216 protein-coding genes and 1 pseudogene (1 of these 217 running past the window's edge) are annotated in these 225,363 nt (G+C 73.3%); 120 read left to right on the top strand and 97 right to left on the bottom strand.

Features of this window, described 5'->3' with window-relative positions:
• Window positions 1-17 precede the first annotated feature (17 nt).
• Together B9W62_RS03600 and B9W62_RS03595 are read left to right on the top strand one after the other, a co-directional pair.
• Complete coding sequence (locus tag B9W62_RS03600) at window positions 18-1,583, top strand: MFS transporter (protein WP_087805131.1); 1,566 nt, start codon at window positions 18-20, stop codon at window positions 1,581-1,583.
• Window positions 1,584-1,651: 68 nt separating this feature from the next.
• Complete coding sequence (locus tag B9W62_RS03595; RefSeq protein ID WP_179235327.1) at window positions 1,652-2,053, top strand: ArsR/SmtB family transcription factor; 402 nt, start codon at window positions 1,652-1,654, stop codon at window positions 2,051-2,053.
• 75 nt (window positions 2,054-2,128) lie between these two features.
• Here the strand turns inward: B9W62_RS03595 and aepY are convergent, their stop codons facing one another.
• The 4 genes from aepY to B9W62_RS03575 form a co-directional block, all read right to left on the bottom strand.
• Entirely contained in the window at window positions 2,129-3,232 is a 1,104-nt protein-coding gene (aepY, locus tag B9W62_RS03590) for a phosphonopyruvate decarboxylase (protein WP_087805127.1), read from the bottom strand.
• On the bottom strand, window positions 3,229-3,924 hold the full coding sequence (locus tag B9W62_RS03585; RefSeq protein ID WP_087805125.1) for a DedA family protein: 696 nt from the start codon (window positions 3,922-3,924) through the stop codon (window positions 3,229-3,231). Before B9W62_RS03585 ends, aepY begins: the two co-directional genes overlap by 4 nt.
• Window positions 3,925-4,008: 84 nt before the next feature.
• Window positions 4,009-5,049, bottom strand: coding sequence for a ketoacyl-ACP synthase III family protein (locus B9W62_RS03580; protein ID WP_087805123.1), 1,041 nt, complete (start codon window positions 5,047-5,049; stop codon window positions 4,009-4,011).
• A gap of 26 nt (window positions 5,050-5,075) precedes the next feature.
• A complete protein-coding gene (locus B9W62_RS03575; protein ID WP_087805121.1) occupies window positions 5,076-11,726 on the bottom strand; it encodes a type I polyketide synthase in 6,651 nt (2,216 codons plus the stop codon).
• 498 nt (window positions 11,727-12,224) lie between these two features.
• Here B9W62_RS03575 and B9W62_RS40080 point away from each other — a divergent pair, with 498 nt between their 5' ends.
• Together B9W62_RS40080 and B9W62_RS03570 are read left to right on the top strand one after the other, a co-directional pair.
• Window positions 12,225-12,386 carry a hypothetical protein gene (locus B9W62_RS40080; RefSeq protein ID WP_179235326.1) on the top strand — a complete coding sequence of 54 codons (162 nt, stop codon included), beginning with the start codon at window positions 12,225-12,227 and terminating at the stop codon, window positions 12,384-12,386.
• 35 nt (window positions 12,387-12,421) lie between these two features.
• Window positions 12,422-13,903, top strand: coding sequence for an NAD(P)-binding domain-containing protein (locus tag B9W62_RS03570; protein ID WP_087805119.1), 1,482 nt, complete (start codon window positions 12,422-12,424; stop codon window positions 13,901-13,903).
• A gap of 57 nt (window positions 13,904-13,960) precedes the next feature.
• Here B9W62_RS03570 and B9W62_RS03565 read toward each other — a convergent pair whose 3' ends face one another.
• A complete protein-coding gene (locus tag B9W62_RS03565) occupies window positions 13,961-14,740 on the bottom strand; it encodes an SDR family NAD(P)-dependent oxidoreductase (protein WP_087805117.1) in 780 nt (259 codons plus the stop codon).
• Between the two features lie 84 nt (window positions 14,741-14,824).
• On the opposite strand from B9W62_RS03565, the gene B9W62_RS03560 reads away from it, so the two are divergent.
• Window positions 14,825-15,178: an ArsR/SmtB family transcription factor gene (locus B9W62_RS03560; RefSeq protein WP_087805115.1), complete on the top strand. Its 354-nt coding sequence runs from the start codon at window positions 14,825-14,827 to the stop codon at window positions 15,176-15,178.
• Window positions 15,179-15,684: 506 nt separating this feature from the next.
• A complete protein-coding gene (locus B9W62_RS03555) occupies window positions 15,685-15,960 on the top strand; it encodes a DUF5988 family protein (RefSeq protein WP_087805113.1) in 276 nt (91 codons plus the stop codon).
• Between the two features lie 198 nt (window positions 15,961-16,158).
• Here the strand turns inward: B9W62_RS03555 and B9W62_RS03550 are convergent, their stop codons facing one another.
• Together B9W62_RS03550 and B9W62_RS03545 are read right to left on the bottom strand one after the other, a co-directional pair.
• Window positions 16,159-17,379 (bottom strand): metallophosphoesterase, encoded by a 1,221-nt coding sequence (locus tag B9W62_RS03550; RefSeq protein ID WP_087805111.1) that lies wholly within the window; start codon window positions 17,377-17,379, stop codon window positions 16,159-16,161.
• Between the two features lie 333 nt (window positions 17,380-17,712).
• Window positions 17,713-18,351, bottom strand: coding sequence for a TetR/AcrR family transcriptional regulator (locus tag B9W62_RS03545; protein WP_087805110.1), 639 nt, complete (start codon window positions 18,349-18,351; stop codon window positions 17,713-17,715).
• 190 nt (window positions 18,352-18,541) lie between these two features.
• Here B9W62_RS03545 and B9W62_RS03540 point away from each other — a divergent pair, with 190 nt between their 5' ends.
• From B9W62_RS03540 to B9W62_RS03495, 10 genes and pseudogenes are all read left to right on the top strand, one after another.
• On the top strand, window positions 18,542-19,354 hold the full coding sequence (locus B9W62_RS03540; protein WP_087805108.1) for a sugar phosphate isomerase/epimerase family protein: 813 nt from the start codon (window positions 18,542-18,544) through the stop codon (window positions 19,352-19,354).
• A complete protein-coding gene (locus B9W62_RS03535; protein WP_087805106.1) occupies window positions 19,351-20,478 on the top strand; it encodes a Gfo/Idh/MocA family protein in 1,128 nt (375 codons plus the stop codon). Before B9W62_RS03540 ends, B9W62_RS03535 begins: the two co-directional genes overlap by 4 nt.
• A 131-nt stretch (window positions 20,479-20,609) precedes the next feature.
• Window positions 20,610-21,395, top strand: coding sequence for a FadR/GntR family transcriptional regulator (locus tag B9W62_RS03530; protein ID WP_087811714.1), 786 nt, complete (start codon window positions 20,610-20,612; stop codon window positions 21,393-21,395).
• Between the two features lie 179 nt (window positions 21,396-21,574).
• Window positions 21,575-22,882: an extracellular solute-binding protein gene (locus tag B9W62_RS03525; protein WP_087805105.1), complete on the top strand. Its 1,308-nt coding sequence runs from the start codon at window positions 21,575-21,577 to the stop codon at window positions 22,880-22,882.
• Window positions 22,882-23,844: a carbohydrate ABC transporter permease gene (locus B9W62_RS03520; protein WP_087805103.1), complete on the top strand. Its 963-nt coding sequence runs from the start codon at window positions 22,882-22,884 to the stop codon at window positions 23,842-23,844. The genes B9W62_RS03525 and B9W62_RS03520 overlap by 1 nt, the downstream gene beginning before the upstream one ends.
• Window positions 23,841-24,701, top strand: coding sequence for a carbohydrate ABC transporter permease (locus B9W62_RS03515; protein ID WP_087805101.1), 861 nt, complete (start codon window positions 23,841-23,843; stop codon window positions 24,699-24,701). The genes B9W62_RS03520 and B9W62_RS03515 overlap by 4 nt, the downstream gene beginning before the upstream one ends.
• A gap of 37 nt (window positions 24,702-24,738) precedes the next feature.
• Window positions 24,739-25,953 carry a D-mannonate dehydratase ManD gene (gene manD, locus B9W62_RS03510; protein ID WP_087805099.1) on the top strand — a complete coding sequence of 405 codons (1,215 nt, stop codon included), beginning with the start codon at window positions 24,739-24,741 and terminating at the stop codon, window positions 25,951-25,953.
• Window positions 25,954-26,079: 126 nt separating this feature from the next.
• Window positions 26,080-26,668: pseudogene (locus B9W62_RS03505) on the top strand (SpoIIE family protein phosphatase); the annotation flags it as partial.
• Between the two features lie 173 nt (window positions 26,669-26,841).
• Entirely contained in the window at window positions 26,842-27,552 is a 711-nt protein-coding gene (locus B9W62_RS03500) for a FadR/GntR family transcriptional regulator (RefSeq protein WP_087805097.1), read from the top strand.
• On the top strand, window positions 27,549-28,799 hold the full coding sequence (locus B9W62_RS03495) for a CynX/NimT family MFS transporter (protein WP_087805095.1): 1,251 nt from the start codon (window positions 27,549-27,551) through the stop codon (window positions 28,797-28,799). The genes B9W62_RS03500 and B9W62_RS03495 overlap by 4 nt, the downstream gene beginning before the upstream one ends.
• A 114-nt stretch (window positions 28,800-28,913) precedes the next feature.
• Here the strand turns inward: B9W62_RS03495 and B9W62_RS03490 are convergent, their stop codons facing one another.
• Window positions 28,914-29,315 (bottom strand): hypothetical protein, encoded by a 402-nt coding sequence (locus tag B9W62_RS03490; RefSeq protein ID WP_087805093.1) that lies wholly within the window; start codon window positions 29,313-29,315, stop codon window positions 28,914-28,916.
• A 354-nt stretch (window positions 29,316-29,669) separates the two neighbouring features.
• Between B9W62_RS03490 and B9W62_RS03485 the strand changes: the two genes are divergently transcribed.
• Window positions 29,670-30,302, top strand: coding sequence for a bifunctional 4-hydroxy-2-oxoglutarate aldolase/2-dehydro-3-deoxy-phosphogluconate aldolase (locus tag B9W62_RS03485; RefSeq protein WP_087805091.1), 633 nt, complete (start codon window positions 29,670-29,672; stop codon window positions 30,300-30,302).
• Window positions 30,299-31,360, top strand: a complete 1,062-nt coding sequence (locus tag B9W62_RS03480; protein ID WP_087805089.1) for a sugar kinase — start codon at window positions 30,299-30,301, stop codon at window positions 31,358-31,360. Before B9W62_RS03485 ends, B9W62_RS03480 begins: the two co-directional genes overlap by 4 nt.
• Here B9W62_RS03480 and B9W62_RS03475 read toward each other — a convergent pair.
• Entirely contained in the window at window positions 31,342-32,013 is a 672-nt protein-coding gene (locus B9W62_RS03475) for a fascin domain-containing protein (RefSeq protein WP_087805087.1), read from the bottom strand. The genes B9W62_RS03480 and B9W62_RS03475 overlap by 19 nt on opposite strands.
• Before the next feature lie 334 nt (window positions 32,014-32,347).
• A complete protein-coding gene (locus B9W62_RS03470) occupies window positions 32,348-32,773 on the bottom strand; it encodes a hypothetical protein (RefSeq protein ID WP_087805085.1) in 426 nt (141 codons plus the stop codon).
• 191 nt (window positions 32,774-32,964) lie between these two features.
• Here B9W62_RS03470 and B9W62_RS03465 point away from each other — a divergent pair, with 191 nt between their 5' ends.
• From B9W62_RS03465 to B9W62_RS03455, 3 genes are all read left to right on the top strand, one after another.
• A complete protein-coding gene (locus B9W62_RS03465) occupies window positions 32,965-33,501 on the top strand; it encodes a DUF2269 domain-containing protein (protein ID WP_087811713.1) in 537 nt (178 codons plus the stop codon).
• Between the two features lie 79 nt (window positions 33,502-33,580).
• On the top strand, window positions 33,581-34,582 hold the full coding sequence (locus tag B9W62_RS03460; protein ID WP_087805083.1) for an NADPH:quinone reductase: 1,002 nt from the start codon (window positions 33,581-33,583) through the stop codon (window positions 34,580-34,582).
• Between the two features lie 87 nt (window positions 34,583-34,669).
• Window positions 34,670-35,122 carry a VOC family protein gene (locus B9W62_RS03455; RefSeq protein WP_087805081.1) on the top strand — a complete coding sequence of 151 codons (453 nt, stop codon included), beginning with the start codon at window positions 34,670-34,672 and terminating at the stop codon, window positions 35,120-35,122.
• Between the two features lie 40 nt (window positions 35,123-35,162).
• Here the strand turns inward: B9W62_RS03455 and B9W62_RS03450 are convergent, their stop codons facing one another.
• The gene (locus B9W62_RS03450; RefSeq protein ID WP_087805080.1) at window positions 35,163-35,963 is read right to left on the bottom strand and encodes a thioesterase family protein; all 801 of its coding nucleotides are present in this window, start codon (window positions 35,961-35,963) and stop codon (window positions 35,163-35,165) included.
• 189 nt (window positions 35,964-36,152) lie between these two features.
• Between B9W62_RS03450 and B9W62_RS03445 the strand changes: the two genes are divergently transcribed.
• The 3 genes from B9W62_RS03445 to B9W62_RS03435 are packed head-to-tail and all read left to right on the top strand — an operon-like array spanning window position 36,153 to window position 37,158.
• Window positions 36,153-36,380: a hypervirulence associated TUDOR domain-containing protein gene (locus tag B9W62_RS03445; protein WP_087805078.1), complete on the top strand. Its 228-nt coding sequence runs from the start codon at window positions 36,153-36,155 to the stop codon at window positions 36,378-36,380.
• Window positions 36,381-36,386: 6 nt separating this feature from the next.
• On the top strand, window positions 36,387-36,728 hold the full coding sequence (locus B9W62_RS03440; protein WP_087805077.1) for a DUF3140 domain-containing protein: 342 nt from the start codon (window positions 36,387-36,389) through the stop codon (window positions 36,726-36,728).
• On the top strand, window positions 36,721-37,158 hold the full coding sequence (locus tag B9W62_RS03435; protein ID WP_087805075.1) for a hypothetical protein: 438 nt from the start codon (window positions 36,721-36,723) through the stop codon (window positions 37,156-37,158). Before B9W62_RS03440 ends, B9W62_RS03435 begins: the two co-directional genes overlap by 8 nt.
• A gap of 28 nt (window positions 37,159-37,186) precedes the next feature.
• Here the strand turns inward: B9W62_RS03435 and B9W62_RS03430 are convergent, their stop codons facing one another.
• Both B9W62_RS03430 and B9W62_RS03425 read right to left on the bottom strand, forming a co-directional pair.
• Complete coding sequence (locus tag B9W62_RS03430; RefSeq protein WP_087805073.1) at window positions 37,187-38,563, bottom strand: cryptochrome/photolyase family protein; 1,377 nt, start codon at window positions 38,561-38,563, stop codon at window positions 37,187-37,189.
• Window positions 38,564-38,647: 84 nt separating this feature from the next.
• Window positions 38,648-40,222 carry an SDR family oxidoreductase gene (locus B9W62_RS03425; RefSeq protein ID WP_087805071.1) on the bottom strand — a complete coding sequence of 525 codons (1,575 nt, stop codon included), beginning with the start codon at window positions 40,220-40,222 and terminating at the stop codon, window positions 38,648-38,650.
• A gap of 105 nt (window positions 40,223-40,327) precedes the next feature.
• Here B9W62_RS03425 and B9W62_RS03420 point away from each other — a divergent pair, with 105 nt between their 5' ends.
• Window positions 40,328-40,834, top strand: a complete 507-nt coding sequence (locus B9W62_RS03420) for a MarR family winged helix-turn-helix transcriptional regulator (protein WP_087805069.1) — start codon at window positions 40,328-40,330, stop codon at window positions 40,832-40,834.
• 140 nt (window positions 40,835-40,974) lie between these two features.
• The gene (locus tag B9W62_RS03415; RefSeq protein ID WP_087805067.1) at window positions 40,975-43,068 is read left to right on the top strand and encodes an MMPL family transporter; all 2,094 of its coding nucleotides are present in this window, start codon (window positions 40,975-40,977) and stop codon (window positions 43,066-43,068) included.
• Between the two features lie 18 nt (window positions 43,069-43,086).
• On the opposite strand, the gene B9W62_RS03410 is transcribed toward B9W62_RS03415, so the two are convergent.
• Complete coding sequence (locus B9W62_RS03410; protein ID WP_087805065.1) at window positions 43,087-43,512, bottom strand: PPOX class F420-dependent oxidoreductase; 426 nt, start codon at window positions 43,510-43,512, stop codon at window positions 43,087-43,089.
• Between the two features lie 108 nt (window positions 43,513-43,620).
• Complete coding sequence (locus tag B9W62_RS03405) at window positions 43,621-43,800, bottom strand: hypothetical protein (RefSeq protein ID WP_282088669.1); 180 nt, start codon at window positions 43,798-43,800, stop codon at window positions 43,621-43,623.
• Window positions 43,801-43,945: 145 nt separating this feature from the next.
• Between B9W62_RS03405 and B9W62_RS03400 the strand changes: the two genes are divergently transcribed.
• The 7 genes from B9W62_RS03400 (at window position 43,946) to B9W62_RS03370 (ending at window position 49,736) form a co-directional block, all read left to right on the top strand.
• Window positions 43,946-44,947 (top strand): mechanosensitive ion channel family protein, encoded by a 1,002-nt coding sequence (locus B9W62_RS03400; RefSeq protein ID WP_087805061.1) that lies wholly within the window; start codon window positions 43,946-43,948, stop codon window positions 44,945-44,947.
• Between the two features lie 137 nt (window positions 44,948-45,084).
• Window positions 45,085-45,720 (top strand): class I SAM-dependent methyltransferase, encoded by a 636-nt coding sequence (locus tag B9W62_RS03395; protein WP_087805059.1) that lies wholly within the window; start codon window positions 45,085-45,087, stop codon window positions 45,718-45,720.
• 111 nt (window positions 45,721-45,831) lie between these two features.
• Window positions 45,832-46,020 (top strand): hypothetical protein, encoded by a 189-nt coding sequence (locus B9W62_RS03390; protein WP_087805057.1) that lies wholly within the window; start codon window positions 45,832-45,834, stop codon window positions 46,018-46,020.
• Between the two features lie 20 nt (window positions 46,021-46,040).
• Window positions 46,041-46,748 carry a hypothetical protein gene (locus B9W62_RS03385; protein ID WP_087805055.1) on the top strand — a complete coding sequence of 236 codons (708 nt, stop codon included), beginning with the start codon at window positions 46,041-46,043 and terminating at the stop codon, window positions 46,746-46,748.
• Window positions 46,745-47,725 carry a DUF6895 family protein gene (locus tag B9W62_RS03380; protein WP_087805052.1) on the top strand — a complete coding sequence of 327 codons (981 nt, stop codon included), beginning with the start codon at window positions 46,745-46,747 and terminating at the stop codon, window positions 47,723-47,725. Before B9W62_RS03385 ends, B9W62_RS03380 begins: the two co-directional genes overlap by 4 nt.
• Window positions 47,722-48,642 (top strand): DUF6895 family protein, encoded by a 921-nt coding sequence (locus B9W62_RS03375; RefSeq protein WP_087805049.1) that lies wholly within the window; start codon window positions 47,722-47,724, stop codon window positions 48,640-48,642. The genes B9W62_RS03380 and B9W62_RS03375 overlap by 4 nt, the downstream gene beginning before the upstream one ends.
• Window positions 48,639-49,736 (top strand): serine hydrolase domain-containing protein, encoded by a 1,098-nt coding sequence (locus B9W62_RS03370; protein ID WP_087805047.1) that lies wholly within the window; start codon window positions 48,639-48,641, stop codon window positions 49,734-49,736. The genes B9W62_RS03375 and B9W62_RS03370 overlap by 4 nt, the downstream gene beginning before the upstream one ends.
• A 62-nt stretch (window positions 49,737-49,798) precedes the next feature.
• Here B9W62_RS03370 and B9W62_RS03365 read toward each other — a convergent pair whose 3' ends face one another.
• Complete coding sequence (locus tag B9W62_RS03365; RefSeq protein WP_087805045.1) at window positions 49,799-51,175, bottom strand: trypsin-like serine protease; 1,377 nt, start codon at window positions 51,173-51,175, stop codon at window positions 49,799-49,801.
• Window positions 51,176-51,375: 200 nt separating this feature from the next.
• Window positions 51,376-53,037 (bottom strand): alkaline phosphatase D family protein, encoded by a 1,662-nt coding sequence (locus B9W62_RS03360; protein WP_087805042.1) that lies wholly within the window; start codon window positions 53,035-53,037, stop codon window positions 51,376-51,378.
• A gap of 145 nt (window positions 53,038-53,182) precedes the next feature.
• Between B9W62_RS03360 and B9W62_RS03355 the strand changes: the two genes are divergently transcribed.
• On the top strand, window positions 53,183-53,488 hold the full coding sequence (locus B9W62_RS03355; protein WP_179235325.1) for a hypothetical protein: 306 nt from the start codon (window positions 53,183-53,185) through the stop codon (window positions 53,486-53,488).
• A gap of 45 nt (window positions 53,489-53,533) precedes the next feature.
• Here B9W62_RS03355 and B9W62_RS03350 read toward each other — a convergent pair whose 3' ends face one another.
• Window positions 53,534-54,334: a class I SAM-dependent methyltransferase gene (locus B9W62_RS03350; RefSeq protein ID WP_087805038.1), complete on the bottom strand. Its 801-nt coding sequence runs from the start codon at window positions 54,332-54,334 to the stop codon at window positions 53,534-53,536.
• A gap of 269 nt (window positions 54,335-54,603) precedes the next feature.
• Here B9W62_RS03350 and B9W62_RS03345 point away from each other — a divergent pair, with 269 nt between their 5' ends.
• The 3 genes from B9W62_RS03345 (at window position 54,604) to B9W62_RS03335 (ending at window position 56,709) form a co-directional block, all read left to right on the top strand.
• A complete protein-coding gene (locus B9W62_RS03345; RefSeq protein ID WP_087805036.1) occupies window positions 54,604-55,284 on the top strand; it encodes a helix-turn-helix transcriptional regulator in 681 nt (226 codons plus the stop codon).
• Window positions 55,285-55,292: 8 nt separating this feature from the next.
• Window positions 55,293-56,270, top strand: coding sequence for a pyridoxal-phosphate dependent enzyme (locus B9W62_RS03340; protein WP_087805033.1), 978 nt, complete (start codon window positions 55,293-55,295; stop codon window positions 56,268-56,270).
• Between the two features lie 79 nt (window positions 56,271-56,349).
• The gene (locus tag B9W62_RS03335; protein WP_061440886.1) at window positions 56,350-56,709 is read left to right on the top strand and encodes a cupin domain-containing protein; all 360 of its coding nucleotides are present in this window, start codon (window positions 56,350-56,352) and stop codon (window positions 56,707-56,709) included.
• 78 nt (window positions 56,710-56,787) lie between these two features.
• Here B9W62_RS03335 and B9W62_RS03330 read toward each other — a convergent pair whose 3' ends face one another.
• The 8 genes from B9W62_RS03330 to rhaI all read right to left on the bottom strand — a co-directional run bounded on the left by B9W62_RS03330 (window position 56,788) and on the right by rhaI (window position 66,752).
• On the bottom strand, window positions 56,788-58,098 hold the full coding sequence (locus B9W62_RS03330; RefSeq protein ID WP_087805031.1) for an FtsX-like permease family protein: 1,311 nt from the start codon (window positions 58,096-58,098) through the stop codon (window positions 56,788-56,790).
• A 3-nt stretch (window positions 58,099-58,101) separates the two neighbouring features.
• Window positions 58,102-58,887 (bottom strand): ABC transporter ATP-binding protein, encoded by a 786-nt coding sequence (locus tag B9W62_RS03325; protein WP_179235324.1) that lies wholly within the window; start codon window positions 58,885-58,887, stop codon window positions 58,102-58,104.
• A gap of 126 nt (window positions 58,888-59,013) precedes the next feature.
• Window positions 59,014-59,661 carry a LutC/YkgG family protein gene (locus B9W62_RS03320; protein ID WP_087805028.1) on the bottom strand — a complete coding sequence of 216 codons (648 nt, stop codon included), beginning with the start codon at window positions 59,659-59,661 and terminating at the stop codon, window positions 59,014-59,016.
• Window positions 59,658-61,136 (bottom strand): LutB/LldF family L-lactate oxidation iron-sulfur protein, encoded by a 1,479-nt coding sequence (locus B9W62_RS03315; protein WP_087805026.1) that lies wholly within the window; start codon window positions 61,134-61,136, stop codon window positions 59,658-59,660. The genes B9W62_RS03320 and B9W62_RS03315 overlap by 4 nt, the downstream gene beginning before the upstream one ends.
• Entirely contained in the window at window positions 61,133-61,888 is a 756-nt protein-coding gene (locus tag B9W62_RS03310; protein WP_087805023.1) for a (Fe-S)-binding protein, read from the bottom strand. Before B9W62_RS03310 ends, B9W62_RS03315 begins: the two co-directional genes overlap by 4 nt.
• 78 nt (window positions 61,889-61,966) lie before the next feature.
• Window positions 61,967-63,421, bottom strand: coding sequence for a rhamnulokinase (locus B9W62_RS03305; RefSeq protein ID WP_087805021.1), 1,455 nt, complete (start codon window positions 63,419-63,421; stop codon window positions 61,967-61,969).
• On the bottom strand, window positions 63,418-65,457 hold the full coding sequence (locus tag B9W62_RS03300; protein WP_087805019.1) for a bifunctional aldolase/short-chain dehydrogenase: 2,040 nt from the start codon (window positions 65,455-65,457) through the stop codon (window positions 63,418-63,420). Before B9W62_RS03300 ends, B9W62_RS03305 begins: the two co-directional genes overlap by 4 nt.
• A gap of 134 nt (window positions 65,458-65,591) precedes the next feature.
• Complete coding sequence (gene rhaI / locus B9W62_RS03295; protein ID WP_087805017.1) at window positions 65,592-66,752, bottom strand: L-rhamnose isomerase; 1,161 nt, start codon at window positions 66,750-66,752, stop codon at window positions 65,592-65,594.
• A 277-nt stretch (window positions 66,753-67,029) separates the two neighbouring features.
• Here rhaI and B9W62_RS03290 point away from each other — a divergent pair, with 277 nt between their 5' ends.
• The 10 genes from B9W62_RS03290 (at window position 67,030) to B9W62_RS03245 (ending at window position 77,293) form a co-directional block, all read left to right on the top strand.
• On the top strand, window positions 67,030-68,547 hold the full coding sequence (locus tag B9W62_RS03290) for a sugar ABC transporter ATP-binding protein (RefSeq protein ID WP_087805015.1): 1,518 nt from the start codon (window positions 67,030-67,032) through the stop codon (window positions 68,545-68,547).
• Window positions 68,544-69,584: an ABC transporter permease gene (locus tag B9W62_RS03285; RefSeq protein ID WP_087805013.1), complete on the top strand. Its 1,041-nt coding sequence runs from the start codon at window positions 68,544-68,546 to the stop codon at window positions 69,582-69,584. Before B9W62_RS03290 ends, B9W62_RS03285 begins: the two co-directional genes overlap by 4 nt.
• Window positions 69,577-70,590 carry an ABC transporter permease gene (locus tag B9W62_RS03280; RefSeq protein WP_087805011.1) on the top strand — a complete coding sequence of 338 codons (1,014 nt, stop codon included), beginning with the start codon at window positions 69,577-69,579 and terminating at the stop codon, window positions 70,588-70,590. The genes B9W62_RS03285 and B9W62_RS03280 overlap by 8 nt, the downstream gene beginning before the upstream one ends.
• Window positions 70,591-70,655: 65 nt before the next feature.
• Window positions 70,656-71,738 carry a rhamnose ABC transporter substrate-binding protein gene (gene rhaS / locus B9W62_RS03275; RefSeq protein WP_087805008.1) on the top strand — a complete coding sequence of 361 codons (1,083 nt, stop codon included), beginning with the start codon at window positions 70,656-70,658 and terminating at the stop codon, window positions 71,736-71,738.
• Between the two features lie 26 nt (window positions 71,739-71,764).
• Window positions 71,765-72,085: an L-rhamnose mutarotase gene (locus tag B9W62_RS03270; protein ID WP_087805006.1), complete on the top strand. Its 321-nt coding sequence runs from the start codon at window positions 71,765-71,767 to the stop codon at window positions 72,083-72,085.
• 89 nt (window positions 72,086-72,174) lie between these two features.
• Window positions 72,175-73,200, top strand: a complete 1,026-nt coding sequence (locus B9W62_RS03265) for a LacI family DNA-binding transcriptional regulator (protein ID WP_087805004.1) — start codon at window positions 72,175-72,177, stop codon at window positions 73,198-73,200.
• A 130-nt stretch (window positions 73,201-73,330) separates the two neighbouring features.
• Window positions 73,331-74,632: an alpha/beta fold hydrolase gene (locus B9W62_RS03260; protein ID WP_087805002.1), complete on the top strand. Its 1,302-nt coding sequence runs from the start codon at window positions 73,331-73,333 to the stop codon at window positions 74,630-74,632.
• Between the two features lie 77 nt (window positions 74,633-74,709).
• Window positions 74,710-75,453: a PIG-L deacetylase family protein gene (locus tag B9W62_RS03255; RefSeq protein ID WP_087805000.1), complete on the top strand. Its 744-nt coding sequence runs from the start codon at window positions 74,710-74,712 to the stop codon at window positions 75,451-75,453.
• Window positions 75,454-75,457: 4 nt separating this feature from the next.
• Window positions 75,458-76,423 carry an RNA polymerase sigma factor SigJ gene (gene sigJ, locus B9W62_RS03250; protein ID WP_087804998.1) on the top strand — a complete coding sequence of 322 codons (966 nt, stop codon included), beginning with the start codon at window positions 75,458-75,460 and terminating at the stop codon, window positions 76,421-76,423.
• Between the two features lie 21 nt (window positions 76,424-76,444).
• On the top strand, window positions 76,445-77,293 hold the full coding sequence (locus tag B9W62_RS03245; RefSeq protein WP_087804996.1) for a pentapeptide repeat-containing protein: 849 nt from the start codon (window positions 76,445-76,447) through the stop codon (window positions 77,291-77,293).
• Here the strand turns inward: B9W62_RS03245 and B9W62_RS03240 are convergent.
• Window positions 77,255-78,856, bottom strand: a complete 1,602-nt coding sequence (locus B9W62_RS03240; protein WP_087804994.1) for a cytochrome P450 — start codon at window positions 78,854-78,856, stop codon at window positions 77,255-77,257. The genes B9W62_RS03245 and B9W62_RS03240 overlap by 39 nt on opposite strands.
• Before the next feature lie 122 nt (window positions 78,857-78,978).
• Here B9W62_RS03240 and B9W62_RS03235 point away from each other — a divergent pair, with 122 nt between their 5' ends.
• Together B9W62_RS03235 and B9W62_RS03230 are read left to right on the top strand one after the other, a co-directional pair.
• Window positions 78,979-79,587, top strand: coding sequence for a TetR/AcrR family transcriptional regulator (locus B9W62_RS03235; protein WP_087804992.1), 609 nt, complete (start codon window positions 78,979-78,981; stop codon window positions 79,585-79,587).
• Between the two features lie 108 nt (window positions 79,588-79,695).
• The gene (locus B9W62_RS03230; RefSeq protein ID WP_087804990.1) at window positions 79,696-80,421 is read left to right on the top strand and encodes a DUF2470 domain-containing protein; all 726 of its coding nucleotides are present in this window, start codon (window positions 79,696-79,698) and stop codon (window positions 80,419-80,421) included.
• Here the strand turns inward: B9W62_RS03230 and B9W62_RS03225 are convergent.
• The 4 genes from B9W62_RS03225 to B9W62_RS03210 form a co-directional block, all read right to left on the bottom strand.
• Window positions 80,389-81,600, bottom strand: a complete 1,212-nt coding sequence (locus B9W62_RS03225) for a lactonase family protein (protein ID WP_087804988.1) — start codon at window positions 81,598-81,600, stop codon at window positions 80,389-80,391. The two genes, B9W62_RS03230 and B9W62_RS03225, sit on opposite strands and share 33 nt — an antisense overlap.
• A gap of 25 nt (window positions 81,601-81,625) precedes the next feature.
• Window positions 81,626-82,678: a hypothetical protein gene (locus B9W62_RS03220; protein ID WP_087804987.1), complete on the bottom strand. Its 1,053-nt coding sequence runs from the start codon at window positions 82,676-82,678 to the stop codon at window positions 81,626-81,628.
• A 61-nt stretch (window positions 82,679-82,739) separates the two neighbouring features.
• Window positions 82,740-83,996, bottom strand: a complete 1,257-nt coding sequence (locus B9W62_RS03215) for an FUSC family protein (RefSeq protein WP_179235323.1) — start codon at window positions 83,994-83,996, stop codon at window positions 82,740-82,742.
• A gap of 105 nt (window positions 83,997-84,101) precedes the next feature.
• A complete protein-coding gene (locus B9W62_RS03210; RefSeq protein WP_087804983.1) occupies window positions 84,102-84,596 on the bottom strand; it encodes an FBP domain-containing protein in 495 nt (164 codons plus the stop codon).
• 200 nt (window positions 84,597-84,796) lie between these two features.
• Between B9W62_RS03210 and B9W62_RS03205 the strand changes: the two genes are divergently transcribed.
• Both B9W62_RS03205 and B9W62_RS03200 read left to right on the top strand, forming a co-directional pair.
• Entirely contained in the window at window positions 84,797-86,086 is a 1,290-nt protein-coding gene (locus tag B9W62_RS03205) for an ROK family transcriptional regulator (RefSeq protein WP_087804981.1), read from the top strand.
• 112 nt (window positions 86,087-86,198) lie between these two features.
• Window positions 86,199-86,552, top strand: coding sequence for a hypothetical protein (locus B9W62_RS03200; protein ID WP_087804979.1), 354 nt, complete (start codon window positions 86,199-86,201; stop codon window positions 86,550-86,552).
• 48 nt (window positions 86,553-86,600) lie between these two features.
• On the opposite strand, the gene B9W62_RS03195 is transcribed toward B9W62_RS03200, so the two are convergent.
• The 4 genes from B9W62_RS03195 to B9W62_RS03180 form a co-directional block, all read right to left on the bottom strand.
• Complete coding sequence (locus tag B9W62_RS03195) at window positions 86,601-87,632, bottom strand: SDR family oxidoreductase (protein WP_087804978.1); 1,032 nt, start codon at window positions 87,630-87,632, stop codon at window positions 86,601-86,603.
• Between the two features lie 296 nt (window positions 87,633-87,928).
• Window positions 87,929-89,137, bottom strand: a complete 1,209-nt coding sequence (locus tag B9W62_RS03190) for an FUSC family protein (protein ID WP_179235322.1) — start codon at window positions 89,135-89,137, stop codon at window positions 87,929-87,931.
• Window positions 89,138-89,183: 46 nt separating this feature from the next.
• Entirely contained in the window at window positions 89,184-89,840 is a 657-nt protein-coding gene (locus B9W62_RS03185; protein WP_087804976.1) for an HAD family hydrolase, read from the bottom strand.
• A gap of 57 nt (window positions 89,841-89,897) precedes the next feature.
• Window positions 89,898-90,929 (bottom strand): PHP domain-containing protein, encoded by a 1,032-nt coding sequence (locus B9W62_RS03180; protein WP_087804974.1) that lies wholly within the window; start codon window positions 90,927-90,929, stop codon window positions 89,898-89,900.
• A gap of 160 nt (window positions 90,930-91,089) precedes the next feature.
• Between B9W62_RS03180 and B9W62_RS03175 the strand changes: the two genes are divergently transcribed.
• Window positions 91,090-91,326 carry a hypothetical protein gene (locus tag B9W62_RS03175; RefSeq protein ID WP_087804972.1) on the top strand — a complete coding sequence of 79 codons (237 nt, stop codon included), beginning with the start codon at window positions 91,090-91,092 and terminating at the stop codon, window positions 91,324-91,326.
• Between the two features lie 61 nt (window positions 91,327-91,387).
• Here B9W62_RS03175 and B9W62_RS03170 read toward each other — a convergent pair whose 3' ends face one another.
• The 4 genes from B9W62_RS03170 to otr(A) form a co-directional block, all read right to left on the bottom strand.
• Window positions 91,388-92,644 (bottom strand): glycoside hydrolase family 16 protein, encoded by a 1,257-nt coding sequence (locus B9W62_RS03170; RefSeq protein ID WP_087804971.1) that lies wholly within the window; start codon window positions 92,642-92,644, stop codon window positions 91,388-91,390.
• Between the two features lie 132 nt (window positions 92,645-92,776).
• On the bottom strand, window positions 92,777-93,316 hold the full coding sequence (locus B9W62_RS03165) for a VanZ family protein (RefSeq protein WP_087804969.1): 540 nt from the start codon (window positions 93,314-93,316) through the stop codon (window positions 92,777-92,779).
• 102 nt (window positions 93,317-93,418) lie between these two features.
• Window positions 93,419-94,102, bottom strand: coding sequence for a DUF4230 domain-containing protein (locus B9W62_RS03160; protein ID WP_087804967.1), 684 nt, complete (start codon window positions 94,100-94,102; stop codon window positions 93,419-93,421).
• A 17-nt stretch (window positions 94,103-94,119) separates the two neighbouring features.
• Window positions 94,120-96,027 carry a tetracycline resistance ribosomal protection protein Otr(A) gene (otr(A), locus tag B9W62_RS03155; protein WP_087804965.1) on the bottom strand — a complete coding sequence of 636 codons (1,908 nt, stop codon included), beginning with the start codon at window positions 96,025-96,027 and terminating at the stop codon, window positions 94,120-94,122.
• Between the two features lie 211 nt (window positions 96,028-96,238).
• Between otr(A) and B9W62_RS03150 the strand changes: the two genes are divergently transcribed.
• Window positions 96,239-97,192: a ribose-phosphate diphosphokinase gene (locus tag B9W62_RS03150; protein WP_087804963.1), complete on the top strand. Its 954-nt coding sequence runs from the start codon at window positions 96,239-96,241 to the stop codon at window positions 97,190-97,192.
• 60 nt (window positions 97,193-97,252) lie between these two features.
• Here the strand turns inward: B9W62_RS03150 and B9W62_RS03145 are convergent, their stop codons facing one another.
• Together B9W62_RS03145 and B9W62_RS03140 are read right to left on the bottom strand one after the other, a co-directional pair.
• Window positions 97,253-97,612 carry an anti-sigma factor antagonist gene (locus B9W62_RS03145; RefSeq protein WP_179235321.1) on the bottom strand — a complete coding sequence of 120 codons (360 nt, stop codon included), beginning with the start codon at window positions 97,610-97,612 and terminating at the stop codon, window positions 97,253-97,255.
• A gap of 178 nt (window positions 97,613-97,790) precedes the next feature.
• Complete coding sequence (locus tag B9W62_RS03140) at window positions 97,791-98,732, bottom strand: NADP-dependent oxidoreductase (protein WP_087804959.1); 942 nt, start codon at window positions 98,730-98,732, stop codon at window positions 97,791-97,793.
• 173 nt (window positions 98,733-98,905) lie between these two features.
• Between B9W62_RS03140 and B9W62_RS03135 the strand changes: the two genes are divergently transcribed.
• Together B9W62_RS03135 and B9W62_RS03130 are read left to right on the top strand one after the other, a co-directional pair.
• The gene (locus B9W62_RS03135) at window positions 98,906-99,370 is read left to right on the top strand and encodes a pyridoxamine 5'-phosphate oxidase family protein (protein WP_087804958.1); all 465 of its coding nucleotides are present in this window, start codon (window positions 98,906-98,908) and stop codon (window positions 99,368-99,370) included.
• 77 nt (window positions 99,371-99,447) lie between these two features.
• The gene (locus B9W62_RS03130; RefSeq protein WP_087804956.1) at window positions 99,448-99,843 is read left to right on the top strand and encodes a VOC family protein; all 396 of its coding nucleotides are present in this window, start codon (window positions 99,448-99,450) and stop codon (window positions 99,841-99,843) included.
• Between the two features lie 145 nt (window positions 99,844-99,988).
• On the opposite strand, the gene B9W62_RS03125 is transcribed toward B9W62_RS03130, so the two are convergent.
• Window positions 99,989-100,291 (bottom strand): DUF4235 domain-containing protein, encoded by a 303-nt coding sequence (locus B9W62_RS03125; protein WP_087811711.1) that lies wholly within the window; start codon window positions 100,289-100,291, stop codon window positions 99,989-99,991.
• Between the two features lie 53 nt (window positions 100,292-100,344).
• The gene (locus B9W62_RS03120; RefSeq protein WP_087804954.1) at window positions 100,345-101,370 is read right to left on the bottom strand and encodes a glutathione S-transferase family protein; all 1,026 of its coding nucleotides are present in this window, start codon (window positions 101,368-101,370) and stop codon (window positions 100,345-100,347) included.
• Window positions 101,371-101,458: 88 nt separating this feature from the next.
• On the opposite strand from B9W62_RS03120, the gene B9W62_RS03115 reads away from it, so the two are divergent.
• The gene (locus B9W62_RS03115) at window positions 101,459-102,475 is read left to right on the top strand and encodes a cation diffusion facilitator family transporter (RefSeq protein WP_087804952.1); all 1,017 of its coding nucleotides are present in this window, start codon (window positions 101,459-101,461) and stop codon (window positions 102,473-102,475) included.
• Between the two features lie 67 nt (window positions 102,476-102,542).
• On the opposite strand, the gene B9W62_RS03110 is transcribed toward B9W62_RS03115, so the two are convergent.
• Window positions 102,543-102,992 (bottom strand): nitroreductase family deazaflavin-dependent oxidoreductase, encoded by a 450-nt coding sequence (locus B9W62_RS03110; RefSeq protein WP_087811710.1) that lies wholly within the window; start codon window positions 102,990-102,992, stop codon window positions 102,543-102,545.
• A gap of 376 nt (window positions 102,993-103,368) precedes the next feature.
• On the opposite strand from B9W62_RS03110, the gene B9W62_RS03105 reads away from it, so the two are divergent.
• From B9W62_RS03105 to B9W62_RS03090, 4 genes are all read left to right on the top strand, one after another.
• A complete protein-coding gene (locus B9W62_RS03105; protein ID WP_087804950.1) occupies window positions 103,369-104,652 on the top strand; it encodes a cytochrome P450 in 1,284 nt (427 codons plus the stop codon).
• A 13-nt stretch (window positions 104,653-104,665) separates the two neighbouring features.
• Window positions 104,666-104,878: a ferredoxin gene (locus B9W62_RS03100; protein ID WP_087804948.1), complete on the top strand. Its 213-nt coding sequence runs from the start codon at window positions 104,666-104,668 to the stop codon at window positions 104,876-104,878.
• 59 nt (window positions 104,879-104,937) lie between these two features.
• Entirely contained in the window at window positions 104,938-105,528 is a 591-nt protein-coding gene (locus tag B9W62_RS03095) for a flavoprotein (protein WP_087804946.1), read from the top strand.
• A 77-nt stretch (window positions 105,529-105,605) separates the two neighbouring features.
• Window positions 105,606-106,574, top strand: a complete 969-nt coding sequence (locus tag B9W62_RS03090; protein WP_087804944.1) for an aldo/keto reductase — start codon at window positions 105,606-105,608, stop codon at window positions 106,572-106,574.
• 45 nt (window positions 106,575-106,619) lie between these two features.
• Here the strand turns inward: B9W62_RS03090 and B9W62_RS03085 are convergent, their stop codons facing one another.
• Both B9W62_RS03085 and B9W62_RS03080 read right to left on the bottom strand, forming a co-directional pair.
• Complete coding sequence (locus tag B9W62_RS03085; protein ID WP_087804943.1) at window positions 106,620-107,285, bottom strand: DUF4232 domain-containing protein; 666 nt, start codon at window positions 107,283-107,285, stop codon at window positions 106,620-106,622.
• Between the two features lie 245 nt (window positions 107,286-107,530).
• On the bottom strand, window positions 107,531-109,912 hold the full coding sequence (locus B9W62_RS03080; RefSeq protein WP_179235320.1) for a SpoIIE family protein phosphatase: 2,382 nt from the start codon (window positions 109,910-109,912) through the stop codon (window positions 107,531-107,533).
• 277 nt (window positions 109,913-110,189) lie between these two features.
• On the opposite strand from B9W62_RS03080, the gene B9W62_RS03075 reads away from it, so the two are divergent.
• The 3 genes from B9W62_RS03075 (at window position 110,190) to B9W62_RS03065 (ending at window position 117,644) form a co-directional block, all read left to right on the top strand.
• Entirely contained in the window at window positions 110,190-113,276 is a 3,087-nt protein-coding gene (locus B9W62_RS03075; protein ID WP_087804939.1) for a glycoside hydrolase family 2 TIM barrel-domain containing protein, read from the top strand.
• Window positions 113,277-113,447: 171 nt separating this feature from the next.
• A complete protein-coding gene (locus B9W62_RS03070) occupies window positions 113,448-115,691 on the top strand; it encodes a cellulase (protein ID WP_087804937.1) in 2,244 nt (747 codons plus the stop codon).
• A gap of 345 nt (window positions 115,692-116,036) precedes the next feature.
• Window positions 116,037-117,644: an RICIN domain-containing protein gene (locus tag B9W62_RS03065; protein WP_087804936.1), complete on the top strand. Its 1,608-nt coding sequence runs from the start codon at window positions 116,037-116,039 to the stop codon at window positions 117,642-117,644.
• Window positions 117,645-117,684: 40 nt separating this feature from the next.
• Here the strand turns inward: B9W62_RS03065 and B9W62_RS03060 are convergent, their stop codons facing one another.
• A complete protein-coding gene (locus B9W62_RS03060; protein ID WP_087804934.1) occupies window positions 117,685-118,854 on the bottom strand; it encodes a lactate 2-monooxygenase in 1,170 nt (389 codons plus the stop codon).
• 359 nt (window positions 118,855-119,213) lie between these two features.
• On the opposite strand from B9W62_RS03060, the gene B9W62_RS03055 reads away from it, so the two are divergent.
• Entirely contained in the window at window positions 119,214-119,648 is a 435-nt protein-coding gene (locus B9W62_RS03055; RefSeq protein WP_087811709.1) for a protease inhibitor, read from the top strand.
• A 159-nt stretch (window positions 119,649-119,807) separates the two neighbouring features.
• Here the strand turns inward: B9W62_RS03055 and B9W62_RS03050 are convergent, their stop codons facing one another.
• From B9W62_RS03050 to B9W62_RS03010, 9 genes are all read right to left on the bottom strand, one after another.
• Window positions 119,808-120,059, bottom strand: coding sequence for a CDGSH iron-sulfur domain-containing protein (locus tag B9W62_RS03050; RefSeq protein WP_179235319.1), 252 nt, complete (start codon window positions 120,057-120,059; stop codon window positions 119,808-119,810).
• A complete protein-coding gene (locus B9W62_RS03045; protein WP_179235318.1) occupies window positions 120,040-120,684 on the bottom strand; it encodes a HemK2/MTQ2 family protein methyltransferase in 645 nt (214 codons plus the stop codon). The genes B9W62_RS03050 and B9W62_RS03045 overlap by 20 nt, the downstream gene beginning before the upstream one ends.
• A 30-nt stretch (window positions 120,685-120,714) precedes the next feature.
• Window positions 120,715-121,746: an iron-containing redox enzyme family protein gene (locus tag B9W62_RS03040; protein WP_087804930.1), complete on the bottom strand. Its 1,032-nt coding sequence runs from the start codon at window positions 121,744-121,746 to the stop codon at window positions 120,715-120,717.
• Window positions 121,747-121,801: 55 nt separating this feature from the next.
• Window positions 121,802-121,981: a hypothetical protein gene (locus tag B9W62_RS03035; RefSeq protein ID WP_087804929.1), complete on the bottom strand. Its 180-nt coding sequence runs from the start codon at window positions 121,979-121,981 to the stop codon at window positions 121,802-121,804.
• A 44-nt stretch (window positions 121,982-122,025) separates the two neighbouring features.
• Window positions 122,026-123,036 (bottom strand): Ppx/GppA family phosphatase, encoded by a 1,011-nt coding sequence (locus tag B9W62_RS03030; protein WP_087804927.1) that lies wholly within the window; start codon window positions 123,034-123,036, stop codon window positions 122,026-122,028.
• Window positions 123,037-123,066: 30 nt separating this feature from the next.
• On the bottom strand, window positions 123,067-125,889 hold the full coding sequence (locus B9W62_RS03025) for an NHLP bacteriocin export ABC transporter permease/ATPase subunit (RefSeq protein WP_087804925.1): 2,823 nt from the start codon (window positions 125,887-125,889) through the stop codon (window positions 123,067-123,069).
• A 1-nt stretch (window position 125,890) separates the two neighbouring features.
• Window positions 125,891-128,113, bottom strand: a complete 2,223-nt coding sequence (locus B9W62_RS03020; protein ID WP_087804923.1) for an NHLP family bacteriocin export ABC transporter peptidase/permease/ATPase subunit — start codon at window positions 128,111-128,113, stop codon at window positions 125,891-125,893.
• Window positions 128,110-128,916: an HlyD family efflux transporter periplasmic adaptor subunit gene (locus tag B9W62_RS03015; protein WP_087804921.1), complete on the bottom strand. Its 807-nt coding sequence runs from the start codon at window positions 128,914-128,916 to the stop codon at window positions 128,110-128,112. The genes B9W62_RS03020 and B9W62_RS03015 overlap by 4 nt, the downstream gene beginning before the upstream one ends.
• Window positions 128,917-129,036: 120 nt before the next feature.
• Entirely contained in the window at window positions 129,037-129,252 is a 216-nt protein-coding gene (locus tag B9W62_RS03010) for a hypothetical protein (protein WP_003978108.1), read from the bottom strand.
• 582 nt (window positions 129,253-129,834) lie between these two features.
• Here B9W62_RS03010 and B9W62_RS03005 point away from each other — a divergent pair.
• The 4 genes from B9W62_RS03005 (at window position 129,835) to rfbB (ending at window position 135,526) form a co-directional block, all read left to right on the top strand.
• The gene (locus tag B9W62_RS03005; protein ID WP_087804919.1) at window positions 129,835-131,133 is read left to right on the top strand and encodes a S1 family peptidase; all 1,299 of its coding nucleotides are present in this window, start codon (window positions 129,835-129,837) and stop codon (window positions 131,131-131,133) included.
• A gap of 404 nt (window positions 131,134-131,537) precedes the next feature.
• Window positions 131,538-134,033 carry a SpoIIE family protein phosphatase gene (locus B9W62_RS03000; RefSeq protein ID WP_087804918.1) on the top strand — a complete coding sequence of 832 codons (2,496 nt, stop codon included), beginning with the start codon at window positions 131,538-131,540 and terminating at the stop codon, window positions 134,031-134,033.
• Between the two features lie 184 nt (window positions 134,034-134,217).
• Window positions 134,218-134,394: a hypothetical protein gene (locus B9W62_RS02995; protein ID WP_087804916.1), complete on the top strand. Its 177-nt coding sequence runs from the start codon at window positions 134,218-134,220 to the stop codon at window positions 134,392-134,394.
• A gap of 157 nt (window positions 134,395-134,551) precedes the next feature.
• Complete coding sequence (gene rfbB / locus B9W62_RS02990) at window positions 134,552-135,526, top strand: dTDP-glucose 4,6-dehydratase (RefSeq protein WP_087804914.1); 975 nt, start codon at window positions 134,552-134,554, stop codon at window positions 135,524-135,526.
• Window positions 135,527-135,563: 37 nt separating this feature from the next.
• On the opposite strand, the gene B9W62_RS02985 is transcribed toward rfbB, so the two are convergent.
• Entirely contained in the window at window positions 135,564-136,148 is a 585-nt protein-coding gene (locus tag B9W62_RS02985) for a hydrolase (protein WP_087804912.1), read from the bottom strand.
• 138 nt (window positions 136,149-136,286) lie between these two features.
• On the opposite strand from B9W62_RS02985, the gene B9W62_RS02980 reads away from it, so the two are divergent.
• Window positions 136,287-136,787: a metallophosphoesterase family protein gene (locus B9W62_RS02980; RefSeq protein WP_087804910.1), complete on the top strand. Its 501-nt coding sequence runs from the start codon at window positions 136,287-136,289 to the stop codon at window positions 136,785-136,787.
• Window positions 136,788-137,027: 240 nt separating this feature from the next.
• On the opposite strand, the gene B9W62_RS02975 is transcribed toward B9W62_RS02980, so the two are convergent.
• Window positions 137,028-138,281 carry a YncE family protein gene (locus B9W62_RS02975; protein ID WP_087804908.1) on the bottom strand — a complete coding sequence of 418 codons (1,254 nt, stop codon included), beginning with the start codon at window positions 138,279-138,281 and terminating at the stop codon, window positions 137,028-137,030.
• Window positions 138,282-138,483: 202 nt separating this feature from the next.
• On the opposite strand from B9W62_RS02975, the gene B9W62_RS02970 reads away from it, so the two are divergent.
• Complete coding sequence (locus B9W62_RS02970; RefSeq protein WP_087804907.1) at window positions 138,484-139,146, top strand: TetR/AcrR family transcriptional regulator; 663 nt, start codon at window positions 138,484-138,486, stop codon at window positions 139,144-139,146.
• Here B9W62_RS02970 and B9W62_RS02965 read toward each other — a convergent pair whose 3' ends face one another.
• Both B9W62_RS02965 and ctaD read right to left on the bottom strand, forming a co-directional pair.
• On the bottom strand, window positions 139,147-139,512 hold the full coding sequence (locus B9W62_RS02965; protein WP_256976168.1) for a hypothetical protein: 366 nt from the start codon (window positions 139,510-139,512) through the stop codon (window positions 139,147-139,149).
• Window positions 139,509-141,125, bottom strand: coding sequence for an aa3-type cytochrome oxidase subunit I (ctaD, locus tag B9W62_RS02960; protein WP_087804905.1), 1,617 nt, complete (start codon window positions 141,123-141,125; stop codon window positions 139,509-139,511). The genes B9W62_RS02965 and ctaD overlap by 4 nt, the downstream gene beginning before the upstream one ends.
• A 105-nt stretch (window positions 141,126-141,230) precedes the next feature.
• On the opposite strand from ctaD, the gene B9W62_RS02955 reads away from it, so the two are divergent.
• Both B9W62_RS02955 and B9W62_RS02950 read left to right on the top strand, forming a co-directional pair.
• Entirely contained in the window at window positions 141,231-141,812 is a 582-nt protein-coding gene (locus B9W62_RS02955) for an RNA polymerase sigma factor (protein ID WP_087804903.1), read from the top strand.
• Window positions 141,805-142,815 (top strand): CU044_5270 family protein, encoded by a 1,011-nt coding sequence (locus B9W62_RS02950; protein ID WP_087804901.1) that lies wholly within the window; start codon window positions 141,805-141,807, stop codon window positions 142,813-142,815. Before B9W62_RS02955 ends, B9W62_RS02950 begins: the two co-directional genes overlap by 8 nt.
• Window positions 142,816-142,848: 33 nt before the next feature.
• Here the strand turns inward: B9W62_RS02950 and B9W62_RS02945 are convergent, their stop codons facing one another.
• On the bottom strand, window positions 142,849-143,214 hold the full coding sequence (locus B9W62_RS02945; RefSeq protein WP_087804899.1) for a nuclear transport factor 2 family protein: 366 nt from the start codon (window positions 143,212-143,214) through the stop codon (window positions 142,849-142,851).
• Between the two features lie 180 nt (window positions 143,215-143,394).
• Here B9W62_RS02945 and B9W62_RS02940 point away from each other — a divergent pair, with 180 nt between their 5' ends.
• The 4 genes from B9W62_RS02940 to B9W62_RS02925 all read left to right on the top strand — a co-directional run bounded on the left by B9W62_RS02940 (window position 143,395) and on the right by B9W62_RS02925 (window position 146,615).
• On the top strand, window positions 143,395-143,679 hold the full coding sequence (locus B9W62_RS02940) for a hypothetical protein (RefSeq protein ID WP_087804897.1): 285 nt from the start codon (window positions 143,395-143,397) through the stop codon (window positions 143,677-143,679).
• Between the two features lie 130 nt (window positions 143,680-143,809).
• Window positions 143,810-144,898 (top strand): S-(hydroxymethyl)mycothiol dehydrogenase, encoded by a 1,089-nt coding sequence (locus B9W62_RS02935; protein ID WP_087804895.1) that lies wholly within the window; start codon window positions 143,810-143,812, stop codon window positions 144,896-144,898.
• Complete coding sequence (locus B9W62_RS02930; RefSeq protein WP_087804892.1) at window positions 144,898-145,527, top strand: MBL fold metallo-hydrolase; 630 nt, start codon at window positions 144,898-144,900, stop codon at window positions 145,525-145,527. Before B9W62_RS02935 ends, B9W62_RS02930 begins: the two co-directional genes overlap by 1 nt.
• A gap of 161 nt (window positions 145,528-145,688) precedes the next feature.
• Window positions 145,689-146,615, top strand: coding sequence for an SDR family oxidoreductase (locus B9W62_RS02925; protein WP_087804889.1), 927 nt, complete (start codon window positions 145,689-145,691; stop codon window positions 146,613-146,615).
• Here B9W62_RS02925 and B9W62_RS02920 read toward each other — a convergent pair.
• Complete coding sequence (locus tag B9W62_RS02920) at window positions 146,599-147,138, bottom strand: hypothetical protein (protein WP_087804888.1); 540 nt, start codon at window positions 147,136-147,138, stop codon at window positions 146,599-146,601. The two genes, B9W62_RS02925 and B9W62_RS02920, sit on opposite strands and share 17 nt — an antisense overlap.
• Before the next feature lie 49 nt (window positions 147,139-147,187).
• Between B9W62_RS02920 and B9W62_RS02915 the strand changes: the two genes are divergently transcribed.
• The 3 genes from B9W62_RS02915 to B9W62_RS02905 all read left to right on the top strand — a co-directional run bounded on the left by B9W62_RS02915 (window position 147,188) and on the right by B9W62_RS02905 (window position 149,203).
• Window positions 147,188-147,988 carry an SDR family NAD(P)-dependent oxidoreductase gene (locus B9W62_RS02915; RefSeq protein ID WP_087804886.1) on the top strand — a complete coding sequence of 267 codons (801 nt, stop codon included), beginning with the start codon at window positions 147,188-147,190 and terminating at the stop codon, window positions 147,986-147,988.
• Window positions 147,989-148,143: 155 nt separating this feature from the next.
• Window positions 148,144-148,839: a L,D-transpeptidase family protein gene (locus B9W62_RS02910; RefSeq protein WP_087804884.1), complete on the top strand. Its 696-nt coding sequence runs from the start codon at window positions 148,144-148,146 to the stop codon at window positions 148,837-148,839.
• Window positions 148,840-149,017: 178 nt separating this feature from the next.
• Window positions 149,018-149,203 (top strand): hypothetical protein, encoded by a 186-nt coding sequence (locus B9W62_RS02905; RefSeq protein WP_087804882.1) that lies wholly within the window; start codon window positions 149,018-149,020, stop codon window positions 149,201-149,203.
• A gap of 70 nt (window positions 149,204-149,273) precedes the next feature.
• Here B9W62_RS02905 and B9W62_RS02900 read toward each other — a convergent pair whose 3' ends face one another.
• Window positions 149,274-150,617, bottom strand: coding sequence for a S1 family peptidase (locus tag B9W62_RS02900; RefSeq protein WP_087804880.1), 1,344 nt, complete (start codon window positions 150,615-150,617; stop codon window positions 149,274-149,276).
• 150 nt (window positions 150,618-150,767) lie between these two features.
• Between B9W62_RS02900 and B9W62_RS02895 the strand changes: the two genes are divergently transcribed.
• Both B9W62_RS02895 and B9W62_RS02890 read left to right on the top strand, forming a co-directional pair.
• Entirely contained in the window at window positions 150,768-151,949 is a 1,182-nt protein-coding gene (locus B9W62_RS02895; protein WP_087804878.1) for a MalY/PatB family protein, read from the top strand.
• Between the two features lie 82 nt (window positions 151,950-152,031).
• Entirely contained in the window at window positions 152,032-152,439 is a 408-nt protein-coding gene (locus B9W62_RS02890; protein WP_087804876.1) for a PPOX class F420-dependent oxidoreductase, read from the top strand.
• Between the two features lie 7 nt (window positions 152,440-152,446).
• Here the strand turns inward: B9W62_RS02890 and B9W62_RS02885 are convergent, their stop codons facing one another.
• Together B9W62_RS02885 and B9W62_RS02880 are read right to left on the bottom strand one after the other, a co-directional pair.
• Window positions 152,447-152,869 (bottom strand): Zn-ribbon domain-containing OB-fold protein, encoded by a 423-nt coding sequence (locus B9W62_RS02885; RefSeq protein WP_087804874.1) that lies wholly within the window; start codon window positions 152,867-152,869, stop codon window positions 152,447-152,449.
• Between the two features lie 194 nt (window positions 152,870-153,063).
• Window positions 153,064-153,798 (bottom strand): TetR family transcriptional regulator, encoded by a 735-nt coding sequence (locus B9W62_RS02880; protein ID WP_087804872.1) that lies wholly within the window; start codon window positions 153,796-153,798, stop codon window positions 153,064-153,066.
• 169 nt (window positions 153,799-153,967) lie between these two features.
• On the opposite strand from B9W62_RS02880, the gene B9W62_RS02875 reads away from it, so the two are divergent.
• Together B9W62_RS02875 and B9W62_RS02870 are read left to right on the top strand one after the other, a co-directional pair.
• Window positions 153,968-154,801, top strand: a complete 834-nt coding sequence (locus B9W62_RS02875; protein ID WP_087804871.1) for an ATP-grasp domain-containing protein — start codon at window positions 153,968-153,970, stop codon at window positions 154,799-154,801.
• Window positions 154,802-154,819: 18 nt separating this feature from the next.
• Window positions 154,820-155,311, top strand: a complete 492-nt coding sequence (locus B9W62_RS02870) for a flavin reductase family protein (protein ID WP_087804868.1) — start codon at window positions 154,820-154,822, stop codon at window positions 155,309-155,311.
• Window positions 155,312-155,334: 23 nt separating this feature from the next.
• Here B9W62_RS02870 and B9W62_RS02865 read toward each other — a convergent pair whose 3' ends face one another.
• The gene (locus tag B9W62_RS02865; protein ID WP_179235317.1) at window positions 155,335-155,715 is read right to left on the bottom strand and encodes a hypothetical protein; all 381 of its coding nucleotides are present in this window, start codon (window positions 155,713-155,715) and stop codon (window positions 155,335-155,337) included.
• 301 nt (window positions 155,716-156,016) lie between these two features.
• Window positions 156,017-156,934 (bottom strand): MurR/RpiR family transcriptional regulator, encoded by a 918-nt coding sequence (locus B9W62_RS02860; RefSeq protein WP_179235316.1) that lies wholly within the window; start codon window positions 156,932-156,934, stop codon window positions 156,017-156,019.
• 352 nt (window positions 156,935-157,286) lie between these two features.
• Here B9W62_RS02860 and B9W62_RS40075 point away from each other — a divergent pair, with 352 nt between their 5' ends.
• Window positions 157,287-157,460 carry a hypothetical protein gene (locus B9W62_RS40075; protein WP_179235315.1) on the top strand — a complete coding sequence of 58 codons (174 nt, stop codon included), beginning with the start codon at window positions 157,287-157,289 and terminating at the stop codon, window positions 157,458-157,460.
• Window positions 157,461-157,465: 5 nt separating this feature from the next.
• On the opposite strand, the gene B9W62_RS02855 is transcribed toward B9W62_RS40075, so the two are convergent.
• A complete protein-coding gene (locus B9W62_RS02855; protein WP_179235314.1) occupies window positions 157,466-158,143 on the bottom strand; it encodes a nucleoside/nucleotide kinase family protein in 678 nt (225 codons plus the stop codon).
• A 53-nt stretch (window positions 158,144-158,196) separates the two neighbouring features.
• On the opposite strand from B9W62_RS02855, the gene B9W62_RS02850 reads away from it, so the two are divergent.
• The 4 genes from B9W62_RS02850 to B9W62_RS02835 all read left to right on the top strand — a co-directional run bounded on the left by B9W62_RS02850 (window position 158,197) and on the right by B9W62_RS02835 (window position 163,528).
• Window positions 158,197-158,937 carry a beta-phosphoglucomutase family hydrolase gene (locus tag B9W62_RS02850; RefSeq protein ID WP_087804865.1) on the top strand — a complete coding sequence of 247 codons (741 nt, stop codon included), beginning with the start codon at window positions 158,197-158,199 and terminating at the stop codon, window positions 158,935-158,937.
• Window positions 158,934-161,312: a glycoside hydrolase family 65 protein gene (locus tag B9W62_RS02845; RefSeq protein ID WP_087804863.1), complete on the top strand. Its 2,379-nt coding sequence runs from the start codon at window positions 158,934-158,936 to the stop codon at window positions 161,310-161,312. Before B9W62_RS02850 ends, B9W62_RS02845 begins: the two co-directional genes overlap by 4 nt.
• A 161-nt stretch (window positions 161,313-161,473) precedes the next feature.
• A complete protein-coding gene (locus B9W62_RS02840; protein ID WP_087804862.1) occupies window positions 161,474-162,979 on the top strand; it encodes a hypothetical protein in 1,506 nt (501 codons plus the stop codon).
• Between the two features lie 72 nt (window positions 162,980-163,051).
• Window positions 163,052-163,528: a DUF5709 domain-containing protein gene (locus B9W62_RS02835; RefSeq protein WP_087804860.1), complete on the top strand. Its 477-nt coding sequence runs from the start codon at window positions 163,052-163,054 to the stop codon at window positions 163,526-163,528.
• Between the two features lie 93 nt (window positions 163,529-163,621).
• On the opposite strand, the gene B9W62_RS02830 is transcribed toward B9W62_RS02835, so the two are convergent.
• The 3 genes from B9W62_RS02830 to B9W62_RS02820 form a co-directional block, all read right to left on the bottom strand.
• Window positions 163,622-163,843, bottom strand: a complete 222-nt coding sequence (locus tag B9W62_RS02830; protein WP_087804858.1) for a hypothetical protein — start codon at window positions 163,841-163,843, stop codon at window positions 163,622-163,624.
• Between the two features lie 76 nt (window positions 163,844-163,919).
• Window positions 163,920-165,047: a PP2C family protein-serine/threonine phosphatase gene (locus tag B9W62_RS02825; RefSeq protein WP_087804856.1), complete on the bottom strand. Its 1,128-nt coding sequence runs from the start codon at window positions 165,045-165,047 to the stop codon at window positions 163,920-163,922.
• A 70-nt stretch (window positions 165,048-165,117) separates the two neighbouring features.
• A complete protein-coding gene (locus B9W62_RS02820) occupies window positions 165,118-166,326 on the bottom strand; it encodes a glycoside hydrolase family 64 protein (RefSeq protein ID WP_087804854.1) in 1,209 nt (402 codons plus the stop codon).
• Window positions 166,327-166,706: 380 nt separating this feature from the next.
• Here B9W62_RS02820 and B9W62_RS02815 point away from each other — a divergent pair, with 380 nt between their 5' ends.
• Together B9W62_RS02815 and B9W62_RS02810 are read left to right on the top strand one after the other, a co-directional pair.
• Entirely contained in the window at window positions 166,707-167,606 is a 900-nt protein-coding gene (locus tag B9W62_RS02815; protein ID WP_087804852.1) for a GNAT family N-acetyltransferase, read from the top strand.
• Between the two features lie 140 nt (window positions 167,607-167,746).
• Window positions 167,747-168,142 (top strand): hypothetical protein, encoded by a 396-nt coding sequence (locus tag B9W62_RS02810; protein WP_087804850.1) that lies wholly within the window; start codon window positions 167,747-167,749, stop codon window positions 168,140-168,142.
• 6 nt (window positions 168,143-168,148) lie between these two features.
• Here the strand turns inward: B9W62_RS02810 and B9W62_RS02805 are convergent, their stop codons facing one another.
• Window positions 168,149-169,048, bottom strand: a complete 900-nt coding sequence (locus B9W62_RS02805; protein WP_087804848.1) for a Gfo/Idh/MocA family protein — start codon at window positions 169,046-169,048, stop codon at window positions 168,149-168,151.
• 390 nt (window positions 169,049-169,438) lie between these two features.
• On the opposite strand from B9W62_RS02805, the gene B9W62_RS02800 reads away from it, so the two are divergent.
• The 9 genes from B9W62_RS02800 (at window position 169,439) to B9W62_RS02760 (ending at window position 181,288) form a co-directional block, all read left to right on the top strand.
• A complete protein-coding gene (locus tag B9W62_RS02800) occupies window positions 169,439-170,371 on the top strand; it encodes a bis(hydroxyethyl) terephthalate hydrolase (RefSeq protein WP_087804846.1) in 933 nt (310 codons plus the stop codon).
• 171 nt (window positions 170,372-170,542) lie between these two features.
• Window positions 170,543-173,356, top strand: a complete 2,814-nt coding sequence (locus B9W62_RS02795) for a helix-turn-helix transcriptional regulator (RefSeq protein ID WP_087804844.1) — start codon at window positions 170,543-170,545, stop codon at window positions 173,354-173,356.
• A gap of 120 nt (window positions 173,357-173,476) precedes the next feature.
• The gene (locus tag B9W62_RS02790) at window positions 173,477-174,760 is read left to right on the top strand and encodes a PucR family transcriptional regulator (RefSeq protein WP_087804842.1); all 1,284 of its coding nucleotides are present in this window, start codon (window positions 173,477-173,479) and stop codon (window positions 174,758-174,760) included.
• Between the two features lie 635 nt (window positions 174,761-175,395).
• Complete coding sequence (locus tag B9W62_RS02785) at window positions 175,396-176,196, top strand: ABC transporter ATP-binding protein (RefSeq protein WP_087804840.1); 801 nt, start codon at window positions 175,396-175,398, stop codon at window positions 176,194-176,196.
• The gene (locus tag B9W62_RS02780) at window positions 176,193-176,990 is read left to right on the top strand and encodes an ABC transporter ATP-binding protein (protein ID WP_087804838.1); all 798 of its coding nucleotides are present in this window, start codon (window positions 176,193-176,195) and stop codon (window positions 176,988-176,990) included. Before B9W62_RS02785 ends, B9W62_RS02780 begins: the two co-directional genes overlap by 4 nt.
• Window positions 176,987-177,886, top strand: a complete 900-nt coding sequence (locus B9W62_RS02775; protein ID WP_087804837.1) for a branched-chain amino acid ABC transporter permease — start codon at window positions 176,987-176,989, stop codon at window positions 177,884-177,886. The genes B9W62_RS02780 and B9W62_RS02775 overlap by 4 nt, the downstream gene beginning before the upstream one ends.
• Window positions 177,879-179,045, top strand: a complete 1,167-nt coding sequence (locus tag B9W62_RS02770; protein WP_087804835.1) for a branched-chain amino acid ABC transporter permease — start codon at window positions 177,879-177,881, stop codon at window positions 179,043-179,045. Before B9W62_RS02775 ends, B9W62_RS02770 begins: the two co-directional genes overlap by 8 nt.
• Window positions 179,042-180,322, top strand: coding sequence for an ABC transporter substrate-binding protein (locus tag B9W62_RS02765; protein ID WP_087804834.1), 1,281 nt, complete (start codon window positions 179,042-179,044; stop codon window positions 180,320-180,322). The genes B9W62_RS02770 and B9W62_RS02765 overlap by 4 nt, the downstream gene beginning before the upstream one ends.
• A 147-nt stretch (window positions 180,323-180,469) precedes the next feature.
• The gene (locus B9W62_RS02760) at window positions 180,470-181,288 is read left to right on the top strand and encodes an SAM-dependent methyltransferase (protein ID WP_087804832.1); all 819 of its coding nucleotides are present in this window, start codon (window positions 180,470-180,472) and stop codon (window positions 181,286-181,288) included.
• 76 nt (window positions 181,289-181,364) lie between these two features.
• On the opposite strand, the gene B9W62_RS02755 is transcribed toward B9W62_RS02760, so the two are convergent.
• Both B9W62_RS02755 and B9W62_RS02750 read right to left on the bottom strand, forming a co-directional pair.
• On the bottom strand, window positions 181,365-182,279 hold the full coding sequence (locus tag B9W62_RS02755; protein WP_087804830.1) for a helix-turn-helix domain-containing protein: 915 nt from the start codon (window positions 182,277-182,279) through the stop codon (window positions 181,365-181,367).
• Window positions 182,280-182,413: 134 nt separating this feature from the next.
• Complete coding sequence (locus tag B9W62_RS02750; RefSeq protein ID WP_087804829.1) at window positions 182,414-182,641, bottom strand: DUF397 domain-containing protein; 228 nt, start codon at window positions 182,639-182,641, stop codon at window positions 182,414-182,416.
• Window positions 182,642-182,866: 225 nt separating this feature from the next.
• Here B9W62_RS02750 and B9W62_RS02745 point away from each other — a divergent pair, with 225 nt between their 5' ends.
• The 3 genes from B9W62_RS02745 (at window position 182,867) to B9W62_RS02735 (ending at window position 185,875) form a co-directional block, all read left to right on the top strand.
• Complete coding sequence (locus B9W62_RS02745) at window positions 182,867-183,349, top strand: ATP-binding protein (protein ID WP_373433660.1); 483 nt, start codon at window positions 182,867-182,869, stop codon at window positions 183,347-183,349.
• A gap of 28 nt (window positions 183,350-183,377) precedes the next feature.
• Entirely contained in the window at window positions 183,378-183,923 is a 546-nt protein-coding gene (locus tag B9W62_RS02740; RefSeq protein ID WP_179235313.1) for a hypothetical protein, read from the top strand.
• 182 nt (window positions 183,924-184,105) lie between these two features.
• The gene (locus B9W62_RS02735; protein ID WP_087804825.1) at window positions 184,106-185,875 is read left to right on the top strand and encodes an ABC transporter ATP-binding protein; all 1,770 of its coding nucleotides are present in this window, start codon (window positions 184,106-184,108) and stop codon (window positions 185,873-185,875) included.
• Window positions 185,876-185,897: 22 nt separating this feature from the next.
• Here B9W62_RS02735 and B9W62_RS02730 read toward each other — a convergent pair whose 3' ends face one another.
• The gene (locus tag B9W62_RS02730) at window positions 185,898-186,491 is read right to left on the bottom strand and encodes a TetR/AcrR family transcriptional regulator (protein WP_087804822.1); all 594 of its coding nucleotides are present in this window, start codon (window positions 186,489-186,491) and stop codon (window positions 185,898-185,900) included.
• Window positions 186,492-186,648: 157 nt separating this feature from the next.
• Between B9W62_RS02730 and B9W62_RS02725 the strand changes: the two genes are divergently transcribed.
• The 3 genes from B9W62_RS02725 (at window position 186,649) to B9W62_RS02715 (ending at window position 188,277) form a co-directional block, all read left to right on the top strand.
• Entirely contained in the window at window positions 186,649-187,074 is a 426-nt protein-coding gene (locus tag B9W62_RS02725) for a nuclear transport factor 2 family protein (protein ID WP_087804820.1), read from the top strand.
• Window positions 187,071-187,943, top strand: a complete 873-nt coding sequence (locus B9W62_RS02720; protein WP_087804818.1) for an NAD(P)H-binding protein — start codon at window positions 187,071-187,073, stop codon at window positions 187,941-187,943. Before B9W62_RS02725 ends, B9W62_RS02720 begins: the two co-directional genes overlap by 4 nt.
• Window positions 187,944-188,013: 70 nt before the next feature.
• Entirely contained in the window at window positions 188,014-188,277 is a 264-nt protein-coding gene (locus tag B9W62_RS02715) for a DUF5133 domain-containing protein (RefSeq protein ID WP_179235312.1), read from the top strand.
• Between the two features lie 24 nt (window positions 188,278-188,301).
• Here B9W62_RS02715 and B9W62_RS02710 read toward each other — a convergent pair whose 3' ends face one another.
• The gene (locus B9W62_RS02710) at window positions 188,302-189,270 is read right to left on the bottom strand and encodes a GlxA family transcriptional regulator (RefSeq protein ID WP_087804814.1); all 969 of its coding nucleotides are present in this window, start codon (window positions 189,268-189,270) and stop codon (window positions 188,302-188,304) included.
• A 197-nt stretch (window positions 189,271-189,467) separates the two neighbouring features.
• On the opposite strand from B9W62_RS02710, the gene B9W62_RS02705 reads away from it, so the two are divergent.
• Together B9W62_RS02705 and B9W62_RS02700 are read left to right on the top strand one after the other, a co-directional pair.
• The gene (locus B9W62_RS02705) at window positions 189,468-189,977 is read left to right on the top strand and encodes a hypothetical protein (protein ID WP_087804812.1); all 510 of its coding nucleotides are present in this window, start codon (window positions 189,468-189,470) and stop codon (window positions 189,975-189,977) included.
• 108 nt (window positions 189,978-190,085) lie between these two features.
• Complete coding sequence (locus B9W62_RS02700) at window positions 190,086-190,301, top strand: hypothetical protein (RefSeq protein WP_087804810.1); 216 nt, start codon at window positions 190,086-190,088, stop codon at window positions 190,299-190,301.
• A 15-nt stretch (window positions 190,302-190,316) separates the two neighbouring features.
• Here the strand turns inward: B9W62_RS02700 and tgmB are convergent, their stop codons facing one another.
• The 3 genes from tgmB to B9W62_RS02685 all read right to left on the bottom strand — a co-directional run bounded on the left by tgmB (window position 190,317) and on the right by B9W62_RS02685 (window position 191,951).
• Window positions 190,317-191,303, bottom strand: coding sequence for an ATP-grasp ribosomal peptide maturase (gene tgmB, locus B9W62_RS02695; RefSeq protein ID WP_087804808.1), 987 nt, complete (start codon window positions 191,301-191,303; stop codon window positions 190,317-190,319).
• A 16-nt stretch (window positions 191,304-191,319) separates the two neighbouring features.
• A complete protein-coding gene (gene tgmA / locus B9W62_RS02690) occupies window positions 191,320-191,511 on the bottom strand; it encodes a putative ATP-grasp-modified RiPP (RefSeq protein WP_003978169.1) in 192 nt (63 codons plus the stop codon).
• Between the two features lie 119 nt (window positions 191,512-191,630).
• On the bottom strand, window positions 191,631-191,951 hold the full coding sequence (locus B9W62_RS02685) for a YkvA family protein (protein WP_087804806.1): 321 nt from the start codon (window positions 191,949-191,951) through the stop codon (window positions 191,631-191,633).
• A gap of 203 nt (window positions 191,952-192,154) precedes the next feature.
• On the opposite strand from B9W62_RS02685, the gene B9W62_RS02680 reads away from it, so the two are divergent.
• Window positions 192,155-193,609 (top strand): hypothetical protein, encoded by a 1,455-nt coding sequence (locus tag B9W62_RS02680; protein WP_087804804.1) that lies wholly within the window; start codon window positions 192,155-192,157, stop codon window positions 193,607-193,609.
• A 79-nt stretch (window positions 193,610-193,688) separates the two neighbouring features.
• Here the strand turns inward: B9W62_RS02680 and B9W62_RS02675 are convergent, their stop codons facing one another.
• From B9W62_RS02675 to B9W62_RS02660, 4 genes are all read right to left on the bottom strand, one after another.
• Window positions 193,689-195,818 (bottom strand): xanthine dehydrogenase family protein molybdopterin-binding subunit, encoded by a 2,130-nt coding sequence (locus B9W62_RS02675; protein WP_087804802.1) that lies wholly within the window; start codon window positions 195,816-195,818, stop codon window positions 193,689-193,691.
• A 28-nt stretch (window positions 195,819-195,846) separates the two neighbouring features.
• A complete protein-coding gene (locus tag B9W62_RS02670; protein WP_087804800.1) occupies window positions 195,847-196,839 on the bottom strand; it encodes an FAD binding domain-containing protein in 993 nt (330 codons plus the stop codon).
• The gene (locus tag B9W62_RS02665) at window positions 196,836-197,399 is read right to left on the bottom strand and encodes a 2Fe-2S iron-sulfur cluster-binding protein (RefSeq protein WP_087804798.1); all 564 of its coding nucleotides are present in this window, start codon (window positions 197,397-197,399) and stop codon (window positions 196,836-196,838) included. Before B9W62_RS02665 ends, B9W62_RS02670 begins: the two co-directional genes overlap by 4 nt.
• 383 nt (window positions 197,400-197,782) lie before the next feature.
• The gene (locus tag B9W62_RS02660; protein ID WP_087804796.1) at window positions 197,783-198,955 is read right to left on the bottom strand and encodes a hypothetical protein; all 1,173 of its coding nucleotides are present in this window, start codon (window positions 198,953-198,955) and stop codon (window positions 197,783-197,785) included.
• Between the two features lie 184 nt (window positions 198,956-199,139).
• Here B9W62_RS02660 and B9W62_RS02655 point away from each other — a divergent pair, with 184 nt between their 5' ends.
• Entirely contained in the window at window positions 199,140-199,934 is a 795-nt protein-coding gene (locus B9W62_RS02655; RefSeq protein WP_087804794.1) for an SDR family NAD(P)-dependent oxidoreductase, read from the top strand.
• A gap of 24 nt (window positions 199,935-199,958) precedes the next feature.
• On the opposite strand, the gene B9W62_RS02650 is transcribed toward B9W62_RS02655, so the two are convergent.
• Complete coding sequence (locus B9W62_RS02650) at window positions 199,959-201,029, bottom strand: YihY/virulence factor BrkB family protein (RefSeq protein ID WP_087804792.1); 1,071 nt, start codon at window positions 201,027-201,029, stop codon at window positions 199,959-199,961.
• A 193-nt stretch (window positions 201,030-201,222) separates the two neighbouring features.
• Between B9W62_RS02650 and B9W62_RS02645 the strand changes: the two genes are divergently transcribed.
• From B9W62_RS02645 to B9W62_RS02630, 4 genes are read left to right on the top strand one after another with little or no spacing between them, the layout of a single operon-like run.
• Window positions 201,223-201,618 carry a hypothetical protein gene (locus tag B9W62_RS02645; RefSeq protein WP_087804791.1) on the top strand — a complete coding sequence of 132 codons (396 nt, stop codon included), beginning with the start codon at window positions 201,223-201,225 and terminating at the stop codon, window positions 201,616-201,618.
• Window positions 201,615-202,400 (top strand): hypothetical protein, encoded by a 786-nt coding sequence (locus B9W62_RS02640; protein ID WP_179235311.1) that lies wholly within the window; start codon window positions 201,615-201,617, stop codon window positions 202,398-202,400. The genes B9W62_RS02645 and B9W62_RS02640 overlap by 4 nt, the downstream gene beginning before the upstream one ends.
• 38 nt (window positions 202,401-202,438) lie before the next feature.
• Window positions 202,439-202,963: a roadblock/LC7 domain-containing protein gene (locus tag B9W62_RS02635; protein ID WP_087804789.1), complete on the top strand. Its 525-nt coding sequence runs from the start codon at window positions 202,439-202,441 to the stop codon at window positions 202,961-202,963.
• A gap of 41 nt (window positions 202,964-203,004) precedes the next feature.
• Window positions 203,005-203,379, top strand: coding sequence for a roadblock/LC7 domain-containing protein (locus B9W62_RS02630; RefSeq protein ID WP_087804787.1), 375 nt, complete (start codon window positions 203,005-203,007; stop codon window positions 203,377-203,379).
• Window positions 203,380-203,466: 87 nt separating this feature from the next.
• On the opposite strand, the gene B9W62_RS02625 is transcribed toward B9W62_RS02630, so the two are convergent.
• Window positions 203,467-204,831 carry an FAD-dependent oxidoreductase gene (locus tag B9W62_RS02625; RefSeq protein ID WP_087804784.1) on the bottom strand — a complete coding sequence of 455 codons (1,365 nt, stop codon included), beginning with the start codon at window positions 204,829-204,831 and terminating at the stop codon, window positions 203,467-203,469.
• Window positions 204,832-205,073: 242 nt separating this feature from the next.
• Between B9W62_RS02625 and B9W62_RS02620 the strand changes: the two genes are divergently transcribed.
• Window positions 205,074-206,543, top strand: coding sequence for an MFS transporter (locus B9W62_RS02620; protein WP_087804781.1), 1,470 nt, complete (start codon window positions 205,074-205,076; stop codon window positions 206,541-206,543).
• Between the two features lie 30 nt (window positions 206,544-206,573).
• Here B9W62_RS02620 and B9W62_RS02615 read toward each other — a convergent pair whose 3' ends face one another.
• Window positions 206,574-206,720, bottom strand: a complete 147-nt coding sequence (locus B9W62_RS02615) for a hypothetical protein (protein WP_167343967.1) — start codon at window positions 206,718-206,720, stop codon at window positions 206,574-206,576.
• A 154-nt stretch (window positions 206,721-206,874) separates the two neighbouring features.
• Here B9W62_RS02615 and B9W62_RS02610 point away from each other — a divergent pair, with 154 nt between their 5' ends.
• Complete coding sequence (locus B9W62_RS02610; protein WP_087804777.1) at window positions 206,875-207,048, top strand: CsbD family protein; 174 nt, start codon at window positions 206,875-206,877, stop codon at window positions 207,046-207,048.
• Between the two features lie 111 nt (window positions 207,049-207,159).
• On the opposite strand, the gene csnA is transcribed toward B9W62_RS02610, so the two are convergent.
• Window positions 207,160-208,002 (bottom strand): chitosanase CsnA, encoded by an 843-nt coding sequence (csnA, locus tag B9W62_RS02605; RefSeq protein WP_087804775.1) that lies wholly within the window; start codon window positions 208,000-208,002, stop codon window positions 207,160-207,162.
• A gap of 136 nt (window positions 208,003-208,138) precedes the next feature.
• Window positions 208,139-210,733: a SpoIIE family protein phosphatase gene (locus B9W62_RS02600; RefSeq protein ID WP_087804773.1), complete on the bottom strand. Its 2,595-nt coding sequence runs from the start codon at window positions 210,731-210,733 to the stop codon at window positions 208,139-208,141.
• Window positions 210,734-211,116: 383 nt separating this feature from the next.
• Here B9W62_RS02600 and B9W62_RS02595 point away from each other — a divergent pair, with 383 nt between their 5' ends.
• Window positions 211,117-211,374, top strand: a complete 258-nt coding sequence (locus tag B9W62_RS02595; RefSeq protein WP_256976166.1) for a hypothetical protein — start codon at window positions 211,117-211,119, stop codon at window positions 211,372-211,374.
• Between the two features lie 354 nt (window positions 211,375-211,728).
• The gene (locus B9W62_RS02590) at window positions 211,729-212,154 is read left to right on the top strand and encodes an ATP-binding protein (protein WP_087804771.1); all 426 of its coding nucleotides are present in this window, start codon (window positions 211,729-211,731) and stop codon (window positions 212,152-212,154) included.
• 8 nt (window positions 212,155-212,162) lie between these two features.
• On the opposite strand, the gene B9W62_RS02585 is transcribed toward B9W62_RS02590, so the two are convergent.
• Entirely contained in the window at window positions 212,163-212,528 is a 366-nt protein-coding gene (locus B9W62_RS02585; RefSeq protein ID WP_087804769.1) for an STAS domain-containing protein, read from the bottom strand.
• 175 nt (window positions 212,529-212,703) lie between these two features.
• On the opposite strand from B9W62_RS02585, the gene B9W62_RS02580 reads away from it, so the two are divergent.
• Window positions 212,704-212,982, top strand: a complete 279-nt coding sequence (locus B9W62_RS02580; protein ID WP_179235925.1) for a hypothetical protein — start codon at window positions 212,704-212,706, stop codon at window positions 212,980-212,982.
• A gap of 34 nt (window positions 212,983-213,016) precedes the next feature.
• Here the strand turns inward: B9W62_RS02580 and B9W62_RS02575 are convergent, their stop codons facing one another.
• Together B9W62_RS02575 and B9W62_RS02570 are read right to left on the bottom strand one after the other, a co-directional pair.
• Window positions 213,017-214,606 (bottom strand): glycerol-3-phosphate dehydrogenase/oxidase, encoded by a 1,590-nt coding sequence (locus tag B9W62_RS02575; protein ID WP_087804765.1) that lies wholly within the window; start codon window positions 214,604-214,606, stop codon window positions 213,017-213,019.
• A complete protein-coding gene (locus tag B9W62_RS02570) occupies window positions 214,603-215,220 on the bottom strand; it encodes a TetR/AcrR family transcriptional regulator (protein WP_087804763.1) in 618 nt (205 codons plus the stop codon). Before B9W62_RS02570 ends, B9W62_RS02575 begins: the two co-directional genes overlap by 4 nt.
• A gap of 71 nt (window positions 215,221-215,291) precedes the next feature.
• Here B9W62_RS02570 and B9W62_RS02565 point away from each other — a divergent pair, with 71 nt between their 5' ends.
• Window positions 215,292-216,890 carry an FAD-binding oxidoreductase gene (locus tag B9W62_RS02565; protein ID WP_179235309.1) on the top strand — a complete coding sequence of 533 codons (1,599 nt, stop codon included), beginning with the start codon at window positions 215,292-215,294 and terminating at the stop codon, window positions 216,888-216,890.
• A 72-nt stretch (window positions 216,891-216,962) separates the two neighbouring features.
• Window positions 216,963-217,871 (top strand): diacylglycerol kinase family protein, encoded by a 909-nt coding sequence (locus B9W62_RS02560; RefSeq protein ID WP_087804761.1) that lies wholly within the window; start codon window positions 216,963-216,965, stop codon window positions 217,869-217,871.
• Window positions 217,872-217,898: 27 nt separating this feature from the next.
• Here B9W62_RS02560 and catB read toward each other — a convergent pair whose 3' ends face one another.
• The 6 genes from catB to B9W62_RS02530 form a co-directional block, all read right to left on the bottom strand.
• Complete coding sequence (gene catB / locus B9W62_RS02555; protein WP_087804759.1) at window positions 217,899-220,178, bottom strand: catalase CatB; 2,280 nt, start codon at window positions 220,176-220,178, stop codon at window positions 217,899-217,901.
• A gap of 136 nt (window positions 220,179-220,314) precedes the next feature.
• The gene (locus B9W62_RS02550; protein ID WP_087804757.1) at window positions 220,315-220,542 is read right to left on the bottom strand and encodes a hypothetical protein; all 228 of its coding nucleotides are present in this window, start codon (window positions 220,540-220,542) and stop codon (window positions 220,315-220,317) included.
• 221 nt (window positions 220,543-220,763) lie between these two features.
• Window positions 220,764-222,659: a DUF2264 domain-containing protein gene (locus B9W62_RS02545; RefSeq protein WP_087804754.1), complete on the bottom strand. Its 1,896-nt coding sequence runs from the start codon at window positions 222,657-222,659 to the stop codon at window positions 220,764-220,766.
• On the bottom strand, window positions 222,656-223,687 hold the full coding sequence (locus B9W62_RS02540) for a hydroxyacid dehydrogenase (RefSeq protein ID WP_087804752.1): 1,032 nt from the start codon (window positions 223,685-223,687) through the stop codon (window positions 222,656-222,658). Before B9W62_RS02540 ends, B9W62_RS02545 begins: the two co-directional genes overlap by 4 nt.
• The gene (locus tag B9W62_RS02535) at window positions 223,684-224,547 is read right to left on the bottom strand and encodes a carbohydrate ABC transporter permease (protein ID WP_087804750.1); all 864 of its coding nucleotides are present in this window, start codon (window positions 224,545-224,547) and stop codon (window positions 223,684-223,686) included. The genes B9W62_RS02540 and B9W62_RS02535 overlap by 4 nt, the downstream gene beginning before the upstream one ends.
• Window positions 224,544-225,363: the 3' portion of a carbohydrate ABC transporter permease gene (locus B9W62_RS02530; RefSeq protein WP_087804748.1), read on the bottom strand. The gene runs 167 nt beyond the window's last position; 820 of the gene's 987 nt are visible here — the last part of the coding sequence; its start codon lies off the right edge, out of view; its stop codon occupies window positions 224,544-224,546. The genes B9W62_RS02535 and B9W62_RS02530 overlap by 4 nt, the downstream gene beginning before the upstream one ends.

The raw sequence follows: 225,363 nt of genomic DNA, 5'->3' as shown, positions 1-225,363 counted from the left end.
CGTTTGAGGAGAAGCAAGTGAACAGCTCCGCCGGCCATCCGCGCCGATGGCAGATCCTGAACATCCTGTGCCTGAGTCTCGTGTTGATCGGCCTGGACACCCTGATCCTGAACCTGGCGCTGCCCAGCATCCAGAAGGACCTGGATGCCACGAGCAGCCAACTGCAGTGGATGGTGGACTCCTACGCCCTGGCGTTCGGCGGGCTGCTGCTCATGGCCGGCGGCTTGTCGGACCGGTTCGGCCGGAAGAGGCTTCTCTCCGTCGGTCTGGGGGCCTTCGCCCTGACCAGCCTGGGCGCCGCGTTCGCCTCCAACGCCGAGATGCTGATCACTTTCCGGGCCCTCATGGGCATCTCGGCGGCGCTGATGATGCCCGCCACCCTTGCCATCATCAAGGATGTCTTCCCGCGCGAGGAGCAGGGCAAGGCGATCGGCATCTGGTCGGGCGCAGCCGCGGTCGGCGTGCCGCTGGGCCCGCTCGTCAGTGGTCTGCTGCTCGAACACTTCTGGTGGGGATCGATGTTCCTCATCAACGTCCCCCTCGCGGCCATCGCCCTGATCGGTGGAGCCAAGCTCATCCCCGAGTCCAAGGCCGAAGGTCACCCCGGACTGGACCTCGTCGGCGCCCTGCTCTCGGTGGCGGGGCTGGTGGCGATCGTCTACGGCCTGGTCGAAGCCCCGCACAACGGCTGGGGCGACATCATCACCCTCGGCTCTCTGTTCGTCGGCGTGGTGCTGATGGTCGCCTTTGTTCTGTGGGAGCGGAAGACGGCCCATCCGATGCTCGACGTCGGCCTGTTCCTGAACGCTCGCTACGGCGGGGGCGCTCTGGCCATCGCCTGCACCTCCTTCGGCCTCTACAGCGGCCTGTACCTGCTCACCCAGTATCTGCAGTCGGTGCTCGAACTCGACCCCCTGGGCGCGGGCCTGCGCATGCTCGCCATCGGCACGATGATGGTCGGCGCGCCGCTGTCCGCGAAGCTGGTGGAGCGCACGGGGTTGAAGACGACAGTGGTGGTCGGCCTGCTGCTGTGTGCTGCGGGACTCGGTGTTCTGGCCGGGCTCAGCGTCGACGACGAGACGCAGGCACTGATCGGCCTAGCCGTGTTCGGCCTGGGCATGGGTATCGCGCTGCCCGCCGCCGTGGATGCCATCCTGGTGGTCTCCGCCGCCCGTCAGGCGGGCGCCGGGTCGGCCGTCGCCGATGTCGGCATGCAGGTGGGCGGCGCGCTGGGCATCGCGATCAGCGGCAGTGTGATCACCACGCTGTACCGTGACGACCTGCCGCAGGCGGCTCAGCTGCCCGGTGAGGCAGGAGAGGCGGTGCACGAGTCCCTGGCGGGCGCTTCCGCGGTGGCCCAGCAGCTCGGCGGCGACGCGGGCCGACGCGTGCTGGACGCGGCGCAGCAGTCCTTCGTGGGCGGGTTCACCGGCACGCTGCTGATCGCCGTGGGCGTCGCGGCGGTCGGTGCCCTGGCCGCCGCGTTCATTCTGCCTCGAGCCCGAGTCGCCGAAGAGGACGGCACAGCCGAGTCCGAGGCCGCCGCCCGCAGTGACAGCGCCGACGCCGCCGCCACGTCCTGAAGACCGGGGAGCGGACAGTGCGTAGGATCGACTCCGCAGCCCGGCCAGCGGGTGAGAGGGAGGTGGCGATGGCCCGGCCATCGAAGCTCAGGGTGGCGGTCAGCGATCCTGACCAGTGGCTCGGCGAACGCGAGCGGGCACAGATGCTGGCGCCGAAACTGCGGGCCTTGGCGGACGAGACGCGACTGACGCTGATCCTGCTCATCGCGCAGCGTCCCCGCACCGTCAAGGAACTTCAGGAGGCCACCGGTTTGAGCCAGACGCTGGTCAGCCATCACCTGGCCCCGCTGCGTGAGCAGAACCTCGTAGAGGCGATTCCCAAGGGCCGCAGCAATCAGTACGTGATGTGCTGTCAGACGCTGGCCGAGCCGCTGCGCATGTTCGCCAGCCTTGCCGCCATGGATCCTGACACGGTTGCGGCTTGCCTCCAGACGGGGGCCGGACAGCCGGCCGCGGTGCAGGGCGCCTGAGCCGCCAGTCGCCGCAGGGGGCCGTGTTCCACGCGTCTGCGTGGAACACGGCCCCCTGCGGCGTGCCGCCCCCTGCTACTGCCGCAGATCGTTCTGGAAGCGGTCCCGGATGTCGAGCATGCTGAGGGCATTGGTCGCGCGGGGCGGGATCGCGCCCGTGCGAGGCAGCGTCTTGATACAGATCAGGTGCGGGCCGGGAGCGGCCTGGGCCCGCAGCATCGCGGACCGCACGTCCTCCTCCCGGTCGCAGACGACCGCGCCGGCGTATCCGGCGGCCTTCGCCATCTCGGCAAACGAGGTCGTCGCCGAGGTTGTCGCCTGTCCGCCCGTCGACTCGTGCACCCGGTTGTCGAGCACGACGTGGATCAGGTTGGCTGGCGCCTCGCTGCCGATCATCGACAGGGCGCCCAGGTGCATCAGGAGGGCTCCGTCCCCGTCCAGGACCACCACGGTCCGTTCTGGTTGGGTCAGCGCCACGCCGAGGCCGATGGAGGAGGCGTGGCCCATGGAGCCCTGCATGTAGAAGGTGCTGGGCGTGTCGGCCACGGCGAAGGTGTCGCGGCCGGTGAATCCGGTGGTGGCGACGACGGCCGCCTGCGGAGCGGCAGAGGTGACGAGGCGGATGGCTTCCGCGGCGGGCAGTCCTTCGGCGTGGGGGGAGTTGGCCGCCGCAGCCTTGCCGATGGCGCCGCGTTCGACCAGCACGAACGGCGCCCGCTGCTCGGCGAGGTCTTTCTCTGCCTTCTCCAGGACCGCGGTGAACTCCTCGACCCCGTCCTGTGCGTACAAGGTGTGGTGCGGGGTGTCGACGCTGTCGAGAAGCCCGGGAGTCGCCGGTCCCATCACGGCGTGCTGGGGTTCGTCCGTTGCGGGGTCGGGCCAGCCCCGCAGGCTGGTGAAGGTCAGGATCGGCAGCTGGTAGGTCATCACCAGCGAAGTGAGCGGATTGACGAGGTTGCCCAGACCGGAGTTCTGCAGCATCACGTAGGCGCGCTGCCCGCCCAGGGCGGCTCCGGCGGCCACGGCGAGCGCGCTGCCCTCGTTCGGGGCGGGTACGTAGCGACCGGGCTCGGTGCTCAGGTGCGCGATCGGTCCACCGAAGTGGGAGCAGGGAACGCCGCTGGCGAGGGTGAAGCCGCGGTCGGCCAGGAGGTCGCAGAATTCTTGTGCCGTGATCATGGACGGGGCAGCTCCGTTTCGGGGGTGGTGGACGGCGTGACGGGCAGCTCCTGGCCCGCTGCGGGCGCGCTGCGGGCGCGACGTCGCATTTTGATGCCCTCGATGATGATGGGAATGCCGGAGATGAGCACGATGCCGATGACGATGCCTTCGATGTTGTCGCGGACGAAGGCGACTTGGCCCAGGTAGTAGCCGACGAGAGTCAGGCTGACCGACCACAGAACAGCACCGAGCACGTTGAACAGGAAGAACGTGCGGTACGTCATGCGTCCGATGCCGGCGGTGATGGGGATGAAGGTGCGGAAGACCGGTATGAAGCGGGCCATCACCAGGGCTTTGGGACCGTGCTTGAGCATGAACTGCTGGGCCCGCTCGGCGTTTTCCTGCTTGAAGAACCGGGAGTTGGGACGGCGGAAGAGAGCCCCGCCTACCCTGCGGCCGAAGGCGTAGCCGAACTGGTCGCCCAGGACGGCGGCTGCGGCGATGGCGAGCATGACCAGCCACAGGGGCTGGTGGAGGAACTGGTCGTTGGCCACGAGCAGCCCCGCCGTGAACAGCAGCGAATCGCCGGGCAGGAAGAAGCAGACGATCAGGCCGGATTCGGCGAAGACGGTGGCCATGATGCCCAGCAGGCCGAAGCCGGAGATCAGGGCCTCGGCGTCGAGCAAGGGTGATGAGGCGAGATTTTGCACGCGTGCCCCCCAGGACGGTGGTGCCAATGAGCGGACATGCCGCCTGCCGGCCCCGTCGCGGGACCGGCAGGCGGGCGGGGTTGATCAGCGGGCGGCCCAGTCGGGCCGCTGGTCGATGCGTACGACGGCGCAGGTGATGGACACCCCGCCGCCATGGGCGACGATCAGTATGTGGTCGCCCGGGCCGACCTGCCCGGTTTCCACCAGGTGAGTCAGGCCGACGATCTGGTCGTTGACCGTCATGTGGCCCAGGTTGCGGCCGAAGTCGAGCAGGCCCTGGTCGGGGGAGAGGCCCATGGGGTCGAGGATGACCTTCAGGTAGCTCTCCTGGCCGGTGAACACATGGCAGACCCTGGTGACGTCGCCCGGTTCCAGGCCGGCTTCGGCCAGGGTGCGCAGGGCGATCTCCGTGCGCAGCTCACCCTGGCGGCGCACCACCTCGGCGACGGTCTCCTCCAGCCCGCCGGCGGCGGCCAGGCGCTCCTTGAAGTCCATGCCGCGGCCCACCGTCAGCGACGGAGGGAAGAGCGGTTCCGTACCGCGGTACTGCTCCTCGACCTCCGCCGTGGAACCGGTGTTGATGGACAGCAGGCTCGCGAAGCCCTCGGACTTCGACAGCAGGATCGCACTGCCCCCGTCACCGAGCACCCCGTTCTGGATGCCGAAGGCCCACCGGTTGAAGTTGGGGGTGCCGACGTTGTCGGCGCCGGTGAGCAGAGCGGCCCCGCGTTCGGGTACGGCCTTGAGGTAGCAGGCGGCCAGCTCCAGTGAGCCGATCAGTCCGCTGCACGCCTGCCAGACACGGAAGGAGGGCACGTCGCGGTCGGTCAGGTGACGCAGGATGTAGTGCTGCGGCGACCAGCCTTCAGGGCCCTGTTCGTGCCCGCAGGCGTGAATGTGGAAGTCGATGTCGTGCGGGTGCAGCGCGGAGCGTTCCATGGCCTGCCGGGCAGCGGCGACCGCCATGTCCGGAGCGGGCATGTCGTCGGCGACGGCGGCGCCGGTCCATCCGTAGAACTCGTAGTCGTCGGCGTCGTACAGACCCAGCGCGACGGCCTTCCGGGCATCGACGATCTCAGGGATGTACGTGCCGAGCCCGGCGATGCGAATGTCAGTGGTCTTCATGAAGTCGGTCCTCGTCCCTCGCTCGGTCAGGCCGAGGCGTCTGCGGAGTTCAGTTCGGTGGCCAGGGCTTGGGCGACGGTGGTGACGGTGCCGTCCTTGAGGAGTTGCACCATGGGGAGTTTGACCTGGTAGCGGCGTTCGACGCGGTTGCGGAGTTCGACGGCCATGAGGGAGTCCATGCCGAGCCGGTTGAGCGGCCGGTTGATGTTGACGCGTTCGGGCCGCAGTCCCATCACCACGGCGACCTCCTGCTTCAGGAAGTCGAGCAATTCGGTGCTGGGCGCTGCCTGTGCAGGAGCAGTGGCCTGCGGTGCGATCCGGGGAGTAGCCGGGGGCTCGGCGACCGCCGCAGAGGCGGCCGGAGCCGCGGCTGGCGCGGATGCGACACGTGACATGTCGGGATCGACGGCCTGGGACGACGGGCGGTGTTCGGTGTTCTGCTCCTCAGGAGCGGGAGTCGGATGCGCCGACTGATCGCTGTAGGTGAGGTGCTGCACCAGAGGGGCAGCAGCGGCGCTCGGGTAGGCGCGGGCCCAGGCCTGCCAGTCCGCCGGCAACACCGCCGTGTGGAGCCTGCCTTCGGCCAGGATCCTGCCCAGCACCGACAGACCGTCGTCCGGGCTGAACGAGGTCATGCCGTGCGGCAGCAGCGTGCGCTCTTCCTCCTGCTCCTTGCGCGCCACCATCCCGACGCTGTCCCAGAACCCCCAGTTGACGACGGTGCCGGAGAGGCCCTGGGCATACCGGTGGTGCGCCAGCGCATCGAGGAACGCGTTCCCGGCCGCGTACCCGCCCAGCATGGGGGAGCTGAGGAGTGCGGAGCCGGACGAGAACAGGACGAACGCCTCGACCGACTCCTCGCGCAGCAGCCGGTGCAGATTCCACGCCCCAGAGACCTTCGCCGCCAGGACGCGATCCATCTCGGCGCCGCTCATGTCACTGAGCAGGGTGTAGTCGATGACTCCGGCCGCGTGGAACACCCCACGCACAGGCGGCATCCCCGCGCGGCGTCGCGACTCCAGCATCGCCCGCATGGCCTGGGCGTCGGCGACGTCCACAGCCTTGTACGCCACGTTCACCCCGCGCTCGCGCAACTGCCGGAGCACGGCGACGGCGGCGGCCTGCGGATGAGTCTCGCTTACTACCGCGTCTGGCTCGGGCAGCGCACTGCGGCCGGTGAGCAGCAGGTGGCGGGCACCCTGGTCGGCCAGCCACAGAGCCAGCTGTCCGCCGATGCCGCCCGCACCTCCGGTGACCAGGTAGGTACCGTCGGCGTGAACGGTGACCGAGCGGCCGCGTGGGCCGCCGGCCGTGACGGATGACTGGCCGAAGGACAGCACGATCTTGCCGGTGTGCCGGGCCTGGGCGATCAACCGGAAGGCGTCGGCGGCCTTCTCGACCGGGTACACCGTGTGCGGCAGTGCCTCCAGCGCGCCCTCGTCGACCAGGGCGGCAGCGGCCCGCAGCACACGGCCAGCGCGTTCAGGCGCGTGCTGGATCATGTGCACGACGTCGATGGCGTGGAAGGAAAGGTTGCGGGCGAAGGCACCCAGCGGCAACGCGTTGTTGTCGAGGATGTCGCGTTTGCTGAGTTCCAGGTAGTGCCCGTACGGGGCCATCAGGGACAGGTTCGCCTCGATGGCGTCCCCGGCCAGGGTGTTGCAGATGACGTCGAAGCCCTCTGCGACCGCCGGCTTGAAGGCGTCGGCGAAGGCAAGGCTTCGGGAGTCGGCGACCTGCTCGACACCGAGCTCGGTCAGCAGCTGCCGCTTTGCGTCACTGCCGGCGGTGGCGAAGACGCGGGCCCCCTTCCAGCGGGCGACGTTCAGTGCGGCCCGGCCGGTGCCGCCGGTCGCGGTGTGGATGAGTATCTTCTGGCCCCGTTCGAGGCGGGCCATGTCGTGCAGGGCGTGATAGGCGGTGAGGTAGGCGGCCGGCAGTGTCGCGGCCTCGGCCGCGGTCAGCCTGGCCGGCTTGGCTGCCGTGAGGCAGGCACGGGTGACGACCTCGGAGGCCAAGGCCCCTTCGGCGAAGGCGATGACCTCGTCGCCCACCGCGACGTCGGTCACGCCCGAGCCGGTCTCGCTGACCGTGCCGGCGCACTCCCAGCCCATCACCGGCGGCCTGTCGTCCTGCCCGGGATACATGCCCAGGCTCAGGAGCACGTCGCGGTAGTTGACCCCGGCGTGGCTGACCCGGATACGGACTTCGTCCGCGGCGAGGCCGCGCCAGGGCGCCGCGGTCAGCTGAAGGTCGTCGATGACGCCGGGTGCAGGCAGTGACAGCGCCTGCGGCGGAGGGGCGGCGGCCGCCGCGGGGCGCAGCCGGGCTGCCAGGCGCCGGCCGTTGCGCCATGCGACCTGATTCTCCTGGTCGGGGTGGAGCAGTTGCTCCACCAGGGCCGGGACACTGGCCGGGGAACGGTCGAGGTCGACCAGGCGAGGGTTCAGCGCGGGTGCCTCGGCAGCCAGCGTGCGGCCCAGCCCCCACGGCATGGCCTGGAAGGGGTGGCGTACCCGCTCCCCGGTCCCGGTGGCCTGGGCGAGTTGGGTGACCAGCCACAGCGGGGGGTGGCCGAGCGGTTCCTTCTCCAGGGACCTGGTCAGGTGGAGGACGCTGTGCGCGGCGAGCACCTGGGTCCGGTGGATCTCGGTGGGTGTGGCGTCCAGGCCGGTCTGGGCGTCCAGGGCCCACAGGTGGATGATGCCGCGGCAGGCACCGTAGCGGGCGACATCGGCCAGGACCTCGCGGTAGTGCTCCTCCTTGGCGGGGTCGATGCGGTAGCGGTCGCCGCCCCCGGCCAGCTGGCCCGCGCCGGCGGTGACGGCGACGACGCGCTGGCCGCGGCCGTTCAGTTCACGCACCAGGGCGCGCCCGGTGGGCCCACTGTCGGTCAAGAGCAACCAGAAGCCGTCGGGGTCAGTGGTGCCCGTGGCCGGGGTGGGCAGGGGAGCTTCGTCCCAGGTGAGTGTGTGCAGCCAGGTGTCGTGGTCGCCGCCGGCCGGGGCGGCCGGGGAGCCGGGGGTGCGGGATGGCGTCACGGAAGCCTCGGGACGGGGGTTGAGCAGGGCGGGAGCGTGGCCGGCCAGGTATTGCAGGCGCAGTCCGCGCATCTGGGCGATCAGACGGCCGTCGTCGGCGCGGATGTCGATGTCGGCGGTGAACGAGTCCTCGCGCGGGGACGGCAGCAGCCTGGCGTGGCTGAACAAGGAGGCGGGCGGCTGCTGGTAGAAGCGGACCTCGTCGATGCCGCCGAGGACGAAGACGCCTTCGTCACCGGGGGCAGTCAGCTCACGGGCGGCGGCCATGGCGTGTCCGCTCGCGTCCAGGAGAGCCGGGTGGAAGTGGTGGTGGGCGAGTCCGTCGACGAGCGCGGCCGGGCAGGACAGCTGAGCGAGGACCTCGCCGTCGGCGCGCCACAGTTCGGTGATGCCCTGGAAGGTGCCGTTCCACTGGTTGCCGCGGGCGGCGTTCCACGCGTAGAAGTGGCCGGCGTCCTGGTGCTGGGGCAGGCGGGCACGTATGGACCGGAGAGACTCGCCCGGTCGGGGAGTGTCGCCCTCCACCGCGCGAGCGGTTGCTTCGGTGTGCAGCACCCAGTCGTCGTCGGCGGATTCCCGGCTGAGGATGCGGCAGTGCAGTGAGGCGTCCGGGCGCGGAGTGACAGTGACCTGCACCTCTGGTGCGGGCCCGTCCTCGTCGAGGAAGAGGGCCCGGTGGTATTGAACCTCGCTCACCGACAGCGCTCCGGGTCCCAGTTCGGTGCGTGCGGCAGCGGTGACGAGCTCCAGGTGGGCGGTCCCCGGCACGATGATGGTGTCCTGGATGCAGTGGTCGCGCAGGTAGGGGTGGTCAGCCAGCCGCAGTGGACCCTGCCAGATGCGGGTCGCGCCCTCGGCGGGTGACGGGTTGCCGAGCAGTGGGTGCGTCGCGTGCTCCCTAGCCGTTGCAGGCTCGGCAGGCGCCGCGGTGGCGGCCGCGGGACGGGCCGGGGCGGGGCTGATCCAGTGGCGAGTGCGCTGCCACGGATACGTGGGCAGGGCCACGTAGCTCCCGTCGGCGGTCAGCTTGCCGAGGTCGAGACGGGCACCGGCTGTGTGCAGGGCGGCCGCGGAGGTGAGCAGGGAGCCGCGTTCGTCCGAGTGCCGGCGCAGGCTGCCGACCGCGGTGGTGTCGGCGCCGGTCGCCATGCGGCTGGTCTCGCGGATTCCCGACACGAGCAGCGGATGAGGACTGACTTCGACGAACACGGTGTCGCCGAGGGCGAGCTGACCCTGTACGGCGCCGACGAAGTCGACCGGCTGGCGGATGTTGCGCACCCAGTACTCGGCGTTCATGCCGGAGCCGTCGACGACCTCGTTGAGCAGGGTGGAGTGCAGGGGGACGGTGCCTGCGCGCGGTGTGAGGTGGGACAGCTCGGCGAGCAGATCCTCCTGAAGAGCGTCCATCTGCGGGCAGTGCGACGCGAAGTCCACGTTGACCCGCCGGTTGTCGACACCGCGCGCGTCGAGGCCGGCCAGTACCTGGTCGAGAGCCTCACCATCACCGGACAGGAGGGTGGAGGTGGGGCTGTTGATGGCGGCTACGGCCACCGTGTCCTCGTGACCGACCAGCGCTGCCGCTGCCTCGTCGGCGGGAAGAGCGACCCAGGCCATGGTGCCGCGGCCGGAAAGGCGCTTGGCCAGTCGGCTGCGGCGGCAGATCACCGCGGCGGCGTCAGGGAGCGACAGAGCGCCGGCGATGTAAGCGGCGGCGGACTCACCCATGCTGTGGCCGATGACCACGTCCGGTTCGATGCCCCAGGAGCGCCAGAGTTCGGCCAGGGCGATCTCCATGGCCCAGAGGGTGGGCTGGATGACGTCGAGTTCCTTGAGCCGCTCTTCGTCCGCCGAGCGCAACAGCTCGATGACCGACCAGCCGTTCTCCGTCCTGATGGCGTCGTCGCAGTCCCGCATGGCCTGGTGGAAGACCGGCTCGGTGTCCAGGAGCTCGCGGCCCATGCCCGGCCACTGCGAGCCCTGTCCGGGGAACACGAACGCGACCCGTGGCGTCGCCTCGGAGTCGGTGTAGTCGCTGAAGGACAGGCCGGGCTCGTTGTCGCCGTCGGCGAACCCCCGCAACGCGGCGGCGGCCTCGGCATGGCTCTCGACGGGAAGGGCGAGGCGGGCGTCGTGCGCGGTACGGCGCAGCGCCGCGGAGTGGGCGACGTCCCGCAGGTTCTGGCGCGCGCCGGGGCCTTCGAGGTGGTCGGCCATGCTGCGGGCTGCTTCGGACAGGGCTTCGGGGCTGAGCGCGGACAACACCAGCAGCTCGGTGCGCGTGTCCGGCGCTGTGTCCCGGGCGGTGGTGCGCGGCTCGGGGGCGGCTTCGAGAACGAGGTGGGCGTTGGTTCCGGAGAAGCCGAAGCTGGAGACCCCGGCGATGGCGGGGCGGTCCCGCTGCGGCAGAGGGGTGGCGTGGGTGGGTACGGCGAGTGGCAGGTGGGCCCAGTCGACGGCGGGGTTGGGTTTCTTCAGGTGCAGGTTGGGCGGGATCGTCTTGTTCTCCAGGCACAGCACGGCCTTGATGAGACCGGCGATTCCGGCGGCTGCCTCGGCGTGGCCGATGTTGGTCTTCACTGAGCCGACCAGGCAGCGATCGTCCGAGGCCCGGGTGCCGACGATGTCGGCCAGGGCCTGTAGCTCGACCGGGTCGCCGACGCTGGTGCCGGTGCCGTGGGCCTCGATGTAGTCGATGTCGGCCGGGTCCACGGCGGCGTTGGCGTAGGCGCGGCGCAGCACGTCACGCTGGCCCTCGACGGCGGGCGTGACCAGGTAGCCACTGCTCTGGCCGTCGTTGCCGACGGCGGATCCGCGGATGACCGCCCGGATGCGGTCGCCGTCGGCGAGGGCGGCCGACAGCGGCTTGAGGATGACGGCTCCGATGCCGTCGCTGCGGACGAAGCCGTCGCCCGAGGCGTCGGCGAACTTGCAGCGGCCGTCGGAGGCGAGCATGCCGGCGCCCGAGTAGACGACGCCCTCTTCCGGCAGGAGTACGAGGTTGACCCCGCCGGCGATCGCCAGGGGGCACTCGCCGAGCCGGATCGCCTGGACGGCGTTGTGGACGGCCACGAGCGCGGAGGAGCAGGCGGTGTCGACGGTGAAGCTGGGTCCCCGCAGGTCGAATGCGTAGGACAGCCGGCCGGAGGTGATGGCGCGGGCGGCCGCACCGGTCATGGCGTACAGGTCGAGCTGATCGCGGTCGTCGTACTGCAGATGCCAGTAGTCACCGCCCAGCTGGCCGATGAAGACGCCCGTGTCGGTGCCCGCGATGCGGGGCAGGGGCTGACCCGCGTCTTCGAGGGCTTCGTAGGCGACCTCCAGGAGGAGCCGCTGCTGGGGGTCCATGCGGTCGGCCTCCCGGGGGGAGATGCCGAAGAATTCCGCGTCGAATGCGTCGATGTCGCGGAGCAAGCCGCCCCACCGGCTCACCGTGCGCCCGGGCGTGCGGGGCGTGGGGTCGTAGACGGCGTCGACGTCGTAGCGGTCCGGCGGGATGTCCGTGATGGCGTCGCGGCCCTGGAGCAGCATGTCCCAGAGTTGTTCAAGGCTGGTGGCGTCGGCGAACCGTCCGGCCATGCCGATGATGGCGATCGGTTCACTGGCGGTCCCAGCCGCGCGGGCGGAGTCGTGAGGCATGAATGTCCTTCCGGGCATGACGAAGCCGTTCACTGGTGAAGCAGCACGGAAGGAACTGCGGTGCGGGCGCGGCAGACCGGCAGCTGGGCCGGTCCGGTGGCGGGCGATCGCACCGAGGACAGAACGAGAGTGAGGCGGGAAGGATCCGGTCCGCCGGCTGAGCGGTCACGTGCGGGGCGAGCGCACTTGACCGTTCACGGGCCGGGCGCGGCTATCGGCACAGCCGCTGCTTCCCGATGTCGCTGTGGCACTGGACGGTTGTCCTGGTGCCACTACCCCCGCTGTTTCGACATGTATCGAGATTGACCCGGCGTGGGTCGCCCGCGCAACGCGGCGCGAGGTGACGCTCGTCACACCGTGGCAGGCTGTGGCGTGAGGTTGACATTCATCGAAGCAGGGGTGAAGGTGGAACTCTGATTCGTTGTTTATCTATATAGGCGGTTGTGATGCGCTTGCTTCGCGTCGCCCTCCGAGCCGCCGCGAAAGGAGCCGCTTGCGATGAGTGATTCCATCGGCCTCGACGCTGAGCAGACCGGCTCTTGCTGTGCCGCGATCGCTGAATTTCGGCGGCGGACCGCGGAGCGCAGCGAACAAGACGAGCAGGCGGACACCGCAGAGGATCTCGCGGCTTCCTCGTCCGATCCCACGCGAGATGCCTGACTGCCGCCCTTCCCTTCGTGAAAGGACACCGCACAGTGGTTGACCTCGGCTCCGACCGCCTCCCAGTCGCCGTGATCGGCGCCGGCCCCGTCGGGCTGGCTGCTGCCGCGCACCTGGCCGAACGCAGCGTCCCCTTCGTCGTCCTGGAAGCCGGAGACGCCGCGGCGACAGCCGTGCAGGCCTGGTCCCACATCCAGCTCTTCAGCCCATGGGAGTTCAACACCGATCCCGCTGCCCGCCGGCTGCTCGCGGCCGCCGGCTGGGAGGAGCCCGAGGCGTCCGCGCTGCCCACGGGCGGGGATCTCGTCAAGCAGTACCTCCAGCCGTTGGCCGAACTTCCCGCGCTGGCTTCCCACCTCCGCTACGGCGCCGAGGTCACCGCCGTCAGCAGGCTGGGCATTGACCGTCTGCGCACCGCCGACCGGGACGCGGCCCCGTTCGTCCTGCGCCTGGCCGACGGTGAGGAAGTGTTGGCTCGCGCCGTCATCGACGCTTCGGGCACCTGGCGTCAGCCGAACCACGTCGGCGCGAACGGCCTGCCCGCCCACGGCGAGCAGGGCGCCGCCGCCTGGATCAACCACGGCCTGCCCGACGTCTTCGGAGCGGACCGCGACCAGCACGCCGGCCGTCACACCGTCGTGGTCGGCGCCGGCCACTCGGCAGCCAACACTCTGCTGGCCCTGGCCGAGCTGGCCGACACCGCACCGGGCACCACCATCACCTGGGCCATCCGCGGTGCCGACCCGGCCGCCTCCTTCGGCGGTGGCAGTGACGACGAGCTGCCCGCACGAGGCGCCATCGGCTCCGGCCTGAAGATGCTCGTGGAAACCGGCCGCGTGACGCTTGCCGCCAACTTCCGCACCCACGCCGTCCGCCGCCTGGGCGACGACCCCTCGCGCGACCAGGTGGAGCTCGTCTCCCGGGACCTGGACGGCACCGAGCGAAGCCTTGCCGCCGACCGGGTCGTCGCGGCCACCGGCTTCAGGCCCGACTACCGCATCGTCGACGAGCTGCGCCTGGAGCTCGACCCGATCATGTCCGCGCCCCGCGCCCTCGCCCCGCTCATCGACCCCAACCAGCACTCCTGCGGAACCGTCACCCCGCACGGCTACCGCGAACTGGCCCACCCCGAACCGGGCTACTACACCGTCGGCATGAAGAGCTACGGCCGGGCTCCGACCTTCCTCATGCTCACCGGTTACGAGCAGGTTCGCTCCGTCGCCGCCGCGCTGGCCGGTGACTTCGAAGCGGCTCGGTCGGTCGAATTGCAGCTGCCCGAGACCGGAGTGTGCTCGGTGACCGCCGGGGGAGAGGCGCTCGCCCTGCGTCTCGGGTTGACCAAGGAACAGCACGAGCAGCTTCTCCACGTCACCGCGAAGCACCTGGGCACGTCGGCCACGGCTTCGGACGCCGTGCTGTCCGCCGCGACGGAACTCGGCATCGACCACACCGCGGCCCTGCAACTGGCCGCCTACGCCGCCGACATGTTCGACGCGCCCGGCGCCCAGGGCTGCTGAACCGCCCGACGGGTCGCCCCTCCCGGTCTTGGCGGGAGGTGACCCGTCGGCAGTCGGTCAGGTGGTGCGGTGCACCTTGTGCTGCGCCGCCTGTGCTCTGGGGCGGACCACAAGGAGGTCGATGTTCACGTGAGGCGGCCGGGTCACCGCCCATGTCACCACGTCGGCGACGTCATCGGCGACCAGCGGGTCCGGAACACCCGCGTAGACGGCGTCCGCCCTGTCCAGGTCGCCGCGGTAGCGATTCAGGGAGAACTCCTCGGTGTGGACCATCCCCGGAGCGATCTCGACCACCCGCATGGCCTCCCCGCACACCTCCAGGCGCAGAGTCTCGGCCAGTACGTGGGCGCCGTGCTTGGCGGCGCTGTAACCGCCCCCTCCTTCGTAGCAGGTGAACGACGCGGTGGACGAGATCACGACCACCACCCCGTCACCAGAGGCTCTCAGAGCCGGCAGCAGGGCCTGGGTCATGTGCAGGGCGCCGAGAACGTTCACCTCGTACATCGACCGCCAGTCGCCAGGATCGGCGTTCTCGATGTGCTCCGTTCCGTAGGCTCCACCCGCGTTGTTGACCAGCACGTCACACGCCCGAAGCCGGGCGGCGAAGGCGAGGACGGCCTCCCGGTCGGTCACGTCCAGGGGAAACACCTGAACCGTCCCCCCGTCGTTTCTGATCTCCTTGGCGACGGCCTCCAGGCGGTCGGCCCGGCGGGCTGTCAGGACGACCTCGAATCCCTCGCGAGCCAGCGCCCGCGCAGTTGCCGCCCCGATGCCGCTACTGGCTCCGGTAACGACGGCCGTCCTCGTGCGAGCTGCCCGTGTGTCGGCGGTACGCATGCTTGTCGTGCCCCCAGTGCTGATTAGACGCTCATCGAATCAATCGATCTTGGCAGGAGGAGAAACGAGTGTCAACATAGATGCATGTCGAAGCTAGCGCAGTTGGCGGCCACCGCCTCCGCTCCACCGTGCTGCCCGTCCCTCACGGACCGGGAGCTCACCGACGAGGAGGCCGAGGTCACCGCCGCCATGTTCAAGGCGCTGGGTGATCCGGTGAGGCTGCGGCTGTTCTCCAAGGTTGCTTCCCATCCCGACGGGGAGGCCTGCGTGTGCGACATCGCCGATGTCGGCGTTTCCCAGCCCACGGTCAGCCATCACCTGAAGAAGCTCCGTGAGGCCGGCCTGCTGCTGTCGGAGCGGCGCGGCACCTGGGTCTACTACCGGCTCGCTCCGTCGGTGCTCGCCGCCCTGTCCGGAATTCTCACCGAGCGCGACTGATTCGCGTCCCGGCGTGTCCGTCGCGCCCGGTCTGTGCGGCTGAGGTGCGCCGCGTCATGTGATTTCCGCGTGCTGTGCATGCCCCGGCCCGTAGTGGCGCCCCCCGCCCCCCGCCCCCGCGGCCGGCGGTCGGTCGAGGGCGGTGGCTCACTCTTCGCGCTGCCTGCCCCTGTGTCTGCCCCGGCTGCGCTTCGGGGCGTCTTGGTGTGCCTTGAATCTCCTGAAGGCACCATCAGTAGTCCCCAAGAACTCGCTGCACTTGGGTCCCGGCAAGTGGTTGACACCCGCCAGGGATCGACGCCAAGCTGATCCCTGATTCGGCAACAGTCGATATAACCAAGTCGCGGCCTGCTCCATGCGGCGCCCTCGTGGCCACTACGTTCCCTGGCGCACTGATGCCCCCGGGACCTCCGCACCCTCCAATTCGGCAGTGCCCCCCCGTCGGGCTGCCCGCTCCCCCCGCCGCTACGGCTGTTCACAGTGCCCTTGCACGAGAGGACTCGCCCATGACCAGCACCATCCTCACGACTGCTCAGGCCCACTCCAACAACATCCTGCGAAGCGACGGCGACCGTACCGCGGAGCCCAACATCTTCCTGGCAGGCGGGAAAGGCATCCCCGAGGACCAGCGGATGCACGAGGTGGAACCGCTCACGGACCGGGTCAAACTCAACGTCGAGAACCGCTACGAGCACTTCGAGGCGACGTCAGAGGTGCGAGACGTCGACGGGCGCTCCCTGCGTGTCTACGGCTGGATCTATCGGACGTACGTAGCCGAGTAGCAGGCCAGTCACGTGAAGGGCGGGGCGAATGTCTTCCAGGAAGGATCCCCTCAGAATGGCGCGCAGTGCCGGTGGCCGCGGGACGCAAGGCGCTCGGGCTGCTCCCGCGCTCGGCAGCACCCGCCCGAGGACGACGGGCATGAACCGCGGCCGGGTCACCTCGGACTCCGGAACATCGTGCCCGGGGTGATCCGGCCGCTAGGGCGCGGTGGCCGGCCCCGGGCCGCGGAGGACGAGCAGGGTGATCTCGCTGGGGGCGAAGACGCGGAACGGCGGGCCCCAGAAGCCGGTGCCGCGGCTGGTGTAGAGAAGGGTGCGGGTGCCGTGGCGGCTGAGGCCGGCGAGGGCGGGCTGGTCGAGGCGGACCAGGTGGTGGAAGGGCCAGATCTGACCGCCGTGGGTGTGGCCGGAGAGCTGGAGATCGATGCCGGCGGCTGCCGCCCGGTCGACGAACGCGGGCTGGTGCGCCAGGAGCAGGACGGGGAGATCGGGATCGGCACCGCTCAGGGCTCCGGCGAGGTGGGCGCGGTGGCCGACCAGGCCGGACGACTCGGCGGTGACGTCGTCCACGCCGGCGACCACCAGGGTGTCGCCGCCGCGTTCGAGCAGCAGATGGCGGTTGCGCAGCGGCTCCCAGCCCAGCTCGGCCATCAGGTCGACCCAGCCCTGGGCCTCGCTGTAGTACTCGTGGTTGCCGGTGACGTAGACGCGGGCATGGGTGGCCCGGACGGTCCCGAGCGGGACGGCCTGGGCGCGGCGGCGTTCGGCCGTGCCGTCCGCGATGTCGCCGGTGTGGCAGACCAGGTCGGCTTCCAGGGTGTTCACCGTCTCGCAGACCCGTGCCGACCAGCGGGCGCGGTCCAGGGGGCCGTAGTGGGTGTCCGTGACGAGGGCGACCCGGAGGCCGTCCAACCCGGCACCCAGACGGGGGAGTCGCACATCGAGCCGGCGCACGCGCGGCACGCGGCGCGCCTCGGCATACCCCCAGGTCAGCAGTACGGCACTCACGCCGAGCACGGCCCACGTGACGATGCGAGCCCGGTCCTGGCCCTCGCCGACGCCGGTCACGGCCAGGGCGATCCGCAAGAGGACACCGAGCAGAACGGACCAGGTGAACAGGACCCAGCCGGCGCCCAGCAGCGTGTCACCGATGATCGCCGCCCGGTCCTGCTGCCGTCGGCCGTGGCCGCGCACCATCGCGAGCGGCATACCGACGAGACCGAGGAAGAACAGTGCGGTGCCGGCCAGGGTGACCGGCAGCGGCCAGTGCTGACCGGCGTGCAGGAGCACCCAGCAGGGCACGGCCCACAGCAGGACGGGGGCGATCAGGGGGATGAAGCGCATCAGGCGGTGCAGCCGGCCCGGCCGTGGCTCTCGCGCTTCCCCCTCGGCGGGCCGGGTGCTGTTGGTGTCGGTCACGCTTCCCCTCCCTCACCGAGCTGCGGTCCCGCGCACTGTATCCGGTCGGCCTCGGTCCGGTCGGACCCGAGGCCGAACAGGGTGCGGGAGCCGGCCACCGTCAGCGCCGTCGGCATCGGCGCCGGCTTCCGCCGCGGCCGGTACGGCACCGACTCCGCCGCGGCCGGTACGGCACCGACCCTGACGCGGCCGCCGTGCCCCCCCCTCCGGGCCCTCGCCGGCAGCGGCCGGCCGAGACCGCGAACGGCACGCGAACGGCACGCGAACTGCACCGAGCCGACCCCGACGCCGAGAACTGATTCCTGTTCACGCGGGCCGGTCCGGCCACCCGGGCTACGGGATCGCGACGGTGACGCATTCCCGGAGGCGGGCACGGAGCTGCGTGGGCATGTCGATCGCTTGCGGGTCGAGGAGCCACTGCACCTGCAAACCGTCGATCATGGCCATCAACTCCGAAGGCAGGGACTCGATGTCGACGTGGGGACGCAGCAGGCCTCGCCGGGACAGGTTCTCCACCGCGGCCCGAGCCTCGCGCCGTACCCGCTCGTAGCGTGCGACGAAGTAGGGGCGGGCGGGATGGTCGGGGGCAGTGGCCTCGCTCGACAGGACGGCGAACAGGCTCACGATGGTCGGATTCGCCTGGTTGTGCGCCACGAGGCGGATCAGGCCGGCGAAGTACTCCAGACCGTCCTCGGCGGCCTGGGCAGCGGCTCCCGCACGGAAGAAGTGCGCGTCGTCCTGGAGTTCACGCTCGGCCAGGACGGCTTCGAGCAACGCCTCCTTGGTGGGGAAGTGGTGCAGCAGCCCCGCGCGGGAGACACCACACGCGCCGGCCAGTTGGACCATGCTGGCGTTGCGGTACCCGACCTTGCCGAAAGCCGTGAAGGCTGCCTCGATGATCTGCGCTCGACGCCGTTCCCCCTTGGGGTAGTTGCGGGCGCCGCTCGGCGCGGGGGCTGTCGGACGGCTCATGATTCGATGCTATCCACTCCAGAATCGTCATCACGGTCGGTATGGAGCGGCGACGCTCCGTCGCCAGGCGTGCTCGGTGCCCGGCCGCAGGCGCCGGCGCACGCGCCTCTAGAAAACCGACATGGGTGTCGGTATTGTGCCGGTCGAAGTCAACTCGGCGCGCATTCACCTCGGAGAGGAATTCTTCGGCATGCCCGCACCTCGGATGGCTCTACAGCTCTACTCTGTCCGGCACCTGCTGGAAACGGCCCAGGAGCGCACACTGGCCCAGGTCCGTGCCCTCGGCCTGCACACGGTGGAGGTCTACGACTTCGTCGGCCGCTCCGACGCCCTCTCGGCCGCCCTGCGGGAGGCGGGCTTGACGGCCCGTACCGGTCACGCGGGATTCCTCTCGCCCGACACCTCCTCGGCGAGCGCACGGGCCGCGCGTCTGGAGGAGACGTTCCAGGCCGCCCGTGCCCTGGGCCTGGAGTCCGTGTTCGACCCGTTCGTGGCCCCCGACCGCTGGGTGGACGAAAAGGACGTCGCCGCTACCGCCGGCCTGCTGAACCAGGCCGCCGAAGCCGCCGCCGCCCACGGCCTCACCGTCGGATATCACAACCACTCACAGGAGTTCGTGCACGAGATCAAGGGCATCAGTGCCTTCGAGTTCTTCGCCGGCCTCCTCGACCCCCGCGTCAAGCTGGAGATCGACCTGTACTGGGCCGCGGCCGGCGGCAACGACCCGGTGGCCCTGCTGGAGCGGCTGGGCGACCGTGTGGCGGCTCTGCACATCAAGGACGGCGCCGTGATCGACGACCCGTTCTTCTCCGGCGCCCCCTTCGACCCCGCCGACACCGGCCAGGTCGCTCCCGGGCAGGGGCAGATCCCCCTGGACGCCGCGCTGAGCACGGCCCGTCACGCGCGCTGGGCCGTCATCGAGTTCGACCACTACGACGGCGACGTCCTCGACGGCATCGCCGCCGGCGTCCGCTACCTCCACGCGAAGGGCATCGGCCGATGAGGGCCCACGGACCGGTCGGAGTCGGCCTCGTCGGCGCCGGCAACATCAGCGACGAGTACCTCCGGAGCCTCACCTCCTTCCCCGACCTCCAGGTCCACATCGTCGGCGACCTGGACACCGGGCGCGCGCGAGCCCAGGCGGACCGACACGGCGTCCCTCGCTCGGGCACCGCGGCCGACGTCCTCGCCCACGACGACGTCGACATCGTCGTCAACCTGACCGTTCCGGCCGCCCATGCCGACGTTTCCTCCCGGGCCCTGACCGCGGGCAAGCACGTCTGGTCCGAGAAGCCCCTCGCCGTCGACCGGGACAGCGCCCTCTCGGTGCTGGACCGGGCCGCGGCCGCCGGGCTGCGCGTGGGCGTAGCCCCCGACACGGTCCTCGGGCCCGCCGTGCAGAGCGCACGGCGCGCTCTGGCCCGTGGCGACATCGGCCGGCCGCTGTCCGCGCAGACCGTGATGCAGTACGCCGGACCGGATGCCTGGCATCCCAGCCCCGAGTTCCTCTTCGCCAGGGGCGCCGGCCCGCTGTTCGACATGGGGCCCTACTACATCACCACGCTCCTCAACCTGTTCGGCCCCGCCGAACGCGTCGCCGCCATGGGCTCCACCGGCCGCACGGTGCGCACCATACGCACCGGTGACCGGGCCGGTACGAGCTTCGACGTCGCGGTGCCCACCCATGTCTCCGCGCTCGTCCAGTTCGCCGGCGGAGGCGTCAGCCAGAGCGTGTTCAGCTTCGACTCGCCCCTCCGACGCACCGGTGTCGTCGAGATCACCGGCACCGAGGGCACCATGGTCCTGCCCGACCCCAATGCCTTCAACGGCGACGTCAGAATCACCCGAGGCTCACTCGCCGGCGACGACAACGCGGATCCCGTCTGGCACACCATCCCCTCGGCCCAAGTCGAGGCGGGCCGCGGGCTGGGCGTCCTCGACATGGCGCGTGCGCTGCGCACAGGGCGGCCCCACATCGCCACCGGCGACCTCGGATACCACGCTCTGGACATCCTGGTGTCCATCGACGAGTCGGTCACCACCGGCGAGTACGTCCGCCTCGGCAGCAGCCTGGGCGAGATCCCCTACGTCGACGAGAGCGTCAGCCCCTTCGAGGCGACCCTGTGACCGCCGTCGCCGTCGGACCGGTCCCGTCCGCGGCCCCGTGGTCCCGGGCGCACGCTCGGGCGTCCGGCGCCCGACCCGGCACCCGATCACCGCCGACCGGTGGTCCCGGCAAGGCCCAGTACGATACGGACATGCAGCCAACCGGTCACCTGTCCTCGGCGGCGCGTTCACCCCTGGGAGCTGCCCCGCGCGGCCTGCTGACGGAGCGCATCGCGCGCCGACTGGAGCACGACATCCGCTCAGGAGTCATCGCCCCGGGCGACAAGCTGCCATCGGAACGGGAGCTGGCGGCCGAGTTCCAGGCCAGCCGGGGCGTGGTGCGCGAGGTGCTGCGGCGACTCGAGGCTCAGCAACTGATCGACGTCGCCCCGGGGCGCGGTTCCTTCGTCCGGGAACAGGACTCGGGACAGGCGCGCGGCTACGACGCGCTCTACCGGGCCGGGCGTCCGACCGTCCGCCAGCTCATCGAAGCCCGCATCCCCATGGAGACCGAGATGGTCCGGCTGGCCGCGTCGCGGGCGACGGACGAGGACCTCGCGGCCCTGCGTGCCGCCCGGGACGAGCTGGAGACTGCCCAGGATGTGGTGGACAAGGCGCGCGCCGACCTGGCCTTCCACGACGCCATCGCGGTGGCCAGCAAGAACCCGGTCCTGAGGATCATGCTCTCGTCGGTGAGCGGCATGATGTTCGAGCTGATGCTGCGCTCCAACTCCGATCCGTCGATCGCCGAGCCGGGTGTCCCGCACCACCCCGAGATCTTCGAAGCACTGGAACGGCGCGACCCCGACGAGGCGGCCCGCCGGATGCGTGAACACCTCACCCTGGCCCTGCGCACCTACGGCTCCGACCTGGACGTGCAGATCGACGTCATGGCCAGCAATCACATCGAGATGCTCCTGGGGCAGCACCGCCCGTAGTCCGTCGGGCTCGGCCACGGACGAGCGTCGGGCGCACCGACCGGCACGTGAGAACTTCCGGGCCGGGGGTGTTGCCATGCCGTTCCCCCTGTTACGTTTCGTCTGGTCCAACTGGTCCTACCAGTTGGACCAGGCCCGGTCGGGTCGTACGTATCCGGACAGAAAGACAGAGGACGACGATGTCCACGAGCAGCCAGCTTCTGAGTCGGCGCTCCTTCGGGCGGCTGATGGCCGGCGGAGCGGTGGCCGCCGTCGGCGCGTGCTCACCGAGCAGCCCGACCGCCGGCACGCCTTTGCGGATCATGGCGATCAACCACGTCTGGTCCCAGGCCGTGAAACGCCGCCTCGGCGAGTTCGAAGACCTGATCGGCCGCCGGGTCTCCATGACGTTGCTGACCGCGGACCAGCTGGCCGGCAGCTACAACGTCAAACTGAACGCCTCCGGCACGGACATCGACGTCATGATGGTGCGCGCGCTCCAGGAGCAGGGCCTCTTCGCCCACAACGACTGGCTGGTCGACCTCACCGACCGCGTGACCGGTGACGCGGACTTCGCGTGGGACGACTTCCAGGACGCCCCGCGCAAGACGTCGACGACGGCTGGAAAGGTCCTGAGCGTCCCCGTCGTCACCGAACGACCGGTGCTGTACTACCGCAAGGACATCGCCGCCGGTCTGGGAGGAGTGCCCGGCACCCTCGACGCGCTGATGGCCGCCGCACAGCAGGCCGCCGGCCGATCGGACGGCATGTTCGGGTACGTGGGACGCGGCCAGCGCAGCGGCGCCGTCTCCCAGTGGTCGAGCTTCCTGTACTCCTACGGCGGGGACTTCGTCGTCGACGGCGCCTCCGGCATCGGGAGCGCGCAGGCCCTCGCCGCGTACGAGTACTACGGCCGGCTGCTCGGCCGGACGGGACCTCCGGGCGCGACCAACATGAGTCTGGAACAGGCCATGCCGATCTTCGCCCAGGGCAAAGCGGCGTTCTACATCGACGCCGACGCGATCTACAGCAGCTTCCTCGACCCGAAGATCACGACTCCCGCCGTGCGCGAAACGGTCGGATTCGCCCCCTTCCCCGCGGGCCCCGCCGGTGCCAGACCGCACAACATTCCCTCGTGGAGCCTCGGCATCAACCGGTTCTCCCTGCTGCGGGACGATGCGTGGCAGTTCATCCGCTGGGCCGCGGGCGTCAGCCAGTCCCGCGCACTCCAGGCGGCGGGCATCCCCGGCGCCCGCACCTCCGCCTGGGACGACCCGAGCACCCTGAAGAAGTTCCCGCTGGAACTCGCCGAGGCCATGCGCGTCAACGCCTCCCGCGGCGTCGGCCACGACCGGCCCCAGGTACTCCAGGTGGGCCGCGCCCGCGACATCATCGGGCGCCCGCTCGTCGCGTCCATCCTCGGCGAGTCGGTCCCGCCGGTCGCCCGGGACGCCGACGCCGAGTTCAACGAGTTCCTCGTCCGCGACAACCGCCACAAGGAGTCCTGATGAGTACGGCCGGACTCACCACCGCCCGCGACCAGGGCGCGACGCCGGCGCCCCGCCCCGAGGGCCGGCGCTCCGCGGTCACCTTCGACCAGGCCAATCGCCGACTGCGCTGGGCCATGCTCTCGCCCGCCCTGCTCTTCGTCGGCCTCATGATCATCTTCCCGCTGCTGTTCACCGCGAACCTCAGCCTGACCGACGCCTTCGGCGCGGTGAACGCCGGCAAGGAACACATCGGGCTCACCAACTTCACCGACGCCCTCGGCGACACCCGCCGCTTCTGGCCCGCCCTCACCCGCACCATCGTCTTCACCCTCGGCGCCGTGCTCCTGGAGACCGTCCTCGGGCTGGCTCTGGCCATGCTGCTGCGCAAACCGTTCCGCGGCATGCGCTGGGTGCGCACCGTCCTGATCATCCCGCTGCTGGCCACCCCCGTGGCCATCGGCATCCTGTGGCTCCTGATCCTGGACCCCACCAACGGCATCGCCAACCACCTGCTCACCTCCATCGGCCTGCCACGTCAGGAGTTCCTCGGTTCGGTCGGGCAGTCCCTGCCCACGCTCGTCCTCATCGACGTCTGGCAATGGACCCCGATGATGACCCTGCTGCTCCTGGCCGGTCTCACCACACTGCCCGAGGAACCCGAGGAGGCCGCACTCGTCGACGGCGCCAACCCCTGGCAGCGCTTCTGGTACGTCACCCTGCCGATGCTCGTCCCCACCCTGGCCACCGCCCTGGTGCTGCGCGCCGTCGACGCCCTGAAGACCTTCGACCTGCTCTACGCCACCAAGGGCCCCGGCGGCGGCTCGGACTTCGAGGTCGAGACGCTCAACGTCTACGCCTACGGCCTCACCTTCGACTACCAGGAGTACGGCCTCGCCGCGGCCGTGCTGGTCCTGTTCACACTGTTCATCGTCGGCGTCGTCATCCTGATGCGCCGCCGCGGCCAAGGGAAGAACGCATGACCGTCACCGCCAGCCCCGCGGCCCCGAGCGCTGCCGCCCGCAACCGGCGCCGCACGCTCCTCTCCGCCGCCCGCGCACTCGCCGTCACCCTGGTCGTGCTGCTCTTCGGGCTGCCGATCGTGTGGATGTTCGCCGCCGCGTTCAAGACGAACGTCCAGGTCACCGACCCCTCGGTCGGCCTGTGGTTCACCCCGACCCTGGAGAACTTCCGCGCCGTCTTCGAGGCCGGCCAGATCGTCCGCTCCATGGGCAACTCCCTCCTCGTCGGAGTGGTCTCCACCGTCCTGTCCGCTGCGATCGCGGTGCCCGCGGCATGGGCGGTCGGCCGGTTCGCCATGCACCGCGCGGCCTCCCTCGTCCTCGTCGCGCGGATCGTGCCGGCCATCTCCCTCCTGGTGCCCTGGTACTACCTGTTCGCCCAGGCGGGACTGGTCGGCTCCTACACCGTGCTCGTCCTCAGCCACATGTTCGTCTCCGTGCCGCTGATCATGTGGATCATGATCAGCTTCTTCGCCGGGCTGCCCGTCGAACTCGAGGAGGCCGCCCAGGTCGACGGACTCAGCGCCTTCGGCGCCTTCTGGCGCATCACCCTTCCGCTGGCGGCGCCCGGAACCGCGACGGCCTCCCTGCTGGCCTTCGTCTTCAGCTGGAACAACTTCATGTTCGCGCTGGTCTTCGCCGACGACAGCACCCAGACGGTGCCCGTAACCCTGTTCAACTTCATCTCCTACGCCAGCACCGACTGGGGCGGACTCATGGCCGCGACCACCCTCATCACCCTGCCGGTACTGATCGCCGCCGTCCTCGGCCAGAAGTACCTGATCGCCGGGCTCACGTCCGGCGCGACCAAGGGCTAGCACCCGCTCCCGCCTCTCCCTGAAAGAGCACACACGCATGAAGATCGTCGACGCGCAGGTCGTCGTCACCAGCCCCGGCCGCAACTTCGTCACCCTGAAGCTGACGACCGACGAGGGCGTCACCGGTCTCGGGGACGCCACTCTCAACGGGCGGGAACAGGCTGTCGTCAGCTACCTGTCGGACCATGTCGTGCCCCTTCTCCTCGGCCTGGACCCGCACCGCATCGAGGACACCTGGCAGTACCTCTACCGGGGCGCCTACTGGCGGCGCGGACCGGTCACCATGGCGGCCGTCGCCGCTGTCGACGTGGCCCTGTGGGACATCAAGGCCAAGGTGGCCGGCCTGCCCCTCTACCAGTTGCTCGGCGGAGCCGGCCGCACCACGCTGCGTACCTACGGCCACGCCAACGGCCGTGACATCCCCGAACTTCTCGACTCGGTCCGTGCCCGCCTCGCCGAGGGCTACCCCGCCGTCCGCATCCAGTCCGGCATCCCCGGCCTGAAGGCCGTCTACGGCGTCCACACCACCGACACCGACGGCGCGGCGATCGCGCACCAGCAGGCCCGGCCCCTCGTCGAGGACTGGGACACCGATGCCTACCTGCGCCACATGCCCGCCGTGTTCGAAGCGGTGCGCGCCGAGTTCGGCCCCGAGCTGCCCCTTCTGCACGACGCCCACCACCGGCTCAGTCCGATCCAGGCCGCCCGGCTCGGCAAGGACCTGGAACCGTACCGGCCGTTCTGGCTGGAGGACTGCTCACCCGCGGAGAACCAGGAGGCCCTCCGACTGGTCCGCCGGCACACCACCACGCCGCTGGCGGTGGGCGAGGTGTTCAACTCCGTCTTCGACTACCAGACCCTCATCACCGAACAGCTCATCGACTACGTCCGGTCCGCCGTCACCCACTTCGGCGGCATCTCGCCGCTGCGCAAACTGTTCGACTTCGCGGCCCAGTACCAGATCAAGTCGGCGATCCACGGCCCCGAGGACATCTCCCCGGTCGGCATGGCGGCAGCACTCCACCTGGACCTCGCCATCCACAACTTCGGCATCCAGGAGTACTCCGGATACACGTCCCTCACCCACGACGTCTTCCCCCACGCCTTCACCTTCACCGACGGCCACCTCCACCCCGGAGACGCCCCCGGCATCGGCGTCGACCTCGACCTGGACCTCGCGGCCGCCCACCCCTACCGCGCCGCGTACCTCCCCGTGAACCGCCTCCGGGACGGAACCCTGCACGACTGGTGACCCGCCTGGCGGCGGCCCCGTCGGACCGCCTGCTGCCGGCCACCACCCGACCCCTGGCCGGGACGCGGGCGACCGCGCGCCCGGCTCTGCGGTACGCGCGGAACGGGAGCGGTGCAGAGAGGAGGCATGCCGCAAGGTCTCGACAGGCTCCGTGGGCCGGAGCGAGCGGGCGGGGCGCTGGTCGCCCTCCCGATCGCATGGATCGTCCTGGTCTGCGTGATCGATGTCCTCGCACCCTCCCACATCCACCTGGGCCCGCTGCTCGTCGCGGCCCCGGCGATCACGCCGTCGTTCGGCGGGCCCCGGACGGTGGGACTGGTGGCCGCGCTGGCCGTGGTCGCACAGACGGTCATCGGAGTGCTGCGCACCGCCTCCCTGTACCTCGCCGCCGAGGCCAAGGCCCAGATCCGTCCTGCGCGAGGGCCGGCCCACGACGATGAGCGCCGCCCGCCCCGCACCCCCGCTGGGGCTGGGGCAGCTGGCGGATGCGAGCTACCACGTCGAAGGCTTCCCGTTCGAACCGGGAGACCTGCTCCTGCTGTACACGGACGGCGTCACCGAGGCACGCGACCCCGCCGGCACCTTGTACCCGCTCACCGAGCGCATCACCGGCTGGGCCGAGCGCGACTGCGACGCCTTCGTCGGCCGCTTCCGCCACGACCTGCTCCGCCATGTCGGCGGACGGCTGGACGACGACGCGGTCATGATCGCCATCGAGTGCCCCGAGGTCGGCTGCCGGGTCTCACGCGATGCGGTAGGGGGCCGGAGGGGAGGGGGTCGGACGGAAGGCGTACGGACAGGGGCGACGTATGGACGGGGAGACGTACGGCTTTTTCGGCTGCGGGAGGTGTGATGTTCAAACGTCTGATGTTTGTGTAGGGTGCTCGCATGAAACGCATCAACGCACCACGGCGGGCGGCCAGCCTGTCCGCCCAGCTCGTGGACAGTCTCCGTGCACACATCGAGGCGGGGGGCTGGCCGGTGGGGACGCGGATCCCGCCGGAGCAGGTCCTCATGGAGGAGCTCGGGGTCGGACGCAGCACGCTGCGCGAGGCGATCGGCGCACTCGTGCACCTGGGGCTGCTGGAGCCCCGAGCGGGCGACGGCACCTACGTCTGCTCCTCGAGCGAGCTCCAGTCGGTCATGGTGCGCCGGGCGAGCTCCGCGCAGCGGGACAAGGTGCTGGAGCTGCGGACCGTTCTGGAGGAGTACGCCTCGGGAGCCGCCGCCCTGCGCCGGAGCGAGGCGCAGTTGCGGCAGCTGCGGGAGCTGCTGGCCGACGCCGACGCGGCCAGCGCCGGCGAGGACACGGCCGCGGCGACGGGCGTCGACGCGCTGTTCCACCGGGCCGTGGTCCGGGCGAGCGGGAACGACCTGCTGGTCGAGGTGTACGACTACCTCGGTACGGCCCTCACCTCGTCCCTCGGCGGTCTGCCCTGGGACGCCGCCCACGCCGAGGACCACGCCCGCCTGCACCGGCGGCTCGTCGACGCGATCGAGGTCCGGGACGCGGGCGGCGCCCGGGACGCGGCGGCCGCGATCGTCCGGCTCACCCGCGACCACGAGACCGGCACACCCCGGGACGAGGAGGAGCGATGAGCCGGCAGCCGGTCGCGGCATCCCGCCGGCACTCCGCCACCGGGTCGGCGGCCGCCGACCGCGCCGACACCGCCCGGCCCGCCGTGACGGTCGGGCTCCTCGTGGCCATCTGCCTCGTGGCGGCCAACCTGCGCACCACCCTCACCGGTGTCGGCGCCCTGCTGCCGGAGATCGAGCGGGGCAGCGGCCTGACGTCGAGCTGGGGCGGGCTGCTGAGCACCCTCCCGCTGCTGACCTTCGCCGCGACGTCGCCGCTGGTCGCCCGGGCCTCCCACCGGTGGGGCAGCGCGCGCCTGCTGGTGGCGGCGCTCGGTGTGCTGGCCGTCGGGACGGTGGTCCGCTCCCTGCCCTCGGTGGTCTGCCTGTTCGCCGGAACGGTGATCCTCTCCGCGGCCATCGCGTTCGGCAACGTGCTGCTGCCCGCCCTGATCCGGCGCAACGTGCCCGCGCAGCGCATCCAGAGCGTCAGCGCTCTCTACGTGACGGTCATGGGCCTCATGGCCGCGGTCTCCTCCGGAATCTCCGCACCGCTGGCCCACACCGTGCCGGGTTCCTGGCACACCGCGCTGGCCTGGGGCGTCGCCTTCACCGTCGCGGCCTTTCTCGCCTGGCTGCCCCGGCTGCGGGGCGACCAGCCGCAGGCGTCCGCGGGCGGGACCCACAGCCCGGTTCCGTGGCGGTCGCGGATCGCCTGGCAGGTCACCTTCTTCATGGGCCTGCAATCCCTGGCCTTCTACACCGCCGTCGCGTGGCTGCCCAGCATCCTGGCCGACCGGGGCACGAGCAGCACCGCGGCCGGCTGGATGCTGTTCTACTACCAGGTGGTGTCGCTGGCCGCCAGCAGCCTCCTGCCCCTGCTCACCCGGGGCCGGCACGACCAGCGCTGGAGCGCGGCCGGGGCCTCGGTCCTGGTGGGGGCCGGTTTCACCGTCCTGGTCGCCGCCCCCGCGCTGTCCGTCCTGGCGTGCACCCTGCTCGGACTCGGCGGCGGCGCCTGCCTCGTCCTCGCGCTCACCTTCCAGAGCCAGCGCGCGAGCAGCTCGGGGGAGGCCGCCGCGCTGGCCGGCATGGCCCAGTCCGTCGGCTACCTCGTGGCGGCGGCCGGCCCCCTCCTGCTGGGCATCCTGCACGACGCCACGGACAGCTGGACCCTGCCGCTCACCGTCCTGGCCCTCCTCGGCATCGCCACGGCGGTCGCCGGGCACGGCGCGGGACAGGATCGCCACATAGGCGGCTCCTCGCGCTGATGCCACGCGGCGGCACGGCCGACCGGTCCGGGGGTGCGCCGGACCGGTCGGCCGTGCCGTGGCCGGTCGGTGTTCGGTGGCCGGCCCGTGGTCCGTGGCCGGTCGGGGGCCGCGTCAGTGGTGGCCGTGCGGCCGGAGCCACTGCGGCCGGTGCGCGGCGGGACGGCGGTGTCCGGCCGGCTCGTCGGCGGTGTCGGCGCTGCTGCCCGGACCCTCCAGCCGGCCGGCCAGCGCGTCACGCTCGGCGGTGGCCTGCCGGGCGGTCTCCCGTTCCCTGCGGCGCTTCTTGCCGCGGTGGCGTGCCAGTACCGTCCCGGCCAGGAGCATCCACATGCCCAGGCCGAAGATCAGGGTCAGGGCGATGCCGCCCAGAAACGCCCCGAGCGTACTGATCGTGAATGGCTCGCTCCCCAGCAGGGTCACGGTGTAGTCCGGACCGCCTGACAGGTTGTAGGCGATCAGCAGGCCTGCGAAGGCGGCGGCGCCCGCCATGAGCAGGAGGCCCAGCACCAGCATGTCTCTCACCTCGTCGCACGTGGATGTCCTCCATCCGGGTCACCATGAGGAATCGGGCAAAACGCGCGATTTGGGTGCGCGAGTACCGCTTGCCGCGGTGGTCGCCCCCGGCATGCCGCACGGTGCCCGGTCCGTGCCGGGCGCGTCCCGGACGTAACGGGCTGTCACCCCGCTCTCCCTAGGGCAGAAGTGGCGCCCGTCGACGGGACGCGGCCGGTCGTCCCGCCGCCTCCGGTACCGCCCGGTCTCCGGCGCGGCGCGGCGGCGTTCTACGCTGGCCGCCGAGCGCCGCTGCGCGCCGCCGCGCGGCGCCCGGCCAGTGACCCCTGATGCCCCGGAGTAGGAGACCCGCCTGTGGATCTGCGAGCCGCCCTGGACGCCCACCGCCTCGTCGCCATCGTGCGCGGCGGCGACAAAGACGCCGCGCTGCGCACCGTGCTGACGCTGGCCGAGGAGGGCGTGGAGCTGATCGAGGTGTCGCTGACCGGCAAGGACGCCCTCCTGGTCATCGAACGCGCCAGAGCGGCCCTCGGCCCCGACCGGCCCCTGGGCGCCGGTACGGTGCTCACCGCCGCCGACGCCGTGGCCGCCCACCGCGCCGGAGCCGACTTCGCGGTCACCCCGGGACTGGGGGAGGGCGTCACGGCGGCCCGCGAGCGGGGCATGCCCGTCCTGGCCGGCGTCATGACACCCACCGACGTCATCACCGCGCGCGCCCTCGGCGCCACCGCGCTGAAGATCTTCCCGGCGGCCCAGGCGGGCGGACCGGCCTACGTCAAGGCGCTGCGCGGACCCTTCCCCGACGAGGCCCTCGTGCCCGTCGGCGGCGTCGACGAGGCGGCGGCCCGCGCCCACCTCGCCGCCGGGGCCAACGCCGTCGGGGTGGGTTCCCCGCTGATCGGCGACGCCGCCGACGGAGGCAGCCTCGACGGCCTCCGCGCCCGCGCCCGCGCGTTCCGCGCCGCCGTGCGGGAGGCCCGGCCGTGACCGGCCCACGGCCCGCGCCGGAGCGGGACGACGACGCCGTGGCAGGCCGGCCGGCGAACACCGCAGCCGATCCGGCCACCAGCCCCTGGCGGCCACCGCGCGGACCGGTGGTGTGCCTGGGCGAGACCATGGCGGCCCTGGCCCCGGCCCCTTCGCACGCGCTGGACGACGCCGACTCCCTGTGCCTCGCGGTGGCGGGCGCGGAGTCGAACGTGGCGATGTACCTCGCGGACCTGGGCCGCCCCGTCTCCTGGCTCTCGGCGGTCGGTGACGACGCGCTCGGCCGGCGGGTGCGCTCGACCGTCGCGCGGGCCGGCGTGGACGTTTCGGGCGTGCGTACCGACCCGGCGCGGCCGACCGGTCTGCTCCTGAAGGACCCGGGCGCCACCGGTACCCGCGTGCACTACTACCGCGCGGGTTCGGCGGCCTCGGCCCTCGGCCCCGACCTCCTGGACGACGAGCGGATCGGTGGGGCCGCCCTGCTCCACCTGACCGGGGTGACGCCGGCCCTGTCCCCGTCCTGCCGGGCCCTGGTGGAACGGGCGCTGCACACCCCGCCGGAGCGACGCGCGCACGCCGTAAGCTTCGACGTCAACCACCGCCCCGCCCTGTGGCCGCCGGACACGGCCGCAACGGTGCTGCGCGAGCTGGCCGATCGCGCCGACATCGTCTTCGTCGGCCTGGACGAGGCGCAGGGCCTGTGGGGCGCCGACCTGGACGCCACGGACGTCCGCCGGCTGCTGAGCCGCCCGCGTGTCCTGGTCGTCAAGGACGGCGGCCGGGGCGCCACCGCGTTCACCGGGCACGGCGCGTGCACCGTGCCCGCCCTGGCCACCGAGGTCGTGGAGCCGGTCGGCGCGGGCGACGCGTTCGCCGCCGGATTCCTCGCCGGACTGGGCCAGGGCACGGACCTCGTCCGGGCCCTGCGGCTGGGCCACCTCACGGCCGCCTCCGCGCTGAAGGTGGTCGGCGACCACGGACCCCTGCCCGACGAGGGCACCGTCGAGGCGATGCTGGCCCTCGCCGAGCAGGACTGGTGTCAGGCGCTGATGTCGTAGAGCACGAACTCCTCCCACGAGCCCGTCACTTCGGTGGAGCGGGCGCGCAGCGCGTACTGGAGCGAGCCGGTGTAGCCGTTCTCCATCGCGACGAAGAGCCCGTTGAGCGTGGACTGGAGCGCCCAGCGGTCCAGGGTCTCGTTGTAGTAGAGGACGAACCGCTCCCAGCCGCCCACACTGGTGGAGCGGGCGCGCAGCACGTTCTGTGCGCTGCCGGTGTAGTTCTTCTCCACCGCCACGTAGCGGTCGTTGGCCAGGGACCGCAGCGCGTAGGTCTGCGTGGCCTCGTCCCACTCGAAGGCGTAGCTCTCCCAGGAGCCGCCGAACTCGGTCGAACGGGCCCGCTGGACACCGGTGTTCGGCTCGACGTAGTTCTTCTCGGTGGCCACGAAGCGGCTGTTGCGGGCCGACTGCACGGCCAGCAGCTCGGGCTCCGCGGCCGCGGCGGCGGTGTCCCCGGCGGCGAGCGGGGCCCGCAGGGCGTCCTTCTCCCCGGTGATCCGCGCCAGGGCGGTCGCGTCCACCGCCTCCCAGCCGGCCGGTACGGCGGCAGGACCGTCGGCGCGCGGGGCGGCGACGGCGGAGGGCACCGTCAGCGCGGACGCCGCGAGCAGGGCGCTCAGGGACAGCAGGACGGAGGTCGTACGTCTCACGGGAATTCCTCGGCTTTCGTCACACGGATACCGGGGCGGCGGGACGGGAATCCCGCGGGAAACGGCCCCGAGACATGACGGCGCCACCCCCGAATTACTCCGCACCCCCCAAAGGCCGCGGTCGGCACCCCTCCCCGGGTGCGTCGGCGGTCGCTGCGCCGACTCGGCGAAGCGCTTTCAGCATAGTGATGTTGAAGTGCGAACCGGTACCGTCCAGCCCTCAATTTCGACGATTCTGGGCTGCAATTGGGCGGCATTACGAATTCCGTGGTGCGCCGTTAATTCACCGGCAACGCGCCGTTATCCCGACCGTCGCCCCGTCGGCCGGGTGTCGTCAGCACGACCTGCTGGTGGCTCCGTCGACGACGAATCCGACCCCGATGCCGAGCATCCAGGTGTCCTTCGCCAGGGCCGTTCCCTCCTGGGTCGGGCGCAGGCTGCCCTCCTCGCGCATTCCCGGGGTGCGCAGATATAGGCCCACCAGTCCCGCCGAGAAGGCGGTCAGGCCGATGCCCGCCAGAGCCGTCGGCACGACCGGCAGAAGCAGCGCCGTGCCGAGCGCGATCTCACCGGCGGAGAGCAGCCGGACAAACGTCGCGGGCGGCAGTTTGCCGAGGAACGGATAGGTGTTCTTCGCCATTCCGTGCATCATGGCGGCGGTCTGCTCGTCGGCTCCGCGTTTGGCCAGACCGGAGTTGAGAATGAAGGCCCCGGTGGCCAGTCGCGGGGCGACATGCCTGAGCTCGACGGGCAGACGCATGGGGACTCCTAGCGACGTTTCCTCGTAGACACGCTCAGGCTAGGGCCGGCGTGTCCCCCGCGCAGCACGGACGTCCGGGGGCCTGCTCCGATCGGGTCACGGACGCCCCGGGCGCGTACGCCCGGCTCAGTACGGGGGGTTACTCCCGCCGCGGGACGCCTCGCCGACCGCCGACCGGCAGCGTGGACGGTGTGAAACTCAGCCGCCCCGCACGCCGGGCCTCCCTCGTCGTCCATGCCGTCGCCTCCGCCGCATGGCTGGGGCTCACCGTCGGGCTGCTGGCGCTCGGCACCACCGCGGCGACCGGCGCCTCCCCGGCGGCGGTCGAGGCCGCCGTCCGCTGCATGAAGCTGTTCGCCGACTGGCTGCTGCTCCCGCTCGCCCTGCTCACCCTGGCGAGCGGCCTGCTGCTGTCGCTGGGCACGCCCTGGGGTCTCGCCCGGCACCGGTGGGTGTACACGAAGTTCTGGCTGACCCTGGGCACGACCGTCGCCACGTTCTTCGCGCTGCGCCCCGGGGTGGACTCGGCGGTGGCGGCCGTGACCGCCGGCGAGCCGCTGCCCGACGCGGGGGACGTGCTCTTCGGGCCCGTGGTCTCCCTGTCCGCCTACGTCTTCATGACGGTGCTCTCGCTCCTCAAGCCCTGGGGACTCACCCGGCGCGGTCGCCGGCTGCGCGAGCGTCCCACGGGTGTCCGTCCGCCGCTCACCCGCTCGGGCCACGGGTGACATCGAGGCACCCCACCACCGGCGGCCGGCCCGGCGGCCCACCGCTGCGTCGCCGCCGGAGGGTTCGTAGCATGAGGTCATGAACGGTTCGGTCCCCGCCACGATGCGGGCGGCGTACATCGACGCGGTCGGACCGGCGGACGCCATCCGCCACGGAGAACTCCCCGTGCCGCCCGTGGGCCCCACGGACGTGCTGGTGCGGGTGACGGCCGTCGCCGCCAACCCGGTGGACACCTTCGTGCGGTCCGGCGCGTACGCCACCCCGCTGCCCTCGCCCTTCGTGGTCGGCCGCGACCTGGTGGGCGAGGTCGCCCTGGCCGGGCCCGGCGCCCCCGGCTTCACCGCCGGGCGGCGGGTGTGGTGCAACAGCCTCGGCCACGCGGGCCGGCAGGGTTCCTTCGCCCAGTACGCGACCGTCGCCGCCGAGCGCCTCTACCCGGCGCCGTCCGGCGTCGACGCGGAGCACCTCGTGGCGGCCGCCCACCCGGCCGCCTCCGCCTGGCTCGCCCTGTTCCGGCACGGGCGGCTGCGGGCGGGGGAGACCGTCTACGTCGGCGGCGGCGCCGGGAACGTGGGCGGCGCCGCCGTCGCCCTGGCCTCCCGGGCCGGGGCCCGCGTGATCGCCACGGCGCGTGCGGAGGACGCGGAGGCGGTGCGCGGCCTGGGCGCCGCGGAGGTCCTCGACCACCGCGCGCCCGACCTCGGCGCCCGCATGCGCCGGGCCGCGCCCGACGGCTACGACGTGCACCTGGACACGTCCGGTCACGGGGCGCTCGCCGACGCCGTGGACTCGCTGGCCCGGGGCGGGCGGCTGGTCGCGATGGTGGGACTGGGCACCGGGCCGTCCGCGTTGCCCGTGGGCGCGCTCTACACCAAGGACGCGAGCATCGTGGGCTTCGCCATCAGCAACGCCACGACCGCCGACCTCGCCGAGGCGGCGCGGGGCGTGGCGGACGTCCTCACCAACACCCCGTGGCGCCCGCGCATCGCCGACCGGCTGCCGCTGTCGAAGGCCGCCGAGGCCCACCGCAGGCTGGAGGCCGGGGACGTGCGCGGACGCCTGGTCCTCACGCCTTCTTGATCGTCTTTCCGGCCCGGCGGGCCCGGTCCATCATGGACACGATGGAGGAACCCGGGAAACCGTCGCCAGAGCGTGGAGGCATCAGGAATGCGCCGTGAAGACCTGCCGGCCCCGGAGTCGGGACTGCTGCTCACCCACTTCCTCACCGTGGCCGACGTGCCGCGCTCGCGTGCCTTCTACTCCGAGGTGCTCGGCGGCGAGGTCGTGCTCGCGGAGAACCCGTGCATCGTCAGGCTCGCGAACAGCTGGCTCATCATGAACCCGGGCGGGGGCCCGACGCCGGACAAGCCCGACGTCACCCTGCGCCCGCCGGACGACCCGGCAACGGCGACGAGCTTCCTCAACATCCGGGTGGCCGACATCGGGCGCTGCCACCGCGAGTGGAGCGCGCTCGGTGCCGAGTTCCTCACCCCGCCGATCGACCGGAAGGCCGAGCTGCGCTGCTACCTGCGCGATCCCGACGGATACCTGATCGAGGTCGGCCAGGCCACCGGGCTGCTGGAGGGCATCCTCGCCGATCCGCCCGCGGGACAGGACTGACGCGTCCGGCGCATCCGACCGACCCGTCCGGCAGGGCGGCTCAGGGCTGCGGACGGACGGTCAGCAGCTGCTGGGCGTGGCCGACGGGGCCGTCCAGGTCGTGGAGCACGGTGCTGGTGATGCCCTGACCGGTGGGCCCGAAGACGACGGTGGTGTCCAGGCCGGTCCAGCGGCCCCGCGGCGCCCGGTGCAGGTGCAGGGTCAGATCCACGTTCGGGAACATCCATTCCCGCGGCGACTGCCGCACCGCGATGCCGTTGGCCGTGTCGACCAGCGCGACGTACGAGGCCAGCGGGCTCGCGCTCTCCCCGGCGACCAGGTCGAGGCCGGTGGAGATCCAGGCGGTGGTGCGGCCCGGCCGGGGCGGGGCCAGCGGGCGCACGTCCAGGGAGGCGATGTACCCGCCGGGCCACTCGGTGTCCATCGGCCAGCGGGCCAGCGTGTCCGGTCCGGTGAGCCGGTCGGCGCCGCCCCCGGCGACGGCGCTCGTGTCCCCGTCCGCCAGCAGCCAGACCCGGGCCCGCGCCACCGACCGGTCCGCGATCAGCACGGTCGCCTCGACCAGCTCGATGGTGCGTCCCGGCCGGACGGTCTCCACCCGTATCTCGCACTCGTCCAGCGCCGGACGGCCCAGGATGTCGAAGCTGATCCGGCTCAGCGACATCGCCGCACCGGCCCGGCCCGCCAGGTACCGGTCGACGGCGTGGACGATCAGACCCCCGAGCGGACTGAAGTGCTGTTCGTCCGAGCTCCACGCGCCGCCCGCGTGCGGGGTGGGCTTGTAGCGGTGCTCGTCGATCCGCTCGTAGTAGCTGTCCGGGGTCGCTGTGCTGGTGTTCAACGGGGTGCTCCTGGAACGACGGCGGTGACGCGTACGACGACCGCGGCGGCGGGCGTGACGGCGCCGCCAAGGCCGCGACCAGGATAGTTCGGCGGTGAATCGGGCCGCGGCGGAGTGGGGCGCCCCCGGCTGGGAACTCAGACGGTCCAGAAAGAGCCGAGGGCGGCGCGCACGCGAAGGAGTACCGCGATGGCCAGGAAACGTGACGACGGCGAGCACCTCAGGAAGGGTGACAAGGTCACCTGGAGCAGCCACGGCTCCCGCACCGAGGGCGAGGTGGAGAAGAAGATCACCAAGCGCACCGAAGCGGCCGGCCGTACCGTGGACGCCTCCTCCGACGACCCGCAGTACCAGGTCCGCAGCGACAAGTCGGGCAGGTCGGCGGTGCACAAGCCGTCCGCGCTGAAGAAGAAGTGAGGCGCCATGGACGGTGACGAACAGGACGAGACCCGGGACGCCTTCCACGAACTGGTCAACATGACACCGGCCGAACTGGACCGCTGGCTCGACACCGACGAGTCGCGGGACGCCGGGCACCACCAGGACGGCGGCGAGTCCGTCGGCCACGCGTCCGGCCGCCGGATCGTGGAGATCCTGCACAAGAACAAGGGCGACCTCTCGGACGACGACTACGAGCACATGCGCAAGGTCGTCGGCTACGTCCGCCGCCACCTGGCCCAGCGTCCGTCGGGCGACGTCGAGGACACCCGGTGGCGGCACTCGCTCATGAACTGGGGCCACGACCCCCTGGCACGCCATGGATGACGACGACCCGCAGCGGCGCCCCGAGGGCGTCAGCGACGAGACGGTCGAGGCCCTGGGGTCGCTGTCCAAGTCCCTGGAGACGACCGAGTGCGCCCGCGGCCACCTGTTCGCCTTCCACCAGCACACCGGTGCGGCGGACTTCGAGCTCGACCGCGCGATCGAGCTGCTGCGCGCCGCGGGGCACCCGGAGTGGGCGGAGCGCGTGCGCACCGAGATCATGGGCCGCAACGTCATCCCCGGCCACTGGACGTTCCAGATCGTCGACGCCTACGACCGGACGTACTACCAGCCGTTCCGGGACCTGGAGCGGGAGGCGGTGGAGCGCCTCGCCGAGGGCCGCCGCCACCTCTACGAGGCGGAGCTGAAGGAGGTCCGCCGGACCCGGAACCACCCGGACCACACGTCCCGCCCGGACGGGCCCCGCCCCTGACGGCCGCCCGTGGCCTCCCTTGCCGGGCTCAGTCGCGTCCGCGGGCCCGCCGGAAGCGGTCCAGGCCCTCGGAGAGGTCGACGACGGGGTCGGGGTAGGCGTCGTACGCGGAACGCTCCGCCGCCACCAGCCGCCAGGGCTCGTGCACCGAGCGGCCCCCCAGCCCGGCCAGCTCGGGCACCCAGCGCCGTACGTACTCCCCGTCGGGGTCGAACCGCCGGGCCTGCGTGGTCGGGTTCAGGACCCGGTGCGGCCGGGTGTCGGTGCCGGTGCCCGCGGCCCACTGCCAGTTCAGCTGGTTGTTGGCCACGTCGCCGTCCGCGAGCAGCTCCAGGAAGTGCCGGGCGCCGACCCGCCAGTCCACGTACAGCGTCTTGGTGAGGAAACTGGCGACGAGCAGGCGGCCCCGGTTGTGCATCCAGCCCTCGTGCCGCAGCTGGCGCATCGCGGCGTCCACGATCGGGTAGCCGGTGCGCCCGTCCCGCCATGCGGCGACGTCCGCCTCGGCGGCCGGGCCGGTGCGCCAGCGGTCGTGCCGGGTGCGGTAGTCGGCGGCCGAGGAGTGCGGGCGGGCGGCCAGTACCTGGTGGTGGAAGTCCCGCCAGGCCAGCTGCCGTACGAAGGCCTCCGCGCCGGCACCGCCGGCGCGCCGGGCCCGGTGGACCAGCTCGACGGGGGAGATCGCGCCGAGGTGCAGGTCGGGGGAGAGCCGGGAGGTGGCGTCGCCGGCCAGGTCGTCGTGGTGGTCCGCGTAGCCGGCGACGCCGCCGCGCAGCCATGCCGTCATCCGCTTCCTGGCCGCCCGTTCCCCACCGGCCGGCAGCCCCGGGGACAGCCCCGTCAGGTCCCCGCGGGCGGGCAGCTGCTCCGAGCCGACGCCGTCCGGGACGGGCACCCGGCGCGGGGCGGCCAGCGGTTCGCGCACGGAACGCTCGCTCCAGCGCCGGAAGTACGGCGTGAAGACCGCGAAGTGGTCCGAGGCGGCCGGGGTGACGGACCCCGGGGCCAGCACGGTGGTCACGGCGTCGTGGACGTGCAGCCGGCAGCCCCGTGCCGCGAGGGCGGAGCGCAGGAGCTCCTCGCGCCGGTGCGCGTGCGCGCTGACGTCGGCCGCCAGGTGGACCTCGTCGGCCTCCGCCTCCCCGGCCACCGCGCACACCTGCTCGACCAGGTCGCCGGACCGGACGACCAGCCGCCCGCCCCGGTCCCGCAGCCCGGCGTCCAGGTCCCGCAGACAGTCGGCGAGGAGGGCGAGCCGGTTGGGCGCGGCGAACCCGGCGGCGTCCACGGCCCGGTCGCGGACGAACAGCGGCACCACCGCCCCGGCGCGGTCGAGGGCCGCGCGCAGCGGCGGATGGTCGTGCAGCCGCAGGTCGCGGGTGAACAGGACGACCGACGTGGCCATGGCGCTCCTCGCAGGGATCTCGGGCGGGCGACGGTACCGGAGCGGCGGGCCCCCGACCCGGGGACGCGCGGGCCACCGCCGGGTTCAGGACCCGGAGCGGTCGCGGACCGGACCCGGCCGTCCGGCGTCGTGGGCGGCGGCGCGGGCGATGTTGCGGGCCATGCCGCCGAAGACCACGGCGTGGAAGGGCCACACGCTCCACCAGTAGGCATGGCCCGCCAGCCCGTGGGGATGGAACAGCGCCCGCTGGCGGTAGCGCGTCCGGCCCGCGTCGTCGGTCCCGGCGTACATCTCCAGCCAGGCGAGCCCCGGCAGCCGCATCTCGGCGCGCAGTCGCAGCAGCCGCCCGGGGACGATCTCCTCCACCCGCCAGAAGTCGAGCGAGTCGCCGACCCGCAGCCGCGCGGCGTCCCGGCGCCCCCGGCGCAGGCCCACCCCGCCGACCAGCCGGTCCAGCCAGCCCCGTACCGCCCAGGCCAATGGGAAGGAGTACCAGCCGTGGTCGCCGCCGATGCCCTCGACGACCCGCCACAACGCGTCCGGCGGCGCGTCGACCGTCAGCGTCCGGTCGTCGGTGTAGAGGCTGCCGCCGGCCCAGTCGGGGTCGGTGGGCAGCGGGTCGCTGGGCGCCCCGGGCACGGACGCGGACGACCAGCGGGTGGTGACCCGGGCCTCCCGCACCCGTTGCAGGGCCAGCCGCAGCGCGTCGTCGAAGCCGAGGGGGTAACCCGGTGGCGGCGGGACGTACCGGACGATGTCGTTCTCGCCGCACACCACCTCGTGCCGCAGCGACTCGGTGAGCGGGCGCGCGATGGCCGCCGGGACCGGCGTGACCAGCCCGACCCAGTGACTGGACAGCCCGGGCGACAGCATCGGCACCGGCAGGATCAGCCGCCTCGGCAGCTCGGCGACCCGGGCGTAGCGCACCATCATGTCCCGGTAGGTGAGGATGTCCGGGCCGCCGATGTCGAAGGTGCGGGAGACCTCCTGCGGCATGGTCGCGCTGCCCACCAGGGCACGCAGCACGTCCCGGACGGCGACCGGCTGGATGCGGGTGTGGACCCAGCTGGGCGTGACCATCACCGGCAGCCGCTCGGTGAGGTAGCGCAGCATCTCGAAGGAGGCCGAGCCGGAGCCGATGACGACCGCCGCGCGCAGCACGGTCGTGGGCACGCCGGAGGCCAGCAGGATCCGGCCCACCTCGGCGCGGGAGCGCAGGTGCGGAGACAGCTCGCCCTCCGGCACCCCGGCCGGGGTCAGGCCGCCCAGGTAGACGATGCGCCGCACGCCCGCCGCCTTGGCCCGCGTGGCGAAGGTGCGCGCCGCCCGCCGGTCGGTGGCCTCGAAGTCGTCGCCGGTGCCGAGCGCGTGCACCAGGTAGTAGGCGACGTCGACGCCCTCCATCGCCCGCGCCACCGAGCCGGCGTCGGTCACGTCGCCGTGCACCACCTCCGCGCGTCCTGCCCACGGATGGTCGCGCAGCTTGTGCGGGGAGCGGGCCAGGCACCGCACCCGGTGTCCGGCGTCCAGCAGCTCGGGCACGAGACGGCCCCCGACGTACCCCGTCGCCCCGGTGACCAGGCAGCGCAGGCCGCCGCCCGCGCCACCCGCCCCGCCCGCGCCGCTCGTCCGGTCGGGTCCTTCGCCTGCCTGGCTCATGTGGCTCCGTCGCTCGCGGGGACAGTCGTCACCCTGACCCCTTCCCCGGGACGGGCCGCGACCGACGCGTCCCGGCCCAGGTCGACCCTTCTATACGCTGATCGCGTGGCGACAGCGAACCAGCGCGGACAGCACGCGCACGAGCGGGGGACCGGTCCCGGCCCCGAGGCGAGCGACCTGCACGTCCTCGCCGCACAACTGCGGCGGATGAACGGCGAGATCAACCGCCTGGTACACGGCTTCGCCGGCCGCCACGGCCTGCACGCCACCGACGTCCAGGCGCTCGCCGCGATCCTGGACGCGCGCGAGCCCATGACACCGGGGCGGCTGCGCGAGCACCTGGGGCTGACCTCGGGCGCGGTGACGGCCTGCGTGGACCGGCTGGAGCGCGCGGGGCACGTGCGCCGGGTCCGGGAGAGCGCCGACCGCCGGGTCGTGCACCTGCGCTACGTGCCCGAGGCCCGGGAAGCGGCCCGGACGTACTTCCTTCCGCTGGCCGAGGCAGCCGCCGCCACGCGATCGCGCTTCGACGACGACGAACTGGCGGTCGTGGTCCGTTTCCTGACGGCGATGAACGAGGACCTGGGACTCGTGCGGTCCGACGAGCGCTGAGCCGCCCGGCGGTACCGCATACGGGGGAGTGACCCGGGGCACACGCGGTGTGTCATGACGGTCCGAAGTAACTCAATCATTGAGATTGTTTATGATCGAGTCACTTTTCGTCGCCCCGCAGACCTGGAGACCCGACACCGATGTCCACCCCTTCCCGACGGGCCCGTTGGCTCGTCCCCGCGGTCCTGCTCCTGGTCTGGCTCGGCATCGGCGGAGCGCTCGGCCCGTACGCCGGGAAGCTCGGCGAGGTCGCCACCAACGACCAGGCCGCCTTCCTGCCCCGCAGCGCGGAGTCCACCCGGGTCATCGACGCCCAGGAGGCCTTCCAGCAGGACGAGACGCTCCCGGTGATCGTCGTGTGGACCGCCGACGACGGCGGCCCGGCCACCGGCCACCGGGCCGAGGCCACCCGCGCCGTCGCCTCCCTGGCGGGTGAACCCGGTGTCGTCGGGCAGGCGTCGCCCGCGCTGCCCTCCGAGGACGGCGAAGCCCTCCAGGCCGTCGTCCAGGTCGAACCCGACCTCGGCGACGCGCTGCCCGACGTCCTGGCGGGCATCGGCGACGCGGCCGGGCAGGTGCCGGGCACCCGGGCGCAGCTGGCCGGCCCCGCGGCCTCCCAGGCCGACCTCTCCGACGCCTTCTCGGGCATCGACGGACTGCTGCTCGGCGTCGCGCTGATCACCGTCCTGGTGATCCTGCTGCTCGTCTACCGCAGCGTGCTGCTGCCCCTGGTCATCATCCTGGGTGCCGTGTTCGCCCTGGGCCTGGCCTGCGCCATCGTCTACGCGCTCGCCGAGCGGGACGTCGTACGCGTCGACGGGCAGGTCCAGGGCATCCTCTCCATCCTGGTCATCGGCGCCGCCACCGACTACGCCCTGCTGCTCACCGCCCGCTTCCGCGAGGAGCTGGCCCGGCACCCGGACCGCTTCACCGCCGTGCGCGCCGCCCTGCGGGCCTCCTGGGGTGCCGTGGTGGCCAGCGCGGCGACCGTCGCCCTCGCGCTGCTGGCCCTGCTGCTCAGCGACCTGACCAACAACCGCGCGCTCGGACCCGTCGGCGCCATCGGCATCGTCTGCGCCGTACTGTCCACCCTCACCTTCCTGCCCGCCGTCCTGGTCCTGCTCGGCCGCGCCGCCTACTGGCCGGCCCGGCCCGTACGGACCGGTGACCCGGAGGCCGGGCACCGGCTGTGGCACCGGGTCGCGGAACTGGTGGACCGGGCCCCGCGCCGCATCTGGGCGGTCTCGCTGGCCGCGCTGCTCGCCTGCGCCGCCTTCGCCCCGACGCTGACCTCCAAGGGGGTGCCCCTGGACGAGATCTTCGTGAACGACACCCCGTCGGTCGCCGCGCAGCAGACGCTGGCCCGGCACTTCCCCGGCGGTTCGGGCAACCCCGCCGTGATCATCGCCGAGGCCGACCGGCTGGACCCGGTGCTCACGGCCGCCCGCGAGACCCCCGGCGTCGCCTCGGCCGCCCCGGTGACCGCGTCGGGCCGTCCCGGCGGCGGCGAACCCAAGGTGGTCGACGGGCGCGTACGGGTCGACGCGACGCTCCGCGCACCGGCCGACAGCGACGCCGCCAAGAACACGGTGGCGCGGCTCAGGACGGCCGTCCACGACGTCCCCGGCGCGGACGCGCTCGTCGGGGGCTACACCGCCCAGCAGTACGACACCCAGCGCACCGCCGAGCACGACCGGACGCTGATCGTGCCGGTGGTCCTCGCCATCATCCTGGTCATCCTGATCGCCCTGCTGCGCTCGCTGCTGATGCCGGTGCTGCTGGTGGCGACGGTGGCGCTGAACTTCGTGGCGACCCTGGGCGTCTCGGCACTGGTCTTCACCCACGTGTTCGGCTTCAGCGGCACGGACGCCTCCGTCCCGCTGTACGGCTTCGTCTTCCTGGTCGCCCTCGGCGTGGACTACAACATCTTCCTCATGTCCCGGGTCCGGCAGGAGGCGCTGCACCACGGGGTGCGACAGGGCATCCTGCGCGGACTGACCGCCACCGGCGGCGTGATCACCTCGGCCGGTGTCGTCCTCGCCGCCACCTTCGCCGCGCTCGGCGTCATCCCCCTTGCGTTCCTGGTGCAGATCGCCTTCATCGTGGCCTTCGGCGTCCTGCTGGACACGCTGGTGGTGCGCTCGCTGCTGGTCCCGGCGCTCGCCCGCGACATCGGCGCCGCCGCCTGGTGGCCCGGGCGGTTGGGGCACCGGGACCGGACGGAACGGGACTGACCCGGGCCGCCCCGGTCCTCACGCGCCCGGACGCCGCTCCGAGGGGCGCACCGTGCCCAGGAAGCGCCGTACGTCGATCTCGATGACGACGCGCTCCGGATTGGCCCGGGGCTGCCGGTAGCGGGCGGCGTAGCGGGTCTCCGCGTCGCGGACCGCCCCGGCGTCGTCCCGCACGGTCGCCACGCCCTCCAGCGTGGACCAGCGCCTGCCGTCGACCTGGCCCACGGCGACGACCGCCCCGGCGGCCCGCCGCACGTTGCGCGCCTTCGCGGTGTCCCGGCTCGTGATGACCCGCGCGTTGCGGGTGGCGTGGTCGTACGTCACCCCCACCGGGACCAGGTGGGGCGTCCCGTCGGCGCGCCGCGTCGACAGGAAGCACACCCGGCGCTCCTGCCAGAACCGGACGAACTCGTCGTCCGCGTCGTGCTGTTCCCCGGCGTCCATCCGCTCTCCTCGCCCGTGCCGCGTGTCCCCCGTCCGCAACAGCATCGCCCGGCGGCCCGGACGCCCGCGCGGCGGGGTCGGCGCAGGCCGGGCCGGCGGGCGGCGGCCTCAGGCGGCGTCCCGTCCGGAGCGGTGGTCCGCGCCCCTCCCGCCGCCCGGAAGGAGCCGCAGGTGCCGGCGCCGGGCGTGCCGGGGCGGGGCCGGGTCCCCGAACAGCCGGTCCTCCAGACAGGTCATGGCGAACAGCAGCAGCCCCAGTCCGGGCAGTGTCAGGACGGCAACGGTCACCACTCCGCAGGCCCCCTCCGCTGTGGGACGACACCGCGCGGGTGCCCAGGCGGGCGCCGGTGAAAGCCGTCATGTTCCGACGGTCCGTGGGTAGGCGGCCCCGACGGCAGACACGTCGTCCCCGAGGAACGGAGCAGCCGAGCCGATGTCGCACACCTCCCCGCCCGCCGAACCGGCCACGAACCCGCAGCTGGCGGCCTCGTGGTCGGACTGGGCCGGCGACCACACCGCGTCCCTGATCGGGATACCGCTGCGCATCGCGCTCATCGTCGTGGTCCTGCTCGTGCTGCGCGCGGTGGCCAAGCGGGCCATCACCCGGGTCGTCCAGCGGGTCCTGGAACCGTCGGCGGGCGAGGCCGAGCGCAGCCGCCCGCGCAGGCCGGCCCGCGGCGCCGCCGTCCTGCACCGCGACCGGTCCCGGGCGCGGCAACGCCGCGAACAGCGGGCCCGCACCATCGGCTCGGTGCTCAGCAGCGCCGTCACCATCGTGCTGTTCATGGTCGGCGTGGCCATGGTGCTCGACCAGGTCGGCATCGCCCTCGGCCCACTGCTGGCCAGTGCCGGAGTGGTCGGCCTGGCCATCGGCTTCGGCGCCCAGAGCTTGGTCGCCGACTACCTGTCCGGGCTGCTCATCATGGTCGAGGACCAGTACGGCGTCGGCGACTCGGTCGACCTCGGCGAGGCCGTCGGCGAGGTGGAGCACGTCGGCCTGCGCCTGACCCATGTGCGCGACCTCAACGGCGGCCTGTGGCACATCCGCAACGGCGAGATCCTGCGGGTGCGCAACGACAGCCAGGAGTGGGCCCGCGCCGTCCTGGACGTCGCCGTGGCCCACGACGCGAACCTCGACACCGTCTACCGGGTCCTGGAGGACACCGGCCGCGCGCTGCGCGAGGAGCCGGACTTCGCGGACGTCCTGCTGGAGGACCCCGCGGTGTGGGGCGTGCAGTCCCTGGACGCCGACGGGGTGCTGGTGCGCCTCGCCGTCAAGACCGTGCCGCTCCAGCAGTGGGGCGTCACCCGTGAGCTGCGCCGCCGGGTCAAGGAGGCGCTGGACGACGCGGGCGTCGAGATCCCCTTCCCGCGCCGGGCGGTCTGGGTGCGCACCGACCCGTCCGAGGGCGGGGCGGAGGCGCTCAGCCGCTGAGACGCCGGCCGGCGCCGTTTTGCCGTTCCGGCAAACATGTTTGGCGCCTCCCGACCGGCCGGGGCAGCCTGCACACGGGGCGCGCGGTCCTCGCGCGCCCCGCCGAGCAGACGACCGCGCCCGCCCCAGGAGGCACCATGACCGACATCCCCGCGCCTGCTCCCGCCGCGGAGTTCTGGGAAGCCCGCTACCGCGACACCGGCCGCGTCTGGAGCGGCCGCCCCAACGAGCTGCTGGTCCAGGAAGCGGGTGACCTGGCGCCCGGTACCGCCCTCGACCTCGGCTGCGGCGAGGGGGCGGACGCCGTGTGGCTGGCCTCGCGCGGCTGGCGGGTCACCGGCGCGGACATCTCCGCCACCGCCCTGGAACGCGCCGCCGGGCACGCCGCGGAGGCCGGGGTCGGCGACCGCGTCGCCTGGGAACGCCACGAGCTCGGACCCTCGTTCCCCGAGGGCTCCTTCGACCTGGTGAGCGCCCACTACTTGCAGTCCCCGGTCGCCCTCGACCAGCAGGCGGTACTGCGCGCCGCCGCGCGGGCCGTGGCACCGGGCGGCACCCTCCTCGTCGTCATGCACGCCGGCTGGCCCTCCTGGCAGACCGAACCGCCGTTCGACGCCGTCTTCCCCACCCTGGACGGCGTCCTCGCCGAACTCGCCCTGCCGAAGCGGGAGTGGAGCGTCGAGACCCGTCGGACCGCCCGTCGGCCGAGCGTCTCGCCCGACGGCGTCGAGGGTTTCCGCGAGGACCACGTGTGGCGCCTGCGGCGGGCCTGAGGTTGTTGAACGAGTTACCTCCCGAGAATTTTGTGAAGAAAGGCATGTTCTGGGACTTATCGGACACCCTCTGGTGTGAAGGCCATTTGGCTACCAGAGGGAGATGGTGAAATGCCTTCCAAGGACAAGGTGCTCAAGGAAGTCACCCGCACCGAGAACATCGACATCGACGCGGCACTCGACCCCGCCGAGCCCGACGGAGTCTTCCGCGACAGCCGCGAGTGCGCCGCGCTCGCCCTCCAGTCCGGAGGCACCAGCCTCCTGCTCTCGCCGCCGACCCCGCGCCCGAAGAAGGGCTGACGGACCGACGGGAGAATGAGATGGAGCAGTCGAGCACATCGGCCCTCCTGGAGGGAACGGTGCTGGACCTCGCTTCAGACGTGGTCTCCGCTCTTCGGAGCGGAGACCACGTGCGAGCGGGCAGCACCCTGACGGGAGGCGGCGCCGGCGAGGGCGTCGCCCGTGCGGCGGTACGCGTCCTGGGCGCCGACACCCTGTTGCCCAGCGTCCTGCTGCGCGTTCCGCCCGACCCCGGACAACTCGCCGTGTTCAAGGACGCCGTGGCGGCGCATCCGCCGCGCCACGACGCGGCACCCACCGTCGTGTGGAGCCACTGGGCCATGACCCGTGCCCTGCGCCGGACCGAACACCCCCTGACCGGACCGCCCGTCGACGAGCCCGGCGCCGAACCCGACGCCCGCTGGCTCGACGGCGCAGGCTGGCAGTTCCTGACCCACCAGCTCGCCGTCCTCGCCCCGCTCGCGCTGCCCGGCGAGGAGTGCGCCGTGACCCGCGTGGCGCGCGGCCGCCCCGTGGACGTGGCCCGCGGATTCGTACGCGCGGTACGCCGCCGCGACTGGCAGCAGGCGGCCGGGGCCGGGCGCTGGCTCACCCTCCTGGACGGGGTGCCGGACACCCTCGGCCTGGCGGCCGGACTGGACTTCGTACGCCTCATGGGCGGCTCCGACCCGCGGGTGGCCCTGCAACTGGAGGCGGCACGGCTGATGCCGGCCGGGGTCCTGCTGTGAACGTCCCGGACGAGCGCGTCCGCGACGTCGAGGCGGCCGCGCTGGACTGGGTGTGGACGCACCGCGACCGTTTCGCGCTCGGCGACGACGCGCTGGCCGCCGACGGCCAGGTCAACCGGACCTGGAAGCCCCTGGGCGAGCTCACCCAGGTCTGTGCGTCCGTCTCCCGGTGCACCCCGCCCGGCGACCCGTTGCACACCCGCGTGTCCGAACTGCTGGACTTCGCCTGGCAGCAGACCCACCGGGGCGAACTCTTCCCGCTCATGCAGACGCTGGAGCCCTTCGCCACCTACCCGCTGGAGGTCTACGCGGCCTTCGCCTCGGCCGGGCTCAGGCACCCCGGCTACGAGGCGTCCGCCGCGGTGCTGACCCGCACCCGCGGCTGGCGGCTGACCGAGCAGTACCCCACCCGCCGCCTCGGCGTGCTGGAGGCCGAGCGGCGCAGCGGCATCGACCCGCACGGGGACGTGCCGCAGGCGCTGGGGCGCACCTGGCTGGGCGGCCTCCCGGAACCCTGGACCTTCGAACGCGCGGCCGGTTACGCGCTCACCCACGTCGTCTTCCACCTCACCGACTGGGGACGTGCGGCCCGGGGCGTCCCGGCGGACCTGGCGGAGTACCTCCTGCACTGGCTGCCGCCCTGGCTGGACACCTGCCTGGACGCCCGGATGTGGGACCTCAGCTGCGAGCTGCTCGCCGTCGCCGCGAGCCTGCCGCGCCCGCCGGAACCGGCCGTCCTGGCGGACGCCTGGCAGCGGGTCGCCGCCGCCCAGACCACGTCCGGCGCGATCCCCGAGGAGGGCGCCGCCCAGGACGCCGCCGGTGCGGACCCGGGGCCGGACCCCTACGACTTCACCGACTGCTACCACTCCACCCTGATGGCCGCGTTCGCGGCGGCCCTCGCCACGGCGGCCACGGCACGCCCGCCGGACGTGCGGCACGCGGCGCGACACGCCGGACAAGGAGCGCCGGGATGACGGACACCCGCCTGATCCACCGCGTCGGAGCCGGTGCCCTGGAGTGGCTGTGGGCCCACCGGGACGGCTTCCGCCTCGAACCGGACGTCGACCCCGAGATCGGGTTCCTGGAACGCTTCAAGCCGATCGGGGAGCTCGCCCTCATCTGCACGGTGCTCTTCCGCGAGGGCGTCGCCGGCTCCCGCCAGTCCCAGCTCGCACGCCAACTGCTCGACCACACCTGGCGCGAGACCCTGGACGGCGGTCGCATGCTGGTGCGCGGCCAGCGCGTCGAGCCCTTCTCGCCCGTCCCCTTCGAGGTCTACCTGCCGTTCAAGGAGCTGGGCTACAGCCAGCCCGAAGTCGAACGCGCCACGGTCCTCAACCACCGGCTGGACAGCTGGACGCGCTTCCCGGTGACAGCCACCCGGCGCCTGGGCCTGTCCGCCTTCCAGCGCCGCTTCGGCCTGCCCGCCCGACCGCCCGAGGCCGACCTGGTCGCCGCCACCTGGCTGGCCGGGACGCCCGAGCCGTGGACGGTCGAGGGCCACACCGCCTACGACATCACCCACACCGTCTTCCACCTCACCGACTGGGGCGAGAACCCAGGCGGCCTGCCCCCCGACGTCGCCGACTACCTCGCCACCTGGCTCCCGGTGTGGATCGACGACTGGCTGGACCTCCAGCGCTGGGACCTGCTCGGCGAACTCCTGGTCGTGGACGCCTGCCTGCCCCGGCCCACCCTGGACGAGGCCGCCTGGCGGGGCTTCGCCGCCGCACAGCAACCCGACGGCGCCATGCCCGCCGTACGCACGATGCCCGAGGGCGACCCCGACACGGTCTTCGACGTGGTCTACCACCCGACGCTGGTCGCCGCCTTCGCCTCCCTGCTGGCCACCTCCCGCGCCCTCACCGAGCTGGCGCACTCCGCGTCGTGACGGGCCGTCGTACGCCCTGGCCGGGCGAACCCGCCACCGAGGAACACGAGGAACACGCGGAGGACGCCCCGCCGGGACCCGGGCTCCCCGACGGGGCGGCGCTGCGCGAGCGGCTGGCCGACGCCGTGGACGCCTGCGACGCACCCGACGTCGTCTTCGCCGTCTCCCGGCGCGGCCACCGCACCCTGCACGGCGGCGGCACGGCCCCGCCGCCCGGCGTCCCCCGCGAGGACCTGCGCTACGAGATCGGGTCGGCGTCCAAGACGTTCACCGCGCTGCTGCTCATGCGCCTGATCCGGCGCGGCGTGCTCACCGGCGGCGAGGCGGCGGCCACCTGCCTGGAGCCCGGCGGGACGGCCGGCCCGCACCCCGTGACCCTCGCGCACCTGATCACCCACACGTCGGGGCTGCCCGCCCTGCCCGGAGACTTCGTGCGCCGGGGACTGCCCGCCTGGCGCACCAACCCCTACGCCCGCTACCCCGCCGAGCGGCTGACCGACGCCTTCCTGCGCCACGCGCCCAAGCACCGTCCGGGGACCCGCTGGCACTACTCCAACTACGGCGTCTCCGTCCTCGGCCACGCGATCGCCGCGGCCACCGGCACCGCCTGGGAGGACCTGATCACCGGCCAGGTGCTGCGCGCCCTCGGCCTCAGCGGAACGGCCCTGCGCGCACAGGGGCCCGACACCGATGCCGTGGGACACCGCAAGGACGGCCGCACCCCCGTCCCGCCCTTCGACGCGGGCGGCTTCCAGGCGGCGGGAGCCGTCCGGTCCACCCCCCACGACCTGCTCACCTTCCTGGAGGCCCACCTGGACCCGGCCCGCTCACCGGCCGCCGGCGCGCTGCGCGCGGTGCGGGTGCCGGTGCTCCGGCGCGGGCTCGGGCACCGGCACGTGCACACGGTGGGGTGGTTCCGGCACCCCACGGACGGCGGGCCCCTGTACTTCCACAGCGGCGCCACCCTGGGGCAGCAGGCGTTCCTGGGCTTCAGGCCCGACACGGACACCGCCCTGGCCGCCGTGTGCACCAGGCGGTTCCGCGCCCGCGACCCGTTCATCGCCACCGCCTACGCGCTCCTCGCCGAGGGATAGCGGGCCGGGACGCGGGCCGGCGCGGGGCCGCTTCGAGCGACCCCGCGCCGGGCGTAGGTCCGTCAGACCCGCTGCCACAGGGCAGGCGTGCTCGCGGGCGCCCCGGCCCCCTGCGCCTGGTGGCTCTGGAGGCAGCGGTAGCGCACACCGTCGAAGGACACGGTGGTGCCGACCTCGTAGACCCGGCCCGCCGCCCAGGCGTCCGCCGCCGCGTTGTCCTGCGGCGCCGGTGACCCCGACGCGGCGGACGTGGTCTTCAGGGTGAGGCCGAAGTCGCTGAGCAGCGGGTTGATCGGCTGGTAGAACGTGGTCCCGCCGTTGGTGCAGTCCCCGGAGCCGCCGGACGTGGTGCCCTGTGCCTGGGTGCCCGACACGAAGGGGCCGCCGGAGTCGCCGGGTTCGGCGCACACCGTCGTCTCGGTCAGCCCGTTCACGGTGCCCTCCGGGTAGGTGACACTCGTGTCGTGCTGCTGGACCGTGCCGCAGTGCCATCCGGTGGTCGAGCCGGAACGGCACACCGACGCGCCCACGAGCGCCTCCACCGACCCGGCGATCTGGATCTTCTCGCCGTCCTGCGCCTTGACGTCCGGCGTCGCGGTCCAGTCGGAGTTGACGCCCACCCAGGCCATGTCCTTGCCGGGGAACGTGGAGGCCTGGAAGGTGCCCTGGGCGGCCTCGTTGAACCCGGTGGTGGTGGCGCCCGGGTCGCCGCAGTGCCCGGCCGTGGCGAAGCCCTGCTGGTCGTCCTTGGTGACGGAGAAGCCGATGGAGCAGCGGGCCTGGTCGTTGATGTAGAAGGCCTCGCCGCCGACCAGGTCCGCCAGCACGCGCGGCTGGTCCGGCGAGACGCGGACGCCCACGTCCTCGCCCGGCACCCCGGCGGTCGTGAGGAAGGCGGTCGCGGCCGACTCGCTGGTGGCCTGGACCGTCACCCGGTTGGTCCGTACGTCGACGTACCAGACCGGCGTCTGCCGGGTCCGGGTGCGGACGGCGGCGGCGTCCAGCTTCTCCTTGACGGTGCGCAGTTCCGCGAGGTTCCGGCCGACGACGGCCGCCTTGGCGCCCTGCGCCTCGATGGCGGCGGTGTCCGCGGCGTCGGTGGTGGCGACGGTCAGCTCGGCGGAGGTGGCCCCGCTCACCCAGGCCCCCGCGAAGCGGTCGCCCAGCGTGTTGCGCAGCATGCCCGCGCGGGTGCCCGCCTCCGCCTCGTTGACCAGCCGGGCCGCCGCCTGTCCGGGCGCCAGCCGCAGGTCGCGCTCCATCGCGCTCAGCATGCGCGCGGGCGCGGCGGCGGTGTCGGGCGTGCGGGCCACGGCGGGCCGCGGTCCGGGGACGGGCTGCGGTGCGGCCGACGCGGCCGAGGGGAGTGCGGTCAGGACCAGGGCGCCGAGCGCGGTGAGGGCTGCGCGGCGGCTGCGCGCGGCATGTCTGCCGACCATGCGATGTGCCTCCTTCGGACGCTGTGCGAGACAGCGGGGTTCGGTGGGCGACCGTGGATCACGGTGCGCCCGCGGCGAAGTCACAGGCCTTGCCGCAAAGATCCGCGGCGAAGCCCGACCCCGGACTGTTTCGCGCGATGGGGGACGCCGGGGGTGCCATGTGCAGTACGCGGACGCCCTCCCGGCGCGGCGGGCCCGGATCAGGCGGGCTTCAGTCCCGGCTCGCCCGCCTCGGTGACGAAGGACGCGGCCGTGGTCACCGCGGCGCCGGGCGTGCTGATCGCGGAGACCGTCTTGAAGTCGAGGCGGGTGGCCTGCCGGCCGAGTTCGGCCCGGACGTAGCCGCGCTTGCCGTTGTAGAACTTCATGTGCGGGTTGGCCTGCATGTACAGGTCCCAGTTGGCGGGCTTCTCCACGCCGTCCCGGCCGCTGGCCACCGAGGTGCAGGTGACCTCGGTGCCGACGGTGGCGGACGCCGGGTCGTCGAAGTCCTCCTTGACGTCGAGGGCGTAGCCCACGTGCACGTCGCCGGTGAGGATCAGCCAGTTGTCGATCCCGGCGGCCTGCGCGCCGGCGACCACCCTCCCGCGCGAGGCGCGGTAGCCGTCCCAGGCGTCCATGGACAGCGCGGCGTCGGCGGTCACGTCGAACTTGCGCTGGGAGAAGCACACCTGCTGGGGCATCACGTTCCACAGGGCGGTCGAGCCCTTCCAGCCGTCGAGCAGCCACTGCTCCTGCTCGGCGCCGGTGATGGTGCGCGCCGGATCGTCCGACTCGGTCCCGGGGGCGTGCGGGCGGTCGTCGTAGGCCTGGTCGGAGCGGTACTGGCGGGTGTCCAGGATGTCGAACTGCGCCAGGGTGCCCCAGTGCAGCCGACGGTACAGCCGGGCGTCCGGGCCCTGCGGCAGCTGGGCGGCGCGCAGCGGCTGGTTCTCCCAGTACGCCCGGTACGCGGCGGCCCGGCGCAGCAGGAACTCCGACGGCGGGATGTCGTTCTCCGGGGTGCTGCCCGCGTAGTTGTTCTCGGTCTCGTGATCGTCCCAGGCGACGACGAACGGATGCCGGGCGTGCGCGGCCCGCAGGTCCTCGTCGGTCTTGTAGAGCGAGTAGCGCAGCCGGTAGTCCGCGAGGGTCATCGTCTCGCGGTTGAAGACGTCGGGCAGCGTGACGTCGGTGTACCGGCGCTCCCCGCCCTCGGAGTTCACCGCGTACTCGTACAGGTAGTCGCCGAGGTGGAACACCACGTCCACGTCGTCCTGGGCGACGTGGCGTAGCACGGTGTAGTAGCCGTCCATGTAGGCCTGGCAGGCGACCGCCGCGAGCTTCAGCGACGAGGTGGCGCTGCCCGCCGCCGGGGCGGTGCGGGTGCGGCCCGCCGGGCTGAGCCAGGCACCGGCGCGGAAGCGGTAGTAGTAGACGGTCCCGGGCGTCAGGCCCTTCACGTCGACGTGGACGCTGTGGTTGTACTCGGCGTGGGCGTCGGCGGTGCCCCGGTACAGGACGCCGGCGAAGTACTCGTCGAGGGCCACCTCCCACTCGACCGTGACCCGTTCGGTGCCCATCCCGCCGTCCTCGAGGAACGGCTCGGGGGCCAGCCTGGTCCACAGCAGCACCGAGTCCGGCAGCGGGTCGCCGGAGGCGACGCCCAGGGTGAAGGGGTCCTTGCTGATCCGGGCGGCGCGTTCGGGGGCGGCGACCGCGCCGCGGGCCGGCTGGTTGGTGGAGAAGGCGAGCGCGGCGGCGGCCGCGGTCACGGTGAGGAAACGTCGACGGCCGAGGCGCCGGGCGGCGGTGCGCAGCACGGCGTCGTGCGGGGAGAAGGCGTGCTCGGCCAGTGCGCTGGGACGGCCCGTGGGCGCCATCTGGTGTCCTCTCGTACAGCGGGGCGATGCGCGGACCCCGCATGCTAAGCAGACAAAACGCCTTAAACGGGCAGGGCTTGCGGAGTGATCACACAGGAGGAGGTACGCGCGTGTGGGCGCGGTCCCTCCGGGGCACCCGGGAGCCATGGCCAGGACACGGCGCTACGACGTGGCGGCCTCCGGCCGCCGGTGGGACGCGGACGACGGGCGCTGGCTGCCCGCCGGTGAGGTGCACGCGTGGGAGCAGGGCAGGAACGAGACCGTGTGCGGTCTGTCGATCCACCGCTCGCGGCTCTCCCGGTTCCCGGCGGTCGTCTGGACCGACGTGCTGCCCGAGTCCGGCGGCGCCGCCGACGCCGTCCGCCGGGTCTGTCCCCGCTGTGCCGCCGCGGCCGGGCGCCGGGGCGCGGACGCCCGGCCCGCCTGGCGGCGTGTCAACCCGCGTCCGTAGGGGCCGGACGGACGGTCCGGCCCCTCGGCGCGCGCGACCGTCCGCCTAGGAGGGCAGCGGTGAGCGGCTCACCCGGATCTTGGACTGGCCGTGCGGACGCTTCTCCCAGTCCTCCATGAACCGCGCGTGCAGGCGGTGCTGGGCGGCCAGCGTGAGCAGTGTGTCCGTGCGGTAGTAGAAGTCCTCGCGGAGCACCTGGTGCTCGGTGCCCTCCGTCCGGTCGAAGGTGAAGTCGAAGAACCCGGTCTCGGTCAGGACGCGCCCGACGTGGGCGAGGCACTCGTCGACGACGTTCAGCGGGGAGTGCGAGAAGACGCTGTGGGCGTGGACGACGTCGAAGTGGTCGTCGGGCAGGAACTCCAGCCGGAGGTCCCCGGTGATGGTCAGGTGGGGCAGCTTGGCCTGGAGCCCGCGCTCGGTCAGCGTCTTCTTGGCGGCGATGAGGATGTCCGGCGAGATGTCGACGCCGTAGTAGTGGCCGGTGTCCAGGTGGTCGATGAAACGCCAGCCGCCGCGCAGGTTGCCGCAGCCGATGTCGAGCATGCGGTGCTCGGGGCGCAGCCCGTGCTCGATCAGGTAGTCGAACTGCATCTGCCCGAGCGCCAGCCAGCGGTCGTGGGTCCGGCTGCCCACCGCGGCCTCCGGGTCGCGCCGGGTGTCGGAGGCCATCACCGCCCGGTAGTAGCCGACGTGGTCGGGGTGCTTGACCCGCAGCCACGCGTCCCGGCCGGCCCGGCGGACGTAGGGACCGACGCGCTCGGGGTGGCGCAGCGCGTACCCGACCTTGTGCGTGAGCGCGGCGCGGTTGCTGCGCAGCTTCTTCGGGGACCTGGCGTCCTTGGGCATGGGGAGCGACCTCCGTACGAGGGACTCGGCGGTGCGCGGTGCCGGGGCGGCAGTGCGCGGTGCCGGGGCGGGGGTGCCGGACCCGGCGGCCTCGTGGCAGCGGGAGACATACCCGTTCGGGTCCGCGGGCTCCCGCGGTTGCGCCCGGAGGGGGAGACGCGCTCCGGCACGGAGCCCCGGTGCGGCGGCACGAGAAGGCGATTGGACTGTCTGTCCAGACATTGGACGTGTAGTCTGGCACTCCTCGAAGTCCCAGACGGGAGATCCGGATGAGTGAACCGGCACTGGACGCCGAACGCGACGCCGTCCTCGCCGCGCTGCGGCCCGTCGTCGACGGGATCGCCGCCACCTTCGGACCGGTCTGCGAGGCGGTGCTCCACGACTACCGCCGCCCCGAGCGGTCGGTCGTGGCCGTCGCGGGGTCGGTGACCGGGCGGACGGTGGGCGGGGCGATGAGCGAGATCGGCATGCGCGTGCTGGCCCGCGGCGACGAGGCACGCGACGAGCTGAACTACGTCACCCGCACGCCCGACGGCACGCTGCTCAAGTCCTCCACGATGGTGCTGCGCGACTCCACGGGCGCCGTCTTCGGTGCCCTGTGCGTCAACCTGGACGTCACCGCCGTCGACCGGGCCCACGCCCTCCTCGGCGCCCTCGCCGGGACCGCCCGCACCCCCGCCGAAGTGCCGGCGACCACCTTCGGCGACGACATCGACGCCGTGGTCGACGCCATCGTGGACGCCCATCCGCTGCGCCGGGACACCAGCTGGGCCGCGCTCGACCGGGAGCGGCGGCTCGAACTGTTCCGCGACCTCGACGGGCGCGGCGTCTTCGCCGTACGCCGCTCGGTCGAGCACGTCGCCGCCCGGCTCGGCATCTCCCGCGCCTCCGCCTACCACTACCTCGCCCAGGCCCGCGCCGAGACCGGCCCGGCCGCCGACACCCCCTGAGGAGCCCCGTGACGACCACCGCACCGCCGGTCACCCTCGACGACGTCCGCTCCGCCGCCGCCCGCATCGAGGGCGTCGCACACCGCACCCCCGTGCTCCGCTCCCGCACCCTGGACGCCCTCGTCGGCGCCGAGGTCCACCTCAAGTGCGAGAACCAGCAACGGGTCGGCGCCTTCAAGTTCCGCGGCGCCTACAACGCGGCCTCCCGCCTCACCCCGGAGCAGCTCGCCCGGGGTATCGCCGCCTACTCCTCGGGCAACCACGCCCAGGCCGTCGCCCTGGCCGCCCGCGAACTGGGCACCACCGCGGTGATCGTCATGCCCGAGGACGCGCCGCCCGCCAAACGGGACGCCACCGCGGGCTACGGCGCCGAGATCGTCACCTACGACCGCTACACCGGCGACCGCGTGGCCGTCGCCGAGGCACTGGCCGCCGAGCGCGGACTGACCCTGATCCCGCCCTACGAGCACCCGCACGTCATCGCGGGCCAGGGCACCGCCGCCCTGGAACTGGTCGAGGAGACGGGAGAGCTGGACGCCCTGGTCGCACCGGTCGGCGGCGGCGGACTGATCGCCGGGAGCGCCACCGCGGTCAAGGGCCTGCACCCCGCCACCCGGGTGATCGGCGTCGAGCCGGAGGCCGGCGACGACACCAGGCGCTCCCTCGCGGCGGGCCGGCGGGTCAGCGTGCCGGTCCCGCGCACCATCGCCGACGGCCAGGCGCTGCCCACCCCCGGCGAGCTGACGTTCTCCCTCAACCGGCGGCTCCTCGACGGGATCGTGGTGGTGTCCGACGACGAGATCCGGGACGCGATGCGGTTCGCCTTCGAACGCCTCAAGACCGTCCTGGAGCCCAGCGGCGCCACCCCGCTGGCCGCCCTCCTGAACGGCCGGATCGACGCCCTGCCCCGCCGCGTCGGCGTGATCCTGTCCGGTGGCAACGTGGACGCCGCCCGCTTCGCCGAACTCTGCGGCCCGCCCCGCTGACGACGCGGCTCCCCCGGATGGCGGCGTCGAGTTGACAGGCGGACGATGGAGTGGTGGGGCCAGGGAAAGGAGGAGCGTCATGCTGGAGGCAAAGACGCTCGACAAGCCGGACGAGCGGCGCGATTTCCCCCGCGGGCACATCGAGGCCGTGCACATGGAAGGACTCGACTTCGCCGTCGCCACCTTCGAACCGGGCTGGCGCTGGTCGGAGTCCGTGGCGCCGATCGCCGGCACCGACAGCTGCATGATCCACCACAACTGCTACGTGGTGGAGGGACGCATGCACGTCCGCATGGACGACGGCACCGAGAGCGAGGTGGGCCCCGGCGACGTCTTCGTCTGCTCGCCCGGCCACGACGCCTGGGTGGTGGGCGACGGACAGTGCGTGGTGTACGACTTCGCCGGCGGCATGGCGAAGGAGTACGCCAAGGCCGACTAGCCGGACGTCCGGCAGACAGCAGCAAAGGGGGGAGGGGACGACCGTCCCGGCGGTCGTCCCCTCCCCGTTCCGTGCCGCTCAGGCGGCCAGTGTCACCGCGCCCACCGCGGGGGTGCGCAGCACCCGCCGGGCCGTGCCCAGACTCGTCCCCAGCGTCACCGCCGCCGAGACCGCCACCATCGCGAGCCACACTCCGAGGAACTGGTCCGGCAGCACCGCGTCGGTGCGGACCACCGTGAACGGCACCGCGCCGGCCAGCGCGGCCACCGTGCCGAAGAAGACCCCCGTGACCGTGAGGATCACGCCCTCGGTCGCCACCACGCCCAGCACCTGCCCCGGCGTCGCCCCCGCCAGCCGCTGCTGACCGAATTCCCGCGAGCGGTACGTCGTCGCCGCGTACAGCGAGTTGACCAGCATCACGCAAACGAACACCGCGACGATGCCGACCACCGTGAGGTTCAGGGTCTCCAGGTTCTTGGCGTCGACCGACTTCACCAGACCGGAGGCCTTGACCGCGTCGCTCTCCACGGCCTGCATCGTGACCGTCGCCGTCGACACGGCGGTGAACATGATCAACGACACCAGGATCCCGGCCATGTGGTCCGTGCGCTCGCGCAGGTTGCGCACGGCCAGCCAGCCGCTCGCACCGCTCAGCGGCAGCCGGTTCAGCACGCCCTTCAGCAGCCGCGGCGACAGCAGCGCGAAACCGGCGGACAGCAGGATGGCCCCGTTGGCCGGCGCCGCCATCAGCGCCTCGTCCGTCGCGGAGAACAGGAAGGTGGAGCAGGTCCCCGCGACCCCGGCGGCCAGCGCCGCGTAGGCCAGGAACCGCTTCGCCCCGGCCCGTTCCCGGCGGCCCCGGGTCAGCCGCCGTACCGCCAGGAACGCGGCGCCCGCGGACGCCAGCAGGGTGAGGGCCACTCCGCTCCCCAGCGCGACGGGGCCGAAGGAGTAGTCCACCGACCGCGCCACCTGCCCGCTGTCCTGGAACAGGTCCAGCAGCACCCGGCCGCCGAGCATCGCCGGGCCGATCGCCAGCGCCGCGCCCACCAGCGCCACGGCCACCGCCTCACCCACGACCATCCGCTTGATCTGCGCCGGGGTCGCCCCCGAGCAGCGCAGCAGGTCCAGTTCGGCGGTGCGCTGGCGCACGTTGACCGTCAGCGTCGAGGCCACCGCGAAGAACACCAGCAGGCTCCCGTAGCCGCCGACGACCCCCGCCGCCGTGCCCAGCGTCTCCGAACTGACCGGGTCGACGCCGCCCTGCCCGGCCGTGTCGTGCATCGAGTTGAACGTCATGATGATCGCCGCCCCCAGGAAGGCGGACAGCAGCGTCGCCAGGAACCGTCCGGGACGGCGCCGGATCGACCGAAGAGCCAGTACGAACATGGCTCACACCCCCGCCGGCACGTCGTCGCCCAGGTGCGCGAGGCGCTCCGCGACCGCGTCCGGGGTCGGCGCGTCCATCCGACCCGCCAGCCGGCCGTCGGCGAGGAAGACCACCGAGTCGGCGTACGAGGCGGCGACCGGGTCGTGCGTCACCATCACCACGGTCCGCCCGTGCACCCGCACCGCCTCCTGGAGCAGCAGCAGCACCTGGCGGGCGCTGCGCGTGTCCAGAGCGCCCGTCGGCTCGTCCGCGAAGATCACCCGCGGTTCGGTGACGAGGGCCCGGGCGATCGCCACCCGCTGCCGCTGACCGCCGGAGAGCTGGTCGGGACGGTGACCGAGCCGGTCCCCGAGACCGACCGAGGTCAGGACCTCCCGCGCCCGCCTGCGGTCGACGCGGCGCCCGGCCAGCTTGAGCGGCAGCACCGTGTTCTGCGCGACGGTCAGCGTCTCCAGCAGGTTGTACTGCTGGAAGACGAACCCGACCCGGCCGCGCCGGAACTTCGTCAGCTCCGCCTCGCCGCCACCCGTCAGCTCCTTGCCGTCCACGCACACGATGCCGCCGTCCGGCCGGTCGAGGCCCGCCGCGCACTGGAGCAGCGTGGACTTGCCCGAGCCGGACGGTCCCATCACCGCGGTGAACGTGCCGCGTCCCAGGCTCAGCGTCACCCCGTCCAGGGCGGTCACGGCGTTCCCCGCCGAGCCGTACGTCCGGGTCACCTTGACGAGCCGGAGGGCCTCGGAGGCGGGGCCCGGGTCGTGATTGCCTCGTGCGCCGGAGCGAAACATCGTGATCACCTTCCGTGTGGCACGCCCTGTGCGGTGCCTCGTGGAAGACGCTACGGAGAGCGGGACCGGACCACACTGGGTGCAGAACCCGTATCGGAGGGTGTATTCAGCGACACCCCGGCAGCGCTACGAGCCGCTCAGCAGCACCACCTCCAGGGTGCGCGGGCCGTGCACCCCCTCGACGCGGTCCAGCTCGATGTCACTCGTCGCGGACGGACCGGAGATCCAGGTCAGCGGGCGGACCGGGTCCAGGCGCTCGAGCGCCTCGGGCACCGACGACACGACCTGCTCGGGTACCCGCACGACGCAGATGTGGTGGTCGGGGACCAGGGTGATGCGCCGCCGCCCCTGGTCGGGGGCGCCGTCCAGGACGATCGTGCCGGTCTCGGCGACGGCGACGGCGCAGCCGGAGATTACGCTGTCGACCTCGTCGAGTTGCGGTGCCGTACTCGCCGCCAGGTCCTGGACGACGGACGCCTCGACGGCCGTCAGCCACTGCGCCGGCAACCCGGGAGGTACCACCACGCTCCGCGAACCGTGTGCGGACAGGAGACGGGCCAGCAGCTCGGGCACCTGCCCGGCCGCGCACCGGTGCACGAGGGCCCGGTAGTCCGCCAGGTTCTCGGCGAGCAGGTCCACCGTCTGTGTGGCGGACCGCTTCCCGTGCTCGCGCAGATAGTCCCGGACGACCGCCTCCTCGTAGGGACGTGCGTCGTCCGGCACGTCCGCCAGCGCGCGCCGGACCCGGCCCAGGATGCGTTCCCTGCTGCTCACTTCGCTCCGCCCTTCCCGCCGTGCGTGCGCTGCCACCAGTCCCGGAACGGCTCCGCGGGCACCGCCGGGAGGTCCCGGGTGCCGCTCCACGCCCGGCCGGGACCGGGCAGCGTGCGCGGATGCAGCCGCCGGGTGCGCGAGGCGAGCCGCTGTCCGGTCCGCAGCGCGCCCGGGTGCGTGAACGCCCACTGCGCCGCCCGCATCGCCGCCCGCTCGGCGGCGTGTCCCTTGGCCGGCTTCAGCACCACCCGGTTGCCGCCCCGGACGGCCGGCCCGCCCTGCACCACCCGCTCCCGCAGGTGCACCAGCACCTCGGGGATGTCGATGGCCACCGGGCACACCTCGTAGCAGGCGCCGCACAGCGAGGACGCGTACGGCAGCGAGGCGTCGATCTCGCTGCCGGTGCCCCGCAGTTGCGGGCTGAGGATCGCCCCGATCGGGCCCGGGTACACCGAGCCGTAGGCGTGGCCGCCGGCCCGCTCGTACACCGGGCACACGTTCAGGCAGGCCGAGCAGCGGATGCAGCGCAGCGCCTGCCGGCCGACCTCGTCGGCGAGGGTGTCGGTGCGGCCGTTGTCGAGCAGCACCAGATGGAAGGTCCGCGGACCGTCCTCGTCGGTGGTGCCCGTCCACATCGACGTGTACGGGTTCATGCGCTCGGCCGTCGAGGAGCGGGGGAGGGTTTGCAGGAACACCTCCAGGTCCTGCCACCTCGGCACGATCTTCTCGATGCCGACGACCGAGATCAGCGTCTCGGGCAGGGTCAGGCACATCCGCCCGTTGCCCTCGGACTCCACGACCACCAGCGTGCCGGTCTCGGCCACCACGAAGTTGGCGCCGGAGATGCCGACCTTGGCCCGCAGGAACTTCTCCCGCAGGTGCAGCCGGGCCGCCTCCGCGAGTTCGGCGGGCGTGTCCGTCAGCCCCTCGGGCGCGGGGCGGCCCCACTCGCCCATCTCGGAGCGGAAGATGTCCCTGATCTCGCCCCGGTTGCGGTGGATGGCCGGCACCAGGATGTGCGAGGGCCGGTCCTTGCCCAACTGCACGATCAGCTCGGCGAGATCGGTCTCGTAGGCGTGGATGCCCTGCGCCTCCAGGGCCTCGTTGAGGGCGATCTCCTGCGTCGCCATCGACTTGACCTTGACGACCTCCGACTCGCCGGTCTCCTTGACGAGGCGGGCGACGATCTCGTTGGCCTCGTCCGCGTCGGCCGCCCAGTGCACCGTTCCGCCGGCCGCGGTGACGGCCTCCTCCACCTGCACCAGGTAGCGGTCGAGGTGGCGCAGTGTGTGGTCCTTGATCTGCTTCCCGGCCTCGCGCAGCGCCGCCCAGTCGTCCAGTTCGGCGACCGCGCGGGCCCGCTTGTCCCGGATGGTGTGCGTGGCGTGGCGCAGATTGCCGCGCAGCGTCGTGTTGCCGACGGCCTCCCGTGCCGCCAGCGGAAAGGCCGGCATCCCGACGAACGTCCCGCTCATGCGGCCACCGCCTCCCGGGTGCTCGCCAGGATCTCCGCGATGTGCACCGGCCGCATGCCCGTGCGCAGCCGCGTCATCGTCCCGCCGATGTGCATCAGACAGGAGTTGTCGGCCGCGCACAGCACCTCCGCGCCGGTCGACTCCGCGTTGCGCACCTTGTCCGCGCCCATCGCCGCCGACACGTCGGAGTTCTTCACGGCGAAGGTGCCGCCGAACCCGCAGCACTCCTCGGCGCCCGGCAGCTCCACCAGCTCCAGCCCCTTCACCGCCTCCAGCAGCCGCCGCGGCCGGTCGCCCAGACCGAGGCTGCGCAGACCGTGGCAGGTCGGGTGGTACGTCACCGTGTGCGGGTAGTACGCCCCCACGTCGGTCACCCCTAGCACGTCCACGAGGAACTCCGTCAGCTCGTACGTCTTCGGCACCACCGGCGCCAGGGTGGCCGCGAGCAGCTCCCCGCGCCCCTCCGCCCGCGCCCGCTCACCCATCCGCGGATACAGCTCCCGCACCATCGCGCCGCACGAGCCCGAGGGCGTCACGATCGCGTCGTACTCCGCGAACACGTCGGCGAAGTGCCGGGCCAGCGGCTCCGCCTCGTGCCGGTAACCGGTGTTGTAGTGCGCCTGCCCGCAACACGTCTGGGCCATCGGGAAGTCGACCTCGACGCCGAGTCTGGTGAGCAGCTTCACCACGGCGCGCCCGGTGTCCGGATAGAGCGTGTCGTTGACGCAGGTCAGGAACAGAGCGACACGCATCGCGGCTCCCTCGTTTCGATCATCGGATGAATGATGAGTGCAGATTAGTCGGCCGACCCGGCGCGCGGGAGCCCCGGTTCACCGGTCGGCGAGCCGGGCCCCGGCCGCCCGCCAGCGGTCCGTACCGCCGCGCGGTTCGTACCGGGTCAGCGACTGGGTGCGCGCCACCAGCCGGCGCATCCCGGCCAGGTCGCCGACCAGGCCGTGGGCGCGGGCCTGCACCAGGACGTTGCCGAGCGCGGCGGCCTCCGCCGGCCCCGCCACCACCGGCAGCCCGCACGCGTCGGCGGTCAGCTGGCACAGCAGCGCGTTGCGGGTGCCGCCGCCGACCACGTGCACGACGTCGACCGGATGCCCGGCGAGCCGCTGCGCCTCCTCGACGGCCGCGCGGTGGGCCAGCGCCAGCGAGTCGAGGATGCACCGGGTCACCTCGGCGGGCGTTGCGGGCACCGGCTGCCCCGAGGCGCGGCACGCCTCGGCGATCCGCTCCGGCATCCGCCCCGGCGCCAGGAACGCCGCGTCACCCGCGTCCACCACCGACCGCAGCGCCGGCACGCGCGCCGCCCCGAGCAGCAGCTCACCCAGATCGGGGTCGCCCCAGGCCCGTACGCACTCCTGGAGCAGCCACAGACCCATGATGTTGCGCAGATAGCGGACGGTGCCGTCCAGCCCCAGCTCGTTGGTGAAGTTGGCGGCCCGGCTCTCCTCCGTCAGCACGGGAGCGGTCAGTTCGAGACCGGCCAGCGACCAGGTGCCGGTGCAGATGTAGGCGAACCGCTCGTCCGAGGCCGGTACGGCGGCCACCGCCGAGGCGGTGTCGTGCGAACCGACCGCCGTCACCGGCACGGGCCCCGCCAGCCCCGTCTCCTCCAGCACCTCCGGCCGCAGCAGCCCCGCCGCGTCACCGGGACGGCGCAGCGGGGCGAACAGGCCGACGTCGATCCCCAGCCGGTCCGCCACCTCCCGCGACCAGTCCCGGGTGCGGGGGTCGATCAGCTGGGTGGTGGAGGCGTTGGTCAGTTCCGTGCCCTGCTCGCCGGTCAGCCAGTAGGTCAGCAGGTCCGGGACGAGCAACAGCCGCCGGGCCGCCGCGAACTGGGCCGTGCCCCGGGCCGCGACCAGCTGGTACAGGGTGTTGAAGGGCGCGTACTGCACCCCCGTCGCCGCGTACAGCTCCCCGGCCGGCAGCGAGGCCCACACCTGCTCCGCGACACCCTCGGTGCGGGCGTCGCGGTAGTGCACGGGGTTGCCGAGCAGCGCCCCGTCCGCGTCCAGCAGTCCGTGGTCGACGGCCCAGCTGTCCACGCCGACCGAGTCCACCGGACCCGCCGCCCGCAGACCGTCCAGCACACCGGCGTACAGCGCGAGGACGTCCCAGCGCAGCCCGTCGGGTGTACGGACCGGCCGGTTGGGGAAGCGGTGCGCCTCGGTCAGCGCCAGCCGGTCGGGGCCCACGCGGCCGACCATGACGCGCCCGCTGGACGCGCCGAGGTCGACCGCGGCGTACGCCCTGGCGTCGGTGGCGGCGCTCATCGCAGGAACGCGGCGGCGACGCCGGCGTCGACCGGGACGTGCAGGCCGGTGGTGTGCGTCAGGTCGCCGCCGGTCAGCGCGAACACCGCGTTCGCGACGTGCTCGGGCAGCACCTCGCGCTTGAGCAGCGTCCGCTGCGCGTAGAACTCGCCCAGCTTCTCCTCCGGCACGCCGTACACGGCCGCGCGCTGGGCGCCCCAGCCGCCCGCGAAGATCCCGGAACCGCGCACCACGCCGTCCGGGTTGACGCCGTTGACGCGGATGCCGTGCTCGCCCAGCTCGGCGGCGAGCAGGCGCACCTGGTGGGCCTGGTCGGCCTTGGTGGCGGAGTAGGCGATGTTGTTGGGGCCCGCGAACACGGCGTTCTTCGACGCGATGTAGACGATGTCGCCGCCCAGTTCCTGCGCGGTCATCACCCGGGCCGCCTCGCGCGAGACGAGGAAGGAACCGCGGGCCATGATGTCGTGCTGGAGGTCCCAGTCCTTCGCGGAGGTCTCCAGCAGGGGCTTGGAGATGGAGATCCCCGCGTTGTTGACCACCAGGTCGACGCCGCCGAAGGCCAGCACGGCCGCCTGGAACGCCGCGGCGATCTGCTCCTCGGAGGTGACGTCGACACTCACGGCGACGGCCTTGTCGTCCCCGCCCAGCTCCTCGGCGACCGCCGCCGCGTTCTCGGCGTTCAGGTCGGCCACGACCACGCAGGCGCCCTCGTCGACCAGCCGCCGCGCGATCGCCTTCCCGATCCCGCTGCCCGCACCGGTCACGAGCGCGACACGGGTGGCCAGCGGCTTGGGCCTCGGCATCCGCCGGAGCTTGGCCTCCTCCAGCGCCCAGTACTCGATGCGGAACTTCTCCGACTCCTCGATCGGCGCGTACGTCGACACCGCCTCGGCCCCGCGCATCACGTTGATCGCGTTGACGTAGAACTCGCCGGCCACCCGCGCGGTCTGCTTGTCCTTGCCGAAGCTGAACATGCCGACACCCGGCACCAGCACGATCGCCGGGTCGGCGCCGCGCAGGGCGGGGGAGTCCGGCTCCGCGTGCCGCTCGTAGTAGGCGGCGTACTCCTCGCGGTAGGCCGCGTGCAGCTCCTTGAGCCGGGCGACGGCCTCCTCCAGCGGCGCGGACGGCGCCACGTCCAGGACCAGCGGCCGCACCTTCGTGCGCAGGAAGTGGTCCGGGCAGGAGGTGCCGAGCGCGGCGAGCCGCGGGTGCTCGGCGCGCGCGAGGAAGTCGAGCACCACGTCCGTGTCGGTGAAGTGCCCGACCTGCGGCCGGTCCCGGGAGGCCAGCCCGCGCACGTACGGCGCCAGCGCGGCCGCCCGTTCCCGCCGCTCGGCCTCGGGCAGCGCCTCGTACCCCTCGATCACCGCGCCGAACGGCTCGGCCCTGCCCCGCTCGGCCAGGAACGCCTCGGCGGTGCGGATGATGTGCAGGGAGTTGCGCTCGCACTCCTCGGAGGTGTCGCCCCACGCGGTGATGCCGTGGCCGCCGAGCACACAGCCGATGGCCCGCGGGTTGGCCTCCTTGACCGCCGCGATGTCCAGCCCGAGCTGGAAACCGGGCCGCCGCCACGGCACCCACACCACGGTGTCGCCGAAGCACTCGGCGGTCAGCTTCTCGCCGTCCGCCGCGCAGGCCAGGGCGATCCCGGAGTCGGGGTGGAGGTGGTCGACGTGCGCGGCCTCGACGAGCCCGTGCATCGCCGTGTCGATCGAGGGCGCGGCACCGCCCTTGCCGTGCAGGCAGTAGTCGAAGGCGGCGACCATCTCGTCCTCGCGCTCGACGCCCGGGTAGACGTCCTTGAGCGCCCGCATCCGGTCCAGCCGCAGCACGGCGAGCCCCGCCTCGGTGAGCGTCCCGAGATCCCCGCCGGACCCCTTGACCCACATCAGCTCCACCTCACCCCCGGTGACGGGATCGGTCCCGGCGCCCTTGGCGGACGCGTTGCCACCGGCGTAGTTGGTGTTGCGCGGATCGGCACCGAGCCGATGGGAACGGGCGAGGAGGTCGTCGGCAGCAGGGTGGGTCGCCATGTCTCTACAGTCCTTCTTGAACGAGGGGTTGACTTACAGGGGCGCGGGGCTGCATCTATGTGCGGCTCCGCCGCGGGGGCGCGACCAGCCACAACGGGCCCGCAGTCCGCGAACAACACAAAGCCGGCAGACCCCTAGGCCCCCCACCCCGCCTGCTGCCCCCCGACCCGCTCGGCAACGACCTTCTCCGCCCACCCGCAGGAGCGGTACGCCTTCATCGGCTCGGGGTCCAGCCCCGACTCCTCCCGCACCTCCCGAAGCAGCGGCCGCACATCCGTGTTGTACGCGTCCATCAGCACCGCGTTGGCCTCCAGCACATCCCCCGATGCCTGCGCAGCGGCCAGCGCCGAACCGTCGACCAGCAGCGCCTTAGCCGTCGCCTCCTGCACGTTCATCACCGAGCGGATGATCGCCGGGATCTTCGCCTCGATGTTGTGGCACTGGTCGAGCATGAACGCCACGTCGGAGGTGAACCCGCCCCCGCGCACCACCTCGTACATGATGCGGAACAGCTGGAAGGGGTCGGCGGCACCCACCATCAGGTCGTCGTCGGCGTAGAACCGCGAGTTGAAGTCGAACCCGCCGAGCTTCCCCTCCCGCAGCAGCGTCGCGACGATGAACTCGATGTTCGTGCCCGGCGCGTGGTGCCCGGTGTCGACGACGACCTGCGCCTTCTCGCCCAGCTTCAGGCAGTGCGCGTACGCCGTGCCCCAGTCCGGCACGTCCGTCGTGTAGAACGCCGGCTCGAAGAGCTTGTACTCGAGCAGCATCCGCTGCCCCTCGCCGAGCCGTTCGTACACCTCGGCCAGGCCCTCGGCCAGCCGGTCCTGCCGGGAGCGGATGTCGTCCTGGCCGGGGTAGTTGGTGCCGTCGGCGAACCACAGCTTCAGGTCGCGCGAGCCGGTGGCGTCCATGATGTCGACGCACTCCAGCAGGTGGTCGACGGCCTTCCTGCGCACCGCCGCGTCCGGGTGGCAGACGCTGCCGAGCTTGTAGTCGTCGTCCTGGAAGGTGTTGCTGTTGATCGCGCCGATCCGTACGCCCCGCCGCTCGGCGTGCGCGGCCAGCGCGGCGTAGTCCTCGACCCGGTCCCACGGGATGTGCAGGGCCACGGTCGGGGCCGCGCCGGTGAACTCGTGCACCTTCGCCGCGTCGTCCAGTTTCTCGAACGGGTCGCGCGGCACGCCGGCCTGGGCGAACACCTTGAAGCGGGTGCCCGAGTTGCCGTACGCCCACGACGGCGTCTCGACGGCCTGGGTCCTGAGCGCGGCCTTCACCGCGGCGAGCTCGGTCACTTCGGGGCTCCTGTGGCATCGGGTCGTGGTCCGCTGTGCCCACGACCGTGGATGAAACGATTCAGAACGCGAAGTTATGAGCCCCGCGAAGGGGTGTCAACCCTTCGCGCCACCCCGGCTGTTCGTGACGCGTCCGTGACCTTCGGAGATCGAAAGTTTTTCGACCCGGAACCATTGACGTGACATAGCCTCGCTGCCTAACGTCCCCGGCAACCTAGTTGAAACCTTTCACGACGCCGTGGGGGCCGTCCCGCCCGGCGTCGTCGAGGAGCCCCCAATGACCCACCCGTCCGACACGGGTACGGCCCCGGTTCTGGCGCTCAGGGACGTCTCCAAGTCCTTCGGCGCGGTCCGTGCGCTGCGGGACGTCTCCCTGGAGCTGTTCCCCGGCGAGGTGCACGCCCTCGCCGGCGAGAACGGCGCCGGAAAGTCGACCCTCATCAAGACGCTGGCCGGAGTGCACCGGCCGGACGCCGGCCAGGTGCTGCTCGACGGCGCGCCGGTCGTCTTCCACGGTCCCGGCGACGCCCGCGACGCCGGCATCGCCGTGATCTACCAGGAGCCCACCCTCTTCCCCGACCTGTCGATCGCCGAGAACATCTTCATGGGCCGCCAGCCGCGCCGCGCCCTCGGCCGCATCGACCACAAGGCGACCCACGAGGCCACCGCCGCGCTCATGCTGCGCCTCGGGGTCGCACTCGACCCCGACCGGCCCGCACGCGGCCTGTCCATCGCGGACCAGCAGATCGTGGAGATCGCCAAGGCGCTCTCCTTCGACGCCCGCGTGCTGATCATGGACGAGCCGACCGCCGCCCTCACCGGCAGCGAGGTGGCCCGGCTCTTCGGCGTGGTGCGCACCCTGCGCGAACAGGGCGCCGCGGTGCTGTTCATCTCCCACCGCCTGGAGGAGATCTTCCGGATCTGCAAGCGGGTCACCACCCTGCGCGACGGCGCCTGGATCGCCAGCGAGCCCCTGGCGGGCATGACCGAGGACGACCTGGTGCGCCGCATGGTCGGCCGCGACCTCGACGAGCTGTACCCCAAACAGGAGGTCACCCCGGGCGAGACCGCCCTGAGCGTGCGCAGGCTGACCCGCGAGGGCGTCTTCACCGACGTCTCCTTCGAGGTGCGGCGCGGTGAGATCGTCGCGCTGGCCGGACTGGTCGGCGCCGGACGCACCGAGGTCGCCCGCGCCGTCTTCGGCGTCGACCGCTGGGACGCCGGGGAGGTCGAGGTCGACGGGAAGCCGCTCGTCAACGGCGCCCCGTCCACCGCGATGGCCGCCGGTCTCGCGCTCGTCCCGGAGGACCGCCGCGCCCAGGGACTGGTGATGGACATGTCCATCGAGCGGAACATCGGCCTCACCGGTCTGCGCACCACCGTGAGGGCCGGACTCGTGGACCGCGGCGCCGAGCGCAGCCGCTCCCTCGACTGGGCCGTCAAGCTCCAGGTCAAGTACGCCCGGATCGCCGACACCGTCGCCACCCTGTCCGGCGGCAACCAGCAGAAGGTCGTCCTCGCCAAGTGGCTGGCCACCGGCCCCAAGGTGCTGATCGTGGACGAGCCCACCCGCGGCATCGACGTCGGCACCAAGGCCGAGGTGCACCGGCTCCTTTCGCAACTCGCCGCTGACGGCGTGGCCGTCCTGATGATCTCCTCCGACCTGCCCGAGGTGCTCGGCATGGCCGACCGCGTCCTGGTGATGCACGAGGGACGTCTGACCGCCGAGATATCCCGCACCGACGCCACCGAGGAGACCGTGATGGCCGCAGCCACGGGGAGGGCCGCCGCATGACGGTCACCGCACCCGAGAAGGCCCCCGCGGCCGACGTGCCGGGGGCCGGCGCCACCCGGCTGGTGGACCGCATCTTCAAGATGCGCGAACTGGCCATCCTGCTGGTCTTCCTGGTGATGATCGCCATCACCCAGGCCGGCAACAGCGAGTTCCTGTCCGAGCAGGGCATCAAGGACCTGCTGCTCAACGCGACCATCCTGGTCCTGGTCGCCACCGGGCAGTCCCTGGTCGTCATCACCCGCAACGTCGACCTGTCCGTCGGCTCCACCCTCGGCATCAGCGCCTTCGCCGCCGGCGTCTACCTCCAGGACGGCGGCAACCCCGTCGTCGCGGTGCTGCTCGCGGTGCTGATGGGCATCGGCTTCGGCCTGCTCAACGGCCTGCTGGTCAGCCTCGGCCAGGTGCCCGCGCTGGTCGTCACCCTCGGCACCCTCTACATCATCCGCGGCATCGACTCCATCTGGGTCGGCTCCCGGCAGATCACCGCGGCCGACCTGCCCGGCGGCTTCGTCGACTTCGGCTCCGGCGGCATCTCCGCCGTGCCCTGGCTGGCGCTGATCGCCCTCGCGGTGCTCGTCGCCACCGCGTACTACCTCAAGCAGTTCGGCAGCGGACGCGAGCTGTACGCGCTCGGCTCCAACCCCGAGGCCGCCCGGCTGGCCGGCATCCCGGTCCGCAAGCGGATCCTGGCCGCCTACACCTTCTGCGGCGCCCTCGCCGGACTCGCCGGCGCCCTGTACCTCGCCCGCTTCGGCAACGTCGACTCGGGCACCGGCAACGGCTACGAACTGACCGTCGTCAGCGCGGTGGTCGTCGGCGGCGTCGTCTTCACCGGCGGCTCCGGCAGCGTCTACGGAGCCGCCCTCGGCGCGCTGCTGCTGACCTCGATCAACAGCGTGCTGCCCGCCCTCGGCGTCAGCTCCGTGTGGGTGCTGGCCATCAACGGCATCCTGCTCATCCTCGCCATCGCCGTCGACCGGATCGTCGCGCTGCGCGTGGCCAACGCCCTGAAGAAGAGGAACGCCCGCCATGGCTGACACCTCCCTGACGCGCGCCGTCCGCTGGGACACGGTCGTCGGTGCCCTGCTCGTGGTCGTCCTGCTGCTCTCCTTCGGCTTCGTCGACGGGTTCGGCAACGCCCTCAACCTGTCCTTCCTGATCGGCAACACCCTGCCGATCGCGCTCATCGCCCTGCCCATGACGCTGCTGGTCGTCTCCGGCGAGATCGACCTGTCGGTGGCCTCCACCGCGGGCCTGTCCGGCGCGGTGATGGGAGCCCTGTGGAACCAGGGCATGACCATCGAGGCGATCATCCCGATCTGCCTGCTGCTCGGCGTGGTCTGCGGTCTGGTCAACGGCCTGCTGGTCACCCGCCTCGGGCTGCCCTCCCTCGCCGTCACCATCGGCACCATGGCCGCCTACCGGGGCATCGCGCAGATCGTGCTCGGCTCCGACGCGGTCACCGACTTCCCCGCGCAGTACCTGGACTTCGCGGCCGGACGCGTCGACGGCACCTTCCTGCCGTACGCCTTCCTGCCGTTCCTCGTGCTGCTGGCGATCGCCGTGGTCGCCCTGCACGCCACGCCGTTCGGCCGGTCGCTGTTCGCCATCGGCGCCAGCGAGGAGGCCGCGCGCTTCGCCGGCATCCGGGTCAGGCGGCAGAAGCTGATCCTGTTCACACTGACCGGCCTGATGTCGTCCCTCACCGGCGTCTTCTGGGCCCTGCACTACGCCAGCGCCCGCTACGACAACGCCACCGGCCTGGAACTGTCCGTCGTCGCCGCCGTGCTCCTGGGCGGCATCGACTTCGACGGCGGCAAGGGCACGCTCGGCGGGGCGATCGCGGGCGTGTTCCTGCTCGGCGCGCTCCAGAACGTGATGAGCCTCCAGGACGTCTCCGCCCAGTCCCAGATCGTCGTCACCGGCGTGCTGCTCGTGCTCTCCGTGCTCGGCCCCCGGCTCGCACGGCAGATCTCCCTCGCGAGGGCCGGACGCAGGGCGGCACCGGCGCCCCCGTCCAAGGCGCCCGCCCCCACCCCGTAGGCCCTGTCGTCACGACAGGACCCAACCCCGTCACCGGCTCCGTCCACCCTCGTAAGGAACCCACCATGCGCACGTCGTCCATTCGCCGTACCTGCGCGGCCCTCGCCGCCGTCACCTCCCTCGCCCTGGCCGCCACGGCCTGCGGCGGCACCACGAAGGAGGACGTCAAGGACGAGGGCGGCAAGGCCGCCACGGCGGGCAAGGCCGACCCCAACGCCGAGACGAAGAAGGGACTGACCGTCGGCTTCCTGCCCAAGCAGGTCAACAACCCCTACTTCACCGTCGCCGACAAGGGCGGCGAGAAGGCCCTCAAGGAGCTGGGCTCCAGCTACAAGGAGGTCGGCACCTCCAGCGGCACCGACACCGCCGGCCAGGTCTCCTACGTCAACACGCTCACCCAGCAGCAGGTCGACGCCATCGCCGTCTCCGCGCAGGACCCCGGCGCCCTGTGCACCGCGCTCAAGCAGGCGATGAAGAACGACATCAAGGTCGTCACCTACGACTCGGACACCAACCCCGAGTGCCGCAACGCCTTCATCTCCCAGGCCTCCGCCGACGACATCGGCCGCACCCAGGTGCAGCAGATGGCCGAGCAGATCGGCAACAAGGGCGAGATCGCGATCCTGTCCGCCGCGCAGACCGCGACGAACCAGAACGCCTGGATCGAGATCATGAAGGACGAGCTGAAGGACCCGAAGTACAAGGACATCAAGCTGGTCAAGGTCGCCTACGGCGACGACGACGCCCAGAAGTCCTTCCAGCAGACCCAGGGCCTGCTCCAGGAGCACCCGAACCTGAAGGGGATCATCTCCCCGACCACCGTCGGCATCAAGGCCGCCGCCCAGTACCTGTCCGGCTCCAAGTACAAGGGCAAGGTCAAGCTGACCGGCCTCGGCACCCCCAACGACATGCGCAAGTACGTCAAGAACGGCACCGTCGAGGCGTTCGAGCTGTGGGACCCGGCCAAGCTCGGCGAGCTGGCCGCGCGCACCGCCGTCGCCCTGGCCTCCGGGCAGATCACCGGCAAGGAGGGCGAGACCTTCAAGGCCGGCGCCATGGGCGAGTACACCATCGGCAAGGACGGTGTGATCGACCTCGGCAAGCCGACCGTGTTCACCGCCGACAACGTCGACCAGTTCGACTTCTAGTCACGAACGTACGGGAGCGGCAGTCCATGCAGCGCGTCTGTTTCCTGCTCAAGGTCCGCAGGGACCGCATCGCCGAGTACCGCGAACGCCACGCCGCGGTGTGGCCGGAGATGTGCGAGGCGCTCTCCGCCACCGGCTGGCACAACTACTCGCTCTTCCTGCGCGACGACGGCCTGCTCGTCGGCTACCTGGAGACCGAGGACTTCGCCGCCGCCCGGGCCGGCATGGAGGCCACCGAGGTCAACGCCCGCTGGCAGGCGGAGATGGGCCCGCTGTTCGAGTCGCTCGACGGGGAACGCCCCGACGAGGCGATGAAACCCCTCACCGAGGTGTTCCACCTCGCCTGACTCAGGCCCCGCAGGGGGCGGTCCGGGTACTGTGTGAAGGTCCCGCGGCCGCCCCCCCACACCCACTCGACCTCGGAGGTCCCTGCCCGATGGCCCATTCCGTGGGTATCAAGGACGTCGCCCGCGCCGCCGGAGTTTCCGTGGGCACGGTCTCCAACGTCATCAACCGCCCCGACACCGTCGCGACCGAGACCCGCGCGCGGGTGCTGTCCGCGATCGACCGGCTGGGCTACGTCCGCAGCGAGTCCGCGCGCCAGCTGCGCGCCGGCCGCAGCCGCATCATGGGGCTGCTCGTCCTGGACATGGGCAACCCGTTCTTCGTCGACGTCGCCCGCGGTGCCGAGCGGGCCGCCCGCGAGGCCGGGCTCGGCGTGATGGTCTGCAACAGCGCGCAGAACCCGGGGGAGGAGGCCGAGTACCTCTCGCTCTTCGCCGAGCAGCGGGTCCGGGGCGTCCTGCTCACCCCCGCCGACGCCACCGGCCGCAACATCGAGGGCTTCCGGCGCCACAACATCCCCTTCGTCCTGGTCGACCGGGTCGCCGACGGCACCACCGAGTGCTCCGTCTCCGTCGACGACGTCGCGGGCGGCGCGCTGGCCGTGCGCCACCTCGTGGACGCCGGCCACCGCTCCATCGCGTACGTCAGCGGCCCGCCCGGCCTCAACCAGGTGCGCGACCGCCGCACCGGCGCCCTCACCGCGCTGGCCGAGGCCGGGTTCGGCCCCGAGGCACTGCGCGAACTGCCCACCGAGCGCCTCGACGTCGCCGCGGGCCGGGACGCCGGCGCCCGCCTGCTGGGCCTCGCCGAGCGGCCGACCGCCGTCTTCTGCGCCAACGACCTGCTCGCCCTCGGCGTCCTCCAGGCCATGTACGCCGCCGGGGTCGGCGTCCCCGACGACCTGGCGATCGTGGGCTACGACGACATCGAGTTCGCCGCCGCCGCGGCCGTCCCGCTCACCTCCGTGCGCCAGCCCGCCGTCACCATGGGCGCCATGGCCGCCGAACTGCTCCTGGAGGAGACCGAGCTGGAGGGCACGGACCGCACCCATCCGCACCGGCGGGTCGTCCTCCAGCCGGAGCTGGTGGTGCGGCGCTCCAGTCTCGCCGCCCGCTGACCGGCCGTTCAGTGGCTCGTCGTCCGAAACGATTTCATGATCCCGGGGGTCGGCTGCCGCAGGACGGTGTGCTGAACTGGGACATGGCCGAAAGAATCGGCCGTGAGATCCGACCGCCCCGGGAGACCCCTTGAGCGTCAGCTACCGCCAGCCAGGCGTCGTCCTCACCGACCGCCGTTTCACCGTGCCCCTCGACCACGCCGACCCCACCGGGGAGACGATCGAGCTGTACGCCCGCGAGGCCGTCGCGAGCGACAAGGCCGACCAGGACCTGCCCTGGCTCATCTACCTCCAGGGCGGCCCCGGCGGCAAGGCGGACCGTTTCGTCGGCCGCCCCGCCTGGTTCGGGCGCGCCCTCAAGGAGTACCGCGTCCTGCTCCTGGACCAGCGCGGCACCGGCGCCTCCACCCCGGCCAACCGCCAGACGCTCCCGCTGCGCGGCGGCCCCGCCGAGCAGGCCGACTATCTCGCGCACTTCCGCGCCGACGCCATCGTCCGCGACTGCGAGGCCATCCGCCCCCAGGTCACCGGCGGCGCCCCCTGGACCGTCCTCGGCCAGAGCTTCGGCGGCTTCTGCACCGTCGCCTACCTGTCGCTGGCCCCCGAGGGCGTGAGCGCCGCCCTGATCACCGGCGGCCTGCCCTCCCTGGACGCCCACGCGGACGACGTCTACCGGGCCGCCTACCCGCGCATCGAGCGCAAGGTCGTCGCGCACTACGCCCGTTATCCGCAGGACATCGAGCGCGCCCGCCGCATCGCCGACCACCTGCTGACCCACGACGTGGTCCTGCCGAACGGCTACCGCCTCACCGTGGAGGCCTTCCAGTCCCTCGGCATCATGCTCGGCGGCGGCGAGGGCAGCCACCGGCTGCACTTCCTGCTGGAGGACGCCTTCGTCCGCACCCCGAACGGACACGAGCTCTCCGACGCCTTCCAGGAGCAGGCGCAGGGCCTGCTGTCGTACGCCGGCCGCCCGCTGTACGCCCTGGTCCACGAGGCCATCTACGGCCAGGACGCCCGGCCCACCGACTGGTCCGCCGAGCGGGTGCGTGCCGAGTTCCCGCGCTTCGACGCCGCCAAGGCCCTCGCGGGCGACGAACCGCTGCTCTTCACCGGCGAGACCATCCACCCCTGGATGTTCGACTGCGACCCGGCCCTGCGCCCGCTGCGCGAGACGGCCGAACTGCTCGCCGCCCGCACCGACTGGACGCCGCAGTACGACCCGGCCCGCCTCGCCGCCAACGAGGTCCCGGCCGCCGCGGTCGTCTACCACGACGACATGTACGTCGACACCGCCCACTCGCTGACCACCGCCCGCGCGATCCGGGGCCTGCGCACCTGGGTCACCGACGAGTTCGAGCACGACGGCGTACGGGCCGGCGGCCCCCGGGTCCTGGACCGGCTGCTCGCGCTGGCCCGCGACGAGGCCTGAGCAAGGCGCGGGGCGGGCGCCGGGGCCCGCGGCGGAAATCCGGGTGGGACGCCGCCGGCCCGGGTTAGTGTGCGGGCATGACGGAGCCGACGGTCACACAACTGGAGCCCATGCCCGGCGACTGGCGCCGCGCCCTCGCCGTGGTGGCCCACCCGGACGACCTCGAGTACGGCTGCTCGGCGGCGATCGCGGCCTGGACCGACGAGGGCCGCGAGGTCGCCTACGTCCTCGCGACCAGGGGCGAGGCCGGCATCGACACGCTGCCGCCCGACGAGTGCGCCCCGCTGCGTGAGCGGGAGCAGCGGGCGAGCGCCGCGGTCGTCGGGGTGAGCGAGGTGGAGTTCCTCGACCACCGAGACGGTGTCATCGAGTACGGCACCGCGCTGCGCCGCGACATCGCCGCCGCGATCCGCCGCCACCGGCCCGAACTGGTCATCACCATGAACCACCGGGACACCTGGGGCGGCGTCGCCTGGAACACCCCCGACCACGTCGCCGTCGGCCGCGCCACGCTCGACGCGGCGGCCGACGCCGGCAACCGGTGGATCTTCCCGGAGCTGACCGAGCAGGGTCTCGAACCCTGGAACGGCGTGCGCTGGGTCGCGGTCGCCGGGTCCTCCTCGCCCACCCACGCCGTGGACGCCACCCCGGGGCTGGAGCGGGCGGTGCGCTCGCTGCTCGAACACCGCACCTACATCGAGGTGCTGACCGACGAGGACCCGGAGACGTACGTGCGCGGCTTCCTCACCGGCTTCGCCACGGCCGCCGGGGAGCGGTTCGGCGGGCGGCCGGCGGTGACCTTCGAAGTCTTCGGACGGTAGCGGGATGGCGGGGGAGCGGGGCGTGCGGCGGGAGCGGGACGTGCGGGACGCGCAGGACACGCGCGACGCGCGGGGACAGGAGCGGCTGGCGGAGCGGTTCGAGGAGCACCGCGGGCAGCTCGGGGCGGTCGCCTACCGCATGCTCGGCTCACTGGCCGAGGCGGAGGACGCCGTCCAGGAGGCCTGGCTGCGGCTCGACCGCTCCGGCGGCGACGGCATCGACAACCTCGGCGCCTGGCTGACCACGGTGACCGGCCGGATCTGCCTGGACCTGCTGCGCTCGCGCACCGCACGGCGCGAGGAGCCCATGACCGAGGGCTTCGACACCTTCGTGCCGGACCCCGTGCTGCGGAGCCTGCCCCGGGCCGACCCGGAGGCGGAGGCCCTGCACACCGACTCGGTGGGCATCGCCCTGCTGGTGGTCCTGGAGATGCTGGAACCGGCCGAGCGGCTGGCGTTCGTCCTGCACGACATGTTCGCCGTGCCCTTCGACGACATCGCACCGGTCGTCGAGCGCACCCCGGCCGCCACCCGGCAGCTCGCCAGCCGGGCCCGCCGCCGGGTGCGCGACGCCACCCCCGCCGCCGAACCGGACCTCGCCCGCCAGCGCCGGGTGGTCGAGGCGTTCCTCGCCGCCAGCCGCGCCGGTGACTTCGAGGCCCTGGTGTCCGTCCTCCACCCGGACGTCGTGCTGCGCGCCGATGCCGGCGCACTGGCCCGGGGCGTGGCGGCGTCCAAGGTGGTGCGGGGCGCGCGGACGGTCGCCACCGGGGCGTTCCACTTCCGCCACCTCGCCCCTCTCGCCCGCGTCGTCCTGGTCAACGGCGCGGTCGGCACCGTCGCCGTGTCCGAGGGCCGCCCGGTCTCGGTCACCTGCGTCACCGTCGCCGACGGCCTCATCACGGGCCTGTACATCCTGTCCGACCCGGAGCGGCTGGCCAGGCTGGACCTGTCCGCACTGGAGGCCTGACCGGCCCGTATCCTCGACGACATGGGAGAACACACGGCGGACCGGACGGACGCCCGGGCCCGGGCCGAACTGCGCGGCGACTGCGCGAGCTGCTTCGGCCTGTGCTGCGTGGCCCTGCCGTTCGCCCGCTCGGCGGACTTCGCGATCGACAAGGACGCCGGCACGCCCTGCGCGAACCTCCGCACCGACCACCGCTGCGGCATCCACGCGACGCTGCGGGAACGGGGCTTCAGCGGCTGCACGGTCTACGACTGCTTCGGCGCCGGACAGCGGGTCTCGCAGGTCACCTTCGGCGGCGGCGACTGGCGCACCGGCCCGCCGGAGCGGGCCCGCCGCATGTTCGACGTGTTCCCGGTCGTCCGCCAACTGCACGAGCTGCTCTGGTACCTGACCGAGGCACTGACCCTGCCCGCCGCCCGCCCGGTCCACGCCGACCTGCGCGAGGCCCTCGCCGGCACCGAACGCCTCGCCGGGGGGACCCCCGAGGAGCTGGCCGCCCTCGACGTGGCCGCGCACCGGCAGCGGGTCAACGTACTGCTGCTGCGCACCAGCGAGCTGGTCCGGGCCGGGACCCGCGGCCGCGGGAAGAAGCGCCGCAACGCCGACCTGATGGGCGCCCGCCTCAGGGGTGCCGACCTCGCCGGGGCCGACCTGCGCGGGGCCTACCTCATCGCCGCCGACCTCACCGGCGCGGACCTGCGGGGCGCCGACCTGATCGGCGCGGACCTGCGCGACGCCGACCTGACCGACGCCGATCTGACGGGCGCCTTCTTCCTGACCCAGCCGCAGGTCAACGCGGCCAGGGGCGGCCCCGGGACCATGCTGCCGGACTCAGTCTCCCGCCCGGTGCACTGGACAGCGGGGCTCTGAGCGGGCGGTGCCCCGGGTGTCCGCGGTGCCCCCGGCGTCCGCGGCCTCGCCGGTCCCCCCGGCCTTCCCGGCGTCGTCCGTGCGGGGAGCGCGGCCGGACCCGGCGGCGGTCCGCCGGTCCAGGTGCAGGCGCAGCCCCTGCGGCATCAGCGTCAGCCGCTCGGTCACCCGCAGCCGGTAGCCGGGCTCGGGCCGCAGCTCGTAGCGGCGCAGCAGCAGCCCGAGGACCAGTGTCGCCTCGTGCAGCGCGAACTGCCGCCCGATGCACGCCCGCGCCCCCGTGCCGAACGGCTTGAAGGTGTGCGGGGCGCGCGCCCGTACGGCCTTCGCCTCGAAGCGGTCCGGGTCGAACCGCTCGGCGTCCGGGCCCCACACCTCGGGATCGCGGTGCAGCATGCCGGTGAGCACCAGCGCCCAGGCCCCGCGCCGCATCGGGTACCTGCCGCCCAGCACCGTGTCCTCGCGGGCCTCCCGCGCGAAGCCGGGGGCGGTCGGCCACAGCCGCAGCGACTCGTCGAGGACCCGGCGCACGTAACGCAGCCTGGCCACCTGCTCGTAGCCGGGCGCCTCGGTGCCGCCCCACACCCGGTCCACCTCGGCGCGGGCCCGGGCCGCGACCTCGGGGTGCCGCGCCAGGTAGTGCAGGGCGAAGGAGAGCGCGCCCGAGGTGGTCTCGTGCCCGGCGACGAGGAAGGTGATGACCTGGCGGCGGACGTTCTCGGGCGACAGCCGCTCACCGGTCTCCGGGTGGGCCGTCTCCAGCATCCGGTCGAGCAGGTCGCCGGCGGTGTCCCCGCCGTCGGCCGCCCGGCGTGCGCGGACGAGGTCGTCGACCGTGCGGTTCAGGTAGGCGATGTCGGCGGCGTTGCGACGGCTCGCCGCGCGCAGCAGCCAGGGGGCGAGCGGCGCGGGCACGGTGTTGAGGCGCTGCGCGTAGCCGAGCGTGCCCACCATGGCGGTGACGAAGGGGTGGAGGCGGGGGCGTTCGAAGGAGCCGAAGTCGTGTCCGAAACCGGTGCGCGCGATGGTCTCCAGCGTCAGCTTGGTCATGTCGCCGGGCACGTCCACCGTCCGGCCCGAGGCCTCGGCCCGGTCCCAGTGCTCGGTGAGCCGCGCGGCCACGTCCAGCATCATCACGTGGTACCCGGCCATCGCCTCACGGCTGAACCCGGGCGCCAGCACGTCGTGCGCGAGCTGCCAGTTGGGCTCGTGGTTGTACGCCGTGAACAACCCGTCCCCGGCCACCGGCCGCAGGTTGGCCACGCCCAGGCCCACGTGCTTGGCGAACCGCGCCTCGTCCGCCAGGTCGGCGGCCAGCGAGGCGCCCCACACGAACACGAACTCCTTGCCGAAGGCCCGGCGCCGGAATATCGGCCCCAGCCGCCGCGCGTACCGCAGCGAGTCCTGCATCGGGGTGCGCCTGCTCGCGCCCACGACGTCCCCGAGCAGGGGCAGCCGGTACGGGGGGTGCGGGATGCGGTGCAGTTCGGGCCAGCCCAGCTCGGCGCTGCGGAAGCCCTTCGGCAGTCCGTCCCGGGCCGTTTCCCTCGCTGTCTGGGCCATGACGAGATCTCCCTTGACGCAGCGGCGTGTTGCACGAGCCGAGGCGAGCATGTTGTACATGGGTTCAATAACGCGCCTCAGTCTCGTCCCGTTGTTGAACCGGCGTCAAGTAAGGTGCGGGCATGGCCGCGAACCAGGGCGAGCGCACCCGCCGCCGGCTCAGCACCGCCGAGCGCCGGGAGCAGTTGCTCTCGGTGGGCGCGCGGCTGTTCTCGGAGAGCCCGTACGACGAGGTCTGGATCGAGCAGGTCGCCGAGATCGCCGGGGTCTCCCGCGGGCTGCTGTACCACTACTTCCCGAACAAGCGGGACTTCTTCGCGGCGGTCGTCGAGCGGGAGAGCGCGCGCATGCTGCGGATGACGGCGGCCGTGCCCGGCGTCCCGGTCCGCGAGCAACTGGCCGCGGGCCTGGACGCCTACCTGGAGTACGTGCGCGCCCACGCTCACGGCTACCGGGCCTTCCACCGCGCCGACGCGGCCGGCGACCGTGCGGTGCGCCGCGTCTACCGGCAGGCGCTCGCCGCGCAGGAGCGGCAGATCCTCGCCGCCCTGGCCGCGGACCCGGAGTTCGGCCCGGCCTTCGAGGAGCGCGGCGACGTACGCCTCGCGGTGCGCGGCTGGCTTGCCTTCACCACCGCGGTCTGCCTGGAGTGGCTGCGGGACCCCGAACCCGCCCGCGAGCAGGTGCGGGATCTGTGCGCGCGGGCTCTGCTGGGGGCCATCGCGCCCTGAGGGCGCCCGTGCGGGCACCGGTTCGAGGAGGTGTGGTGGTTGGCGCGCTCCCCGATCTCCGATAGGTTAGGTGAGCCTTACCTAATGAATTGCTGAACGGAGGTTGGGATGGGTGACAGCCACACCTGGACGGCCGCGCCCGCCGCGGCGGAGCAGGCCCGCTCCATGCTCGCCGCCGCCTGGTCCTGCGCGGTGACCGCGGAGGGCGGCCGGGAGGAGTTCGTCGGCGCGCACACCGTGACCGACGACGGCCGGGTGCTCCTGCACGTGCCCGAGGACAGCGCCCTGCTCGCGGCGGCGGTGTGCGCGCCCCGCGGGGAGCCGTCCGCCGTGCTGGAGTTCGCCGACGTGGCGCCCGTCCCGGTGCGCGGCCGGATCAGGGCCCGGCTCTGGCTCGCCGGCTGGTTCGCCGTGGCGGACGGGCACCTGGCCTTCCGGCCCACCCGGGTGGTGCTGCGCCGGCCGTCGGGTGCCGTCGTGGTCGACGTCGACGAGTTCACCGCCGCCGCGCCCGATCCGCTGGCCCTGGCCGAGGCGCGGCTGCTGACCCATCTCGCCGACTGCCACGGCGACGCCGTGCAGCGGCTGACCCGGCTCGTCGACCCGGAGAGCCTGCACGGCGCGGTCCGGGTGCGGCCGCTCGCCGTCGACCGGCACGGACTGACCCTGCGCATCGAACGGATCCGTGACCACGGCGACGTACGCCTGCCGTTCCACGCGCCCGCCGACGAGATCGCGCAGCTCACGGAGCGGGTGCACGTGCTGCTCGCCCAGGCGGGCGCCGCCTCCTGCCCCCGGGCGCTACAGCGGCAGCGCACAGACGGCGACGGGTGAGGCGAACGGCTCGCCCGCCGGGCGCAGTTCGCCGTCGTCCGCGCTGACGCGGAACACGGTGACGGTGCCGGAGTGCTGGTTGGCCGCGAACAGCAGCCCGCCGTCCGGGGAGAAGGCGATGTGCCGGGGGAAGTCGCCGCCCACCGGTACCGTCCCGAGCAGCCGGAGCCGCGCGCCCTGCGCCTCCACCGCGTACCGGGCGAGACTGTCGTGCCCCCGGTTGGCGAGGAAGGCGTACCCGCCGTCCGCCGTGACCAGGAGCTGCGCCGGGTGGTTGGTGCCCGGTCCCGCCCCGGTGGACTGCGCCTCGCCGACGGTCAGACGTCCCGTCCCCGGGTCGTACGCGCAGACCGCGACCGTGTCGTCGAGTTCGTTGGCGAGATAGGCGTGGCGTCCGCCGGGGTGGAAGGTGAGGTGCCGGGGTCCGGCGCCCGGCCGGGTGCGTGCCCGCGCGACCTCCGTGAGGGTCCCCGCGCCCTCGTCCAGGCGGTAGGTGTACACGGTGTCCGTGCCCAGGTCCACGGCGAGGACATGGTCCCCGTCCGGCGCGGTGACGACCTGGTGGGCATGCGGGCCTTGCCGTCCCGGGCCCGGCGGGGGAGTGGAGTGGGTGACCAGGTGGGTGCGCTCGCCCAGCGCGCCCGAGGCGTCGACCGGGTGCACGGCGACGCTTCCCGAGCCGTAGTTGGCGCTGAACAGCCAGCGCCCGCCGGGGTGCACCGACAGGTGGCAGGGGGCCGCGCCGCCGGTGCTCCGGCTGCCCAGCACCTTGCGGTCCGACAGCCGGACGGCGGTCACCGCCCCCTCCTCGCGCTCGCCGACCGCGTACAGGGTCCGGCCGTCGGGATGCACCGCCAGGTACGAGGGGTCGTCGACCTCGGCGAGGAGGCCGTGGCCGGTGATCCGGCCGGTGCCGGGTTCGTACGCGGCGAGCCCGATGCCCTTGCCGCCTCCCTCGGCGGAGGTGTAGGTGCCCAGGAGGAGCGGGCGCGGGCCGGAGGGCCCCTGCTCCCTGCCCGACGCCCCGCCGCTCGCCCGGGACGCGACGGGCGGCGAGGACGGAGCCTGCGCCCCACCCGCCCCGCCGCACGCCGCTGTCGCGGGGAGGGCCGCGGTCGCGGTGGCCGTGCGGGCGAGCAGGCCGACGAAGCGTCGTCTGCTCCATCCGTCAGTGTTCATACGGCCCTCCCGTGCCGGTCCGCCGCTACCAGTCCCCGTCCTGCACCGGCTTGCCCGGCGCGTCCCCCAGCGGGTGGACCTGGTGGGGCGCGGGCGGCTGCCACGGCTCGTGGTCGTCGCCGATCCAGTCCCCGACCGGCTGCACGTCCCGGAGCGGTCCGGTGGGTGCGAGATCGTGCGCGTCCTGGTCGTAGTAGTCGTACCAGGGCAGGCCGGCCCGGGTGTAGGCGGCCCGGTCCACGGGGGACGGCGGCGGGGCCTCGCCCGTGATGCGGCGCCACTCGGGCGGCGTCACCAGGTGCACGAAGACCCGGCCCGCCGGCCGCTCCGCCCAGTCCGTCAGCGGCCGTTCGTCGCGGTACACCTCCTGGCGCATGGAGCCGCCGACGCCGAGCCCCATGGCGGGCGCCGACCGGGCCCGGGGCGCACCGCCGTAGCCCGGGGCCGCGCCCGGGGCGGCCGGTGCCGACATCGGTGCCGGAGCGCCGAGGGCCCCGCCCGAACGGGCCGCTCTGCGGGCCGTCTCCGTACGGCGCCGCTCCTCCTCGCGCCAGCGCGCCAGCTCCGCGTCGCCCAGGGTGAACGCCTGCAACTGGACGCCGCCCCAGACCTCCTCACCGGTGACCTGGCCCTCGACGGTGGCCCCCATGCCGAGCGGCACCGCCACGAACTGACGGACCGTGCCGGCGCCGGAGTTGATGCCGTCCAGCCAGGGCTGGCGGGGAAGCACCACGTAGTTCTGCGGATCCCGGGACAGCCGGTCGCTCCAGGGCCTGCCCGAGACGGCGCACACCTTGCCCACCCCCACCTGGAGCGCGGCGGGCTCGCGCGTGCCCGCGAAACTCAGCCACATGGCCTCCCGCAGGTACACCGGCAGCATCACGCCGCCCCGCGCCCGCCATGCCTCGGGCACGCTGTCGGCGTAGTCGGAGACCCGGCGGACCGGGAACTCGCCGAGCCCGGGCGGCAGCGGATGCGTGCCCGTCTCCGGCAGCCGCAGGGTGCGTACGAAGCGGACCGTCGCGCCACCGGGCAGGGTCAGCCGGTTCCCGTCGATCCGCACACTGGTGTCGCTCATCCGAACGCCCCCTCATTCGCCGTTCACGCGTCGTCGTCGGCCGCGCGTCGTTCGTCGTTCCTCAAGGGGAACGCCGGGCGGCGGTGCCGCGGTTCCGCCTGCGCAGCGCGGCCCGCACCCGGTCCCGCAGCCGGGTGAGCCGCGGCATGCGCTCGCGCTGCTCGCGCGTGTGGCGGTCCAGCTCCTCCAGGAGCCGGCGCGAGCGGTGCTCGGTGTCCATCTCGTCGATGATCCGGTTCACCTCGGCCAGCACCGCGCCCCGCAGCTGCCACTGTGTCGCGTCGCGCCGGACCTCCTCGAGCAGCAGGTCGGCCAGCCTGTCCCGGGTGGCCGCGGCCTGGCGCAGCTCGGCGGTGAGGCGCTCCTCCGCGGACTCGGCGTTCTCGCTCGCGTTGCTGGTGACCAGCACCGAGAAGCTCACCACGGCGTCGGCGATCTCGGACAGCAGCTGCTGGATCGCGGCGCCCGTCTCCGGCGCGAACAGGGGCTCCGGCTCCCGCTCCTTGGCCAGGTCGGTGAAGCTGCGCGCGAGGACCCGCATGACCACCGTGCAGATCTCCAGGGTGTCCAGGCCGGTGCGCAGCACGACCCGGTGCAGCAGCCCCTCGCGCACCCGGGGGTTGAACCGCAGACTGTCCTCGGCCTGGCGCAGGTCCTCGTCCACCTCGCCGATGTCGTGGTCGAGCCGGCGCGCCTCGTGCAGCCGGGCCGCCGCCTCGTGGAACGGCGTGCTGCCGGCCGCCTCCTCGCCCATGCGCAGCAGCAGTTGCCGCACCTGCCGGGCCAGCCCCACGACGGACTCGCCGGCCTGCTCCACCCACACCGGAGGCGCGAGGATCAGGTTGAAGACGAGCCCGACGATCGCCCCGATCAGCGTCTCCACCACCCGGGCCCACGCCAGGCTCCCGTGCGAGGTGACGCCGAGCACCAGCATCGCGCTGATCGCCACCTCGGCGGTGAACTCCTCGGCGCGCACCAGGTGCCCGACCCCCAGCGCCGCCACGATGATCAGGGCCAGGCTCCACCAGCTCAGCCCGACCAGCTGACTGAAGGCGATGGCGACCAGGACACCCGCGACCACGGCGTTCACCCGGCGGAAGCTCATCTTCAGCGTGGCGTACAGGGTGACCTGGACGACCAGCAGCGCGGTCAGGGGCGCGGTGAGCGGCGCCGCCGACTTGTCGGGGCTCAGCCGCACCGCGATGACATAGGCGATCGAAGCCGCGGCGGCAGAGCGCAGGGCCTGTACGACCATGGGGTCCCGCAGCCACTTCACCCGCCGCAGAGCCGTCCTCGCGGCCTCCAGCACATCCCGCATCCTCGGGCTGTTCCCTTCCGCAGGCGCCTCGAACGTGTCCGATCAGGACGGTAGCCGGACGCGGGCGGCCGGGCCCCTCTCACGCGCCGGGCGCCGCCGGACGGGTCAGCCGGTCACCTTGGCGACGAACGCGGACAGATGGCCCAGCGCCCGGGCGACCTGCTCGTCCAGGGTGAGGCTCTCCTCGAATCGGGCACCGCTCTGCGAGACCTTCCTGCCCCGCAGGTACAGGGAACAGGCGAGATCGGTGCACATGTACAGGCCCACCGAGTTGCCCTCGCGGCCGGCCGCTCCGGCCTTGCGCGCCGTCATCAGCGACACCCCGCCCCGGGGGTGGGTGGTCAGGCACAGCGCGCACATGCTGCGCTGGAAGTAGCCGCTCCTCGCCGGCTGGAAGCGCAGCGCCACACCGGTGAGGCGCCCGTCGAGGTCGGCGACCAGGTAGCTGCGGTCGGGCGCCCCGGGATCCCGCCAGCCGAGGAAGTCGAGGTCGTCCCAGGGGCGCTCGTCCAGGTCGCGGGGGACGGCCAGGCGCTTGGCCTCGCCCTTGGAGCAGTTGATGAAGGAGCCGCGGACGTCCTGCTCGTCGAGTGCTCTCATGGGAAGCCACCGCCTGTTCTGTGGGAACCTGGATCAACCTAGGGGCTCTAGGTTTCCACCTAGCCTAAATAGCCTACGGGGCGAGATGCCACCGGATTTCGAAGGGGCGAGTTCATAGCATGAATTAAGTGCGAAGGGAAGTCGCGTACGGTCGTACCGCAGAGGTATCTTGCAGACCGGGCACGTACGGGAGGAACCACATGGCGGGGCGGAACGGACGCACGGTGCGCGACCTCAGGAGGGGCAACCGTACGGCCGTACTGCAACGGCTCTACTTCGACGGACCGCTCAGCCGCTTCGAGCTGGGCCCGGCGACCGGACTCAGCTCCGGCTCCGTCAGCAACGTGGTCGCCGACCTGGTCGCCGACGGACTGGTGGAGGAGGCCGGCAGCGTCGACTCCGACGGCGGCCGCCCGCGCACCCTGCTGCGCGTGGCCCCCGGCAGCGGCCACATGATCGGCGTGGACGTCGGCGAGACCCGGGTGCGGGTCGAGCTGTTCGACCTGACGCTCACCGAACTCGCCCGCGCCGAACGCCCGCTGGCCCCGCAGCGCTACGACGTCGACGTCATCGTCGGGCACATCCGCGAGGGCGTCGCCGAGGTGCTGGCCGCGGCCGGACTCCCGCCCGAGCGGCTGCTCGGCGCCGGGATCGGCGTCCCCGGCATCGTGGAGCACACCGCCGACCGCGGTGCCGTGGTGCACGGCCAGACCATCGGCTGGGACGCGGTCCCGCTGGAGGCCCTGCTGCGCGCCGGCTCACCGCTGCCCGACACCGTCCCCTACCTCATCGACAACGGGGCCAAGACCCTGGGCCAGGCCGAGATGTGGTTCGGCGCCGGCCGCGGCGCGCGCAACGCGGTCGTGGTCCTCTTCGGCTCCGGGGTCGGCGCCAGTCTCGTCACCCCCGAGGTCGAGCAGGGCCGGGCGGTCGAGTGGGGGCACCTGACCGTGCGGGTCAGGGGCCGCCGCTGCCGCTGCGGAGCACTCGGCTGCCTGGAGGCGTACGCGGGTGCCGAGTCGCTGCTGGCCCGCTGGCGGGAGGAGGACGGCCGGGTGCCGGAGGGCACCGACGAGGAGACCGCCCTGACCGCGATGCTCGCCGCCGCGTACCCGGCCGACGGCGGGGCGGCCGACCCGGTCGCGCTCGCCGTCCTGGAGGAGACCGCCGAGTACCTGGGCGCCGGTCTGTCCGACCTGATCAACCTCTTCCAGCCGGAGCGCATCCTCATCGGCGGCTGGGCCGGCCTCCAGCTCGGTACCCGTTTCCTGCCCGCGGTACGGCGCCACGCGGTGTCGTACGCATTGCGCCACCCCGCCCAGAAGGTGACCGTCGACCTCGGGCGGCTCGGCCCCGACGCCGTCACCGTCGGCGCCGCGATCCTGCCCCTGGCCGACTTCTTCGCGCGAGGCGGCAGGCGCCCCGAGCCGGCCCCGGAATACCCGGTCCCCGCCTGGCGCACGGCGCTCGAGGAGCGGGCTCCGCACTGAGGTTTCGCCGCTCGCCGTGGAGGTACCCGACGTCGCTGCGAAGAGCGCCGGACGATCTCGTACGACCGTCGGGCGCCGCAAGGAGCAGCAGAGCCGCGGAAAGGAGCGCGCCGTGTCCGACCACCGCCACGAGGGACCGGGGGAGAACGGTGCCCCCGTGCCGCGCGACATGCCGGACCAGCAGGCCGGCGACCACGACGATCCGTGGGAGGCCGCCTCGCCCACCCGCGAGCAGCGCGAGCACCGGCAGGGACCGAAGGACGAAGGCGCCCAGAACGAAGGCTCCGAGAGCGAAAGCTCCGAGGGTGAACGCTCTGAGGGCGACGGGGAAGGCGCCGGCGACGCGGAGACCGGGCCCGTGCCCGACGTGCCCGACACCGACGAGGCGGGCACGGGCCGGCGGGGCGCGCCGCACTCGGGTGCCGTACACCCCGAGCACCCGGTGCCCGACGAGCCCTCCGGCTGAGGCGGCCAAGGGAGCCGATGCGCGGCCGGCGCTCGGCTCCGTCCCGGCTCAGCCCACCTTGCGCCCGCGCATCGGCTCCGTGTCCGCGCCCGCGCCCTGACGCAGGCCCCGCAGGAACTCCTCCAGCACCTCCGTGGCCGTGCGCGTCGCCCGCCAGCCCAGCTCCACCCGTGCCCGTGTGCAGTCCATGAGCGGCAGCCGCAGCACCGCGTCGAACAGATGCGGCGAGGCGGGCAGCAGCCGCATCCCCCAGGCGGCGGCGACCGCCGAGCGGGCCGCGGTGCGCGGCAGCCGGACCGGACGCACCCCGATCAGCTCACCCAGCAACTCGGCGTCCACCGGCGGTTCGGCCGCGAGGTTGAACGCGCCCCGGGCGTCCCCGGAGCGCACCGCCAGCCGGTAGGCGTGGGCGGCGTCGTCCGTGTGCAGCGCCTGCACCCGCAGACCGGGGATGTCCGGCAGGAACGGCAGCAGCTCCACACGGGCCGCCGGGCCCGGCAGGAACCGTCCGCCGAAGATCCTGCGCTGCTCGCTGGCCGACTCCCGCTTGAAGAGGAAGGCCGGCCGCATCCGCACCACCCGGATCCCCGGGTGGTCGCGTTCGAAGGTGTCCAGCGTCCGTTCCAGGTAGGCCTTCTCCCGGCAGTACGCGGCGTCCGGCCAGCCGTGCGTCGGCCAGGACTCGTCCACCGCGTGGTTCTTCGGCCCCGGCGAGTACGCGCCGACCGACGAGGCGTGCACCAGCGCAGGCACCCCGGCCGCGGCCACCGCCTCGAAGACCCGGATGGAGCCGAGGACGTTCGTGCGCCAGGTCGTCGCCGGGTCGTGCGTCGGCTGGAAGGCCCAGGCCAGATGGACGACGGCGTCGGCCCCGGCGAAGTGGCCGGCCAGGTCGGTCTGCTCGGAGGCCAGGTCGACCGCGGCCCACTCCGTCCTCGCGGGCGACCAGCCGGGGATCCGCCGGGCCAGCCCCAGCACGGACCCCACCTCCGGATCCTCGGAGAGAAGCCGCACCACGCTGGTGCCCACGTTGCCCGTGGCACCCGTGACCACGATCCTGCTGCCCGTTGCGCCGCTCACCCTGTGCTCCTCTCGGCCGTTCGCCGTGCGGAGAGCACCGGGTACCCAGCAGCCCGGGAGGGGCACGCATGGAGAAGCCCCGACCGCGACGGGGGAATCACGGCCGGGGCGGCTCGGGGCGAGTACGGATGGCGGTCGCCTCTCGGCGAGACGCTCCACAGGGCTTCAGTCGAACGATCGTCCCTGTGGGCAATAGGTGGAGCCCGGGGACACTGTCCCATCCGTACCCACGGTCTGTTCAACGGAGAACGACCGGCCGGTGTTCCACCGTCTGTCGCGGTTTGGGGTGATGTGTGTCACTGCCCGGCCGGCCGGTCGGGCTCGTGCGGCTCGGGCACGACCTCGGCCCACAGGTTCTCCGCTTGCAGCAGCAGGGTGCCGAGCACCGCGGTCCGCGCGGCGCCCTGTCCGGCGTGCTCCCGCAGCCCCTCCTGCAACCGTCGGTGCAGTTCCTCCATCGTCGCCCCGGTGGCGGCCTCCGGACCGGCCCCGGCCCGCTCGCCCACCAGCCGGCCCGCCTCGGTGCGGCAGGCGTCGCCGATCAGCCGCAGCAGGCGTGCGTACAGGTCGAGGACCGGCCCCTCGGGCGGTGCGGGCGTACGCTGCTCGTCGGCCGCCACCGCCAGGGTCCGGGTCAGCGCGGTGAGGTTCCCGGTGACCCGGCTCCACCGCCGGTCCTCGTCCTCCGGCGGTACCACCGTGGGCCCGCGGTGCAGCCGCCGCAGCGGGCCCGACGTCAGGCGCAGGCTCTCCCGGCTCCACGACCGGGCGGAGTACAGCGCGTCCAGTCGCCGCTCCAGCCACGCGGCCTGCCGGGACCAGTCGGCCGCGCTCTGCGCGTCCCACCGGGTCTCCCGCAGATCGGTGGCGACGGAGTGCAGGAGGTCGCCGGCCCCCCGGGCCAGCGCCGCGAGGTTCTCCCGTACGTCCCGCAGATGGATCGGGGGCAGCACCAGGGCGTTGACCGCCACGCCGATGACCGCCCCGAGCGCCGCCTGCCCCACCCGGTGGCCGACCGCGGCGGCCGACACCGCCGTACCGGAGGCCAGGACGAACACCGCCGTGGTGGCCGCGTAGATGCCCTGCCGGCCGAAACGGGACCAGTTCGCCGCCAGCATCAGCACCGGCAGCGACAGCACCAGCGCACCGGTGTTGTCCTCCGTGATCGCCTGGGCCGCCGACGCCAGCAGCGCGCCGACGCAGATCGCCGCGAACTGCTGCCCGGCCTGCCGCACCGAGCTGTAGACGGTGGCCTGCACGAGGACGAGCGCCACCCAGGGCGCCATCAAGGCCATCGGGTCGTCCAGCCACACGCCCGCCACGCCCCACGCGATCAGCGCCGCGCCCGCGGCCTTCAGCGACTGCACGATCAGGTCGCGTTCCCGTCCGGGCCGGCGCCAGGCGGCCCGGACGGCTCGTCCGACGGCACACGCCTCCCACCACACCGCGGCCACGGGCCGCCGGCCCCTCATCGCCTCCCGGAGGGTGTGTGTCACAGCGCTCATGCGGTACCGGGTGTCCGCCGGGGCGGGCGGGGCGGGGTCGGGTCACTCATGCCAGCGGGCTTTCGCGCAGGGAGGCCAGCAGATCGGCCGGGTCGGCGTAGACCGCCTCCGCGCCCGCCTCCGTCAGATCGGCGCGGGGCAGACCGCCGCATAGCACGCCCACGCAGCGCACCCCGGCCCTGCTGCCCGCGCGCATGTCCCACACGGTGTCGCCGACGAAGACGGCCCGCTCGGCCGGCACCCCGGCGAGCTCCAGGGCGTGTTCGACCGGCTCCGGCGCGGGTTTGCCCGCGTCCACGTCGTCGGCGCTCGCGGTGGCGGCGATCGCGTCGTCCGCGTCGATGGCCCGCCGCAGCGCGCCCAGCTCCGCACCGCCCGCCGAGGTGGCCAGCACCACCTGCCAGCCGTCGCCGGCCAGCCGGCGCAGCAGGTCCCCGGCACCGGGCAGCGCGGGCAGCCGGTCGAAGTACTGTCCGTACAGTGCCTTGTGGGCGGCGCTCAGCTCACCGTCGCGGTCCTTGTCCCGGTCCTCGCCCAGCAGCCGTGCGACGAGGTCGCCCGAGGCGAGGCCGACGGCCCGGTGGACGGCATGCATCGGCACCTGGTGCCCCGCCTGCCGGAACGCCTCCCACCAGGTCGTCACGTGCAGGTGATTGGTGTCGACGAGGGTTCCGTCGACGTCGAACACGGCCGCCCGTTGCATGCACTGTCCCCTTCGTGGTTGGTCCGTGGACTGCGGATCGGCGGGCGGGTACCCAGGTCAGCGGCCCGCCACTCCGGACGGTGTACGGCCCTCCCGCGTCCAGGCCAGCAGCTCGTCCAGGGACCAGGTGGTGACCACACGCTCCGGGGGCACCCCGCACTCCTGGGCCCGCGCGCACCCGTGGATCTGCCAGTCCAGCTGACCGGGCGCGTGCGCGTCGGTGTCGACGGAGAACAGCACGCCGGCCGCCACCGCGCGGCGCAGCAGCCGGCGCGGCGGGTCGAGCCGCTCCGGGCGGCTGTTGATCTCCACGGCCGTGCCGGACTCGGCGCAGGCGGCGAAGACCTCGTCCGCGTCGAACTCCGACTCCGGCCGCCCCCGCCCGGTCAGCAGCCGCCCGGTGCAGTGACCGAGCACGTCCGCGTGCGGATCGCGGACGGCGGCCACCATCCGGCGGGTCATCGAGCGGGCGTCCATCCGCAGCTTGGAGTGCACGGACACGACCACCACGTCGAGCCGCTCCAGCAGCTCCGGCTCCTGGTCCAGGGAACCGTCGTCGAGGATGTCGCACTCGATGCCGGTCAGCAGGCGGAACGGGGCCCAGGTCGTGTTGAGCTCCGCCACCACGTCCAGCTGCTCGCGCAACCGCGCGGGGGAGAGGCCGCGGGCCACCGTCAGCCGCGGCGAGTGGTCGGTCAGGGCCGCCCACTCGTGCCCGAGCGCCGCCGCCGTCCGGCCCATCTCCTCGATCGGGCTGCCGCCGTCCGACCAGTCCGAGTGCAGATGGCAGTCGCCGCGCAGCAGCTCCCGCAGCCGTTCACCGCCCTGGGCCAGCGGGGTGTCCGCCTCTCCCTCCAGCCTCGCGAGGTAGCCGGGCACCTGGCCGTCCAGCGCCTCCCGCGCCACCTGCGCCGTCTTGGGCCCGACCCCCTTGAGCGACTCCAGCGATCCCGCCCGCTCGCGCAGCTCGGCGGCCGGCAGCGCGCCGAGTACCCCCGCCGCGGTCCGGAAGGCACGGACGCGGTACGTCGGCGCCTGGGCCCGCTCCAGGAGGAACGCGATCCGCTCCAGCGCCTCGACGGGGTCCATCGCCACCTCCTCGTGCGACCTCGGCCGGTCCCCACCGGCCTGCACCGCACGTCCAGGGTTCCCCAGAGCACCGGGACCCGCACCATGAGCCGGGCGGCCGGGCCGGTGGCGGAGTCCGGCCGGGTCCTCGCTCCCGCGGGTTGCGGCCTACCCTCTAGGCATGACCGAGATCGACAGCCCGCACATCGGCAGTCCGCGGATCCTGGTGCTCGGAGTGCACCCGGGCCCGCCCCCGTTCCGGATCGTGGAAATCGACGGCCAGGTGGTCGGTGAGGCCAAGGCCGTCACCGACGTGCTGGAGGCCGCCGCCGCGTTCGGCATCACGGTCCACGACCTGGACGACCCGGACGTGGTCCGCTGGGTGGGCGGGGACAAGTTCACCTGGACGCCCCGCTAGGACCCGTCCGGCATGATCCGCCGGACAGGCCCCGGCCCCGGGCACGGCCCCGCCCGGTGTGTCAGCCGACCGTCCACTTCTGGTTGGCGCCGCCCGTGCAGGTCCAGATCTGTAGCCGGGTGCCGTTGGCCGAGTTGTTGCCGGTGACGTCGAGGCACTTGTCGGCCTGCGGATTGACGATGTCGCGTGCGGCGGTGACGACCCACTGCTGGGCGGCGCTGCCGTTGCAGTCCCACAGCTGGACGACGGTGCCGTCCGCGGTGCCCCCGGCGTTGACGTCGAGGCACTTGCCCAGCGCCCGGACCGTGCCGTCGGAGCCCACCGTCCACTGCTGGGCGGCGGTGCCGTTGCAGTCGTAGAGCTGGACGGGGGTGCCGTTGGCGGTGTTCGCGGCGGCGACGTCCACGCACTTGCCGGCCAGGCCCCGGATCGCGCCGCCGGCCGGGGAGTCGCCGGTCGTCACCGACACGTGGTCGACGACGAGGGTCTGCGGGAAGACCGTGGAGCCGTCCGGGTCGCCCGGCCAGTAGCCGCCGACCGCCAGGTTGAGGATCAGGAAGTACGGCCTGTTGAACACCCACTGCTTCCCGCCCAGGTCGGCCGGGGTGCGCCGCTGGTAGACGGTGCCGTCCACCGACCAGGTGATCGAGTCGGGCGCCCAGTCGACGGCGAAGGTGTGGAAGGCGTCCGCGAAGGCCTGGCCGCCCGGCAGGGTGTAACCGGCGCCGATGCCGCCCGCGCCGGAGTAGCCGGGGCCGTGGAGGGTGCCGTGCACGGTGGAGGGCTCGAAGCCGACGTTCTCCATGATGTCGATCTCGCCGGAGTCCGGCCAGTTCACCGGGGTGCCCAGCATCCAGAACGCGGGCCACATGCCCTGCCCGCGCGGCACCTTCATCCGTGCCTCGACGTGGCCGTACTGCGCGGTGAACTTCCCCGAGGTGTTGAGCCGGGCCGAGGTGTACTGGCAGGTGCCGTACCAGCACTGGTAGTTGGCCGGGTTCTCCTTGCGGGCCGTGATGACGAGGTGGCCCTGGCCGTCCAGGGCCGCGTTCCGGTTGCCGGACGTGTAGTACTGCCGTTCGTGGTTGTTGACGTTGTCGCCGGTCTCGATCTGCCACTTCGAGGAGTCGACGGCCGCGCCGGCCGGGCCGTCGAAGGTGTCGGAGAAGGCCACGGCGGCAGCCGCGGAGGACGCGGTGCGGGCGGCCCGGGAGGTGTCCGGGTCGGCCTGGGCGGGGCCGGTCACGAGGGACGCGGCCAGCCCGGCGGACAGGGCGGCGGCGAGGAGACATCTGCGGAGCAGGCGTGGGCGGGCCACGGCTCTCCCTTCCGTACGGCGCCTTGCGCGAAGGCGCCGACCGAGGTGGGGGGGGGTTGGGGTGTCGCCTCTTTATTCAAGTAGTGAGATAAGGGCCGGTCAATACCTTGGTACGGACCAGATGTACCGCTCTCAGGCGCGACCCCCGCGCGCGTGCACCGTGCGGCTCATCCGTCGGCCGAGGAGCAGGTAACCGAGCAGCGCCCCGGCGGTGTTGAGGATAACGTCGTCGACGTCGAAGGCCCGGCCGGTGACCAGGGCGCCCTGGGCCGACTCCACCAGCAGCATCACGACGGCCGTCAGCAGCAGCACGCGCAGCACCCCGCGCGTGCGCGGGGCGACGACCGGGACCAGGACGCCGAACGGCACGCCGAGCAGGATGTTCCCACCGATCTGCTTGACGGCGTCGCGCAGGGCGGGCTGGTCCAGATAGGCCCTCAGTGACCGGCCGGGGTGCAGGTTGGTGTGCGTCAGGGCCTCGGACGCGGGGGAGGGGTGCAGGGTCAGCCGCGCCAGCACCACCGCGAACGCCACCATGAAGACGAACGCGCACGCCGTCGCCAGCAGCCGCAACGGCAGGGCGAGCGTGTGCCGTTCGCGAGGGTCGCCGTCGCGCGCCTTGGCGGCGCGGGGGCGCGGTCGTGAACGCGGCCCTGAGGCGGCACGAGCCATGTCGGTCCTCCAGTCGTCAACTTCCCCGCGTGGTAGGGCGGTTACCCGCCGATCCGCCGAGGATGCCCGGCGCGCCGCGCCCGGCACCCGCTCGGCTCCGTTTCACGTCCCGTACGTCACCCGCACCTCCTCGAAGCCGAGGGAGGTCAGCAGCCCCCGGAGCATGGCCGTGGTGTTGCTCTCGGCCCGCGCCTTCAGCTCGCTGTCCTTCGCCGCGTCGCCGATGTGCCGGGCGGCGAGCTTCTGCACGGCCTGCTCGCCGTTCGGGTTGTCCGAGAACAGGTCGCCGAGCCGGTCGAGCAGCCCGCGCTGCTTGGAGACCGCGTAGGAGCGGTCGGGGTCGAGCGCGGGCTCGCCCAGCGCCGCGTGCGGCAGCCGCAGCGTGGCCGAGGTCCGCCCGCCGTCGACCGTCACGTCGTCCTCGCCCACCTTGCCCAGGTCGACGAAGGCGTCGACGGTGCCCGCCCCGACGTACAGGGTGCGGGTGCCGCGGATCGCGTCGGGCAGGAACTTGGCGTCCTTCTCCAGGTCCACGACGACCTGGAAGTTGCCCGACGCGGCGTCGTACCGGCTGATGTCCTGGACGGACTTCAGCAGCGCCGGACCCGAGCGGTCCTGCGTCTCGGAGCCGAACAGGTCCTTCAGCCCCGGTACGACGCTCAGGCGCAGCCCGGCGAACAGCACGACGAGCACCAGCACCAGCGCGGTCAGCGCCTTCGCCCAGCCGGGCATGCGCCGCGCGGGCCTCTCGACGGGACTCGTGGGCTTCTTGACGGGAGTCGTCATGGTGACGGCCCTCCTTCCTACTCACCCGGATGCCCGCCAACTCCCTTGCCAGGCACCCCGTTTCCGGGCCCCATCGGACGGTCCGCGGCGGGGCGCGACGACCACACCGCCTCCCCCCGGGTGAGCCCGGGCAGCCTCAGCTCTGCCTCCCGCACCCGGCGGGCCGGCAGCTCGCCGGTGACGATCCAGGCCGGGTCGCCGCCCGTCGTACCGGTGAAGTCCGCGCCCAGCGAGGCCAGCAGGGCCGTCACGGCGGCCAGCGCGTCCGCCGGGACCTCCGCCTCGAAGGCCTGGTACGGCTCGTACAGCACGGTGCCGGCCAGCGCGAGGGCACGGCGCAGCACGATCGCCGTCAGCCCCCGGAAGTCGGCGGCCGTACTGACCGGCGAGCTGAAGCCGGAGCGGATCAGCGTGACCCGGTAGTCGGTGACCGCCGCGCCGGTGAGCCCGGTCAGCAGCGTGGCGTGCACGGTCTCCTCGATCGCCTGGTGGAAGGCCCGGGGCAGCGCGCCGAGTTCCGTCTCGTGGGCGAACTCCCCGCCCGAGCCGCGCGGACCCGGCTCGACGCGCAGCCCGATCGTCGCCCAGTAGCGGGTGTGGTCGAGCCACGGCATCTCCTCCGCCGCCTCACCGGTACCGCCCGGACGCTCCAGGAACCGGACGCGGCCCGGCGCGAAGTGCGCCTCGATGCCGAAGTCCTCGGCCAGCGTCGCCGCGAGCACCTCCAGCTGGACCTCGCCGTACAGCAGCAGCGCGGTGGCGCCGGAGGCCGCAGGGCGGGCGTGCAGCAGCGGATCCTGGTCGGCCAGCGCCAGCAGGGCCAGGCGCAGCGGCGCCGCCTGCTCCGGGTGCACCGCACGGACCAGCGTTTGCAGGGTCGGCGGCGCGAACTGCGGTGCTCGCTCGGGCAGTTCGCCGAGCCGGTCGCCGACGCGCAGGCCCCCGGGGACGGTGAGCGCGGCGATGTTCCCGGCGGTGAGCGTGGCGTCCCCGCCCACCACGTCGAGGCGGGTCACCCGGCCGCAGACCTCGGTGGTCCGCCCGTCGGACTCGCGGCGCAGGAAGGTGAGCCGCCGGCGCGGGCGCACCTCGCCGTCGTAGAGCCTGAGGTACGCCGTGCGCTCACCGGCGGGTCCGGGGCGCACCGCGAAGACCGTGCCGCGCGGTTCCGTGCCGCCGGACGTGCCCGGCGCGGCGGCCGGTACCAGGCCGACCAGGCCCTCGACCAGCTCCGCGACGCCCTGGCCGCCGAGCGCGGAGCCGTGGTACAGCGGGTGGAACGAGCCGTCGGCGGTCCGGGCGGCGAGGGCGCCGGCCACGTCCTCCCCGGTCGGCTCGGGGCCGTCGACCAGGGCGGCCAGGACGCCGGGGTCGACCTCGGCGAGCGCCTGAGCCGTCCGGCCGTCGGGCGGGCGGCGGACGACCCGGGCGTGCGGGGTGCCGGCGTCCGTCACCTCGGTCAGCGGCGCGACGTGCGGGGTCAGCAGGCGCCGGACGTCGTCGAGCAGGCCGTCGGTGCGCGCACCGGCCCGGTCGATCTTGTTGACGAACACGAGGGTGGGCAGCCGGAGCCGCCGCAGGGTGCGCATGAGGACGCGGGTGCGCGCCTGCACGCCCTCGACGGCGGACAGCAGCAGCACGGCGCCGTCGAGCACTTCCAGGGCGCGCTCGACCTCCGCGACGAAGTCGGAGTGCCCCGGGGTGTCGATCAGGTTGACCCGCGTGCCGCCGACGGTGAAGGCGGCGACGGCGGAGCGGATGGTGATGCCGCGGCGGCGCTCGATGCCGCCGTCGTCGGTACGGGTGTCGCCGGCGTCGACGCTGCCGAGCCGGTCGATGGCGCCGTGGTCGAACAGGAGCCGTTCGGTGAGGCTGGTCTTACCGGCGTCGACGTGGGCCAGGATGCCGATGTTCAGGGTGCGCATGCGTGCAGGAGTCCTCGAATACCGTGGGCCGGAAGGGGCGCTGGGGGATTCCGAGGAGTCGGCGCATGCGAGGGATTCCTGACGTGAGGAGGCTTGACGAGCCCGGGTGCGGACGGACGGCGCCGTCATGGCCCGGGGCCCCGGGAGCGGCGCAACAGGATTTCCGTAAGCTGGGGATTCCGGCCGGACAGGATCACCCGAGGAGCGGTCCGTGCGAGACATCGCCGTGTTCAGCGGTAGCGCCCACCCCGACCTGGCCGAGGAGGTCTGCGCCCAGCTGGGCGTGCCGCTCAGCCCCACCCGGGTCAGCCGGTTCGCCAACGACTGCCTCGAGGTGCAGCTCATGGCCAACTGCCGCGAGCGGGACGTGTTCCTCGTCCAGCCGCTGGTCAAGCCGGTCCAGGAGCACCTCGTCGAGCTGCTCCTGATGTGCGACGCGGCCCGCGGGGCGTCGGCCGGCCGCATCACCGTGGTCATGCCGCACTACTCCTACGCCCGCTCCGACAAGAAGGACGCCCCGCGCATCTCGCTGGGCGGGCGCCTGGTCGCCGACCTGCTGGTGGCGGCGGGGGCGAGCCGGGTCCTCGCCATGACCCTGCACTCGCCGCAGGTGCACGGCTTCTTCTCGGTCCCCGTCGACCACCTGCACGCGCTGCGGGAGCTCGCCGCCCACTTCCGCCAGTACGACCTCTCCCGGGCGACCGTCGTCTCGCCGGACCTGGGCAACGCCAAGGAGGCCGCGGCGTTCGCCCGGATGCTCGGCGCCCAGGTGGCGGCCGGGGCGAAGCAGCGGTACGCCGACGACCGGGTCAGCATCAGCGCGGTGATCGGGGACGTCGCGGGACGGGACGTCATCGTGCTGGACGACGAGATCGCCAAGGGCAGCACGGTGCTGGAACTCCTGGACCGGCTCCGCGAGGCGGGCCCGCGCACCATCCGCCTCGCCTGTACGCACGGGCTGTTCGCGGCCGGGGCGCTCGGCCGGCTCAGCGAGCAGCCGGACGTGCTGGAGATCGTGTGCACCAACACGGTGCCGGTGCCGGTGGACGACCACACGGACAAGCTGCGGATCCTGTCCATCGCGCCGGCGCTCGCCGAGGCGGTGCGCCGCATCCACAACGGCGAGTCGGTCAGCGCCCTGTTCGACGCCCGGCCGGCCGGCTGACGCCGAGGGCCTGTCTGACCATTCCCGTCTGCCTCGCCCTGCGGGCGACGACGGGAATGGTCAGACAGGCCCCAGGGCCTCCTCCAGGGTCGGCGACGGTGGCAGCAGCCGCGTCAGGCCGGTGATCCGCAGCATGCGCAGGGTCAGCGGGTGGGTGCAGACCAGGTGCACCTGCCCGCCTCCGTCGAGCACCTGGCTGCGAGCCCGGTACAGCAGCCGCAGCCCGGAGCAGTCGAAGAACTCGATGCCGCCGAGGTCGATGACGACCCGGGCACCGGGACGTACCGTCTCCCGGTCCAGGTGCGGGGCGATCTCCGCCGCCGAGGCGATGTCGATCTCGCCCCGGAACTCCAGCACCGTGTGCCCCCGGTGGCGGCGCACGCGTAGGTGCCGGGTGGGCGACGCGGATTCCTGCCGCACGAACCTTGCCTCCAGCCTGTTGCGGCCTCTCCGGCCTGCTTCCGGGGGCTCAACTACCCAGTCCGCTCGGAAAGTTACCCCGATCGAGCGAGTTTGAGCATGTTCGATTGACATATGTCATCGAAATCTCAGAGCAGTGCCGACGGCCTCGCCGATCGGGGGCGGAGAGGGCGGACGATCAGTCGACCACGAGAACCAGCTTGCCCGTGGTGCGGCCGGTCTCGCCCACGGCGTGCGCCCGCGCCGCCTCGGTCAGCGGGAACGTCTCGGCGATCGTGGCCCGCAGCTTCCCCGACTCGACCAGGCGGGCGATCTCCTCCATGCCGGCCCGGTCGGCGTCCACCAGCATCCGCACCGCCCGCACGCCCAGCCGATCGGCCTCCTCGTAGAACTCGTCCGAACCGACCGGCAGGATCGACACCACGACCCCACCCGGGCGCAGCACGCGCAGGGACCGCAGGGACGTGTCGCCGCCGATCGTGTCCAGCACCACGTCGACGTCCTTCACCGTCTCGGCGAAGTCCGTCTCCCGGTAGTCCACGGTCTCGTCCGCCCCGATCGAGCGCAGGAACTCGTGCTTGCCCGCGCTCGCGGTACCGATCACATGGGCACCCCGGGCCTTGGCGATCTGCACCGCCACATGGCCCACACCGCCCGCTGCCGCGTGGATCAGCACCCGCTGCCCCGGCTGTACGTCCGCCCGCTCCACCAGCGCCTGCCACGCCGTCAGCGAGACCAGGGGCAGCGCGCCCGCCTGGACGTGGTCGATCCCCGACGGCTTGTGGGTGAAGGCGCGCGCGGGCGCGGTGACGTACTCCGCGTGGGAACCGTGGCCGAAGGGGTAGGACAGCATGCCGAAGACCTCGTCGCCGGGTTGGAAGGCGGCGACGCCGATCCCCACCGACTCCACCACGCCCGACACGTCCCAGCCCAGGACGAAGGGCGGCTCCCCGAGGAAGCCGCCGTTCGCCCGGTGCTTCCAGTCGGTCGGGTTCACCCCGGCGGCGCGCACCCGTACCAGCACCTCGTTCGGGCGCGGCTCGGGGCGCTCGGGCCGAATCTCCTTCAGGACCTCGGGACCGCCGAGGACGTCCTGGCTGACGGCGCGCATGGTGTTCATCGAGACCTCGCAACTCGGGAAGGGGACGGGCGCACGGTCTGCAACCTCCGACATGATCGTGCCATTCCCGGCGCCGCACGGCAGCGCGGGCCGACGCGATGGCGGCGGGCCGAGCCACCGTGGGACGATCGTCACCCACCGATCATGACGTCATGTCAGGAGGCCGGTCGCCGATGACCCCGCCCGCCGCCCGCTCCGCCGAACAGCGCAGACACGACACCCTGCACCGCCTGGAGCACGACGAGGACGCCTGGGTGGCCACGGCCGACGGCGCGTCCGGCACGCCCTACCTCGTCCCGCTGTCCTTCTACTGGAACGGCTCGTACCTGCTGTTCGCCACGCCCGCCGCGAGCCCCACCGGCCGGAACCTGGCCGCGAGCGGCCGGGCGCGGATCGGCATCGGACCCACCCGCGACGTGGTGATGGTCGAGGGCACCGTCGAGACCGTGGAGCCGGTCGACCTACCAGAGCAGGAGGCCGAGCTGTTCGCCGCCAAGACCGGCTTCGACCCGCGCCGCCTCGCCACTCCCTACCTGTACTTCCGTGTCGCCCCGAGCCGCGTCCAGGCCTGGCGCGAGGCCGACGAACTGAAGGGACGCGACCTCATGCGGGACGGCCGGTGGCTGCCCACCGACTGATTCGGCCGGGCCGGGATATCCGCAAGGGAGAGGGCACGGGGCACGACGCCCCACGCCCGGAATCCTTCGGAGGAGACATGGCACTGGTCAACGCGGGCGTCGTGGTGCTCGACTGCGCCGAACCCGAGCGGCTCGCCGAGTTCTACAAGGGGCTGCTGGGCGCCGAGGAGAGCGACGTGAGCGCCAACCGGATCGAGATCGAGGGCCCCCGCGGTTTCCGCATGGCCTTCCGGCGGGACGTGAATGCCACCCCGCCGAGCTGGCCGCGCCCGGAGAACTCCCTCCAGGTCCACCTGGACTTCGTGGTGGCCGACCTGGACGAGGCCGAGCGCGCGATCGTGGGACTCGGCGGACGCCCGGTGGAGGCGAAGGACCCGGCCGGTCCGCACGAGGAGCGCGGCTTCTCCGACCCGGCCGGGCACTCCTTCACCCTCCGCCGCGCCCTCGCCCCGACCGCACCCAAACAGGGCTAGGGGTGTCGTTTGGATCTTGCCGGGGTCGCGGGGCCTGGCACGCACGGGTCGGCCACAAGGCGCCGTCGGCCGCGGCCGGCCTGATCCAAACGACACCCCCTGGCCGGGCCGCTGGTACCCGACCGGATCCGGGCCCCGGCCGGGGTCAGTCCCGGCCGCCCTTTCCGGCGACCGGCCAGGCGCCGGTCGAGCGCTCGATGGCCTTGGCGCCCGTGCGGTCCACGGCGCTGCGCACCGCGGCGAAGATGGCGCCCTGGATCGCGGCGGCCAGGAGGATCTCGCCCCAGCCGCGGTCCGGGTCCAGCGCGTCGGGCGCGTCGTCCTCGTGCCGGATGACCTTCCAGGTCTTCTGGAACGCCATCCCGGCGAGCGTGCCGCCCAGCCAGCCGAGTGCGAACCCGACGGGCTTGTAGGCGAGGGGGAGTTTCTGCTTCTTCTTCTTCGCCATGGTCATCTCCTTGCCTGGTGTGCGGTGCATGGTCGTGTGCGTACCGGTACGGGTCAGGGCCTGCCCCGCACCGGTACCTCCTCGCCGGCCCGGACCGGCCCCGGCGGGGTGCCCTCGCCGAACGGGCGCCCGCCCAGCTCCTCCCGGTGGTGGGGGGTGAGCCAGCCGGCCAGGTCCGGGCCCATGGGCACGATGCCGGTGGGGTTGATGCCGGTGTGCACCTGGTAGTAGTGCCGCTTGATGTGGTCGAAGTCCACGGTGTCCCCGAATCCGGGCGTCTGGAACAGATCGCGGACGTACGCCCACAGCACCGGGTTCTCCGTCAGCTTCCAGCGGTTGCACTTGAAGTGGCCGTGGTAGACGGCGTCGAAGCGGACCAGGGTGGTGAACAGCCGGATGTCCGCCTCCGTGATCGTGTCCCCGACCAGGTAGCGCTGCCGCTCCAGCCGGGGCGTCAACTGCTCAAGGCGCCGGAACACACCCGCGCAGGCGGCCTCGTACTCCTCCTGGCCGGTGGCGAAGCCCGCCCGGTACACGCCGTTGTTGACGTCCGCGTAGACCCCGGCCATCACCTCGTCCATCTCGTCGCGCAGGGCCCGCGGATACAGGTTCGGCGCACCGGGCCGGTGCAGGGCGGTCCACTCGGTCGCGAGGTCGAGGGTGATCTGCTGGTAGTCGTTCGTGACGAGCGCCCCGCTGGGCACGTCCACGATCGCGGGCACGCTCACCCCGCCCGGATAGCCGGTCTCCCGCCGGTCGTACGCCTCGCTCAGGTAGCGGATGCCGAGGACCGGGTCGCGGTCGTCCGCATCCAGCGTGAAGCGCCAGCTGCGGTCGTCCTGGATCGGGTCGGCGACCGCCAGGGACAGGGCGTCCTCCAGGCCGAGCAGCCGCCGTGAGACCAGGGCGCGGCCGGCCCACGGACAGGCGCGGCTCACCACCAGCCGGTAGCGGCCCGCCTCCACCGGCCAGCCGTCCCGGCCGTCCGCCGTGATCCGGTCGGCGAAGTGGCTTCGGGACCGTTTGAACGCCTTCCTCCCGTAGCCGCTGTTCCCGGGTGTCTTGTCGTCACCGCTCATGGCCCTGCCCTTCCGCTGTGCGGGTGTCCCTGTGTAGGCGTTCCCCGTTTTCGCCCGTCGGCACTGGCGGCCACCCGCAAGGCGGGGTGTGAGCCCGGCCGGCCGGGGCAGTCGGGGCTTCGTGAGTGGGACAACAGGGGAAGAGAAGACGGGCCGGAAGGCCGACCGCAGGACACGCGTCACCGTACTCGTGGCGCTGGCCGCCAACCTGGTGATCGCCGTCGCCAAGGCGGTCGGCGGGTTCCTCGCGGGTTCCCCCGCGCTGCTGTCGGAGGCGGCACACTCGGTCGCCGACAGCCTGAACGAGATCTTCCTCCTCGCCGCGCTGCGCCGCAGCCGCCGCCCCGCCGACCGGCGGCACCCCTTCGGCTACGGCAAGGAACGGTTCTTCTGGTCGCTGCTCGCGGCCGTCGGCATCTTCGTCATGGGCGGCTGCTTCTCCTTCTTCCAGGGCGTCGAGGCCCTGCGCACCGGTGCCGACGAGGAACTCGGCGGCTACGTGGCCGGACTGATCGTGCTCGGCATCGCCCTGCTCGCGGAGGGCGGCTCCCTGCTGCGGGCCCTGCACCAGGTGCGGGGCCAGGGCGGGCTCGCCGAGGGGATGCGGGACCCGGCGCTGCGCACGGTCGTCGCCGAGGACGGCACCGCGGTGCTCGGTGTCTGCCTCGCCATGACCGGCATGGCGCTGCACATGGTCACCGGGCAGGTGGTGTGGGAGGCCTGCGCCTCGCTCGCCATCGGCGCGCTGCTCGTCTACGTGGCCTACCGGCTGGGCCGCGAGGCCCGCGACCAGCTGATCGGCGAGGCCGCCGACCCCGAGGCCAGTGGCCGGATCAGGTCGCTGCTGCGGGCCCAGCCGGAGATCGACAGTGTCGAGGCGCTGTTCACCATGAAGACCGGCCTCGACACGGCCCTGGTGGCGGCCCGCGTCGACCTGGTGCCCGGCCTGGACAGCGAACGGGTGGAGGAGGTCTCCATGCGCATCAAGAGGTCGATCGCACGCACCGTCCCCGAGGCCCGTCAGGTCTTCCTCGACGTCACCGACCGGCCCGCGCGGCAGGCGGCGGAAAGCCCCGCCGCGACGGGGGAACGCGGCGGGGCCTGAACGACGTGTTCCCGGCGCTCAGCCGGTCCATGCGCGCCGCCTCCGGGAAACTCCGGGCGCGCCCGGTTCAGCCCGCGTCGGACGGCTCCAGGACGAAGACGGGGATCTCCCGGTCCGTCTTCTCCTGGTAGTCGGCGTACGGCGGGAACGCCGCGACCGCGCGCTCCCACCACGCGGCCTTCTCCGCGCCGGTGACCTCACGGGCCGTCATGTCCTGCTTCACCGGCCCGTCCTGGAGCTCCACCCGGGGGTCGGCCGTCACGTTGAAGTACCAGACCGGGTGCTTGGGGGCGCCGCCGAGGGAGGCGACCGCGGCGTAGCGGCCCTCGTGCTCGACGCGCATCAGCGGTGTCTTGCGCAGCTTGCCGCTCCGGGCGCCCCGGGTGGTCAGCACGATCACGGGCAGGCCGGTGTCCCTCAGGGTCGTGCCTTCGGTGCCGCCCGAGCTCTCGTACCGCTCGACCTGTTCACGCACCCACTGCGTCGGGCTCGGTTCGTACTCGCCGTCAAGAGGCATGTCCATCCGTCCGTACTCGTCGTGTCGTCGGACCGGCCGAAGCGAGAGGCTCCCTCGGCCGGCGCACGACCATCCTTACCGCATCCGGCCCCTCGTATCCCTCGGTCGCGGGGACAACCGGACGGGGCGGGTCCGGGCGCCGGTCGCGACACCGTGCCGCTCGGCCAGTTCCCGGGCGCGGCCGGCGCGGCCGGGCATCGCGATCGCGCCACTCGCGGCGCGGACCCGACCGGCACGGGGCGGTCCGGCCGTCCCCGACCGGTGAGACCCGGCCAGTCTGCTGCCGCCACCGATCTGGCCGAACTTGTCGTCGCCCCATAGGTGCCCGAGGCATCTAATAAAGATCACGACGCACACTTCGTCTGCGAGGTCTTCCATGACGGACACCGACACGACGACGAACACCGACACGGCGGACGGGGCGACGGCGAACGCCGACACGGCGAACGCCGGCCCGGTGCGGGGCGAGGGCCCGGCACACCCCGTCGCCTTCCCGCAGGACCGCACCTGTCCCTACCAGCCGCCCGCCGGATACGACGCGTTGCGCGCCGCCCGGCCCCTGACCCGCATCACCCTCTTCGACGGCCGCCCGGCCTGGCTGGTGACCGGGCACACCGCCGCCCGCCGGCTGCTGGCCGACCAACGCCTGTCGACCGACCGCACCCGCGACGGCTTCCCCGCCACCTCGGCGCGCCTGGCCGCCGTACGCGCTCGCAAGACCGCCCTGCTCGGAGTGGACGACCCGGAGCACCGGGCCCAGCGCAAGATGGTGCTCCCGGAGTTCACCCTCAAACGCGCCGCCGCGTTGCGCCCGCGCATCCAGCAGATCGTCGACGAACGGCTCGACGCGATGGTCGCGCAGGGCCCGCCCGCCGACCTGGTGACGGCCTTCGCGCTGCCCGTGCCCTCGATGGTGATCTGCGCACTGCTCGGGGTCCCCTACGCCGACCACGACTTCTTCGAGGCACAGTCCCGTCGGCTGCTGCGGGGCCCGCTGCCCGCCGACGTCATGGACGCCCGCGACCGACTGGAGGCGTACCTGGGCGAGTTGGTCGACCGCAAGCGGAAGGCACCCGGCGACGGCCTGCTGGACGACCTGGTCCGGCGGCAGTCGGCCGACGGCGCGGTCGACCGCGACCAGCTGATCGCGTTCGGGGTGATCCTGCTGGTGGCCGGCCACGAGACCACCGCCAACATGATCTCGCTGGGTACGTACACGCTCCTGACCAACCCCCGCCGGCTGGCCGAACTGCGCGCGGACCCCGCGCTGCTGCCCGGCGCCGTGGAGGAGCTGATGCGCGTCCTGTCGATCGCCGACGGGCTGTTGCGGATGGCCACCGAGGACGTCGAGGTGGACGGGCAGACCATCCGGGCCGGCGACGGGGTCGTCTTCTCGACCTCCGTCATCAACCGCGACGAGAGCGTCTACCCCGACCCGGACGCCCTCGACTGGCACCGCCCGGCCCGCCACCACGTCGCCTTCGGCTTCGGCATCCACCAGTGCCTCGGCCAGAACCTGGCCCGCGCCGAACTGGAGATCGCCCTGCGGACCCTCTTCGACCGGCTGCCCGGGCTCCGCCTGGCCGCCCCGGCCGAGGAGATCCCCTTCAAACCCGGCGACACGATCCAGGGGATGCTGGAACTCCCCGTGACCTGGTAGGAGGGTCCGGTACATGCGTATCGGCATCGACAAGGACACCTGCATCGGCGCGGGCCAGTGCGCCATGGTCGCCCCCGGCGTCTTCACCCAGGACGACGACGGCTACAGCACGCTGCGGCCCGGCCGCGAGGACGGCGCCGGCAGCGCGCTGGTACGGGAGGCGGCCCGCGCCTGCCCGGTGGGCGCGATCACCGCCGGGGACACGGAGGACGCCGGGAGCGTCTAGGACGCCCACGGGCGGGACCGGCGCCGCCACGGACCGAGGGCCGCCAGTAGGGTTCCGGGGTGAGCGAACAGGCTGGAAGCGGAAGCGGAAGCGGAAGCGGAAGCGGAAACGGAAACGGAAGCGACGGGGCCGCGGGGCCCTTCCTCTACGTCGTCGTCTGCGCCGCGGGCGTGGCCGACGGCGTCGGCGGGCTGATCGACGCGGCGCGGGGACGCGGCTGGGAGGTCGGGGTCATCGCGACACCGGTCGCCACGGGCGGCTTCTTCGACACGGACGCCGTCGAGGCGCGGACCGGCCGCCCGGTCCGCTCGGCCTGGCGCACGCCGGGCGATCCGCGGCCCTTCCCGGCGCCCGACGCCGTCGTGGTCGCGCCCGCCACCTTCAACACGATCAACAAGTGGGCCGCGGGCCTGGCCGACACCCTGGCCGTGGCCACCCTGTGCGAGGCGTGCGGCCTCGGCGTGCCGGTCGCCGTCCTGCCCTGCGTGGCCGACGCACTGGTCTCCCACCCCGCGTACCGGGAGAGCCTGGCCCGGCTGCGCGGGATGGGCGTGCGCTTCGGCGACCCGTACACCGGCGAGGCGGCGCAGGACGGCGGCCGCCCCGAGTTCGGCTGGGAACGAGCCCTGGACCTGCTGGAACCGCGCTGACCCGGACGAGGTTCGAGCCCGCGCGAAGACGTACGCTCGCCCTGCTACCGATCATCCCGAAGACAGGAGCAGCAACGATGCAGTACGTGAAGCTCGGTTCGACGGGCCTGGACGTGTCGCGGATCTGCCTGGGCTGCATGACCTACGGCGTCCCCGACCGCGGCACGCACGAGTGGACCCTCGACGAGGAGGCCTCGCGACCGCTGATCCGGCAGGCGCTGGAGGCCGGCATCACCTTCTTCGACACGGCCAACGTCTACTCCGACGGCACCAGCGAGGAGATCGTCGGCAAGGCGCTGGCCGACTTCGCCCGCCGGGACGACGTCGTGCTGGCGACCAAGGTGAACGGCCGGATGCGCCCCGGGCCGAACGGCGCCGGACTCTCCCGCAAGGCGATCATGACCGAGATCGACCACAGCCTGCGGCGCCTGGGCACCGACTACGTCGACCTCTACCAGATCCACCGCTTCGACCCGCACACCCCGGTCGAGGAGACGATGGAGGCCCTGCACGACCTGGTGAAGGCGGGCAAGGTCCGCTACATCGGGGCCAGTTCGATGTACGCCTGGCAGTTCTCCAAGATGCAGTACACCGCCGAGCGGCACGGCTGGACGAGGTTCGTGTCCATGCAGAACCACTACAACCTCGTCTACCGCGAGGAGGAGCGCGAGATGCTGCCCCTCTGCGCGGACCAGGGCGTGGGCGTGCTGCCCTGGAGCCCGCTCGCCCGCGGCCGCCTCACCCGCGACTGGGACACCGCCACCGGGCGCAGCGCCACCGACGCCTTCGGCAGCACCCTCTACCAGGAGGGCGACCGCGCCGTGGTCGAGGCCGTCACCCGCATAGCCGGTGAGCGCGGCGTCCCGCGCGCGCAGGTGGCCCTGGCGTGGCTGCTGCACCAGGACACGGTGACCGCGCCGATCGTCGGCGCCGCCAAGCCGGGTCACCTGGAGGACGCCGTGGCGGCGGTCGAACTCACGCTGAGCGAGAAGGAGACCGAGGAACTGGAGCGGCCCTACGCGCCGCACCCGGTCGCCGGTCACTGAGCGGCACGGGCACGGTCGGGCGCCGGTGCCTCAGGGACCGGCGCCTCAGGGACCGGTGCCCGCCTCCAGGGCGGTGACGGACACCGACGACGCGTTGCCGCCGACCGGGACCTCGCCGGCCGTCCACTTCACCTCGAGGGGCTCCCGCTCGTCCGGCGGGGTGACGAGGAGCGTCGCCGGGACGGCCGTGCGGGCGCCGCTGATCTGCGGGCTGGAGAACGACAGCCCGGCCCACGCGCTCTTGCCCGGCGTCAGCGTGACCGTCTCGGGAGAACCCGGCGCGCGCTCGGGGTCGGGGCCCAGCTGCCTGCCGGACGCGTCCACGAAGGCGGCGCCCGGATAGCCGTGCACCGTGCAGGTGCGGTCGGAGGCGTTGGTGAGCACGACGGGGAAGTTGCGCTGACCGGCCCCCGGGTCCACGCGGCCGACGGCGGCCCGCAGCTCCGAGGTGTGGCAGCGGCCGTCGGTGCGGGCCGACGCCGAGGCCGAACCCGCGGTGTCGCTGGGCGCGGCGCCGACCGCCGGCCCGGTGTCGCCGGGCGTCGCGGTGCCGCTCGCCGGGTCCGCGCCGGCCGTGCGGGCGGCCTCGCTCGGCTGCGGGGTGCCGCTCGACGTGGCGCTCTCGTTGCCGCAGGCGGTCAGCAGGCCGAGCAGCGCGACCCCGCTCGCGAGCAGGGCCGTCCGGCGCAGCGGCTGGGGCGTGTTCGCCATCGCTTCTCCACACTCCCGTCGGGCTCTCGCGTACGGTCCCGCGCGATGGGCACCGTACGCCCTGTACTGCCGAGTGTCCCGCCGCACCGCCCGGGAAACGAGGGGGCGCACTCCGCATCGTGGCGACGGCGCCGGAGCAAGGGCACCGTGGCGAGGGCACGTGATGGGCATCGTGCCAAGGGCGCAGTGGTAGGCGTCGTGGCGAGGGCTCGTGGCAGGCGTGGCGGGGGAGTCGTGGCGCGGGCTCACTCCTCGTCGTCGAGCAGCCCCAGCTCGGCCCAGATCGTCTTGCCCTCGGCCGTGTGCCTGCTGCCCCAGCGCTGGGTGAGCTGAGCCACCAGGAGCAGACCGCGCCCGCCCTCGTCCCAGGTCCTGGCCCGGCGCAGATGCGGCGCGGTGTGGCTGGTGTCGGAGACCTCGCAGATCAGGGTGGCCGTGTCGTGGATCAGCCGGAGCCGGATCGGCGGAGAACCGTACCGGATGGCGTTGGTGACCAGCTCGCTCACGACCAGCTCGGCGGTGAAGGTCGCCTCCAGCAGGTTCCAGTCGGACAGTTGGTCCAGGACCTGCTTGCGCACCGGGGCGACCAGCGCCGGGTCGGCCGGGATGTCCCAGGTGGCGACCTGCCCGGCGGGCAGTCCCCGGGTGCGGGCCAGCAGCAGGGCCACGTCGTCCGCGGCGCTGCCCGACGGCAGGAGGCGGTGCAGCACCCGGTCGCAGGCGGTGTCCAGGGAGTCGGCGGGGGCGGCGAGCGCCTCGCGCAGCAGGGCCTGGCCGACATCGGTGTCCCGGTCCCGGCTCTCGACCAGACCGTCGGTGTACAGCGCCAGCACGCTGCCCTCGCGCAGCTCCAACTCGGCGGACTCGAACGGGAGCCCGCCCACGCCCAGCGGTGGCCCGGAGGGCAGTGCCACCTGCTCGGGCGGACCGTCCGGCGGGACCAGCACGGGTGCCGGGTGTCCGGCCCGGGCCATCGAGCAGCGCCGGGACACGGGGTCGTACACCACGTACAGACACGTCGCACCGACCTCGCCCGCCCGGTCGTCGCCCGACTCCTCGGACAGCCGGACGACCAGGTCGTCGAGGTGGGTGAGCAACTCCTCGGGCGTCAGGTCGATGTCGGCGAGGGTGCGCACGGCGGTACGCAACCGGCCCATGGTGGCCGACGCCGGGATGCCGTGGCCGACGACGTCCCCGACGACCATGGCGACCCGCATCCCGGACAGCGGGATGACGTCGAACCAGTCGCCGCCGACGCCCGAGCGGGCCGCGGGGAGGTAGCGGGACGCCGCCTGCACCGCGGCGGTGGGCGGCAGCCACCGGGGCAGCAGACTGCGTTGCAGGGTCAGCGTGGCCTCGCGCTCGCGCGAGTAGCGGCGGGCGTTGTCGATGCAGACCGCGGCGCGGGCGCTGACCTCCTCGGCGAGCAGCACGTCGTCGTGGGTGAAGGGGTCGGGGCGCCGGAACCGGGTGAAGACCGCGACGCCGAGGGTGGTGCCGCGGGCCTGGAGCGGCACCGACATCGTGGAGTGGATGCCGTACTCCTTCACCCGGCGCAGGCGGGCGGGGTCCCACTGGTGCCAGCGTTCGAGGTCGCCGTAGGCCGCCGAGGCGACGATCACCTGTCCCGAGAGCAGGCACTCGGCCTGGGGCGAGCCGGCCGGATAGACGTCCAGCCGCCCCGGCTCGGTCACCGCCGGGGGCTGGTCCGGAGCGACCGACCGGTGCGCCGTGCGGCGCAGGCCGACCGGCGGTTCGACCACGGTGGCGGGCTCACCGCCGTGCTCGTGCGGGTCGAGCAGGTCGACGCTGACGAAGTCGGCGAGCGGGGGGACGCACACGTCCGCCAGTTCCTGCGCCGTACGGATGACGTCGAGGGTGGTGCCGATGCGCACGCTGGCCTCGTTGACCAGTTGCAGCCGCTCGCGGGCGCGGTGCTGCTCCGTGAAGTCGTGGGCGCTCACGCACACGCCGCGCACCCGGCCCTCGGCGTCCGTGAGCGGTGCGATCCGGGCGTTCCACGCGTGGGCGCGGCTCTCGCCCACGGCCTTGAGACGGGTCTGCATGTCGTGCCGGCGGCCGGTGGCCAGCACGCGCCGCATCCGCCGCTCCAGCTCCACGTTCTGCGGGCGGTCGCCGAAGTCGGTGGCCCGCAGCCCGCGCACGCGGTCCGGCGGGAGTCCCAGCAGCGCCGCCATGGCGTTGTTGACCCCTCGCAGCAGCAGCTGGTCGTCGAAGATCATCATGGCGCAGGGCGACTGGGTGAGGGCCGCTCTGACCAGGGGGTCGTCCTCCGGCTCGGGACCGGATCGCAGGGGGGTGACGGCGAGCCACGTGGCCGGGTCGCCGTCCGCCGCCGCTCTGCGGTGGGCGAGCACCCAGACCGACACCGTGTGACCGTCGCGGTGGCGCAGGGCCAGATTGCCGCTCCACTGTTCGTCGTCGCGTCCGGGAGGTGTGCCGTCGCGGTCGTCCGCGAGCAGTTCGGCGGCGGGGCGTCCCACGACCTCGGCGGCCGGGTGGCCGAGCAGCAGGCGGGCGCCCTCGTTCCACTCCCGCAAGGTGCCGGAGCCGTCGACGACGGCGCGGGCCGTGGCGGCATCGTCGAACGGGTTGACCGGACTCATCGTCGCCACTCCATTGCGCACACTCACAGTGATCAGCGCGTCACCTTGTTCCCAGCCTAGTGGGTTCGGGCCCCGGGCGGACCCGAACCCACCGGGCCCACGGGGCCCGGCCGCCGCGCAGGTCACCGCGCGGTCCGGTCGGCGCCGGACAGAAAGTGCTTTCCGTGGCCTTGACGAGGACGTATGGCCCGACGTCAGAATCTGTTTGTTCACGATCGCTTGTGAGTACTTCTGAGTTCTGCTGAGCCTCGATGTGTTCTGATGAGGGAGATCCGTCATGACGGTCACGCGCAGATCGGTTCTGATCGCCTCCGCCGCCACGCCCGCGGCCGGGATGGCGCTCACCGCCCCGTCGGCGTGGGCCGCGGACGCGCCCGGCGGGTCGGCGGGCCGCAGCACCGTCGCCCTGCGCGACGGCTGGCGCTTCCGGCTGGTCGACCTCGACGGCGCGGCCGAGGACACCGCGGACGCCGCCGATCCCGCCCACGACGACTCGGCGTGGCGCGAGGTCGCCGTCCCGCACGACTGGAGCATCGAGCAGACACCGACCACCGCACACGGCACCACCAGCGGCACCGGCTTCCTGCCGGGCGGCCTCGGCTGGTACCGCCTCGCCTTCACGCTGCCGCCCGCGTACGCCGGGAAGCGGATCTCGGTCGAGTTCGACGGCGTCTACATGGACTCCCGCGTCCACTGCAACGGCCGGGAGGTCGGCCACCACCCCTACGGCTACACCGGATTCGCCTTCGACCTCACCGACCTGGTGCACACCGACGGCCGCACCGAGAACGTCCTCGCGGTGCGGGTGCGCAACCAACTGCCCAGCAGTCGCTGGTACTCCGGCAGCGGCATCTACCGCGAGGCCCGCCTGGTCGTCACCGAGCCGGTGCACGTAGGGCGCTGGGGCACGTACGTCACCACGCCCACGGTGAGCGAGGACAGTGCCGTCGTCCGGGTGGCGACGCAGGTGGTGAACGCCTCGGGTACCGCGCGCGAGGTCGAGATCCGGTCGACGGTCGAGGACGCCGACGGACGCACCGTGGCGCGCACCGCCTCCACGGTGGACGTCGGCGACACGGCCACCGGCACCCAGGAACTCACCGTCGAGCGGCCGCGGCGCTGGGACTTCGCGAGCCCGCACCGCTACACCCTGCACACCGAACTGCGCGTCGGCGGCCGGACCGTCGACACGTACCGCACCCCGTTCGGCATCCGCACCTTCCACGTCGACCCCGCCGAGGGCTTCCACCTCAACGGCAGGTACGCCAAGATCAAGGGCGTCGACCTGCACCACGACCTCGGCGCGCTCGGCGCCGCGGTCAGCATCGACGCGATCCGCCGCCAGATGGCCCTCATGAAGTCGATGGGCGTCAACGCCTTCCGCACCTCGCACAACCCGCCCTCGCCCGAGATGATCGAGGTCTGCGAGGAGATGGGCATCATCATGCTGGTGGAGGCCTTCGACTGCTGGCGCACCGGCAAGAACCGCTACGACTACGGCCGGTTCTTCGACGAGTGGTGCGAGCGGGACGCCACCGAGATGGTGCTCGCGGCCCGCAACTCGCCGGCCGTCGTCATGTGGTCCATCGGCAACGAGGTCCCCGACTCCACCGCCACCGCCGGCCTCGCCATGGCCGACCGGATCATCGACGCCGTCCGCGCCGCCGACGACACCCGCCCGCTCGTCATCGGCTCGGACAAATACCGCCGGATGCCCGCCAAGGGCTCCGCCGCCGACCTGATGCTCGCCAAGCTCGACGGACTCGGCCTCAACTACAACACCGCCAAGTCCGTCGACGACCTGCACGCGGCCTACCCGCACCTGTTCCTGTTCGAGTCCGAGTCGTCGTCCGAGACCTCCACCCGCGGCACCTACCAGGAGCCCGAGCACCTGAACACCGGGGAGAACCACACGCCGGGCGGGCGGGCCACCTCGTCCTACGACAACAACCTGGCCTCCTGGACGATGAGCGGCGAGTACGGCCACAAGAAGGACCGGGACCGCAAGTGGTTCGCCGGGCAGTTCCTCTGGTCCGGCATCGACTACCTCGGGGAGCCCACGCCGTACGACGTCTTCCCGGTGAAGGCGTCCTTCTTCGGCGCGGTCGACACGGCCGGGTTCCCGAAGGACATGTACCACCTGTTCCGCAGCCAGTGGACCGACGAGCCGATGGTCCACCTGCTGCCGACGACGTGGAACCACCGCGAGGGCGACACCGTCGAGGTCTGGGCGTACACCAACGTCGACTCCGTCGAGCTGTATCTGAACGGCAAGTCCCTGGGCACCCGCCGCTTCGACCGCAAGAAGACCGTCGACGGCCGGACCTACCTGGAGACCACCGAGGCCACCGGCGACGACAAGACCTTCACCGACGGCCCCTGGCCCGGCAGTTACACCAGCCCCAACGGCAGCGCGGGCAAGCTGCATCTGACCTGGACGGTGCCCTTCGAAGCGGGCGAGCTGAAGGCCGTCGCCCGGCGCGGCGGCAGGGCGGTCGCCACCGACGTCCTGCGCACCGCCCAGGCGCCGCACGCCGTGCGCCTCACCCCGGACCGCGAGTCCGTCGACGCGGACGGCCGCTCCCTGGTCTTCGTGACCGCCGAGGTGGTCGACCGGCACGGCGTGGTGGTGCCGGGTGCCGAGCACCTGATCTCCTTCGACGTCGCGGGCGGCTCGCTCGCCGGGCTCGACAACGGCCGCCAGGAGAGCGCCGAGCGCTACCAGGCGAGCACCCGCACCGCCTTCCACGGCAAGGCGCTGGCGATCGTCCGGTCCGGCACCCGCCCGGGCACGGTACGGGTGACCGCCCGCGCGGACGGGCTGCGCACCGGTACGGCGACGGTCCGCGCCCGGCGGGTCCCGGACCGGGCGACCACGCCGGCACCGGAGTTCCGCCCCGAGCACCCGGCGCCCGTGGACCACCCGCACGCGGACGCGAGCTACTCCGGGCGGCCCGACACCCTCCCCGCCGCCGTGCTGGACGGCGACCCGGCCACCGGCTGGTCCAACGGCTTCCACAAGGCGGCCACCGCGCTGCTGCCCGCCTTCGACGGGGCCCGCGCCGAGGACTGGATCTCGGTGGACCACGGGCGCACGCGCGCCTACGACCGGGTCGAGGTCTCCTTCACCGTGGACGAAGGGCACAGCCTGCCCGCGGACGTCGGGGTGGAGGTCTGGGACGGCCGTGCCTGGCGTGCGGCCACGCGGGCCAGGACCGAGTGGGCCACCGCCTCCGACACGCCCACGGTCGTCACCTTCGACCGGCTCCGGGGCTCCCGGGTCCGTCTCACGCTGACCAGCCGTCACCCCGGGGAGGCACGGGGAGCGATCCGGGTGAGCCGCCTGGAGGCGCCCGCCGCCTGAGCCGTCGAGGGGCGGTCCGGACGGGCGTCGTGCACCGGAGAACGGACTCCGGAAACCGGTCCCGTCCGGACCGTTGACGGCATGTCATGTCTGCCACAAGCATGGCCTGCGACCGCATTTGGGAGCGCTCCCATTTCCTGGCGAGCGCCACCTCCCCCGAGGAGCCCGGACGTGAAAAGACGCAGAACCGCGCTCGTCTGCCTGACGGCCCTGCTGGCGGCGGCCGTCACCGCGCTGCCCGCCGCCCCGGCCGGCGCCGAGGAGACCGAGCAGGTCAGGAACGGCACCTTCGACAACGGCACCGACTCCTGGTGGGCGAGCAGCAACGTCACCGCCGCCGTGACCGACGGCCGGCTGTGCGCCGACGCCCCCGGCGGCACCACCAACCGCTGGGACGCCGCCGTCGGCCAGAACGACGTCACCCTGGTCGCGGGGGAGTCGTACAAGTTCTCCTTCACCGCCACCGGTACGCCCGCCGACCACGTGGTCCGGGCGATCGTCGGCCTGTCGGTGTCCCCGTACGACACGTACTACGAGATCAGCCCGCAGCTGAGCGTCTCCGGCAACACCTACTCGTACACCTTCACCTCGCCCGTGGACACCGCCCAGGGCCAGGTCGGCTTCCAGCTCGGCGGCACGCCGGACGCCTGGCGGTTCTGCGTGGACGACGTGTCCCTGCTGGGTGGCGTGGCGCCCGAGCCCTACGTGCCGGACACCGGGCCGCGGGTGCGGGTCAATCAGGTCGCCTACCTGCCGTCGGGACCCAAGAACGCCACGCTCGTCACCGACGCCACCGCCCGGCTGCCCTGGCAGCTGAAGGACGACGCCGGACGGGTCGTCGCCCACGGCCGGAGCGAGCCGCGCGGCGTCGACGCCTCCTCCGGGCAGAACGTCCACTCCATCGACTTCGGCCGGTACAAGAAGCGCGGCGAGGGCTACACGCTGGTCGCCGACGGGGAGACCAGCCGCCCCTTCGACATCGGCACGGCCGCCTACGAGCGGCTGCGCCTGGACTCCGCGAAGTACTACTACACGCAGCGCAGCGGCACCGCCATCAGCGACGGACTCCGCCCCGGCTACGGACGCCCCGCCGGACACGTGGGCACGGCGCCCAACCAGGGCGACACCGAGGTGCCCTGCCAACCCGGCGTGTGCGACTACACCCTCGACGTCTCCGGCGGCTGGTACGACGCCGGCGACCACGGCAAGTACGTCGTCAACGGCGGCATCTCCACCTGGGAGCTGCTCAGCACCTACGAGCGCTCCCTGCACGCCCGCACCGGGGAGCCCGCGAAGCTCGGTGACGGCTCGCTCGACATCCCCGAGAGCGGCAACAAGGTGCCGGACATCCTCGACGAGGCCCGCTGGGAGCTGGAGTTCCTGCTGAAGATGCAGGTGCCGGACGGGCAGCCGCTGGCCGGAACGGCGTACCACAAGATCCACGACGAGCAGTGGACCGGGCTGCCGCTGCTGCCCAGCGACGACCCGCAGAAGCGCGAGCTGCACCCGCCGACCACCGCGGCCACCCTCAACCTGGCGGCGACGGCCGCGCAGGCCGCCCGCCTGTACCGCCCCTACGACCGGGAGTTCGCCGCCCGGGCGCTCGACGCCGCCCGCACCGCCTGGAGCGCGGCACTGGCCCACCCGGACCTGCTCGCCGACGCGAACGACGGCATCGGCGGCGGCGCCTACCCCGACGCCGAGGTCGCCGACGAGTTCTACTGGGCCGCGGCCGAGCTGTACCTGACGACGGGGGAGCGGGACTTCAAGGAGTACGTGCTGGACTCCCCGGTGCACACCGCCGACATCTTCGGCCCGATCGGCTTCGACTGGGCGCGCACCGCGGCCGCCGCCCGCCTCGACCTGGCGACCGTGCCGAGCCGCCTCCCCGGCCGGGACCAGGTGCGCCGCTCCGTCGTCCGGGGCGCCGACGGCTACCTGGCCACGCTGAAGGCCCACCCGTACGGCATGCCCTACGCACCCGAGGGCAACGTGTACGACTGGGGCTCCAGCCACCAGATCCTGAACAACGCGGTCGTCCTCGCCACCGCCTACGACATCACCGGCGGCTCCAAGTACCGCGACGGCGCCGTGCAGAGCATGGACTACATCCTCGGCCGCAACGCGCTGAACATGTCGTACGTCACCGGATACGGCGAGGCCAACGCGCACAACCAGCACAGCCGCTGGTACGCCCACCAGCTCGACCCCGCCCTGCCCGCGCCGCCCGACGGCACCCTGTCCGGCGGTCCGAACTCGAGCATCCAGGACCCCTACGCACAGAGCAAACTCCAGGGCTGCGTCGGACAGTTCTGCTTCATCGACGACATCCAGTCCTGGTCGACCAACGAGCACACGATCAACTGGAACGCCGCGCTGGCCCGGATGGCCTCCTTCGTGGCGGACCAGGGATGACCGGCTGATCCTGTCACCGCCCCCGTCGAGGGCCGTACCGCTTCCGCTCCGAGAATGCGGAAAACCGGTGCGGCCCTCTTGGCGTGCCGTGGATTCTGACCTTCTTTCAAAGGCGGCCGATGTTGCCCGGTCGCCTTGTTGACCATGAGTGGTTTGTGCGAGAGTGAAGCACCCGTGCGGGGGGTAAAGGCCGGGTCTCGCACGCGCTTTGACGGGCCGGGTCCGCTTTTCGCCATGGCGAATTCACACCTCTCGCGCTCCGCCCAAGAGGTACACACCAATTGGTGGGTCCTTTTCGGCGATCGGAACTTCTGAGTCGCCTGCGCGTGGGAAGGAAACACCTCAGTGCCCACCCCCCACCCCCCTCGGCCCGCCCACCCGCCCGCGGGCGGGGACCCCGGGGAGTCCGACGAGTTGCTGGCCGCGCGGCTCCGGGACGGTCCGGAGAGCGAGAGGGCCCGGATCGCCGCGCTGCTGATGGCCCGCCACTGGCAGCCCGCGCACGACTACGCCACCATCTGTCTCGCCACTTCGGCCCAGGTCACCGGCATGGTCACCGCGGCGGCCTGGCACCGGGTGCTGGCCCGGCTCGCCGAGGGCGAAGCGGCCACCGCGCTGCGCCCGCGCCTGCTGGTGGCCGTGCGCGACACGGTTCGCCAGTGGTCCGCCGACGACGCGATATCCGGTGCCGTGCCGCAGTTGCTCAAACCGGCCGGCGGACGGGGCATGCGGGCGGCGAAGTCCTTGACCCCGGAAAACCGCACGCTGGCCGCCCGGGCATTCGCCTCTCTTCCCGGGCCCGCCCGTAGTTTGCTGTGGCACACGGAGGTCGAAGGCGAGTCGATAACTGTCCCGGCCGGTCTGCTGGGCATGGACACCGACACCGCGTCGGCCACTCTCGAACAGGCGCGTGAGAAATTCCGCGAGGGTTGTCTGCACGCCCACCGGCAGCTCGCGCCGAGTCAGGAGTGCCGCTTCCAGGGCAGGCTGCTCGACGTCCCGATCCGCCGGGGCGGCGCCCTGCTGCCGGACGTGCGCAAACACCTCGCGGACTGCCGTCACTGCCGGCACGCGGCCGACCAACTCGGCCATTTCGAGCGGGAGCTGGGCACCCTGATCGCCGAGGCCGTGCTCGGCTGGGGCGCCCGGCGCTATCTCGACTCCCGCCCGGCCCGGGCTACGCTCGGCGCGCTGGCCAAGGGCGCCGCCCGGCACCGCGGCGCACGCCCCGGGCTGCTGGCCCGGATTCCGGTGCCGGTGCGCGGGACGCCGGGCCGGCCGCGTTCCGGACGGTCGGTGCTCCGGCAGTTCGGTGCCGCCTCCGCCGGGGTGCTGGCCATCGTGCTCGTGGTGAGCGTGTGGTCCTACGACGGCGGCGGCGCCGATCCTGCCGCCTCCACCAGCGCGGTCGACGGCGACGGCCAGACGTCCGCGACGAGCCGCCCGAAACCGCCCGACGCGGCCGGGATGCCCGCGGCGGCGGACCGCACCCGGCTGCGCAACGCCGCCGCGGACCTCTGCCTCGACGTCCGGGGCGAGCCGAAGGCCGGTGCCGGTGCCCGGCTGGCGGACTGCTCCGAGGCGTGGACCCAGCAGTGGACCTACGAGGACGACGGGCTGCTGCGCAGCGTCGCCGACCCGGGGCTGTGCCTGGACTCGCGGGCGGACGCCGGCGTCGTCATCCTCGGCACCTGCGCCGACGCGGGCACCGAGCGGGGCGACGACGTGCGCTACGACCTCACCGGCCGGGGGGAGTTGGTGCCGCGCGGCCAGAAGCTGCTCGCGCTCGCCGCCACCACCGGCGCCCCGGACGCCGAGATCGTCGTCAAGGTGCACGACGGCTCCGAGACCCAGCGCTGGCGCACGGACCCGGTGCCGACGGCGGAGGGCTCCCTGTCGATCGCCCGCACCGACGACCCGGGCGCGCGGGCGGTCGACCTGTCCGGCGGCTGAGCGGACCCGCACCGTTCGGGGCGACGGCGCCGTCGTCCCCTCACGCCGGGTCCTCGACCAGGTCGGCGGGGACCGGCGTGGCCGGTGAGGCGTGCCCGGACAGGGCCAGGGTGAGGTCCAGTTCGGCCAGCAGGCAGCGGATCACGTGCTCGACGCCGGCCTGGCCGTCCAGACCCAGTCCGTAGACGTAGGGACGGCCCAGGAGCACGGCACGGGCGCCGAGCGCGAGTGCCTTGAAGACGTCGTCGCCGGTGCGGACGCCACTGTCGAAGAGCACGGTGAGCCGGTCGCCGACCGCCTCCACCACGCGCGGCAGGGCGTCCGCCGCCGCGACGGAACCGGCCACCTGGCGGCCGCCGTGGTTGGAGACGACCACACCGTCCATCCCGGCGTCGGCGGCGAGCCGGGCGTCGTCCGGGTGCAGGACGCCCTTGAGGACGATCGGACCGTCCCAGTTCTCCCGCAGGAACGCCAGGTCGGGCCAGGACTTCGCGGGATCGGAGAACATGCCGACGAAATGCATCACCGCCGCGTTCGGATCCTCGTGGACCGGCTTGGCCAGACCTGCCCGGAACGCGGGGTCGGAGAAGTAGTTGGCGGTGCCCACTCCGTGCAGGAACGGCAGGTACGCCTGGTCGAGGTCGCGCGGGCGCCAGGACAGCAGAGGTGTGTCCAGCGTGACGAAGAGCGCCGTGTACCCGGCCGTCCGGGCGCGCTCCAGGAAGCTGCGCGCCACCTCGCGGTCCTTCGGCCAGTACAGCTGGAACCAGCGCTCGGCGTCGCCCATCGCCTCGGCGACCTGCTCCATGGGCGTGCTGGAGGCGGAGGAGAGGATGTACGGCACGCCCTGGGCGGCGGCGGCCCGGGCGGCGGCGGGCTCGGCGTCCGGATGCATGATCGACAGGACGCCGACCGGCGCGAGCGCCAGCGGCGCGGGCAGCTCACGGCCCAGCACCTCGACCCGCAGGTCGCGCTCGTGCACGTCCCGCAGCATGCGCGGGACGATCCGGCGCCTGGCCAGGGCCGCCCGGTTGGCGCGGGCGGTGCTGCCGTCGCCCGCGCTGCCCGCGACGTAGCCGAAGGGCCCGGGGCCCAGGCGCCGCTCGGTCAGCTCCTCCAGCCGGGTCAGGTCGGTGGGCAGGCGGGGCACCGCGCCCGTCATGCCGTTCAGATAGATCTCGTACTGGAAGTCCGCCCAGTGCTTCGGCATCCCACGTCCGCCTCTCGTCGTCGAGCTCGCGCTGCCGGCACCCTACTCGCGGGTACGCAGGGGGTGGCCGCCAGGGTCGACGCGGGTGTTTCAGAGGTGTTTCAGGCCGATTGGCGAAGGTGTGGATCACGCCATTCGGCCAGTTCTGGTCTCAACATTCGATCTAGAAAAGCCCAGTTGTGGACTTGGAACGTTCAAATTCCGTGACTTCACGCCACTGATTCAATACGCAAGGTTACCGAAACCCATGGGGTCGAGATGAGTTTCGGTGCCGGACTCGGCAGACTCGCGCTCGCCGCTGCGGCACCTACCGGAGCCGCAGCGGCACCACCCTCGAAACGAGCGGAAGGATGCACACCATGCGGAACACCGCGCGCTGGGCAGCGACTCTGGGCCTGACGGCCACCGCCGTCTGCGGGCCCCTCGCCGGGGCCTCCCTCGCCTCCCCGGCCACCGCCCCCGCGTCGCTCCACGCCCCCTCGGCCCTGGTGCTGACGGTCGGGCACGGAGAGAGCGCTGCCACCGCCGGCCCCCTGCGCGCGGTCACCCTGACCTGCGCCCCGACCTCCTCCGGCACCCACCCGGCGGCCGGCGCGGCCTGCGCCGAACTGCGCGCCGCGCACGGCGACCCGGACGCCCTGGCCGCCGGGGAACCGGTGATGTGCACCCGGGAGTACGCCCCCGTGGTCGTCACCGTCGACGGGGTCTGGCAGGGCCGGCGCCTCTCCTACGAACGGACCTTCGCCAACGAGTGCGTGAAGAACGCGGGCAGCGCGAGCGTCTTCACGTTCTGAGACCGGGACCGCCGGGACGGTACGGCGTGATCGGCTGCTCGCTACTGGGGAGTGCGAGCGCCGCCGTACGGGTCCCGCGGGCCCGCACCGGGGGCGGCGGACGGAGTGGGGCCGTCCGCCGCCCTCCCGCACCCGGGACCGCGTGCCCCGGACCGGGGGTCAGCCCTTCGCGGGCGGTCCGTCACCATCGGCGCCGGACGACCGGACGCGGTGGCTGGTGTCGCACCAGGGGAAGCGCCGGCTGCGCCGGCAGGTGCACAGCGCCACCCGGAAGCGGTCGGAGGACACCGTCGTGCCGTCCTCCAGCTCCACCTCCACCGGCCCTTCCACCAGCAGCGGCCCCCGGCGCTGGACCTTGATCCGGCGCGGCGCGTCCGCCGGGCGCGGGACGTCAGACGGGGAGTTCGGCACGGACGACCACCAACTCCTCCTCGTGCTCGGCCAGGGACAGCAGCCCGCGCTGCCGCAGCCAGCGCTCGCGGCCGCGCAGCACCGGACCGAACGCGATCCGCCGCCGCCGGATCACCGCGGCCTTCAGGCCCGCCTCGCGCAGCAGCGCCTCGGTCCTCGCCGGATCGCTGAGCGCCGACTGCACGAGCAGCAGCACCCCGCCCGGGCGCAGCAGCCGGGGCGCCTCCAGGCAGATCCGGTCCAGGACCATGCGGCCGTCGCACCCCGCGTCCCAGGCCCGCGCGGCACCACGCGGCCGACGGCCGGCGCCGGGGGCCGGCACGTACGGCGGATTGGCCAGCACCAGGTCGAACGACTCGCCGCGCACGGGCGTGAAGAGGTTGCCGTGCCGGACGCGGATCCGCAGCCCGGCCCGGGCCGCGTTGAGCCGCGCGGCGCACACCGCGCGCCACGACACGTCCACCGCGGTCACCCGGCCGCCCCGCAGCGCCGCCGCCAGGGCGAGGGCACCCGAGCCGGTGCCCACGTCGAGCACGGCCGCGCCCGGCGGGAGCGACTCGTCGGACAGCGCCCCGGCCAGCAGGGCGGTGTCCTCCTGAGGGGCGTAGACGCCCGGTAGCACCATGAAATTCACGGAACCCACGTACCCCGGCCGTCACAAAACATGAGCGATCTCCCCGGGTGCGCGGCGCGTGGCGGGCAGCGGCCTGAGCAGGGACGACCGTCCCGCGCGCCAGTCGGCGAGCAGCCGGGTGCCCAGGCGCTCCTCCAGGTGTCCGGTCGCGTCGATGCCGAACACGACGTCCGCCGCCAGCCCCGGCTCCTGCTCCAGCAGGCCGTCGATCACCTCGTGCCGCACGATCTGCTCGTGCACCGCGTCGGCCTCGACGTGCTCGTCGTAGAAGTGCTCGGCGGCCGGACCCGCGCCGGTGCGCCGCATCGCCTCGGCGAGCCGCCGGGAACCGGGCGACGAGGTGATCTCCACCGCCGCGAAATGCCCCACCAGCGCGCCGCGCAGCGACCGGTGCAGGCCGAACAGGGACATCATGTTCACCGTGGCCAGGCACTCGGCCGAGGCCGCGTCCAGATGGGCCCCGTACGTGGTGTCCAGGTCCAGATCCGTCATCAGGTCGGCGAACAGCCGGGCGTGTACCCGCTCGGCGCGGCCACCGCCCCACTCGTCGAACTCCACCGCCGCCATCGCCGCCTTCGGGCGGCCCCACAGCCGCGGCAGCACCCAGGCGTGCGGGTCGGCCTCCTTGAGGTGGTAGAGGGAGCGCTGGGCCGCGTACTCGCGCAGGTGCCACCACTCGCCCTCGTCCCGCAGGAAGTGGCTGACCCCCTCGCCGTGGACGGGCTCGACGAGCAGCGCCCCGACGGCGTCCGCGACGCTGTCGTGCACCGGGGTGTCGGCCCGCAGGGCGGACAGGAAACGCCGCTCCAGCGCGGCCCGCACGCCCAGCAGGCCTGGGTCCCACTCCAGGCCGGGGGAGACGCCCTCGAAACCCCGGTAGTGCAGCTCGTAGCACTGGTAGAGGGCGAGCTGGAGGTCGTCGCCGTACACGGGCGCGGCGGCGACGGCCTCGGGGGAGGGCAGCGGGCCGGTGCCGAGCAGATGTGCGCCGACGGCCCCGGAGACCGGTCCCCGGGCCGTCGGCAGCTGTGGTCCTTCGCGGTCGTACTCCATGCGCCGCGAGTACCCGGACACCGCCGTGGCACCCCCGGTCGCGCGGAGCGGGACGTCACTCGCCCTCGACGTCCTCCTGGGCACCGGTGTTCGGCGAGGTGGCGTCCCCCGCCTCGCCCCGGCGCCCGCCCTCGTCGGACTCCGCGTCGCGGGGCCTGGCCTCCTCGATCTCCCGCAGCACCTCCTCGATGGCGGTCTCGGGCTGCTGGTGGTCGTGCTCGCCGTTGTGGGACACGGGGGTCCTCCTCTTTCCGTTCGTACGGCTGTGCTCGCCGTCGTTCAGTTCGACGCGGACGCCAGGCGCAGGGGCACCGGCGCCGGGGGAGCGGCCTCGTCGCTGCGGCGGACGACCTCGGACCACCAGGACGGACCGTCCTCGATGTGGCGCAGCAGGACGCCCTCGCGGATCGCCCAGGGGCACAGCGCCACCGACTCCAGACCGGTCAGCTTCATCGCGGTGTGGCCCACCACGGCGCCGGCCAGGCTCTGCGCCGCGCGCGGCGCGGAGATGCCGGGCAGCCGGGCCCGCTCGACGGCGGACAGCGCGGCGAGGCGCACCACCGCGTCCCCCAGATCCGAGCAGCGCATCCGCCGCTCCATGAAGGGCCCGTGCCGGCCCGGCGGGGCGCCGCACAGCCGACCGAGCTGCTGGAAGGTCCGCGACGTGGCGACCGCGGTCCGCGGTCCCTCCCAGCGGATCCGCGCGGCGGCGTCCCGCAGCTGGTGGCGGACCTTGCGGCGCAGCGCCTTGAGCTGGTCCGGCGACGCCGGGTCCAGGCCGCCCGCCAGGAACTCATGGGTGAGCCGGCCCGCCCCCAGCGGCAGCGAGGCCACGAAGCCCGGCAGCCGGCCACGCCCGAACGCGATCTCCAGCGAGCCGCCGCCGATGTCCAGCAGCGCGAGCGGCCCCGACCGCCAGCCCATCCAGCGCCGGGCCCCCAGGAACGTCAGCTCCGCCTCCACCTCGCCCGGCAGGGTGCACAGCGGCACGCCGGTACGGGCGTGGACGGTGCGCAGCACCTCGCGCCGGTTCGGCGCGGCGCGCACCACGGCGGTCGCGAAGGCCAGCGGCCCCGACGCGCCCCAGCGGTCCGCGGTCCTGCTCGCGTCGGCGACCGCCTCGACGAGCCGCTCCACGGCCTCCTCCGGGACCGGACCGCCCGGCCTGACCTGTTCGGACAGCCGCAGCCGCCACTTCGCGGTGTGCACCGGCAGCGGGACCCCGCCCTCGGCGTCCGCCACCATGAGCCGGACCGTGTTCGATCCCACATCCACCACGCTGATCCGCATGAGGGCAACAGGTACCCATTTGAGCGCCGGTCAGGCCATCTGGCGCCGCACCAGCTCGTGCAGCCTGCCGCCCGTGTCGGCCAGCAGTTCGGCCGGCGGGCCCTGCTGGGCGACCCTGCCGTCCTCCATCACGATCACGCGGTCGGCGTCCAGCACCGTCGACAGGCGGTGCGCGATCACGACACGGGTGGCGTTGAGCGCCTTGGTGGACTCGATCACCGTGCGCTGCGTCTCGTTGTCCAGGGCGCTGGTCGCCTCGTCGAAGAAGAGGACGCGCGGCCGGCGGATCAGCGCCTGCGCGATCATCAGCCGCTGCCGCTGGCCCCCGGAGACCGCGCCGCCGCCCGACACGATGGTGTGCAGCCCCATCGGCATCCGCCTGATGTCCTCCGCGAGCCCCGCCATCTCGGCCGCCGCCATCGCCTCCTCGGGCGTGTACGGCTCGGTGCCGCAGATGACGTCCAGGATCGAACCGGTGAACGGCTGCGCGTGCTGGAGCACCACCCCGCACTGCCTGCGCACCGCCGACTGGTCCAGGGCGGCCAGGTCCTGCCCGTCGTACAGGACGCTGCCCGACAGCGGCCGGTCGAAGCCGATCAGCAGCCGCAGCAGGGTCGACTTGCCGCAGCCGCTGGGGCCGACGACCGCCACGAACTCCCCGGGGCGCACCTCGAAGGACACGTCGTCCAGCACCAGCGGCCCGTCGTCGGTGTACCGGAAGGACAGCCGGCGCGCCTCGATCGCCCCCGACAGCGGCCCCGGCCGGGTGCTCGCCGTCCGCACCTCGGGCGCCGCGTCCAGGACCGGCCGGATCTCCTCGAACAGCGGCAGTGCCGCCACCCCCGACACGAACGCGCCGGTCAGCTGGGTGACCGAGGTCAGCAGCATCGTCACCGAGGCGTTGAAGGTGAGGAACTGGGCCGCCGACATCGAACCCCGCGCCGGACCGGCGAGCAGCATGAACATCAGCAGCGTGCACAGCGGCAGGTACACCGCGCCGAGCACCGCGTTCAGGTTCTTGATCCGCCCCGCCCGCTGCTGCAACTCCCGGCTGTGCGCGAACCGCTCCGCCCACGCCGCGTAGGCGTAGTTCTCGGCCGCCGCCACCCGCAGCTTGGGCAGTCCGCGCAGCGTCTGGAACGCCTGGTTGTTCAGCTTGTTGGTGAGCTTGACCAGCCGCCGCTGCCAGCGCACCTGCCACAGCCCGAGCCCCAGGAAGACCCCGGCGACCACCACCAGCATGCCGATCGCCGCGAGCGCCATCGGCACGCTGTACCAGAGCAGCAGGCCCAGGTTCATCGCCCCGACCGTCACCGACTGGGCGACCGTCGGACCGACGCCCGCGAGGAGCCTGCGGATCGCGCTGATGCCCATGGCCGCGCTCGCCAGCTCGCCGGTGGAGCGCTCGGTGAAGAACTTCGTCGGCAGCCGCAGCAGCCGGTCCCACACGGCGGGCTGGAGCGTCGCCTCGATCCGGCCCTCCAGACGCAGGATGGTGAGGTTCTGGAGCAGCATGAAGGCGGCCGCGACGACACTGCTCAGCATCACCGCGAGACACACCTGCACGATCAGCCCGGTCTGCGCCTTCGGCACGAACTCGCCGAGCACCCGGCCCGTCGCGATCGGCACCAGCGCGCCGAGCGCCACCGTCACCAGACCGGCGAGCAGCAGACCGGTCAGATCCCGGCGCGTGCCCGCCAGACAGAACCGCAGCAGTCGCAGCGGACTGAGCCGCCGCTCCGGCAGCGGCCGGTAGAACATCACCGCGCGCGGCTCGAACTCCCCGGCGTTCGCCCGCTCCACCGGCGTCTCACGACCGGTCGCCGGATGCACGGCCGCATAGCCGCCGCGCCGCCACAGCAGCGCCACCGGCGCCCCGGACAGGGTGCGGTGCCCGACCAGCGGCCCCACGTCCTCCCGCCACCAGCGGTCCGCCAGCCGCACCGACCTGGTGCGCACCCGAGAGGCGAGCGCGATGCGCTCCACCGGGTCGAGCCGGTCGCTCTCGGTGCCGCCCAGGGCCGGTTCGGCCAGCGGGATCCCGGCGGCGCGGGCGACCAGCCTGCACGCTGCGTACGTGGCGTCCGCGTCCGCGGCCGTGGCGCGCTGCGCCGAGCGCTTGCCGATGGAGGCCAGCAGCGTCCGGTCGGCCTGCGCGCGCACCGCCTCACCGGCCTCGATACCGGCCGCCGTGCGCGTCTCGTGCGTACGCTCCAGCTGCTCGATCCACCGGTCCAGAGTGGTCAGCAGCCGGTATTGCTGGTCGACCAGGCTCTGCCACAGCGCCGGGTCCATCAGCAGGTCGGCGGCCGCCTCCTCGCCGTACACCGCCCCGTACTGCACGCTGCCCGGCGGCACCTGCATCCAGAACACGTCGTCGTCCGTGGGTGCGCCGGCCCGCTCCGCGGCCATCGGCGCCTGGAAGAGGACCGTCAGGCCACGCCCCACGCCGAGGGCCAGGGCGTACTCCAGCGGGCTCGTCGTCGGCGGCACGTACTGCGGGTTGCCGTACGCGTCGTACGACCAGGTCTGGGTGTTCGCCGGCTGGTACAGCTCGCGCAGTCCGATGCGGTGCACCACGCAGTCCCGCAGCGGACGCGCCACCAGCGTGTGCCGCGGTCCGGCGACCGGCCCGAGGAGCGCCGAGCCCGCCTCCAGGCGTCCCAGGTGGTGCCAGTGGCCCTGCTCCCCGGCGTCGACCGCGAACAGGTCCACCGCACCGGACACCACCAGCCACAGCACCTGCGGCCCCTCCAGGTCGAGGCGGTTGAACCCGGCGCAGTCGACGCGGGTGCCCAGCGAGCCGAGCGCCCCGAGGACGAGGTCGCCCTGTCCCTCCTGCACGGTCGTCATCTCATCGCTCCCCGACCAGCGCCGCGTACGCGCCACCGTGTGCCACCAGCTCCGCGTGCCGCCCGCGCTCCACCACCGTGCCGTGCTCCAGGACGACGATCTCGTCGCTGTCCCGCACGGTGCTGAGCCGGTGCGCGATCACCACGCAGGCGCAGCCGCGCCGGCGCAGGTTGTCCATGACCACCAGCTCCGTCTCCGCGTCCAGCGCGCTGGTCACCTCGTCCAGGACGAGGATGCTCGGCCGGCGCACCAGGGCCCGCGCGATCTCCAGGCGCTGGCGCTGCCCGCCGGAGAAGTTCCGGCCGTCCTGCTCGACCGGGCTGTGGAGGCCGCCCGGCCTGCGCATCACCACGTCGTACAGCGCGGCGTCCTTGAGCGCGTCCACCACGGCGTCGTCGGGGATCGACGGGTCCCACAGCGCCACGTTGTCGCGCACCGAGCCCTCGAACAGGAACACGTCCTGGTCGACGAAGGAGACGGAGGACGCCAGCGCCCCGCGCGGGATGTCGTCGAGCCGCTGCCCGTCGATGCGGATCACGCCGTCCCAGGGCGCGTACAGGCCCGAGATCAGCCGCGACACCGTCGACTTGCCGCTGCCCGACCCGCCGACCAGGGCCACCTGCTGCCCCGGGCCGACGGTCAGGTCGAAGCCGGTGAGCAGCGGTTTGTCGAGCGGGTTGTAGCCGAAGGAGATGTTCTGCAACTCGACGTGGCCGTGCAGCCGGCGGGTCGAGTCGCCGCCGCCGGGGCGGTCGTAGAGCGGGTCCGCGCGGAAGTTCTCCACGTCCTTCAGCCGGGCCACGTCGGCCGCGAAGTCCTGGATGCGGCCCGCGACGCCGTTCAGCCGGGTCAGCGGGGCCGTGAAGCGGACCACCAGCGCCTGGAAGGCGACCAGCAGACCGACCGAGATGTGGCCCTCGACCGCGCGCATGCCGCCGATCCACAGGATCAGCCCGCTGTTGAGCGTCGCCAGCGTGGGTGCCACCACCCCCAGCCAGGCGCTCGGCACCCCGAGTCGCTGCTGCTCCTCCAGCGTGGTGGCGTGCTGGCCGGCCCACTTGCGGAAGTAGCCGTCCTCGCCGCCGGTCGCCTTCATCGTCTCGATCAGCTGGAGGCCGGTGTACGCGGTGTTGGTCAGCCGCGCCGTGTCCGCCCGCAGCTTCGCCGTACGGGTCGCGCGCAGCCGGATCACGACCCGCATCGCCAGGATGTTGAGCAGCGCCACGCCGATGCCGACGAAGGTGAGCTGCGGGTCGTACGTGTACAGCAGCACGGCGTACAGGACGACCACGATCGCGTCCACGCCCGCCGCGGCGAGGTCGCGGGCCAGCGTCTCGGCGACGGCGTCGTTGGACTGGAGCCGCTGCACCAGGTCGGCCGGGCTGCGCTGGGAGAAGAAGGTCACCGGCAGCCGCAGCAGGTGCCGCAGGAAGCGGGCGCTGGACAGGGTGGAGGAGATGATGCGCCCGTGCAGCAGGTTGGCCTGCTGGAGCCAGGTCAGCACCACCGTGAGCAGGACGCACGCCCCCATCGACGCGAACAGCACGCCGAGCAGCGAGGTCTGCCCCCCGATCAGGAACATGTCGATGTAGGTGCGGCTGAGCGCGGGCACCGCCGCGCCGACCGCCACCAGGAGCAGACTCGCCAGCACGGCGGCGGGCAGCGTCCCGGCCGTGCCGCGCAGCCGGGCCGGCATCGCGCCGAGCACACCCGGCCGGCGGCCGCCCCGGGTGAAGTCCTCGCCGGGCTCCATGGTCAGCACGACCCCGGTGAAGCTGCCGTCGAAGTCCTCCAGGGACACGAAACGGCGGCCCTTGCCCGGGTCGTTGATGAAAACCCCGCGCCGCCCGAACCGGCGGCCCATCCCGTCGTAGACGACGTAGTGGTTGAACTCCCAGAACAGGATGGCGGGCGCCGTCACCTCGGCGAGGGCGGCCAGGTCCATCTGCATGCCCTTGGCGGTGAACCCGTAACTCCGGGCCGCCTTCAGCAGATTGCTGGCGCGCGAGCCGTCGCGGGAGACGCCGCAGGCGATGCGCAGCTCCTCCAGCGGGACGTGGCGGCCGTAGTGGCCGAGGACCATCGCCAGGGAGGCGGCACCGCACTCCACGGCCTCCATCTGGAGCACGGTGGGTGTGCGGACCGTCTTCGCCCGCGGCTTGGGCACCGTGCGCTTGGGCGGGGCGGCCCGGCGCCTGCCCCGGGTCTCCTGTGCGGTGCTCACGGCAGCAGCCAATCGACGGGACGCTGGTCGGCGAGCCGGATGGAGCCCGAGGCCAGCGTCATGGAGGTCAGTCCGAACGGCGGTCCGTCGGCCGAGGACCACGCGTAGCCGCTCTTCGTGGACTCGGAGGTGTCCAGCCGCACCGTCACGGCCACCGGCCTGCCGTCCTCGGTGAACTGCTCGCCGAGCTGGCTGTCCCCGAGGAACGCGGTGATCGTCTGCGCCGACTGGGCCGAGCGGTCCACGGCCTTCACCTCGCCGTGCAGGACGCCGTACTGCTGTGTCGGCACCGACTGGACGGTCAGGTCGACGGAGGCGTGCGCGGGGATGGCGGCGGCCTTCTCGGCGGGGACGTAGACGGTGGCGTACAGGGGGTCGTCGGCGTGGGCGACCTTCTCGACCGAGGCGACGTTCGCGCCGGTGCTGATGATCTGCCCGACGGTGGCCGCGAGCGCGCTGACCCGGCCGGCGTCGATCGAGCGGACCACCGTCTCGCCCTCGGCGGTGCGGACCTTCAGCACCGGGGCGTCGGCGGCCAGCCGCTGCCCCGGGCGGGCCAGAACCGCGGTGACCTGCCCCGAGACGGGACTCTGCAACAGGTAACTGCCCTGCCCGTGGGTGAGGATGGCGGGAGCGGCGACCGTGGAGGTCACCGAGCCGCCCACCGCCCACACGGACGCGGCGGCCATCGCGACCACGGTCACGGACAGCACCAGCCAGCCCTGGGGACGGGCGAAGCGCACCGGGAGATCGAGCTCCTCCGGTGACTGGAGTTTGGCGAGGGCCTGTTGGCGGAACTGCACGGCTGACGAATCCAGGGCTCGGTGTGAACGGCCGACATGACGAGAACGTCGGGAAGTCGGGAACGGCCGAAAAGTCCCGGAGCCTGGACGGCTCCGGGACTCAGCGACGCAAGGGCGCGATCAGAGACCGGCGACCAGGCCCGTGACCGGGGCGGTGTTCAGGCCGGTGACACCCTCGACGGTGCCGACGGCCGTGTTGAGCAGGCCGGAGACCGGGGCGATGCCGTCCACCAGGCCGGTGACGGTGCCGACGGCGTTCACGTTCAGGCCGCCGGAGACGTTGTCGAGGTCGGCGTCGGAGATCTCGACGGTCTCAACCTGGGGGGTGGAGTTCATGATGGAACTTCCCTTCGTATAGCCATTTCACAAGGGGGGAGCGGCCCCCTCTGGGGACAGATGACGGCCGCGACCGCGGGCGCCGGGCGCCCGTTTCCCGAGCCCTCCGCGGCCCCCGCGGTGCGATGGATCAAAGCACGCGACCGGGCCGGGCTTCCAATCAATCACCCCTCTCACCAGCGCACTTGCGACGCCCGGGCACCCAAGCGTGCAGGAGCGCGCACGCCTTCGCGGCGACTTCTTCACACGCTGCGCGACATCGACTCGTGCGACCCCTTGCCTCCGGGGAGGCGATTGGGACACTCCGGCCCCAAAGACGTACGGGCCGCCTCCGGCTTGTGCAGATGCGCCAACGGGAGTGACCGGGTTGGGCATTCGATGTGCAGATTCACTGAAGCGGTCATTCCGCTCCGTGATCGGAACGGTGCGTCGCCGATCGGACGCGGAGAGTGCCGGCCGGGGGCGGGGCGGGGGTCCGGCTGAACGTCCGGGGCGGCCCGTGCGTACCAACAGCCGTCCGGGCGCCCCCCAACAGCTGCCGGACCGGCGGGTGCCAACCCCGGTCCCAGGAGGTCGAGCAGGTTGAGTCACAAGCGAATCCCGAAGCGCAGGGCCGCGATGGCGGCGGGCGGTGTGGTGGCGCTCGGCGCGGCCGCGATCCTGCTGCCGAACGCCAACGCCTCGCAGGACGGCGGCTCCCCCGACGACGCCCCGGCCGCGCCCAGGACCCTCAAGGCGGCGGACGCGTCGGATCTGGCCGTACGGCTCGCCGGGCTGCTCGGCGACACCTTCGCGGGCTCCTACTACGACGCCGCCGCGCGGCAACTGGTCGTCAACGTCGTCCCCGGCGGCGACGACCAGGTCGTCACGCAGGCCGAGAAGGCGGGCGCGGAGGTGCGCGAGGTCGACCACAGCATGGGCGAGCTGAGGAGCGGCGCGCAGACCCTGAAGTCCGAGGCGAGCATCCCGGGCACCTCGTGGGCGATCGACCCGCGCACCAACAAGATCCTGGTGACCGCGGACCGCACCGTCACCGGCGACCGTTGGGACCGGCTGGAGTCCACCGTCGAGGGCCTCGGCTCCGGCATGGCCACGGTCAGGAAGTCCGCCGGCACCTTCAAGACCTTCGCGTCGGGCGGCGACGCCATCTTCGGCGGCGGTGCGCGCTGCTCGCTCGGCTTCAACGTCACCGCGGGCGACGGCTCGCCCGCCTTCCTGACGGCCGGTCACTGCGGGGTCGCGGCCGACCAGTGGTCCGACGCGCAGGGCGGGCAGCCGGTCGGCACCGTCGACCAGGCGGTCTTCCCCGGCGAGGGCGACTTCGCACTCGTCACTTACGACGACCCGGCGACCGAGGCGCCGAGCGAGGTGAACCTCGGCGACCAGACCCTGCCGATCAGCGGGCCCGCCGAGGCGACGGTCGGCCAGGAGGTCTTTCGCATGGGCAGTACGACCGGGCTGGCCGACGGCCAGGTCCTCGGCCTGGACGCCACCGTCAACTACCCCGAGGGCACCGTCACCGGCCTCATACAGACCGACGTGTGCGCCGAGCCGGGCGACAGCGGCGGCTCCCTGTTCACCCGGGACGGCCTCGCGATCGGCCTGACCTCGGGTGGCAGCGGTGACTGCACGGTCGGCGGCGAGACCTTCTTCCAGCCGGTCACCACGGCCCTGGAGGCGGTCGGCGCCACCCTCGGCGGCGAGGACGCCGGCGCGGGTGCCGGGGAGGAGGGGGCAGGTGGTGCAGGAGACGTCGGCGATGCCGGTGACGGCTCCGGTGAAGGGTCCGGTGTCGGCTCTGAAGACGGGTCCGGTGTCGGTGAGACCGGCGACGGTGCGGCGGTCGGCGGCGGGGACGGGACCGACGGGCTGACGGGCTGACGGGCTGATGGGCTGATGGGCTGATGGGCTGACACCACGGGTTGACACCACGGCCCACGGATCGCCGCCCGGACCCCCGCCGACGGGACCGGGCGGCGATCCGGCGGCCGAAGGCCCGGGCGGCGGGAGCCCCCGGGCGGGCCCGACGGTCCGTGCCCCTCCCTCGCGCGCACCCGCGCACCCGGCACCCGCGCCCCGCGCCCTCGCGCACCAGTGGCCACCGGGCCCGGGACCGCCTCGCGGTACCTCGCGCGGCGCCGCGCCGCGTGCCGTACCCGCCCCTGCCCGACCGTGCCCGCCCCCGCCCCACGAGTGCGTCCCGCCGCACCGCGGCGCGCAATGCCGGTCCGCGAGCCCCCGAAGTGCTCCTGATCGCCGGTACCCGAGCCGTAGGGGCTGCGCAGATGTCCTATAAGCGCTGTAATGGCGACGTGGTCAGTCAGGGCGCTGCGGAACGCGGACCGAGGACGCTGCGTGCCGAGGGCGCCCTGAAGGCGATCGCGGCCGGCCCGCAGCCGGAGCAGCGCCTGCGGGGCATCCTCGAGCAGGCCCTGGTCTTCGCGGGCGCCTCCTTGGCCGCCCTCTACGCGCCCGGCGACGACCCCGAGCTGCTCTGCCTGGTCGAGTCGGCCGGAGTGCCCCGCACCCTGTACGGCGTACGCGACAGCTATCCCGCCTCCGGCGGCTCCCCGGTCGCCGACGCCCACCGGGCCGGCGAGGCGGTGTGGATGGGGCCGGAGGAGTTCGCCGGATCGGCGGAGTCGCGGCACGTGCCGTCGAGCGGCTTCTCGCTCGCCGTCCTGCCCGTGCGCGGAGACGGCGGCGGCTGCCTCCTCGCCCTGACCGAGCGCCCGGACGGGTTCGACGCCGACGACCGTGCGTGTCTCGAGGTGATCGCCGAGGCGATGACCTGCCCGGTCCCGGCCGAGACCGTGGAGACCGCCGAGCACGTCGAGGGCGGTGCGCTCCGGCCGGACGCCTTCACCCTGGCCATGGACACCGGCCGGGCGGAGGTCGGTGACGACATCCTGCGCCTGTTCGGCCTCGCCCCCGGGGAGTTCGACGGCAAGGTCGAGACGCTGCTCGGCCTCACCGTGCCGGAGGACCTGCCGTCCCTGATGTCGGTGACCGAGTCCGACCACATGAGCATCGGCGAGCGCGAGCTGGAGTTCCGTGTGCTACAGCCCACCGGTCCGCCGAAGTGGCTGCGGCTCAGCGGGCGCCTGCTGCCCGGCGGCGACGGCAGGCCGACCCTCCTGGTCGGCACCGTCGCCGACGCCTCCACGCTGCGCCCCGACGTGACCGATGTCGCCCGCGTGCAGCAGCTCGCCGCCGCGCTCGCCACCGCCGGGACCGTCCGCGACGTCAGCCAGGCCGTCGTCGCCGCCCTGCGCAGACCGCTCAGGGCCGACCGCATCGCGCTGGCCGAGCTGGAGAACGACCGGCTCGTCGTCACCGTCCTCGACCCGCCCGACCCCGAGTCCTGGCCCGAGCTGTGGCGCCTGGAGTGGCGCACCGAGTGGCCCGACGCACCGGTACGGGCCATGCCCACCCTCGCCGCCGCGCTGCGCGAGGGCCGCGCCCGGATCTGGCCCGCCGGCACCGACGACGTCGAACCGGCCCTCGCCGACGTCGGCCCCGGCGGCCTGGCCGTGCTGCCGCTGCCCGCCGGCGGCCGCATGGCCGGCGCCTGCCTGATCGGCTGGGACACGCCGCACGACTTCGGCCCCGACGAGCGCGCCCTGCTCACCGCCTCCGCCGGTCTCGCCGGCCAGGCCCTGATGCGCGCCCACGCCTTCGACGCCGAGCACGAACTGGTCGGCATGCTCCAGCGCCAGCTGCTGCCGCGCCGGCTGCCGAAGCTGCCCGGCGCGGTCGCCGTCGCCCGCTACCTGCCCAGCACGGCGGGCCTCGAGCTGGGCGGCGACTGGTACGACGTGATCCCGCTGCCCGACCACCACGTGGCCCTGGTCATCGGCGACGTCCAGGGCCACAGCGCCGGCGCGGCCACCCTGATGGGCCAGATGCGCACCGCCCTGCGCGCCTACGCCGTCGAGGTCCACCCGCCGGACGTGGTGGTGTCCCACGCCAACCGGCTGCTGACGGGTATGGAGACCGACCTCTTTGCCACCTGCGTCTACGTCGACCTCGACATGGAGGAGGGCTCCGCCTGGTGCGTGCGGGCCGGGCACCTGCCGCCGGTGCTGCGCCACCCCGACGGCAGCACGGAGATCGCGGAGGTCGAGGGCGGCCCGCCGCTCGGCGTGGTCACGCAGGCCGACTTCCCGATGAGCCCGCTGCGGCTGCGGCCCGGCACGCTGATCGCCCTCACCACGGACGGCCTGGTGGAGACGCCGGAGTCCGACATCGACGAGGGCATGGACCGGTTCGCACACGCCCTGGCCGTCTCCGCCCCCGCCCACCTCGGACTCGTCGCCGACGCCCTGCTCGGCAACGCCCGGCGCAACGACGACGTCGCCCTGCTGCTGGTGCGCTACGACGGCATGGCCCTGCGCCCGCTGCGCGAGAGCTGGTCGGTGTGGCGGCTGCCGGAGGCCGTGCGGCACGCCCGCCGCTTCACCCGGCGCACCCTGCGCATCTGGGACATACCGGACGACGACATCGACGGCGTCCTGCTGATCGTCTCGGAGCTGGTCACCAACGCCCTGGTGCACACCGACGGCAAGGTACGGCTCGACCTCACCCTGATCAGCGGCCGGCTGCGCGTCGCGGTCGCCGACGCCTCGCCGCGTACACCCGTCAAACCGACCAGCATCGGCTGGGAGGCCACGGGCGGGCGCGGCATCCTCCTCGTCGAGGCGATGTCGGCGACCTGGGGGACGCTGCCGGTCAGCGGGGGCAAGCAGGTGTGGAGCGAGATCCCGGTGGGCGGAGGCTGAACGCCCCGGCCGGTTCGGCCACCGCACCGCCGGGTACCCGCCCGGCTGCCCCACGACATCAGCGCGGCCCGGCCCCAACACCTGGGCACCGCGGGACACATGTGCCCGGTGTTTCGCGGTGCCCCGCCCGGGGACCCGGAATGGCGAGCGCACCGATGCAGAACGAGAAGGAAGATGATGCCCCGTGACCACGGACACCGGCGGCAAACCCGCCGTCCGTCGGCTGGAGACAGGCTGGTCGAAGGCCCGCCGCCTGCGGAGCAGGGGCGGGATGCGCACCTGGGTGCCGGCCGTCGAGGACGGCGCTACCCGCGCACCGCAACCGGGCCAGGAGTCGAACATCGTCCGGGGCGAGGACTGAGCGAGCCCCGAGGGCGGTGACCCCGCCCAGCGCGCCGGCCCCGGTGCCGGCGCGGTGCGCGTTCGGGGCCGGTCGCGGGCGAGAAGGGCCACGCCGGTAGCGTCCCGGGCATCACGCGCACCGCCCGCCCCGACCCCAGCAAGGCACGGAACCGCTCATGAACATCCTGGTCACCGGCGCCGCCGGATTCATCGGCTCCCGGTACGTCGGCAGGCTCCTCGCCTCCGACCCGCCCGGGGCACCGCGGATCACCGTGCTGGACGCCCTCACCTACGCCGGGACCACCGCCAACCTCGAACTCGGCCATCCCCGGCTGGACTTCGTACACGGCGACGTCCGCGACGCGGCGCTCGTGGACAAGCTGACCGCCGGGGCCGACCAGGTGGTGCACTTCGCCGCCGAGTCCCACGTCGACCGTTCGATCCACGCCGCGTCCGACTTCGTCCTCACCAACGTCGTCGGCACCCAGAACCTGCTGGACGCCGCCCTGCGCCACGGCGTGGCCACCTTCGTGCACGTCTCCACCGACGAGGTCTACGGGTCCGTCGAGTCCGGTTCGGCGACCGAGGAGCACCCGCTGCGGCCGAGTTCCCCGTACGCCGCCTCGAAGGCGTCCGGGGACCTGCTGGCCCTCTCGTACCACCGCACCCACGGCCTCGACGTACGGGTGACCCGGTGCTCCAACAACTACGGCCCGCGCCAGTACCCCGAGAAGCTGGTGCCGCTGTTCGTCACCCACCTCCTGGACGGCCGCCGGGTCCCGCTGTACGGGGACGGCCGCAACGTCCGCGACTGGCTGCACGTTGACGACCACTGCCGGGGCGTCGACCTGGTGCGCACCCGGGGCCGGGCCGGGGAGGTCTACAACATCGGCGGCGGCACCGAGCTGAGCAACCGGGACCTCACCGCTCTGCTCCTCGACGCCTGCGGGGCGGGCCCCGACCGGATCGTGCACGTCGCCGACCGCAAGGGCCACGACCTGCGGTACTCGGTCGACTGGAGCAAGGCCCGCGAGGAGCTGGGCTACCGCCCCCGGCGCGACTTCGCGACCGGGCTGGCCGAGACCGTCGCCTGGTACCGGGACAACCGGGACTGGTGGGAGCCGCTCAAGCGGCACACCGACGCGGGGTGACCCGGGGTGACCCCGGGGTCACCCCGGGGCCGGGCCGTCAGCCGTGCGTCTTGGCGAGCAGGTCCAGGATCTCCCGCGTCGTGCCCGTCTCGCCCAGGCGAGGGAAGATCCGCTCGACGCTGCCCCGGTGCGCCTCGGCACTCATGTCGCTCATGGCGTCGGTGGCGAGCGTGACGTGGTAGCCGTGCTCGTGGGCGGCGCGGGCGGTGGACTCCACCCCGATGCTGGTGGCGATGCCGGTCAGCACGATCTGGGTGACGCCGCGGCGGCGCAGCTGGACGTCGAGGCCGGTGCCGTGGAAGGCGCCCCAGTTGCGCTTGGTGACGGTGAGGTCACCGGGGTGCCCGGCCAGTTCGTCGACGATGACGTCCCAGCCCTCGGGCCGCGGGCCGCCGGCCCCACCGGCCTCCGTGCGCCCGGGCACGGCGTCCGCCCCGTCGGCGGCGAAGGAGACCCGGACCAGCACCACGGGCAGGTCGCGGGCCCGGAAGGCGTCGGCCAGCTCGACGCTCCGGGCGACGACCTCCGCGCCGGAGTACGGCTCGGTGGGCGCGGCCACGATGCCGGCCTGAAGATCGATCACGACGAGAGCGGTGCGGGGGTCCAGGGCGGTGACGCTCATGAGGTGGTGCCTTTCGGATGGTTCTCACACGGGTGGTTCTCGCACGGTCCGGTCGCGATCGAATCCCACCGTAAATTCGACAGGTAAGGCTGTCCAGCTGAGACTGCACAGTTTTACCTGTCGATTAAACTGGACGATGTGCGTCTGCTGATCACGTCCGACACCCACCTGCCCAAGCGGGCCAGGGAACTGCCCGCGCCGCTGCTGGCGGAGCTGCCGCGCGCGGACGTCGTCCTGCACGCGGGGGACTGGGTCGACACGGCCACCCTCGACCTGCTGGAGAGTCGCAGCCGCAGACTCGTCGGCGTCCACGGCAACAACGACGGACCCGAGCTGCGCGCCCGGCTGCCCGAGGTGGCGTACGCGGACCTCGGCGGTCTGCGCTTCGGGGTCGTCCACGAGACGGGTGCCGCTCAGGGGCGGGAGGCCCGCGTCGCCGCCCGCTTCCCCGACCTCGACGTCCTCGTCTTCGGGCACAGCCACATCCCCTGGGACACCACCGCGGCCACCGGCCTGCGGCTGCTCAACCCCGGGTCGCCCACCGACCGGCGCCGTCAGCCCTACCGCACCTACCTGACCGCCACGGTCGCCGACGGCCGCCTCGGGGACGTCGAGCTGCACCGGCTGCCGCCGCGGTGAGCGGAGGCCGACAGTGGAACGGGCGGCACCCGTGAGGGCACCGCCCGGTGCGGACCGGGCCGCTCCGTGTCGGAGGAAGCGGCCCGGGCGCGTCTTCTGGAGTGCGCTGTCACGGACCTCCTTCCGGGGCAGTCGTCGCGAGGGCATGCATGCCTCGTCCGTTGCCGGGCGACTACCCCTGCCGGGCGGGCTCACACATGCGTACGGGAACGACCTGCCGGGCCCGGACCGCGCGGTGTCTCAGCCGGCCGACGGGCCCGTCCAGTCCGCCGCGACATGGCCGATCCGGACCCGCTGAGGGTGGTCGCCGACGGGGACGGAGGCCGACTTCTCGCCGGTGGCGAAGTCGATGGCCGTGACCTGGTCGGCGCCGCTCTCGGAGACCACGCAGTGCCTGCCGTCGCCGCTGACCGTGGCCCAGTACGGCTTGGCCGCGGCCACCAGCGGGCCCTCCCGCAGCGTGTCGCGGTCGACGACCGTCGCGTAGTCGTCCATCGTGCCGGCGACGCAGATCCTGGCGCCGTCCGGGCTCATGGACAGACCGTGGTGGCGCGAGTCGTTGACCCAGGTGGTGCGGTCCTCGCTGGTGGCGGGGTTCTTCGGCAGGGTCTTCGTCCGGGTGATCCGGTCGGTGGCGACGTCGTACTCGAAGAAGCCGTTGAAGAACGAGACCTGGAAGTACAGCGTGGACTCGTCGGGCGAGAAGACGGCGGGCCGCACCGCGTCCGAGTGGTCGCCGAGGCCGATCGCGTCGAGCCGCTCGCGCATGTCGACGACCCTGACCCGCTCGTACGTCCTCGCGTCCACGACCGTGATGCGCCGGTCGCCCTTCGTCCAGTCGAGCCAGGGGGCGTCGAGCGCGGTGTTCACCTCGCCGATGGACATGTTCCAGATGTACCGGCCGTCGCGGCTGAAGATGTTCTCGTGGGGCTTGTCGCCGGTGGCGAACGAGCCGACCTGCTCACCCGTCTCGATGTCCAGGACGTGCACGGTGTTGGAGGTCGACGCCGAGACCGCGACCCGGGTGCCGTCGGGGGAGACGGCCATGTGGTCGGACCGGTACCCCGAGACCGGGAAGCGCCAGTCGATGTCGCCGGTGGCGAGGTCGATGGAGACGACGTCGGCGAAGCTCGGGCGGGAGACGACCACCGAGGTGCCGTCCGGCGTGGAGTACATGTCGTCGACGAGCTGGTCGTGGCCCTCGCCGACGCCGTTGCGGATGGCCTGGAAGTAGATCCACTTGATCGGGTCGGCGTTGATCTCCGCCATCCGCTCCGCCTTGTCCGGGACGACGTCGATCCGGCCGATCCCGGCGAAGTCGCCGGTGGACCGGATGACGTCCGCGGTGCCGTCCCAGTTGTTCCCGACGAACATCACCTCACGCAGGCCGGCGCGGGCGTCCGGGGCGGCCGAGGCCGTGGCGGCGGGTGCGGCGACGGTGAGGGCGAGGGCGGCGGCGACGGCGCCGAGGTGCCTGGTCGTGAACGCGGGCATGCTGCTCTCCTCCGGCAGGGGGGTGGGGTGTGGGGAGCCATGGAGCGCTGGAGCGATGGGAGCGATGGAGCGCGCAATCTGAACACAGCCGCTTTCAGAGTCAACTTACTGCAAAGTAAGGAATGGGTGCCCTTCTCCACAAGGCCGCGGACACGACAAAATCGGGTGTGGGGCGGGGAGTTGGCGCGAGGGAGGCGAGCGGGTGGCGGGCAGGCTCAGGACGCCGACGGGCCGCTACGGCGGCAAATCGGCCGCGCAGCGCCAGGCCGAACGCCGTCGGCGCTTCCTCGACGCCGCGCTCCAGCTGTTCGGCGACACCCCCGGTTACCGCGCCACGACCGTCGCGGCCCTCAGCGACGCCGCCGGCCTGTCCACCCGCCAGTTCTACGAGGAGTTCCGCACCCTCGAGGACGTGCTCGCCGCGCTCCACCTCCAGGTCAACGCATGGGCCGAGGACGCGGTCCGCGCCGCGGCCGAGGCCACCCGCGACCTGCCGCTCCCCGAGCGCGCCGCCGCGATCTTCCGCGCCTACGCCGCCGACGTCACCGCCGATCCGCGCCGCGTGCGCATCACCTTCGTGGAGATCATCGGGGTCAGCCCGCGCCTGGAGGAACAACGGCTGGCCCGCCGCGCCCGCTGGGTCGACCTCATCTGCGCCGAGGCCCGGGCGGCCGCCGCACGCGGGGAGGCGGCGTCCCGCGACTACCGGCTCGGCGCGACCGCGTTCATCGGCGGCGTCAACGGCCTCCTGCACGACTACAGCGCCGGCTGGGTGGACGCCACCCTCGACGAGGTCGTCGAGGAACTGGTCCGCCAGCTCCTGGCCCTGCTGCGCCCACCCGACTGGCGCCCGACGGCGCGCTGACTACCCGCGCCCCGCACCCAGGACCGCGACCAGGACACCCGCGCACCCGAACACCGCGCACGCCCCCAGCAGGAATCCGGCCAGCAGCCGGCGCCGCAGCGCGCGGTACCGCTCCTCGTACTCCCCGCGCAGCCGCCCGGCGCGCTCGGCCGTGCGCTGCCAGGACGTCCGGGCCAGGGTGAGGTACTCGGCCTCGAACCGTTCCTCCACCTCCCGGCGCCGGGCGTCGCCCAGCCAGTCGAAGGGCGCCGTGAAGCGCGCGGCGGCCGTACGCCCCTCCGCACGGGCGGCGGCGACGAGCAGATGGCCCTCGATCTCGCCGACGAGCGCCCGGGCGATCGGGGGAAGACTGTCCCCGCCGGTCACCGGTGGATCAGCTCCCGCTCCGCGTCGGCCGTGGGGGAGTGGTGCAGGTCGAAGGCGGGGGATTCGCTGCGGATGCGTGGCAGCGTGCGGAAGTTGTGCCGCGGCGGCGGGCAGGAGGTCGCCCACTCCAGCGAACGGCCGTAGCCCCACGGGTCGTCCACCTCGATCTTCCTGCCGTACTTGGCGGTCTTCCAGATGTTGTAGAAGAACGGCAGCATCGACATGCCGAGCAGGAAGGAGAAGACACTCGACACGGTGTTGAGCGCCGTCAGCCCCTCCACCGCCAGATAGTCCGGGATCCGGCGCTGCATGCCGTTCGCGCCCAGCCAGTGCTGGACCAGGAAGGTGCCGTGGAAGCCCACGAACAGCGTCCAGAAGGTGATCTTCCCGAGCCGCTCGTCCAGCATCCTGCCGGTGAACTTCGGCCACCAGAAGTGGAAGCCGGCGAACATCGCGAACACCACGGTGCCGAACACCACGTAGTGGAAGTGCGCCACCACGAAGTACGAGTCGGACACATGGAAGTCGATGGGAGGCGACGCCAGCATCACCCCGGTCAGACCGCCGAACAGGAAGGTGATCAGGAAGCCGGTGCACCAGAGCATCGGTGTCTCGAAGGACAGCGAGCCCTTCCACATGGTGCCGATCCAGTTGAAGAACTTCACACCGGTCGGGACCGCGATCAGGAAGGTCATGAAGGAGAAGAACGGCAGCAGCACACCGCCCGTGACGTACATGTGGTGCGCCCACACCGTCACCGACAGACCCGCGATCGCGATCGTCGCGCCGATCAGACCCATGTAGCCGAAGATCGGCTTGCGGGAGAAGACCGGGATGATCTCACTGACGATGCCGAAGAACGGCAGCGCGATGATGTACACCTCTGGATGCCCGAAGAACCAGAACAAGTGCTGCCACAACAACGCCCCGCCGTTGGACGAGTCGAAGATGTGGGCACCGAACTTGCGGTCGGCCTCCAGCGCGAACAGGGCCGCGGCCAGCACCGGGAAGGCCAGCAGGACCAGCACACCGGTCAGCAGCACGTTCCAGGTGAAGATCGGCATGCGGAACATGGTCATGCCCGGCGTGCGCATGCAGATGATCGTGGTGATGAAGTTGACCGAGCCGAGGATGGTGCCGAAGCCGGAGAAGGCCAGACCCATGATCCACAGGTCACCGCCGATACCGGGCGAGTGCACCGCGTCGGACAGCGGCGAGTAGGCGAACCAGCCGAAGTCGGCCGCGCCCTGCGGGGTCAGGAACCCGCCCACCGCGATGGTCGAGCCGAACAGGTACAGCCAGTAGGCGAACATGTTCAGCCGGGGGAACGCCACGTCCGGCGCGCCGATCTGCAACGGCATGATCCAGTTCGCGAAGCCCGCGAACAGCGGCGCCGCGAACATCAGCAGCATGATCGTGCCGTGCATCGTGAACGCCTGGTTGAACTGCTCGTTCGACATGATTTGCAGACCCGGCCGGGCCAGCTCGGCGCGCATGAACAGCGCCATCACGCCACCGACGCAGAAGAAGGCGAACGACGTCACCAGATACAACGTGCCGATCGTCTTGTGGTCCGTGGTCGTCAGCCACTTGATGCTCTTGAGGTTCCTCACGCCCCGCCTGTGTCCGTGCCCGGTCCGCACGTCACACTCGACGGACGAGACGAGCGTCACGAAAGCACCCGTGACGATCACGAGGGTGCCGGACAGATACGGGACATGAGCAACGACGAGATCTTCGCCGCTGCCTACCGGGAGCACTACTGGGCGGTCAGCCGCTACGTGGCGCGCCGGCTGGACGGGCGCACCGGCGAGGTCGAGGAAGTGGTGGCGGAGGTCTTCACGGTGGCCTGGCGCCGCCGTGCGGAACTGCCGCACACCCCGCTGCCCTGGCTGTACGGGGTGGCACGCAACTGCCTGGCCAACGCGGTACGCGGCCAGGGACGCCGCCGCCGGCTCCTCGCCCGGCTGGGCAACGACGACGCCGCGCACGGGCGGCACATCACCTCGGGCCCCGAGGCGGAGCCACCCGGCGGCTGGGTGCACGAGGCCCTCGCCCGGCTCTCCGCCAAGGACCAGGAAGTACTGCGGCTGACGGCCTGGGAGGAGCTCGGCGTCGACGAACTGGCCGTCGCCCTCGGCTGCGGCAGCCGGGCCGCGGCGATGCGGCTGCACCGTGCCCGCGCCCGGCTCAGAACGGAGATCGACCGCCTGGGCACGGCCACCGCCACCGCCCCGCACCGCCCGCATCCGGCGACCGCCGTCGACGCCACCCCCGCGAAGGAACACGGCCATGGCTGACGAACTCGACCTCCTGCGCCGCGCCGACCCGGTGCCGGCCGACGCTCCGCCGTACGCCGACGGACCGCTCGACCACCGCGGCGAACGACACCTGCGCCGGCTGCTGCGCGAGCCCCCGCCCGCCCCGGTGTCCCGGTGGCGGCCGGCCGGCCGCCGGTCCGCCCACCGCGGCGCACGCCTGGCCTGGGGCCTCGCCGCCACCGCCGTGATCGCCATGACCGCGCTGACCCTGCTGCTGGGCGGCCCGAGCGCCCCGCCCGCCGTCGCCGCGCCCCGTCCGCTGGTCGTACGCGCCGACGCCACGCCCGTACCGCTGGACCTGCTCGCCGAGCGCGCCGAGACCGCCGCGGCGGACGGGGGACCCGCCCTGCGCAAGGGCACGCACGTACAGACCTGGAGCCTCGGCATGTCCGACGACGCACCCCCGATCACCCTGCCCGAGGAGCGTGTGGTGCGCTGGACGGCCGACGGCCGCCACACCGAGCTGGTGGTGGCCACCGACCCGCGCCACCCGGGCCGCCCGGTCATCGGCGAGGACGCGGACGGCAACCCCCGCCGGGTCGAGGACGGCCACGTGATCAGCGCCACGACGTACCCGCCGAGCTGGAGCGACGCCCCGCCCCACTCCCGTCCGCCGCACGACCCGGACCGGCTGCGCGCCTACCTGGAGGAGGCCCAGCACACCGACGCGATGAACACCTCCCAGCTGCTCGACGCGGCCGGCCTGCTCCTCGACAACTGGACGCTGGGCGCCCGCGAGTCGGCGGCCCTCGCCCGCCTCCTCGCGGACACCGGCGGACTCCGGCCCGCCGGAGAGGTCACCGACCGCCTCGGGCGGCACAGCCAGGCCTACGTCCACGAGGTGACCGGCGTGCGCCGCATGCTGATCATGAACCCGGACACCGGCGCCGTCCTCGGACTGGAGACCACCTTCACCGAGGCGCAGCCGGAGTACGCGGTCGCGGCGGGCGACGTCATGGAGTACAGCGCCTGGACACGCTGACCCGGCCCCCGACCGCCCCCGGTGGGCCCGGGACTACTCGTCCCAGGCCTGGATCATGGTCTGCTCGACGATCTCGCCGTCGCGCAACGACAGCATCGACTCGGCGAGGACCCGCACCCCGTCCGGATAGGTGCACTCCTCGCTGAACGCCACCTGGTCGCCCTGGACCACGCAGCGTTCCATCCGGTGGGTCATGTCGCGGCTGTAGACGTCGTCGAGCATCTCGGCGATCTCGTCCCGGCCGTGCAGGACCTTGGGGCGGCTGGGCTGGTCGTACCGGTCGACGATGCGGACCTCCGCGTCCCGCGCGTACAGCGACAACAGGGGTGCCGCCGTCTCTCCTTCGATGCCCCGGCGCAGCGCTTCGGTGTCGAAGCCGGGGCCTGCCGTGGTGCCCATGACGACCTCCTTCGGAGTCCGAAGGCCGCGGCCCGCAGCGGGGACGGGCCGTCCCGGCCCTCTCCTTTCGAGGTTCCTCCGTTCCGGCGCCCTCGGCAACGGCACCCGTGCCACTGGTCCTCACGGGTGAGCGGCTTCGGCCGCCCGTGTCCGTCCCGGGGCGCCCGCGTTGCTCAGGACATGATCTCAACACGACGTATCGTCGCCGTCGTCGGGCTCGCCGCCGGTGTCACCGGCCTCGCCGCACCGATGGCGAGCGCGGCCGACCAGGGCGCGCTGGGCACGCAGAAGCTCAGCCTGACGAACACCCTCGACTCGCTGGCGGTCGACGACATGCCCGCCGAGGACCGGGCGCGGATGCCGCTCCCGTCCCAGCAGCTGAGCCGGCTACAGGACCTCCAGCAGCTCCAGCAGGTCACCGGCCTGGTCTCGCCCGTGTTCGGCGTCGTCCCCGCCCTGGGCTGACGCCCGCGCCGGCCGCCGGGGTCCGGTCGGTCGGCCGGACCCCGTGAACCGCCCCGTCACCTGCCCCTTCGCGATCACTTGCGCGTAGGGTCTGGGGGAACGCTGAACGGCCGAAGAAGGGGTCAGGACCATGGCGCAGGAAGTACGCGGCGTGATCGCACCGGGCAAGGACGAGCCGGTACGGATCGAGACGATCGTCGTACCGGATCCCGGTCCGGGCGAGGCCGTGGTCAAGATCCAGGCCTGCGGGGTGTGCCACACCGACCTGCATTACAAGCAGGGCGGCATCAGTGACGACTTCCCCTTCCTGCTCGGCCACGAGGCGGCGGGTGTCGTGGAGTCGGTCGGCGCCGGGGTCACCGACGTCGCCCCCGGCGACTTCGTGATCCTCAACTGGCGTGCCGTGTGCGGAAAGTGCCGGGCCTGTCTGCGCGGACGGCCCTGGTACTGCTTCGACACCCACAACGCCGAGCAGAAGATGACCCTCGCCGCCACCGGCCAGGAACTCTCCCCGGCCCTCGGCATCGGCGCCTTCGCCGAGAAGACCCTGGTCGCCGCCGGGCAGTGCACCAAGGTCGACCCGGCCGTCGCCCCCGAGGTGGCCGGCCTGCTCGGCTGCGGCGTGATGGCCGGCATCGGCGCCGCCATCAACACCGGCAACGTCGGCCGCGGCGACACCGTCGCCGTCATCGGCTGCGGCGGCGTCGGCGACGCGGCGATCGCCGGGTCCCACCTGGCGGGCGCGTCGAAGGTCATCGCCGTGGACATCGACGACCGCAAGCTGGAGACCGCCCGCGGCATGGGCGCCACCCACACCGTCAACTCCCGCGAGACCGACCCCGTCGACGCGATCCGCGAACTGACCGGCGGCTTCGGCGCCGACGTCGTCATCGAGGCCGTCGGCCGCCCCGAGACCTACCGACAGGCCTTCTACGCCCGCGACCTGGCCGGCACCGTCGTCCTCGTCGGCGTACCGACGCCCGAGATGAAGCTGGAGCTGCCGCTGCTCGACGTGTTCGGCCGCGGCGGCTCCCTCAAGTCCTCCTGGTACGGCGACTGCCTGCCCTCCCGCGACTTCCCGATGCTCATCGACCTCCACCTCCAGGGCCGCCTGGACCTCGGCAAGTTCGTCACCGAGACCATCGAACTGGACCAGGTGGAGCAGGCCTTCGACCGGATGCACGCCGGCGACGTGCTGCGTTCGGTGGTGGTGCTCTGATGTCCGCCCGCATCGAACGCCTCGTCACCTCGGGCCAGTTCAGCCTCGACGGCGGCACCTGGGACGTCGACAACAACGTCTGGCTCGTCGGCGACGACCACGAGGTCGTCGTCATCGACGCCGCCCACGACGCCGACGCCATCGCCGAGGCCGTCGGCGACCGCAGGCTCACCGCCATCGTGTGCACCCACGCCCACAACGACCACGTGGGCGCCGCCCCCGCGCTCGCCGAGCGCACCGGTGCCACCATCTGGCTGCACCCCGACGACCTGCCCCTGTGGCAGCAGACCCACCCCGACCGCGACCCGGACGCGTGGCTGACCGACGGCCTCGTCATCGAGACCGCCGGCGCCGACCTGACCGTCCTGCACACCCCGGGCCACGCCCCCGGCGCGGTCTGCCTCTACGACCCCGGCCTCGGCACCGTCTTCACCGGCGACACCCTCTTCCAGGGCGGCCCCGGCGCCACCGGCCGGTCCTACTCCCACTTCCCGACGATCATCGACTCGATCCGGGACAAACTGCTGGTCCTCCCGCCCGAGACGGAGGTCCGCACCGGCCACGGCGACTCCACGACCATCGGCGCCGAGGCCCCGCACCTTCAGGAGTGGATCAAGCGCGGGCACTGACCCGGGCGGTCGCGGCCGAGATCGTCCCGGACACGCGGCAAAAGGTGACAGAAGATGTCCGGCTTCCCGGGCACTCTCGAACACGACATCGCTCGTGCGGAACGTGAGCCAGTGCGGAACGTGAGCGCGCGCGGACGTGAGGGAGAGGACGGGAGCCGGACATGACAGGGTCACCGAAAGGTCCGCTGGCAGGCAGGGTCGCACTGGTCGCCGGGGCGACCCGCGGCGCCGGACGGGGCATCGCCGTCGAACTGGGCGCGGCGGGCGCCACCGTCTACGTCACCGGCCGCAGCACCCGCGCCCGGCGCTCGGAGTACGACCGTCCCGAGGCGATCGAGGACACCGCCGACCTGGTCACCGAGGCGGGCGGCCGGGGCATCGCCGTACCCGCCGACCACCTCGACCCGGCGCAGGTCGCGACCGTGGTCGACCGCATCGCCAGCGAGCAGGCCCGGCTGGACGTCCTGGTCAACGACATCTGGGGCGGCGAGACGCTCTTCGAGTGGGACAGCCCGGTCTGGGAGCACGACCTCGACAAGGGACTCAGGCTGCTGCGGCTCGCCGTCGAGACCCACGCCATCACCAGCCACCACGCCCTGCCGCTGCTGCTGCGCCGCCCCGGCGGACTCGTCGTCGAGGTCACCGACGGCACCGACGCCTACAACCGCGACCACTACCGCAACTCGTTCTTCTACGACCTGGCCAAGACGTCCGTGCTGCGCATGGCCTTCTCCCTCGGGCACGAGGTGGGGCCGCGCGGTGCCACGGCCGTCGCGCTGACCCCCGGCTGGCTGCGCTCGGAGATCATGCTCGACCACTTCGGCGTACGCGAGGAGAACTGGCGCGACGCCCTGGACCGCGTCCCGCACTTCGCCATCTCCGAGACGCCCCGCTACGTGGGCCGCGCGGTCGCCGCCCTCGCCGCCGACCCGGGCGTGGCGCGCTTCAACGGGCAGTCCCTGTCCAGCGGCGGCCTCGCCCAGGAGTACGGCTTCACCGACCTCGACGGCAGCCGCCCGGACGCCTGGCGGTACCTCGTCGAGGTGCAGGACGCGGACAAACCCGCCGACGTCACCGGCTACCGCTGACGGGCGGCAGCGGCCACCGGGCGCCGTGCCCCGGCGGCAGCGCCAGGTCCTCCCGTACGGCCGTGTAGTAGCCCTCGCGTGCGGCGCGCTGCCCTTCCAGCAGGGCCCGCCAGGCCGCCGGGTCGTGGGACTCCTCGCGCAGGAAGCGCTCCATCTCCATGACCGCCACCACCCAGACCCGCGCCTTCTCCACCACGTCCTTGCTGCCCAGCAGGAGCAGTGCCTCACCGGCCGGGTCGCGGGCGAGGGCGGCCTCGGCCTGGGCGGGTGCGGCCTCGGCGGGGGCCAGCGGATGCGGGTGCGGGTCGTTGCCGAGGTGGGCGGCCACCCGGTACGTCAGCGTGACGGAGGTCTTCAGCGTCCGCGCGTAGTCGGCGTAGACCGCGAGCCTGCGCTCCTCCCAGCGGGCCGCCGTCTCCCGGTCGAACCGGGCGCGGTCGCTGCGGACCACGGCGAAATAGGAACCGAGGGCGCCGATGACGACGCCCAGGAGCGCGGGGAGTTGTTGCAGGAACGCGGACATGACCGCACGCTATCTGCCGCTGTGATCGTCGCGGCAGTACGGTCGGGCCATGACGGACACCAGGCGGTTCACCGACCACGCGGCACTCGTGACGGGCGCGGCCCGGGGCATCGGCGCGGCCACCGCACGCCGGCTCGCCACGGAGGGGGCCCGGGTGCTGCTGACCGACGTGGACCTCCCGGCGGCGCGGCGCAGGGCGGAAGGGCTGGCGGACGAAGGGCTCGACGTGGCCGCGTTCGCCTGCGACGTCGGTGACCGGGCGTCCGTGGAGGCGGCCGTCGCCCACGCCGTGCAGATCTTCGGCGGCCTGGACGTGCTGGTCAACAACGCCTTCGCCTGCACGCCCGACGCCCCGCTCTTCGAGGACGAACCGGACGAGGTGTGGGCCCGCGACCTCGACGTCACCCTCACCGGGGCCTACCGCTGCTGCCGGGCCGCCCTGCCCCACCTCGCGGCCTCCGGGCGCGGCGCGATCGTGAGCATCGGCTCGGTCAACGGGGTCCAGGACTTCGGCAACCACGCCTACAGCGCCGCGAAGGCCGGTCTCGCCTCGCTGACCCGCACCCTCGCCGGACACGCGGCCCCGCGCGGCGTCCGGGTCAACCTGGTGACGCCGGGCACGGTGCGCACCACGGCCTGGGAGGGCCGGGACGAGGAACTGGCGGCGGTGCGAGGCCTCTACCCGCTCGGCCGGGTCGGCGAGCCCGAGGACGTCGCGGCGGCCGTCGCCTTCCTCGCCTCGCACGACGCCTCCTGGATCACCGGGACCACCCTGGCGGTCGACGGCGGCCTGACCGCCGTCAACACCGGCTTCCGGCGTGCCGTCCGGGAGACGGAGGTCCCGGACTGACGGACGAGGAGGACCTGGTGGTGTTTGTCACGGTTGCGTCGCGGCGGTCGGCGGCGCGCAACCAAAGCCGCCGGAGGGCGGTCTAGCTTGCCGGGATCGCACGAAGGCGACCTTCCGCACCGCGCACCGCCTCGACGCGAAAGGCATGACCGGCCATGGGGGACATACGCAGACGGGGAGCCGTCGCACTCGGGGTCACCGCACTGGTGGCACCGCTCACACTCGCACTCACGGCGGCTCCGGCCCAGGCCGCGAGCTGCACCGCGAAGGCGGGTCCGTACCAGAAGAAGGTGGAGAAGTTCCTCGGCCGCAAGGCCGACGGCAAGCAGTCCACCGCCGACTGCAAGGCCATCCGCGCCTTCCAGACCAAGCACGGCATCCAGCCGAACGCCGGCTACGCGGGTCCCGTCACCTGGGGGGTGATGGACCTGATGACGAAGCAGAAGGCCGTCGGCAAGAATCCGAACAAATCCGGCAAGTGCCCCACCAACAAGGGCCGGATCGCCTGTGTGAACCTCAGCCTCCAGCTGAGCTGGATCCAGGACGGAAAGAAGCTGGTGTACGGGCCGGTGCCGGTCCGCACCGGGCGCAACGGGTACGAGACCCGCACCGGCCTGAAGAAGGTCTACTGGCGCAACATCGACCACGTCTCGACCATCTACCACGTGCCGATGCCCTACAGCCAGTTCTTCGACGGGGGCCAGGCCTTCCACTCCGTCGGCGTCAGCGTGTGGAGCCCGCCGGGTTCGCACGGCTGCGTCAACATGACGAAGACCGACGCCAAGAAGTACTGGTCGCTGCTGAAGAAGGGCGACGACGTCTACGTGTACGGCCGCAAGCCGGGCACCTGACGGAGACCGGCGCCCGGCGTGGATGTGAACAGGCGGGCCGTGTGCGGCAGGACACATCCGGCGGGAACGAACTCGCCCGTGGGTCTTGACAGATGGGACCATCGACGTGATCAGTAACACGGTCCGTTTTGTCCGTTTGGCTCGCGATTACTCACATCGTCTTCACGCCGGGCGCCGTATGCTTCACAGCATGTCCACCACTGTTGAACCCTCCTCCGAGCGATCGGCTGCCGAGGTCAACGAGGAGATCCGGGCCCTGTGGCTCCGGTCGGGCGGGACACTGAGCGTCGAGCAGCGCGCGGAGTACCAGCGGCTGGTCATGGAGTGGGCCAACGCGGCCCCGGAGTCCGTGAACGCCGCCTGACCGGCGCCCGAGCCTCCTCGCCGTCCCGGCCCCCGGCAGCCCCACGGCCCCGGCCCTCGTACCGCCCCGGTCAGCCCCACGTCGCCGAGTAGTGCCGCTGGTAGGCCTTGCGGTCCTGTTCCGCCCGGATCCACCGCGTGGCCACCAGCGCCACCAGGCTGCCCGCGACGATCAGCAGCCCCGGTCCGACGTTCCTGCGGTCCGTGAGCCGGGCGAGCAGCGTCGAACCCTCGACGCCCGTCACGGGTGCCGACGCCCCCGGGGCCGCGGCGCCCGGCGGCGCGGTCGCCGAGGTGCCCGCGGCGTCGTCCTGCTGCCCGGAGCCGACGAGCCGTACCCCGAGCGACTTCATCGCCTCCGGCAGCGGCTGGAAGAAGGTGGTGCCGCCCTTGTCGCAGTCGCCGCTGCCGCCCGACGTCACGCCGAGCGCGATGCCCTCGGAGAACATCGGTCCGCCGCTGTCCCCGGGCTCGGCGCACACATCGGTCTCGATCAGGCCGGTGACCGTGCCCTCCGGGTAGTTGACCGTCGCGTCCAGTGCCGTCACCCGGCCGTCGCGCAGCCCGCTGGTGCTCCCGCTGCGGAACACCCGCTGTCCGACCGCCGGTTCGCCCGTCCCCGTGATCCGCACGCCCTTGCCGTCGCCGACCGCCACCAGGTCGGCTCCGTCGCCCGCCTTGCCGTTCGCGTACTCGACCAGGGAGAAGTCGTCCCCGGGGAAGCTCCCCGCGACCGTCCGGCCGACCTGCCGGGCACCGGGGCCGTCGCCGAACCAGACGGAACCCGTGGGCCCGCAGTGGCCCGCGGTCAGGATGAAGTCGCTCGTGCCGTCGGTCACGTTGAACCCCGCCGAGCAGCGCCCCGCCGTGGACAGGATCGGCTCCGCGCCGTTCAGCCGGGTGGTGAACGCGCCCTCGGTGCGCTCCATCCGGACGAACCCGCCGATGCCCTCCGCGACACCCGTCAGCCGCGACCAGTCGGACCCGGAGACCGTGCGGTCGCCGCGCACCACCACCTCGTTCGAGCGGTAGTCCAGTGCCCAGGCCGTACCGGAGACCCGGGGCGCCGCACGCAGCGTGGCGGTCGCCGACCTCAGCTCGGACATGCTGTGCCGCACCCGCTTCGCCGTGGCCCCGGCCCGCCGTACCGCCTCGGCGGTGCGCTCGTCCGTGACCGCCACCACGGGCCGGCCGTCGGAGTCGACCCAGTGGCCCGCCGTACGGTCGGTGCCCAGCCGGGAGACGAGGCCGGCGCCGGCGCCGGACGCGGTCCGGGCGAGGGTGCGCGGCGCCGCGGAGGCGCCGGGGGGCTCGCTCGCCCCGGCGTGGGCGACCATCGCCGAGCCGGCCAGCAGTCCGCCGACGGCCGCCAGCCGTGCCACTCGCCGGACGATGCGTCGTCGTGCGTGCCTCATGCGTGCGCTCCCGGAACCGACCGCGCGGCGTCGCCGCCGCGGGGGCCTCCGGACGTCGAGCGCCCCCCTCCCATACGGGGGCGGGACCCTCCGTGTTCACCGGGCGGGTGTCCGGTTCCCCGCGCCGCCGCGGCGACCTATCTTGGCCCCATGACCAGCATTCCGTGGGACCAGTCCGGTGAACCGAACCCCCTGCGCGCGCTGACGCCGGACGAGCTGCGCCGGCGCACGAGCCTGAAGTGGCGCACCTACCCCGCGGACGTACTGCCGCTGTGGGTGGCCGAGATGGACGTACCGGCGGCCGGACCCGTCGTACGGGCCGTCACCGAGGCCATGGAACTCGGCGACACCGGCTACCCCGTCGGCACCGCCTACGCCGAGGCCCTCGCCGCCTTCGCCGCCAAGCGGTGGGGCTGGGACGACCTGGCCGTGGAACGCACGGCGATCGTGCCCGACGTGATGCTGGGCGTGGTGGAGATGCTCAAGCTCGTCACCGGGCCCGGCGACCCGGTGATCGTCAACCCGCCGGTGTACCCGCCGTTCTACCAGTTCGTCACCCACCTGGACCGGCGCGTGGCCGAGGCGCCGCTCGGCCCGGACCTGCGGATCGACCTCGGCGCACTGGAGGAGGAGTTCCGGCGGGCCGTCGCGGGCGGCCGCCGGGCGGCCTTCCTGCTGTGCAGCCCGCACAACCCGACCGGCACCGTCCACACCGCCGGCGAACTGGCGGCCGTCGCCGCCCTCGCCGAGCGGTACGGCGTCCGGGTGGTCGCCGACGAGATCCACGCCCCGGTCGTCACCGCCCCCGACGCGCGGTTCGTGCCCTACCTGAGCGTGCCGGGCGCCGAGCGCGGCCTCTCGCTGATGTCGGCGTCCAAGGGCTGGAACCTGGCCGGCCTCAAGGCGGCCCTGGCCGTCGCCGGACCCGGTGCCGCCGACGACCTGGCGCGGATGCCGGAGGAAGTCGGTCACGGGCCGAGCCATGTCGGCGTCCTCGCCCACACCGCCGCCCTGCGCGACGGCACCGCCTGGCTGGACGCCGTGCTCGCCGGGCTCGACGAGAACCGGCGGCTGCTCACCGGCCTGCTCGCCGAGCGACTGCCGGGAGTCGTCCACCGCCCCGGGGAGGCGACCTACCTCGCCTGGCTCGACTGCCGCGCCCTCGGCCTCGGCGACGACCCGGCGGAGGTCTTCCTCGACCGCGGCCGGGTGGCCCTCAGCCCCGGCATCCCCTTCGGCAGCGGCGGGGCGGGGCACGTACGGCTGAACCTGGCGACCTCGCCGGAGATGCTCACGGAGGCGGTGCGCAGGATGGCGTCGGTCCTGGAGTGAGGCGCGGGCGACGTGGGGCGCGGGCGGCGTGAGGCGCAGGCGACGTGGGGCGCCGGCGCGGGGGCGCCTAGACTTCCGCAGCATGGACGACGACGCGTCACTGGACCGGCTCGGCTCCGGCAAGTACCTGCTGGTCACCACCTACCGGAAGAACGGCACACCGGTCGCCACCCCGGTGTGGGTCGTGCGGGACGGCGACGCGCTCGGTGTCTGGACGGTGGCCGACTCCTGGAAGGTCAAGCGCGTGCGCAACCGCGCCGACGTCCTGGTGGGCCCCTGCGACGTACGCGGCAGGCCGACGGGCGACCAGGTCCCGGGCACGGCGGAGATCTGCGACCCCGCCACCACCGCCCGCTACCGGAAGCTGCTGATCCGCAAGTACCGCGTCGTCGGCCTGCTCACTCTCTTCGGCAGCCGGCTGCGCAGGGGACTCGACGGCACCCTGGGCATCCGCATCACGCTCACTCCCGGACCGCCGCCCGGGAACTGACCGGCCCTCAGGTCCAGGCCCGGTACGGCTCGTCGACCAGCTGGAAGACCGGCTCGCCGCGCACCGGGTCCTTGGCCGTGGACAGCCGCACGCGGTCGCCGCTGTGGATGCCGATGAGCGGCCCCATGACCCGGCCGCGCAGCACGAAGCCCTCGGCCATCTCGATGAGGGAGACATTGCGCGCGGCGGGGGTGTTGCGGTGCACCACCGTGGCGTGGCGCACCGTCCCGGTGCCCTCGCTGCGCTCCGTCCGCAGCTCGCTGCCGCGACAGACCGGGCACAGCACCCGGTGGTACATGGCGGTTCCGCACCAGGTGCAGCGCTGGTAGAAGACGGCCTCGGTTTCCGGGGCCCGGCCCTCGGCCTTCGGGTCGAGCAGGCCCGTCGCGGGGCCGGCCGCCTGCTGAGCGACGTTTCCTGAGTGGTACACGCTGGTCAACTCCCTGCACTCGGGCCGGAATCCCGCGTGCGCGGTCACCGGGCACGCGTGTGCGCGGCTCACCGTGCCACCGTGCACGGACCACAGCGTATGGCACTCAGTGTCACTCGTAAAGGCACTCGGTACCCTTGATTGGAGCGGGCGGCTCGTGGCCGAGCCGCGGTCGCCCCGCCGTCCCCCGCCCGTCAGTCGCGCGCGAACGCGTCCTCGATCTCCCGCAGCACCTGCCACAGGGGCGTCCCGCGGCGCGCGGCCACGACCACCACGTCCTCGGGCGAGGTGCCGCGGGGCGGCACGGGCACGTCGCCGAAGGCGGACTGCGCGTACGCCAGCGCGTGGTCCACGGCGGCACCCGCGTCGTCGCGGCCGTCCGAACGCAGCCAGGACCGCAGGGCGTTGTTGTGCGCCGCGACCACCGCGGCCGCGATCACGTCGGCCCGCAGGATCCCGTCCGGGCGCCCGCCCAGCCGCCCGCGCAGATACTCGGCGAGGGCGCGCTCGTAGCGCCACACCACCGACAACTCGTAGGCGCGCAGCCCGGGGACCTTCTTGGTGAGGTGGTACCGCTGGACGGAGAACGCCGGGTTCTCGGCGTACATGCGCAGCACGAGCCGGGCCGCGTCGCAGACCCGCCGCACCGGGTCGGCGTCCGCCGTGGAGCGGGCCAGGAACGCCTGCATGTCGCTCAGGCACCGTTCGTGGTCGGGGAAGACCACGTCCTCCTTGGACGGGAAGTACCGGAAGAAGGAGCGCCGTCCGACGCCGGCGAGGGCGACGATGTCGTCCACGGTGGTCTGTTCGTATCCCCGTTCGAGGAAGAGCCGGAACGCCGCCGCGACCAGCGCCTCGCGCATCGGCGGCCGGACCTCCGCCGGGTCCGTCCCGTCCCCGCGGCGGGGAGCCGCGCTGCTGGTGCTCATGAAGGGGAACGTAGCAGCCCGGCGAAGTGGTGGCACTCAGTGCAGCGAAAGGAGGGAACTGAGTGCATCTTCCTGGACCGGTCCGCACGTTTCTGGACCTGACCGCACCTGTCGACGCGTCGCGCCGGTCGCATACGATCACTTCCGATCAGCCTCGGAGGAGTTCCGTATGCCGTCCACCCGCCCCCGCCTCCTGTACGTCACCGACCTGGCCTATCAGGCGCGCGGACGGCGCTATTGCGACGAGGACATCCACCTGTCCTCGCGGCTGCGCGAGGAGTTCGACCTGGCCCTGTGCCATCCCCGGGACGCCGCCGCGCTGCTGGACGCCTTCGACGCGGTCGTCGTCCGCAACAGCGGGCCCGTGCAGGGGTACGAGGCGGCCTACGAGGCCTTCCGCGAGCGGGCGACCGAACGCGGGACGCGCGTCTACAACCAGCTCACCGGCCGGGCGGACATGGTCGGCAAGCAGTACCTGCTCGACCTCTCCGCCGCGGGCTTCCCGGTGATCCCCACCGTCGACCGCGCCGAGGACCTGCACCGGCTGCCCGACGCGGAGGAGTACGTCGTCAAGCCCAGGCGCGGCGCCGACTCGGCGGGCCTGCGGATCGTCCCCGCGGGCCGTGTGCCCGAGGTGCTGGCCGGTGCCGGGGACCTGCTCGTCCAGCCGCGCGTCGACTTCGCCTACGAGGTCTCCTTCTACTTCGTCGACCACGACTACCAGTACGCCCTCCACGCGCCGCACCCCGACCGCCGCTGGCAGCTGGAGCCGTACGACGCCACCGTGGCCGACCTCGACTTCGCCCGGCGGTTCATCGAATGGAACGGCGTGGACCACGGAATCCAGCGCGTCGACGCCTGCCGCGCCCCGGGCGGCGAGCTGCTGCTGGTCGAGCTGGAGGACCTCAACCCCTACCTGTCCCTGGACGCCCTCGACGAGCCGGCCCGCGACGCCTTCGTCGCCGCCCTGCGCACGGCCCTGCGACGCCTGCTCGCCACCTGATCCGCCCCGGCGCCTAGCATGGCCGCCATGGACGTGTTCCTGGACCGGCTCGACCCGGACATGTGCGTCGTCACGGCCGCCGCGGACGGGGAGCGGGCCGGCTGCCTGGTCGGCTTCTCCTCGCAGTGCTCCATCCGGCCCGTGCGCTACGCCGTGTGGATCTCCGACGCCAACCGGACCTTCCGCGTCGCACGGTCCGCCGACGTCCTGGCGGTCCACCTGCTGGCCCGGGGCCAACGCGAGACCGCCGAGATCTTCGGCGGGCTGACCGGCGACGACGTCGACAAGTTCGACCGGGTCCGCTGGCGGGAGGGGTACGCGGGGGCCGCCGTACTGGCGGACGCCGAGGCGTGGTTCGTCGGGCGGGTCGTGGAGCGGATCGCGGGCGGCGACCACGTCGGTTTCGTCCTGGAGCCGGTCGAGTGGGGCGGGCGGGGGAAGACCTCCGCCGGGCCGCTGCTGCGGCTCGCCGACGCCCGCACCGTCCGGCCCGGACACCCCGTCGACTGACGCGCCCCCGCCGTCGGCACGGGTCAGCGCGTGGTGGCCCGCTCGGCCAGCGCCTCGGTGACGGCCCGTACGCTGCGCGCGATGTGCTGCAACTGGAGCACCTCCGCCGCGTACAGCTTGATGGTGTGCTCGATGGCCGCCTCGTGCAGGCCGAGCCGCGGCAGGTCCGCCCGGGCGGTCCGCAGCGCGGTGCGGGCCACCCGGATCTCGTGCTGGACCTGGATCTGCGCATGGCGGGCGAGCAGCACCGGGTGCCGGATGAGCGCCGGATAGCCGGCGTAGCGCGCCGGGACCAGCTCGCGCAGCCACCTGGTGGCCGAGCGTTCCCAGTCGTAGCTGCCGGGTGTCTTGACCTGGCAGGGCCAGTCCGGGCTGATGCGCGTGGTCGTCAGGGGCATGATCATCGCTTCCGGGTGTGCGGCGTCGACGGGGTGGGCGACGGGTGGGGGCGGCCCCGGTCCAGGGGACGACCGGGACCGCCGCGGGCGCTCGCGCAGGCGATGCCCGACCGGAACACCCGGTGCGCCGGAGCGGGTGGGAGTCGGCGGCCGAGGTGCTCGCGGCAGGTGCGGACGCGGTCCGGGGCGGCCGGGTCGCGATCCGTGAGCAGTATTTATATATGCCATCCGGTTTGCAAGACGTATGAAAACATTCATGTCTGCTGTGACGGGACGGCCCGTCCGCGCCGGCCGGTCGCCGGGCGGCTCAGTCCCGCAGGAAGAACTGGTGCTGCTCCGCGACCTGCTCGTACTCCTCCAGCCGCGCCTGCGTCCGCTCCGGATCGGCGTCGGTCATCGCCTGTAGCAGCGCCGCGCACATCACGCCCGGCGCCGCGTAGGAGTCGAAGACCAGCCGGGACCCCGTACCGGTGGCGAAGGTGACGTCGGCCTCGTCCACGAGGGGGCCGAGCGCCAGGTCGGTGATGAGCGCCACCTTCAGCCCGGCGCCGCGGGCCACGCGCACCGCGCCCAGGGTCTCCTGGGCGTGCCGGGGCATGGAGAAGGCCAGCACCCAGGTGCCGCCCGCCTCCCGGGACTGGAGCAGGGCGTCGTAGGCGACCGTGCCGCCCCGGGTCACCAGGCGCACGTCGGGGTGGACCCGGCGGGCCGCGTAGGCGAAGTACTCGGCGAGCGAGACGGAGATGCGCGGCCCGAGCACGGTCAGCGGCACCGAGGCGGCCAGCTTGCGGCCCACGTCGATCACCCGGTCCGCGTCGGCGAAGTCGCGCCGCAGGTTCTCCAGGTTCTCGATCTCGGCGTCCACCGCCGCCTGCAACTCGTTGCCCCGGTACTCCTCGGCCGCGGGCCCGCCCCGGCCGCCCAGCGCGATCGCCTGGAGTTGCTCCCGCAACGCCGGGTAGCCGCTGAAGCCGACCGCCGAGGCGAACCGCGTCACGGACGGCTGACTCACACCCACCCGGTCGGCCAGGTCGGTGATCGACAGGAACGCCGCCTCGGTGAGGTGCTCGATGAGGTACTGCGCGATGCGCCGCTGTCCCGGGGAGAGCCGGGGCCGGTCGAAGAGCGTCCGGAGCCGGGAGGTGGGGGAGATCTCCGACTGCGGGGCGGCCCGCCCCGAGGTGATCGCCGACGCCTGTGCGCGTGCCTGCTGCGGCGATGGCACGGGTGCGCCTCCCTTGTCTCCCATGTCTCCCACGACGGTCAACATAGCCCAACCGCTGCGCCCGGCAGCCGGGGCCGCCGGGACGCCACGGGCTCGGCATCCGCCGGAAAGGGGCATGGCGGTGGCCGGGTCGGAGCCGGCATGTCCCCTCCCCAGGGGAGCGGGACCGCACCCCGCCGGGGCCCCGGACGGGGCGCTCACCGCCGCCCCGCAGGGCGCCGCGCCGCATCACCCCGGACGGGACCGCATTACCCCCGACGGGGCCGCATCACCCCGGACGGGGATAGCACCGCGTCGCCCGGGAACCCGCCGTCACGGAAGGACCCGCAGACACGGACGAGGAGCCGACGTCATGACCGTCCCGGAAGAGAACCGGCCGAAGACCGACACCACCGACGACGTTCTCGGTCGGCGCCGGCGCGAGCGTGAGCAGGACGAGCCCCGTCCGCCCGGCGGCACCGGCCGTACCCTGCGCGAGGCCCTCGAAGAGGCGCACGTCCGCCCCGACGACTTCGACGAGGAGTGACCGCGTCACCCAGGGGCTGAGGACGCGGATCCCCGCACGTCCGGCACCGCCCGAGCCGGTACCACCAGGTCGGCCAGGTGCCGGGTCGCGGCCACCAGGTCGGCGTTGCGCCGGTCGGGACCGAGTGCCCACGCGGCCGCGTCCGCGGCGGACTTGCCGAAACGCTCGTGCCGCGCCACGAGCCGCCTGACACGCTCCGACTCCTCCAAAGCGCAGAACCACACCTCGTCGAGCCGGGCCCGCACCCGCGCCCAGGCACCGCACTCCAGCAGCAGGTAGTTGCCCTCCGTCACCACCAGCCGGGCGGAGGGCGGCACCGGCACGGCCCCGGCGACGGGCTGTTCCAGCACCCGCTCGAAGCCGGGCGCGTAGACGACGTCTCCGTCCTCCTCCGCGCGCAGCCGGTCGAGCAGCGCCGCGTACCCCGCCGCGTCGAAGGTGTCCGGCGCGCCCTTGCGGTCCCGGCGGCCCAGCCGGTCCAGCTCCACGTCGGCGAGGTGGAAGCCGTCCATCGGCACGTGCGCCACCCACGGCGCACCCGTGCCGTTCAGCTCCCGCACCAGATGCCCGGCCAGCGTCGACTTCCCGGCACCGGGGCTGCCCGCGATGCCCAGGATCGCGCGCCGCCCGCCCCGGGGCAGCCGGCGGGCACGGGCGAGCAGGTCCTCGAAGGTCAGCGACACACCGCACAGTGTGTCACCTGATCGGAGCCGCCCCGGCGGGGAACTGTGGGGGTATGACGACGCAGCTCGGACTTCCCGACGACATCCAGGCCTGCCTCTTCGACCTCGACGGGGTCGTCACCAGGACGGCGGTGGTGCACGCCGCCGCCTGGAAGGAGACGTTCGACGCCTTCCTGCGCGAGCGGGACGGCGCCGGCTTCCGCCCCTTCACCGACTCCGACTACGACCAGTACGTCGACGGCCGCCCCCGCGCCGACGGCGTCCGCTCCTTCCTCGCCTCCCGCGGCGTCGAGCTGCCCGAGGGAACCCCCGACGACCCTCCGGACGCGCAAACCGTCAACGGCGTCGGCAACCGCAAGAACGAACTCCTCCTGGAGAAGATCCGCACCGACGGCGTGGAGCCCTACGAGGGCACCCTGCGCTACATCGACGCCGTCCGCGCCGCCGGTCTGGCCACCGCGATCGTCTCCTCCAGCGCCAACACCCGGGACGTACTGCACTCCATCGACGCCGAGCGCCTGTTCGACGTGCGGATCGACGGCGTCGTGGCCCGGGAGCGGAAACTGCCCGGCAAACCACATCCGGACACCTTCCTGGCCGCCGCCCGCGACCTCGGCGTCGAACCGTCCCGCGCCGCCGTCTTCGAGGACGCGCTGGCCGGCATGGACGCGGGCCGCTCCGGACACTTCGGCTACGTCGTCGGCGTCGACCGCGTCGGCCAGACCGACGCCCTCTACGCCCACGGCGCCGACCGCGTCGTCAAGGACCTCGCCGAACTGGGGGGCCACGCGTGATCACCAACCGGACGTACACCGTGGAGCCCTGGCGGGTGCGCGAGACCGCCCTCAACCTCGACCTCCTCGCCCAGAGCGAGTCCGTCTTCGCCCTGTCCAACGGCCACGTCGGCTGGCGCGGCAACCTCGACGAGGGCGAACCGCACGGCCTGCCCGGCAGCTACCTCAACGGCGTCTACGAACTCCACCCGCTGCCCTACGCCGAGGCGGGCTACGGCTACCCGGAGTCCGGCCAGACCGTCATCAACGTCACCAACGGCAAGCTGCTGCGGCTGCTGGTCGACGACGAGCCCTTCGACCTGCGCTACGGACGGCTCGGCAAGCACGAACGCACCCTGGACCTCAGGCGCGGCGTGCTGGAGCGCAGCTGCGAGTGGACCTCCCCGGCCGGTACGACCGTCCGGGTGCGCTCCACCCGCCTGGTCTCCCTCACCCAGCGCGCCATCGCCGCAGTGGAGTACGAGGTCGAGCCCGTCGACGACCGCACCCGGATCGTCATCCAGTCCGAACTCGTCGCCAACGAGAGCCTGCCCGGCGCCGACGGCGACCCCCGGGCGGCCCAGGCGCTCCAGTCCCCGCTGGAGCCCGAGGAGGACCTGGCCATCGGCTCCCGGCTGCGGCTGGTCCACCGCACCCGGCGCAGCGGCCTCAGGGTCGCCGTGGCCGCCGACCACGTCGTCGACGCGCCCGGGGAGATCACCACCAGCAGCGAGAGCAACACGGACGTGTCCCGCCTGACCATCACCTCCGTCCTCGACCCGGGGCAGCGGCTGCGGGTGCAGAAGACCGTCGCCCACGGGTGGTCGGGCGCCCGCTCCAGGCCCGCGATGAGCGACCAGGTCGAGGCCGCGCTGGCCGCCGCCGCCCACGGCGGCTGGGACGGCCTCGTACGCGAACAGCGGGAGTACCTCGACGACTTCTGGGCCCGCGCGGACGTCGAGGTGCACGGCGACGAGGAGATCCAGCAGGCCGTCCGCTTCGCCCTGTTCCACGTGCTGCAAGCGGGTGCCCGCGCCGAGCAGCGCGCGATTCCGGCCAAGGGACTGACCGGCTCCGGATACGACGGCCACGCCTTCTGGGACACCGAGATGTTCGTGCTGCCCCTCCTCACCTACACCGCGCCCAAGGCGGTCGCCGAGGCGCTGCGCTGGCGGCAGGCCACCCTGCCCGCCGCCCGCGACCGCGCCGCCCAGCTCGGGCTGCGCGGCGCCGCCTTCCCGTGGCGGACCATCGACGGCTCGGAGGGCTCCGCGTACTGGCCGGCCGGCACCGCGGCCTTCCACGTGGCCGCCGACATCGCGCACGCCGCGGTGCGCTACACGGCGGCGACCGGCGACCTCGACTTCGAACGCGAGACCGCCCTGGAACTCCTGGTGGAGACGGCCAGGCTGTGGCGCTCGCTGGGCCACCACGACCCGCACGGCGTCTTCCACATCGACGGCATCACGGGACCGGACGAGTACAGCGCCGTCGTCGACGACAACACGTACACCAACCTCATGGCGCGCGCCAACCTGCTCGCCGCGGCCGACGTGTGCGAACGCCACCCGGAGGAGGCGACCCGGCTCGGCGTCGACGAGGAGGAGAGCGCCGCCTGGCGGGACGCGGCCGAGGCCGTGCACATCCCCTACAACGACGAGATCGGCGTCCACGAGCAGCACGCCGGCTTCACCCGCCACCAGCGCTGGGACTTCGCGAACACCGGCGCCGACCAGTACCCGCTGATGCTGCACTTCCCGTACTTCGACGTCTACCGCAAGCAGGTCGTCAAGCAGTCCGACCTGGTGCTCGCCATGTACACCTGCGGCAGCTGGTTCGACGCCCACTGCGACGAGGACCAGATGGCCGCGAACTTCGCCTACTACGAGCCGCTGACCGTGCGGGACTCCTCCCTGTCCGCCTGCTGCCAGGCCGTCGTCGCCGCCCAGACGGGCCACCTGCGCCTGGCCTACGACTACGCCACCGAGGCCGCCCTGATGGACCTGGCGGACCTGGAGCACAACACCCGCGACGGACTGCACATCGCCTCGCTGGCCGGCACGTGGATGGCGCTGGTCGCCGGATTCGGCGGCACCCGCCGGGACGGCGACAGCCTGCGCTTCACCCCACGGCTGCCCGAGAAGTTCAGCCGGCTCGCCTTCCGGCTCCAGTTCCGCGGCCGGTGCCTCCAGGTGGAGATCGGCCCCGACCGGGCCTCGTACTCGCTGCTGGCCGGGCCGCCCCTGACGATCCATCACCACGGAACCGAGGTGCACGTGGACGGGGACGAGCCCGTCACGCTCGGCGTCTCCGCGCCGAAGTGGCGGCCGACGCCCGAACAGCCGCCGCACCGCCGCCCGGGCGTCACCGAACGGCCGGTCCCCGGCGACGGATGAGAAGCGACTGGCCGAGATCCGCCCTGCGGATCAGGGGCAAGCGGGTTAGTTTGACCATGTTTTCCCGGACACCGCACTCCCGCGGATCCCGGGCTCCAGCCACCGGCGGCAGGAGGTGAGCGACGAGCGGCCCCGCGACGCGCGGGGGTGAGGGGTGCACGATGGCCGACGGCGCGAACGCCATCCTCGTCGGCGGACGCGGACGCGGAGGCGGACCCGGCGGCGGGACGGCAGGGACGTCCGGCACCCGCGGGCGGCTGCGCGGCGAGGCGCCGGTCCTGGCGGTGGCCGGCCTCTTCACCCTGTCCCAACTGGTCTTCGTGCACCCCACGATGGGCCTCGGCTGGGACGAGATCGTGTACGTCAGCCAGGTCACCACCCACCACCCGGCCGCCTTCTTCAGCGCGCCCCGCTCCCGCGGTGTCCCCCTGCTGGCGGCACCCGTCGCCTCCTGGTCGGACTCCACCGGACTCCTGCGCGGCTACCTCGCCCTCCTCTCGGGCCTGGGCCTGTACCTCGCCCTGCGCGCCTGGAAGGGCCTGTTCCCGGCCCGGGTCCTCGCCACGGCCGGCGCGTTCTTCGCCACCCTGTGGGTGACCCTCTTCTACGGCCCGCAGGCCATGCCCAACTACTGGGTCGCCATCGGCGCGCTCGTCACCGTGGGCTGCGCCCTGCGCGCCCTGCGGGCAGGCCGGGGGCACTCCGGGCGGGGCGCCCTGTGGGGGGTGGCGGCCGGAGCCGTGCTGATGGCGCTGATGCGGCCCACCGACGCGGTCTGGGTGGTCCTGCCCCTGCTCGCCGTCGTCCTGGCACGCCGCCACTGGCCGCTGCTGCTCGCCCTGGCGGGGGGCCTGGCGGCCGGCGGAGGGGAATGGGCGGTCGAGGCGTACGCCTGGTACGGGGGCCTAGGAGAGCGGCTCTCCCGGGCCTCCGAGATCCAGGGCGGCCTCGGCTGGAACATCGCCGTCGACGACCAGATGCGCAGCCTGGGCGGACGGGGACTGTGCCGTCCGTGCACCGGATCGATGCCGCATCCGGTCGTCACCCTGTGGTGGCTGCTCCTCCCGGTCGTCGCCGTCCTCGACGCGGTCGTCGCGGTCCGGGCCCGCCGCGCCACCGCGACGCTGCTCCCCCTCGCCTGCGCCGTCACGGCCGCGGCGCCGTACCTGTTCATGATCGGCTATGCGGCGCCCCGCTTCCTTCAGCCCGCCTACGCCCTGCTCGCCGTCCCGGTCGCCGACGCGCTGTGGCACCTGGTCAAGGCCGGCCGGGACCGGTGGCGGCCGGTGGCCGCGACACTGGTCGCGCTCGCGGTGGCCGGACACCTCGCGGTCCAGTTCTCGGTGCTCGTGGGCACCGTGCACCGCAACGTCGAGAGCCGCGAGGACTGGGCCCGCGTCGCCGGCGAACTGCACCGCCTCGGCGTCCGCCCGCCCTGCCTGGTCACCGGGCACGAGTCCATCCCGGTCGGCTACTACACGGGCTGCTCCTCCGGCGCCACCGGCGGCAACAACGAGAACACCACCCCCGCCGAGATCACGGACGCCGCCCGGCGCATCCCGGTCGCCGACCTCACCGGCCCCGGCGGCACCCCGCCCGGCTACGCCCGCGACTGGGCCCCGCACCGGGTCACCGACCTGGAGATCCGCGTCGCACCCCCGGGTTAGAGATCGCGTATCGGGAAACGCGAACCGGACAGCGAGACGACCGAGCCGACGCAGCGCGAGAGGGAGGCAGCGATGGGCACGGACCCGATGGCCGACGACGTCTACCAGCCCACCGGAACCAACGAGGAGCAGGAGGACGCCGCGCCCCTCGACCTCCAGGACGCCGTCGACGAGCGGACCTACGACGACACGCTCGACGAGGGCTACTCACCGCCGGAGAAGCCCCTCGGCGTGACCAAGCACGGCACCACGGCCGCCGAGCAGCACGACGGCGAGACCCTCGACGAACGGCTGGCCGAGGAGGTGCCGGACGTGTCGGTGCCCGACGGGGACGGCGTCGGCGACGCACCCGACGGCGAGGGCGAACCGGTCGACCCGGAGGCCGGCGGCGACCGGGCCGGCCGTCTGGTCGCCCCCGACGAGGGCGTACGCGCCGACACCACCAAGGAGACCGTCGCGCAGGACGTCGGCATCGACGGCGGAGCCGCGGGCGCCGAGGAGGCCGCGGTGCACGTGGTCGAGGACGACACGGAGCTGCCGGAATCCTAGGACGACGCCGGAAGCCCGGGACGACGCCGGAAGCCCAGGACGACGCCGGGAGCCCCGGCCGGGACGCCTTCGTCCGGCCGGGGCTCCCGGCGGTCAGGGCAGCAGCTTGTCGAGGGCCGAGGGGCCCTCCTCGGCCAGCTTGCGCCTGGCCCACTCCAGGTTCCGCGGGGTGACGTCCCGGCCGGCCGCCAGGACCAGGTCCTCCGGGGACACGTCCGTCCCGGTGCGGGCGTGGAGCAGGTCGTCCGGAGTGGCGCGGTCGTCGCCCGCGCGGTCTTCGGAGGGTCGGGAGGCGTCGGGCTGTGACGTCGACATGATCAGTGCTCCTCGGATCCGGATCGCTGCTTCGGTGCCGTGCTGTTGTCGGTCCCGAATATCCCGATAACACCATTCAATGCGGAACCGGCCCGCGCATCCGGAGCGCCGGCGCGGAGGGAGTGAGCACCAGCATCGTCACGTCGTCCTGCACGTCCGGGCAGAAGCGCGCGAGGTCCGCCCAGACCAGGTCGGGGAGCGCGGCCGAATCCGCCCCCGCGAAGGTGCGCAGCCGCTCCGCCAGCGGATAGAACGCGCCGTCCGCGCCCCTCGCCTCGACCACGCCGTCCGAGGCCAGGAAGAGCCGGTCGCCGGGGCGCAGCGACACCGTGCACGCCTCGATCGAACCGGCGTCCGCGAGGCCGAGCCCCAGCGGCGTCCACGGCGAGACCTCCAGCTCCGCCGCGTCCGTGCCCCGCAGCAGCAGGGGCGGCGGGTTGCCGCACACGACGACGCGCACCTCGCGGGCGTCGGCGGAGAACTCCAGCAGCGCCGCCGTCGCGAACAGCTCGGCGCGCCGCGCGTCCGCCGAGTCCACCAGCAGCCTGCGGTCGAGGCGCCCCGCCACCGCCGCCAGGTCCGGCTGGTCGAGCACCGCCTCCCGGAACGCCCCCAGCAGCGAGGCGACCGTCGACACCGCCGACAGGCCGTGCCCCTGCACGTCGCCCATCACCGCCCGTACGCCGAAGGGGCCCTCCCGCACGTCGAAGAAGTCGCCCCCGACCAGGGTGCCGCGCTGTGCCGCCCGGTACAGCCCCGCACACCGCACCGCCCCCACCCGCTCGGGCAGCGGCGGCACGACGGCGTGCTGGGCGGCCTCCGCCACCGTGCGCTCCAGCCCCAGCTGGGCGTCGCGGCGACTGCGCACGAAGGACACGAAGACGCTGAGCACGGCGACGAAGACGATGGTCAGCAGGTCGGCGTCGCCCGGCCGGTCGAGATGCAGGGCCGGGATGTGCAGCAGCGCGATCACCACACCGCCCAGCACGGCGGTCGCCAGCGGGCCGTAGGACAGTACGGCGAGCGGCGGGATGGCGCCCAGCAGGAACCCGATCTCCAGGGGCTCGTCGCTGAGCAGGGTGGCCGCACAGATCGCCGCGACGAGGGCCGGCGGCAGTACGCGCACCCAGCGGGGCGGCGGCGCCCCGCTCAGCCAGCTCCGCCGGTCCTCGCCCCGGCGCGGCGGGGCGGACACCTTTCGCACACCCCTACGCTCCTACGCCGCCGGGCCGCCCGCACGTGGAGGGCGGCCCGGCGGCCCTTCCCGGACGGGTCTAGAAGGCACCGAGTGTCAGCCGGAAGCCGGTGGGCGCCGTGTCCTGGATGTAGGAGGCGAAGTCCGCCACGTCGTCGAAGGCGAAGCCGTACGCCCTGCCGTCCTCGGTGGCCGCGTGCACCGCCTTCGCGTAGTGGTTGGTCAGCGCGGTGCCGTAGAACGCCGCCGGGTCGGTCGTGGGCTGGCCTGCCGAGGAGACCAGCGTGGAGCGGTTGAACCCGGCGCCGAGGACCGCGGCGACCGGACCGGTCGTGCCGTCGTTGGGGGCGGCGAGGTTGCCGTCGCAGAAGAGGACGTCCCGGGTGGACGGCTTGGCGAAGGACACCTGGGCGGGCCCGTCGAACGTCAGCCGGTCCCCGCGCACCCGGCCGGTGAAGGTGCCGGCGTTGGTGGTGATCCTGAGGTCCTTGCCGGTGTAGGTGCTCCACACCTCGTCGATGTACGGCGCGAGGTAGTCCTTGGGAAACAGACCGGCGTCCAGGCCGTGGCCGGGCGCGATCACCCGGGTGTCGTCCACGACCAGCGGCGCGAACTCCTCGATCCCGCGCACCGCGTCGAAGACGGCCGACCGGCCGCCCGGACGAAGGGTGCCGGTGGTCTGGTCCCGGGCGCCGGTCAGCCGGATGGCGAGCGGCACGCTGAACATGTCGACCATGGTGGTGTTGCAGAACATTCCGGCGGAGTTGTAGGTGAACTCCGCGCAGTCGTGCAGCACCCCGTAGTTCGGATCGGACTCCACCCAGCCCGCCGGGTACTGAAGCGCGGCGTTTCCCGCGCCGTCCTCGACGACCTTGAACTTCAGCTTCTCGCCCAGGGACACGTAGATCCGGCCGGAGAGGTGGGGCAGGTTCAGCCTGGTCTCGCCGCCGCCGGCGAGGCCGATCGCGTAGTCGGTCCAGCCGTCGGCGCCGTTGTCGGAGAGGGCCACGGGGGAGACGGTGCCCTCGGGTGTGACCCGCACCTGGCGGCCGTCCACGTTGCCGACGATGTAGACGTGCACGTCGGCGTTGCCGAAGGTACCGGTGCCGTTGACGATCGTCAGCGGCAGGCCGCCGGCGGCCTTCGCCTCGGGTGCCGCGTCGTCCGCGCCGGCCTCCGCCAGGGCGTGCGGCGCCACGGCGGCGGCGACGGGGGCGGCCACGACCATGCCGCCGAGGGCGACGAGGAGCTTGCGGCGGGCGAGCGGACGCTGGTGACGAGGAGTCATGTGGGGGATCTCCAGAGTGATCGGGGCAGGACGGTGCGAGAGGTCTGAGAGCGCTCTCACCGCGTGGGCCGATGCTATGCAGCGCCGGCGGTCCGGCCAACCTCCGGCATTCGGCACCAAACCCGTTCTCCCAGTTGGGAGTTGGGGCGAACCGGCCGCGCGGAGGAACGCTTAACCGCTGTTTAAGGACTGTTTAATCCGGGCCCGAAAACCGGTGGCGGGAATCCCCGGGCGTCTCGTAGTGTGTGGCCGACGCCTTGAGACCGACGGAAGGAGGGCAGAGCCGTGCAGTTCACCTCGTTTTCGCGCTCCCTCCCCGTTGTCCCGGCGTACCTCGACTGACCGGGAGCGCACCACACGTCCTTCTCCCGGAGGAATCCGTGACCGATCTGGTCATCCGCGCGCTCGACGCGAGCGACGCCCATCTCTTCGACACCCTGCCCGACCCGCTGGACGCCCGTGAGGGCCACCGGCGCACCCGCCACCGCCCCGACTGGAAGCGGGTCGCCCTGCGCGACGGCATCGTGGTCGCCCGAGCCGCCTGGTGGGGCGGCCCCGACGACACCGAACCCGTCACCGTCAACTGGTTCGACGTGGCCGAGGGTGAGGAGGACGCCGGAGCCGAACTCCTGCGCACCGCGCCCTGGCAGGTCGAACTCGAGCTGAACCCGCCCGGCACCTGGCGCGAGGACGCCGCCGTGCGCACCGCCACCGAGGCGCGCTACGCCGCCGCGCGGGCGGCCGGGTACGAACTCCTCGTCGAACGCTTCCTGTACCGGTGGACCCCCGAGTGCGGGCTCCCCGAGCGGCCCGGCCGGCTCGACTTCCGCCCAGAGGCCGACGACGCGGTGTTCTTCGACGCCCTGCGCCGCATCCACTCCGCCACTCTCGACGTCCACGCGCTGATGGACATCGCGGAGGGCGGGCTCGACCGGGCCGCACAGGCGGAGCTCGACTTCTTCCACTGGTGCCCGTCGCCGCGGGAGTGGTGGCAGCTGGCGTACACCCCGCAGGGCGAACTCGCGGGCATGCACATCCCCGCGCACAACCCGTCCGGCCCGTGCGTCGGCTTCATCGGCGTCCTGCCGGAACACCGCGGGCGCGGCTACGCCTTCGACCTGCTGGCCGAGTGCACCCACTTCCTGGCCGAGCGGGGCGCCGAGTTCGTCTCCGCCGCGACGGACCGGGGCAACCACCCCATGGCCGCCAACTTCGCCAAGGCCGGCTACCCGGTCGTGCGGGAGAGGATCAACTTCCGCCCCGCGCAAGCCGCGCGCTGACCGGATCGGACGACCGGGCCGGACGACCGGACCGGACGACCGGACCGGACGACCGGGCCGGGGCGACCCGGCCCGGTGCCGGCGGCGAGTGGCATGCTGAGCCCGCAGGGTGATCACGACGCGGGCGCGGCGGAGGCGGCATGGGGTTCGAGGGCGAGACCTGGCACGTGCGCGGGGTGCCGGACACCGGGGGACAGGAGGGAACCGGCGCGGAGATCGGGGAGATCCTGATCGAGGACGCCGACTTCCCCTGGCTGTCGGGGCGCTTCAGGGCCGGGCCCGCCTACGGCGCCGTACGGGACCTGTTCGCCCGCGAACTCGCCCTCGTCGAACGGGACGGCGCCGAGCACCGGGCCGCGTGGGAGGCGGTCAGCGCCGAGATCGAACGCCGGGTGCGGCTGGTGTCACCCGACGGCCCGGTCGCCGAGTTCCTGCTGCACATCGAGGGCGACCGGGCCTGGTTCCGGTGGAGCGACGAACCCTTCGAGCAGGAGCAGGAGCAGGGGGAGGCGGCGGCGGAGGGGGCTGACGGCTGAGCGGGGTCACCTCCCGTCGGTCAGCAGGGCCTCGGCCTCGGCGAGGATCTCGGTGACGCGCAGTCCGAACGCGGCGTCGCACGGATGCGGCCGTCCGCCTTCCGCGGCGGCGAGCAGCGCGTCCGCGGCCCGCCGCAGTGCGGGCACCGGACCCTCCGTCGTCTCCGGGAGCAGCGTCACCCCGGCCCGGCCGCGCAGCTCCACCGTGGCGCCCGCCGCGGCGGGCGGCGCCGTCAGGCTGAGCGTGAGCGTGCTGGACGCCCCGCCCGTGTGGTCGAGGACCAGGTGGACGGTGTCTCCGGGCCCCGGTGCGGCCGCCGTCACGCGCCGGGCGTCACCCAGGACCGGCAGCAGCACGGACAGGGCATGCGGCCCCACGTCCCACAGTGCGCCCTTCTCCCGCCGCCACGGCGAGGCGGCGAACGGGCTGTCGCCGCCTCCGTCCCCGTCCCCGAACAAGGCACCCAGCCACTGGGCCTGTGCCGTGAACCAGCCGTCCCCGGCGGCCTGCCGGGTGATCCACGCCTCGGTCTCGGGCTGGAACCGGGTGGTGAAGAAGACCACCGAGGCGACACCGGCCGCCCGTACCGCGTCCACCACGGCCCGCCCCTGCGCCACCGTCGCCGCGAGCGGCTTGTCGAGCAGCAGATGGCACCCGGCCCGCGCCGCGCGCACGGCCAACTCGGCCTGCACGGCCGGAGGCAGCGCGACGGCGACGGCCTCCACGTCGGCCAGCAGGGCATCGACGTCGTCGTAGGCCCGGGTGCCGTGCCGCTCCGCCACTTCCTTGGCGGCGTCCGGGCGGCGGCCCCACACGCCCACGAAGTCCAGGTCGTCGTGCCCGGCCAGGGCGGGGGCGTGTGCCATGTCCGCCCAGGGGCCGGTGCCGAGCAGTCCGATGCGCATCCCGTCGCCTCTCCACGGTGCCGGCCCGCGGACGGGCCCGCCGACGATCCTCCATGACGCCGGCGTGCGACACCCCGGCCGCCGTCGAGCGTGCCACACCGGCGGGCCGTGCGGACAGGGCGGCGGGCGTGAGCGGCCGGGAGGCCGGTGCGTCCGGCAGCGGGGACGGCGGAACGCGGGGGAGGACGTGCCGGACCCCACCGCGGCGGCCCGTCCCGTACGAGACCGGTGATATTGCCGATCCCCCCGCCCGTCCCGCCGCTCGACAGTGGCAGCGCCAACCCACCGGCGAGGCCCGCCCGGCGGATGTCCCGGGACGCGACCCCACGCGTTCCGGGCCGTGTGCGATCACCGGCCGGCCGCTCGCCACGACCGAGAGGACCATCCCTCGTGCAGCAGAACCCCCACCCCCACGCCGCCCCCGGCGCCTCACGCCCCGCCTTCCGCGGCGTCCGGCGGCGCCTCGCCGGCGTGACGGCCGCCGTGGCCGCGGTCGTCGCGCTCGGCACCCTCACCGGCCCGGGCGCCCATGCCGCCGACAACCCGTACGAGCGCGGTCCGGCGCCCACCGAGTCGAGCATCGAGGCGCTGCGCGGCCCCTACTCCGTGGCCGACACCAGCGTCTCCTCCCTCGCGGTCACCGGCTTCGGCGGCGGCACCATCTACTACCCGACCAGCACGAGCGACGGCACCTTCGGCGCCGTAGCGATCGCGCCCGGCTTCACGGCGTACCAGTCCTCCATGGCCTGGCTCGGACCGCGGCTGGCCTCCCAGGGCTTCGTCGTGTTCACCATCGACACCAACACCACGCTGGACCAGCCCGACTCACGCGGCCGGCAACTGCTGGCCGCCCTGGACTATCTCACCGAGCGCAGCTCCGTCCGCGGCCGGATCGACAGCAGCCGCCTCGGGGTCATGGGCCACTCCATGGGCGGCGGCGGCACCCTGGAGGCCGCCAAGTCCCGGCCGTCGCTCCAGGCGGCGATCCCCCTCACCCCCTGGAACCTGGACAAGAGCTGGCCCGAGGTCAGCACCCCGACGCTGGTCGTGGGGGCCGACGGCGACACGATCGCCCCCGTCGCCTCGCACGCCGAGCCGTTCTACTCCGGCCTGCCCTCCGCGACCGACCGGGCCTACCTGGAGCTGAACGGCGCGACCCACTTCTCGCCCAACACGTCCAACACGACGATCGCGAAGTACAGCGTGTCCTGGCACAAGCGGTTCATCGACAACGACACCCGCTACGAGCAGTTCCTGTGCCCGCTGCCCCGGCCGAGCCTGACGATCGAGGAGTACCGGGGCAACTGCCCGCACGGTTCCTGACCCCGGACCGCTGTGCCGGCGCACGACCGGGACCGGAGCCCCTTGGGCGCCGGCACAGTGCCCCTGCCGCCCGCCCGAGTGTCCCGCCGCAGGTGACGGCGCGGATGCCCGGGCGGGCGCGGGCGGATCGCTGCCTTCCGCCTCCGGTTACGCGCGCGTAACCTCCCGCAGATGACCGGAGAGACGACCGTACGTACGGCCGTGCGTTTCCACGGCCGGAGCACTCAACGCGAGGCGCTGCGCGCGCTCCTGGACGGGCTGCCCCACCACGGCGGCCACCTCCTCGTGGCCGGCGAACCCGGGCTCGGCCGCACCACTCTGCTCCGGTGGGCCGCCCGCTCCTTCCGGGCCGGTCCCGTGCTCCACCTCGGTCCCGACCCGGGCGCGCACGTCACCGTGGGGCACCTGCTCGACACCCTGCGGACGGCGTCCGCCGCGGCGCCCGTGCTGGTGTGTGCGGACGACGCCCACCTGTGGGACGCGCCGGCCCGGACCGCGCTCGGCCGCGCGGTGCGGCGCCTGAGCACCGCCGACCGGGTCGGCCTGCTGCTCTCCGTCGCCTCGGACCGCCCCGTCCCCCCGGAGTTCGCCCGGCTGCCCGTCGTCCACCTGGACCCGCTGACCCCGCCCGGAGCCGCCGCCCTGCTCGACGACGCGACCGACGGCGCCGCCGCCCCGGCCGTTCGCGAGCAACTGCTGGCCGAGGCCGAGGGGAACCCGGCCCTCCTCGTCGCCCTCGTGCGCCGGCTCTCACCCGCCGAGCTGCGCGGACACCGGCCGCTGCCCCGTCCGCTGGCCGACGCGGCGGCCCTCGCCGAGGTCGCGGGCGGCGCGCCGAGCGGCCTGTCCGCCCACGCACGGGACCTGCTGCTGACGGTGGCGGCGGCCGGACAGGGCACGGACGGCACGGACGCCGACGCCGGACTGGTCCAGGACGCCCTGCGGCGCCTGCGGCCGGAGCCGGGACCCGGCGCCGGTGCGGAACCGGTGCCCGACCACCTGGTCCTGGCCGGCGACCGGTTCCGCTTCCGCAGCCCGCTGGTCCGCCGTACGGTGCACGCCACCGCCACCTCCGAACGGCGCCGCGCCGTGCACCGGGCGCTGGCCGAAGTACTGGAGGGCGGTGGGCACCGGCTCACCGGTCTGCTGCACCGCTCGTGGTCCCTGGGCGGCCCGGAGCCCGCCCCCGCGGCGGCGGACCGGCTCGTCGCGGTGGCGGACCGGCTCGCCGCGGTGGCGGCCGACGGCGCGGTGCCCGCTTCGCACGGGCTGCGCGCGACCGCGTACGCCCGTGCCGCCGAGCTGACGGCCGACGGCGCGCGACGGGCCGAGCGGTACACCGCCGCGGCCGAGCAGGCCCTGCTCGCCGGGTGCCCCGAACGGGCCCGCCCCCTGCTCGCCGCGGCCCGTGACCGCGCCGCACCCGCCGCCGTGCGCGGGCGGGCCGAGCTGGTGCGCGGCGTCACGGAACTGAGGGACGGCCCGGTCGGCGACGCCCACCAGTCCCTGCTGCTGGCCGCGTCCCTGCTCGCCGCGGACGCGCCCGCCGACGCCGCGGCCGCCGCGCTGGCCGCCGCCGACGCGGCCTGGGCGGCGGGCGACCTGCCGGCGTGCCTGGCCACGCTCGCCCCCGAACCGCCGCACCGGGCGGAGGGACCGGCACCCGGGAGCGACGGGCCCGCCGGCGCCCGCAGCGCCGTGGCGCACCCCGCCGCCGTCGTGCACGACCACCGCGTCGGCATGCGGGCGCTGCTCGAAGGACGGCTCGACCGGGCCGGGGCGCCGCTCGGGCAGGTGGTCGAGCGGGGCAGGACCGAGGACCGGCCGGAGGCACTGCTGCGCTCGGCGGCGGCCGCGCTGCTGCTCGGGGACGTGGACGCCGCCCGCAGGGGCGGGGCCCGGGCCCTGGCCGCCGCCCGGCAGCTCGGGTCGGACACGCTGGTCCCGCAGGCGCTGGAGTACCTCGCCTACGCCGAACTGCGCGCCGGCCGGCACCCACAGGCCCGTACCCACGCGGAGGAGGGGCTGCGCACCGCGCTGCGGACCGGGCAGCGCAACACGGCGGCCCACCACCGGGCGGTGCTGGCGCTCGCCGCGTCGATCGAGGAGGAACCTGACGTCGTCGCCCGGCACGTCACGGCCGCGCTGGACACCGCCCGCCGGCACGGACTGGCACAGGCGGCCACCCTCGCCCAGTGGGCGGCGGCCCGCGCCGACCTCGGCCGGGGACGTCCCTTCGACGCCGCCGACCGGCTCGGGCTCCTGGTCCTCCCCGGGCCCGGGCGGGGCCACTTCGCGGTGTGGCGGCTGGCCGTGCCCTGCTTCGTGGAGGCCGCGGTGCTCGCCGGACGCCACGAGGACGCCCGCGCGGTCCTCACCGACTTCGCCGGCTGGGCGGCGTTCGGCGCCGACCCGCAGGCCGCGGCCCAGCTGGCCCGCTGCCACGCCCTCCTCGCCCCCGCGGAGCACGCCGACGCCCTCTACCGCAGCGCCCTCGACCGGCACGACGAGGCGGGCGGCGACTTCGAGCGGGCCCGCACCGCGCTGCTGTACGGCAAGTGGCTGCGCCGGCGCCGCAGACCGCGCGAGGCCCATGGGCGGCTCGGCACCGCGCTGGCCGGCTTCGAGCGCTGCGGAGCGGGGGTCTGGGCCGCACAGGCACGCGACGAACTGCGCGCCCTCGGGGCGGCCCCGCAGGGCACCGGTACCGGAACACCGGCCCGCCTCGGCCTCCTGACCCCGCAGCAACTGCGCATCGCGCGGCACGTCGCCGAGGGCGCCACCAACCGCGAGGCCGCGCTGGCCCTCGGCGTGAGCACCCGCACCGTCGACTACCACCTCCGCAAGGTCTTCGCCGCCCTCGGCGTACGGTCCCGGCTGGAGCTGGCCCGGATGGTGGGGGAGGCCGAGCAGGCCCACGAGGTCCAGGGGGCCCGAGAGGTCCGACGGGCCGGGCCGCAAGAAAAGACCGGTGCACAACACTAGGGACCGACCGGACGGTATGCCATCCTTCGGGGCAGGACGAGTCAGGGGGCAGGCCCGGCGCGGCGGGACGGCCCGTCGCGGCGCGGCGCCTCCGCCAGCCCTGCCCCGGGGAGGACCGCGATGCAGCACGCCGTACGGTCACGAGCAGCGATCCGCACCGGGCTGACGCCCGTTCCACGCCCGCGGACACCCGGCGTCACGTCGTTGATCGACGCCGACGCCCTGCGGGTCCTGCACCGGGCCGCCCGCGCCCTGCTCGACGACCTGCCCGACCTGACCGACCGGCTGACCGCCCTGCTGCGGGAGCAGGAGCCCGCGTACCGGGCCGCTCTCGCCAAGGACCCCTCCGCCACCTGGCAGGAGGCTCACCGCTCCCTGCGGCACAGCGTGGCCTCGCTGCTCGACCCGCGCGGCGCCCGGGACGCGGCCCGCCGCTGCTCCTGGCGGATCGGCGCCGTCCGCGCCGAGCAGGGGCTGCCGCTGGACGCCCTGCTGCACGCCTTCCGGCTGGGCGGCTCGCTGGTGTGGCAGCGGCTGGTCGAGGAGACGTCCAGGGCCGCCCCGGAGGACGTGCGGCTTCTCGTGCACGTGGCCGCCGACGTGTGGAACTTCGTCGACGAGCACTGCACCCTCGTCGCGGACGCCTACCGGCAGACCGAGTGGCAGATCGGCCGGCGCCGCGAGAACCGGGCCCGGCTGCTGGCGGCAGGGCTGCTCGACGGCACCGGCCGCATTGCCGACCTGCCCGAGGCCGCGCGGGCCCTCGGCCTCCCGGAACAGGGCCGGTACGCCGTCGTCGCCGTCACCGGCGGACCGCCTGCCGGGTCCGCGGCCGCCCGCGCCGCCGCCGTACCGGCCGGGAGCCGCGTCCACTGGCACGCCGGGGCGGAGGCCGACTACGGGATCGTGCTGGTCGGTGCCGACGAGGGGCTCACCGACCCGCACGAGCCCGGCACCGCGTCCGCCGTCCCCGTCCCGGGCCTCCGCATCGGTGTCGGCAGCCCGGTCGACGGACTCGCCGCCGTCGGGGCGGCCCGCAAACTCGCGGACACCGCCCTGGCCATCTGCCCCGCGGCGGGCGGCACCGTGCGACTGGCCGACCAGCTCCCCGCCGCCCTGGTCGTCTCCAGCCCCGAGCTGGGCCGGTCCCTCGCCGAGAAGGTCCTCGGCCCACTGCTCCGCCTGGAGCCCGGCGACCGCGAGGTGCTCCTCGACACCCTCACCACGTGGCTCGACTGCGACGGTTCGGCCCAGCGTGCCGGTGAGCGCCTCTACTGCCATCGCAACACGGTCCTCAATCGCCTCCGCCGCTGCGAACAACTCACCGGCCGCTCCCTGACCCGCCCGGCCGACCTCGTCGAGTTCAGCCTGGCCCTGACGGCCCACCGGGTCCTGACCGACTGACCGACTGAGCGACTGACCGACGGAGCGGGGCGGCGGGCACAGCATCCGGGCTCTCCGGGGAGCCCCGGGCCCCGCATGCGCGGGTGAGACCGGAGATACCCGGAACCGGCACGCCGCCAAGGCCTGTTGATCCGGGCAGCCGCGGAGGCTCCCGGAGCCTGGCGTCCCCCGGAGGTCTCCGCGCGCCGGGAGGCCCAGCACGTCCGCTGTCCGGGTGTCTGCGGGAGAGCAGAAGCCTCCGCAGCCCGGCGGCCCCGCATGCCTCCGCGGGCCGGGAGGTCCCGCATGTCTCCGGGGCCCCCGGTGTCCGGGAGGCCGCGCGAGCCGTCGGCGTCGCGGCGTCGGGGGCGCCCGTGTGCGGATGCGAGGAGGTCGACGTCCCGCAGGCGCGGAAGCCCCGGGCCGTCGTCTTGTGGGCCGGGGCTTCCCGCTGGTCGGGTGGGCGTCCGGCAGGGCGCGGCGTCCGGCCGGGCGCGGCCCCATGGGCATCCGCACAGACTCGGGCGCCCCGGACTGGGACACCGCAGCGACCCTGTCCGGGAACCCTGTACGGCCCCCGCCGCCCGTGCTGTCGTGAGTTCCCCCCCCCTTACACCCGTCACCGTGCCGTTCCGGCCCGGTCCCAAGGAGCCGCGATGCCCGCAGCACCACCGGACGGCGCGCCCGCGCTGCACGTCGAGAGCCTCGACGTGACGTACGGGCGCGCACTGTCCGCCCTCCGCTCCGTGTCCCTGACCGTGCCGCACGGCGCCGTCGTCGCGCTGCTCGGAGCCAACGGCGCCGGCAAGACGACGCTGCTGCGGGCCGTCTCGGGCACCCTGCGCCTGCACCGCGGCGCGATCACGGCCGGCCGGGTCCGCTACGGCGACACGGTCCTGGACGGCCGGGACCCGGTCGCCGCCGTACGCGCCGGTGTCGTCCAGGTGCCCGAGGGCAGGCGGGTCTTCGCCGGACTCACCGTCGACGAGAACCTGCGGGCCGGCGGGCTCGGCCTCAACCGGCGGGCCCCCGCGCAGGTCCGCGAGGCCAGGGAGCGGGTCTTCACCCTGTTCCCGCGGCTCGCCGAGCGCACCCGCCAGGCCGCCGGCCTGCTGTCCGGCGGGGAGCAGCAGATGCTGGCCATCGGCCGCGCCCTGATGGCCGCCCCCCGCCTGCTCCTCCTCGACGAGCCCTCGCTCGGACTCGCCCCGATGATGGTCGACCGCATCGCCGAGGTCGTCCGGGAGATCAACGCCCAGGGCACCGCCGTCCTCCTCGTCGAACAGAACGCGGGCATGGCGCTGTCGCTCGCCGAGCACGCCCACGTCCTGGAGGTCGGCGAGATACGGCTCTCCGGCGACGCCGCCGGCCTGGCGCGGACGGACGCCGTACGCCGCCTCTACCTCGGCGAGGCCACCGAGACCACCGAGGGCGCCGACGGCAAGGGGGCCGCGTGACCACCCCCGCCGCCGCACCGCCCGCGCTCGACGTGCGCGGCGTGACCGTGCGCTTCGCCGGTCTCCTCGCCCTCGACGACGTCTCCTTCACCGTCGCCCCCGGCACCGTGCATGCCGTCATCGGACCCAACGGCGCCGGCAAGTCCACCTGCTTCAACGTCCTGTCCGGCCTGTACCGCCCCACCGCCGGCTCCGTACGGCTCGGCGCCGCGGAGCTGACCCGGCTCGCCCCGCACCGCATCGCCGCCCTCGGCGTCGCCCGCACCTTCCAGAACATCGTCACCACCCAGGGCACCGTCGCCGACAACCTGATGCTCGGCCGGCACGCCCTGTCCCACGCCGGGTTCGCCGCCAGCGCCCTGCGTCTGCCGCGCGCCGTGCGCGAACAGCGCGAGCACCTCGCCAAGGCCCGCGAGATCGCCGAACTTACCGGCCTCGGCGCCCACTTCGACGCACCCGTCGCGCTGCTGTCGTACGGCGACCGCAAGCGCGTCGAACTCGCCCGCGCCCTCTGTCTGGAGCCCCGTGTCCTGCTGCTCGACGAACCCGTGGCCGGCATGAACGCCGCCGAACGCACCCGCATGACCGAGGTCGTCCGGGAGATCCGCGCCGAACTCGGCCTCTCCGTCGTGCTGGTCGAGCACGACATGGGCCTGGTCATGCGGCTCGCCGACGAGGTCACCGTCCTCGACTTCGGCCGGGCCATCGCCCACGGCACCCCCGACGAGGTCCGGCGCGACCCCGAAGTGCTCCGCGCCTACCTGGGCACCACCACGGGGGAGGACGCGGCATGACCGGTTTCCTCGACAGCCTGCTGGGCGGCCTCGCCCTGGGCTCCGTGTACGCCCTGATCGCCCTCGGCTTCGTCACCATCTTCAAGGCCTCCGGCGTCCTGAGCTTCACCCACGGCTCGCTGCTGCTGCTCGGCGGGTACCTCGTCGCCGTCCTCCACGACGACCTCGGCTTCGCCGGGGCGCTGGCCGTCGCGGTCCTCGTGACGGCGGCCGTGGCCGGTGCGCTGGACCGGCTGGTGCTGCAACGCGTCGGCGGCACCGACCCGCACGCCGCCCACGTCCAGACCATCGTCACCATCGGCATCGACATCGTGCTGGTCACCGACCTCGCCCGGCGCATCGGCGGCGACCTGCTGCCGCTCGGCGACCCCTGGGGCTCCGCCGTGACCGACCTCGGCCCGGTGACCGTGGCCGACAGCCGCATCGCCGCGATCCTGGTGTCCGCCGTCGCCATCGGCGGCGCCTTCGCCCTCTTCCGGTTCACGTCCTGGGGCCTGTCGCTGCGCGCGGCCGCCGAGGACCGCGAGGCCGCCGCCCTCATGGGCGTACGGCTCACCCGCGTACGCACCGTCGCCTGGTGCCTGGCCGGCGCCCTCGCCGCGCTCGCCGCCGTCTTCCTGGTCGCCTTCCCGGCGCCCGGCCTCGAGCGCACCACCGGGCAGATCGCGCTGAAGGCCTTCCCGGCCGCCATCCTCGGCGGCATGACCTCCCCGGTCGGCGCCCTCGTCGGCAGCATGCTGATCGGCCTCACCGAGGCGTTCGTCGCCGGCTACCAGTCCGACCTGCACGTCCTCGGCGAGGGCTTCGGCGACGTCGCGCCGTACGCCGTGATGGTGCTCGTCCTGCTGGTGCGCCCCGCCGGACTCTTCGCGGCGAAGGGAGCGGCCCGTGTCTGACCTGCGCCCCCTCCTCCGCAGGCGCGGCCCGCTCCTGCTGACCGCCCTGCTCCTGTGCGCCCTGCCCTTCTACCTGGACGCCTTCTGGCTGCGCATCGGCCTGTTCTCCATGGCCGCGGCCATCGGCGCCGTCGGGCTCGGCCTGCTCAGCGGCACCGCCGGGCAGCTCTCCCTCGGGCACGCCTTCTTCCTCGCCGTCGGCGCCTACGGCTACGTCTGGCTGGCGGGCGAGCCCGGCCCCGGGCTGCCGCCCGCCGTCGCCGCCGTCCTCGCGGTCCTGCTCGCCGGGGCGGCGGGCGGGCTGTTCAGCCCCGTCGCCGGACGCGTGAAGGGCATCTACCTCGGCGTCGCCACCCTCGCCCTGGTCTTCCTCGGCCACCACGTCCTGCTCACCGCGGACTCCGTCACCGGCGGCTTCAACGGCCGCTCGGTGCCGCCGCTCGAGCTGGGCGGCTTCACCTTCGCCGAGACCGATCCGGAACTGACCGTCCTGGGCGTGCCGTTCGGCGCCGAGGAACGGCTCTGGTACCTGGGCCTCGTCCTGTTCGCCGTCACCTGGTTCACCGCCCGCGGACTGCTGCGCGGCCGTCCCGGACGGGCCCTGGTGGCGCTGCGCGACAGCGAGACCGCCGCGTCCGTCATGGGCGTGCACGTGGCCCGGCACCGCTCGACCGCGTTCGTGGTCTCGTCGATGTACGCGGGCCTCGCCGGCGTCCTGCTCGCCCTCTCCTTCCGCCGCGTGGTGCCCGACTACTTCTCCCTCGCCCTCTCCGTCGACTACCTCGCCATGATCGTCATCGGCGGCCTCGGCTCGGTGGCCGGAGCCACCGCCGGAGCCGTCTTCGTCACCGCGCTGCCCCTGCTCATGACCCGCTACGCCGACCAACTGCCCCTGGTGGCGGCGCCCGGGTCCGGCGGCGGCTCGATCGGCCCGACCGAGGCGTCCCGCTACCTCTACGGCGCGGCGATCGTCCTGATCCTGCTCTTCGCCCCCGACGGCCTGCACGGACTGGCCCGCCGCACCCGGGCCCGCCTGCGCCGCCGCCCACCCGTCACCGGACCGCCCGGCACCGGCCCCGCGCCCGGCACCGCCCCCGACACCACTGACACCACTGGCATCTCCGACACCACCGCACGAGCCAAGGAGCACACCCCGTGAACGTCACGCACCCAAGGCCCCGTACCGCCCGGACCGCCGCCCTGGCCGCGGCACTGGCCGCCGTGCTGCTCGCGGGCACCGCCTGCAGCTCCAAGGCGGACGGCGGGAGCACCGACGACGCCGCCGACGGCGTCAAGTCCGGCCCCGGAGTCACCGACAAGACCATCAGACTCGGCGCGCTGACCGACCTCACCGGCCCCTACGCCACCCTCGGCAAGAGCATCGTGCAGGCCCAGCAGATGTGGGCCGAGGAGACCAACGCCGCGGGCGGCATCTGCGGACGCCAGGTGGAGATCGTCGTCAAGGACCACGGCTACGACGTGCAGAAGGCGGTCACCGCCTACGCCGACATCGCGCCGGACGTCGTCGCCCTGCCCCAGGTCATCGGCTCCCCGGTGGTCGCCGCCCTGCTCGACGACATCGAGCGCGACCACATGCTGACCTTCCCGCAGGCCTGGGCGGCCAGCCTGCTCGGCCGGGACTCCGTCCAGGTCCTCGGCACCACCTACGACCTCGACATGATCGCCGCCGTGGACTTCCTCACCCGCACCAAGAAGCTCGCCAAGGGCGACACGATCGGCCACGTCTACTTCGAGGGCGACTACGGCGCCAACGCGCTGGAGGGCTCCGAGTGGGCCGCCGAACAGGCGGGCATGAAGGTCGCCGGGCAGAAGATCAAGGCCACCGACACCGACCTGACCGCGCAGGTGTCCGCCCTGAGCAAGGCCGGGGTGAAGGCGATCCTGATCAGCGCGGGCCCCGCCCAGACCGCCTCCCTCGCGGGCGTGGCCGCCGCCCGCGGCCTGAAGGTGCCGATCGTCAGCAGCGCGCCGGGCTACGCGCCGCAGCTGCTGAAGACGCCCGCGGCGGCGGCGCTGGAGGCCATGGTCCACGTCGTCAGCGCCGCACCGGCGGTCAGCTCCGACCTGCCGGGCGTCAAGAAGATGGTCGCCTCCTACAAGAAGGCGTACCCGGGCGAGCCCGTCGACTCCGGCGTGCTCTCCGGATACAACGCCGCCCAACTGACCGGCGCCGACCTCAAGAAGGCCTGCGAGGCCGGCAGCCTCACCCGCCAGGACGTGGTCAAGGCGCACCGTTCGCAGAAGAACGCCGACACCGGACTCGGCACCCCGCAGGACTTCACCCTCGTGACCGCGCCGGCCAGCCGGTCCACGTACGTGCTGAAGCCCGACGCGAAGGCGGAGGGCGGCCTGGTCGGCCTGGAGGAGGCGCACGAGGCGCCCGGAGTGGACGCGTACCTGGCCGGGCGCGGCTGATCCGGTCGAGTGGCCGTCAACTGCGCTGTGCGACAACGGGTTTGACGGCCACTTGATCCGGCCCCTGGTTTGGCTGACCACTAGGTCTTTAGGATGTACTGTCTGTCATGCCAGTCCAGTTGGCGCCGGTACGGAGCTGGGGGAACGATGCAAGCCGACAAGCAGCTGTCCACGGAGATCGACGCCAACGTGCCGACAGCGGCGCGTATGTACGACTTCTACCTGGGCGGCAAGGACAACTACGCGGCCGACCGCGCGGCCGTGGGCGAACTCGACAAGGTCGTCCCCAGTACGCGCCGGCTGGCGCTGAACAACCGGCGCTTCCTCCAGCGGGTCGTCCGGGTCCTCGCCCAGGACTACGGCATCCGTCAGTTCCTCGACCACGGCTCCGGCCTGCCCACGCAGGACAACGTGCACCAGGTCGCCCAGCGCGTCGCCCCCGAGTCCCGCGTCGTCTACGTCGACAACGATCCGATGGTGCTGGTCCACGGCCGGGCGCTGCTCGACCAGAACGACCAGACCGCCGTCATACACGCCGACATGCGTGCCACGGAGGAGATCTTCTCCCACCCGGACACCCGGCGTCTGATCGACTTCTCGCAGCCGGTCGCCGTCCTGTTCAACTCGGTGTTCCACTGCATCCCGGACAGTGACACCGACGGGCCCAAGGCGGTCGTCCGCCGGGTGACCGAGCGGCTGGCTCCCGGAAGCTTCGCCGTGATGTGCCAGCTGGTCAGCGAGGACGCCGAGGTGCGCAAGTTCGTCACGGACTTCATGGACCAGGCGACGCAGGGCCACTGGGGCCGGGTGCGTGAGCCCAAGGACGTCGAGGACCTCTTCGAGGGCATGGACATCCTGGAGCCGGGCCTCGTGGAGGTCTCCACCTGGCGCCCGGACACCGAGGTGGCGCCGCGCCAGCTCACCGACGAGTGGATCGAGTTCGGCGGTCTGGGCCGGCTGCGCTGACCGCCGGAACACCCGTCAGGTACGACGCGAAAGGGGCCACGCGCACCGCGCATGGCCCCCTTTCGCGTACCCGGCGCTACTTGTAGCGCAGCGCCGTCGTCTCGCGCAGCCGCTCCAGCGACTCCCGCGGGGTCAGCGCCTCATCGGCCAGCCGGTCCAGCGCGACCCGGTACTGCTCGGTCTCGTCCCGGTCCTCCAGGAAGTTGGCGCTGCCGATGTGCTCCAGGTAGACCACGTCCGGCAGATCGGTGCCGCCGAACCGCAGATAGGTGACGGGGATCGCCGGCGCCGACGCGTTCGTCACGTCCAGCGGCACGATCTGCAACGTCACATGGGGCCGCTTGGCCATCCCGGCCAGGTGCTCGAGCTGCTCGCGCATGACCTCGCGGCTGCCCAGCACGCGCAGCAGGACGGACTCGTCGATGATCGCCCACAGCTGCGGCGCGTCCTTGCGGTCCAGCAACGCCGCCCGGTGCTTGCGCAGTTCGACACGGCGCCGGACCTCGGCCGCCGGTGCGTTCGGCAGGCCGCGCTCGACCACTGCCTGGGTGTAGGCCTCGGTCTGCAACAGGCCCGGGACGTACTGGATCTCGAAGGTACGGATGGTGGCCGCGGCCTCCTGGAGTCCGACCAGGCGGTCGAACCACTCGGGCATCAGGCGCTTGTCGTACCGCTGCCACCAGCCCGGTTCGCCCGCCCGCCGCAACAGCTTGAGCAGCACCGAGGCCTCGTAGGCGTCGGTGCCGTACCGCTCGAGCAGCGCACGGACGTCGGTCTCCGACGGGGGCCTGCGGCCCTTGCCCGACTCGATGCGCGAGAGCTTCGCTGCGCTGAAGCCCAGCGCGCGGGCCGCCTGGTCCTGGGAGAGTCCGGCGTCCTCGCGGAAGCCCGCCAGCTGCACGCCGACGAGCATCTTCAGCAGAGTCGGAGCCGGCTCGGTCCGGTCCAGATAGGGTTCGAGACGGGAGATGCGATGCGGCGCGGCGGACATCCTGACTCCCAGCAGACCGGCAGACTTGAAGGAAAGACTATCTCATCCCATCGGGGTCCGCCGCATCCGCCCGTAGAAATCGGGTAGTTGGCCTCCGCTTGAGGTCGCCGCTGCGCCGCCACGCCACCGCCGCGCTACACCAGGTGGTCGAACTCGCCCTCCTTCGCCCCCGCCAGGAACGCGGCCACCTCCGCCGGGGTGTAGACGAGCGCGGGACCGTCGGGGTCACGGGAGTTGCGCATCGCGATGCCTCCGTCCACGAGAGCGACCTCGACGCAGTTGCCCTCGGCGTTGCTGTGCCGACTCTTCTTCCAGCAGACGTCCAACTGGCTGGCCTGCACTCCGTTGCGCACTGGTGGCACCGCGGTCTCCTTGCTGTTCGGGGGAGCGGACCGAGTCGTGCCGGTCCCCGAGCGCCCCCATCCGACTTTTTTCGCGCAATTTCTCGTGCAATTGCACGCGAGCGCTCTCAGCGTGGATAATAGCCGTGGCGTCAACCCCCCGGTTGAGGTCCCCTTCTGACGTCGCATCAGGGAGATGCTGTGCCGTCACCTGCGCATCCAACGCTCCGGTCGCCCGGCGAACCCGTGTCGGAGGCAGGCGCGACGAGCCGCTCCGCAGGGCTTCCGTACGCGGGGCGTTCAGCCTCCGGCGGCCGTCCGGCCGCCGCCGCGTTGCGCGTCGCGTGCGGCGGCGAGGGGTTCGCACGGGCCCGGGTCTTCACGCGGGACACCCTGCGCGGGTGGTCCCTCGACCACCGCGGCGACGACGCGGTGCTCGTGATCACCGAACTGATCTCCAACGCCGTGACGCACGCGGTGCCGTCGGCGGCGGCCGGCGCACCGGAGGTCAGGCTGGGACTGGCCCTGGGCCCCGGCGTCCTGACGCTGACCGTCTCCGATCCCGGGGACAACGCACCCGTGTTCAACCCGTCCGACGGCTCCGCTCTCCGGGAGCACGGACGCGGCCTGTGCATCGTCGACGCCCTCGCCGAGGAGTGGGGCTGGACCCCGCGCCCTCCGGCGGGCAAGACGGTCTGGGCCACGTTGTCGACCCGTTCCCTCACCTGACCCGACTGCCGCGGAAGGGCCCCACACCATGCGCAGCGCTCCGACACCCGAGCCGAGCATCCAGCGCACCGACCGTCACGCCTCGCCCGGCTCGCCCCGCTCCACCGCCCTGCTCGCCGGTCTCGACGGCGTGCCCTGGAGCGACATCCAGGACTCCACCGGTTCGGCGGCGGCCATTCCCCGGCTGCTGCGCAAGGTCGCCCGGGGTGACGCCGAAACCGCCCGCGCCGCCCTCGGCGACCTGCGGCGGCGCATCTGCCAGTACGGCTTCGTCGTCGAGCAGGCGACCGCCGCGACGGTCCCCTTCCTGTGGGAACTGGCGCAGCGCCCCCAGGTGAGCTGCCGGGCGCAGATCATCCAGCTCCTCAAGAACATCGCCGACGCCCGGCAGTGGGAGACCACCGCCAGCGCCTACCCCAAGCTGCTCAACCACCGGGAGAATCCGGTGGCCTGGGAGCGCGCGGCGCGGCAGGCCGTCCGCGCCCGGCGGGACGGCCTGGCGCGGCTGATGGCCGACGACGACACCGAGATCAGCCGCGCCACCACCGAACTGGCCCGCACCCTCAAGGACTGAGCCGCCGCTCCGGGCGACCGGGCACCGCACCCCGAAGACCGGGACCCGCGCCCTCCACGGGGGAGAAGGCGCGGGTCCCTCCTTCCACGACGCGGGACGGTGTGGCGCACTTCCGGCCGACCGGGTAGGAAAGCGCGGGAAGCAAGCGCTTGCCCCACTCGGTCACCAGGAGGACCACGCCGATGGCGTCGTCGTTGGAAAAGCCCCTCGATCACCGCTACCGGGGCGAACACCCGATACGCACCCTCGTCTACCTGTTCCGCGCCGACCGCCGCCGACTGGCCGGCGCGGTGGCCGTCTTCACCGTCAAGCACAGCCCGATCTGGCTGCTGCCGCTGATCACGGCCGCCATCATCGACACCGTCGTGCAGCACGGCCCGATCGCCGACCTGTGGACCAGCACCGGGATCATCATGTTCATCCTGGTGATCAACTATCCGCTGCACCTGCTGTACGTCCGCCTCCTGTACGGCAGCGTGCGCCGCATGGGCACCGCGCTGCGCTCCGCGCTGTGCACGCGCATGCAGCAGCTCTCCATCGGCTACCACTCGCGGGTGAGCGCGGGCGTGCTCCAGGCCAAGGTGGTCCGGGACGTGGAGACGGTGGAGCAGATGGTGCAGCAGACCGCCGAGACCGGGCTCGGCGCGTTCACCGTGCTCACCGGCGGTCTCGTCATCATCGCCGTGCGCACCCCGGAGTTCCTGCCCGTCTTCCTCGTCGTCGTCCCCGCCGCCTCCCTGCTCGTGGCCCGGCTCCGTGCCCGGCTGCGCACCCACAACGAGCGCTTCCGCCACGAGGTGGAGACCCTCTCCTCCCGGGTCACGGAGATGACCCGGCTCATCCCGGTCACCCGCGCCCACGGCCTGGAGGGCAAGGCGCTGCGCCGCATGGACGGCACCCTGGACCGGCTGCTGACCTCCGGGATGCGCCTGGACCTGGTCAACGGCCGCTTCGGCTCGCTGTCCTGGGTCGTGCTCAACGTGGTCGGCGTCCTGGTGCTCGCCGGCGCCGCGCTGATCTCGTACTACGACGTCTGGGGAGTCACCGCCGGCGACGTCGTCATGCTCAGTGCCTTCCTGACCACACTCACCAACTCCACGACGACGCTGGCGGGCCTGGCCCCCGTCATCACCAAGGGCCTGGAGTCCGTCCGTTCGGTCGGCGAGGTGCTCCAGGCCCCCGAACTGGAGGACAACGAGGGCAAGAAGGAGGTGACCGCCCTGCGCGGAGCCGTCGCCTTCGAGGGCGTCGGGCACCTCTACGAGAGCGACGGACGGCCCGCGGTCAGCGACTTCACCCTCTCCGTCGAACCGGGCGAGACCATCGCGCTCGTGGGCGCGTCCGGCGCCGGCAAGTCCACCGTCCTCAACCTGGTGATCGGCTTCCTGCGGCCGACCTCGGGCCGGCTGCTGCTGGACGGCACCGACATGAACACCCTCGACCTGCGCACGTACCGTCGCTTCGTCTCGGTGGTGCCGCAGGAGTCGATCCTGTTCGACGGCACGATCCGGGAGAACGTCGCCTACGGCATGGACGACGCCGACGAGGAGACCGTGCGCGGCGCCCTGCGCGACGCCAACGCGCTGGAGTTCGTCGACCGGTTGCCGCGCGGACTGGACACCCTGGTCGGGGAGCACGGGGCGCGGCTGTCCGGCGGGCAGCGTCAGCGCCTGGCCATCGCCCGTGCCCTGATCCGGGACCCCCGGGTGCTGATCCTCGACGAGGCCACCTCGGCGCTGGACACCCGCTCGGAGGCGCTCGTCCAGCAGGCGCTGGCCCGGCTGCTGCGCGGGCGCACCACGTTCGTCGTGGCGCACCGGCTGTCCACGGTGCGGGGCGCGGACCGGATCGTGGTGATGGGCGACGGCCGCATCCAGGAGATCGGCACGCACGAGGAACTGCTGGCCGGGGGAGGGGCGTACGCCGCACTCCACAGCGGCCAGGCGGCCTGAGCGCCACCGGGGAGGCCGGACCTCAGGACCGTGCGGGGGCGGTGCCGAGGACCCGGGCGGTGTAGTCGGCGAGCTGGGCGCGCATCCGGTCACGGGGCATGCCCCGGCGGCCGGCCAGGTGCTCCACCAGGTCGGCCCGGACGGCGGCGAGCAGCGCGTGGGCGGCGAACTCCCCGTCGGGAAGGCCGGGCACCTCCTCCAGCACGGAGCGGAGCAGGGTGTGCCAGCGCTCGTAGTGCTCGGCCCCGTAGGGGCTGTCGTGCCCGGTGGCCTCCAGCGCCAGCGCCAGGCCCCGGTTGTCGAGCTTGAAGCACAGGAGGGCGTCGAGGAGGGCCGTCACGCGGCGCTGCGGCTCGGCGCCGGGGCCCAGCGGCGGCGGTCCCGTCTCGACGGCCCGCCCCACCGGTTCGAGCCGGGCCTCGTACAGCGCCCTGACCAGTCCGCCCCGGTCGCCGAAGGCCCGGAAGAGGGTGCCCTTGCCGACGCCGGCGGCCGCCGCGACATCGGCCATGGTCACGTCGTCGGGACTCTCGCAGTCGGTGAAGAGGGCATCGGCGGCGGCGAGGACGGCCGCCCGGTTGCGGGCCGCGTCCTTGCGGGGCTTGCGCTCGGTCACTCGGGTCTCCTCCGGGCACGGGGCGGTGCGCGTTGCAAAGCGGACCGTCGGTCCGTATTGTTTGAAGCGGACCGCCGGTCCGCATTCTATGCGACGACCGCGCCGGGCAGGCGCGGTGCGAAGGAGCACACCCATGCCCACCCCCATGCCCACACCCATGCCCACCCCCATTCCCCCGTCGGACCTGTTCCGGCACGGCCTGCGTCTGCTGCTGGACAAGGACGTCGACGCCTGGGTCGGCCTGTGGGCCGACGACGGCGTCATGGAATTCCCCTTCGCCCCCGAGGGGCGGCCTCGGCGACTGGAGGGGCGGGAGGCCGTCGCCGCCTACATGCGGCACTATCCCGACCACATCGACCTGCATGACTTCCCCGAACTGCGCATTCACCGGACGACCGACGCCCGCACCGTCGTGGTGGAGATGCGCGGCGTGGGCCGGCTGGTGCGCACGGGCGCCCCCTTCGACATGACGTACATCGCGGTCGTGACCGTCGAGGACGGCCGGTTCACGTCCTACCGCGACTACTGGAACCCGCTGGCACTGCTGGAGCCCGGCGCCGAATTCGCCGGGAGCGCCCGATGACCGCCACCGGTACGACGCTGGTGATCGGCGCCACCGGCACGACCGGCAGCCGCACCGCCGCCCGGCTGGTCGCCGCCGGGCACCCGGTGCGGGCCGCCGGACGGCGCGCGGCCCCGGTGCCGGGCGCGCGCCCGGTCCGCTTCGACTGGTACGACACCACCACCCACGACGCGGCCCTCGACGGAGCGGACCGGGTCTACCTCGTCCCGCCGGTGGGTGACACGGACCCGGCCGCGGTCATGCTCCCCTTCCTGCGCCGGGCCCGTGCCGCGGGCGTGCACCGTGCCGTACTGCTCAGTTCCTCCGCGGTTCCCCAGGGCGGCCCGGCGGTGGGCCTGGTCCACCGGGAACTGCCCGGCCTGTTCGACCAGTGGGCGGTGCTCCGGCCCTCCTGGTTCATGCAGAACTTCACCGGCGACCACGCCCATGCCGTCGGCATCCGTCAACACGGCACCCTCTGGACCGCCGCCGGGAGCGGCCGGGTGGCCTTCGTCGACGCCGACGACATCGCCGCCGTCGCCGTGCACGCCCTCACCGGCGACCAGGCCCCGAACACCGATCTGGTCCTCACCGGGCCCGAGCCCCTCGACCACGACGAGGTCGCCGCGATCCTCACCCGGGTCGGCGGCCGGCCGGTCGTCCACCGGGGCCTGACTCCCGAGGAACTGGGCGCCCGCCTCGCGAGCGTGGTACCGCCGGACTTCGCCGCGCTCCTCGCCGACCTGGACCGGGCGATCGCCCAAGGGGCCGAGGACCGCACCACCGACACCGTCGAACGCGTCACCGGCCGTCCGCCGCACGGCTTCCGGGAAGTGGTGGAACGGGAGTGGCGGGGCGTCGAGCGCCTGGATCCGGTCAATTGCGGGTGACGGAGCGCACGGTGCGATTGTGACGGCGGAGTCCGGGCATACGCAGCGAAAGTCGAGAGAGGGGCGTTTCGTGCTGGAGCCGGACCCGAAGGTCGTCAGGGAACTGCTGACGCGGTACGCGTCGCTGAGGATCGCTCAGGCGGAGAGGCCGCGGCCCGCGGTGGTGCGGGAGCTGACGGACGTCAGTTACACGCTGTGCGTGATGATGGCGACCACCAGCGTCCACGACGCGGTGGCCAAGGCGGACGCCCTGCTGCTCGCCAAGGGCGGGACGGCGCCGCAGGCGGGCCCGGTGGACGCCAACGGGGAGAGCGGCCTGTCGCTGGCCGTGTGACGGTGCCGGTCCACGCCACGCGTCCTACGGGCCTGCCGGCGGCACGGCGGTCTTCGCCCGGAAGGCGGCGCGGTAGGCGTGCGGCGTGGTCCCGGCCACACGGCGGAACCGCTCGCGAAAGGCCGTGGGGGAGCCGAACCCTGCCTGGCGGGCGATCCGTTCGACGGAGTGGTCTCCGTTCTCCAGCAGGTACTGGGCGCGTCGCACCCGCGCCCGCAGCAGCCATTGCAGCGGAGTGGTGCCCGTCTGCTCGCGGAACCGGCGGCTGAAGGTGCGCTCGCTCATCCCCGAGCGCGCCGCCATCGCCCCGAGGGTGACCTCCTCGGCCAGATGGTCCTCGATCCAGCGCAGGAGCGGCTCCAGGTCCGACCCCCGCGGCACGGGCGGATGCTCCTGAACGATGAACTGGGCCTGCCCGCCCTCCCGTTCCAGCGGAACGACGCACATCCGGGCGGCGTGCGCTGCCACGGCCGATCCGAGGTCCCGGCGGATCATGTGCAGGCACATGTCCAGACCGGCGGCCGCGCCCGCCGAGGTGAGAATCTGGCCGTTGTCGACATAGAGCACGTCCGGCCGCACCTCCACCCGCGGGTACCGGCGGGCCAGATCCGCCGCGGCGATCCAGTGGGTGGTGGCCCGCAGCCCGTCCAGCAGCCCGGCTTCCGCGAGCACGAAGGCGCCCACGCAGACCGACGCGATCCGGGTCCCGGCGTCGGCCGCCCGGCGCAGCGCGTCGAGGACGCGGTCGGAGGGCGGGCCGGACTCCTCGGAGCGCCCCGGCACGATGATCGTGTCCGCGGTCTCCAGCGCCTCCAGGCCCCGCTCGATCCGCAGGGCGAGGCCCTCGGTGCGCACCTCGGGCGACTGTGCGCACAGAGTGACCCGGTAGGGGCTGCGGCCGTCGGGCAGCCGCGTCCAGTCGAACGCCTGCATGGGGGCCGCCATGTCGAACGGCACCACGTCGTCGAGGACCAGGATCGCCACCGAGTGCATGGGCGCCACCCTAGGCAGGATCCTGCCGTTCGCAGAAGCCCGCGTCAGGCCCGGTTGCCGTCCGGCAGGGGCTGGTGGGAGCGCTGGCGAGAATCCGTTGGAAGCTGTCGTTTCAGCCTCTGTGCGGCCGATCGCCGCCTTCCTACCTTGGTTCTCGATCACCGCATCACCCGATCCCGCCTCCCGGAGCCCGACCGATGACCAAGTTCCTGCTGTCCCTCCACGTCCTGGCGGCCATCGTCGCCGTCGGCCCCGTCACCGTCGCGGCCAGCATGTTCCCGGCGGCCGCGCGGCGGGTGCCGGCGGCCGCTCCCGTCGGGGGAGGGGGAGAGGGCGCGGATGCGGCTTGGGCCGGGGCGGACACCGGGGACGTGCGCACCGTCCGGCTGCTGCACCGCATCTGCCGGGTCTACGCCGGTCTCGGCATCGCGGTACCGGTCCTCGGCTTCGCCACCGCCGCCTCGATGGGAGTCCTGGGGGATGCCTGGCTGATCGCGTCCGTCACCCTCACGGCCGTCGCCGCCGGGCTCCTGGCCGCCTTCGTCCTGCCGCGCCAGGAGGAGCTCCTGGAACAACTGGCCGACGGACAGCCCGTCGAACGGGCCCGCACGGTCCGGCTGGCCATGTTCACCGGCCTGTTCAACCTGCTGTGGGCCACGGTGACCATTCTCATGATCGTGCGGCCCGGCTCCACGACCGGCGCCTGAGTGCCCGTTCACATCCTGGCGGAATGCGCACCACCACGTGAACGGGCGCCTAGACTGCTCAGTCGCGCCTCCGTACGGGGGCGGACGACACGAAAGGCACGTTGACGGGTGTTCCAGGATTCCCCCATCTACGACCGACTCGTCGCCGAACGCGGTGACGTCCCCGAGCAGGTGCGGCGGGACGCCGAGCGTGTGAGCAGGGAACTGGAGGTGGTCATGCGTCCGTTGCGCGCTCCCGGGCACCTGCCCGGCGGCGAACGCCACCCGTCCCCGGGCGCCGGCTGGCAGCGCACCGCCCTGCTGCCCGGCCCGCGCCCGCACTGACCGGCGCACCCGGCCTCACCCGACCGCCGCCGTGTCGGGACCGCCCGCGTCCACCTGGTCCGCGGCGCCGGGCCGGGCCAGCCACTCGGCGATGGTCCGGGCGATCGGCTGCCCCGTGTCCACCTCCACGAAGCCGAACTGCCCCGACTGGTTGCACTCGAGGAACCACCAGGTGCCGTCGCCGTCCTCGGCGAAGTCGAGGGCGCCGTAGGCCAGTCCGGCAGCGCGGAGGTAGGCGCGGACCTGCTCGGCGACGCGCGGCGGCACCTCGGCCGGCCGCCACGGCTCGGCCGACGCCGTGAAACGGACGTCCACCTCGTCGGGGCCCAGGCTGGACAGCGCAGTCTTCCGGGCGGCCAGCAACTCCTCGCCGACGACGGTCAGCCGGATGTCCGCACGCTTGGCGACCCGGCGTTGCAGCAGCGTCGGGCCGTGCGCGACGGCGGAGAAGTCGGCCTCGGGCGGAACGCGGCTGGTCGGCACCGCCAGGGGCGGGTCCTGCGGATGGGCGCCCGAGACGGGCTTGACCACCAGGTCCGGGTAGCGCTCGGCGAACTCGCGCGCGGCCCGCGGAAACGTCGTGATCAACGTCGCCGGCACGGGCAGGCCGCACCGCTGGGCGAGGCGCAGCTGCCAGGGCTTGTACCTGGCCCGGTGCGCGGCGTCCGGCTGGTTCATCCAGCGGGCCCCCGAGCCGCGAAGCATGCCGTACAGCGCCTGACCGGCCTCCTCGGTCAGCCATGCGGACGGCTCGGCGGCCCGCGTGGCCGCGCCGCCCGGCCTGCGCACCCAGACCGACCGCAGCCCGCCGATGCTCACCAGGCGGCCCCCCGAGGACAGATGGCCCCGGAAGGAGCCGTGCACGAACTCGCCCGACAGCGCGACGGAGTCGGTGAGGTCGGCGGGGTCCAGGCGGACCACCGGTACCCCCGCCGCGTTCAGGTGCACCACCACCATGTCGGCGGTGACGTCCTCTTCACTGGTCAGGATCAACACGGTCATTCTCGACGGCCCGTGTTCAGTCGTCGAAGTGAGTCTTCGACCCCGCGGTGGAGGTCGTGGTCCCCAGTTCTCTCAGCAGCGCGTGGTCGCAGGCGGCCACCCGCCCGTCGAGGAGCACGTTCAACTGCAGCCCGGAGTCGTAGACGTACGGAGTCGTGGCTTCCAACTCCACTGCGGGCCGTGCGTAGTTGAGCGCGAACGGTTGCATCGTCTCTCCCTAGTCGGTGCTGCGCCGATCAGACGACGGCCCCTGTGCGCCGTCATCTGGTCCGCCGACTTCCTTCGGCTTCCAGAGACTTATACGAATCGAACGGGTGATTGGTTTCCTTACGCTGCGTAATCACCGGGCGAGCCGGTGGCCCGCCGCCGCTCCGCGGGGTCGCGCCGCCCGCCGATCGGGCCGCGCGCGGAGCGCAGCGCCAGCAGCAGCACGCCGATGTCGTCCAGGTAGACCGGATCCGGCAACAGGTCCGCCGGGAGCACCAGGTAGAGGACGGCGCCCCAGAAGACCCAGCGCGGGCCGGTCGGCAGGCCCGCCCGCCTGAGGTCCCGCCGGGTGCGGACCAGGCGCACCAGCACGGCGAGAGCCGCCGCGAGGACCAGCGCCGCGAGCAGCACCGCCACGACGATCACGGTGGTCGTATCCACGGGCCCCTCCTCCGGCGCGCGGTACGCGCCTCCCTACCCGGATGCCCGCTCGCGGGGGCGGCAAGACCTGGGGGCGGGGTCTCTCATCCCTGTGGCCCACCGAAGTGGCACGGTGCGGTGGACATGCCTAGTAATGGCAGCACACAGCGCGAGTCGCATGTCGGGGACGCAGGGCGGCCGCACCCCCACCACACGGAGAGATCATGACCACCGGCTCTTCATCACCCCGCTCGCCCGAGTACGCCATATCCGCCCTGGACCTGCCCACCGGGGAGACGACCACGACCACCGGCACGGCGCGGCCGCCGGGCGCGGAACCCGCGGCCCGGACGTCCACCGGCCGGCCCGCGCCCGAGCACGAGGGCGACATCTGGGACGTCGACCTCGAAGAGGACGACCTCCCCGAACTCGAGCCCGACCCCGACCTGCCCGTCTCCGACGCGGGCACCGCCCCGGACGCCGAGGGCGAGGCCGGGGCCGCCGACGGCGCGGCGCACGCGTACGGCGATCCCGTCGGCGATCTGGTGCGCGCGGCCGTGGCCGACCGGCCGCTGGACGAGGTCGTCGACCTGATCACGACCATGGAGCAGTCACCGCAGTACGCGCAGGCCACGATCGACGCGCTCCGCGCGGTCGGCGTGAACCGGTCCGTCGAGGACGTCACCCGGCTGGTCGGCCTGCTGACCCGGCCACCGCGCCAGTCCGACAGTGCCGACGAGGCGATCCGGGCCGCGGCGGAGTGCCGCTCCGTGGAGGACGTGACCCGGCTGATGGCCCTGCTGCACCGCACCCCCCTGGAACCGCACTGCGGGCAGGAGGCCGTGCGCGCCGCCGCCACCGGCCGCCCGGTCGAGGAACTGGTCGAACTGATCGGCCGGCTCGCCGAGGACGGACACGTACGCCCGGAGCGGCCCGACGCCCGGCGACTGCGGGCGGCCCGGGACGCGGCCGACGAGCACGACGGAGGCGAGCCCGACGCCCGGTCGCGGGAGGGGTTCACCGGCGCCGGGGACAAAGCGGACCGCCGTGGCCGTGAACGCCGCAGGACGCCACGCCCGTTCCGCCGGGGACGCGACCGCGAGGCGTCCCGAGCGGCGCGCGACCGGGCGGAATCCCGTGCGCCGGGTCGCGACGGGTCCGGTGCACCGCGTCGCGACCGGTCCGGTGCGGCGCGCGAGCGCGACATGGCCCGTGCGGCGCGCGAGCGCGACCGCGCGGCACGGCGCGCCGCCCGCGGCCCGGCCTGGCCGGCCTGGCTCACCGTGGCGGTCCTCGCCGGGTGCGGCGTGGCCTACTTCCCGCTGCACCGCGGCGACGCGTCGGCACCGGCCTACGGAGTGGCACTCGGCCTGTCGGCGCTCTGCCTGGTGCTGGCCCTGCTGCTGACCGTGCGGCCCGCCGTACCGCTGCTCGCCGCCGCGGTCGTGGGACCTGCGGCGCTGGCCGCGGCCAAGCTCTACGGCAGCGCCACCCCCTCGGCGCGGGTCTCCCCGGTCACCGACCTCACGCTGGCTCCGGTCTGGATCGCGGTCGCCGTGGCCGTGGTCGCCTCGCTCGTCGCACTGACGGCACTGTGCGTGCGGGTGGCCGCACCGGCCTCCGCGCGGCGCAGGCCGACCCGCTCCGTCGCCGTGGCCGGGCGCACCGCCGCGGACTGACCGGCGGCCACCACCCCGCGTCCCGACAGCCCGTGGTCCGCGCCGGCAGGTGAACCGGCGCGGACCACGCGTCCGTCCCTCAGACGCCCAGCATGCCCGCGGGATGCCCGTGTTCCAGCAGGGCGGTGAGCACCCGGTCGGGAGTGAGCGGCAGTTCCCGCAAGCGGATGCCGGTGGCGTGGTGGACGGCGTTGCCCACGGCCGCCGCCGAGCCCACGATCCCGATCTCGCCGATCCCCTTGCTGCCCATGGGGTTGAGGTGCTCGTCCTCCTCGTCGACCCAGTACGCCTCCAGGTCCGCGACGTCCGCGTGCGCGGGCACGTGGTACGACGCCAGATCGCGCTCGACGAAGTCGCCGAACACCGGGTCCACCGTGCTGTCCTCGGTCAACGCCATGCCCAGGCCCATCGTCATGCCCCCGATGAACTGGGAGCGGGCCGTACGCGCGTTGAGGATGCGCCCCGCGGCGAAGACGCCCAGCAACCGTGTCACCCGCACCTCGCCGGAGACGGTGTCCACCGTCACCTCGGCGAAGTGGGCGCCGAACGCGTGCCGGGCGAAGGGACTCTCCGCGTCCGCCGTCCCGGAGGTGTCGGCCTCGGCCGCGATCCCCTCGTCCGGCAGCGGCCCCGACCGCTCCGCCAGCCGGCCGGCCAGCCGGACGCAGGCCTCGTGAACGGCCGACCCCCAAGAGGCGGTGCCCGAGGAACCCCCGGCCATCGGCGCGAACCCGATGCCGCTGTCGGCGACGTCCACCCGCACCTGGTCCAGCGGGGCACCGAGGGCGTCGGCCGCGACCTGCGCGAGCACCGTCCGAGCGCCCGTGCCGATGTCCGTGGCGTTCACCCGCACCAGGAAACCGCCGTCGGGCAGGGCACGCGCCGAGGCGACGCAGGGGGAGACCAGCACCGGGTAGGTGGCCGAGGCGACCCCGCTGCCGATCAGCAGGGGCCCCGCCGCACGGGACCGGGGCCGGGGATCGCGGCCCTCCCAGCCGAAGCGCCGGGCGCCCTCGCGCAGACACTCCACCAGATGCCTGCTGCTGAACGGCTTTCCGCTGTCCGGCTCGCTCCCCGGTTCGTTGCGGATCCTCAGCTCCACCGGGTCGACGCCGAGTTCGGCGGCCAGTTCGTCCATCGCGGACTCCAGGGCGTACATGCCGGGGCACTCGCCGGGGGCGCGCATCCAGGAGGGCGTGGGGACGTCCAGTGCCGCCACGCGGTGGACCGTGCGCAGGGCGGGGGCGGCGTACATGACCCGCGCGGGGACCGCCGCCTGCTCCACGAACTCCTTCACCCGCGAGGTGTGTGTCGTCACCTCGTGCACGAGCGACGTGAGCCGGCCGTGGCCGTCCGCGCCCAGGCGCAGCCGGTGCAGGGTCGGCGCGCGGTGCCCGACGACGGCGGGCAGATAGCGGCGCGGCAGCGCCACGGTCACCTGCCGGCCCGTCTCCCGTGCCGCCATCGCCGCGAGTACCACCTCGGGGCGCGGTGTGCCCTTCGAGCCGAACCCGCCGCCCACGTGCTCGGCGCGCACCGTGATCCGGTCCTCGGGCAGTCCGAACAGCCGCGCCAGCTCCTTCTGCACCGCCGTGGTTCCCTGACTGGAGCAGTGCACGGCCAGCCGGTCGCCGTCCCAGTGCGCCGTACTGGCGTGCGGTTCCATCGGGTGGTTGTGCAGCGGCGGCACCCGGTACTCGACGTCCACCCGGGTCGCGGAGCCGGCGAACGCGCCGTCCGGGTCGCCCTGCTCGGTGACGGCCGCGAAGCCGCCGTTGGCCGACTCGGGGATGTACGCCCCGGAGTGCGAGGCGGTCAGCGTCACGTCGTGGGGCTCGGTCTCGTAGGTGATCCGGACGGCGGCGGCTCCGGCGCGGGCCGCCTCCAGCGTCTCGGCCACCACCACGCCCACGAACCAGCCCCGGTGCGGGACGTGCGGGTCCTGGAGCACGGCCAGCGTCGGGTCGTCCGGAGTGCCGAGCCGGGGCGCGTTCTCGTGCGTGAGCACCGCGAGTACGCCGGGCAGTTCGAGCGCGGCCGCGGTGTCGACGCCGGTCACCCGGCCCCGTACGACCGTCGCGGGTATCGGCCAGGCCTGGGCGCGGCCCGGCGCCGGGTACTCGGCGGCGTACCGGGCGGTGCCGGTGACCTTCTCCCGCCCCTCCCGGCGCTCGACCGGAGCGCCCAGGACGGCATCGGTGGCGGTCATGGAGTCCTCCTCGTGGACGCCTCGGTCGTCAGGTCGTGGCGGGCGGGGCGAGCCGGCCCAGTACGTCCAGGGCCAGCCGGCGGGCCAGCGGCACCTTGTAGGCGTTGTCCCGCAGCGGTTCGGCCGCGGCCAACTCCAGGTCGACGGCGTGCTCGAACGCCGCCGTCGTGGGCGCCGCGCCGCGCAGCGCGTCCTCGGCCCGCCGTGCCCGCCAGGGGCGGTGCGCCAGCCCGCCGAAGGCGATCCCGGCCCGCTCCACCACCCCGTCCGCGAGGTGCAGCACCACGGCGACGGAGGCCAGTGCGAAGGCGTACGACGCCCGGTCGCGGGCCTTGCGGTACGCCGAGGGGAGCCCGGCCGTGGCCGCGGGCAGGACCACGCCGGTGATCAGCTCGCCGGGGTGGATCTCGGTGTCCCGCTCCGGATGCAGTCCGGGCAGCCGGTGGAAGTCGGCGGCGGGAACGCTGCGGCCGCCCTCGGGGCCGTGCAGCTCCACGCGCGCGTCGAGGGCGGCCAGCGCCACCGCCAGATCCGAGGGATGGGTGGCGATGCACTGGTCGGAGTGGCCCAGCACCGCGTGATCGCGGTGCACGCCCTCCAGCGCGCCGCAGCCGCTGCCGGGCTCCCGCTTGTTGCAGGGCTTGGACACGTCCTGGAAGTAGGGGCAGCGGGTGCGCTGCAACAGGTTGCCGCCGGTGGTGGCGGCGTTGCGCAACTGCCCGGAGGCACCGGCCAGCAGCGCCTGGGACAGCGCGGGGTAGCGGTCGCGCACCGCCGGGTGGGCCGCGAGGTCGCTGTTGCGGACCATCGCCCCCGCCCGCAGCGCGCCGTCGGGCAGTTCCTCCACGGTGTCCAGCGGCAGCCGCGTGACGTCGACGAGCGCGGTGGGCGTCTCCACGCCGAGCTTCATCAGGTCGACGAGGTTGGTGCCGCCGCCGAGGTAGCGGGCGCCGGGGTGGGCCGCGAAGGCCTCGGTGGCCTCCTCGACGCTGCCCGCGCGAACGTAGGCGAAGGGCTTCACGGGATCACGTCCTCGACCGCGTCGGCGATCCGCGGATACGCACCGCACCGGCACAGGTTGCCGCTCAGCCGCTCCCGGATCTCGTCGCGGCCCAGCGCGACGGGCTCCCCGGAGGGCGTCGCCGGATCGGTGACGTGGGAGGGGTGCCCGGCCTCGGCCTCGGCGAGCGCGCCGACCGCCGAGCAGATCTGCCCGGGGGTGCAGTAGCCGCACTGGAAGGCGTCGCGGTCCAGGAAGGCGCGCTGCAACGGGTGGAGTTCCTCGCCGTCCCCGGCGAGACCCTCGACGGTGGTGACCTCGCAGCCGTCCAGGGCGACCGCGAGCAGCAGGCAGCTGTTGACGCGCCGTCCGTCGACCAGGACCGTGCAGGCGCCGCACTGGCCGTGGTCGCAGCCCTTCTTGGCGCCCGCGAGGTCGAGGTCCTCCCGCAGGAGGTCCAGCAGGACCCTGCGGTGGTCCACGGTGAGGGTGTGCGGCTTGCCGTTGACGCGGAGCGTGGTCCGGGAACTGGAGGACTCCGGTGGGCGGGAAGCGGGGGCGCTGTCGTGCTGGCTGTCCATGGCGTCGATGACCTTCCGGGACGGGCCGTGCTCCTGTGCCGTCCGCGTATCCACCTCGCGCCGGATGACACGTGAGGGTGCCCTCACCCGAGGGCACGGCACGGCACGGCACCGCCGTCCCGCGTCGCCGGGGCCCGCCCCCGCCGCGCGGGCGTCCGACGCGGGGAGGTGTCCACGACCGGTGCGGCCGGCCCGGGCCCGGGCGGAGCCACCGAGCCTTCCGGCGTACCGGCCGCGCTCCGCGGACTCGCAGCCGGTGCTCGCCCGGGCCCGGGGCCCGCGGGTCCGGCTCCGGCCCGGGGCCGCCTCCGGCCCGGGGCCCGCCGGTCTCGTCCGGTCGGGGACCCGCGGCCCGGTCCGGTGCCCCGGGCGGCCGGAAGACGTCAGTCGTCGGTCGCCGGGGTCCCGGGAGGCTTCGTGGTGTCGCGGTCGTCGGCGTCCGGGCGCGGGGTCCGGGCGGAGCCCCTGAACCGCTCCAGGGTGCGGGTCAGACCCCGCAGGGGAGAGGCCGGCGGCGGCTGGGACGGTGCCGGTCCGGCCGGTGCCGCCGGGGCGGACTCCCGGTACACGGCGAGGGCCTCGGCCGCGCGTTCCGCCGCCTCCCGGTACAGATCGCGGGACTGGGTCATGGCCTCCAGCGCCTCGGCGTACATCTTCACCAGCCTGCGCTCGCGCTCCAGCTCCTCCTCCAGCGTCAGCAGCCGCCAGTCCTCCCGCAGCGAGCCGAGGGCCGCCACCGCGTCGTCGGGCAGCGGCCTGGGCAGCGCGGCGAAGGACGTCACCGCCGCGATCAGCGCGGTGGGCTCGGAGCCGTCCAGGAAGACGGTGCGGACGGAGAAGTCGGCGGCGGCGTAGTCGGCCGGGGCCGGTGTCCCGGGCAGCACCACGGCGCCGCCGCGCGGCACCTGCACCCCGAAGTCCTCCAGGGCCCAGTTCACCACCCGGAGCTGCTGCGGCGCGGCCCGGTGCTCGACCACCCGGTGCCGCAGACCGGCCGGCAGGCGCTGCGCCAGCGGCACCCGGCCCCGGTGGTCCGGGGTCATCGCCTCGTGCACCACCACGTGGATGTTCCACGGGCTGCGCCCGGCCTCCTTGAGCAGCCGGCGCACGGCCTTGTCGTCGTCGGGAAGGGTGTTGATGCCCCGCAGGCGCAGGCCCGTGGCGGCGTCCCGGTCCCAGGTGACGTCCGGGTCGTCCGGCCAGAACACGGTGGCGGGGGAGGGCCAGTCGAGGTCCCAGGCCTCCTCGGCCTCCGCGAGCAGCGTCCAGTCCTGCCCGCCCGCCGAGCCGGGCTCCAGGATCAGCCGGGCCCGCACGGTGACGGCCCCGGGGGCCTTCCAGCGTGCCTCGAAGATCCGCGGGCCGGGAGCCCCCGCGGCCGGGGGCTCGGCGGCCGGCTCCTCGACCGGCTCCAGGAAGTCGTCGACGACGTGGTCGTCCTTGAGCCGCTGGAGCCGGTGCCGGACGGTGTCCTCGGCCGCGGAGCCGACATGGCGGCCGCGAGCGGCCCACAGCGTGGGCGGATGCGTGGGGCGGGCGGTGGGAGAGGTCGGCATGGGTCCATCGGGCAGCAGGGGCACGGACGTAGGCAAGTATCGTCGGCGCAGGTCAGCGGAGAGCACCCGGGGGGTCCGCCGACCGGGCGTGCCGCGGCGCGGTCGGCCGTGGCGCGGGTGCGTCGTGAGCGAGGGTGGGCAGGAGCAACCCGACCGACCGTACGGCACGAGAAGGAGCGACCTGATGAACCTCGACCTCGGCGGACGCACCGCACTGGTGACGGGCTCCTCGCAGGGCATCGGGGCGGCGATCGCCGCCGGACTGGCGCGGGCGGGCGCCACCGTGGGCGTCAACGGGCGCGACGCCGACCGCCTGGCGGAGAGCGTCGAGAAGCTGCGGGCGGAGGTGCCGGACGGCACGTTCGTGCCGGTCGCGGCCGACCTCGGTACCGAAGAGGGCGCCGGGCGGGCCCTGGAGGCGCTGCCCGACGTGGACATCCTCGTGAACAACCTCGGCGTCTTCGGCGCCGCGCCCGCGCTGGAGATCAGCGACGCCGAGTGGCGCCGCTACTTCGAGATCAACGTCCTCGCGGGCGTCAGGCTGACGCGCGCCCATCTCCCCCGGATGAGGGAACGCGGCTGGGGCCGGGTGCTGTACATCGCGAGTGACTCGGCCGTCGTGATCCCGGCCGAGATGATCCACTACGGGGTCTCCAAGACGGCCCTGCTCGGTGTGGGCCGCGGCTTCGCCAAGGAGGCCGCGGGCAGCGGCGTCACGGTGAACTGCGTCATCGCGGGACCCACTCACACCGAGGGCGTCGAGGACTTCGTGTACCAGCTGGTCGACCGCGACCTGCCCTGGGACGAGGCACAGCGCGTCTTCATGCGCGAACACCGCCCGCAGTCCCTGCTCCAGCGGCTGATCGAGCCGGAGGAGATCGCCAACCTGGTGGTGTACCTCAGCTCCCCGCTCGCCTCGGCCACCACCGGCGCGGCCGTCCGGGTCGACGGCGGTTACGTCGACTCGATCCTGCCGTAGCGTCCCCGGCTCGTCGTCCCCGGCTCAGTCGTCGTCGGCCGCGCGCCGCCGGTCCGCCTCGTTCCAGGCCCGGGTGTCGCGCGGTTCGACGTACGGCTCCTCCTCGGGCGGGTGGCCGCCGTCGATGACCCGCTGCCGGGCCAGCTCCGCGTCGAACTCCAGGCCGAGGAGGATGGCCAGGTTCGTCACCCAGAGCCACACGAGGAAGATGATGACGCCCGCCAGGGTGCCGTACGTCTTGTTGTACGAGCCGAAGTTGGCCACGTAGAAGGCGAACCCGGCGGAGGCCAGCAGCCAGATCAGCAGCGCGACCAGGCTGCCCGGAGAGATCCACTTGAATCCCTTGACCCGGGCGTTCGGCGCGGCCCAGTAGAGGATCGCGATCATGAAGGTGACGAGCAGGACCAGCACCGGCCACTTGGCGATCGACCACACGGTCAGCGCGGTGTCGCCGACGCCGAGCGCCGTGCCCGCCTGCCGGGCCAGGCTTCCGGTGAACACCACGATGAGCGCGCTGACCACCGCGAGCACCAGCAGCACCACCGTCAGGGCCACCCGCAGCGGCAGTACCTTCCAGACGGGGCGCCCCTCGGGCACGTCGTAGACCGCGTTGGCGGCGCGGATGAACGCGGCCACGTAGCCGGACGCCGACCAGACCGCGCCCACCAGACCGACCACCGCCAGCACGGAGCCCAGGCCCGCCTTGGCCTGCAATTGCTCCACGGCGTTCGTGATCACGTCCCGCGCCGAACCGGGCGCGAGCTTCTGCACGTTGTCCAGGACCTCCTGGGTGGCGGACTCCCCGGCGATGCCGAGCAGCGAGACCAGCACCAGCAGGGCCGGGAACAGGGACAGGATGCCGTAGTAGGTGAGGGCCGCGGCCCGGTCGGTCAGCTCGTCGTCCTTGAACTCGGCGACCACGCGCCGCGTCAGCGCGGACCACGAGCGCCCGGGCAGTTCGGTGGGGGAACCGGGGGCGGCGGCCTCGGTGGCGGCGTCGGGACCGTAGTCCTCGGCCGTCTTCTCGTCGGCCGGTCCGTCCGCCGGTGCGTCCTTCGGGTGCTTTCCTCCGCGGGGGAGGTGGAGTCGGGCCATGCACCCCGGGTTGCCCGTCTCGGCGCGAGCACGCTCCCCCACCGGAAGGGCCCCGGACCGGGCCGAACTCCGCAGTATGCCCGAGCGCGCGCACGTTCCTCTGGAAAATGCCAAAGCGCTCACCGGATGCGTGCACTTTCCGTAGTGTCGTCGTCACGTTCGCGGTACTGCCGTGCAGGGGAGGGGATCCGGCGTGCCCGGAATCGACGAGAGTCTGCTGGAAGCCATGCGACTGCCGGGCGCGCGCGGTGCGTCCCTGGTCGACTGGATCAGCGGGCTCGCTCTCGGCGCCGTCGGCGAGGCGCCGGGCGGCGACTGGGAGGCGACGGCCGCGGAGACGGCGGAGCTGGGCCGGCACGTCGCGGAGAGCGGCTCGCTGGCGGCGGGCGGCGCTGCCGATCCCGGGAAGGAACCCCCGGTGGAGGACCTGATCGCCACCACCGGCGACGCCTACCACCTGCTCAGGTTCGTCAGCACCCCGTTCGACAGCACCGTCTTCCTCCACCTGTGGCTGGACCGCAACGACGGAAACCTCGCCCTGGCCCGCATCCGGCTGGCCGAGATGGCCGACCGGCTGGTGCTCGGATGACCCGGGTGACGACCACCTGGACCACCCACGGGACGACGTCGGACGCGCTCGGTGCCCTCGCGGCCGAAGGGGCGACCGGCGCCCTGTCGGGCGAGCGGGGCATCGTCTACCTCTCGGCGGGCCGCGTCGTGCACGTGGAGTCGGCCTTCACGCCCGATCTCGGCGCGCTGCTGACCCGCAGCGGCGCCGTCCCGCCGGACGGCTGGTGGGACGCGGTCGACCGGGGCGGCACCGAGCACCGGGTCGGCCACCGGCTCGTGGACAGCGGGCGGCTCGCCGCGGGCGCGCTGGAGGTCTGCCATCTGGGCGCGCTGTTCGACGCGGCGTACTTCGTGCTGGCCCACGACACGCGTGCGCGGCGCTTCCGGCCCGGCGCGGTGCACTGGCTCGGCCCGGTCCGATCCGTCCCGGTGGACGTCGTCGTCCGCGAGTCCGGACGCCGACGCGACCTGCTGGACCGGATCTGGCCCGACCCCGCCGTCGACACCCTCCCCCTGACCCGGGTGCCGGGCGTCGGCACCGCCGAGCTGCCCGGACGGCGCGGCCGCACCCTGGCCCAGGTCGACGGCGTACGGACCGCCGCCGAGATCGCGTCGGCACTCGCCTGCCGCACCTACCACACCCTGGTCGAACTGCGGCGCCTGGCCGCCGACGGCCTCGTCCGTGCCGCGCCACCCGCCGCCCCGCCCCTTCCCCCCGGTCCGGAACCGCGGGCGGTCGTGTGGGACGACCCCGACACGGCCCTGCTGCGACGGCTTCGAGACGCCTTGGAGGCCCTGTGATCCGCGCGCGCCGCCGGCGCGACGAAAGGAGACTGCTCATGGCCGTCGAGAGCGACGTCCTGGACGAACTGCACCGACTGCGCAACCGCGTGCCCCAGCTGACCGGCTCGCTCGCGGCCACCGTGGACGGACTCGTCCTCGCCCACGACGCGCCGGGCACCGAGCCCGAGGGGCTCGCCGCGCTCACCGCGGCCGCCCTCGGCGTCGCGCAGCGCATGGCCGAGGCCACCGCGCGCGGCGGCTTCCGCGAGCTGCTCCTGCGCGGGGCCGACGGCTACGTCGCCACGTACGCCGCCGGTCCGGCCGCCGTGCTCACCCTGCTCGCCGACGGCCGGGTCAACGTGGGCCGGCTGCACCTGGAGGGGCGGCGCAGCGGTGCGCGGATAGGGGAGCTGGTCGCCGCCGGCCTCGGGCCGGAGCGCGGCCGGGCCCCGGCCGCCGAGCACGGTGCGACGCTCCCCGCCCAGCCGGCCCGCCCCATCGGCACCCTGCCGGTGCGCACACCGCAGCGGCCCGCACACCAGCCCGCTCCCCGGGCCGGCGGCCACCACCGGCCCACCTGACCCACCTCGCCACACCGATCACGTCCGGAAAGGAAACCACCATGGCCAACCTGGAGACCTCACTCAAGGAATGCCTCAGCTCCATCGACGGAGCGACCGCCGTCGCGCTGGTCGACTACACCAGCGGAATGGCGCTCGGCACCCTGGGCGGCGGCAAGGACTTCAACCTGGAGGTCGCCGCCGCGGGCAACACCGACGTCGTGCGCTCCAAACTGCGCACGATGGAGCACCTCGGTCTCAAGGACGAGATCGAGGACATACTGATCACCCTGAACACGCAGTACCACCTGATCCGACTGCTCAAGGGCCGCGGCGGCAACGGGCTGTTCCTCTACCTGGTGCTGGACGCGAGCCGCGCCAACCTGGCCATGGCCCGCCACCAGCTGCGCCGCATCGAGACCGACCTGGAGGTCTGAGCCCGGCCGCCGGTTCGCCCCGCACGGCCCCGCGGACGCGTCCGGCGCCGGTGCCCCGCGAGGGGAACCGGCGCCGGACGTCGGGGCTCAGGCGCCGCTCTCGCGGAGCATGTCCTCGCGCTCGACGTACTTCACGCGCTCACGCCCGTGCGGTTCGCCCTGCGCCTTCTCCGCGGCGTCGAGCCGGTACCAGCCGTCCCAGGTGGTGAAGCGGACGTTCCGCTCGGCGAGGAACGCGTCCACGGCCTCGGGAGCGGGCGAGGAAGGCGTCTGGAGGCGGCCGTTCGCGTAGTCGTCCAGCAGGTTGGACACCGTCTCGTTGGCGTCGCCCTTGGTGTGCCCGATCAGACCGATCGGACCGCGCCGGATCCAGCCGGTGACGTACGTCGACTCCAGGTGCTCGCCGGACTCCTGGACGACCCGGCCGCCCACGTCCGGGACCGTGCCCGTCTCGAGGTCCCAGGGCAGCTTGGGCAGCTGGTCGGAGAGGTAGCCGACGGCCCGGTAGACCGCCTGGACGTCCCAGTCCTTGAACTCGCCGGTGCCCTTGACGTTGCCCGTGCCGTCCAGCGCGGTGCGCTCGGTGCGCAGGCCGGTCACCTGGCCGTCCTCGCCGAGGATCTCCGCGGGCGACTCGAAGAAGTGCAGGAACAGCTTGTGCGGCCGGTCGCCGACGTCCCGGATCGCCCAGTTCTCCAGCGTCTTGGCGACCATGTCGGCCTGCTTGTTGCCGCGCCGGGTCGCGATCGAGCCCTCGTCGTAGTCGATGTCCTCGGGGTCGACGATCACCTCGATGGTGGGGGAGTGGTCCAGCTCCCGCAGCTCCATCGGGCTGAACTTCGCCTGCGCCGGGCCGCGACGTCCGAAGACGTGGACCTCCAGCGCCTTGTTGGCCTTGAGGCCCTCGTAGACGTTCGGCGGGATCTCGGTGGGCAGCAGCTCGTCCGCGGTCTTGGCGAGGACACGGGCGATGTCCAGGGCGACGTTGCCGACGCCGAGGACGGCGACCTTCTCCGCCTCCAGCGGCCAGGTGCGCGGGAAGTCGGGGTGGCCGTCGTACCAGGCGACGAAGTCCGCCGCGCCGTACGAGCCGTCCAGGTCGATGCCGGGGAGGGACAGGTCCCGGTCCGCCGTGGCGCCGGTGGCGAAGATCACACCGTCGTAGAAGGCGCGCAGATCGTCCAGGCTGACGTCGGTGGGGTAGTTCACGTTGCCGAAGAGGCGGATCTGCGGCTTGTCGAGCACCTGGTGCAGGGCCGTGATGATGCCCTTGATCCGCGGGTGGTCGGGCGCGACGCCGTACCGGATGAGGCCGAACGGGGCGGGCATGCGCTCGAAGATGTCGATGGAAACACCGGGGTCGGCGGCCACTTCGGACTTGAGCAGGGCGTCCGCCGCGTAGATCCCGGCCGGGCCGGATCCGACGATGGCTACCCGCAGAGGGCGGGGCATGTTCAGGTTCCCTTCGAGCGGTGACAGATCGACTCTCCGGGAAGCCTAAGCTAAGGCAAGCCTAAGTCGGTACGCGGGTCCGGTCTATGAGGTCATAAGGACGCCTTATGGGATCTCATGGTTCGGGTTTGGGGGCCGGTCCACGGTACGGGCGGACGGCGCGGGTTTGAAGCCCCGGTCACGGGTGACGCAGGCGGAGGGACCGGTGGCGCGTCCCTTGCCGCCTCACGAGGGGAGCCCGTGTGCAGCCTCCGGACGACAGCCTGGACCCCAACCGCTGGCGGGCCCTGTGGGTGACCCTGGTCGCCGGATTCATGACCCTGCTGGACGTGACGATCGTCGCCGTGGCCCTGCCCTCCATGCAGCAGGGACTGCACGCCTCGCCGGCCTCCGTGCAGTGGGTCGTCTCCGGCTACGCGCTCGCGTTCGCCCTGACCCTGGTGACCGCGGGCCGGATCGGCGACGCGTTCGGCAGGCGCCGCGTCTTCCTCGCCGCCCTGGCCGCCTTCGTGCTGTGCAGCGCCGCGGCGGGGGCCGCGCCCGGCATCGAGCTGCTGGTGGTGGCTCGGCTCGCGCAGGGAGTCGCCGCGGGCAGCATCGCGCCGCAGAACTCGGCACTGATCCAGCAACTGTTCCGCGGCGCGGAACGCGGTCGCGCCTTCGGGCTGTTCGGCGCCACCGTGGGGGTGTCGAGCGCCGTGGGACCGGTCGTCGGCGGTCTGATCCTGGCCCTGGCCGGGCCCGAGGGCTGGCGGTGGATCTTCTACGTGAACGTGCCGGTCGGCCTGCTCGCCCTGGTGCTCGGCTTCCGTCTGCTGCCCCGGGTGGCGCCCGGCGGCCGAGGACACCTCGATCCGGTCGGCGTGACGCTCCTCGGCGCGGGCATCCTGGCGCTGATGCTGCCGCTGGTCCTCGCCGAGGGCGGCGGCCTCGCCAAGGTGTGGTGGCTGTTCCCGGCGGGGGCACTGGTCCTCGTCGCCTTCGCGCGGTGGGAGCGCCGGGTCGCCCGGCGGGGCGGTCAGCCGCTCCTGGAGCCGGGGCTGCTCACCCGGACCCGCGGCTACGCCACCGGCGCCGGCCTGGCCGCCCTGTACTTCGTCGGGTTCAGCGGGGTGTGGCTGGTCTTCGCCCTCTACTTCCAGAACGGCCTGGGCTACTCACCGCTCGTGTCCGGCCTGGCGGTGACGCCGTTCGCCGTGGGCTCGGCCGTCGCCGCCGCCGTGGCGGGCCGGCTGGTGGAACGGCTGGGGCGGCTGCTGACCGTGTGGGGACTGGTCGCCGTCATGGTGGGGCTGGGCACCACCGCGCTGCTGCTCTGGCTCGCGCCCTCCGGCCCGGCCGCCTGGCTCGCCGCCCCGGCGCTGCTGCTCGGCGGACTCGGCAGCGGCTGTGTGATCTCCCCGAACATCACCATGACGCTCCGCGACGTGCCGGTACGGATGGCGGGCGCCGCCGGGGGCGCCCTTCAGACGGGCCAGCGGCTGGGCGGCGCCGTGGGCACCGCCGCGCTGCCGGGACTCTTCTACCTGACGCTGAACTCCACCCACGACGACTACCACGAGGCCGTGGCCCTGTCGGTGGGCACCGGCGTCGCCGCCATGCTGTGCGCGCTGACCGTCGCGGTCCGCGACTGGCGCCGGGACCGCCCCGACGACGACCGCGGCTGCCCGCCGGAGACCTCCCACAGCCACACCCACGCCGGTCAGAACTGACCGCCCCGCCGGCTCCCGGGACAGGGGCGCTCAGCGGCGCTTGCCGAACCTGCGCAGCATCTCCTGGGCCTGTGCGCGGCGGCGCGGGTCCGAGGCGGCCCTGCGCACCTGCTCGGTCGCCCGGCGCCCCTGGGGGCTGCGCGCGAACTGCTTGATCCGGTCCAGTACTCCGGCCATGACGTTCCTCCGAGTCGACGACGGACCTGCCTTGCCCGTGCTCGTACCCGGTGTCCGGCCCGGCACCCCTGCCCGCGGTCGGCGTGTTTGGGCCCGCCGCACGGGGGACCCGCCGGGCAGGACATCGCAACCGAACGCCGAGAGGTGAACCACAGTGGCCGGCAACCAGAAGTCCAAGGCCAAGATGGAGCAGGCCAAGGGGAAGGCCAAGGAAGCGGCCGGCCGGGCCGTCGGCAACGAGAGGATGACGGCCGAGGGCCGCGCCGAGCGGTCCAAGGGCGACGCCCGGCAGGCCAAGGAGAAGGGCAAGGACGCGTTCCGGCACTGACACGGAACACGCAACCGGCGGCACACGGGCCGCGGAACCAGGCGTACGGCCGGTTCCGCGGCCCGCGTCCTGCCCGGGACACCCCGGCGGGGGCGAGGCCCGGGGCCCGGGTCAGCCGATGTGGTAGGCGTCCCCGTACACGTGCCAGTCCAGCGGCGGCTCGAGGTCGAGGTTGCCCTCGTTCAGGAAGACGCGCTGCGCCGTGTCGACCCGGCTGGTGTCGCTGTGCGCCTCTTCCTGCTTCATGGCCCACACCCGCTCGTCCAGGAAGGCGTGCAGGTACGCGACCTCGTCGCCGCCCTGGGCCGGCGGGCGGGCCCGGCCGAGGGCGCGCTCGCGGATGCTGCCGAATCCGAGGCCGCCGCCGTCGCCGTGCATCACCATCGCGTCGTAGTACGCGAACTGCCCCAGCGTCCGCAGCCCGTCCTCCTTGCCGCGCCGTACGGCCGGGCCGAAGTACACGCGGTCGCGCTCGTCGTCCTGGGCCCGGCGGAACTCCGGGTCGGCGTCGGCGGCCCGGCGCCAGGCGTCCGGGAAGCCGGGGTCGAGGCCCTCGTGCGAGTCGGAGCCGTCGACCCGGTGCAGCGCGGGCAGATAGGGCGCGAGGACGTTTCCGGGACTGCGCTCGGCGTACAGCTCCACCAGGTCGAGCATGTCGCCGGTGCCGGAGCAGAAGCCGATGATGCCGGCGGTGTAGCCGCGACCGTCACCGATGTCCTCGATGTACCGGTACTGCGCCTTCCAGTCGAGCGAGGAGTTCTCCGCGCTCGACACCAGCTGCATGGCGATCTCCTTCTTCGCCGGGTCGTCGAGTCCCGTCGCGCGCGCGGACGTCGCCGCGGCGCGCGAGGGGGTGAGCAGGGGGACTGTCGCCAGGGACGCGCATGCCATGGCGAGCACGGTACGGCGCGAGGGGCCTGCGGGGCGCGCCGGGTGGGGGAAGGGGTGCCTCACGGGATCTCCAGGGTGGGGGTGGGGGATGGGAGTGCCGGGCACTGATAGGAAAGTTTCCTACCAGATGCCGGGCGTGCTGGGCACCCGTCGCGCACGAGATTGGTACGGAACGGGGGCGGCCACCGCCCCGCGACCGTCAGGGCACCGGCTGCTCCGCCCAGATGACCTTGCCCGCCGGCGTATAGCGGGTGCCCCAGCGCTCCGCGAGCTGGGCGACCAGGAAGAGGCCGCGGCCGCCCTCGTCCGTCATGGCCGCGTAGCGCAGGTGCGGGGAGGTGCTGCTGCTGTCGAAGACCTCGCAGATCAGACTGCGGTCGCGCACCACCCGGACGTGGACGGTCTCCCCGCCGTACCGGATCGCGTTGGTGACCAGCTCGCTCAAAATCAGCTCCGTGGTGAACGCCAGCTCGTCCAGGCCCCACTCGTCCAGCCGCCGGGTGACCTGGGAGCGGATCTCGGCGACCGCCGCCGGGTCGTTCGGGACGTCCCACTCGGCCACCTGGTCCGGGCCCAGCACCCGGGTCCGGGCGACCAGCAGGGCGATGTCGTCGCCGGGCCGGTCCGGGAGCCGGGCGTCCAGGACGGTCCGGCAGGTCTCCTCGGGCGTCTCGCCGGCCGTCTCCAGGGCCCGGCGCAGCTGTTCCAGACCGACGTCGATGTCGTGCGCGCGGTCCTCGACCAGCCCGTCGGTGTACAGCACCAGCCGGCTGCCCTCGGCCAGCCGCAGTTCCGTCGTCTCGAACGGGAGGCCGCCCAGGCCCAGCGGGGGCCCCGCGGGCACCTCCGGGAACTCCACGGTGCCGTCGGGGCGGATCAGGGCCGGCGGCGGATGACCCGCACGGGCGATCACGCAGGAGCCGGCGACCGGGTCGTAGATCGCGTAGAGGCAGGTCGCCCCGGTCACCGGGGCGGTGCTGTCGTCGGCCGCCTCGTCCTGGTCGATCCGTCCGACCAGCTCGTCCAGGAGCCCGAGCAGTTCGTCGGGCGGCAGGTCGAGGGCGGTGAAGTTGTGCACCGCCGTGCGCAGCCTGCCCATGGTGGCGGCGGCGTGCAGTCCGTGCCCGACGACGTCGCCCACCACGAGCGCGACCCGGGACCCGGACAGCGGCAGCACGTCGAACCAGTCCCCGCCGACCCCCGCCTGCGCGGGCAGGTAGCGGTAGGCGACGTCCAGCGCGTTCTGCTCCGGCAGTCTGCGGGGCAGCAGACTGCGCTGGAGGGTCACCGCCATGCTGTGCTCGCGGGTGTAGCGGCGGGCGTTGTCGATGGAGACCGCGGCCCGCGCGACCAGTTCCTCGCCGAGTGCCAGCTCGTCCTCGTCGAAGGGCTCGGGCTTGACCGACCGCCAGAAACTCACCACGCCGAGCACCAGGGTCCCCGCGCGCAGCGGGACGGTGATCAGCGAGTGGATGCCGTACTCCACCACCTGTGCGGAGCGCTCGTAGTCCTGCGCCTGCCAGCCCGGGGCCTCCCCCAGCCGGGGTTCCAGGACGGCCCGGCCGCTGTGCAGGGTCCGGCCCTGCGGGGAGGTTTCCACGTAGCGGATCTGCCGGCCCACCGGATAGAGCGGGACGTCCTCGGTGATGCCGCTGAGCGCGGTGCGGCGCAGCGGCGTGACACCGCCCGGCTGGCCGCCGGCCAGCACGGTGTCGAAGAGGTCGACGGTGACGTAGTCCGCGAACCGGGGCACGGCCAGCTCGCCCAGCTCCTGCGCCGTACGGGTGACGTCCAGGCTGGTCCCGATGCCCACGCCGGCCGCGTAGAGGATGTCCAGGCGTTCCCGGGCGGTCTCGGCCCGGCCGGACAGGGCCCGCAGCTCGGTGGAGTCGCGCAGCGTCGCGACACTGCCGGCCGGGCCGCCCCGCACGTCCGTGGGGCGCTGGTTGATGGCCAGCAGCCGGTCCTTGACCAGGTGCACCTCGTCGGTGGCCGCCTGACTCGAGGCGAGCAGCTCCGCCAGGTCGGACGGCAGCCCGAGCGCGCTGACGTGCCGCCCCTCGGCGTCGGGGGGCAGGGCGAGCAGCCGACGGGCCTCGTCGTTGGCGAGCAGCAGCCTGCCCTCGCCGCCGACGATGAGCACGCCCTCGCGGACGCTGTGCAGGACGGCGTCGTGGTGTTCGTACATCCGGGTCATCTCGTGCGGTCCCAGGCCGTGCGTCTGCCGCAGCAGCCGCCGGCTCACCAGGGCCGTGCCCGCCGTCGCCAGGGCCAGTCCGACGGCCGCCGCGCTCAGCACCAGGGGCAGCTGGCGGTCCGCGACCCCGCCGACGTTCTCGGTCGTGATGCCCGCCGAGACCAGGCCCACGACCCGGCCGTCGGGGTCCTCGATCGGCACGATGGCCTGCACCAGCGGGCCGATGGTCCCCTCGATCTCCTCGGTCACCGTCCTGCCCGCCAGCGCGGGGGCGATGTTCCCGACGAACTTCTTGCCGATGCGGTCCGGCTTGGGATGGGTGTAGCGGATCCCCTCGGCGTTGGTGACCACCACGAAGTCCACGTCCGTCGCCTTGCGCACCGCCTCGGCGCGGGGCTGGAGCACCGCCGTGGGGTCGGGGTCGCGCAGTGCCTGGAGGATGCCGGGGGAGTTGGCGAAGGTCTCGGCCACGGAGGCGGACCGGTTGCGGGCCTCCACCGTGCTGTCGTGGCGCACCTGGAGCACCAGCGCGACCGCCGCGGCCACCACCAGCAGCAGCACGATGACCACGTTCATCACGAAGACCTGGCCGGCCACACTGCGTCCGGACAGCGCCGAGCGCAGTGCCGAGGCAGGCCGCCCCGCTTCCCCTCCCCGCCCTGACCGGTCCGCGTCCTGCCGGTGTCGGGCGTGCGGGCCGCCGGGACGACGGGGTGACCGTTCTCCCGATCGACCCATCAGTCGGACCATGTGCCCATGTCTACACTGCCGCGCCCGCGGAGGCGAGGGCCACTCCCCGTGACGCGGGGGGTCCGCCGGGCAGGTCGGGCGTTCCGGTGCGCCCTGGGTGCGTCCGTCCGGGTGCGGCGTGACGGTCGGTGACGGGGCGTTGACCCGGCGGACGCGAGTCCGTAATCTCCTCCCCGACATTCGGAAATACTCTCGAAACTTTCGATCTGGCGATGCAAAGGAGGGATGGCATGAGCATGACTATGAGGCGCCTGGCGAGAGCGGTCACCGCCGGTCTCGTGGCCGCGGCCGCGCTGACGGCCGCCGCCCGCTCCGCCGAAGCCGCCGGCACGCCGGGGTTCGCGGCGGCCGGCCACGAGCGCCACTTCGGCACCGCCGTCGCGGCGAACCACCTCGGCGAGGCCGACCGCGCCGCCACGCGGGACCGCGTCCCACTTCATCTCGTTCCCGGGGCCACTGCGAGGGAGAGATCCGCAGCCGGGACGTAAACGGCACGCCCACCCGGAGCGGCAACGTCAAGACCGTGTGGCCGAGCTGGAACGGCACCCCGGCGGCCGGCGGCCGGCGCGTCGACCGGCTTCGGGTTCGCCGTGCGAAGAACGGCGGCGACGCCGCACCGACGGTCGGCACCTGCACCGCCTCCCGACCCGCCCGCCGACCCGCCCGCCGACCCGCCCGCCGGGCCGGCCGCCGCGGGCGCGGTGGGCCCGGACCGTTCGGAAAGCGGCGCGTCCAGCGGAAGTTGGGGCAAAGGGATCGTGGGAAGCGTCCTGATGCGTATCGTGAGAACCGGGGACCCTCGCTCCCTCCACGCGGCCCCGGACCGGACGGTGAGGCTCGGTATGACTCCGGCGCACGGACCCGACAGGGGCGCCTCCGCCGTGTCCGCGGTCGTGGAGTTCAGGGGCGGATCGGCGATGATCCCCGCCTCCAGGGACGTCGTGCAGGGCTTCGTCACGCGACTCGCGGAACGGGGCCTGGACCTGACGGACGCCTTCGTGGACGCCGCCCGGCTGGTCGCGACCGAGCTGGTGACCAACGCGCTGCGGCACGCGCCCGGCCCCTGCCGGCTGGAGCTGACCCTGGTGGACGACCGGGTGGAGTTCGCGGTGTCGGACACGGGGGACGCCTTTCCCACGTTCCGGCCCCGCGACCCCGTGCGGGTCGGCCGGCACGGGCTGGAGATCGTGACCCGGCTGTGCGGCGAGGTCATCACCAAGCCGCACGCGGGCGGGAAGACGGTGTACGCGCGGCTGCCGCTGGTCTGACCCGCTCCTCACGCGGTGAGGGCCTGCTCCACACTCGGGTAGCAGGGAATCAGCGCGTCGACGCCCACCAGCCGCAGCACGCGTTCGACGGCGTCACGCGGTGCGGCGAGCCGGAGCCAGACGCCGCGGGACTCGGCGGCCCGGTGCGCGGAGATCAGGACGTTGATGCCGCTGGAGTCGAGGAATCCCACCTCGCCGAAGTCCACCACCGTGCCGGGCGCCGACTCCACCGAGGCCAGCAGCACGTCGCGCAGCTGACTGCTGCCGTCGAGATCGACCTCTCCGGCGAGGATCACGAGGCCGACGCCGTCGCCCGTGGTGGTGCGGGTGATCAGCAGCCGCTCCGGTACTGCCGCTCCCTCGATGTCCGCCACGCTGCCCTCACCTCTCGTGTGCGCCGCATATGCCCCGGCCGTCGTCGGTGGCTTGATGTTAAGGCTCTTCGCGGCCCGCGTGGACCACTTGGACGGACCGGAACACCTTGGCCCGACCGGCCACGAGATGCTCGACGCGCGCGACGGCGCTCCGCTGACTACGGTCGGAGATGTGGTGGCACACACATTCGAGGAACTCGTGCAGAAGCGCCGCGCGGCCGACCTGGCTCAGCACCGGGTCGAGGAGCTGCGCGACTCGTACGGGCCTCCTACGCAGCATCAGTGGACCACGCGGCAGTCGGACACCTACGAGACCGCCGTACGGGCCTGGCGCGACCTGGACCGGGACGCGCGGACCGCGATGGCGGAGTACGTCAAGGAGGGAGGCCAGTCCCGGCACAAGATCGAGGCGAAGCTCCGCAAGGCCGTCCAGGAGGACGACCGGAGCACCTGACCGGAAGCGGCGCCGTCGACCGCGGCAGAGGGAGCTATCGCTGCCCCCGCTCCGCCGCGGCCTCTGCGACGAGGTCGCGTACGGCGTCCAGGGCCGCCGCCCGGTCCTCGGGGACCAGGCCGATGCGGGTGCGCCTCTCGAGCAGGTCGGCCTCGTCGAGGGCGCCCTCGTGGCGCAGCGCCCACACCAGTTCGGCCCCGGTGACGGGGTGGCCGGGCAGCACCCGCTCGGCGAGGCGCGGATCCCGGGCCGCGAGGGCCTGGACCGCCGGGGCCTCGGTGCCGTAGTGCCGTACCAGGCGGCGCGGTGCCCGGACCTCGGCCAGGGCCCGCGGAGCGGCGGCGCCGACCAGGGGCAGCGCGGCCGTGGGCGACGGGCCGGCGGCCAGCCCGCGGGCGGCGACGGCGGCGTCCACGGCGTCCTCGGCCATGCGCCGGTACGTGGTGAGCTTGCCGCCGACCACCGTGATCACGCCCTCGGACGAGGTGAGCACGGCGTGCCGGCGCGAGACGTCGGCCGTGCGGGGCCCGGCGCCGGGCCGGTCCGACGGCGTGGTGTCGAGCAGGGGGCGCAGGCCCGCGAAGGCGCCCACCACGTCCTCGCGGTGCACCGGCGCCTCCAGCACCGAGCCGAGCACGTCGAGCAGGAAGCCGACGTCCGTCTCGGGCACCTCCGGCACGTCCGGCACGTCCCCGTCCACCGGCTCGTCGGTGAGACCGACGTAGACGCGGCCGTCGCCCTGGGGCAGGACGAGGACGAAGCGGTTCGTCTCGCCAGGGATCGGCACGTGCAGGCCGGCCGGGAGCGGGCCGAGGCGCTCGGAGCGCAGCACGAGGTGGGTGCCGCGGGAGGGGCGGATCCGGATGCCGTCCACGAGGCCGTCCGCCCACACCCCGGAGGCGTTGACCACCGCGCGGGCCCGTATCACGCCCTCCTCGCCGGTCGTCTCGTCGCGTACCCGGGCGCCGGAACCGGTCAGCTCCAACGCCCTGACCCGGGTCAGGATCCGCGCACCGCGGGCCGCCGCGGTCCGGGCCAGCGCCGTCACCAGCCGGGCGTCGTCGGCGAGCCGGCCGTCCCAGGAGAGCAGGCCGCCGCGCAGCGGGTCGGAGCGCAGTGCCGGGGCGAGGTGCCGGGTCTCCACGGCGGACAGCCGGCGCGGCGCGGGCAGCGTGGCCCGTGCGGTGCGCGCCGCCAGTCGCAGGGTGTCCCCGGCCCGGAACCCGGCCCACGCCAGGGCGCCCTGGCCGCGGGAGACCAGCGGGGTGAGCGGCAGGACGAACGGCTGGGCGCGCACGAGGTGGGGCGCCGTGCGCTCCATCAGCACCCCGCGCTCCACCGCGCTCTCGTGCGCGACGTCGAGCTGGCCGGAGGCGAGGTAGCGCAGGCCGCCGTGGATGAGCTTCGAGCTCCACCGGGAGGTGCCGAACGCCAGGTCGTGCGCGTCCACGGCGACGACGCTCAGACCCCGGGCCGCGGCGTCCAGCGCGGCACCGGCACCGGTCGCGCCGAGCCCGACGACCAGGACGTCCACCACGGGGCCGCCGACGGCGTCGGCCACCTCGCGCGCGCGCCGTGCGGCGGACAGGGAGGCCCCGGCGGCGGGGCGGCTGGTGGGGATCATGGGGCGAGGGTCCTCTCCAGGATGGTGCGCAGCTCCGCGAGGAGGGCCGCGGGGGTCAGCTCGGCGTCGTCCTCGTCGGTCATGGTCCGCAGCGACAGGGCGAAGGACTGCACGACCAGCAGCACCGACCGTGCCTGCCGCCCGGTGTGGGTCCGGCGCACCGACCCGTCGGCGTGGCCCTCCTCCAGCGCCTCGGCCAGCAGCCCCAGCAGGGCCTCCTGGCTGGCCCCGCGCCGGTCGAGGACGTAGGGCAGGAGCAGCTCCGGATCGACGTCGACGATCTTGCGGAAGAGGGGGTGGGCGCGGAACGCCTCCACCCCCGCCACCAGGCCCTCGACGATGCGCGACCGGGTGCCGGTGTCCGGTGCCGGGCCGGGGATCGCGCCGGTGGCCACCGCGATCCACTCCCGGGTCATCAGGTCGCCGACCAGGGACCGCACGTCCGGCCAGCGCCGGTACAGCGTCATCCGGGAGACGCCGGCGCGGCGGGCGACGTCGGTCATCGTCGTGCGCCGCACCCCGACGGCCATCACGCAGTCGCGCACGGCGTCCAGCACCGTGTCGTTGTCCGAGGGGGTCTGCCTGCTCGCATGGTTGTGACGGTTGGGCGTCATGTGTAACAGTGTAACGCCCAGGGGGGCGGTGCGTACGGCATCCCTCGAAGCGACCGTGAGGACGACAGGCAATGGACATGCTGTGGAACGGCTGGGGCGACCCGGCCAGGGCGACGCCGCTGCCCGGCACGGTGACCGGGCTGCTGCGCGAACTGCTCGGCGTGACCCCCCGCGACACCGCTCCACTCCCGCTGGCGGAGATCGACGTACCCGTCTCGCCGCTGGACGCGGACGCCCGCCGCGCGCTGGAGGCGGCCGTCGGCGGCCGGGCTCACGACGTGCGCACGGACGCGGAGAGCCGCGTCCGGCACACCCGCGGCAAGTCCACCCCGGACCTGCTGCGGATGCGCACCGGCGACGTCACCGACACCCCGGCCGCCGTCGTCCTGCCGGACGGCCACGACGAGGTCCTCGCCGTGCTGGCCGCCTGCGCCCAACACGGCCTGGCCCTCGTCCCGTTCGGCGGCGGCACCTCCGTCGTCGGCGGCCTCGCCCCCGGGCGCGCGGGCGCGTTCGTCGCCCTCGACCTGCGCCGCATGAACCGCCTGCTCGACCTCGACGAGGTCTCCCGCACCGCCACCCTCCAGCCCGGCCTGCGCGCCCCCGAGGCCGAGGCGCTGCTCGCCGGGCGCGGATACACCCTCGGCCACTTCCCCCAGTCCTACGAGTGGGCCACCGTCGGCGGCTTCGCCGCGACCCGCTCCAGCGGTCAGGCGTCCGCCGGCTACGGCCGCTTCGACGAGATGGTCCTCGGCCTCACCCTCGCCACCCCCGAAGGCACCCTCGACACGGGCCGCGCCCCGCGCTCGGCGGCCGGACCCGACCTGCGCCAGCTCGTCCTGGGCTCGGAGGGCGCCTTCGGCGTCATCACCTCCGTCACCGTGCGGGTGCGGCCCCTGCCGAAGGTCCGCCGCTACGAGGGCTGGCGCTTCGCCTCCTTCGACGAAGGTGCCGCGGCGCTGCGCCGGCTCGCCCAGGACGGCCCGCGCCCCACGGTGCTGCGGCTGTCCGACGAGACCGAGACCCTCGTCGGCCTCGCCCAGCCCGACGCCATCGGCGCCTCCCTGGAACGGCAGGACGCCGGGTGCCTCGCGGTCGTCGGCTTCGAGGGCACCGAGGAGGACACCGGGCACCGCCGCGAGGGCGCCGCCGCCGTACTGCGCGCGAACGGCGGCACCTTCGCGGGGGAGGAGCCGGGCGAACGCTGGGCCCGGGGCCGCTACTCGGCGCCGTACCTGCGCGACTCCCTGCTCGACGCCGGAGCACTGGCCGAGACCCTGGAGACGGCGGCGTACTGGTCGCGCCTCCCCGCCCTGTACGCCGCCGTCCGCGAGGCCCTGACCGGCACGCTCACCGAGGCCGGCACCCCACCCCTGGTCATGTGCCACGTCTCGCACGTCTACGAGAACGGCGCCTCCCTGTACTTCACGGTCGTCTGTGCCCAGGGCGAGGACGCCGTGGCGCACTGGACCCGGGCCAAGCACGCCGCCAACGACGCCATCCTCGCCGCGGGCGGCACCATCACCCACCACCACGCGGTGGGCACCGACCACCGCGACTGGTACGTCCGGGAGGCCGGCCCCCTCGGTGTCCGGGCGCTGCGTGCCGTCAAGCGGAGCCTGGACCCCGCCGGACTGCTCAGCCCGGGCGTCCTGCTGCCCGCGGACTGACCCCGCCGTACGGCACGCCCCCACCCCGTGAGACAACAGTCCGGCACCACCCGTCAGCCCGGAGGCACCTCGATGCGACAGTTCACCGCCGTCGTCAACCCCACCGCGGGCGGCGCCACCTCGGCCGCCGCGCTCCTCGGGGTGGCCCGCCTGCTGCGGGAGGCGGGTGCCGGGCTGGAGACCGAGTACAGCCACAGCCTCGCGCACGCCCGTGAACTCGCCCGGCGGGCGGGGGAGCGGGGCCGGGTGGTGCTCGCCGTCGGCGGCGACGGCATGGCGGGCGGGATCGGCGGCGCCCTCAGCGGCACCGGAGCCGTGCTCGGGCTGGTCCCGGCCGGACGCGGCAACGACTTCGCGCGGGCGCTGGAGCTGCCCACCGAACCGGCCGCACTGGCCGAGGTGCTGCTGCACGCCGAACCCCGCCCCGTCGACACCGTCGAGGTCACCTCCGCCGTCCACGACCGCACCGTCGTCCTCGGCAGCGTGTACGCCGGTGTCGACGCGCTCGCCAACCGGCACGCCAACAACGCGCGGCTGCTGCGCGGCGCCGCCTCCTATTACGCGGGCGCGGTGCGCGCCGTCGCGGGCTGGCGTGCGACGGGCTACCGGGTCACGGTCGACGGCGCGGAACACGCCTTCAGCGGCTACACGGTGGTGGCCGCCAACTCCGGCTACTACGGCTTCAACCGCCTCGTCGCACCCTCCGCGCGCGTGGACGACGGCCTGCTGGACGTGGTGATGATCCACCGGGCCCCGCGGCGGCTGTTCTTCGCCCTGATGAACGAACTCTCCACCGGCGCCCACGTCCACCGGCCCCAAGTACGCGTCCTGCGCGGCCGGGAGGTCCGCATCGAGGCGGACCGGGCGATACCCTACGGCGCCGACGGCGAGGTCGAGGCCGTCGTACCCGTCACCGCGAAGGTGCTGCCCGGAGCGCTGAACGTCCTGTGCCGAGCACACCGCGGGGCCGGACGCCCGTAGCGGCGCCCGGCCCCGCGGCCCGCTGGATCAGCCCCGCGGCGTGGTGAAGCGTTCCCACACCCGGTGCGAGCCCATCAGCTCCGTCACCCGTTCCAGGGCCGCGGTGCCGGAGTCGGCGACGATCACCCCGGGGGCGTCCGCGGGCACCCCGGAGGCCTCCAGCGCCGGCTCGCCGCCCGCCCAGACACCGATCGCCTTGCCGTGCCGGAACGCCTCCGACAGCAGCAGGCTCACCCGCGGGTCGACCGTCCCCGGCCCGGCGGGCGCCGGCCCGGCCTTGTAGTCCCGCGGGGTGTAGGCGTCGCCGCCCATGTCGGGCGTCCCCGCGATCAGGACCGCGTCGAACTCGACCGACCGCGCGGTGACATAGCTGCGCTGCACGGTCAGCGCGGCGTCGCCGGAGCCGAGCGTGCCGCCGGTCGGCGCCACCACCAGCGGCACCATCCCGGCGTTCAGCACCGCCTCCCGCACCGCGCCCACGCCCTCCAGGTCGGCCCCGCCGGTCACGATGCCGATCACCCTGCCGTCCAGCGGCCAGGTACCGCCCACCTGGGACAGCGCCGGGCTGGGCTCGACGTCGGCCAGTGGCACGGTCGGCGCCGGGGCGGGCAGGCCGAGCCCCTCGGCGACACCCGCGCACAGCTCGGGGTCGATGTTGGCCAGGACCTGGAGCGTCCGTTCCCGGATCGCCTGCTCGTAGCACTTGCCCAGCTCGAAGGTGTAGGCGCCGATGATGTGCTCGCGCTCCACCGGGCTCATGCTCAGCCAGAACCGGCGCGGCTGGCTGAAGTGGTCCGCGAACGACTCGGGGGCCTCGCGGACCTTCCTGCCCTCCGGCACCCGCACCGGAGCCTCGATGAACGCGTTCGTGTCCGCGCCCGCGGTGAACGGGCAGCCGCCGTCCAGGGAGTTGGGCCGGTAGGGCGCCACACCTCGGTGGACGGCGGTCTGGTGCATGCCGTCGCGCAGCATGTCGTTGACCGGCGCCTGCGGCCGGTTGATCGGCAGCTGCGGGAAGTTCGGACCGCCCAGCCGCGTGATCTGCGTGTCCAGGTACGAGAACAGCCGCCCCGCGAGCAGCGGGTCGTCGGTGACGTCGATCCCGGGCACCAGGTGGCCGACGTGGAAGGCGATCTGCTCGGTCTCGGCGAAGAAGTTGGACGGGTTGCGGTTGAGGGTCAGCAGCCCGACCGGCTGCACCGGCGCCAGCTCCTCGGGCACGAGGTTGGTCGGGTCCAGCAGGTCGATGCCCTCGAAGGTCTGCTCCGGGTTGTCGGGGAAGGTCTGGATGCCCAGCTCCCACTGCGGGTACGCGCCCGCCTCGATCGCGTCGGCCAGATCCCGGCGGTGGAAGTCCGGGTCGACGCCGTTGACGATCTGCGCCTCGTCCCACACCAGGGAGTGCACGCCCAGCTTGGGCTTCCAGTGGAACTTCACCAGCGTCGTGGCGCCCTCCGCGTTGACCAGCCGGAAGGTGTGGACGCCGAAGCCCTCCATCATCCGGTAGGAGCGCGGGATGCCCCGGTCGCCCATGAAGAAGATGGTGTGGTGGGTCGCCTCGGTGTGCAGCGAGACGAAGTCCCAGAAGGTGTCGTGGGCGCTCTGCGCCTGCGGGATCTCCCGGTCCGGGTGCGGCTTCGCGGCGTGCACCACGTCCGGGAACTTGATGGCGTCCTGGATGAAGAAGACCGGGATGTTGTTGCCGACCAGGTCGAAGACGCCCTCACTGGTGTAGAACTTCGTCGCGAACCCGCGGGTGTCCCGCACCGTGTCCGACGACCCCCGGGAGCCGACCACCGTGGAGAACCGGGTGAACACCGGCGTCTCCACGTCCGCGGCCAGGAAACCGGCCTTGGTCACCGAGGCCGCCGTGCCGTAGCTCTGGAACACCCCGTGCGCGCCCGCGCCCCGGGCGTGCACCACGCGCTCCGGGATGCGCTCGTGGTCGAAGTGCATCACCTTCTCGCGCAGGTGGTGGTCCTGGAGCAGGACCGGACCGCGCGGCCCCGCCTTGAGCGAGTGGTCGGTGTCGTACAGCCGAGTCCCCTGAGCATCCGTCAGGTAGCTGCCGGACTGCGCCACCCGGGCCTGGTCGGCGCCCGTGGGCTGACCGGTCGGCGACACGGTGTCGGGGCCGCTCTGGTCCGGCTTCGGCGGCAGCGGCTCGCGGGGCTCGGTGGGCTCGGCGACGGGCGGCGACTGGGGACCGGGCCGGCCGGGGATCCCGTCCGGCGGACCACCGGCCTCGCCGTGCAGGCCCTCGGTCACCTTGTGAACTGCTCGCTTGAGGGGATTGGCCTCGCTCATCGGCCTTTCTCCGTTCTGGGCTGGCCGCTTGCACGCGCCCGGTCGTGTTCGAGTACCGACTGCCGTGGTGGGCCGTGACCGCGTACCCAGGGTTCGGGACTCGAGGCATGGGTGCGAGTAACGGAGGGCGATCGGCTCAGGTGATGGACTGTCCGTCGTGGGTGCCGCCCCGGCAGAGCGACGTGAAGGAGCCGGTCCCGTCCCCGTCCGCCGAGATGACGATCACTCCGCCGCCCGCGATGCACTCGCTCGCCGACACCTCGCCCGGAAGACCCGCGGCGCGCGGCACCGAGGCCCGCGCCCCGGTGGCGCACAGGACCGACACGGCCAGGGCCGCGATCACGGTGCACGACGACTTGCGCATGAGGACGGCTCCTTCTCACCGGTGCCGTCCCAGCGTCACCGGCCCGGGCGCGGCACGCCACCGGGAGCGCGCGCACGGGGGAGCACCGCATGCCGGAGCGCCCACGGCGCGGGGCGCCGTATGCAGGAGCGTGCACGGCGGGGTGCCGTATGCCGGAGCGCGTGCGACGGAGGGCCCCGACCGCGGTCACGGATCGGAGCCCTCGAAGCGCCGGACAGACCCTACCCGTCCGTGTGCGTCACGCCCACCGGCTCGAACGCGACCCGGGTACGGGCGCCGTCGGCCGCCCAGACCACCTCCACGCCGTCCGCATCGGGCACCACCTCCGCGACGGCCCCGGCCACCGGGACGCTCACCGGTTCCCCGGTCAGCGCGGCCACGCAGACGTGCACGGAGGTGCCGCCCGCCGGGCCGGACAGCCGGGGCAGCTCCGCCCACGGCACGTACGCGGTGCCCTGCGGGGCACGCACGGTCTCCGCCCCGGGCTCCCAGCCGTACAGGCCGTGCAGCGCGGAGGTCAGCGGCTCCTCGGGGCCGGTGGCCCAGCCGGTGTGGGTGACCCGCGCCCCGGGCGGCGCCCCGACCACCCGGTGCACCCGCAGCTCGTACGGTCCCCGGGCCACCGTCACGCTCTCCACCCGCAGCCCCGGCACCATCGGAGCGCCGGTCACGAAGACGGGGCGGTGCCAGGACGCCGCCCAGCCCCAGCCGTCGCCGTGCCCCGCCCCCAGCGGATGGACCCGGCGCCGCACGCTCGGCCGGCCGTTCACCTCGACGGACAGGTGGTTGTCCGCCACGTTCTCCCGCGCCGTGGGCCCCGTCCGGGTCGAGTAGGCCTGCCGGCCGTAGTGCGGGTCGTCCTCCGCGGCCGACTCGCCCTCGTGCGGCCGGACATGGTCGCTGCCGTGGTTGTGCAGCCGTACGATCCCGTCGCCGCGGGTCGCCTGCACCAGCAGCCCCGGCGCGGGCAGGGCCAGGACGCGGTCCGCCACCTCCACCGGCGCGGGCTCCTCCGGCGCCGTCCACAGCGGGTGGTCCGCCGGAGCGAGCAGAGACACGAACGCCTTCGACGCCCAGTACGGGGACGCCGGGCCCGAGTACGGCTGAAGGGTCGCCTCGTGCGGGCCGTACCAGCCGAGGCTCAGCACCCCCTCGTCGGTCAGCGCCCCCCGGTCCACGAAGTACCGCAGACTGCCGCTCACCAGCCGCCGCGAGGCGCCCGGCGTCAGCGGGGTGTGCCCGGTCAGCGCGCCCAGGCCCACGGCCGCCGACGCGGCGAAACGGTAGGTGAGCGAGCGGCCGAAGTGCAGCGGCGCCCCGTCGGAGCCGAACATCAGGCCGAAGCCGTCGAGGTGGGCGCGCAGCCGGTCCCCGTACCGGGCGAGGGCGTCGGAGTCGCCGCCGAGGTGGGCGTCGAGCACCGGGTAGAGGTGCAGCGCCCAGCCGTTGTAGTGGTCGAAGGCGCGTCCGTCGCCGTCGGCGTACCAGCCCTCGCCCCGGTACCAGCCCTCCATCAGCTCCAGCGCCCGCTCCCGGGCCGCCGCCGTCTCGGCGTCACCGCGGCCGACCGACTCCAGGAACCCCGCGACCGTGTACGGGAACAGGTACCAGTTGTTGGGCGCCGGGACGTGCCGCAGCGCCCCGCGCAGCCATTCCTCCACCCGGTCCTGGACCCCGGAGTCGAGGTGCTTCCACAGCCAGGGCGCGGTCAGCCGCAGCCCGAGCGCCACCGACGCCGACTCGACCATGGGCTGGCCCTGCACGTCGTGGTCGAGGATCAGCGGCCAGGACTCGGTGTCCTCGCGGCCGGGCGTGCGGGTGCCCGACGCGAGGCCCTCGGCGTAGCGGTCCAGCCAGCCGTGCGGGTCCGCGCCGTCCGCGCCCGCGACGCGGAAGCCCGCCGCGAGGAACGTCCGCGCGAAGCCCTCCAGACCGTCGGAGCGCACCCCCGAGCGCGAGGGCCGTCCCGGCAGGTCGAGCAGGGCGCGGCCCGGGGTGCTCCAGCGCCACGCGGCCCACAGCAGCCCGTCCGCGACGGCCTCCCAGTGGGCCCGGGTGTAACCGGTGTACGGGCTCGACGCACGGTCCTCGGTGGGCAGTTCGAACGGGATGCTCATGCCAGGAACGCCAGCCTTTCGCGTCGTACGGGATGGAGGAAGCCGGAACCGGACGCCCAGCGGGTCGTCTCGGCGAGGGCGAGGTCGGCCAGCCGGCGCCACTCGTTGCCCTCGGAACCGGCGAGGTGCGGGGTGATCAGGGCGTGCTCGCAGTCCCACAGCGGGTGGTCCGGCGGCAGCACCTCGGGGTCGGTGACGTCGAGGACGGCGCGGATGCGGCCCGCCGCCACGGCGTCGGTGAGCGCGTCCTGGTCGACGACCGCCCCGCGGGAGGTGTTGATCAGCACCGCGTCGGCGGGCATCGCCTCGATCAGCGGACGGCTCACCAGACCGCGGGTGGTGGGCAGCAGCGGGGTGTGCACGCTGACGGTGTCGCACCGCGCGAACAGCTCCGGCAGCCCCACGTTCTCGACGCCCAGCTCGGCGGCCTCGGCGTCGGTCACGTACGGATCGTGCAGGAGGACCTCGACGTCGTGCGGCCGCAGCAGTTCGACCACCCGGCGGCCGATCAGCGACGCCGACAGGATCCCCACCGTGCGGTGGTAGTTGCCGACGCCGCGCGGGGTGCGCAGCCAGTTGCCGCGCCTGCGGGTCACCCGGAAGTCCCGGGCCCGCTCCAGCACCCGCTTGCCGCTCAGCAGGATCATGCCGAGGGTGTACTCGGCCACCGGCAGCGCGTTGGCCGCGGCGGCCGAGGAGACCTCGATCCCCCGCTCCCAGCAGGCGTCCGTGACGTGCCCGCGGACGCTGCCCGCCGTGTGCACCACGGCCCGCAGCCGCGGCGCCGCCCGCAGCACGTCCGCGTCGAGCGGCGGACAGCCCCACCCGGTGACCAGCAGCTCCACGTCCGCCAGTACGGATCTCGCCCGCGCCGTGGTCAGGTCGTCGAGCACCGGGAACGGCGCGAGGTCGCAGACCCGGCGGAACGCGGCGAGGGACTGGGGGTCCAGGACGGCCGAGGCGGCGTCCGGGGACATGGCCACGGCGGCACGGGGCCGGTGGCCGGGTCCGGGGGCGTGCACGGTCACTTGACGGCTCCGGCGGTCAGGCCGCTGCGCCAGAATCGCTGGAGCAGCACGAAGGCGAGGATGAGCGGCAGTACGGCGAGCAGCGAACCCATGATGACCACGGGGTAGTACTCGGGCGACACGGACGCCGAACTGTTCCACTGGTACAGGCCGAGACTGACGGGATACAGGTCCTGGTCGGACAGCATCACCATGGGCAGGAAGAAGTTGTTCCAGATCGCGGTCAGCTGGAAGAGGAAGACGGTGATCAGACCGGGCCCGAGCATCCTGAGCGCCACCCGGGCGTACGTGGTCAGCTCCCCGGCCCCGTCCACCCGCGCCGCCTCCAGCACCTCGTCGGGCACGTAGCCCCGCGCGAAGATCCGGCCGAGGTAGACGCCGAACGGGTTGAACAGCACCGGGATGAACACCGCCCAGAAGGTGTTGACCAGGCCGGCCTCGGAGGCCATCAGGTACAGCGGCAGCGCCAGCACCGTCTGCGGCACCATGACCGCCGCGAGGACGAGGCCGAACAGCTTCTCCTTGTGCCGGAAGCGGTACTTGTCGAAGGCGTAGCCGCACGCCACGCTGACCAGCGCGCCGACGGCGGCGCCGATCACCGCGTACAGCAGGCTGTTGACGTACCAGCGGCCGTACAGCCCGCCGTCCATGGCGAAGACGTCCTCGAGGTTCCGCAGCAGGGAGAAGTCGCTCAGGGACAGCAGGTCGCTGCTGAACAGCGCGTCGCGGTTCTTGGTCGAGGCCAGCACCAGCCACAGCACCGGCAGCAGGGTGTAGAGGACGGAGACGGCGACGACCACGTTGACGGTGGCACGGCCCAGCAGCTTCGGGCGGAGCAGGGAGCTGTCGGTGGCGCTCATCGGGCCTCCTCGGAGTCGGCGCGGCTGGTGAAGCGGGTGACGCCGTAGGACAGGGCGATGGTGCACACCAGCAGGACCACCGAGGCGGCCGCCGCCAGGCTGTAGTTGTTGCGGGTGAAGGCCGCGTCGTAGATGTACATGCTGGGCGAGAACCGCGAGCTGATCATCGGGGAGGACTGGCTGAGCAGCATCGGCTCGGTGAACAGCTGGAGCGCCCAGATCAGGGTGAAGATCGAGACCATCACGATGGAGGCCCGTACCAGCGGCGTCTTGACCTGGAGCGCCGTGCGCACCGGCCCGGCGCCGTCGACGACGGACGCCTCGATCACCTCGCGCGGCACGGCCTGGAGGGCAGCGTAGAAGACCACCATGTTGTAGCCGAGGTTGCTCCACAGGGCGATGTTCACGATCGATGGGATCACCGTGTGCACGCCCAGGAAGTCGATCGTGATGTCGCCCTTCGCGAACAGCTCGATCACCGGGCTGATGCCGGGCGTGTACAGGTACAGCCAGATCAGCGCCGCGATGATGCCGGGCACCGCGTGCGGCAGGAACAGGCTGAGCTGGGCGAAGCCGCGCAGCCGCACCACGCCGGAGTCGAGCAGCAGGGCCAGCGTGAGCGCGCCGAGGACCATCAGCGGGATGTAGATGAGGCAGTACAGGGCGACCGTGCCGAGGCCGCCGAGGAAGGTGGGGTCGGTGAGCACGGCCGCGTAGGAGCGCAGTCCGACGAACACCGTGCGCTCGGGGCCGAAGCCGAGTCCGGGCTGGTCGTCACTGAAGAAGCTGAGGTAGACGGCGGTGCCGACGGGAATC

The organism is Streptomyces sp. CS113 (assembly GCF_002188365.1).
GTDB classification, from domain to species: domain Bacteria; phylum Actinomycetota; class Actinomycetes; order Streptomycetales; family Streptomycetaceae; genus Streptomyces; species Streptomyces tendae.
Note: the sequence above shows the minus strand (reverse complement) of the source record. Positions and strands in the feature narration are given on the sequence as shown.

Coding starts and splice junctions, on each gene's coding strand:
- B9W62_RS03595 (WP_179235327.1), top strand. CDS start 1,652: ATGGCCCGGCCATCGAAGCTCAGGGTGGCGGTCAGCGATCCTGACCAG.
- aepY (WP_087805127.1), bottom strand. CDS start 3,232: ATGATCACGGCACAAGAATTCTGCGACCTCCTGGCCGACCGCGGCTTC.
- B9W62_RS03580 (WP_087805123.1), bottom strand. CDS start 5,049: ATGAAGACCACTGACATTCGCATCGCCGGGCTCGGCACGTACATCCCT.
- B9W62_RS03575 (WP_087805121.1), bottom strand. CDS start 11,726: ATGCCTCACGACTCCGCCCGCGCGGCTGGGACCGCCAGTGAACCGATC.
- B9W62_RS40080 (WP_179235326.1), top strand. CDS start 12,225: ATGAGTGATTCCATCGGCCTCGACGCTGAGCAGACCGGCTCTTGCTGT.
- B9W62_RS03565 (WP_087805117.1), bottom strand. CDS start 14,740: ATGCGTACCGCCGACACACGGGCAGCTCGCACGAGGACGGCCGTCGTT.
- B9W62_RS03560 (WP_087805115.1), top strand. CDS start 14,825: ATGTCGAAGCTAGCGCAGTTGGCGGCCACCGCCTCCGCTCCACCGTGC.
- B9W62_RS03555 (WP_087805113.1), top strand. CDS start 15,685: ATGACCAGCACCATCCTCACGACTGCTCAGGCCCACTCCAACAACATC.
- B9W62_RS03545 (WP_087805110.1), bottom strand. CDS start 18,351: ATGAGCCGTCCGACAGCCCCCGCGCCGAGCGGCGCCCGCAACTACCCC.
- B9W62_RS03540 (WP_087805108.1), top strand. CDS start 18,542: ATGCCCGCACCTCGGATGGCTCTACAGCTCTACTCTGTCCGGCACCTG.
- B9W62_RS03535 (WP_087805106.1), top strand. CDS start 19,351: ATGAGGGCCCACGGACCGGTCGGAGTCGGCCTCGTCGGCGCCGGCAAC.
- B9W62_RS03530 (WP_087811714.1), top strand. CDS start 20,610: ATGCAGCCAACCGGTCACCTGTCCTCGGCGGCGCGTTCACCCCTGGGA.
- B9W62_RS03525 (WP_087805105.1), top strand. CDS start 21,575: ATGTCCACGAGCAGCCAGCTTCTGAGTCGGCGCTCCTTCGGGCGGCTG.
- B9W62_RS03520 (WP_087805103.1), top strand. CDS start 22,882: ATGAGTACGGCCGGACTCACCACCGCCCGCGACCAGGGCGCGACGCCG.
- B9W62_RS03515 (WP_087805101.1), top strand. CDS start 23,841: ATGACCGTCACCGCCAGCCCCGCGGCCCCGAGCGCTGCCGCCCGCAAC.
- manD (WP_087805099.1), top strand. CDS start 24,739: ATGAAGATCGTCGACGCGCAGGTCGTCGTCACCAGCCCCGGCCGCAAC.
- B9W62_RS03500 (WP_087805097.1), top strand. CDS start 26,842: ATGAAACGCATCAACGCACCACGGCGGGCGGCCAGCCTGTCCGCCCAG.
- B9W62_RS03495 (WP_087805095.1), top strand. CDS start 27,549: ATGAGCCGGCAGCCGGTCGCGGCATCCCGCCGGCACTCCGCCACCGGG.
- B9W62_RS03490 (WP_087805093.1), bottom strand. CDS start 29,315: ATGCTGGTGCTGGGCCTCCTGCTCATGGCGGGCGCCGCCGCCTTCGCA.
- B9W62_RS03470 (WP_087805085.1), bottom strand. CDS start 32,773: ATGCGTCTGCCCGTCGAGCTCAGGCATGTCGCCCCGCGACTGGCCACC.
- B9W62_RS03460 (WP_087805083.1), top strand. CDS start 33,581: ATGAACGGTTCGGTCCCCGCCACGATGCGGGCGGCGTACATCGACGCG.
- B9W62_RS03455 (WP_087805081.1), top strand. CDS start 34,670: ATGCGCCGTGAAGACCTGCCGGCCCCGGAGTCGGGACTGCTGCTCACC.
- B9W62_RS03445 (WP_087805078.1), top strand. CDS start 36,153: ATGGCCAGGAAACGTGACGACGGCGAGCACCTCAGGAAGGGTGACAAG.
- B9W62_RS03440 (WP_087805077.1), top strand. CDS start 36,387: ATGGACGGTGACGAACAGGACGAGACCCGGGACGCCTTCCACGAACTG.
- B9W62_RS03435 (WP_087805075.1), top strand. CDS start 36,721: ATGGATGACGACGACCCGCAGCGGCGCCCCGAGGGCGTCAGCGACGAG.
- B9W62_RS03430 (WP_087805073.1), bottom strand. CDS start 38,563: ATGGCCACGTCGGTCGTCCTGTTCACCCGCGACCTGCGGCTGCACGAC.
- B9W62_RS03425 (WP_087805071.1), bottom strand. CDS start 40,222: ATGAGCCAGGCAGGCGAAGGACCCGACCGGACGAGCGGCGCGGGCGGG.
- B9W62_RS03415 (WP_087805067.1), top strand. CDS start 40,975: ATGTCCACCCCTTCCCGACGGGCCCGTTGGCTCGTCCCCGCGGTCCTG.
- B9W62_RS03410 (WP_087805065.1), bottom strand. CDS start 43,512: ATGGACGCCGGGGAACAGCACGACGCGGACGACGAGTTCGTCCGGTTC.
- B9W62_RS03400 (WP_087805061.1), top strand. CDS start 43,946: ATGTCGCACACCTCCCCGCCCGCCGAACCGGCCACGAACCCGCAGCTG.
- B9W62_RS03395 (WP_087805059.1), top strand. CDS start 45,085: ATGACCGACATCCCCGCGCCTGCTCCCGCCGCGGAGTTCTGGGAAGCC.
- B9W62_RS03390 (WP_087805057.1), top strand. CDS start 45,832: ATGCCTTCCAAGGACAAGGTGCTCAAGGAAGTCACCCGCACCGAGAAC.
- B9W62_RS03385 (WP_087805055.1), top strand. CDS start 46,041: ATGGAGCAGTCGAGCACATCGGCCCTCCTGGAGGGAACGGTGCTGGAC.
- B9W62_RS03375 (WP_087805049.1), top strand. CDS start 47,722: ATGACGGACACCCGCCTGATCCACCGCGTCGGAGCCGGTGCCCTGGAG.
- B9W62_RS03365 (WP_087805045.1), bottom strand. CDS start 51,175: ATGGTCGGCAGACATGCCGCGCGCAGCCGCCGCGCAGCCCTCACCGCG.
- B9W62_RS03360 (WP_087805042.1), bottom strand. CDS start 53,037: ATGGCGCCCACGGGCCGTCCCAGCGCACTGGCCGAGCACGCCTTCTCC.
- B9W62_RS03355 (WP_179235325.1), top strand. CDS start 53,183: ATGGCCAGGACACGGCGCTACGACGTGGCGGCCTCCGGCCGCCGGTGG.
- B9W62_RS03350 (WP_087805038.1), bottom strand. CDS start 54,334: ATGCCCAAGGACGCCAGGTCCCCGAAGAAGCTGCGCAGCAACCGCGCC.
- B9W62_RS03345 (WP_087805036.1), top strand. CDS start 54,604: ATGAGTGAACCGGCACTGGACGCCGAACGCGACGCCGTCCTCGCCGCG.
- B9W62_RS03335 (WP_061440886.1), top strand. CDS start 56,350: ATGCTGGAGGCAAAGACGCTCGACAAGCCGGACGAGCGGCGCGATTTC.
- B9W62_RS03330 (WP_087805031.1), bottom strand. CDS start 58,098: ATGTTCGTACTGGCTCTTCGGTCGATCCGGCGCCGTCCCGGACGGTTC.
- B9W62_RS03325 (WP_179235324.1), bottom strand. CDS start 58,887: ATGTTTCGCTCCGGCGCACGAGGCAATCACGACCCGGGCCCCGCCTCC.
- B9W62_RS03315 (WP_087805026.1), bottom strand. CDS start 61,136: ATGAGCGGGACGTTCGTCGGGATGCCGGCCTTTCCGCTGGCGGCACGG.
- B9W62_RS03310 (WP_087805023.1), bottom strand. CDS start 61,888: ATGCGTGTCGCTCTGTTCCTGACCTGCGTCAACGACACGCTCTATCCG.
- B9W62_RS03305 (WP_087805021.1), bottom strand. CDS start 63,421: ATGAGCGCCGCCACCGACGCCAGGGCGTACGCCGCGGTCGACCTCGGC.
- B9W62_RS03300 (WP_087805019.1), bottom strand. CDS start 65,457: ATGGCGACCCACCCTGCTGCCGACGACCTCCTCGCCCGTTCCCATCGG.
- B9W62_RS03290 (WP_087805015.1), top strand. CDS start 67,030: ATGACCCACCCGTCCGACACGGGTACGGCCCCGGTTCTGGCGCTCAGG.
- B9W62_RS03285 (WP_087805013.1), top strand. CDS start 68,544: ATGACGGTCACCGCACCCGAGAAGGCCCCCGCGGCCGACGTGCCGGGG.
- B9W62_RS03280 (WP_087805011.1), top strand. CDS start 69,577: ATGGCTGACACCTCCCTGACGCGCGCCGTCCGCTGGGACACGGTCGTC.
- rhaS (WP_087805008.1), top strand. CDS start 70,656: ATGCGCACGTCGTCCATTCGCCGTACCTGCGCGGCCCTCGCCGCCGTC.
- B9W62_RS03270 (WP_087805006.1), top strand. CDS start 71,765: ATGCAGCGCGTCTGTTTCCTGCTCAAGGTCCGCAGGGACCGCATCGCC.
- B9W62_RS03265 (WP_087805004.1), top strand. CDS start 72,175: ATGGCCCATTCCGTGGGTATCAAGGACGTCGCCCGCGCCGCCGGAGTT.
- B9W62_RS03255 (WP_087805000.1), top strand. CDS start 74,710: ATGACGGAGCCGACGGTCACACAACTGGAGCCCATGCCCGGCGACTGG.
- sigJ (WP_087804998.1), top strand. CDS start 75,458: ATGGCGGGGGAGCGGGGCGTGCGGCGGGAGCGGGACGTGCGGGACGCG.
- B9W62_RS03245 (WP_087804996.1), top strand. CDS start 76,445: ATGGGAGAACACACGGCGGACCGGACGGACGCCCGGGCCCGGGCCGAA.
- B9W62_RS03240 (WP_087804994.1), bottom strand. CDS start 78,856: ATGGCCCAGACAGCGAGGGAAACGGCCCGGGACGGACTGCCGAAGGGC.
- B9W62_RS03235 (WP_087804992.1), top strand. CDS start 78,979: ATGGCCGCGAACCAGGGCGAGCGCACCCGCCGCCGGCTCAGCACCGCC.
- B9W62_RS03230 (WP_087804990.1), top strand. CDS start 79,696: ATGGGTGACAGCCACACCTGGACGGCCGCGCCCGCCGCGGCGGAGCAG.
- B9W62_RS03225 (WP_087804988.1), bottom strand. CDS start 81,600: ATGAACACTGACGGATGGAGCAGACGACGCTTCGTCGGCCTGCTCGCC.
- B9W62_RS03220 (WP_087804987.1), bottom strand. CDS start 82,678: ATGAGCGACACCAGTGTGCGGATCGACGGGAACCGGCTGACCCTGCCC.
- B9W62_RS03215 (WP_179235323.1), bottom strand. CDS start 83,996: ATGCGGGATGTGCTGGAGGCCGCGAGGACGGCTCTGCGGCGGGTGAAG.
- B9W62_RS03210 (WP_087804983.1), bottom strand. CDS start 84,596: ATGAGAGCACTCGACGAGCAGGACGTCCGCGGCTCCTTCATCAACTGC.
- B9W62_RS03205 (WP_087804981.1), top strand. CDS start 84,797: ATGGCGGGGCGGAACGGACGCACGGTGCGCGACCTCAGGAGGGGCAAC.
- B9W62_RS03190 (WP_179235322.1), bottom strand. CDS start 89,137: ATGAGCGCTGTGACACACACCCTCCGGGAGGCGATGAGGGGCCGGCGG.
- B9W62_RS03185 (WP_087804976.1), bottom strand. CDS start 89,840: ATGCAACGGGCGGCCGTGTTCGACGTCGACGGAACCCTCGTCGACACC.
- B9W62_RS03180 (WP_087804974.1), bottom strand. CDS start 90,929: ATGGACCCCGTCGAGGCGCTGGAGCGGATCGCGTTCCTCCTGGAGCGG.
- B9W62_RS03175 (WP_087804972.1), top strand. CDS start 91,090: ATGACCGAGATCGACAGCCCGCACATCGGCAGTCCGCGGATCCTGGTG.
- B9W62_RS03165 (WP_087804969.1), bottom strand. CDS start 93,316: ATGGCTCGTGCCGCCTCAGGGCCGCGTTCACGACCGCGCCCCCGCGCC.
- B9W62_RS03160 (WP_087804967.1), bottom strand. CDS start 94,102: ATGACGACTCCCGTCAAGAAGCCCACGAGTCCCGTCGAGAGGCCCGCG.
- B9W62_RS03140 (WP_087804959.1), bottom strand. CDS start 98,732: ATGAACACCATGCGCGCCGTCAGCCAGGACGTCCTCGGCGGTCCCGAG.
- B9W62_RS03135 (WP_087804958.1), top strand. CDS start 98,906: ATGACCCCGCCCGCCGCCCGCTCCGCCGAACAGCGCAGACACGACACC.
- B9W62_RS03130 (WP_087804956.1), top strand. CDS start 99,448: ATGGCACTGGTCAACGCGGGCGTCGTGGTGCTCGACTGCGCCGAACCC.
- B9W62_RS03125 (WP_087811711.1), bottom strand. CDS start 100,291: ATGGCGAAGAAGAAGAAGCAGAAACTCCCCCTCGCCTACAAGCCCGTC.
- B9W62_RS03120 (WP_087804954.1), bottom strand. CDS start 101,370: ATGAGCGGTGACGACAAGACACCCGGGAACAGCGGCTACGGGAGGAAG.
- B9W62_RS03110 (WP_087811710.1), bottom strand. CDS start 102,992: ATGCCTCTTGACGGCGAGTACGAACCGAGCCCGACGCAGTGGGTGCGT.
- B9W62_RS03105 (WP_087804950.1), top strand. CDS start 103,369: ATGACGGACACCGACACGACGACGAACACCGACACGGCGGACGGGGCG.
- B9W62_RS03100 (WP_087804948.1), top strand. CDS start 104,666: ATGCGTATCGGCATCGACAAGGACACCTGCATCGGCGCGGGCCAGTGC.
- B9W62_RS03090 (WP_087804944.1), top strand. CDS start 105,606: ATGCAGTACGTGAAGCTCGGTTCGACGGGCCTGGACGTGTCGCGGATC.
- B9W62_RS03085 (WP_087804943.1), bottom strand. CDS start 107,285: ATGGCGAACACGCCCCAGCCGCTGCGCCGGACGGCCCTGCTCGCGAGC.
- B9W62_RS03080 (WP_179235320.1), bottom strand. CDS start 109,912: ATGAGTCCGGTCAACCCGTTCGACGATGCCGCCACGGCCCGCGCCGTC.
- B9W62_RS03075 (WP_087804939.1), top strand. CDS start 110,190: ATGACGGTCACGCGCAGATCGGTTCTGATCGCCTCCGCCGCCACGCCC.
- B9W62_RS03060 (WP_087804934.1), bottom strand. CDS start 118,854: ATGCCGAAGCACTGGGCGGACTTCCAGTACGAGATCTATCTGAACGGC.
- B9W62_RS03055 (WP_087811709.1), top strand. CDS start 119,214: ATGCGGAACACCGCGCGCTGGGCAGCGACTCTGGGCCTGACGGCCACC.
- B9W62_RS03045 (WP_179235318.1), bottom strand. CDS start 120,684: ATGGTGCTACCGGGCGTCTACGCCCCTCAGGAGGACACCGCCCTGCTG.
- B9W62_RS03040 (WP_087804930.1), bottom strand. CDS start 121,746: ATGGAGTACGACCGCGAAGGACCACAGCTGCCGACGGCCCGGGGACCG.
- B9W62_RS03030 (WP_087804927.1), bottom strand. CDS start 123,036: ATGCGGATCAGCGTGGTGGATGTGGGATCGAACACGGTCCGGCTCATG.
- B9W62_RS03025 (WP_087804925.1), bottom strand. CDS start 125,889: ATGACGACCGTGCAGGAGGGACAGGGCGACCTCGTCCTCGGGGCGCTC.
- B9W62_RS03010 (WP_003978108.1), bottom strand. CDS start 129,252: ATGAACTCCACCCCCCAGGTTGAGACCGTCGAGATCTCCGACGCCGAC.
- B9W62_RS03000 (WP_087804918.1), top strand. CDS start 131,538: ATGTCCTATAAGCGCTGTAATGGCGACGTGGTCAGTCAGGGCGCTGCG.
- rfbB (WP_087804914.1), top strand. CDS start 134,552: ATGAACATCCTGGTCACCGGCGCCGCCGGATTCATCGGCTCCCGGTAC.
- B9W62_RS02985 (WP_087804912.1), bottom strand. CDS start 136,148: ATGAGCGTCACCGCCCTGGACCCCCGCACCGCTCTCGTCGTGATCGAT.
- B9W62_RS02975 (WP_087804908.1), bottom strand. CDS start 138,281: ATGCCCGCGTTCACGACCAGGCACCTCGGCGCCGTCGCCGCCGCCCTC.
- B9W62_RS02955 (WP_087804903.1), top strand. CDS start 141,231: ATGAGCAACGACGAGATCTTCGCCGCTGCCTACCGGGAGCACTACTGG.
- B9W62_RS02950 (WP_087804901.1), top strand. CDS start 141,805: ATGGCTGACGAACTCGACCTCCTGCGCCGCGCCGACCCGGTGCCGGCC.
- B9W62_RS02945 (WP_087804899.1), bottom strand. CDS start 143,214: ATGGGCACCACGGCAGGCCCCGGCTTCGACACCGAAGCGCTGCGCCGG.
- B9W62_RS02940 (WP_087804897.1), top strand. CDS start 143,395: ATGATCTCAACACGACGTATCGTCGCCGTCGTCGGGCTCGCCGCCGGT.
- B9W62_RS02935 (WP_087804895.1), top strand. CDS start 143,810: ATGGCGCAGGAAGTACGCGGCGTGATCGCACCGGGCAAGGACGAGCCG.
- B9W62_RS02930 (WP_087804892.1), top strand. CDS start 144,898: ATGTCCGCCCGCATCGAACGCCTCGTCACCTCGGGCCAGTTCAGCCTC.
- B9W62_RS02925 (WP_087804889.1), top strand. CDS start 145,689: ATGACAGGGTCACCGAAAGGTCCGCTGGCAGGCAGGGTCGCACTGGTC.
- B9W62_RS02920 (WP_087804888.1), bottom strand. CDS start 147,138: ATGTCCGCGTTCCTGCAACAACTCCCCGCGCTCCTGGGCGTCGTCATC.
- B9W62_RS02915 (WP_087804886.1), top strand. CDS start 147,188: ATGACGGACACCAGGCGGTTCACCGACCACGCGGCACTCGTGACGGGC.
- B9W62_RS02910 (WP_087804884.1), top strand. CDS start 148,144: ATGGGGGACATACGCAGACGGGGAGCCGTCGCACTCGGGGTCACCGCA.
- B9W62_RS02905 (WP_087804882.1), top strand. CDS start 149,018: ATGCTTCACAGCATGTCCACCACTGTTGAACCCTCCTCCGAGCGATCG.
- B9W62_RS02900 (WP_087804880.1), bottom strand. CDS start 150,617: ATGAGGCACGCACGACGACGCATCGTCCGGCGAGTGGCACGGCTGGCG.
- B9W62_RS02895 (WP_087804878.1), top strand. CDS start 150,768: ATGACCAGCATTCCGTGGGACCAGTCCGGTGAACCGAACCCCCTGCGC.
- B9W62_RS02890 (WP_087804876.1), top strand. CDS start 152,032: ATGGACGACGACGCGTCACTGGACCGGCTCGGCTCCGGCAAGTACCTG.
- B9W62_RS02880 (WP_087804872.1), bottom strand. CDS start 153,798: ATGAGCACCAGCAGCGCGGCTCCCCGCCGCGGGGACGGGACGGACCCG.
- B9W62_RS02875 (WP_087804871.1), top strand. CDS start 153,968: ATGCCGTCCACCCGCCCCCGCCTCCTGTACGTCACCGACCTGGCCTAT.
- B9W62_RS02870 (WP_087804868.1), top strand. CDS start 154,820: ATGGCCGCCATGGACGTGTTCCTGGACCGGCTCGACCCGGACATGTGC.
- B9W62_RS02865 (WP_179235317.1), bottom strand. CDS start 155,715: ATGATCATGCCCCTGACGACCACGCGCATCAGCCCGGACTGGCCCTGC.
- B9W62_RS40075 (WP_179235315.1), top strand. CDS start 157,287: ATGACCGTCCCGGAAGAGAACCGGCCGAAGACCGACACCACCGACGAC.
- B9W62_RS02850 (WP_087804865.1), top strand. CDS start 158,197: ATGACGACGCAGCTCGGACTTCCCGACGACATCCAGGCCTGCCTCTTC.
- B9W62_RS02840 (WP_087804862.1), top strand. CDS start 161,474: ATGGCCGACGGCGCGAACGCCATCCTCGTCGGCGGACGCGGACGCGGA.
- B9W62_RS02835 (WP_087804860.1), top strand. CDS start 163,052: ATGGGCACGGACCCGATGGCCGACGACGTCTACCAGCCCACCGGAACC.
- B9W62_RS02830 (WP_087804858.1), bottom strand. CDS start 163,843: ATGTCGACGTCACAGCCCGACGCCTCCCGACCCTCCGAAGACCGCGCG.
- B9W62_RS02820 (WP_087804854.1), bottom strand. CDS start 166,326: ATGACTCCTCGTCACCAGCGTCCGCTCGCCCGCCGCAAGCTCCTCGTC.
- B9W62_RS02810 (WP_087804850.1), top strand. CDS start 167,747: ATGGGGTTCGAGGGCGAGACCTGGCACGTGCGCGGGGTGCCGGACACC.
- B9W62_RS02805 (WP_087804848.1), bottom strand. CDS start 169,048: ATGCGCATCGGACTGCTCGGCACCGGCCCCTGGGCGGACATGGCACAC.
- B9W62_RS02795 (WP_087804844.1), top strand. CDS start 170,543: ATGACCGGAGAGACGACCGTACGTACGGCCGTGCGTTTCCACGGCCGG.
- B9W62_RS02790 (WP_087804842.1), top strand. CDS start 173,477: ATGCAGCACGCCGTACGGTCACGAGCAGCGATCCGCACCGGGCTGACG.
- B9W62_RS02785 (WP_087804840.1), top strand. CDS start 175,396: ATGCCCGCAGCACCACCGGACGGCGCGCCCGCGCTGCACGTCGAGAGC.
- B9W62_RS02775 (WP_087804837.1), top strand. CDS start 176,987: ATGACCGGTTTCCTCGACAGCCTGCTGGGCGGCCTCGCCCTGGGCTCC.
- B9W62_RS02760 (WP_087804832.1), top strand. CDS start 180,470: ATGCAAGCCGACAAGCAGCTGTCCACGGAGATCGACGCCAACGTGCCG.
- B9W62_RS02755 (WP_087804830.1), bottom strand. CDS start 182,279: ATGTCCGCCGCGCCGCATCGCATCTCCCGTCTCGAACCCTATCTGGAC.
- B9W62_RS02740 (WP_179235313.1), top strand. CDS start 183,378: ATGCGCAGCGCTCCGACACCCGAGCCGAGCATCCAGCGCACCGACCGT.
- B9W62_RS02735 (WP_087804825.1), top strand. CDS start 184,106: ATGGCGTCGTCGTTGGAAAAGCCCCTCGATCACCGCTACCGGGGCGAA.
- B9W62_RS02725 (WP_087804820.1), top strand. CDS start 186,649: ATGCCCACCCCCATTCCCCCGTCGGACCTGTTCCGGCACGGCCTGCGT.
- B9W62_RS02720 (WP_087804818.1), top strand. CDS start 187,071: ATGACCGCCACCGGTACGACGCTGGTGATCGGCGCCACCGGCACGACC.
- B9W62_RS02710 (WP_087804814.1), bottom strand. CDS start 189,270: ATGCACTCGGTGGCGATCCTGGTCCTCGACGACGTGGTGCCGTTCGAC.
- B9W62_RS02705 (WP_087804812.1), top strand. CDS start 189,468: ATGACCAAGTTCCTGCTGTCCCTCCACGTCCTGGCGGCCATCGTCGCC.
- tgmB (WP_087804808.1), bottom strand. CDS start 191,303: ATGACCGTGTTGATCCTGACCAGTGAAGAGGACGTCACCGCCGACATG.
- tgmA (WP_003978169.1), bottom strand. CDS start 191,511: ATGCAACCGTTCGCGCTCAACTACGCACGGCCCGCAGTGGAGTTGGAA.
- B9W62_RS02680 (WP_087804804.1), top strand. CDS start 192,155: ATGACCACCGGCTCTTCATCACCCCGCTCGCCCGAGTACGCCATATCC.
- B9W62_RS02675 (WP_087804802.1), bottom strand. CDS start 195,818: ATGACCGCCACCGATGCCGTCCTGGGCGCTCCGGTCGAGCGCCGGGAG.
- B9W62_RS02665 (WP_087804798.1), bottom strand. CDS start 197,399: ATGGACAGCCAGCACGACAGCGCCCCCGCTTCCCGCCCACCGGAGTCC.
- B9W62_RS02660 (WP_087804796.1), bottom strand. CDS start 198,955: ATGCCGACCTCTCCCACCGCCCGCCCCACGCATCCGCCCACGCTGTGG.
- B9W62_RS02655 (WP_087804794.1), top strand. CDS start 199,140: ATGAACCTCGACCTCGGCGGACGCACCGCACTGGTGACGGGCTCCTCG.
- B9W62_RS02650 (WP_087804792.1), bottom strand. CDS start 201,029: ATGGCCCGACTCCACCTCCCCCGCGGAGGAAAGCACCCGAAGGACGCA.
- B9W62_RS02640 (WP_179235311.1), top strand. CDS start 201,615: ATGACCCGGGTGACGACCACCTGGACCACCCACGGGACGACGTCGGAC.
- B9W62_RS02635 (WP_087804789.1), top strand. CDS start 202,439: ATGGCCGTCGAGAGCGACGTCCTGGACGAACTGCACCGACTGCGCAAC.
- B9W62_RS02630 (WP_087804787.1), top strand. CDS start 203,005: ATGGCCAACCTGGAGACCTCACTCAAGGAATGCCTCAGCTCCATCGAC.
- B9W62_RS02625 (WP_087804784.1), bottom strand. CDS start 204,831: ATGCCCCGCCCTCTGCGGGTAGCCATCGTCGGATCCGGCCCGGCCGGG.
- B9W62_RS02615 (WP_167343967.1), bottom strand. CDS start 206,720: ATGGCCGGAGTACTGGACCGGATCAAGCAGTTCGCGCGCAGCCCCCAG.
- B9W62_RS02595 (WP_256976166.1), top strand. CDS start 211,117: ATGAGCATGACTATGAGGCGCCTGGCGAGAGCGGTCACCGCCGGTCTC.
- B9W62_RS02590 (WP_087804771.1), top strand. CDS start 211,729: ATGACTCCGGCGCACGGACCCGACAGGGGCGCCTCCGCCGTGTCCGCG.
- B9W62_RS02575 (WP_087804765.1), bottom strand. CDS start 214,606: ATGATCCCCACCAGCCGCCCCGCCGCCGGGGCCTCCCTGTCCGCCGCA.
- B9W62_RS02570 (WP_087804763.1), bottom strand. CDS start 215,220: ATGACGCCCAACCGTCACAACCATGCGAGCAGGCAGACCCCCTCGGAC.
- B9W62_RS02565 (WP_179235309.1), top strand. CDS start 215,292: ATGGACATGCTGTGGAACGGCTGGGGCGACCCGGCCAGGGCGACGCCG.
- B9W62_RS02560 (WP_087804761.1), top strand. CDS start 216,963: ATGCGACAGTTCACCGCCGTCGTCAACCCCACCGCGGGCGGCGCCACC.
- catB (WP_087804759.1), bottom strand. CDS start 220,178: ATGAGCGAGGCCAATCCCCTCAAGCGAGCAGTTCACAAGGTGACCGAG.
- B9W62_RS02550 (WP_087804757.1), bottom strand. CDS start 220,542: ATGCGCAAGTCGTCGTGCACCGTGATCGCGGCCCTGGCCGTGTCGGTC.
- B9W62_RS02545 (WP_087804754.1), bottom strand. CDS start 222,659: ATGAGCATCCCGTTCGAACTGCCCACCGAGGACCGTGCGTCGAGCCCG.
- B9W62_RS02535 (WP_087804750.1), bottom strand. CDS start 224,547: ATGAGCGCCACCGACAGCTCCCTGCTCCGCCCGAAGCTGCTGGGCCGT.